Genomic DNA, 230,686 nt, shown 5'->3' with positions numbered 1-230,686 from the left:
ATCATGCAGAGCTGCGCCCGTTTTCGAAGTAATAACACCGACACGTTGCGGGTGTTCAGGGAGAGGGCGTTTATTAGTCTGAGCAAATAAACCTTCGCCCGCCAGTTTCATCTTGAGCTCATCAAACTGTTGTTGCAGCCTACCATCACCTTCGGGTTGCATGCTTTCAACGATCAGTTGATAGTCACCACGAGGTTCATATAGGGAAAGTCGAGCTTTGACTAAGACTTGATTGCCATTAACGGGTTTAAAGGTGACACGACGATTGTTTCCCTTAAACATTGCACACTTCACTTGAGCGCGTGAATCTTTGAGGGTGAAATACCAATGGCCGGATACGGGGGCGGAAAAGTTTGACAGCTCACCGACCAACCACACGATCCCCATTTCGTTTTCAAGGAGTAAACGAACTTCTGCATTCAAACGGGAAACGGTGAAAATGTTTTGATTGGTCAGAGATGACACTACTAATCTCGTGGACGTGAGTATGGAAATTAGCGGCAATATAATACATATCAAGGGGGTAAATGCAAGAAAAAAATTAAAAAACTTGTGGTCAAGCGATTACGTTAACCGTATAATCCGTCCGCAATATCTAATCCAAATGTGACTAGTTACACAAAATTGGTTGCCCTCATTATGCGAAACGATGAGATTGGATTGTTCTTTTTACTCCTTTAATTGTGAGATATTGCAAATGCTAAGAATTGCCAAAGAAGCGCTGACATTCGATGACGTACTACTTGTGCCAGCTCACTCCACCGTTCTCCCAAACACAGCTGATCTTCGCACTCAGCTAACTAAGAACATCACCCTAAACATCCCAATGATCTCGGCGTCTATGGACACCGTAACTGAAGCTCGTCTAGCGATTGCGCTAGCGCAAGAGGGTGGCATTGGCTTTATCCACAAAAACATGTCTATTGAGCAGCAAGCTCAGATGGTTCACCAGGTGAAGATTTACGAAGCAGGTGTAGTTTCACACCCTGTAACTGTAAGCCCTGATGCAACAATCGCTGATGTTGTTGCCCTAACAGAAAAGCATGGTTTTGCAGGTTTCCCAGTGGTAACAGATACAAACGAACTTGTTGGTATCATCACTGGTCGTGACGTTCGCTTTGTAACGGACCTTTCTAAGAAAGTAGATGTTGTGATGACGCCTAAAGAGCGCCTAGCAGCAGTAAAAGAAGGGGCAACTCGTGAAGAAGTTCAAGAGAAAATGCACAAAGCGCGCGTAGAGAAAGTACTGGTAGTGAACGATGAGTTTCAACTAACCGGTATGATTACCGCGAAAGATTTCCACAAAGCGGAGCGTAAGCCTAATGCATGTAAAGATGCACAAGGTCGTCTACGTGTAGGTGCTGCAGTTGGTGCTGGCGCAGGTAACGAAGAGCGTGTGGCTGCTCTAGTTGAAGCGGGCGTTGACGTGCTACTTATCGACTCTTCACACGGTCACTCTGAAGGTGTTCTTAACCGAATTCGTGAAACTCGCGCTGCATATCCAGATCTCGACATTATCGGTGGTAACGTAGCGACAGGTGCTGGTGCTAAAGCGCTTATCGATGCTGGCGTAAGTGCAGTGAAAGTGGGTATCGGCCCTGGTTCTATCTGTACCACGCGTATCGTAACGGGTGTGGGTGTTCCTCAAGTTACTGCGATTGCTGATGCTGCAGAAGTAGCAAACCAGCACGGTATTCCAGTTATCGCTGATGGCGGTATCCGTTTCTCAGGTGATATCTGTAAAGCTATCGTCGCAGGCGCATCATGTGTCATGGTTGGTTCAATGTTCGCGGGTACTGAAGAAGCACCTGGCGAAGTTATCCTATATAACGGCCGTTCATACAAAGCTTACCGTGGCATGGGTTCACTTGGCGCTATGTCTCAAGGTTCTTCTGACCGTTACTTCCAGTCTGACAACGCAGCAGACAAGCTAGTACCGGAAGGCATCGAAGGTCGTATCGCATACAAAGGTCGCCTAAAAGAGATCGTTCACCAACAAATGGGTGGTCTACGTTCAAGCATGGGTCTAACAGGTTCTGCAACTGTTGAAGATATGCGTACGAAAGCTGAATTCGTTCGTATCTCTGGCGCGGGTATGAAAGAGTCTCACGTTCACGACGTGCAAATCACAAAAGAAGCACCAAACTACCGATTGGGTTAATAGCTAACCACAATTATTTTGAAGATTATGGGAGACAACCGTCTCCCATCCACTAAATTAATTCCGAGATTGACCCAATGACAAAAAATATTCATGACCAACGTATTCTGATCTTAGACTTCGGCTCTCAGTACACTCAGCTTGTAGCGCGCCGTGTACGTGAAATTGGTGTTTACTGTGAGCTATGGAGCTGGGATGTTGAAGAAGCGGATATTCGTGAATTCAATCCAGATGGCATTATCTTATCTGGTGGTCCAGAAAGCGTAACAGAAGAGAATTCTCCACGTGCGCCTCAATACGTATTTGATTCAGGTGTACCGGTACTAGGTGTATGTTACGGCATGCAGACCATGGCTGAGCAGCTAGGTGGTAAAGTAGCGGGTTCTACTGAACGTGAATTCGGCTATGCACAAGTTAAAGTATCTGGTGAATCTTCTATTTTTAAAGATCTTGAAGAAATTCAAGATGTATGGATGAGCCACGGTGACAAAGTAGTCGAAATTCCAGCAGACTTCGTGAAAGTTGGCGAGACAGACACTTGTCCTTACGCTGCGATGGCAAACGAAGAGAAGAAATACTACGGCGTTCAGTTCCACCCAGAAGTAACACACACTAAAGGTGGCCTACAAATGCTAGAGAACTTTGTTCTTGGCGTATGTGGCTGTGAGCGTCTATGGACGTCTGAATCGATCATCGAAGATGCAGTTGCTCGTATTAAAGAGCAAGTCGGTGATGACGAAGTGATCCTAGGCCTATCGGGTGGTGTGGACTCGTCGGTAGTTGCTATGCTGGTTCACCGCGCAATCGGCGACAAGCTAACATGTGTATTTGTTGATAACGGTCTACTTCGTCTAAACGAAGGTCAACAAGTAATGGATATGTTTGGCGACCAGTTCGGTCTAAACATCATCAAAGTTGACGCTGAAGACCGTTTCTTAAAAGCGCTTGAAGGTAAAGCAGATCCAGAAGAGAAGCGTAAGACAATCGGTCACGTATTCGTAGACGTATTCGATGAAGAGTCGAAGAAGCTGAAAAACGCGAAATGGCTTGCTCAAGGTACTATCTATCCAGATGTTATCGAATCAGCAGCATCTAAGACGGGTAAAGCGCACGTGATCAAATCTCACCATAACGTTGGAGGTCTGCCAGATGACATGGAAATGGGTCTTGTTGAGCCGTTACGTGAACTGTTCAAAGATGAAGTACGTAAGATTGGTCTAGAGTTAGGTCTACCTTACAACATGCTTTACCGTCACCCATTCCCAGGACCAGGTCTAGGTGTTCGCGTTCTTGGTGAAATCAAGAAAGAGTACTGTGACTTGCTACGTCGCGCTGACGCTATTTTCATTGAAGAGCTACACGCTGCTGACCTATACAACAAAGTATCTCAAGCGTTCACGGTATTCCTACCAGTACGTTCTGTGGGTGTAATGGGCGATGGTCGTAAGTACGATTGGGTTGTATCACTACGTGCCGTAGAGACTATCGACTTCATGACTGCACATTGGGCGCACCTGCCATACGACTTCTTAGGTAAGGTTTCTAACCGTATCATCAATGAAGTAGATGGTATTTCTCGCGTGGTTTACGATATCTCCGGTAAGCCACCAGCGACAATCGAATGGGAATAATTCGATATTGAGTTAACTATCAGCCCCGGCCTTTGTGCCGGGGCTTTTTTATGTTCACAAATTTGGTTAAAACTGTTGTTTGCTATCCATTTGTAATGCTTGTATTCATTTGTTTCAGTAGATCAAATCGAATTAACTCGCAAATTTAGTGTGTTATCAGGTAAATCGGTGCAATCACAGAATGCAAGATTCTACTCTTTGGAGGAACTCAATTTACGGAAATGAAAGGACAGACTGATGTTACAAGTGAAACATTTAGCCCTAGCGGTAGGTTGTACCTTATCTGCTGCCAGCTTTGCAGCCACCATGAACATTCAGCCGGATCCACAAAACCCAACGGGTTATGTGGTTTCTCGAGCTGATCTACTCGCAGCGGAGCAGGCGCAAACGTCTGATCCTATGTATGCCATTTGGGCGAAAGCTTTGGAAACGCAGCCAAATACGGTGGTAGAAGCAATTGCACCGGGTTTGGCTACAAACCCAGATAACGTTAAACGTGCTGAGCGAGTTTTCCCTCGTACAGAGTGGGATTTTCTAACTCAGATGGCTGCTCCTGAATACACCTATACGCGTTTCTTACGTGCCATTGGTAAGTTTCCAGCATTTTGTGGTGAATACACCGATGGCCGCAACTCTGATGAGATCTGTAAGACATCCATTGTGACGGCATTTGCGCATTTTGCGCAAGAGACAGGCGGCCATATTTCCGTGGACAATGTGTCTGACAACCCACAACGTCTTGAAGAGTGGCAGCAAGCGCTTGTTCATGTCCGTGAAATGGGGTGGAGTGAAGGTCAAACTGGTTATACGACTGGGTGTGGTCAAAACGATTGGCAAAATAAAAAATGGCCTTGTGCTGCTGGACAAGGTTATTTCGGCCGTGGTGCTAAACAGCTTTCTTACCACTTTAACTACGGCGCGTTTTCTGAGGTGATGTTTGATGGCGATGCAAGCGTATTGCTAAATAACCCAGGTTTGGTTGCTGATTCATGGCTGAACTTAGCTTCTGCGATCTGGTTCTTCTTAACGCCTCAAGCGCCAAAACCAGCCATGTTGCATGTCATCGACCGTACTTGGTCTCCATCACAACGCGAGACTGATGCTGGGATTGGTTATGGCTTTGGTACGACCATCAATATCATTAACGGTGGTATTGAGTGTGGTGAACAAAATAAAGACAAAGGCCAGCCAGTTAACCGTATCCGTTACTGGGAAGGCTTATCTAACCATTATCAAATTTCATTAAAAGCTGATGAGAAAAACACGTGTTGGCAGCAAACGCCTTATGGCAGTTTGAACCTAAATGGTGCGACTGATGTGCTGTATACCAACTGGGATGGAAACTGGAAATACTATGCAGACCGTCCGGGTGGTTACTCGTTTGAATGTGAACTTGTAGGTTTCCAAACCGCGTATTCTGCACTGGTACCGGGTGATTACGAGAAGTGTGTGACTAACTTCTACGGTTCTCATTCAAGTTGGCCAGAAGTACGAGTGGTGGACCAACTTGATCCGGTTGATCCTGGCACTGACCCAGGTGGTAATGCATGGGATGTGAACAAAGTATACGTTGGTGGTGACCAAGTGACGCACAATGGCGCAACTTATCAGGCGAAATGGTGGACTCAAGGTGATGACCCAGCAAATGGTGGGCCATGGGAACTTGTTTCTGGTGCACCAACTGCTCCGGAGCCGACTCCAGAGCCAACACCAACGCCAGATCCAGAGCCAACTCCAACTCCGGATCCTGAACCAACACCTACGCCAGACCCTGAGCCAACACCAACTCCAGATCCAAATACTTTCATTCAATGGGAACCTGGGGTTACTCAGGTCGCTGACGGAGATAAAGTGACGTACAACGGTAAATGCTTTATCGCGAAGAATGGTCCGGGAGTATGGGAAACACCAACTCAATCAAACTGGTTCTGGGATGAGATCAGTTGCCAGTAAGACTCATTCGGTCATTGTGACCTAGACTTAAAAGCTTCGGTTTATGCCGAAGCTTTTTTATTTAGCATTCATAACCTGATGAAATATGGAACTTATTTAAATGCAATAGATTTCATTTGGCTATAAATGGAAACTTAGTTTGTGAAAAACGCTTTTGTGTTTATTTTTTGCTTCATTAAAATTCGCGCGTAAATTTTATCAACTTTTTTTAAAGGTACGCGTCAATGTCAACGAAACTGGCTAACCCAGCACCTCTAGGTCTTATGGGTTTTGGTATGACTACTATTCTGCTGAATATCCACAATGCAGGCTTCTTCCCGATGGATTCAATGATCCTTGCAATGGGTATTTTTTATGGCGGTCTGAGCCAAGTTATCGTTGGTATCATGTGCTTTAAGCGTGGCGACACGTTTGGTACAACAGCGTTTACTTCTTATGGTCTATTCTGGCTAACATTGGTTGGTTTGATCGTAATGCCATACATGGGTCTACCTGCTAGCCCAGCACATTTCATGGGTTGGTACCTAGCACTATGGGGTATTTTCACTGGTTTTATGTTTATTGGCTCTCTATGCTACCCATTTGCTAAGCAAGTTGTATTTGGCTCACTTACGATTCTATTTGGCCTGCTAGCGGCGCGTGATTTTACTGGCAGCGAACTTATCGGCACTCTTGCTGGTTTTGAAGGTATCTTCTGCGGTGCAAGTGCTATTTACTTCGCTATGGCACAAGTACTTAACAATGAATACGGCCGTACTATTTTGCCAATTGGCGAAAAGAAAAAGCCAGAAATTGCAGCGCAAGAAATCGCAGCATAATTTCTATCAGCTTTACTCAACGGGAACAGGTTGAGGAAAAGAAAAGGGTTAGCTTTGCTAACCCTTTTTTCTTACCACTGCTTTTTAATTCTCAGTTAAGTCGATGGCTGCTCCACCGCTTGTTTTGATTGCTCCGCTTCTGGAGACTGACCCGTCTTACGACGGTACTTATCTTCCCAATAATCAGCCCCTTTAATACCAAGCTTCACTGGGTTGAAGGTAAATTCAGTCACGCCTTGCTTTTGCTGTTCTTCGTAGTCTTTTAATGCCTTTAATGCAGGTTTAGACATAAAGAAAATAATCAGGATACCGACAATGTTGAGCCACGCCATGAGACCTACACCGACATCACCCATTGCCCAAGCAAGGTTCGCTGTCTTAACTGTACCGTAGAACACAACGGAGATGAGCACCAGTTTTAGCACGAACATAAGCCCATTTACCTTAAAGGTACGGCGAATGTAAGCAATGTTGGTTTCTGCGATGTAGTAGTAAGCTAAGATCGTTGTGAAAGCGAAGAAAAACAGTGCAACTGCAATGAATGGTTTACCAATACCAGGTAATGCGCTCTCTATGGCCATTTGTGTAAATACAGGACCATTTGCACCAATATCAGCGGAAAGGTTTTGAATCAGGAAACCTTCAGCGCCATGTACGTTGTAGGCACCAGTAATTAAAATCATGAAGGCTGTTGCGGAACATACTAACAAAGTATCAATGTAGATTGAGAAAGACTGCACGAGGCCTTGCTGGGCAGGGTGATCAACACTGGCTGCAGCCGCTGCGTGTGGGCCCGTCCCTTGGCCTGCTTCATTAGAGTACACACCACGTTTTACCCCCCAACCAATTGCGGCACCAACGCCGGCCATCGGAGTGAAGGCATCGCCTAGAATCATGCCAATGATGCGTGGAACCTCGCCAATATTGAGTAGAATGATCACGAATGCCGTGATGATATAAGCGAGTGCCATAAACGGAACAACAATCTGTGTGAAGTTGGCAATACGTTTTACACCACCGAAGATAATAAAAGCGAGGATAATTGAAATTACGGTACCGGTAAGGATTTTTGCAAAGCTAAAGGTACCCATGGCGGTTTCAATCATGTCACCTGAGCCGAAAGCGGCTTCTACTGCGTTACCAATACTGTTTGATTGAACGCCTGGAAGTAAAACACCACAAGCGAAAATAGTCGCGATTGCGAAAATCCAAGCATACCATTTCTGACCCATGGCTTTTTCAATGTAGTATGCTGGACCACCACGAAACTCGCCGTTATCTTCTTCTTTGTATATTTGTGCCAAGGTTGACTCTGCATAAGCGGTTGCTGCACCGAAGAAAGCGACCATCCACATCCAGAAGACTGCGCCTGGACCACCAAAGCCGATTGCTGCGGCAACGCCTGCAATGTTACCCGTACCGACTCGGCCTGAGAGTGATACCGCAAGTGCTTGGAAGGAGGAGATACCTTTCTTCGAACTTTTACCTGAGAGCAGTAGGCGCCACATTTCAAAGAAATGACGAACCTGAACGAAGCGCGTCATGATCGAATAGAACAAACCAGCACCCAAACACAAATAGATCAGTGCTGGGCTCCAGATAATTCCATTCAGAAAATCAACTAAAGACTGCATAAGAGTTTCCCTGTTTCGTATGTTGTGGTTGTTTTGTGACCAAGATGGTAATTCTTTTTGTAAGGCATTTGTTAATGGTTTTGTTCTTTTTTGTGCTTTAGTGTGAGTGGTGACTCAAAATGCTACATTTTTGTTAATAAGTAATGTAATTATTGGTTTTGTGCTTTGTTTTATTGATTTTTATTATGACTGTTAAGTGTGTTTTGGATGTTTATATGGAGTGTTTTAGTCTTTGGTTTTGAATGTTGTGCTGGGTTTTTGTGTTAACTCAGCACAATATAAAGTTAATCGTAGTAGCGAGAGATATTTAAATCGACATAACGTTTTTTGGGGTATGACAGCTCCGAGATCACTTCCGCAAGAACATAACCAGAGCCACAAGCCATCGTCCAACCCAAGGTGCCATGTCCGGTATTGGTATATAAGTTACTTATCGTCGTACGGCCAATAATAGGAGGACCGTCCGGTGTCATTGGTCGAAAGCCAGTCCAGTATTCAGCTCGGGTAAAATCGACTCCATCGGGAAACAAATCACGCACGACATGGTTAATGGTTGCAAGCCGTTTATCGGGTAAGCTAGGGTCAAATCCCGCTAATTCAGCCGTTCCTGCCACTCGTAATCTTTGTTCAAAACGGGTTAAAGCGACCTTGTACGTTTCATCCATGATGGTGGATTGAGGTGCGTATTGTTCATTGGTGATAGGCAAAGTCAGTGAATAACCTTTGACGGGATAGACCGGGATATTAATGCCAACGGATTTGAGTAATTGAGTGGAGTAACTGCCCATGGCAACGACATACGCATCAGCGGTGACGCTTCCCTTATTGGTGATGACTTCACTGATTTTGCCATTCTTGGTTTTCAACTGCTCGATTTGGGTATCAAATAGGAACTCGACGCCTGCGGCCTGAGCCAATTGTGTCATCTGTTGACAAAATAGGTAGCAGTCACCTGTTTCATCATCAGGAAGGTATAACCCGCCTACTAACTTATCTTTGACGGGGGCAAGCCCCGGCTCTTGCTCAAGGCAACGGTTTACATCTAGTAATTTACAACAGGTGTGGCTTTCTTGAAGTAGGTTAATGTCTTTCTCAATCGCTGTCAGTTGCGCTTCGGTACGAAAGAGTTGCAGTGTCCCTTTTTCTCTTCCCTCAAATTGGAGATCATATTTTTGCTTCAGCTCAGTGAGGCAATAACGGCTTAAGCTGGCAATCTCAAGCATACGTGATTTGTTTTGGCGATACTTATCGAGAGTACAATTTGAAAGCATTTGCATGGCCCAATACAACATTTGGGGATTTAAGCTTGGTTTGATCTTTAAGGGAGCATGCTCTTCCAATAACCACCGGATCGCTTTGATTGGAATTCCGGGGGCTGCCCAAGGAGATGAATATCCATATGAAATTTGTCCAGCGTTGGCAAAGCTGGTTTCTTCGCCACTGCGAGGTTGGCGATCGATGACCGTTACCTCATATCCTGCTTGAGTGAGATACCATGCCGATGTCAGGCCGATAACACCACTTCCAAGAACTACCACTTTCATAGTGACCACTCCACAAATAAATAATGGATGCAGAGTGCAAGATTTACATTTGCTTAACAATCGATAAAATCTGTTAGCAGTGTATAGAATTTCTAAAACCTATGGTGATATGAAAACAGCATTGATTTCTGGGCTTAACTTGATCTGCAAAGTGGCAAAACATGAGAGTTTGTCAAAGGCTGCACAATCGATGCACCTGACAACCGGAGCGGTCAGCCAGCAATTGTTATTGATTGAGCAGTCGTTGGGTTTTAGTGTTTTTGAAAGGCATTCGCGTGGAATTCGTTTATCTGAACGAGGGCGTGACTTGGTTGAAAATATTGAGCCACACCTGCAAGCGATAGAACAACATGTCCACCAAGTGACGCAGCCCCAAGAGCACAAACAAGTCCGGCTTAAACTCACACCTTCCTTTGCATTCAAATGGCTAGTACCTCGGCTCGAGCAGTTTCAACGCCTTCATCCAGATATCCAGATCCATACTTTTGCAGAAGGTGCTTTAGTGGATAGCGAGAATCATGATTTTGATATCGCCATTGATTATGGCTCGTTTCCATATCGTAACAAGCATGCAGAACTGTTAATGGAAGAGTATTTATTGCCTGTAATGAGTGAAGGTTATCAACGCAGGCATCCGGAAATTTCAGACTTAAACAATGCCACATTGCTGCACGATGCCATGCCGTGGCGAGGAGCGGACAAAGATCAGGAATGGCGTTACTGGCTGCAAGCCCAAGGGCTGAACATCGCGTGTCATCGTGGGCATTTTTTTAACCGCACTGATATGGCAATGTCCGCGGCAGAAGCTGGGGTAGGAGTGGCGTTAGCTCGGCTGGCTCTGATTGGTTCTGAATTGGAGACTGGGCGATTGGTGAGCCCATTTGAACCCATTTCAGCCAATGCTGGTTATTTCATTCTTACTCACCGAGAAAATGACAGCATCCGTTTGTTTAAACAATGGCTGCATCAACAGGCCAGTGCAATGTCTTCTCTTTAAACGCCTGAGGTGTAATTTTAGCTGGCAGCCTCATATGCACCTTCTACACTTAAAATTGATTGAGGGCAGCGCATATGAAATCAGAACATGGTCGATGCAGCTATCGAAACCCCGATGGCTGGTGCTGCGATCAACCTGGTGGTGAATCTGGATTATGTTACTGGCATGATCCGGCCATAGATAAAAGCAAAGATGACGTAAAAAAACAGGTTGAGCAATGGGCCGCAGCGGGTAAACCTTTAGACGGATTTCAGTTGGCTAAAACAAACTTGGTGGATCTTAATCTGGTTAATCGAGGGAGTAAGCAAGGACATTTATGTCGTAATGCTGACTTCTATCGAGCCGATCTGACAGATGCACACTTTTTCGGCTTAGATTTACGTGGCACTTCTTTAATGAAGGCTAAGCTAGTGAATGCAAATTTGCATTGTGCAAAGTTACAAAATAGCAATCTCCTTGGTGCCGAACTCGCCCGTGCTCGTTTAGAGAACATTGATTGGGGTAAACACCTAAAACAAGAACAAGAAGCGTTGGCCGCGAGTAAACTGACCAATCGCAAAGAAAGCATTTCATTATGCCAAGAGGCAGAAGAAGTATGCCGTAATGTCCGAAAGCAATGTGAAAAGCAGGGGCTTTTTGAGACTGCTGGCATGTTCTTCCAAAAAGAGATGCGGTTTCGCCGTTATCAGATGCCACTGTACAGCTTGAAGCGATTTATATCGAAGATCGTAGATTTGTTTTGTGGTTATGGGGAAGACCCGTTACGTGTTGTGGTGTTTTCAGTTGCATTGATTTTTACTTGTGCAATGGCTTACTTCTTCCTTGATACCACTGCTGCAAGTCCTGTTTATGAGGGTGTAACGGGGTGGCAGTTTTATGCATTGGAGTTTTTTAATGCGCTTTACTTTAGTGTTGTCACCTTCACCACGCTCGGTTATGGCGATATCTCCCCAGTGGGAGTTGCTCGTTTCATTGCCGCGTTTGAAGCCTTTTTAGGCAGTTTTACTATGGCGCTTTTTGTGGTGGTCTTTGTGAAAAAAATGACCCGATAAAAAGCGATTAAAATGTAAATACATGCACAATATCAAAGAATTAAATAGGGTATTTTGTATCCGTTTATTTTTGAATCACGGGGATGAGGTATAATTGACCTATCTCTTCTGGGAGGTAATGCCGATGAAAATGTCACTTTTTACCGTCTCCGTGATCATTTCTTTTAGTGCGTGGGCAAATAGCGATGAACAATTTGAAGCGCTATTGCTTGCTAGCGCGATTTCGACCAATAGCGATCTTTCTTCTGAGCAAACGTGTCGTCTATGTCTTGAACAGGATGTAAAAGTCAGCCAGCGTAACTTTGAACGCCTGCAGAACGGGTTAGAGAAGCAGGCTCAGGCTTGCTTGGCCAATCAAATGGCTGAAGATACGTTACTTTATGAACTCGAAAGGCAAAGTGCACTGTCCGAAAAACGCATTTCTCCTCAAGTTCAGCGTTTGTTCCCAGCTTATCATTCCTCTGCATTACGTTGTGAAAACATGGTTGTGGATCTATTTGCGCCGTCACTTCAACAACTACAACGTGGTGTGGAAGAACCCATTGATCCCCACAGCTTTAAACGCCGTTATCAGGATGAAGTCGATATCTATCAACGCTTTGTCATACAGGCATGCCAGCCTATGGTCGCATTACGTAATTGCTTAATTGATAACAGCTATTCTGCTCGGTACATCTACAATAGCTTAAGACAAAGCGAAGGGCTGGATGCGGTCTCTTCTTCTCGCTCTTTAGGTCATCGTTATTCACCTTCAGGGGACACGCATATCGCTTTTTATTAATCATCGCTTTTGATATTTGTGATATGACGCAGGCTGTAAACCTCAAGGACAAATCGAAAGAAGGAAGCGCTCTTCTTTCAGTGTGTGTGGGTCTTGGGTGTTTAATCGTAAGTAATATGCCCAAAAGGCAGAGAAGAATAACGAAGCGTGACTTTTCATTTTCTATCAAATGAAAGGGTATTCGTGCTGTTTTCCGTAATGTCGGTTGCTGTGATTTTGTACGAAAAACGCGCTTTGTCAGATTGATTTAATAGTTGTGTTTTCAACACTCGTATTGGGACACAACGTAATGCAAACGAATAAATTCAATGGACTTCTTGTTGCTTCAATCATAATGGCGACTTCTCATGCAAACGCGAACACAATAAAGTTAACTAACCAACAGATGGCGATGACATTTGATGACAGCTCTGGTGCGCTCTCTCTGCTCGATTTACGTGCAGATAAAAAGATGACACCAACGGAGCTGTTTTTTATTACGCTTCCTGATGAAACTAAGATCCACACAAAAGATTTCACCTTGAAAGAAGTTCGTCGTAGTGGCGATCAAATTAATCTTCACTTATTGCACCCAAGTTTTGATGTGACGATAACACTCAGCCTTATCAAAGAGCGATACACAAGTATTACATATTCTTTTACGGCGATAGGTGATGAGCAGCGTGTGGCTAAACTGACGTTCTTACCAACGAAAGGCCAAAGTCAGGCTCCTTACGTTGAGGGTTCCATTAACAGTTCACCGATTGTTGCGGGTAGTTTCTTTATTTTGCCGCGCAAACCGATAGTTAATACTTATGCCTATGAAACCAAAACCAATTTGAACGTCGATTTAGTTACGCCAATCACCCAAGAAGCACCATTAACCTTTACCACCTATATCGGCACATTCAATGAAGTAAGCCAATTACGTCGAGAGTTTAATGGTTTTATTGAAGCCATGCGACCAAGGGCGTATCAGCCTTATTTGCATTACAACTCATGGATGGATATCGGCTTTTTTACACCCTATACCGAGGATGATGTGAAAAACAGAATGGCAGCTTTCTATCAAGAATTGGTGAAAAAGCGTGGTGTGAAACTGGATGGTTTTTTACTCGACGATGGCTGGGATGATCGGACAGGAAAGTGGGAGTTCGGCCCCGCATTTGCTGACGGTTTTGGCGGTGTTCGAGAGTTTGCTGATTCAATGAATGCAAGTGTGGGTCTATGGTTGTCCCCTTGGGGTGGTTACAACAAACCGCGCGAGATACGAGTTTCTCACGCCAAAGAAAATGGCTTTGAAACGGTGGATGGCAAGTTTGCGTTAGCCGGGCCGAATTACTTTAGAAACTTCAACGATAAAATTATTGGCCTAATCAAAAATGAACACATCTCATCATTTAAATTGGATGGGATGGGCAATGCAACTAAGCATCTTAAGGGTAGCCAATTTGCATCCGACTTTGATGCCTCCGTGCAACTGATCAAAAACATGCGTGAAGCAAATGAGAAGGTATTTATCAACCTCACGACGGGAACCAACGCAAGTCCATCTTGGCTCTTCTATGCCGACTCGGTCTGGCGTCAAGGTGACGATATTACCTTATATGGCAAAGGCTCTCCTGCTCAGCAGTGGAGCACTTACCGGGATGCAGAAACCTATCGTTCTATTGTTCGAAAAGGGCCGTTATTTCCAATGACCTCTTTGATGTTGCACGGTATTGTCAGTGCTGAAAATGCCTATTATGGCTTGGAAAAAGAGCAAACAGACCAAGATTTTGCCGATCAAGTTTGGTCTTACTTTGCAACTGGCACCCAGTTGCAAGAGCTGTACATTACGCCGAGTATGCTCAATGAAAACAAATGGGATACGTTGGCGGAAGCGGCAAATTGGGCTCGTGCCAATGCGGATGTGCTGGTGGACTCTCATTGGATTGGAGGGAACCCGACGTTACTGGATGTGTACGGTTTTGCTTCTTGGAATGGCAATAAAGCGATATTTTCGTTGCGTAATCCGTCAGATAAAGTGCAGTCATACTACTTAGATCTCGCTCGTGATTTTGAATTGCCTAAAGGAGTTAAAACAAGCTATTCGTTAAGCCAGACGTATGGTTCCAACTCAAGTTTACCAGAGCGTTATAGTGCGCCTGTCGTTATTCAGCTTGAACCACTTGAAACCTTGGTTGTGAATGCAGAAGCCATTCATTAATCCCATACGTAAAAAAGCCATTCATTTGCATGAATGGCTTTTTATTTCGAGTGACGCTGAATTAAGCGGCTTGTTTTCTCTCTTGTTCAATCTCTTCACGTTCTTGGTTTAGCCATAGGATGAAAAGCTTGTACCAGATCGCTAGGATAATTGAACCAAGGAACAGACCGACGATCCCTGCAAATAACATCCCGCCAATCGCACCAATTAAGATCACAGGCATTGGTACATCCACACCACGTCCCATTAACATCGGTTTTAGGAAGTTATCTGCAATGCCACCAAACAGTGCCCATGCGGTGAAAATGATCGTACCTGTCCCATCTCCTGTTGAGTAAACATAGAAAATGACTGGAGCAACGATCAAGAGTGCCGGAAGCTGAGCAATACATAGAATCAACACGCCAAGGGTTAGCAGACCAGCCGCAGGTACATTGAAGAAGAACATGGCAGAACCGATGATCATCGCCTGAATGAAAGCAACACCAACCACACCAATCAACACACTGCGAATGGTCGCAGCGGTCATTGTGGTCCACTCTTCTGCATTTTTGCCGACAGCACGAACCATAACGGTTTGCATTGCCGCAGAGACTTTTTCTGAGTGCGTCATAAAGCCCGCAGCAATCGCGAGAGCAATAATGAAGGTGATAAGGCTAGTCAATGCACCACCCAGCATAGAGGCCAACATGGTTACGAAAGATTGGATCTCTGGCAGGAAGGTCTGAACCCCTTTTTCAAGGTTGGTAGCAAACAGGTTCCACACGTCATACACCTTGTCACCAATTACTGGGATATCAGCAATACGTTGGGTTGGTCCTGGAATACTCACCTGACCGCTTTGTAGTACGTTAAGCGTATGGCTGATACCGTCGTAAATTGAATTTGATACCATCACAAAAGGCGTAACGAGCAAGACAATGCCGATGATCGCAATGGTGGTTGCCGCAAGGCCGCGACGACCACGGTAAAGTGCTTGAATTTTTAATGTCAGTGGCATGAGTGCAACCGCAATGATCGCCCCCCAAATCACCGGAATGATAAAAGGTTTAATGATGTCGTAAGTGAAAGTCAGCAAAATAACTAATAAGCCAATACGAATGGCGGATTCCACCATGTTACTGACAAATATTTTGCTCTGACGTTGTTCGAGTTGTTTATCCATTTTTCTTTACCTGATGTTCAATGTTTGAGCTGACTAAGCTTGAAACGACGATAGCCATATAAAACACGCCGACAATGGCTTCTAAATAAACGATGACCTGAGCGATTGGCGTAACCGGACTGATATCGCCATACCCCAGAGTGGTGAGAGTGACAAAACTGAAATAAGCAGCGTTAGAAAAATTTTCTCCCCATGGCGCTGCGCTCATGCCTGTGAATGAATCAGGGGCGAATTCTAATAAAATGAGATAAGCCATCGCCCACATCAAGCCGAGTAACAAGAACAAAGCAACGGAGCCGATGACTTTATTGATGTTCACGCTGCCGGTGAAAAGAATTTGACGAGCAATGGACTTAAACGTGCCAAAGAAAAAGGCAAAGGTTAAGCACAGCATCACGGCATCAATTTTTTCAACATGCAATAACGAGCGAAGGACGAGCACTGCCACCCATATTGCAACCAATGTGGTGAGAAAACGGTACCAGTTTTGATCGAATCGCAAACTGGCTAGGCAGACGATAAAGGTCAATACCGTAAAGCCTTGAAGGACAATATCGAGCAAACCACTACCTAGAACCTGAACTAGCGATGCACTGATCAGCAAGCCAATGAGCGCTAGTGTGAGGTAGAAGAAGTTATTCTCCTGATTAATTTTTTGGATCTTTTTTCTGATCATAAGTGTGAACCTCTGAATTCTTGCCGTGACTACTGCTCGTCATTGCTGTCTTTCATCACCATGATGGATGCGGATAAACCAAATCTGAGTTGGACGTCTTCAGGGAGTTCTTCCAGTTGGATACGCACAGGAATGCGTTGTGCTAGGCGAATCCATTGAAATACTGGGTTCACATTGGGCAATAGGTTGTAGCCAACTGTGCCATCTTTCGGTGCGATACCCCATCCAATTGAGTCCACTTTGGCATCGATAGGAGAGTCTGGGTGAGACATCAAGGTGACCTTGGCATCATTGCCAGCTTTGATATGAGCGAGTTGGCTTTCACGGAAAAAGGCAAAGACCCAAAAACTGTTGCTGTCGATCAGCGCAAGTAATGGTTGGTTTGCGACCGCTTGGGTTCCGGTACGGATATCAAGGTTAGAGACGTATCCATCGACTGAAGCGTAGATCTTGGTGTAGCTAAAGTTTAGCTTTGCCGCTTTAAGTTTCTCTTCCGCAGCTTTTATCTGAAGCAATGACTCTTCATAAGCGATTTCACGACGAGTGAGATCTTTATGTGATACCGCGCCACGGTCTTTTGCTCGAATGTCTCTTAATCGATCATATTCAATTTTTTTGCCTTCCGAGCTGATCTTAGAGCGCTCAAGTGCTACTTCCGCTTGTGATAGCGCGACTTGATACTGTGTTGGGTCGATCTCAAACAGCAGATCGCCCGCGTGAACTTTTTGGTTATCTCGCACTGCGACACTAATGATTGGGCCCGAGACGCGTGGCGCGACTTTAATCACGTTCGCTCGAACTTGACCATCGCGAGTCCATGGGTTGCTGAAATATTCTTCATACTTTAGGTAGCCCAGCCAGATGGCTCCCCCAAGGATGACGAGGTTTAAAGCAATGATAAGTTTCTTCTTCATCTTGTTAGCTACCTAAAAACGTAAAATAAAGCTGTCTATCACCACCACGTAGACGACGAGGATGGCGAGAAAAGTCAGTGATGGAAAGGCGATAAACCGTGAAATCCGGCTCTTGTTTAGGAGGATCACGCTCAGCCAAGTTGCGCTGAGTGCCATCACCATTACCAATAACACTGGTGAGAAATACACATCTCCCCAAGCGAGTTCATGTGGCATTAGGGGTGCTCCTTGTCTGGTTGAGTCGGTGAAAGTAGTACGGGAAGGGTACGTTGCGTTTCGTCAAGTTCACTGTCCCAGTCGGTGCGAGTACGCATTTGTTCAGCAATGGCATCACTGACAAACGCTTTTCCTGCTTGAGCTTGCCAGCCGCCACCCAGAGCTTTGTATAGTGCGACAACCTGATTGGCGACATTCCCCTTAATTTGGGCGTAACTGTCTTCACTCCGTGTCATCTTTTCGACCGAATTTAGCAGTCGTTCGAATGAAATTTGGCCGTTTTCATACTGAGTCATTGAAATGTTGAAGGCGCGAATGGAGGAGTTGACCGAACGAAGGCGCAGTTCTTTTTGTTGACGATAGAGCTGGTAGGCGTCCATAGCGTTGGTGACCTCTTGAACTGCCTGTAATACCTTTTTGTTGTACTTGCTCAAGGTTTCTTGAAAGCGAGCATCTTCAAGGCGAATATTATTTTCCACTCGGCCGTATTGGAGAATGTTCCAACTAAAGCTTGGCCCTGCAACTAAAGTGAGAGAGTCACTAAAGCTGAAACTGTGACCACTCTGGACAGTGCTATTGATCCCAATGGAGCCGAGTAGGGAAAAGCTTGGGTATAGCGCTGCTTGTGCAACCCCTATTTTGGCGCTCTGTGCTCGAGCTTGCAGTTCGGCCACTTGCAGATCTGGGCGACGCATGACTAAGTTTGCTGAGATTTCAGGGCTAACTTGTGGCGCACGAGGAACCAATGAGTGATGATCATCTCCCGAAAGGGCTGGCTTTTTGCCCGTGGTTTGGAAGCTGGACTCATAACGTGCGACTTGTTTCGTCAACTGAGCTGAATTGAGCAGCGGTTCGACTTCTTCAGGCAATTTGCCGAGTAAAAGAGCAAGCGCATTACGTGACTGGCGTTTGGCGATTTCAAGTGCTGGTAACGCCGCTTCTGTAGCATAAAGCTGGTTTTTAGCCTGTTGTACGTCGAGTTCAGTGACGTTGCCAGAGTCAAACTGAATTTGAGTGATGTCGACCACTCGTTTCTGAATCGCTATGTTGCGCTTAGAAAGGAGAATCCTTTCTTGATAGGTGCGGTAGTTGATGTAGTTACGCGCAACCTCGGCGGTAATGGCGACAGTAATGTCATTATAGGAGGCGATAGACGCATAATAAGCCGCTTCGGCTGCTTCAATTCCGCGAGCGTATTTTCCCCAAATATCGAGCTCCCAACCAGCATCAAAACTTGCAGCGGCATTATTGAACGAGTGCTCGTTTTGGTAAGCGCGAGCTAGATTGCCAGATACCTGTTGAACTTGCGGATACTGTAAGCCCGTCGAGATACCAAGTGCGGCGCGCGCTTGCATAATACGCAGGCCTGCGGCTTCAAGATCAAGGTTTTGCTTTCCTGCAAGCATGACTAAATTGTTGAGGGTTGCATCGTTAAACTGAGTCCACCATTTGGCCGATTCCACCTCTGATTTCAGATGGCTTTGCGCCCAATGCTGAGGCATTTCAAGTTGTTGAGGCGCCTGATAGCCTGGCCCCACAGTACTACACGCTGTTAAAACGCTCAGAGGCAGTAATAACATCAAAGGTTTGAAGGTTGTTTTCATCGCTAGCCTCATTAAAAACGTTTTTGCTGTAGATTGGCCCAATTGATTTCTGCGTAAGCCCCTTTGCACTTCGCCAGTGCGTCCAGCACGTTGCTTTTCAGGTTCAGCAAGATATAAAAGCCGGCAATATCTTTGTTTTGGTATTGGGATAAATCCAATTGCTGAAAGAAGTGCTCAATTCGCGCTTCGTAAACATCCAAATCATCCTGATTTTTCGCAAAAGTTGCGGTTAGGCTTTCAACCGATGGCTTGAGAGAGAATGCATGCGCAATTTGTGGAATGGTGTCATCGCTGTGTTGACTGCGAGCTTGCGCAACCAATGGGTTGTCACCTAGGTGCTTCTCTGCTCCTTTCAATAGGGCAATATGGTGATTCAATGCCTGACAACTGCTTGTATAAGCGGCCACCTTTTCTGCGCTGTTTTGGTCAAAATAGTTGAAGTTAATTTTGCTGCCCCAAAGGGCAAGCTTTTTGACAGAAGCGTTTAGAGTTTGTAGGTGAATGGTCCGTTTGAGTCGCACCCACACAGAGCTCTTGGTCGCTGGCAGCGCAAATAACTGAGATACATGACGAAAATATCGTTCGTGAAGGGTGTGAAACAAGTGCTCAGGTCTAGTAGAAAATGGGAAGTAATGTGAAGCGATGATCACTAGTCCCACTAGATAAAACAGTGTCATCACCGACATAATGATGCCGAAGTGATAGAACATGTTGTTATCTAACCCAAGAATAAATAACCCCATCAAAAAGAACATGGTGATAGGGCCTTTAAATAGGTAAAAGGCAACAAAGGTGTAGAGAAAGATAAAGATTGCCAACTCTGGCCAAAACGTGAGTTGCGGTAATATGAATACGTACGCGGGGACGGCAAACAAGAAGCCAAAGGTAAAGAGCACCAACAACAGAATTGGATGAATGGGCATAAAGGACAGCAGCGACATATACATGGTCGAGAAGATGACAAAGCTGTAACCTCCCGGAGGATTGAAATAAATCCAAATTAAAGAGGATACCCAATAAGTGACAAACACTTTGACAGCGGTTTTGAAATTTTCAGCGTCCCACCATAAAAAACGTGCCGCTTTAGCTGCTTTGGGTTGTTGGAAAGAGAGGGTATTGGTGACGGAATCAATACAGCTAATGCTCTCTGCTAAGCGTGATAAGTTAAGGTGAAGCTGGTTGATGACGTAAGTGAGTGTTAACACCGCACCTTTTTGTAGATGCCCAGTCTCTTGTAGTGTCGTCGTGTTGAGTTCTGCTTTTTTTTCATTCGCTTGATAATAAGGCGAGTTGCCATCCCATACGGTATTGCATACTTCAAACAATGAGTGAATCGCGTCAATATGGTTGCTGAAATCAGTAATAAAAGCTTGGTTTTCTGACTGATGAAACTCGCTGTGTGCAGTGGCAATCAACAGCTCTGTAATTTGCTTACTATGGTGCAGTGCAGACTGCCATTCTTGATGATAGCTAGAGATGTCGCTGCACTCTTTACTTATCAAACGAAAACGTTGTTCGAGAGCGGTTTGGGCATTAAACACCTCATCCACCAAAGCGGCCAACTCGGGAGTTACTTCTTGACTTTCTGACTCGTTGAGGTCTTCATTGCTCTCTAAAATTCGAACGAACAGTTGTTTTTGCGCAGCCAGTAAGGTTTCTGCCAACTGCCTTAAGTTTTGTTCGGTTGGGGTAGGGAAGAGGTAAGTACCCACTAAGGTATAGATGATTACCCCAAATATGGTCATGTAAGCGCGATCAATACCGTAGATAAAGGCACCATTCGCATCACCGCCATTCGACATCATCAATGCCATCACGCCTGTGAGCATGAAGAGTGTCGGATCTTTTAAGTACGCATTGCGGAAGTAAAATAATACGGAAACAACTAAAGAAACAGACAGCATGTAGAGCAGTCTGTCTTGGGCAAACCAACCGACCAACAGCAATCCCACCACGGCGCCCACAAGGGTGCCAATAACTCGCAGCGTGCCTTTAGCGAGAGACTCTCTCTGGCCTCCCGTTGAGGCGATCAACATCACGGTTGTTGCTGCCGTTGAAGCTTGCGGCCATCCCATCGCAAATGGGATTAAATACGCCAATGTCAGGCTAAGGGCAACTTTGGTGGCAAATCGTAATTTTTCGTTCATCGTTTAGTTTCAAAGTTAGCCCAATAACATGAATTCGCTGTTGGACAAATAAGTGGAATAAAGCTGAAATATATTTCAACCATAGGTTACAAAGCGGCCAATTCTAGAGAATGTGACACGACTTTATGTAAGTAAACTGTCAAAAAATACGGCGTTCAATTACAACAAAGAAAATGATCTTATTGAAATATAAGATAAAAAATAAAGAAGGGTTTAAATACTTGTGAGAGTTCTTATTTTTGATACGAATGTTGATGGGTTATTATTGATTTTATGAATCAATAATAATAGATGATATGAAATCAAACCCAACGAGTATGTTCAATTAAAACTAAAGTCGCTGAGTTTGAAATAATTTTATGACTGATAAATATGATCAATAGTTTCAAAGTTAATTTGATTTTCTTTGCCATGATTCAGAATTAATTTAAGAGCTTTTAATGTTACTTCAGGATCACTTTGTCCACTTTCACTTCGTGCATCATGAAGCAATACAACACTGCCTGGTTTTAATTGCTCTATGACCATTTTGGCAATTTCTTCTGGGTTATCTTTTGCGTAATCCTCAGGATCTACTGTCCAAAAAATGGCTTTTTGTGGAGAGAGCATAAACATGATCATAGAGACAAAATTAAATTTTCCATATGGAGGCCTATATGATGTGTAGCGTTTCCCTAATATTGAATTGAATACCTTCTGGTTTTTCTTCCAATCCATATACGTTTTTATGGGTAGTGTTTTCCATGCATGGGGGTGTGCAAAACTATGCGATCCGATGCTATGACCTTCATTTATGATTCGATCCGTCACTTCAGGATGAGAGAGTACATTTTTACCTGTTGGAAAAAAAGTGGCTTTAGCTTTTTCTTCATTCAATAGATTTAGAATCGCAACGGTAGACTCCTTTGTAGGACCGTCATCAAAGGTCAAATACACAGATTGAGAATTTTCTACTTTAGTAGAAAAAGATTTAACTTGTATTTTTTTAAAAATATGAGGGATAAAATAATAAACAACAAAGATAAAGAAAATTAATAATATGGGATTCATAAATAATAAATATTTTTTAATATATTATTTTATTATCAAATAATTGATTGTTGATGTATATAATAACATTGTACTATTTACTTTAAACTATTCATTTAAGTAGCCACACATATGCTTTATGTATGACTACTACCAATTTTATTTATGACAAGTACTTTGTAAGATATTCATCAAATACAGGTGCCTTTAGATTTTCAATATTAGGTTTAAATGATTCAGCTTGTTGTATCATCTTACCTAAATCTTCTGTATTGCCGTATACAGCTAAAATTAGTCCTAAACGTTCAAGTTCTTTAATAAGCTCAACTTGGTGATCATCGAAGTATTCACCATGCTCAACTAATCGAGGTATAGCAATAACACGCTTGCCTTTTAATAATGAATCCATGATAGAGCCACAACCACCTTGGCAAATCACTAGGTCGCTTGTTTCGATATTATTGTGCAGTGTTGGTTGATCACAGTAGTCAAAATATTGATAGTTATTTGGGATGTAATCAGAGGTACCGATTTGGCCGACGACTTCAGCTTTGACTTCTTTGCGTTCAACCAGTTTATCTACCTCTTTAAACATACGGCTAAACGGAATTTTATAAGTGCCTGCTGTTAGAAATATTTTTTTTATGGGAGTTGGTTCGTCACAAGTTACGGTATCCAGTGGGAAGATTAGACCAATGTTCTCTGAATCTTTAAATAGTTTGCGAGTGTCTTCCCATTGAACAAGAGTGTGATCCGCTAACTTACCTGCTATTTTTCCAAATGTTGACGTTGTATTGACGCGAGCTGCGGACTCTACAAAAATGATTTTTTTACGCAGTAGCTTCCCGATAACAATTGCGCCAAATGACGTACCAGCTCCGGTGGTAATGACGGCATCAGGTTTCTCTTTTAAAAAGATCTTCAAAGACTGAAATATATTGTTGATAGGTCGTAGTAATTGAAACTTTTGAACGACTTCTTTAAAGATAAACTTCTGTACAAAGTACACCTTGTCACTTTCAGCTAGATGCTGTGTCATCTTACTTTCGTCAGTAATGAAGAAATATTCATGCTTTTGGTAGTAAGACTTAAGCTGCAGCACTTCATTGATATGCCCGCCACTATTGGCAGTTAAGCATATTTTCATACATAACCTCTTTGATGAATTTCTGAGTAGGGAGCGAAATAGAGCTCAACGCGTTGTGGACAGAAACTCATGCATTGTTAACAGAACTAAATTGCTATGGAGTATACGTTTTTTCATTGCCTGAGTTATTGGGATCTTGATGCCGTTTTAAAAATGAGAGAGGTAGGGCATAAGCAGTTTAAACTTATGAAATATCCTTTCTTTCGCTCCCTAATGACGAAAGGCCTTGATATAGGACTTGATGTAAATCAATGAAAATTAGACTTTTTTTGTTTTCTAATTGTTGTGATTTATTTAAATTATTTTTTATATCTACGCCATTCAAAGAGTTAGGTATGGCTTAAAAGTAAGATAGATTTTCTCGATGAACTCTATTCCTTTATTTCCTTTGTTTCCGTATGGGAATACCACTAATTTGTGCGACGCAAATTGGAGGTAACAATAATGAATAAAAAACTATTTGCGTTGGGAGCAGTCAGCCTTGGCATCATTGGATATTTATCTACCGTCGCTTTTGTTGATAAATCTGATCAACAACTCGCGATGTCTAAGCTCTCAACGTATTCTCAACTTTCTGAAACGAGTTTGGATTATCGGGCTATGAAGGTTCTCTCAGATAATGGGTGCAGTTACTGCCATACACCAAACAGCCCGATGCCATTTTACGCTAACTTCCCTGTCGCGAAGAGTTTGATGGAATATGATGTTGCTCAAGGGTTACGCCATTTTCAACTTAAGCCAGTATTGGAACAAGTTCATGCTCAAGAGCAGGTTTCAGAAGTTGCACTCGCGAAAATTGAAGGTGTGTTACAAGATGGTTCAATGCCTCCCAAAGCCTATCTTTCAATGCATTGGCGCTCTAACTTATCTGAAGAAGAACGCCAAATTTTACTTGGTTGGGTTGCTGAAAAACGTTTGCAACGCCACGCGAATTCTCCGGCTTCAGTTGAGTTTAAGCGTGAACCAGTACAGCCAATTTATACGCAGTTCGATGTCGATAAAGACAAAGTTGCACTAGGTAAAGCGCTTTATCATGACACGCGCCTTTCTGGGGATAACACCTTGTCTTGCGCAAGTTGCCACCGTTTGGAGGCTGGGGGAGTGGATCACTTAACTACGTCTTCTGGCATTAAAGGTGCTAAGGGGCCGATTAATGCCCCTACTGTTTACAATGCGGTGTATAACAGTCTGCAATTTTGGGATGGCCGAGCTCATAACCTGCAAGAACAAGCGGGAGGTCCTCCTTTGAATCCTATCGAAATGGGGTCACAAGACTGGCGTGAGATCATCGCAAAATTGAGTGATGATTCGACGCTAAAGGCACAATTTGACAAGGTTTACGGTGGACTGGTTAACCAAGCGACGATCACTGGGGCTATTAGTGAGTTCGAAAAGACACTTACGACACCCAATAGCCGTTTTGACCAGTACCTGAAAGGTGATAAGCACGCACTGACTGAACAAGAGTTAGAAGGCTATCAACTGTTTAAGCAGTACAAATGTGACACTTGCCACGTTGGTGAAGCAATGGGAGGAGAAGGCTTTGAAGTGATGGGTCTGAAAGCCGATTATTTTGCTGACCGCGGTCAAGTCACGGAAGTGGATATGGGGCGCTACAATGTCACTCGAGTAGAAAATGACAAGCACCGATTTAAAGTACCTACTCTGCGTAATGTTGCGTTGACTGCGCCATACTTTCATGATGGTCAGGCAGAAACGCTAGAGAAAGCGGTTTTTGATATGGCAAAATATCAGGTCGGTGTCGAGCTAAACCAACAGGAAACAGACAAGATTACGGCATACCTAAAAACCTTAACGGGTGAATACAACGGTAAATTGCTTAACTAAAGCAGCTCGATAATTATCATTGTTTGGCTCTGAGTAAACCCGGCTATAAAATACATGGTCGGGTTTCTTTGTATCAAAGAGCGAGTGATGAATATACTAATGTGAAATCAGAGTGTTATTTTGCTTCTTTCAGTTTTTGCTCTTTATGAGCTTCGATACGCGCAACTTCTTCATCTAACTCCACAATTTTTGCTGCCATGAGTGCATGGCAACGATCTGCCAATAGGCGTGCGTCATTCACGCTGTATGTAGAAACATCAATAGGCGCTAACATTTCGGTTATCACAACACCATTATCACGGCGGTTTAGCTGAATTTTTTGATGGCTGGTGCTGGTACACATAGGTGTGATAGGTACGCCTGCTTCAATCGCCATACGAAATGCCCCCGTTTTGAACGGTAATAGGCCGCGTCCTTTACTACGTGTTCCTTCTGGGTAAACCCAGACTGACAAGTCTCTTTGCTGAATGGCTTCAACCACTTGTTTTATGGTGTCTCTTGCTTTGGCTTTGTTTTCTCGGTTGATCAAAATATTACCTGTGATCCAATACAACTGACCGAAAAAGGGTAGCCAGAGCAGGTCTCTCTTGCCCAATGATACGGTACGTGGGCGTAGCATCCCCGGATCGGTAACAAAATCAAACACACTTTGGTGATTAGATATGTATACGCTGTTTGCGGGTGTCGGAGCATGTTCGAGCCCTCTTTGAATGAGGCGCAATCCAACTAATTTATGTAACTGATTAAACCAGCGACAAAATGTATGAACATGCTTTGGATTTCGGGGGCTCAAGAAACAATATAACAGCGCTGACAATGTGGTAATGACCACAAAAAGTGCCGCTAAGAATAGACGAATAATAGCAAGCAAAACGCACTCCTTAACTCTAGATAGGCATCGACTTGTTTAAAGATAGATATTTTAGAGTTTTCATTCTATTTAACTAAAGTGCAACATTTTTTCCAAACGAGACGTAGAGAGTGCGGCTGAGTCTCTCAAATTGCAGAGAGTGAACCATTTTTATCTGAAATTACTTGGGTGTTCTTTGAACCCATGTAAAAAGCGAGTAGTGTGTCGCCTGATGATATTTGTTTGGGTGAGATCATGAAAAAAGGGTTTATTTTTCTTGTCGCTTTATTATTCAGCCATGTTAATTACGCTGAGATTGCTCCTATTTCGCAATGGCAGTGTGAAATGATGGCAAAACACGGAGTCTTGAGTGCGGGTGCGCCTGTTGGGTGTGATCGTTTAGTCAAAGTAGATTTTGATTTCATCAACTTTGCTGGAGAAACCAAGCAAGGCAACATGATTGTACTGGATGTCGTTGCTCCTTCTGTTGAGCAAATTTTTTCAGAGCTAAAACAGCGTCAGTTTCCTTTGCATTCCGCCCGCTTAATGCGAGAGTTTAAAGGAGATGATAATGCATCGATGACGGCCAATAACAGTAGTGCATTTAATGCCCGCCCGATCACTGGTGGCGGAAGTTGGTCTAAGCATGCTTATGGCGTAGCAATCGACATTAACCCTGTTCAAAATCCGTTTTTAGAGTTTAACAGCAACGGACAAATTACGGTTATACCCCTTCAATCTGCGACTCAATATGTCAATCGTGCCCATTTTCGCGCTAGAGAGGAACTTAAGCGGAATGGAATGGCAGAAGAGGTGGTTGAATTATTTGCCCATCACGGTTTTTTGATTTGGGGAGGGGATTGGAATTCTCCCATTGATACTCAGCACTTTGAAGTAGGTTCTAGGCGTTTCATACAACAGTTACTCAAAATGCCAAAGCAGGAAGCCTTTGCCCAGTTTACCCAATATGTTGATAGCTACCGCAACTGCTACTCTAAGCAAGAGCCAAAAGGGAAAGAGCGGGCTCGAGCGTTGTGTGCTTATAAAACGGTTAAGGTTTTTTGACTTTCTTTCGTTACGCAGAATACAAAAAGGGCCAACTCTTTCGAGTTGGCCCTTTCCAAACGTTTGGTGGAGCTGGCGGGACTCACCATTAACATCTAGAAAAAACAGCCACTTCAATAAGTTAGATTGTTTGTTTGTGTTTGAAAATATTCGTTAGTACCACATCTTAGTACCATATGAAGCTAGTATCAACATGTAAGCGCAGGTTCAAAAGTATGGATGCCAGTTCAGTTCCTCATTTGGAGTTGAATCAATATCTATGATGCGCAGATCATTTAAGCTGACTTTTGACGCTGTTAATCCTATCCAACTGCGATGCACTGAGTGAGTGCTGCTTCAATTGTTCATAGCTTTTTAATAGCCTGTTTTGTTGGCGTCGAATTTGTCGCTCATTTAGCTCTTCTTTTGCATTTAACCATTTTTCAAACTGCGTTTGCATTTGCTTGATGAGTTTTTCAATTTCAAGTGCTTCAGTTGCCTTTTGGTGCTGGTACTGCCAAGCTGACAGTCTGCGTCCCCTCATTTTTTCAATTGGATCATAGCTTCGGTAGTCTATGCCTACATGTTTCAGCACTGCGCTGTTGAACGCTTGTTTAATGGCTTTTGTTGCTTTTTTCTGTTGTAGCTCTATTAGGACTCGATCTCCGACAACTTTACCGATCATCAGATGCACATGATCGCCACTACCTTTGTTTCCTTGCTGTTCCTGTTGATGCAATACTGCTCGAATCTGTTTTCTGTATTGGGCAAATTCAGATTTGTTGAGTCGACACAGTTTTGCTAAAACTAATGCGCACTCTTTGATAATGGATTGCCACTGACTTTTAGTGGGTCGGTAGCCTTTTGGTAGAGTGAGGCAATACTCCATCGCATAGCTCGCTAGAGGTCGTCCCCCACGACGGTTGTAGAGCTGTTGGTTAAGTCGAAATTGCTCACCAGAAATTGCAATTCGATTTGATGTTTCGGTGCAACCGAAAAGGGAAATGAGAGCCTCAGTGTGTTTATGGTTCACGTGTTTCGGGTTTAAATAATAACGTTCTCTGATTAAAACGCCGTCGCTAGCGAGGCGCACAGGTTGTGTCGTTACAGTCCAGTTCTTAAGCATATTGATATGTTTTCTATAAGCTTAAAAACTAAATTCAGTGATTTCAAACAACCCGTATCTAACTTGTATACCCGATGGTTGGTTCCAGATAGGACAACATGCTCCGCATGTTATCCACTGGCAAGAAGGGTTTCCCTTCTTGACTACCCAATTTGTTTTTGGCGTTTTAAGTTATTACACTTAAAAAAAACAGTTATGAAAAATATCTCATTTACATCCGCAGCACTTCTTCATCAAAAGCAAGAAGAAAAGCTTAATGAGTGCAGAGAAGCTACAATTGAAAAGTTAGTAATCAACTTGTGTGTTGAAGCCAATTTTCTGACTAAACAAGATATTCAACAAGGCTCTATCAGATATCAGTGGGTGCTTAAAATTACGGAATATTGTATAGATGCAACATATTTGGAAGATGTGGAAGAGGGCGAGACTCCATTACCTTTAACCTATTTAAATTGCGACAAAATCGTTGCTGAAAATAAAAAGAAGGCGGAAGCCATTGTTAAGGTTATTGCAAAAGAGATCATGCGAGGATTGCCATTATATCAAGGTTGAGAACTAGGTCTTGTTGAGCACTGGGGCAGCGTAGCCCCAGTTTTTGTGGGTAAAAATTTAATGAAACCCTTCAATAAAAGTCTCGACGAAACCTTTTAACCGTTCAGTGATGCGCGGAATAATCGTTCGGCGGGTTCTAAACGTCATCCTTTCAGTGGTTAAGTCAACGACATCATCAGACTTTAACTTATCCACCTCCATGCCGTTTTCTATATTCAAGATCATCGCCTTAAGTTTATCCGAATCTAACTTTTCATCTTCGGTCAGTTGTGCAATCTCTTTTTGCTTCAGCTCTTCGATGTACTCATCAAACTCAGCACCTTGCACTAAGCCTTGCATACTCTTCTCAATAAAATCTTCGATGAGAGAACGCTTACTGTGCAATGTCGGTTCAGTCGCAAGTAAGTTAGCGATAACTTGTCGCTTCTTCTCTTTCGCTTCGTCACAAGATTCTTCGAACATTGTCATCAACAGGTGACGGATATAGCTAACGTTTACTTCATCTCGTTGGAGTAGCTCTAGCTCAAAATCGATGTCCGCTAGGATAGACTCTTTATCAGCAGGACCTTTCTTGAGTTCACGGGCTAAATCGCTGTATTTAGAAGCGTAGTCAACGAACTCTTGCTCAGACATGCCAAGCGTTTCAATGTCAAAGTCGCTAAATGTCTCTAGCTGGTTCTTCAAGCGCATCAAGATACGGAACTGCTTAATAAAGCCTGCCTGCATGTCTTCGTCAGGCAAGTCATCGACACTTTGCACATCAGGAGCAATTGCTTTCAACGCTTCAAGCGCTTTAGAAAAGTCTTCCGTCAGCCCGTTAAGGTCTGGTACTTCGATATCTTCAATTGGCTTCTTGTTTGAGAATAACTTAAACGCCTCGTCAGCTTGCGGCTTGAGGTTACGGTAACACATGACGTTACCATGCGATTTCACTGTGCCTTTTAGGCGGTTAGTACGAGAGAAAGCTTGCACCAAGCCGTGGTATTTAAGATTTTTATCGACATAGATAGTGTTTAAGCCGGGTGCATCGAAACCTGTAAGGAACATATTCACCACCAGCAAAATATCCACCTCACCGTTCTTAGTACGGTTAGAGAGATCCTTGTAGTAGTTGTAGAAACTGTCGGTATCTTGAGTTGAGTAGCTAGTACCAAACTGCTGGTTATAGTCTTCGATGTAAGCATCTAGCTTGTCTCGGCTATGCACTTTGGCATTGGCTTCCGCTAAGCCTTTGACATTGACCTCACCTTCAAACTCTTCTTCCTCATTCACACCATAGCTAAATATGGTGCCGATATTGAGCTTGTGTTTGCCCTCTTCTTTGAGTGCTTTGAAGGTATCGTAGTAAGTGATGAGATCAGGCACACTCGCAACACACAGCATGGCGTTAAACTTGCGCTTGGTTTTATGACCGTGGATACCAATGATGTGCTCACATACTTGTTTAATACGCTTTGGAGAGCTAAAAAACTCGGCGACATCGATACTACTTACATCGACATCCATGCCATCGTTTTTATGCTTCAGCTTGCCGTAATACTCAATAGCAAATGGCAACACGTTATCGTCTTTGATGGCATCAACAATCACATAGCTATGGAGGCGTTCACCAAATAGATCCTTTGTGGTTCTTTTTTGTGTGCCTTTACCTTCCACTTTTTTAGCGGTCGCATTGTCGGCGAAAATTGGTGTCCCCGTAAAACCAAACAGTTGTGAGTTCTCGAAGAAGTCAACGATGTTTTGGTGCGTTTCACCAAACTGACTGCGATGGCACTCATCAAATATAAAGACCACACGCTCTTGGCGTAAGTGCTCAACCTGCCCCTTGAAACGAGGTTTAGTGATCAGGTTATTAAGTTTTTGGATCGTCGTAATGGTGAGCTTGTTGATGCGATTGACTTTATTACTGTAGATCGGTGCATACTCAGCGACTTGTGGCAGTTCTTCACCATCGTTGGCACTACTATCTTTCGTGTTTAGCGCTTTCTTCGCCATGTTCTTTGGTGGAAGTGGTCGAGAACCGAGGAACTGATTCAGAAGGCTTTTGGTGTCACCCGTGCTGTCGACACTCCCTCTTAAAAACGCATCAAATTCTTTAGCTGTTTGGTAATCGAGATCTTTACGGTCGACCACGAATACAACTCTATCCACATCTTCAAGCGTAGAGAGGATCTGAGCGGTTTTGAAGCTGGTCAGCGTCTTACCACTGCCTGTCGTGTGCCAAATATAACCATGATTATTGTTGGTCTTAACTTGATTAACGATCGCTTCTACCGCATAGAATTGATAGGGGCGTAGCACCATCAAAAACTTACCTGACTCGTTCTGCACAATGTAGCGGCTGAGCATTTTAGTCAGATGAGGTTGATTTAAGAACGCATCAGCAAACTGAGGCAATGCATTAATCTTGTTGTTCTCAACATCCGTCCAATGGAAAGTCTGCTTAAATGAAAGATCACGGTTGTTAGAGAAGTATTTGGTGTTGACGCCATTAGAGATAACAAACAACTGTACGTAGTTGAACAGCCCGCCTTGCGCACCATAGGTATGTTTGTCGTAACGCTTAATCTGGTTGAATGCTTCCGCCAGTTCAATACCTCTGCGTTTTAGTTCAATTTGAATCAGCGGTAAACCATTCACCAAGATAGTAACGTCGTAGCGGTTCTCGTAAGTCCCTTGAATGGTGATCTGGTTGGTGACTTGGAAGTAGTTTTTCTTCTCATCATCAAACAACAAAGTCAGGTAATCGGTAGTGCCGTCTTCTCGAGTGACGTCAACCTTACCTTTAAGACGTTTGGATTTATCGAAGATGTTGCCCTTTTCAAGCTTGATGAGCACACTTTCAAACTCACGCTCGTTGAGCGTGACGCCATTAGCTTTCTCAAGCTGAGTTTTGAGGTTCGCCTTCAGCGCCTCAGCGTTACCAATATCGACAGGTTTGAAATCGGCAGCGACAAGCTGATCGATTAGCTCTTTTTCAAGTTGTGCTTCTGATTGTGTGCTCATAATTCTTCTATTTATAAATCTAACTGACGTTATTTCCGCAGCATTTAACAAAGCGATTGGGACGAGTACAAGGCGGCAAGTTTATGAGACCCTCTGAGCATAGTTCGCTATGTGATGAGGGCTAATAAACGCAGCTAACGCCGTAATCGTTCCAATCGAGCAGTTAAATTAAACGAACATTTGCTGTAATAACCCCTTCTTCCACTCTTTGGCTTTCTCAAGCTCAGAGTTGGTTAAGTCGACTTTCTGGTCGATAGCGGATAGGAAGTTTGCGATTTTGATTTGTTCCTCTAAAGAAGGTATGAGGAATCTAATATCTTTAATATCTTCTTGCCCTATCGTTGTCATTGTACTTTGCTTACCTCTTGATATTAGAGACTTTCTTGATGAGTGGCTTCGTAAGTAGTTTGCAAAATAGTATGGCGAAATCATGTCCAGCTTAGGGCTAAACTTTATTAAATGACCATCATATGTAATATCATTATCGTTGGATAAATTCACATTGCTGTAGGCAATGCCGCTCGGTACGAGTGAAGAGCGAGTAAAGAAAATATCGCCATATTTCACTTGATTGTTCGAAAATTCTTTTTCACTTAAATCAAGAAGTGATAATGCTGAAGTGTCAATAAAATTCCCTGAATACATATCTTTTACATTTATCAATCGATAGCCTTTGCCGATTCTCTTAGGGTCATTAAACACACCATTTGAGAAGCGTTGAGCTGCCAATTCAATCAATGCCTTCTCTTCCCAATCAGGAAACTCGCTACCGTCATCCGCTTTAAAGCGCAGTGACGGTGGGATAAAGGTTAGCTGCCTATCTTGCTTTTCCCACTTACCATCGAATAACTGCTGCATAACACCTTTTTTGTACTCGGTGAGCTTGTCTTTTTTCTCTCTGAGTAGTGCGATCTTCTCATCGACCTTTGACAGGAACGAGGCGATTTTTTGCTGTTCTGAGATGGAAGTGGTCGAAACTCGATATTCAAATAGATCTACAACTGTAATGTTGGATTGATTTGCATTCCCTCTTTGGATGTTTGTTATATGATTAATGTATCGAGGAGTATTTAATTGACTAAATATAAACTTAGGTGATTGCTCACCTTTTGTTCTCATTATCAACAAGTTTTGATTCAAATAGCCATGAGCGTTGTTGATGTAGATAGCTCTTCCAACCGCAGACTCTCTCAACTCAGGTTTTGAACCAACAGTGGTAATCAATACGTCGTCGTCTTGAAGTTTGTACTTAGTTGAGGACGCCACCAGCTCTGGTGGAAGGAAAACTTTCTGATTATCGAGCTTTACTGACGCAGAAGACAGGTCTGACACTCGAATTAGTCTCGAATCAGCTTGTCCGCTGCTAAGGTAGTCTTCCGATTTAAACGCAAAGCCTTTCAAGTATGAGGTTACTTCACCAAGTGGTATCGGCTTCCATTGAGTATCAAACTCACCAAACCTCAACTTAGGCACATTCATTTGTTCAGTCATTTTCTACCTACCTTAGAATGGTGCCTTGATGTTGAGCTGAGAGCAAAAGTCAGTAATATCAGCGTCCACTGAGTTCATCTTCGTTTCTAGCTCTGCAAGGTCAGTCGCTACTGCATTCAAGTCAATAGGCTCTTCCTCTTCAAAGGTATCGACATATCGAGGAATGTTAAGGTTGTAGTCGTTCTCTTCAACCTCGGTAAGCTTGGCGACGTGGGCAAACTTTTCGACGGATTCACGTTTACTGTAAGCTTCTACAATGCGATCAACATCTTCATTACGCATAAAGTTCTGCGCTTTACCTTTTTCGAAGTGGTTAGAAGCGTCGATAAACAGCACGTTGTCATCATTCTTGCGGTTCTTTTTGAATACCAAGATACAAGTTGGAATGCTTGTACCGAAGAAGATGCCCGCAGGTAATCCAATCACGGCATCTAGGTAGTTCTTTTTCTCGATAAGGTGCTTACGGATATGACCTTCTGCCGCACCACGGAATAGAATACCGTGAGGAACAACCACCGCTAATGTGCCCGTTTCATTCAATTGGTGGATCATATGCAGAACAAAAGCAAAATCAGCTTTCGATTTAGGGGCAAGTTTACCGTAATCAGCGAAGCGCTCACTGTTTAAGTGTAGTTCGTTAGCACTCCAGTTGGCGGAAAACGGAGGGTTAGCTACTACCGCATCAAAACGTTGCTCTAGGTGCATTGGGTGCTCTAGGGTGTCATCGTTTTTGATATCAAACTTATCGTAACGCACACCGTGCATCAGCATGTTCATACGAGCTAGGTTATAAGTGCTTGGGTTTTGCTCCTGACCACAGAATTCAAGATTATGACTACCTACCTCACGAGCAACACGCAGTAGCAATGAGCCTGAACCACAAGTAGGGTCATATACCGATTTCACATTCCCATCTAGGCTAACAAGTTTAGCGAGGATCTTACTGACCTGTTGCGGGGTATAGAACTCTCCCGCCTTTTTACCCGCACCCGAGGCAAACTGACCGATGAGGTATTCGTAGGCATCACCCAGCAAATCAATCTCGGTATTTTCTAGGTGGAAGTCGATGTTATCTAGGTGAACCAAAACCTGACTGATTAGCTTGTTACGTGCGTCTGGGTTTTTACCTAACTTGCTTGAGTTAAGGTCTAACTCTTCAAACAAACCGTTGAAGTCATCAGCAGAATCCGCTGCTGTGGTGGATTGTTCAATGTCAGCAAGCGTGCGATCAAGCTCGTCAATAATGAACTCTTGTTTCTTACCACGCCCTGCTAGGCTTGAGAAAAGCTGTTTAGGCGCAATAAAGTAACCAAGGTTCTCGACACACTCTTCACGAAGATCATTGAGCAGCTCTTTATCATCAGCGGCGCCAACAAAAGTAATACCATCTTCGGCAAGCAGCTCATCACAGTAGCGGTTTAGTTTGTCTGATAGATACTTGTAGAAGATCAGCCCCAGAATGTAATCACGAAAGTCGTCTGCCGACATATTGCCACGTAGTGTGTTGGCGATGTTCCAGAGCTGTTTTTGAAGTTCTTGTTGGTGTTGTTGAACCATTATGTGCCTATGGATTTGGTTATGATGTTAATTGCCCATATCTTACCCAAAGTCTAGTTTTTTGTCTTTTATTGCTTTGCATAATCACAGCGTAAAACTTTTTGGAACAGAGAGTTATAAGTAGTGGTGAGAGGTTGTTTGGAGTCGGGAAGTGGAAGGGAGGAAAGGAATGGTATTTTGGGAGAGAAGGTGAGCCAGTCTTTATCGCTGGCTCAAGCTCTAGGACATTCCGTTCTTTCAGTTTATTGAATAAACGTAAAAAACGGAATAAACGGATACAAAAGCTAGGCTTTAGTGATAAGAGAGTAGACTTTTTTACGCCCAGTTTTACCGCCCATCTTAAAATCAATGAGCTTGCCTGAAAGTTTATCAATGATTTCAATGCACTTGTCACGACCGTAGTCGGTATGTTTGACTAAATAGTCCCTTAGCTCGGTTTTGTCTGTTTCGGTATTGTTTAATAGTTTTGTAATGAGTGATACAGCATCTTGATACTGATTAATAAAGCTATTGAATTTGCTCTCTTCGTCACGTAAAAACTTCTCTTTAGAGTAGGTATCAGAGTCGACATTGTAGACAGAGTTAACCATGTCAACGTAAGACATACTCTCAGACTTATCATAGGCGTATGTGAGTTCTAATGCGTTATTGCCACGAAGCTTTTGGTTAGTGAGTTTGATGTACTTCGTTTGTTGTCCAGAGAGATCCATTTTTTCATCTTCAATGTTCATCATGTAGATACAGTCGACATCTTCCATAAGATCGGATGTTCCAGAGTAGACAAGGTTGTTATTCATATCTCGATTTTTGTTTGTATGGCCTAGACCGATAAATGTGCCACCTTTGAGAATGAATTCGCTTACTTTGATACCAAATGTACGCATGTTCTTTTTATCCATGGTATCGGCAAACTTTTTCAGTGTATCGACAATGATAACTACATTCTTTGCGTCATTATCGGCAGCCAATCCATCCAAAATACCAAGCAGTGAATGTGATTTGAAGCCGTTGTAGCCTGGGACGAGCGTGTGAACACCAATACTGGCTAAGATTTCGGTTTTCTCAATGATACCATTCTGAGAATCATCAGCATTGACGTAGAAGACAGATAAACCATGGAGGAGACCAGCGGAATGGGCTTGTTTTAGGTGATGGATTATTAGTAGTGTTTTACCGGCATTCGGTGGTGCGAACAGGATATTTGATTGCCCCTTAAGGATGAATCGATCAAAAACAAAGGAGCTTTCAGCTACTTCTTGTTTGATTTGCGCTAGGTCTTCGTTAATAGAAAAATTAGTAAGCAATTCCATCGTGTTTGTTTGATTATGATTGTTTTTCATTTTGGTCATATAACGGTTTAAGTTTGTCTATTTATGGAGACGCCTCCCCAATAATTTGGGGAGGGATAATTGAGGACTTAAATTAAGAGTTAAGCGGCAATTTTCTTCTGTGCATAAGGAAGTACAGAAGCTGTATGTGATGTATTGATCATGTTTACCACAGGAGCAAGAACTCTAGGGCTGTACTGCTCGCTGTAGGTATCAAACGACTCAGAATTATGTTTATGACCAACAATACATTCTATGATCTCTTTAGAAACACCTAACTGTTTCAGCTCATTTATAAATGTGTGCCGGAAAGAGTGTGCATCTAATCCTTTAGCTAAACCCAAGGAATCCCTGCGACGTTGAAACCACTTCGAAGCATTGTGTGAGTAGTACCCTTTAATAAGTGGTAGTTCGGGGAAGAGGCGACCTTTGCTCTTTGAGTTTACGAATGCTAAAAAGCCTTTTTTAATCAACTCATTATGAATAGGGATAAGCCTGATAGATGAACTATTTTTGACACTTTGCCCTTCAACGTTATCACAAATCTTCAGACACTGGACACCGTCTACTTGCAGGATGTCATCAATGGTTAGTTGGCAGATTTCGTTTAGCCTTGCTCCAGTGTAGCGGAGCAATAGCGGCACCCAATAGTAATAAGGGTGAAGGTAGCTATGTGATTTGTAGTCCTCCATGTTAAAAATGTCAGCAAGGTGTTGATCGGAAAAGCATAGGCGTTTCTTTCCACCTTTTTCACTCTTTTTTGGAAGTCGATAGAATACATTGTCCTTAACGTATCCATGAGCTTTGCTCCAGTTAAGAAAAGTAGAGAACTTTTCGATTATCCCTTTGACAGTTGTAAGGGAAAGGCATGGTTTAGGCTTTGGCAATACAGCATTTTTGAAGATTACGTCGTACCCTGTTAGTTCCGCAAATTCAGAGTGTTTCTTTGCGTTTTTGGGATAGTGGCTCAAGGCGTCTCGAACGTTTTCAGCGCCTGAACGATCAAGCTCGTTTAAGTCATCAAAGCCGATGAGGTGCAATACTCTCGTAAGAAGTTCATGATCTTGCTGGATGTTTTTTAGCTTAGATTTGCCGAGCTTGATACGTGAATCTGTGTAAGCATCTAGTAGTTCGACACCAGTTAGTGGTTCTAGTGTCTTGTGACTACGTTGCACTGGAATTTTAAGGTTGAGGATGGCTTCGAGATTTGCGTTATCGCTGAAATTGGAATGCAAGCTTTGTGCTACAGATGAGGATAAATTCATAATAGTTCCTAGTTATCAATTGCTTTTCAATCAATCTAAGAAGGTCTTTCATGCCCGTAAAGAAAAAAAACTAGCAACCTATCAATCACATACATATATACAGATTTAACTGCAACTTGTTTTTTAAGTTGTTGTTTTTAAATTGTTTATTTGGTTGTATTTGAGCGAGTTGCTGAAAAAGTGAGCGAGTGAATTTATTTTTTTGGGCGTGAAATCACGCCCAAAATTAAAGCCACATAACTGTTTAAGAGGTCGCTAGGGTCACTCAGTTGAATAGTTTTGCACCTTATCTAGGGGGCGGGGATCAATCAGGTTTACGACAGTCATCAGTTGCTCAATGTTCAGATCCTTCCCATATCGATCGTACGTAATGTTGTTTTGGGCATGACCGAGAATTGATCCAGCAGCAATATGGGACACCTGCTTCTGTTTAAGTTGAGTGGCAACGGTATGGCGGAACGAATGAAAGTCCTGACCTTTCTCAAAACCTAACCGAGTCTTGAACCTGCTGAACCATTTTGAAGCAGCACTGCCGAAACCATCCCTTGAGTCCCTAAGTTCCGGAAATAGTCGGTCATGTTGAACTGAGGTTACAAAATCAATAAACCCGATATCGATTAGTCGTTGATGGATTGGCACAATTCGGCGGCTAGTTAAGTTCTTCAGTTTTTGCCCCGTAAATCTATCATCAATTTGAAGTACCCAAATTCCTTCCTTTCTATATATATCTGCTTTGTAAAGCTGGCAGAGTTCATTGAGGCGGGCACCGGTAAAGTATCCAATCAATGGAAGCCAGTAGTAATAGGGGTGTATAAAATCTTTCTCGCAATGAACTGGAGTGCTGAACAGCTTATGTAAATCGGCAGAAGAGTACGCAGATTTTGCAGCGCTATCCTTTCGCTGTTTTTTAAACCTGATTGCTTTGAAGGGATTGATATCAGTCAGTTCATTGAGAACACACCATTCAAAAAAACCAGACATTTTTTGGCTGTAATCTTTGACAGATTCCTCGCTGAGTGTAGCCAACCCTAGCTCCTTGTTCAGTTTAATAGCCTGAGTACCAGATAGTCCGCTGAACTGGCGGTGCTTTTTAAGGTTTGTAGGGTAGAGGCGTAATAAATCGATAACTTGTTCGGCATCGGTTCGCCTAATGAACGCAAGCCGTTTTTTATTAAGTAGATCTAAAACTACGTTGCATTTCGCTTGCAGCATTACCACTGACTTGTCGGATAGGTGAGCACGCTTGTATTTAATGAATAGCTCTAGCGCATGTTGAGGTGTGCCGCTCGAGCGTTGTTTGGGTCTTTGCTCTGCAATAGAGGTCGGTGGCGTTTGAACCTCTAGTTTTTTATCTTTGCAACAAGGGGAAGGTGAAGTAAGGCTTTTTCGTATTTCTATCTCAAGCTGCAACGCATGAATCGTTGCAAGTTGTTTATCTGACGTTTTAAGTGAACGTTTGATTTCCCTGCGGCCATTGAATAGGTGTCGGTGCTCTGGGGGAATCTGAAAGCGAAACTGCCAAATGCCTGATTTTGAGATAGATAAATAGCGCATGCTTTAGTACCTAAATTTAGTACAAACAGCCTAACCCTAGATGTTTAAATACAAAAAGGGCGATAACTCAAAGAGTTACCGCCCTTTCCAAACGTTTGGTGGAGCTGGCGGGAGTTGAACCCGCGTCCAAAAACCATTCATCATTGGTACTACATGCTTAGTCGATCTTTAAATTCACCAAGTACCTGCGAACCGACACGCTAGTAAATGACTATCCTGAATTATAATTCGCCGTTCATCTCTCAGGCGGGAGAATCCGGGCTAGCGCGTTTGGGTTTGATCTCTCGTTGGTCCCCGTCTTACGTGCGGAAGCTAGGGCGAGAGAGCTCTGAGCAGGTTATTAAGCTGCTAGTGCGTAGTTTTCGTCGTTTGCGACTATTTTTTTGCGGCTTTTTACGTGGCCAACCGCCCCACGGCATGCACCTCAGACTGCAAAATTCCTGTCGAATCCTAAATCAGCCCCAAAGTGTTCTTCGCATAGTACCAGAAAAGTATAACCTGTCTAGACTTGTGCGTTTAAGTGCTCAATATTAGCGCAGTGAGCTCTTCATCACCCGTGCTTTCTCACGTGCCCAATCTTTTTCTTTAAGATCAGTACGTTTGTCATGCAGCTTTTTACCTTTGGCAACACCAATTTTCATCTTCACCCAAGAGCGTGACCAGTAAAGAGATAGCGCAGCCAGTGTCATACCTTCACGGTTGATGCGACCAAGCAGGTTATCGAGTTCTCGACGACTAAGCAGCAGCTTACGCACACGTGTTGGGTTTGCAACTACGTGTGTCGATGCCTGGTTTAATGGAGTAATGGTCATGCCACTCACAAAGGCTTCACCGTCACGCATAAAGACGTAGCTTTCCGCGATGTTAGCTTTACCCTGACGAAGTGACTTAACTTCCCAGCCTTGTAGCTCCATACCAGCTTCAATTTCATCGTCGATAAAATATTCGTGGCGAGCTTTCTTGTTAAGAGCGATGGTATTGCTACCCGCTTTTTGTTTCGATTTTTTCTTTGCCATAATGGCTGCATTATACGGCGCATAAAGGGCTTAGCAAATCCCTTTGTTTGCGCTCAGTGCAAATAAAAGTAAAATTGTGCCACACCTGAAGTTTGTGAATCAGGATTGAGGAGTATTTATGAAGCAAGTGAGCCGTTCTGCCTTAGTCTCTTTTAGTGCAGAGCAGATGTTCAATTTAGTCAATGATGTTGCCAGTTACCCCGAGTTTCTGCCAGGGTGCTCTGGTAGCCGTGTAATTGAGTCATCTGACAGCGGTATGGTTGCTTCGGTAGATGTTTCTAAAGCGGGCATAAGCAAAACGTTTACAACGTCAAATGAGCTGGTTAGCGGTGAAGCAATTTTAATGAATTTGGTTGATGGTCCGTTTAAAACCCTAAAGGGTGGCTGGTTTTTCACGGCATTAGATGATCAGGCTTGTAAAGTTGAATTGAAGCTGGAGTTTGAGTTTTCTAGCAAGATGATTGAAATGGCGTTTGGCAAAATTTTTAACGAGTTGACGAGCAATATGGTAAACGCGTTTACAAAACGCGCAAAAATGGTATATGCATAATGACGATTGAATCGGAAATGATCCACGTTGAGGTGGTGTATGCACTTCCACAGGAACAGAGAGTATTTACCTTGGTTGTGAACAATGCAATGACAGTGGAAGAGATCATTGAACAATCAGGTGTATTGTCGCTCTACCCTGAAATCGATTTAAAGGTAAATAAAGTCGGGGTATTTAGTCGCAATGTTAAGTTAAATGCAACAGTGCGAGACAAAGATCGAATTGAGATTTATCGTCCACTGCTTGCCGATCCAAAAGAGATTCGTCGTAAACGTGCAGAGCAAGCCAAATTGTCTGGCAACGCTGACCCTGTAACTGGAGGTAAGCAAAACCCGTTACGTAAAGCTGATGATGACTGAACACTAAATATAACAAAGGCTCGCAATTGCGAGCCTTTTTCATCAATACATCACTGGATATGGCTTAGTTGATCCCTTCAAAGAACTGCTCACTCGCAGTAAAATCCCCATTCACTTTCACGAGTTGACCTTGAGCGTTAAAGTTAACGATTAGGTTCTTCTGAATAGAGTCTTTGTGGCCTTCAGTGTGGTGATAAATGTAGTACCAAGTATCTGGGTAGCCGTTTTCAATGAGCATTGGTGAGCCCATCACGTAGCGAACTTGTTCTTTTGTCATGCCAAACTTTAGCTTGTCGACAGCGTCTTGCTCAACATAGTTACCCTGATTGATATCAATACGATAAACCAATTTTTCTAGCAGTGAGCACCCAGTTAGCATTGTCATTGCTAATGGTACTGCGATAAGCCATTTCTTTAATTGCATACTCAAATTCTTGTTACTAATAACGTCAAAACTCGGCTGATAATAAACAAGCGGGGCGATAAAGTAAAAAGTTCCCGCTGTTTTGAATTGTTTCAGACCATGATTTTTGAATTTGGTTGCAAAGTCGAGTCTAAAATCTTCATTAAAGGAACTTTCAGTTCACTATGGATTTAGGCTGCGAACAGCAGTTCACGCGCATTGGCAAGTGTGGAGTCTGTGATTTGACTGCCTCCAAGTAACCTTGCTAATTCACTTACGCGTTGGTCATCATTAAGCTTTTTCATCTGAGTTTCAGTTTTACCCGCTTTCGTTTGTTTCGCGACAAACAACTGCTGATGACCGCAGCCAGCAACTTGTGGTAAGTGAGTTACGCACAATACTTGTGTTGATTCGCCCAGTTTTCGTAGCATTTTTCCAACGACGGCTGCTGTTGGGCCACTGATACCAACATCCACTTCATCAAAAATAAGGCTTGGTGTGTCGACTTTCTGCGCAGTGATTACTTGAATCGCTAGAGAAATACGAGAAAGTTCCCCCCCTGAAGCCACTTTGGCAATTGGCTGCATGGGTTGACCTGGGTTGGTTGAGACCAAGAAGCAAACACTATCCAATCCTAATGGAGAAGGATGCTCGCTCTGTTTCTCGACTTCAATGCAGAATTTTGCCTTTTCCATGCTCAGTTCGTGCATGCTGGCTGAGATAAGCTTGTTGAGTTCTTTCGCGTAGCGGCTGCGTGATTTATGTAGTTTATCTGCAGAAGCAATAAAGTTTTGATACTGTTTTTCAACTTCTTGCTCAAGCTCTGCTAGTCGTTCATCAGAGCAATCCAACGCTTCAATTTGCTCAAGTAGACTTTGATGGTGCTGATATAACTCATCGGGTAAGACATTATGCTTGCGAGCAATGGCCATTAGCTTTGAGAAGCGTTCTTCTACGTAAACCATCCGAGCTGGATCAACATCAATGTTGTCGAGATAACTGCGCAGTTCGTTGTTGGCTTCTTCGATTTGGATAATTGCTTCTGAGAGCATATTTGGCAGCTCTGCTAGTACTGGGTCTAATTCTGATAATTGGATTAAGGTGTGATTGGCCGATTGCAAAACACCAAGCGCATTAACTTCTTCACCTTCGTATATAAGTTCGATGGCTTGTTGACAGCTAGAGGCGAGTTCACCGCTGTTAGAGAGGCGTTTGTGTTCTTGTTCGAGTTGTTCATATTCTTCCTCGCCCAGTGACAGCTCGTTGAGCTCTTTGATTTGATACTCCAGCAATTGCTTTTGCGCGAGATTGGCGGCGCTGTTTTCTTTAAGCTGCTTGAGGTTATTGTCTGCTTGTCGCCAAACCTGATAGGTGTTACGAGTGTTTTTAAGCAAATTGCTATGGCCAGCATATTGATCAAGCATGGCCATTTGGTATTCACTTTTCATCAACTGATGATGAGCATGCTGGCCATGAATATTAATTAATAACTGCCCCAACGACTTTAATTGAGAGAGAGGAACGGGACTGCCGTTAATGAAGGCTCGTGAACGGCCTTCTTTGTTGATGATGCGACGTAAAATACAATCGTTACCATCGAGTAAGTCATTGTCTTCCAGCCAACGCGTTGCGTGAATATTGTTATCTAACAAAAATGCGGCACTGACTTCTGTTTTTTCTTCGCCTTGGCGAACCATACTGGCTTCCGCTCTTCCTCCTAAGCACAAACCAAGAGCATCAATTGCTATCGATTTACCTGCGCCAGTTTCTCCCGTAATGGTGGTCATACCTTGTAGGAGTTCGAGTTGTAAAGACTTAACAATCGCAAAATTATTAACACTTAAATGAGCCAGCATTTTATGTACCTGTCTAAATGAACAATACTGTATAAGAAAACAGTATATACTGTTTCTTTATACAGTAAAGGTGAGTGTGAAAAATTTTGTGAGCAGAGTCAGGTTGTTTAAATATGAAGTGAATAAAAACAAAAAGGGCCAGCATGGTTGCCAGCCCTTAAAGTGTCTATTGCAAGTCAGAACAGTTTGCTTGACCATCCGAGTTTATTTCGGAGCACATGATAATAACTGTAGTCTTTGGGGTGGATCAGTTTGAGCACGTTAGGGCTTTGGTAAATATGGATCTCATCACCCGGAGAGACTGGAAGGGAGACTTGTCCATCACAGCTTACTTCTTGAGTTCCGCGGTTATCTGGTGAAACGATCAATTTAATTCTGCGTTTGCCGTCGACTACGATTGGTCGGCTTGAAAGCGTATGCGGGAACATAGGGACGATGGTGATCGCGTTGAGGCTTGGAGATAAAATTGGCCCACCTCCAGAAAGGGAATAAGCCGTAGAACCGGTTGGGGTTGAAACAATAATGCCATCAGAACGCTGTGAAAATGCAAAGCTATCGTCGATGTATACTTCGAACTCAATCATGTGAGCGATTTGTCCTGGGTGAAGGACGGCTTCATTCAGCGCGGCATTATGGCTTTTCACTTGGTCATGGCGGTGAATTTCTGTTTCGAGCAAAAAGCGCTCTTCTTCAAGAAAATTACCTGATAGTACGTCTAACAAAGCCGTTTGAAAGTCGTCGGGATCTAAGTCAGTTAGAAAGCCCAAGTTTCCTCGGTTGACACCGATGACCGAGATATCAAATCTTGAGAGAACTCGTGCAGCACCAAGCATATTACCGTCGCCACCAACAACGATACCAAGATCAGCACTGTGGCCAAGTTCGATTAAACTTGCAAAGCGATCGGCTGGAATATCGTCGAGTATTTCTTTGAGTCGGTCATCAATAAATACTTGATAGTTTTGTTCTGTTAACCAGGCATAAAGCTCTCGATGTGTTTGAATGGCTTGCTGATCACGTGGTTTGCCAATGATAGCGATCACTTCAAAAGGTTTTTTCATAGATTTTCCACACGAAATAGGCTTGAATCGGCAGTCTTCATCCCCATAATAATGGCAAGTTAGCTAAATATGCGAATTTTTATGTATCTAGGCCCAATAAACGTGAATGGCTATAGATATGCATGGAGTTGAATTCTGGAGATATCATGAGCGAAGAAAACAAAGTCAAAGAAGAAGAGCTACAACAGCAAGCTGAAACGACAGAGCAAGATGTCGAGGCTGTCGGTAGTGAGGCTGATATCGAATGGAACGAAGGTCTTGATGTTGAAATTGATGACCAAGAAAGCAAAATTGCTCAACTAGAAGCAGCATTGCTTTCTAGTGAAGCCAAAGTAAAAGATCAACAAGACGCAGTACTTCGTGCGAAAGCGGAAGTAGAGAACATGCGTCGTCGTACCGAGCAGGAAATCGACAAGGCACGCAAATACGCTTTAAATAAGTTTGCTGAAGAATTGCTGCCAGTAATCGATAACCTAGAGCGTGCGATTCAAGCTGCTGATACGGAAGCGGAAGTGGTTAAGCCGTTACTTGAAGGTGTTGAGCTAACGCACAAAACCTTTGTCGACACAGTGGCAAAGTTTGGTCTGAAAGAGATTAATCCTGAAGGTGAAACATTTAACCCAGAATTGCATCAAGCAATGTCTATCCAAGAAAGCCCTGATCACGAATCAAACACAGTTATGTTTGTGATGCAAAAAGGCTATGAGTTGAATGGCCGTGTTATTCGCCCAGCAATGGTGATGGTAGCGAAATAACCCGCATTACAAATGCATTGAAAGGGAGGCTTTGGCCTCCCTTTTCTTTTCTAAACGGGCTGTAAGGTATTACAAAGGTCGACGGATTGTTCTGAGAATATGTTCCGTGGTTTATCTCGTAAGGTGGGGCATGTGGTAGCGGATGTAGTTTTACAAAACCCGAAGATTAAGTAGATAACGCAGAAGTCATATCAGTAAAACCAGCACAAGCAAGTGCATAATTTGCAACTCATTCTCATTAAAAGCGAGGCTAAACGCTTCACTGGTTCTTTTCAGCGAAAAAAACACATTTTTTTTCACTTCCTCCCTTGAAAACCCATTTGCTGCCCTTATCTATGTGGCATAGATGAAGCAAACAACATTATTTTTGTTTGTGAGTAAGGGTTGAAACCCGATTCTACATCCCCACATAGGGGATATAGCAAAACGAAAATAGAAAATTATTCGGAGATAGCCTGATGGGTAAAATCATTGGTATTGACTTAGGTACTACTAACTCATGTGTTGCTGTACTAGACGGCGACAAACCACGCGTAATCGAAAACGCAGAAGGTGAGCGTACAACAGCATCGGTAATTGCATACACAGATGGTGAGACGCTAGTAGGTCAACCAGCGAAACGTCAAGCAGTTACAAACCCAACTAACACGCTATTTGCAATTAAGCGTTTAATCGGTCGTCGTTTTGAAGACGAAGAAGTACAACGCGATATCGAAATCATGCCTTTCAATATCGTGAAAGCAGACAATGGTGATGCTTGGGTTGAAGCGCAAGGCCAAAAAATGGCAGCTCCTCAGGTTTCTGCTGAAGTACTGAAGAAAATGAAGAAAACTGCTGAAGACTTCCTTGGTGAGGAAGTAACTGGCGCAGTTATCACAGTTCCTGCTTACTTTAACGATGCACAGCGTCAAGCGACTAAAGATGCCGGTCGTATTGCAGGTCTAGAAGTTAAACGTATCATCAACGAACCAACAGCGGCGGCTCTAGCATACGGTCTAGACAAGTCAGGCGGCGACCGCACTATCGCGGTATACGACCTTGGTGGTGGTACATTCGATATCTCTATCATCGAAATCGATGAAGTTGAAGGTGAGAAAACGTTCGAAGTTCTAGCAACTAACGGTGACACTCACCTAGGTGGTGAAGACTTCGATAACCGCATGATCAACTACCTAGTTGAAGAGTTTAAGAAAGAGCAAGGCATCGATCTTAAGAACGATCCTCTAGCAATGCAGCGTGTTAAAGAAGCAGCAGAAAAAGCGAAAATTGAGCTTTCTTCTACTACTCAAACAGACGTAAACCTACCTTACGTAACTGCGGATGCGACTGGTCCTAAGCACATGAACGTTAAAGTGACGCGTGCGAAACTAGAATCTCTAGTTGAAGACCTAGTACAACGTTCTCTTGAGCCACTAAAAGTTGCTCTAGCAGATGCTGACCTATCTGTAGGCGATATCACTGACGTTATCCTAGTAGGTGGTCAGACTCGTATGCCTATGGTTCAGGCAAAAGTTGCTGAGTTCTTCGGTAAAGAAGCTCGCCGCGACGTAAACCCTGATGAAGCAGTAGCAATGGGTGCTGCCGTTCAAGGTGGTGTACTAGCAGGTGATGTTAAAGATGTACTTCTACTAGACGTTACTCCACTGTCTCTAGGTATCGAGACTATGGGTGGCGTAATGACTAAACTTGTTGAGAAGAACACGACTATCCCAACGAAAGCGAACCAAGTTTTCTCTACAGCAGAAGACAACCAGAACGCGGTAACTATCCACGTTCTTCAAGGTGAGCGTAAGCAAGCGATGTATAACAAGTCTCTAGGTCAATTCAACCTAGAAGGCATCCAGCCTGCACCACGTGGCATGCCACAAATCGAGGTAACTTTCGACCTAGATGCGGACGGTATCCTACACGTATCTGCGAAAGACAAGCAGACTGGTAAAGAGCAGAAGATCACTATCCAAGCTTCTGGCGGTCTAAGCGATGAAGACATCGAGAAAATGGTTCAAGAAGCAGAAGCTAACAAAGAAGCGGACAAAAAGTTCGAAGAGCTAGCAACTGCACGTAACCAAGCTGACCAAATGATTCACGGTACTCGTAAGCAGATTGAAGAGGCGGGTGAAGCGCTTCCAGCTGACGAGAAAGAGAAGATTGAAGCCGCGATCTCTGAACTTGAAGAAGCTCGTAAGGGTGACGACAAAGAAGCGATTGATGCGAAAGTTCAAGCTTTGATGACAGCTGCTCAAAAGCTAATGGAAATCGCTCAGCAACAGGCGCAAGCACAACAAGGTGCTGAAGCGGGCGAACAACCTAAGCAAGAAGATGACGTTGTAGACGCTGAGTTCGAAGAAGTAAAAGAAGATAAGAAGTAATTCTTGATTCTTAAGCGATAGCTTATTTAGTTTGCGGGCGTTTGAGGTAACTCTTACGCCCGTATGTTTGTAATTAGGATGTCCTTCCAGATAAGCACTTTTACGTAAAGCTTTTATCTAGAATGATACAACCACCAAGCGGTATCACACACAGAGTGATTGAGCACCGTTTGCAGTACTATATTGGTGACGAAGAACATGTCAAAACGTGATTTTTACGAAGTATTAGGCGTGAGCCGCGATGCGTCTGAACGCGATATTAAGAAGGCTTATAAGCGCCTAGCGATGAAATTCCACCCAGACCGTAATCAGGGGGATGAAACTGCTGCGGATAAGTTTAAAGAAGTAAAAGAAGCGTACGAAATTCTACTCGATCCACAGAAAAAGGCGGCTTATGACCAATATGGTCACGCTGCGTTTGAACAAGGTGGTATGGGCGGCGGCGGCTTTGGTGGCGGCGGTGCAGATTTTGGTGACATCTTTGGTGACGTCTTTGGTGACATTTTCGGTGGTGGTCGCCGTGGCGGTGGCGGTGGTCATCGTGCCCAGCGTGGTGCTGATCTACGTTACAACATGGAACTAACGCTAGAAGAAGCGGTTCGTGGCATATCGAAAGAGATTGAAGTGCCAACATTGGTTCACTGTGATACGTGTGATGGCAGTGGTGCGAAGAAAGGCACTTCAGCAGAAACATGTGGTACCTGTCATGGTCATGGTCAAGTACAGATGCGTCAAGGTTTCTTTGCTGTGCAACAAACCTGTCCTACCTGTCATGGTAAAGGGAAGATCATTAAAGACCCATGTAACGTGTGTCATGGTCAAGGTCGTAAACAAAAGACCAAGACGCTTAACGTTAAGATCCCTGCAGGCGTGGATACTGGCGATCGCATTCGTCTATCTGGCGAAGGTGAAGCGGGTGAGATGGGGGCACCAGCTGGCGATCTATACGTACAAGTTCACGTAAAAGAACACCATATCTTCGAGCGTGATGGTAATAACCTGTACTGCGAAGTACCAGTAAGCTTTGCTATGGCTGCACTGGGTGGTGAAGTTGAGGTTCCTACTCTTGATGGTCGTGTAAATCTTAAAGTCCCAACTGAAACACAAACGGGTCGTATGTTCCGCATGCGTGGCAAGGGCGTGAAAGGTGTTCGTGGCGGCGGTGTTGGCGATTTGATTGTTAAACTAGTTGTTGAAACGCCAGTGAATCTGAGTTCGCGTCAGAAAGAGCTGCTAAAAGAGTTTGAAGAATCTTGTGGTGGCGAAGCTGCGACTAAGCACAAGCCAAAATCAGAAGGTTTCTTTAACGGTGTTAAGAAGTTTTTTGATGATCTAACCAGCTAATGCTGAGTTATTGAATTAAATAAAAGGCCTGCTAAATGCAGGCCTTTTTGCATTCGCTATGAGTGAAGTTACTTCCAGCAGTTTGCTGGTGAACCTTCGCCCACCTGATTTAAAGTGAGTGCGGTGTATGAGTTTGCACCACATTTATCATTTGTCTGCGCGCCTGCAGCGGTCGCGCTGATGGTGTACGTTGTTGCTGTTTTAGCGATAGTAATGGTATAGCGAGCACTGTCCACTTCGCAAAAAGTACATACACCACCAGATAAAACAGAGTTGGCGGCTGATATGTAATTCCCGTTGTATTGGCGTTCCATTTCGAGCTGTATTTTAGCAAGGTCGGCCATGGCTGAAGAGCGATGTGCTTTCAGAACATAGTTTTGGTAACTAGGATAGGCAATCCCGGCTAAGATCCCAATCACGGCTACCGCTATCATTAATTCGATCAGTGTCATTCCAATCGCTTTCTTTTTGTAGCGATTGCAGTAATTTTTTCGAATCATTTCGAGTACTTCCCCATTGATTTTCCTCCTATTTTTCTTCGGTGATAGCATCGCTGCAAGATAAGTTGCCAGCAAACATGGCTTTACATAGGAATTTGGGAAATGTCTCGCGGCTTTACTTTGTTAGAGCTTCTACTGACCGTTGTTGTACTGAGTATTTTACTTACTGTCGCTATTCCGAATTTTGACAAGTTAACATCGAATACACAGATGACACGCTTAGCGGATGATCTGCAAGGCTTTTTAATCCAATCAAAATCTGAAGCAGTTTGGAGAAATCAAGATCTCTGGGCGCACTTTACTCTGCCTACAAACCCGACTCCTGCAGGAGATTGGAAGGTGACCCTAACAGACTCTGATATTGCAAATGCAGGGAATAAAATACTGGTCCTTGATGGTGCATTATTTAAAGACGTGGTGATCAGTTCATCTTATTCTTCGAATCGAGTGAAGCTTACCGGATCTAGAGGGCGAATTTCTGGCGGGAACCTAAAGTTCTATCGTGTTGGAAATTCGAATCAGGCTCTCCAATTGAAGACGGGCGTTGCAGCAAGCCGGATTATGATCTGTGGTGTTGGAGGAAGCTATTATGGCTACCCATCTTGTTAAAATACGTCGTCAAACAGGAGCTTCCCTGATCGAATTAATGATCGCTTCAATTATTGGAGTGATTGCCTTGGGGATCGTCGGATCTGTCTTTGTTACTGGGCAAAAGTTGGCCTCTGAAAGAGGAAAGGAGCTGTTACTCGTGCAGAACCTTTCTAGCACTATTTTGCAAATCAAAGAGGATGTTCAACGTGCTGGGTTTGATGGCATAGGTTCAATTTCAGCTAAGCTATCTGGTGCATCAAGCAGCATTCACAGTCAGGCAGACCAGTTGGCTTACGCATACCGAGTCGCCTCTTCAGGAAGTTCTGCATTTCGTAATGTGGTATATAAGCGTGAAGCTTCAGGGAACCCAAGCGTGGGGGATGCTTTAAAAATATGTGAAAAATACAGTGCAGCTCCTTTAACTGTAGCGTCTGCTGCTGCGTCAGTACTTGGCAACTCCTGCTATCAGATTTTCAATCCAAAACAGATATCTATTTCCCAATTGCAGCTAACAACAGCCACTGTTGCAAGCAATTCAGCGGATAACAAAATTGTCACGATTACCTTAACGGGTCATTTGTTGTCCGACCCAACAAATACTCACACCGCTGTGATCAAAACCATTCAGAGGAATTGGCAATGAAGAAGCATGCTCAGTCTGGGGCCGTTACTTTAGTTGTAACGTCTATTTTGCTTATTTGTGCTTTGGTTTTGGCATTGGGTTCTTACAAATCGGTTTTCTATCAAATCAAGCGCGCACAGAATGAGGTCGCAGCGCGTCAACAACATTGGATTGCAGAAGGGGGATTAGAGTGTATCTATAGTAAAGCCGTTTTGGAGCGTTCTGTCCCGACAAGCTCTGTGGTCGATGAATGTAACGGAAATGGTGATCTCGAATTTTCCTATATGCTTCCCAAGGCTAACCTCGTTCAGGTGACGACTCAATTTGGTCATACATCATTGCAAAAAATAATTAAACTCCCTGGAACTGGTGCGTCAGGAGTCATGAAAGCAACCTCCAATTTGTATTTTGCTGGTGGTATGGCAATGAGACCCGATCCAGGAGAGGGATTGGGGAGTAATGAGTGGGGATGTACGATGCTTCGGTATAGTAATGAATTCAAAGTATACGGAACTATTGTCAATCAAGGGCTGCATGACAGTACATTACCATATCTGGGATTCCCAACGGGGCAAAGTTGTCGTTCAACTGTCGGGGACAGCTATATGACATCAGTGATTGGTAACTACAACACTCCGTCAGGGTTAAAGAAAGACTTTGTATTAGACACATCACAGAAACCTTTTGAAGACTTATTCGATACACCAAGGAACGAGTGGTTTGATGTGATGTCATTTGATGGGTTCGTTAAGTTAGCTAATGTGCCGCTAACCTCTGGTAGTGGTGAAATGCTGTATACCCAAGCCACATTGCCTGCGGCTACAGTTGTGGATAATTGTGGAACTAAAATTGTTGATAATATTGAAGCTGGACAAGATCTTATTTGGATTTATGGTAGCTGTCATCTCAGTTCTACTGATTTGACAGCCATTGGTGAGGCAATTACTCCTTCCTCTGGGGCTGCAACGATTCCAAGTGGGGTAATTTTAGTGGTTCATAATGGATTACTATCAACATCAGGCGCTTTGGACTTCAAGGGGATGCTTTATCACTTTGTTTCACATGATAGTCTTGGTGCTCCAGAGTTTGTTCCAAGTGCCGCTCTGTGGTCTAGCCTCGACTCAGGACAAAAGACAGTTTTAGATGGTGTTGTTGGGCCAGTTTCAAGTGTGACAACAGGCAATACTGCATATTTCCAAAATGGTGCGTTCTATCCATTGGGAGGATATGTGATGGACGCTCCGGGGACATATGCGGTGTACAGTTCGTCAGTGAGTTTCACTTATAACCGAGATGTTATCGATGTGCCATTGTCAAAGCTGAAGAAAATTAAATGGTTGTCAGGGAGTTGGTATGCAAACTAAACAACAAGGCTTTAGTTTTATTGAGGTATTAATTTCTTTTCTCTTGATTGGCATTGCTTCATTGGCTTTGGTGAAGCTACAAACCTATATAGAACAACGAGCGGATTTTGCAGTAAAAAGTAGCCAAGCCCTGAACCTCGCTGAGCAAAAATTAGAATGGTTTAGAGCGCGAGGAGCTTCTGCGGCTATGTCTACGATTTCTGTGCCGACGTTTGCTTCAATAAGTAGTGGAAGTGATAGTGTGACGCACTCGCCATATACTTTAACGTGGACAGTCAGTATTCCATCGGCATCTTTATCTTCTTCGTTAAAATCTATCTCAGTAAAGACATCTTGGTCAGATCGGTTAGGGGAGGAGCAATCCATTACATTAAAAACTATGCTCTCCAGCCACAGTGAATTTTCGATGTAACGATAAAATCGAGCATAAACAAATTCACCTTATAGATGGCTAATCACCGAAAGGTTTACTGTATATTTTTCGTTTTGGTTTCTAAATTGTTTAAATATACCGTCAAAATCTGTGTGTTTTTTGTTACTGCTCGATTGCGATTTTGCAAAATATGTCTCCATATATGAAATTTATCATGGGATCTTGTGCTTTTATTTGGCGGATTGAATAGAATAGTCCGTTGAAAATTGACCGACATAATTATTCGAAAAGGTCAAAGGCAACAACATCACATATGGAGTTACCATGAGTAACCAAGCTGTAAACAAAGCACCGTCTCCGAAGCCGAGCGGGATGGATCGCTTTCTGAACTTTATCGAGCGAGTAGGTAATAAAATTCCTGATCCAGCGATTCTGTTTTTCTGGGCACTAATCATTACTTGGGCTGCGTCTGCACTTTTGTCGAATGTTTCTTTCGACCTTCCCAATCCTCGAACTGGCGAAGCTCTTACTATTACTAACCTGCTAACAGGCGAAGCACTAGCAAGTTTCCTTGCTAATATGGTGACAACGTTCACTGGCTTTGCGCCACTTGGTATTGTTCTCGTAGCGATGTTGGGTGTGGGTGTTGCCGATTCTTCTGGCTTCATCACAACAGGCCTTAAGAAGATGCTGAACTTCACGCCAGCGAAACTTCTTACTCCAATGCTAATTCTTGTAGCAATCGTATCGCACACTGCGGCGGATGCGGGCTACGTTCTGGTTATTCCTCTTGGTGGTATCATCTTCCACGCGGCTGGTCGTCACCCTCTAGCGGGTATCGCGGCAGCGTTTGCAGGTGTATCAGGTGGTTTCTCTGCAAACTTCATCCCTTCAGGTATCGATCCTCTATTGGCTGGTTTCACGCAAACAGCTGCACAGGTTCTGGACCCTGAGTACGTGGTTAACCCACTAGCGAACATCTTCTTTACTGGTCTATCTTCAGTAATCATTGTTGCTATCGGTTGGTACGTCACTGAGAAAATCATCGAGCCACGTCTAAAGAACACTCCAATCGACGAAGACGCAGAGAAAGCACCCGATCTAGGTTCCTTCACTGAGCTTGAGTCTAAAGCGTTCCGTTACGCAGGTTGGGCTATGATGGCGGGTATCGCACTTCTTGTTGTGGCGCTTATCCCAGAAAACTCTGCACTGCGTTCACCTGAAGGTGAGATCACTGCGTTCTCTGCGCCAATCATGAAGTCTATCGTTCCACTGATCTTCATCCTGTTTATCATTCCGGGTTACGTTTACGGTCGCGTTTCTGGCACGTTCAAGACAAGTAACGACATCATCAAAGCGATGGCGGATACCATGTCTACGATGGGCGCATACATTGTAATGTCGTTCTTCTGTGCGCAGTTCCTATCTGCATTCGCGCAATCAAACATCGGTACGATGCTGGCGCTATACGGTGCGGAAGGCCTGAAAGCGATGAACCTACCAGGTGAAGCAACTATCATCGGTATGATTCTTCTAACGGCTTCTGTAAACCTTCTAATCGGTTCTGCATCAGCGAAATGGGCTCTTATCGGTCCAATCCTAGTTCCTATGCTAATGGCTGTGGGTATTTCTCCTGAGCTATCTCAAGCGGCTTACCGTGTAGGTGACTCTGTATCGAACATCATTTCACCTCTGATGGTATTCTTCCCTCTAGTCGTGGTTTACTGTCAGCGTTACGTGAAGTCGACAGGTATCGGTACGCTAGCATCGTTAATGATGCCATTCTCGATTGCAATGCTAATTGGCTGGTCTATCTTCCTAGTGGTTTACTGGATGCTAGGCATTCCTCTAGGTATCCAAGCGCCATACACTTACACGATGTAAGTGACATAAATGATTACAAAGCCTACCCTTTCGGTAGGCTTTTTTTTATCTGCAACTCGCTTTAAACTGCAGGTGGCGGCACATGCCGTTAAACATGGAAAATAAACATTTATGAAAATTCTGCTTTTAGTAGGGTTAATTGTATTAAACGGTCTTTTTGCGATGTCTGAAATCGCATTAGTCGCAGCAAAAACAAGTCGGTTAAAGCGCCTCGCTGAAAAACACAAAGCCGCTCAAGTGGCTCTTGAACTCAAGGAAAATTCCACCCGTTTTCTTTCTACTATTCAAATTGGTATCACCGTCATTGGTCTATTAAGCGGTATTGTTGGTGAAGCCACATTATCAGGACCGCTTGCACAACAAATGGAACTTTGGGGCATGACGCCTGAGCAAGCGAACGTATTTTCTACGGCGATAGTAGTTGTTGGCATTACCTACTTTGCCATCGTAGTCGGAGAGCTGGTTCCTAAACGCTTTGCTCAATCTCAAGCTGAAACAATCGCGGTTCTGGTCGCTTTACCGATTTATTGGGTGTCTAAACTGACGACACCGTTTGTGTGGTTACTATCTTGGTCAACTGAAGCATTGCTGACGTTGATGAGGCAGAAAAACCAAGAAGATAGTGTAACGGAAGATGATATCCATGCCATTGTACGTGAGGGCTCAGAATCGGGGGCGATTGAGCAAGGCGAACAAGAGATGATTCGCAATATTCTTCAGTTGGATGATCGCTTGGTGGGTTCACTGATGACACCTCGACGTGAGATTGATTTTTTAGATATAGACCAACCGATTGAATCAGTATTAAAGCGAATTCGAACCACCAAACACAGTGTATTTCCAATCTGCCGAGGTAGCCTCGATCAGATTGTTGGAACGGTATCAGCGAAAGCATTGCTCAATCATGCTAGTCAGATAAGCAATCAAACGATTGTGAGTTTGTCCAAGAGCCCTGTTTATATTCCTGAGTCAATGAAAGGGCTAAATCTACTGAGTTACTTTAAAAATTCGGGTAATGAAATGGCATTTATTGTCGATGAATATGGTGATATTCAAGGTTTGGTCACTCACTATGACGTATTGGAGGCCATCGCGGGAGAGCTCTCAAATAACCCCAATGATTTATGGGCAGAACCGTGTGAGTCTGGATGGATGTTGGATGCACTCATTCCATTGAGTGAGCTACAGAATCGTCTAGAACTGAGTGATGAATTGCATGCCGATGGTGCGCAAACTTTGAATGGTTTACTCACTTGGAAACTTGGCCGCTTGCCGGAGTCCGGAGAGGTCATCCATTATCAAAACTGGCAATTTACAGCCGAGGTGGTTGAGCATAATCGAATTGTGCGGGTCAAAGCGATGCCAAGTCGTGATTAACCCAACGATTATGTATTGTTATTGGTTTGATATTGAGTATGCTTCTTAGCATCTTATTCAAATATCCCCCTCTGCTTTAGAGCACGATTTTAGGAGTGTAAGTTGTCTCAACTCTTTTCCGCACAAGACGAAGTTTTCATGCGCCGAGCAATGGAACTGGCCCACCAAGCTGAATTGGATGGGGAGGTTCCTGTTGGAGCGGTTCTGGTAAAAGATGGTCAAGTTATTGCTGAAGGATGGAACCGTTCGATTTGCGATCACGATGCCACAGCGCATGCTGAGATCCAGACATTGCGTCAAGCCGGAAAAGAGTTGCAGAATTACCGGCTGCTAGATACGACCTTGTATGTCACGCTTGAACCTTGTCCCATGTGTGCAGGCGCATTGCTACATAGCCGAGTAAAGCGAGTCGTTTATGGTGCTCCGGATCTAAAAGCGGGGGCGGCTGGAACCGTCCTCGACTTATTTGCAAGCCAAGCTGCGTATCATTACGCTCAGGTTGAGAAGGGGCTACTGGAAGATGAATGTCGAGAGCAGTTGCAAGCGTTCTTCCGCCGTAGACGTAAAGAAATAAAAGCTCAAAAGCAGCTAAATAAACAAGAAGGTGAGTAAGCGAGATGCAAACATTCACCTAAGATGAATGTTTGCGATGCTTACTGTTATACCGATGCCGTACACATGAAGGCGCGGTGTCGAGCAATAATTTTCTTTTTATTATTGCTCACTTTGCGCTTGCGACGGATGGCTGCAACAGTTTTGTTCAAGCGTTTAGACTGTAACTTACGTCTGCGCATCAACAACCCCTAATGACTACAATAATTACCTCATTTGAGGCCTTTGCTACTGAACTCAGTAGCGCATTTTGGCCAAACACAATATAAAAATCAGACATGGAGTACAAGCGTCATTTAGCGAGGGTACTTCACAAATAAAAAGCGCAACTTAAATAAGTTGCGCTTTAGGTTAATTTTGTGAGCTGGCAGTAGAAGAAGCACTCGAAACCGCAGTGGTACTTGCTGAGGACGCGGGCTGCTCTGGTGGCGGGATGACGGCAAGATCATCAATGTCCACTTCACCGTTTTCAGGTGTTTGCTGCTCTACATGACCAATAATGCTTTGATAGTAACGGCGAATGTTTTCAACATAGTTTTTCGCTTCATCACCACGGGCATAACCATAACGGGTTTGGCTAAAGAATTTCTTTTGTCGAAGCAGAGGTAAACGCTCCTTAACATCTGACCAAGCGTCTGGATTTCCACCTTGTCTTTTCGTCAGCCGTCTCGCATCCATCATATGCCCATAACCAATATTGTAGGAAGCCAGCGCGAACCAAATCTTTTCATGCTCATCAATACTGTCTGGGATACGTGCCACCATGCGGCGCAAATATTCTACGCCACCTTTTACCGACTGCTCGGGATCAAGTCGATCTGTTACCCCGACACTTTTTGCCGTTGGTAGAGTCAACATCATCATTCCTCGAACGCCCGTTGGTGATTTTGCCAGTGGGTTCCAGTGTGATTCTTGATACGCCAGTGCGGCAATTAAACGCCAATCAAATTCGTCGGAGTACTCTTGGAACAGGGGAGACCATTTCGGCAGTTTGCTGTCCAATGCGCGAATAAAGGCGCGGGTATCGACGTAGTCAAATGTGCCAATGTGTCCAATGTATTTCTCTTCTAAGGATGCTAAGTGTCCGGACTGTTGCAAGTTACCAAAAAACTCAATCAATAGCGCATAAAGGCTTTCATCTTCAGAGCGTTGTAGAAACCAAGAAATAGGTTGATCTTCCGTTAGCTCAAATGCGAGCGCTAAATCTGGATAGATACGTTGGGAAAGCGATATTTCTACAGAATCGGCGACGGTGTACTTCAGTTCGCCTTCTGAGACTTGTTTCAGCAACTCGTTGACATCTGAATTTGGGTCAATTTTATATTCAAACTCAGGGGATTTTTGCTGGATATTGGTAAGCGTACGTTTGAAGTGTGAATCGCTGACGATGGTCACAACAGGTTCGCCATTATTCTGTTCCATTAACTCTGACTGTTTTTTCAACAACTGTTTTAGATTGCGAGGACGCCACTGGCCTTTTTTATACACCAATTGTTGGCTGACATAATAGTAGGCTGGGCCTGGACGAAAGCGCTGTAATCGCTCTTCTGACTGACTAAGGCCAGCTGCAATGATGTCAATCTCACCATTCTCTAATGCAGGGTAGAGACTGGATATACGATAAGCTGGCTTCATTTCCAGCTGAACACCTAATTCGTTTGCAAACTCACGCGCAATTTCATAATCCAACCCGGCCGGACCATCTGGACCAATATAGTAAGAAAGTTGATTGTTGAGCGTACCCACTCGCAACACGCCGCGCTCGCGTATTTGTTCCAGCTCACTTTTAGGTTCTGATTCAATCTGGCAGCCAGAGAGAAATAGGGCTGCAAGGCATAATGTTGTCAGATACTTAAAGCGCTTAAAATAATGATTCTTCATCGATAGCATTCTCATACATCTAGTGTGTCCTTTATATCAAAGGGATGAGGTCAATCAAAGCTTATGTGCAATGCATTGGTAACAACTTCATCATTTAATGAGTTTTGCTGTATTTCAAATTTGACAAAAAAAATGACGCAAACGGTTGCTATTGGTGTTACATCACAAAAATAATTGCTATATAATGCGCTCGCAATGCAGAGGTGGAATCGGCATAGGTTTTCAAACCTTCGGGAATAGCTTCGAAGTAAAACAGTATAACCCACTGAATTTATTCCAATATCACCTTAATCAATTGCATAAGAGACCTAAGTACATGAGAATTTTTCGTGGCTCCCCAGCTCTATCTGAATTTCGTGTTAACAAGCTTCTAGAGCTTTGTCGTGAACTAGGCCTACCTGTAACAGGTATTTACGCTGAGTTTGCCCACTTTGCTGATCTAACGGCAGACCTAGATGCGTCTGAAGTTGAGAAACTAGAAAAACTACTGACTTACGGTCCGACAATTGAAGAGCACAAGCCTGAAGGTCTTCTTCTACTTGCGACTCCTCGCCCTGGTACTATCTCACCATGGTCTTCTAAGTCTACTGACATCGCGAATAACTGTGGCCTAGCTAAAGTTGCTCGTCTAGAGCGCGGTACGGCTTACTACATCGAAACATCATCTGGCCTTTCTGAGCTTCAACTGGTTGAGCTTAAAGCGATTCTTCATGACCGCATGATGGAAGTTATCTTTACTGACTTCGATTCAGCAGCGGCGCTTTTCCAAGTGGCAGAACCTGCACCAGTCGCGGACGTTGACCTACTTGCTGGTGGTCGCGCTGCGCTTGAAAACGCAAACGTTACCCTAGGTCTTGCACTAGCGGATGATGAGATCGAATACCTTTACGATGCGTTCGTAAACAAACTTGATCGTAATCCAACCGACATAGAGCTAATGATGTTTGCACAGGCGAACTCAGAGCACTGTCGTCACAAGATCTTCAACGCAGACTGGACTATCGACGGCGTTAAGCAAGAGAAGTCTCTGTTCAAAATGATCAAGAACACATTTGAAACGACACCAGAAAACGTACTGTCTGCATACAAAGATAATGCAGCAGTGATGGTGGGCTCTGATGTCGGTCGTTTCTTCCCAAACCCAGAAACTCGCCAGTACGGCTACAGCCAAGAGAAAGCGCACATCCTAATGAAGGTGGAAACTCACAACCACCCAACGGCTATTTCTCCTTGGCCGGGTGCTTCTACAGGTTCAGGCGGTGAAATCCGCGACGAAGGTGCGACTGGTATTGGTGGTAAGCCAAAAGCAGGTCTTGTTGGCTTCACTACGTCTAACCTACGTATTCCTGGTTTTGAACAGCCATGGGAAACAGATTTCGGTAAACCGGGTCGCATCGTTAACGCTCTAGACATCATGCTAGAAGGTCCACTTGGTGGCGCGGCGTTTAACAACGAATTTGGTCGTCCAAACCTACTGGGTTACTTCCGTACTTACGAAGAAAAAGTGAACTCTCACGCAGGTGAAGAGGTCCGTGGTTACCACAAGCCAATCATGATTGCTGGTGGTATGGGTAACATCCGTGACGAGCACGTTCAGAAGAAAGAGATCCCAGTAGGCGCAAGCCTAATCGTACTTGGTGGCCCTGCAATGAACATCGGTCTTGGCGGTGGTGCTGCTTCTTCAATGGCATCTGGTCAATCAGCAGAAGACCTAGATTTCGCCTCAGTACAGCGTGAAAACCCAGAAATGGAGCGTCGCTGTCAGGAAGTTATCGACCGTTGTTGGCAACTTGGTGATGCTAACCCAATCGCGTTCATCCACGATGTAGGCGCGGGCGGTATCTCTAACGCACTTCCTGAGCTTGTAGACGATGGCGAGCGTGGTGGTATCTTCCAACTGCGTGACGTACCAAACGACGAACCAGGCATGAGCCCACTTGAGATCTGGTGTAACGAATCTCAAGAGCGTTACGTTATGGCAGTTGCGCCAGAGAACATGGAAGTATTCGACGCAATCTGTAAGCGTGAGCGTGCACCATACGCCGTAGTAGGTATCGCAACAGAAGAGCGTGAACTGAAACTTGAAGATTCACACTTCGAGAACACGCCAATCGACATGCCAATGGATGTGCTTCTTGGTAAGACGCCTAAGATGCATCGTGATGCGAAAACGCTAAAAGCAAACAACCCTGCAGTTAACCGTGACGGTATCGAGCTAAACGAAGCAGCGGACCGCGTTCTACGTCTACCAACGGTTGCAGAGAAAACATTCCTTATCACTATCGGTGACCGCACAGTAACGGGTCTAGTTGCTCGTGACCAAATGGTTGGTCCTTGGCAGGTGCCTGTTGCTAACTGCGCAGTGACCGCAGCAAGCTACGACACTTACCACGGTGAAGCGATGTCGATGGGTGAGCGTACACCAGTGGCTCTACTAGACTTCGGCGCTTCTGCTCGTCTAGCGGTTGGTGAAGCAATCACAAACATTGCAGCGACAAACATCGGTGATATCAAACACATTAAACTGTCTGCAAACTGGATGTCTCCAGCTGGCCACCCGGGTGAAGACGCGGGTCTTTACGAAGCAGTGAAAGCGGTGGGTGAAGAGCTATGTCCAGCACTTGGCCTGACTATCCCTGTTGGTAAAGATTCAATGTCGATGAAGACCAAGTGGGAAGAGAACGGTGAGCAGAAAGAAGTAACCTCTCCGCTATCTCTAATCATCACTGCGTTTGCTCGTGTTGAAGATGTGCGTAAGACAATTACACCTCAGCTTCGCACTGACAAAGGTGATACTTCGCTAGTTCTAATCGACCTAGGTAATGGTCAGAATCGTCTAGGTGCAACAGCGCTAGCACAGGTTTACAAGCAACTGGGTGATAAGCCAGCAGACGTTGACAACGCAGCGCAGCTAAAAGGTTTCTACCAAGGCGTGCAAACTCTTGTCGCGAACGATCAAGTAGTGGCTTACCACGATAAGGGCGATGGCGGTCTATTCGTTACTCTAGCTGAGATGGCATTTGCTGGTCACTGTGGTGTGAAAGCAGATATTGCTGACCTAGGTGATGACGCACTGGCGGCGCTATTTAACGAAGAGCTAGGTGCGGTACTTCAGGTTAAGAACGATGACCTAGACGCTGTACTTTCAACGCTAGCAGCAAACGGTCTTGAGGCATGTTCTCATGTAATCGGCTCAGTAGAAGCATCTGATGAGCTAGTGATTACTTCTGGTGAGACAGTCGTTCTTGAGCGTAACCGTACTGAACTACGTACTATCTGGGCTGAGACAACGCACAAGATGCAAGGTCTACGTGATAACCCGGCATGTGCTGACCAAGAGCACGAAGCGAAGAAAGACAACTCTGACCCTGGTCTGAACGTTAAGCTAAGCTTCGATGTAAACGAAGACATTGCAGCACCTTACATTGCGAGAGGCACCAAGCCTAAGATGGCAATCCTACGTGAGCAGGGTGTTAACTCTCACGTTGAAATGGCAGCAGCGTTTGATCGTGCAGGTTTTGAAGCAACAGACATCCACATGAGCGACATCCTAACCGGTCAAGTGGTTCTAGAAGAGTACCAAGGCCTAGTGGCTTGTGGTGGTTTCTCTTACGGTGACGTACTAGGTGCAGGTGAAGGTTGGGCGAAGTCTATCCTGTTCAACGAGCAAGCTCGCAACCAGTTCGAAGGGTTCTTCCAGCGTGAAGATACCTTCTCTCTTGGTGTGTGTAACGGCTGTCAGATGCTATCGAACTTGAAAGAGCTGATCCCAGGCGCTGATTTGTGGCCACGCTTTGTTCGCAACGAATCTGAGCGCTTTGAAGCTCGTTTCAGCCTAGTTGAAGTCCAGAAATCTGATTCTGTCTTCTTTGACGGCATGGAAGGTTCACGTATGCCAATCGCAGTATCACACGGTGAAGGCCGCGTAGAAGTACGTGATGCTGACCACCTAGCGGCGATTGAAGCGTCAGGTACGGTTGCCGTTCGCTACGTAGACAACCACGGTAATGCAACGCAGCAATACCCGAACAACCCGAACGGTTCACCAAACGCAATCACGGGTCTAACGACTCAAGATGGCCGCGTAACTATCATGATGCCGCACCCTGAGCGTGTATTCCGCACAGTAGCGAACTCATGGTCTCCAGAAGGTTGGGGCGAGAACGGCGCTTGGATGCGAATGTTCCAAAACGCACGTAAGAACGTCGGTTAATTGAGAAGACGTTAGTTTTGCTTAGCAGCATAGTTAAAGCGCAGATCGAAAGGTCTGCGCTTTCTTTATTTAAAAACTTATAGCCAACGGCGCATTTTTGCGCTCTAATACCGCGCTTGCCAAGGGATGGCTATATCCCTCAATAATCCCTTAGGAAATGAATATGTCGAACAACAAAAAATTTGCCATTCGTGTTACAGAAAAACGTAACGGTTGGTGTGCAGAGATCACACGCCAAGTGACTTCACGTAAAACGTCAGTATCTAAGCGTGAGACTGGCTTTGAAACTGAAGCTCAAGCTCAAGAGTGGGCTGAAAAAGAGCTAGCGGGCTTTGTTCAGAATCAAGCTGCTCGTAACGAACGTAAAGGCGAAGCACGTAAGGTTCGCGTTGAACGTGAAGAGCGTTTAGCGCAAGAAGCAGCAGAAAAGAAAGCACGCCGTATCGAAGAAGCGAAACTTGCTGCAGCAGCACAAGCTGAATTGGATGATGAAGACGATTTCTTCGACGAAGAATAATCGCGATTCACTGCAAATAAAAAACCGCCGAATAGGGCGGTTTTTTTGCATCTAGTATTTGCAGGAATCGTTAACGAAACTGACCTGCATCTGGCAAAAAGTCAAAACCAGCAGTGGCGAGCTTTGCTTCTAACGCGCTTTTATCGATATCGAAGTAAGCAACAAGTTTGTCTAAGTCACCGCCAAAATCATCACGTAGCTTCATGTTGACGATACTCATCAACATCACTGGATCCATGCTTTCAAAGTTCGCCAGATTCATTACTTATCCTCGAAGTCGGAAATTAACAGATTTGCAGCAGCAAAGGCGGCTTTCTCTCGTGCTTCTTTAGGTAGAGACTCATCCGCTGCAATATCATTCAACGCCCTTACTGCGCATGAAATTGCTTGTGGGACATACGCTTGGTCACCACTGCCGATTTGAGCATACAGCTCACGAACCAGTTCACAACAGCCATATACTTGCATAGCTTCAACTCCAATAAATGATAACTGCTCTCAAATATACACACTCAATTTAGGAAACTCAAAGCTTAAGCTTGCTCTAGCTCAAGCCTGATAAACTGATGCTTGCAATTTATACAATGAAACTAATTTTGCAGCTGTTGTTCTAGTTGATACGTGACTTCATTGTCTAGATGAAGCTGTTTGGCTAGCTCTTGTAAGTAGGCCTTCTCCATAAAGTTTTGTTCATCAATAATAATAAGAGAGGCTAAATAAACTTCAGATGCTTGTTGTGGCGAACGGGCTAATCGAGCGACTTCTACTGGGTCGAGCGGCTTGTTTAATTCTGCATGAACGAGCTGTTGTAGTGCGGTGTCTGCACCAGATTGTTCAAGCGTCGACTCAATGTGCGCCATCTCTTGCTGGTCTACATGGCCATCTGCTTTGGCTGCAGCAATCATCGCTTTTAGAATCAGTTCACTATGGTAGTCATCTTGAGCATTGAAGTTTTCGGTTGTGCCAGTGGACGTTTGTTTATTTTGATAGTCGTTATAAACCTTATAAGCCAGCGCACCAAGAACAGCAACACCGCCGACTTTGAGCGTGTTTTTACCTAACTTCTTGCCGAGCTTTTTGCTCTTTTTCGAGCCCATAAGCAGGCTGACTAAGCCGCCTCCAACAGCGCCAGCGCCAAGCGATTTCAAAGTATTAGAGTTTGAACTGTTTTTGATTTGAGCTTGTCCTTGTTGGACGATATCTGAATTGAGGGCTTGATTAAGTAGGCTTTTAAGATCCATAGGTTACCTCCATCATTTTTTGATAGCTTAATGGAGCAAAGATGAATAGAGGATTAATAATGGTGAAAAACAAAAAAGGCGAGCTGTACGCTCGCCTTCTACATACTGTTAGTGAGAATATTATTCTTCAGCGTAACCGTGCATACCAAGAAGATTGCCATCAAGGTAAGCTTCTTTTTCATCTTTCATCACTAAGCGTTCTTCAACCAACCACTTAACCACCATAGGGTAGATTTTGTGTTCTTGAGTTTGAACGCGTTCAGTTAGAGTATCGACCGTATCTTCGTCGAAAATTGGCACTTTAGCCTGCAAAATAACAGGGCCACCATCAAGCTGCTCAGTCACAAAGTGAACGCTAGTACCATGCTCTTCATCGCCAGCGTGGATTGCACGTTGATAAGTGTTAAGACCTGGGTACTTAGGAAGCAGAGAAGGGTGAATATTGATCATGCGGCCCATGTAGTGGCGAACGAATTCACCACTTAGAATACGCATGTAACCAGCAAGCACGATGACGTCTGGCTTATATTCATCGATCTGCTTCATCAACTCATGGTCAAAAGCATCACGGGTATCGAACGCTTTAGGATCAAGGAAGTGTGCCGCAGCACCGGATTTCTCAGCGCGCTCTAAAGCATAGACATTGGCTTTGTTGGAAAATACTGCGGTAACACGACCACCAGTAATGTCCTTGTCACATGCATCAATGATTGCCTGCAGGTTAGAACCGTTTCCTGAAACTAAAACGACGATACTTTTCATGCTTATTTGATCTCTACTTGTTCTTCGCCAGTTGCAGCGTTTGCGATCTCACCGATAACCCAAGCGTTTTCGCCTTCAGCGTTTAATAGCTCAACCGCTGCGTCTGCTTGATCTTTCGGTAGAGCAACAACAAGGCCTACACCACAGTTAAATGTGCGGTACATTTCATGAGTCGTTACGTTGCCTTTCTCTTGTAGCCATTTGAAGATGATTGGCCATTCCCAGCTGTTACCATCAACAACCGCTTTAGTACCTTCTGGAAGTACGCGTGGGATGTTTTCCCAGAAACCACCACCTGTGATGTGAGAAATCGCGTGGATGTCGTGTTTCTCAATCATTTTTAGTGCTGATTTGATGTAAATCTTTGTCGGTTCTAGTAGGTGCTCACCGATTGTGCGACCTGCTAGCTCTTCGTTTTTGTCTGCGCCAGATACTTCAAGGATCTTACGGATCAGTGAGTAACCGTTTGAGTGTGGACCGCTTGAACCTACAGCGATAAGTGCGTCACCAGCGGCTACTTTAGTGCCGTCGATTACGTCTTCTTTTTCTACAACACCAACACAGAAACCTGCAACGTCGTAGTCTTCACCTTCGTACATACCCGGCATTTCAGCAGTTTCACCGCCGATTAGCGCACAACCTGCTTGCACACAGCCGTCAGCAATGCCAGACACTACGTCTGCTGCTGTATCAACATCGAGTTTGCCTGTTGCGTAGTAGTCTAGGAAGAATAGAGGTTCAGCACCTTGAACAATAAGATCGTTCACACACATTGCTACAAGGTCAACACCGATGGTGTCGTGCTTTTTCATATCCAAAGCAAGGCGGAGTTTCGTTCCTACACCATCCGTACCTGAAACCAATACAGGTTGCTTGTATTTAGTTGGCAGTTCACATAATGCGCCAAAACCACCAATACCACCCATTACTTCAGGGCGACGCGTACGCTTAACCGCACCTTTAATACGATCTACAAGCGCGTTGCCTGCATCAATATCTACACCAGCATCTTTATAGCTAAGAGAAGAGTTGTTACCACTCACGGGGAAGTCCTCGGTTTGAAAGTTGGATATGAAAACGGCGCTATTCTAACAGTGGATAAACCTAGATAGCAAACGTTTGCGTGAGTTTTTTACGCTTAGCGGGATGATTAAATGTTGGTAGGGCATTTTGGTGTTTTTTGTTCTTTTAACCTTACCATTGAGTAAACAATCAGCAAACAACCCAAATGGAGTGATTCTGGCTGGCTTTAGATCAAGATATTGCGACTTAAATCGATTATAATTTGAAGGTTTATTTAAATTTTACCCAGAAGCCGGAGATGAAAATGAAAGTTGTTGAAGTGAAACACCCTCTAGTAAAGCACAAAATTGGCCTGATGCGAGAAGGTGATATCAGCACAAAGCGTTTTCGTGAGTTAGCAACAGAAGTAGGTAGCTTACTGACTTATGAAGCGACTGCAGATTTTGAAACGGAACGCGTAACGATTGATGGCTGGAATGGTCCTGTAGAAGTTGATCAAATCAAAGGTAAAAAAGTAACGGTTGTGCCAATTCTACGTGCGGGATTGGGTATGATGGATGGTGTACTAGAACACGTACCAAGCGCTCGAATCAGTGTTGTTGGTATTTACCGTGATGAAGAAACATTAGAGCCTGTACCATATTTCAACAAGCTTGCATCAAATATAGATGAGCGTATTGCACTTGTTGTTGATCCAATGCTTGCAACTGGCGGCTCTATGATTGCAACAATTGATCTTCTTAAAGAGAAAGGTTGTCAGCACATTAAAGTGCTTGTGTTAGTTGCTGCGCCTGAAGGGATTGAAGCGCTAGAAAAAGCCCATCCAGACGTTGAGCTATACACGGCTGCAATCGATGAAAAACTGAATGATAAAGGTTACATCGTACCGGGTTTGGGTGATGCTGGTGATAAGATCTTTGGGACTAAGTAACCCAAGTTTCTTATAGAGATAAAAAAGGAGGAGCGGATGCTCCTCCTTTTTTGTGGGTTATTTCTTCAAACTTAATGTGCCACCAGTACGTGGCTTAGTTGCCACGCGTTGTGCTGGTTGATCTGATTTGGGTGTATAAACCGTTTTTCCTTTGTTGCTCGGTTTGTTTTTCGCACCATGTCGTCCTTTTTTGGAGTTCGGGGCATGACGGAACTCATCGGCATTTCGCCCTTTAAAGGTACGTGACTTTTGGTTGCGACGAGCGGTTGAACTTTGATTCTCTTCTCGGCTATCAAATAGTTTTGCATCTGTCGCTTTGCGAATCCGTTGACCTTTATTATCAACTTTCGACGCTTCTTCTGTACCGCTAGAGCCTTCACACATGGCTAATATTTTAGACACTTCAGCATCACTCAAGTAACGCCACTGGCCGTTTGGAATACCATCAAGTGTGATGTTCATTATGCGTACGCGGCGTAGTTTGAAAACTTCATAACCAAGTGCTTCGCACATACGACGAATTTGGCGGTTAAGGCCCTGAGTCAATACGATACGGAAAGAGAATTTGGTTTCTTTGGTGACAGTGCAAGGTAACGTCACTGTGTCGAGTATATTGACGCCAGAGCTCATTTTTCGAATGAAATCATCGGTGATCGGTTTATCGACACGGACAACGTACTCTTTCTCATGGTTATTACCAGCTCGGAGTATTTTGTTGACGATATCGCCATCATTCGTCAAAAAGATCAAACCATCAGAAGGCTTATCTAAACGACCAATAGGGAAAATCCGTTTTTTATGCCCAATAAAGTCAACGATGTTTCCTGCGACATCTCGCTCTGTGGTACAGGTGATCCCGGTTGGTTTATTGAGTGCGAGATAAATTGGTTTTTCTTTGGTGCTGACAGGGTTGCCATCAATACAAACATCATCACCGGAAAAAACTTTTGTTCCCATCTCTGGTATCTTGCCATTGATGGTGACACGGCCTTGTTCGATCAACTTATCCGCCTCACGGCGTGAGCAATAGCCAGTTTCACTAATGTATTTGTTTAAGCGTTTTGCAGATTCTTGTGACATGTTTTACCTATACGTTTCACAACGGCTGTATGAGGAAACCACAAATGTTTGTGGTCGAAATTTGGCCGCGAGTTTAGCACCATTTACGTGCTTAGCCCATGCGTTTTTGGTGTCTTTCTCGGTTCTCAAGTTTTTTATCGCTGCTTTTTCTAAGCAAAACATAAGTGGTTCCCGTGCCACCATGAAACCGTTGTGCACTGTGGGCACATTGCACATCTTTGATCTGTTGGAGCCAGCTGGCGACAAAGCTTTTCATTAATGCTGGTGGATTCGATTTTTCTCCTCGGCCATGAACAATCATTACTGTTCGGATATCCATTGCAATACACTGTTTGAGAAAAGAGGTGACCTCAGATCGCGCTTCTTTCAACGTTTTTCTATGCAGATCCAATCGCGCTTGAATCGGGTATTTTCCAAGCCTTAATTTACGGTAAACCCCTTCTTGGACACCATCACGTTTAAACTCGATCACATCTTCTGGTTTTATCGGCGGGGCATGTTCGATGGATAAATGATCCGGATCTTGATCAGCAAGCCACAGTGCCGCTTCCCGTTTTGCGATATGGCTTTCGGTGACCTGATGTTGCTTCTTATGTTCAGCCCTGTCCTGTGTGAGTGGTTTTACGTCACCCATCATTTGTTGAAATAAGGACAAATCATCTTCTTGAGACATCACTTTATCTCGATGGAATAAATAAGACTCACGATTATAACGTTACGGCGAATGAAAGGGCAGTAGAAGCAGTGGGATAGAAACTAAAAAACCGAAGTAGACAGAAAATCTACTTCGGTGCATAGCGTTTTACCATTCTCGGAATAGTCGCTAAGCGATCTAGTGAGGAGATTTGTCGTTCATGACTTTGTAGATAATGAAACCGCCATAAAAAAGCATCAGACCTAAAGCGCCAAAGATTACTATCATGGAAGATAGTCCCACTGCATTTCCGAATAGGAGATCAAGCCAAAAGTCCATCGTTTCCTCCAAAGTCAAAGAAGACAAGGGTTAAACTAAAGCCTGTTAACAGTTATGGTAATGATCTGGATCAATTGTGTTCTATTGGTTGCATTAATGTTTCTCGTGGTGTGTATTTGCTCACATTTTGTAGCCCGCTGATGATGTTTTAGCCGAACGCATTTTTTTAGCAAAGAAAAACAGAAAATGGCTTGCGTTCAACGTGATAATCCGTATTATACGCATCCGTTGCAGGGCATTGAGCCCGACAATGTCTCGGTGAATAGCGCAGCTTGGTAGCGCATCTGGTTTGGGACCAGAGGGTCGGGGGTTCGAATCCCTCTTCACCGACCATCTTTTAAAAAAGGCGCTACAGAAATGTAGCGCCTTTTTTGCATTTTAGGCAATGATAGCTGGAGCTAGCTAATCGAATTTACATAGCGACGTTTCACTGTTAGAGAGTTGCTTAGTTTCAAAGCCACGTTGCTTTAAAAGTGAAATAAGATTATCTCGTCCCACCAAATGTAGTGTACCGACCACGACCAAATACTTTCCTTTGCTCGACTGAGATGTGATCCCTTTATCCAACTTCACCGCCCAATCTTTATTCCTCTGGTAAATGAATTGGTCTTCAAACTCTGGGGAGATAGCGGCTAGTTTGGCAAACTTCTCTAAGTGTTTGATATCCCCTTTGAGCCAACTGTCGATCAAACAATGCGTTGCCTGCTCCGTTTTATCAAATTCCTCAATGGTGCTGATGAGTAACTCTTTTCCCCCTTCTACTTGTTTGGTTAACAGATCAATTTGAAATTGAAAGGTTTCCAGACTGAGTATAGGGATTTGGTTTAATCCCGCTTGACGAAGTAGCTGGATGTCGACCCCTTTATCTGCGGAATAACCTAAGTATTCAAACTGACGCATCTGGACTTGTAATGCGGTAGCCCATGGAGGGAGGGATAGCAGTTCCTGTGCATTTAAGTTGAGTAGTTTTGCTATTCCAACTAATTCATTTTGTTGAGTTTCATTCAGTAACGCTTGGCTGCGAATACGAAGTGGAGGGTATTGCACCTCTCCTGGGTTTTGAATGTCTGTTTCTACAATCAAACCATCACTGTTTAACAGGTAATCCGTTACTGTGTTTGGGAGAGGATAGAAGCGTTCATCTCCAACATGAACGGAACCGAAAATGACCAGCTCAAGCTTTCCTTTTTTCGCTGACCAGAAAAGAGGTTCTGAATAGCTAGGAAAAGCAAAGATGATAATGAGTAACGCATAGAAATATCTTTTCATAGAAACAGTCCATTTTCCGCGACGGTAAATTTGTTAAATCTGAAATTTTTGACGTTATTTAACGTGATATAAATGCGAAAAAAATCACATTTCCTCAATCATGTCCACGATTTCGAACAGTGCTACTTTATCAGCTTAGTGATCGAGATCGTCAAAAGGAAAGCTTTAAGCCTTATGTTTCGTGATGTGCTTCTCAGTAAACCCGTTAAATTAACTCTGTAGATTTTAACGTGATTTATAAGTTTATGTTTTACAACGATAACTTGAATAGTGTTTTTATAAAATTTGAAGATGATCACTTTAAGAGCGGAATAATTTTACGCATAGAAAAAACTCCTTGTATGTTGAAGTTATTGGTAGGCAATAGCGTTTTTTTGCTGATTAATTTTTTCGTTTTAGGGTAAGTAAGATGTTGAAACATAGTTTAATTGCTACTTCTGTCATTGCGACATTAGCTGGATGTTCTTCGCTACAAAGTTCTGAGCAACAAGTGGTCAACACGTTAGCGGACAATCTTGATATTCAATACCAAGTTCTGACAAATCATGGTGCAAATGATGGTCTAGCTTGTCAGGACTTAGGGGCAGAATGGGCTTCTTGTAACAAAGTGAACATGACTTTGGTGAATCAAGGTGAAGCTGTAAATGCGAAAGATTGGGCGATCTATTTCCACAGTATTCGCCTTATTCTTGATGTGGAAAATGAGCAGTTCAAAATCACTCGTGTCACGGGCGATCTACATAAGCTAGAGCCTACTGATAAGTTTGATGGTTTTGCTGCGGGTGAAGAAGTCGTTCTTCCTCTTGTTGCAGAGTACTGGCAGCTGTTTGAAACAGACTTTATGCCAGGCGCGTTCGTCGCAGCACCTAATACAGAGCCTAAGCTCATTGCATCATTGAATACAGAAGAAGTTGATTCATTCGTTTCAGGCCTTGAGGGAGATAACCTAAAGCGTACTCCTGATGATAATAATGTCATGGCCAATGCACTGTCTCGCTTTGAAAAGAATGCTGACTTAGCGACTCAAGATGTGTCTAGAACACTATTACCAAGCCCAATGTTTGTAGAAAACGGTGAGGGTGAGGTCGATATTTCAAATGGTATCGCGTTACCAAGTCATGCATTTGATAAAGCACAATTTGCAGCGATTAAAGATCGTGCAGGAGTGGTAGGTGTGGATGTGAGCGGTAAGCTACCTGTTAGCGTTACTGTTGTTCCTGCTGGCTTCACGGGTGACTTAGCGAAGTCTGGTGCTTATGCACTTAACATTGATTCAAATGGCATTGAAATTAAAGCGTTTGATAAAGTGGGTGCATTTTATGCGGTTCAGTCTATCTTTGGCCTGATAGACAGCCAGAATGTTAAGTCTCTACCACAACTGTCTATTAAGGATGCACCGCGCTTTGAGTATCGTGGTGTGATGGTGGATGTTGCACGTAACTTCCATTCAAAAGACGCTATTTTGGCAACACTCGACCAAATGGCAGCGTATAAAATGAACAAACTACACCTTCACCTTACGGATGATGAAGGCTGGCGTTTGGAAATACCAGGGTTACCTGAACTCACTGACATTGGTAGTCAGCGTTGCTTCGATTTAGAAGAGAAAACGTGTTTACTACCGCAGCTAGGTTCGGGCCCGACATCAGATAATTTTGGTAGTGGTTACTTTAGTAAGCGTGATTATGTTGAGATCCTAAAATATGCAAAAGCTCGCAATATTGAGGTGATTCCTGAAATTGATATGCCAGCTCATGCGCGTGCGGCAGTTGTGTCAATGGAAGCCCGTTATGATCGTTTAATGGCGAAAGGTAAAACGGCTGAAGCCAATGAATATAGACTAATGGATCCACAAGATACATCAAATGTCACAACGGTTCAGTTCTACGACAAGCAAAGTTTCATCAACCCATGTATGGAATCTTCAACTCGCTTTGTGGATAAAGTGATTTCTGAAGTGGCAGCCATGCACCAAGAAGCGGGCGCACCGCTTACAACATGGCACTTTGGTGGTGATGAAGCGAAGAACATCAAGCTAGGTGCTGGTTTCCAAGATGTGAATGCTGAAGAGAAGGTTGGCTGGAAAGGTACGATTGACCTATCGAAGCAAGACAAGCCATTCGCGCAATCTCCACAATGTCAGACGTTGATAGCTGACGGCACAGTAAGCGACTTTGGTCACTTGCCAAGTCACTTTGCAGAGCAAGTGTCTAAGATTGTGGCGGAGAAAGGCATTCCTAATTTCCAAGCTTGGCAAGACGGTCTGAAGTACAGTGATGGTGCTAAAGCATTTGCGACAGAGAATAAACGAGTAAACTTCTGGGATACCTTATATTGGGGTGGTACCGCATCAGTTTATGAGTGGGCAAAGAAAGGTTATGACGTTGTAGTTTCAAACCCAGACTACGTGTACATGGACATGCCATACGAAGTTGACCCGAAAGAGCGCGGTTACTACTGGGCAACACGTGCTACCGATACACGTAAGATGTTTGGTTTTGCACCAGAGAACATGCCTCAAAACGCAGAAACTTCCGTTGACCGTGATGGTAATGGGTTTACCGGAAAAGGGGACATTACTACGAAACCTTTCTATGGCTTGTCAGCACAGCTGTGGTCTGAAACCGTCCGCAATGACGAGCAATATGAATACATGGTCTTCCCCCGTGTTCTTGCAGCCGCTGAGCGTGCATGGCATCGCGCGGATTGGGAAAACGACTACAAAGCTGGCGTAGAGTATTCTCAAGCGACTAACTTAGTTGATAAGGCTCGCTTAAACCAAGACTTTAACCGTTTTGCTAACCTTCTTGGTCAGCGCGAGTTAGCAAAGCTTGAAAAAGCTGGCATCGACTATCGTTTACCTGTACCGGGAGCGAAAATTGACAATGGTGAGTTGTCGATGAATGTCCAATTCCCAGGAGTAGAACTGCAATACTCGTTAGATGGTAAGCAGTGGAAAACGTATTCTGACGAAGCTAAGCCAAAGGTCGCTGGTGAAGTCTTTATTCGTTCAGTATCGGTAACTGGTGAAAAAGCTAGCCGTATTACTTCGGTTAGGTAATTACAAACATCAACGAAAAAGCCCAGCAATTAGCCGGGCTTTTTTATTCTATGAACGAATAGAATGTGTTTAAGCAACTTGTGTTTGCTGCTCTTCAATTTGCTGTTCTGTGCTTACTGGGCTTTCTGCGCCATGCATCCAACGAACAAGGGTATTTGAGAATAGCAGTAGTATCACACCACTTATTGTTGCCGAAATTGCAATGCCGCCAAAAATTGGTAGAGCACCCAGCTCGCCAACATGGGAACCAATTAGACCAGCAACGTAGTTAGCAATAGCATTAAAGCCAAACCAAGCCCCCATCATGAGAGAAGCCAAACGTAGAGGAGCCAGTTTAGTAACCAATGATAAGCCAATTGGAGATAAGCAAAGTTCACCAAGTGTGTGGAAGAAGAAAGCGCCAACCAGCCATAACATAGAAGTTTTTACAGTTGTATCACCACCTTGTTCCATTACCGCACCCACCATGCATAGGAAGCCAAGGGCTAAGAAAAAGAGAGCAAAAGCAAACTTAGTCGGTGAATTTGGCTCTTTTGGACCCAGTTTTACCCAAAATGCAGCCAGAATAGGGGCTAGGGTGATAATAAAGAATGGGTTCAAAGACTGGAACCATGCTGCTGGTACTTCAAAGCTGCCCAACATTCTGTCGGTATATTGCTGGGTATAGATGTTCATTAGGCCGCCAGCTTGCTCAAAGCCTGCCCAGAACACAATCACAAAGAGGCCCATCACAAGAATCACTTTTAAGCGATCCATTTCTTGTTTCGTTAATGGCTCTTTTTGTGATGATTTTTTCTTTTGCAGATCTCGTGCCGCTGCCGGTATGGTGCCAATATCACCAAGCCAGCTTTTCGCCAGTGTCATTTGCATGATAAGGCTAATGATCATGCCAACTCCCGCCGCGATAAAGCCCGCTTTCCATCCGAAGCTATTGGTTACAGAGCCAGAAACAACACCTGCAATCAAAGCACCTAAGTTAATCCCCATGTAGAAGATGGTAAAAGCGCCATCACGACGGTTATCACCTTCTTCATAAAGATCGCCAACCATTGTCGAAATATTCGGTTTGAACAAGCCATTACCACAAATCAACAGTGCTAAGCCAAGGTAAAAGCCATGTACGGCATCGAGTCCGATCATGTCCGCTGGCATCGCTAGTGTGAATTGGCCAATCGCCATCAAAGCACCACCGATTAAAATTGAGCGACGCTGACCTAAATAGTTGTCCGCTAACCAACCGCCAATCATTGGGGTAATGTAAACCAGACCTGTATAGATTCCGTAAAGATCGAGCGCGTCTTTTGTGGTCCATCCTAAACCACCATTGATGGTTGTATCTGTCAGATAGAGAACTAAAATCGCGCGCATTGCGTAATAAGAGAAACGTTCCCAAAGTTCGGTACCGAACAAGAGGAACAAGCCACGAGGGTGGCCTAGGATTTGATGTTGGTTTGGCATGAGATTTTCTGTTTGTAGTTATTAAAAAATTTAATTCCAAACCACATATACATCTGAGGCAGATAAACTGCAATTACCAAATTTCATACAGTTTAGAGTGAAATTATCTAACCTTATGAATTTTAGCGATTTCTAAAAAAGAAAGTTATAAAAAGACGTGCTACAAACTAAGTTTCCATATTTATCGCAAGAATTGACGCAGAGTTGTCAAAGAGGCTGCTGGTTAGCTTCAGCTGTGGCTATCACAAAATTCCCAGTACGTTATCCAGATGTTAGAATAGCGCAAACTTCCAAGCGATATCTGAAATGAAACAGTGGTATTTGCTTTACTGCAAGCGTGGTGAGCAACAAAGAGCTAAGCAGCATCTAGAAAACCAAGGGGTTGAGTGTTACTACCCTGAGGTGGACGTTGAGAAAATTCTCCGTGGTAAAAAACAGTTAAAGAAAGAACCACTTTTTCCTTCCTATATTTTTATTCGATTTGATTATCAACAAGGGCCATCATTTACAGCCGTACGCTCCACTCGAGGTGTGGTCGATTTTGTTCGTCAGGGCGCGCATCCTCATCAGTTGCAAGAAGGTTTGGTTGTTTCTCTCAAAGAAATGGAAAGCTATTGTTTGCAAGAGCCGTATAAAACGTTGCCTAAGAAAGGACAGCGCTTAAGAGTGACAAGCGGTCAATTTGCAGGTGTTGAGGCAATCTATCAAGAGCCTGATGGAGAGAGGCGTTCCATATTACTGGTGAAGATGATCACCCAAATAGTCCCTATAAGCTTAGATAATAAAGAGATTGATTTATAATAAAAAAGCACTCCGAAGAGTGCTTTTATTTCTTATTAGTAAGCGTCGTTGTGGATGGTTTGAACTGCACGGCCTGATGGGTCGACACAGTTTTGGAAAGACTCGTCCCATTCAATCGCTTTAGCAGATGAACATGCTACCGAAGGACCACCTGGAACACACTCTGCCGCTGATGGAAGTGGGAACAACTCTTCAAAGATCTCACGATATACGTAACCCTCTTTGGTTGTTGGCGTGTTGTATGGGAAGCGGAATGCTGCCGTTTCCATTTGCTGGTCGGTAACTTTAGCTTCAGCTACCTCTTTTAGCGTGTCAATCCAGCTGTAGCCAACACCGTCAGAGAACTGTTCTTTCTGGCGCCATGCGATTGCTTCTGGCAGGTAGTGTTCGAAACACTCACGTAGGATATGTTTCTCCATCTTGCCGTTGCCACACATCTTATCTTCTGGGTTTAGGCGCATTGCTACGTCGATAAACTCTTTATCGAGGAAAGGTACACGACCTTCAACACCCCATGCCGCAAGCGATTTGTTCGCACGAGCACAGTCGAACATGTTCAGAGCAAGCAGTTTACGTACCGTTTCTTCGTGAAACTCTTTTGCGTTTGGCGCTTTGTGGAAGTATAGGTAACCACCAAAGATTTCGTCAGCGCCTTCGCCTGAAAGTACCATTTTGATGCCCATCGCTTTGATCTTACGTCCCATTAGGAACATAGGGGTTGATGCACGAATCGTCGTTACATCATACGTTTCAATGTGGTAGATAACGTCACGAATCGCATCAAGACCTTCTTGAATGGTGTAGGTCATTTCGTGGTGAACGGTACCGATTTGGTCAGCCACTTCACGCGCTGCTTTTAAATCAGGGGCTCCTTCTAAACCTACTGCAAAGGAGTGGAGTTGTGGCCACCATGCCTCGGATTTTTCATCATCTTCAATACGCATTGCTGCAAAGCGTTTGGCAACCGCAGAGGTAATTGAAGAGTCCAAGCCACCAGAAAGTAACACGCCATATGGCACATCAGTCATCAGTTGACGCTTCACCGCCGCTTCTAGAGCTTCGGTCAATTCTTCTTTACTCGTGGAGTTACCTTGAACAGCAGCATATTCGTTCCAATCGCGGATGTAGTAGCGAACAGGGCCTGCATCTGTTGAGCCATAGTAGCAACCTGGAGGGAACTCACTTACTGTTTTACATACAGGTACAAGGGCTTTCATTTCAGATGCTACGTAGTAGTTTCCGTGTTCGTCATAGCCTTGGTAAAGCGGGATGATACCGATATGATCACGGCCGACGAGATATTGATCTTTCTCTTCGTCGTAAAGAACAAAGGCAAAAATACCGTTGAGCTCTTCGAGTATATCCGCGCCCATTTCTTGATAAAGGGCCAAAATAACTTCACAGTCGGAGTCAGTTTGGAAGTCGTATTTGCCTTCGTAGCGTGCTCGAATTTCTTTGTGGTTATAAATTTCACCGTTCACCGCTAAGATCAGCTTTTTATCTGGGCTATATAATGGTTGAGCGCCACTATTTAGACCAACAATTGCTAAACGTTCATGAGCTAGAATAGCTTTATCTGATGCGTAAATACCTGACCAATCTGGGCCTCGGTGACGAAGTTTCTTAGACATTTCTAACGCAATTGGACGCAGCGCCGCAGCATCACTTTTAATGTCCAAGATTCCAAATACAGAACACATACAACTTCCTTTTAGATATTTTTTAAACTTGCTGTGTTCAATGTGCCATTCTGATTAAAAAAAGCAACAGTGTTTGATGATCAAAATTACAAAAATGGCTTTGGGTTAAAAAATATTTAATCAATAACAAGATATGAAAGACAAATTCTAATCATCGTTGCTTTTTTGTGCGATTGGGGGAAGGAGCGCAGCATTTGAGCTGCGCTTTTAAAGAAAAGTATCAGGTAACCTTGCTAAATTTAGGTTGAAGTTGGTCGCAAACGTGTCTGGCGAAACCACTCCCTGCTTCACTATAAATATTGAATGCAGCGTCCACTCCACCGTCAGTTAACGATTCAAGTTGATCAGGATACTCAGCGATGGCGGCAATTTGCCCTTGGAAATCACGTGCTTTTAACTGCTCTAGTGCAATTTGGTTTCCTTGGTGGTGAGGCATTGCCAATAAAACTAGCTTTACGTTCGCCGTGTCGAGAATTCGTTCCCAGAAGTCAGGGTCCGTCGCATCGCCTAAGATCACGTTACGCCCATGCATAATGTGTTTGTGGGCCGCATCTTCTCTGACTTCAATACCAAGGCTGATTTTGCCGTAGCGAGCTCGCAGTTCATCATAAGCTCCAGTACCTATGCGCCCCATCCCTAGAATCAGAATTTGAGCATGACCAGGATTGATAAGCTGATCGCGTAGGTTCAGTTTTTCGGCCGCATGCTCTTTTAGCCACTTTCCGGAACGTAAGTAAAGTTCATGTCCTTTGCGGTTAATTGGTGCGGCAATGATGAAGGAAATAGATACGGCAAGGGCGAGTGCGACCAGTGTGTCACCGCTAAGCCAACCCATTTTGAATGCTAATCCACCGACGATTAAACCAAATTCACTGAAGTTGAATAAACACAATGAAGCCAATAAAGAAGTACGAACTCGGAACTTGAAGCCATTTAGAACAAGGAAATAAAGGATGCCTTTAAGTGGTAGAAGTAATAAGAATAAGATCGCGACACCAAATCCTTCTAATGTTGGCTGTTCCGACAAGCCAATATTGAGAAAGAAGCAGACTAAAAAGAGCTCTTTTAGGTTGAATAAAGATTTCGATAGCTCAGATGCTTTGGTATGACCCGCGAGTAACATGCCAAGTACGAGTGCGCCGAGATCGGGTTTCATTCCTACAAGGCTAAAGAGACCTGCACCAACGACTAAGGCAAAGAAAATACCAAATAGGACAAGCATTTCACCGTGTCCTACCCAATCAAGCAATTTATAAAAAGCAGGTCTCAAAGCGGGTAATGCAAATAAGGTGATGGCGTACCACTCGGGCAGTTTGCCAGTCGAGGCCGTGAGAAAGACAACCGCAAAAATATCTTGCATAACCAGAATGCCGATAGCAATGGTGCCATAAGTTGCATTCATTTCACCTTTTTCTTGTAGTGATTTAACCGCGAATACCGTACTGGAAAAGGAGAGAGCAAAACCGAGTAGTAATAATTGCTCCAAACCAAGGTTTGCAAGAGAAGAGATACCCAAATACTTAAACAGCATTAGAAGCAAACAAAATAAACCAGTCGAAAGTAAATTGTGGACGGTTGCTCCAGCCCAAATCTCTTTTGAAAGTAATGTTTTGATATCAAGCTTTAGGCCGATAGTGAAGAGTAATAGTGTGACCCCTAAATCTGCTAAAGTGACAATGGTATCGTTTGATTCGAATCCTGCTGCATGTAGAGAAAAACCCGCGAGCAAAAAGCCAACTAAAGGGGGGAGGTTGCATTTTAAAGCAATAAATCCTGCAATAAATGCAGTTGTAATTAGAATTAGTTCCATTTTATTAATGTCATTCCTACAAAAAAGGCTATGTTGAGCAACATAGCCTAATATTCTAACTCAATTAATTGCGTAAGGGCTTAGTCTTCGAGTAATTTTTGTAACAAAACGCCGTTCAGCATCGCACGTTTAATCATCGCGAAGGCTCCCATCGTCGGCTGTTTGTCTATTTCCGAAGCAACAATAGGTAAGCCACTGTGGAATGTTGTGAGTGATTGGTTTTCGACATTACGACGAATCGCAGGGAAAAGAACATCTTTGCTGCGTGTAATATCACCTGCAATCACAATTTTTTGTGGGTTAAATAAGTTAATGGTAATCGCAATGGCTTTACCTAGTTTATTTCCAACTCGCACTAAGCTTTGTTTTGCCAGTTCATCACCTTGATTAGCATGTTCGCAGACATCATGGATATTAATACTTTCCAAGCTTGATAAACTTGATTCGTAACCTTGGCTGATTAGCTTTTTGCAACGTTCTACAATGGCTGGGTTTGCAGCAACCGTTTCTAAACAACCAAAGTTGCCGCATTGGCATTGCTCGCCTAATGGATCGATCTGGATGTGACCTATTTCACCGACGTTTCGGTTAAAGCCTAAAAATACTTGCCCATTTACGATAATACCAGCGCCAGTCCCTCGGTGGACACTCACCAATATTGAATCTTGGCTATCACGGCTAGCGCCAAAATAGTGCTCAGCAAGGGCCATACCACGAACATCATTCCCAACAAAACATTCCACGTGGAATATATCGCGAATGATGTCTGCTAAAGCAAGGTTATTCACGGTAATGTTTGGCATGTATTCGACTACCCCTGTTTCAGGGTTTACGAGGCCAGGCAGTGCAACACCAATAGCAATAAGTTGATTGAGTGCAGATTGCTGAGATTGAATGAAGGATTTGAGGTGGCTGGTTAAGCCATCTAGAAGTTCGTCTTCTGTGGCATAGAAAAATTCATGATATTCAGAAGCGAGTTCTTTGCCACCTAAGTTGTACAGGCTAAATTGGATGTAGTCACGGCCTAATCGTACCGCGACAGAGTGAAAAGGTTCGACCTCTGTTGTCAGAGAAATAGCGCGTCTACCTCCGGTAGACGCTTGTTGCGCGACCTCTTTGATTAGGCCGCGCTCAAGAAGTTGGCGGGTAATTTTTGTAACACTTGCTGGTGCAAGCTGACTGACATCTGCCACTTGAATCCTAGAAATAGGTCCCTGTTGATCGATGAGTCGATATACTGCTGCACTATTTAGCTGCTTTACTAAATCTACGTTACCTATTTGTCCGCCATTCATTCTTATTTTTGCTCGTATTGTCCGTTAACAACAGTCGCTTTGACGTTGAAGTCACGGTCAAATACAGTCAGGTTGGCAACCATGCCTTTCTTAACTCGGCCTAGTTTGCTGTCAACTCCGATTGCTTTTGCAGGGTATAGCGTTGCCATACGCAGTGCTTCGTCTAAAGCGATACCGACGTGCTCGACTGTGTTTTGTACTGCTTCAATCATAGTCAGTGCTGAGCCGCCTAGTGTGCCATTTTCATCAACACACTTACCATCACGGTAATATACTTTCTTACCTACAAAAATAAAGTAATCCATGTTAGCGCCTGCAGGAGCTGTGGCATCGGTCACTAATACTAATTTCTCACCTTTAATTTTGTGAGCAATACGGATATTTGCGTAATCCACATGGAACCCGTCGGCGATGATACCTGCGTATACGTCTGGAGTATCATAAATTGCGCCAACAACACCTGGTTCACGACCAACCATCGGTGTCATAGCATTGAATAGGTGAGTAGCAAATGTAATACCGGCATCGAAGCCACGACGAGCTTCTGCGTATGTCGCATTAGTATGACCAATCGAAACAACAATACCCGCCGCTTTTAGGCGTTCAATGTGAGCTGGTTCGTTGTGTTCTGGAGCTAGGGTTACTTTTGCGATTAGGTCTGCGTTTTCACACATGAAATCGATCATGCTGTCATCGGAAGGACGAATGTAATCAACGCTGTGGATGCCTTTTTTAGCGACGTTGAGATATGGACCTTCAAGGTGCAAACCTAGTGACTGGTTTTGGTATTTTGCGTGGTAGTCACGTGCAGCAGCAACCGCTTGGCGCATATCTTCATCAGAAGAGGTAATAAGCGTTGGTAAGAAGCTTGTACAACCTGACTTAAGGTTAGCTTCGTGCATGATTTGCATCGTTTCCGCTGTGATCTCATCGTTTAGCATGACACCACCACAACCGTTAAGCTGTAGGTCGATAAAACCAGGGCTCAGGTTTGCGCCGTCTAGGTCACGAGTTTCAATGCCTGCAGGAAGCTCAGATACTGGGCAAACATTTTCAATGATGTCGTTGTTAACGATCACAGCATGGTCAACGAGGACATCGCTGCCAGTATAGATTTTACAATTAGTTAGCGCATACATGGTTAGCTAATCCTTCTCAGTAGAGTTCTTAATATCTTTGATATAGCAAGTTGAAATTAGCGGCATTAATTAACTTAATTTGAGCGCTTCAATTTCATCACAAAATATCTTTAGCAAACGATCACAAATTCTATACCAGATCTAGTTCAAAACTCTGTCTCGGTGTTGTGACAAAGTGGTTTATATGGATACCTATCTATCACTGCAGCCCTTTCATATAGGCTTTTTTAATGAACTTGTTTCGTTGGAGAATACCTTGAATTCAATCCACAGATATTCATTTTTTGTATTGTAAAATAAGTTTTATGATCTCGCTAGCAAAAACCTTACTCTTGCCGGGTTTCTGGTGATTATGATCACAAATGATGAGGTTTTAATTTGCGGGGCAAAATTAATGACATAAACTGACCGTGACTAAATTGAGCGACCAAAAAAAGTGGCTCAACCAAATACAAAAATCCTATAGGGGGAACTTAAGGTGAATATTCTTGGATATGCGCAAAAGTTAGGTAAAGCTCTTATGCTACCTATCGCAACGCTTCCAGTTGCGGCGCTTTTACTACGTTTAGGTCAAGGCGACCTGTTAGATATCCCATTCATGGCGCAAGCTGGTGGTGCTATCTTTGGTCAATTACCTCTTCTATTCGGTCTAGGTATCGCGATTGGTCTTTCTAAAGACGGTCAAGGTGCTGCTGGCCTAGCTGGTGCAGTTGCATACTTCGTACTGACAGCAACAGCAACAACAATCAATGCTGACGTTAACATGTCATTCTTCGGTGGTATCATCGCTGGTATCATTGCTGGTCACTCTTATAACGCTTTCCATGCTACACGTCTTCCTGAGTGGTTAGCATTCTTCTCTGGCAAACGTCTAGTACCAATCATGGCTGGTCTATTCGCGCTAGTAGCGGGTGCGGTTTCTGGTGTTGTATGGCCAACTATCCAAGGTGGTCTTGACGCTCTAGCACACGCTGTTTCTACTTCAGGTGCAATTGGTCAGTTTGTTTACGGTACTCTTAACCGTGCACTTATCCCTGTAGGTCTTCACCACGTTCTTAACTCTTACTTCTGGTTCGGTATGGGTACGTGTCAAGAAGTTCTAGTTACTGGTGCGCAAGCTGCTGGTCAGGCGCTTCCTGCTCTACAACAGCTTTGTGTAGACCCAGCTCTAGCTAAGACTCTTGTTGCTGGTCAATCACACACATTCGAATTCGCTAACTCTGTAACTCCAGAAATCACAGCAACTGTTAAAGAAGTAACTGAAACAGTTAAATCTGGTGACCTACACCGTTACTTCGGCGGCGACAAATCTGCCGGTGTATTCATGAACGGTTTCTTCCCTGTAATGATGTTCGGTCTACCTGGTGCAGCTCTAGCAATGTACCTAGCAGCTCCAGCTGAAAAACGTAGCCAAGTTGGTGGTGCACTATTCTCAGTAGGTTTCTGTTCATTCCTAACGGGTATCACAGAGCCACTAGAATTCATGTTCGTATTCCTAGCTCCAGCTCTATACGCAATGCACGCTGTATTCACTGGTCTATCTCTAGTAGTTGCTAACATGTTTGGTACGCTACACGGCTTTGGTTTCTCTGCTGGTCTAATCGACTTCGTACTGAACTGGGGTCTAGCTACTAAGCCAGTTGTTCTACTACTAATCGGTCTAGGTTTTGGTGCTCTATACTTCTTCACTTTCACGTTCGCTATCCGCGCATTCAACCTGAAATCACCAGGTCGTGAAGATGATGATGAAGCTTCTGAAGGCGCACCAGCTGGTGAAGCTAAAAATGGTGACCTAGCTCGTCAATACCTAAAAGCTCTGGGTGGTCACGATAACCTAACTTCAATCGATGCTTGTATCACTCGTCTACGTCTTACTCTAAAAGACCGCTCTGTAGCTGACGAAGTTGTACTTAAGAAGCTTGGTGCGAAGGGTGTCGTTAAACTAGGTGAGAACAACCTTCAAGTTATCCTTGGTCCTCTAGCTGAAATCGTTGCTGGTGAAATGAAAGCAATCGGTGCTAACGAAGACCTATCAGATGTAAAACTTCCTTAATAACGACTCGTTAATAAGTGAATGATGAAAGCCTCCTTTGGGAGGCTTTCTTGTTTCTGCTGCCTTGATAAATTGATTCGATGAAAAGCTGACCATTGTTTTAGTTATCAGACAGAGAAATCAGCCATTATTTGCGAATTAGCACTCAGTTGTAGTTGTGTAATGGGTAAGAATTGTGGATCATTAGACGTTATATGCTTTGAGCTTCTATACATGGCTTAAAGCGCACGATTTCTCTGAACAATACTACAACAATTGAGGTGCTATAGATGAGTGAAGCTGAAGCTCGTCCATCGAATTTCATTCGCCAAATCATTGATAAAGATTTAGCGGATGGTACACACACAAGCGTGCATACTCGTTTTCCGCCAGAGCCTAACGGTTATCTGCATATCGGTCACGCTAAGTCAATTTGCTTGAACTTCGGTATTGCTCAGGACTACCAGGGCCAGTGTAATCTACGTTTTGATGACACGAACCCAGAAAAAGAAGACGTTGAATACGTTGAGTCAATTAAGAATGATGTGAGCTGGTTAGGCTTTGAGTGGAGTGGGGATGTATGTTATTCATCGAACTACTTCGACAAGCTATACGGCTACGCAGTGGAATTAATTAACAAAGGCTTAGCGTACGTTGAAGAGCTAAGTCCTGAGCAGATCCGCGAGTACCGTGGCACACTTACCCAACCAGGTAAGCCAAGCCCGTACCGTGACCGTACGCCTGAAGAAAACCTAGCGCTATTTGAAAAAATGCGTGACGGTGGCTTTGAAGAAGGTAAGGCATGTCTACGAGCAAAGATTGACCTTGCGTCTTCTTTCATCGTACTGCGCGATCCAGTTCTATACCGTGTCCGTTTTGCTGAGCATCACCAAACAGGTGATAAGTGGTGCATTTACCCAATGTATGACTTCACGCACTGTATTTCCGATGCGCTAGAGGGCATCACACACTCTATTTGTACGCTTGAGTTCCAAGACAACCGTCGTCTATACGATTGGGTGCTAGACAACATCACGATTGATTGTCAGCCACGTCAGTACGAGTTTAGTCGTCTAAACCTAGAATACACAGTGATGTCTAAGCGTAAGCTAAACCAGCTTGTGACTGAGAAATTGGTTGATGGTTGGGACGACCCGCGTATGCCAACGATTTCTGGTCTACGTCGTCGCGGCTTCACACCGGCATCGATTCGTGAGTTCTGTAAGCGTATCGGTGTGACTAAGCAAGACAATATGATCGAAATGGGTTCACTGGAATCTTGTATTCGTGATGATCTAAATGAAAATGCACCTCGTGCTATGGCCGTGCTGGATCCTGTTAAGATTGTGATTGAAAACTTCGATGCTGATAAAGTGGAAACTCTGACCGTTGCTAACCACCCGAACAAGCCTGAAATGGGTGAGCGTGAAGTACCATTTACGCGTGAAGTGTGGATTGAGCGTGAAGATTTCCGTGAAGAAGCGAACAAGAAGTACAAGCGTTTAGTACTTGGTAAAGAAGTTCGTCTACGTGGTGCTTACGTAATCAAAGCCGAGCGTATTGAGAAAGATGCTGAAGGTAATATCACTACTATCTTCTGTACTTATGATGACGAAACGCTAGGTAAGAACCCAGCAGATGGCCGTAAAGTAAAAGGTGTAATCCATTGGGTATCAGCGGATAAAGGCTTACCAGCAGAAATTCGTTTGTACGATCGTCTATTTACGGTAGCAAACCCAGCAGCGGCAGATAATTTTGCAGAGACACTGAATCCAGACTCGCTTGTTAAGCTAAACGGTTTTGTTGAACCAAGCCTAGCGAAAGCTGAAGCGGAGAAAGGTTTCCAGTTTGAGCGTATGGGTTACTTCTGTGCGGATGCTAAAGATTCAAAACCAGAAGCATTAGTGTTCAACCGTACTGTAGGTTTACGTGATACTTGGGCCAAAATCGAAGCTAAGTAGTCAACCGCTCTAAATAAAAAAGCCAGTCTTGATGACTGGCTTTTTTGTATTTGCTTTGATTGTTTAGGTATAAAAAACGCCAGCTGAGGCTGGCGCTTGATTGCTAATATTGAGATTAGACTACTTCTTGGATTTGTGCGCGTTTGGATCGTCTTTGCAGCTACCGTCACCACATTTACCATAAAGGTATAAGCTGTGGTTGGTTAGTGTCACATTGTATTGTGCTGCGATTTCTTTTTGTCGTTGCTCAATAACGTCATCTGAAAATTCGATCACTTCACCACAATCTAAACATACAAGATGATCGTGGTGATGCTGTGTTGAAAGTTCAAATACGGATTTACCGCCTTCAAAGTGGTGGCGTGTAACAATTCCTGCATCGTCGAACTGGTTCAAAACACGGTAAACGGTAGCCAGACCAATTTCTTCGCCGAGATCGATCAGCTTTTTATACAATTCTTCAGCACTGATATGTTGGCAATCAGGGTGCTGCAATACTTCTAAAATCTTAAGTCTAGGTAGGGTAACTTTAAGACCAGCATCCTTAAGCGCTTGGTTATTATCTGACATATACTTTCCTGTTGATGATCTGCAGCTATTTAACAGAATTCAATATTCCCATCATTATAGGGTACTATCAGATAACAATAAACCACGAACTTCAAAGGGTTACTAGACTTTTTTTGTAAAGTCGTGTGATGTCACTGATATATCTCATCTGACCAGTTACAATTATGTAACAACTCTTATTGATAATCTAGTGAGAATACAAGGATGGATGGATTCATTTCAAGGATTTATAAGCCGAGTATTGTAAAGTTTGCACTGAATAGCTGGCCGCCATTTTGGGGAGCAGGTATTAAAATATTATTCATCAGTGATGACTTTCGAGAAGTTAAAATGAAGTTGAAATTGCGCTGGTGGAATAAGAATGCAAACCGAACTCAGTATGGTGGCAGCATTTTTTCCCTTACCGACCCTGTCTATTCACTGATGTTGATGGGGATTCTAGGGGAGCAATATTTTGTATGGGATAAAGAAGCGAGTATCAATTTTATTAAGCCCGGTCAGAGTGACCTTTTTGCTGACTTTTGTGTGGGTGAGGCTCAATTGCAGGAGTTGCTAAATAAGACGGCAAATGGAGACAAGTGTTTTCCTGAATTTATCACTTACGTAAAGGATAAAAACGGTACGGTAGTGTCTGAAGTCCAACGAAAGCTTTATGTACGCAAAAAACCAAAATACCGAGAAGAGAGTGAACCGTAACTAATTTTGATTGATAACGGTATTAAATCAGATACAAAAAAACCTCCCATTGGGAGGTTTTTAAATTGGCTTGGTAGAAGGAATTAGTCTTCTAGTTCTGCTAAGCACATCTCTTCGTGGATTTGCTTACACCAGTTGTTAACGCGTTCTTCAGTTAGCTCTGGTTGGCGATCTTCATCGATACACAAGCCAACAAATAGACTATCGTCGCCTTCAACAAGACCTTTTGAAGCTTCAAATTCGTAGCCTTCGGTTGAAGTGTGGCCTAGGATAGTACCGCCTTTTGCTTCAACGATGTCTCGAACTGTTCCCATCGCATCACAGAAGTATTCCGCGTAGTCTTCCTGATCACCACAACCAAAAATTGCAACCAGCTTGGTAGAGAAGTCGACTTGTTCAAGTTCTGGGAAAAAGTCGTCCCAGTCACATTGGGCTTCACCGTAATACCAAGTAGGGATGCCTAATAATAGTAGATCAAAGTTATCAATGTCTTCTTTGCTACTTTTTGCAATATCTTGAACGTGAACCAGTTGTTTACCTAGTTGCTTTTGAATCATCTTTGCAACAGCTTCAGTGTTACCTGTGTCACTACCAAAGAAGATACCTACACTTGCCATAGATTCGTTACCTTTAACATTGTGATTTGTTAGCTTTTCGGGATAGCTTAACCTAATCCGGTGCCTTCCCAGCTGATTTGGATTATACCTTTCGCAATAAAACCCGCGCAGCCCAGAAATAAGACAAGCCACACAATACGACGCCCGAATGGCGGAACGTTCCCCGCTTTAAGTACATCTTTTATTGCCATACCAATGAGGAAAAAAATAGCAGCAAAAAGCAGGTCGAGTCCAATAGACTCGAGGACATTCATATAGTCGTAAAGCATGGGATCCCTTTATGCCAATTTACTTGCGCGCACTATACCATTGTTAACATCTAAAGTTAATGAATGTGGTGTAGATACTTCTTATTCTCGTCAAAACTCGTTTAGAAGCTTAAGTGAAAAACTTTGTGATCGCCCTTAGTACTTCTGCTGGTTTTTCTGCGTGAAGCCAATGACCAGTATTTGAGATCACATGCGCCTTTGCATTAACAAATTGTTTTTTTACCAACGGCTGATGTTCAGCAGTCAAGTAATCAGACTCTCCACCTTTAATAAAGAGGGTGGGGACTTTGACTGGTGGAACTGTCTCCCAATCAAGAATATCCCAATAGTTCTTTTGTAAACTGTCGACATTGAAACGCCAACTAAAATGATCATGGTTCTTATATAAGGATTTACCGAGGAACTGTCTTACACCTTCCATTTCGATGTGTTGAGCTAAGATCTCTAACGCCTCTTTTCGGTGAGCAGGTTGGGCTTGTTGAACGGCTTTTAGCCCTTGAATAACGTTATCATGTCTTGCAACGTGATAAGCGACTGGCGCCATATCTAATACCACCAACTTATCGACCATGTTTTGAGCCATGGCAGTGACTTTCATTGCCACTTTTCCACCCATAGAGTGGCCGATAATAGAACATTGTTGGATGTTTAGATGTTGCAATAGCGAGAGAACATCTTCCGCTTGCTGCTGATATGTGTGACTGTCAGAGTGGAAAGAAAGCCCGTGATTGCGCAAATCAATGCTAAGTACTTGAAAGCGTTTTTTTAATTCACGCGCTAAAAGCCCTAGATTGTCTAGATTGCCAAATAGACCATGGATCAATACGACGGTGTGACCCTCACCTTCAAGTTTATAGTTGAGAAGCTGCGACATTTTATCTTATTAGTGACTGGTTTATCGTAGAGTATCAGAAAAGATCTCGCTATAATCCCCATGAGTTTAAACATAGAGATTGTGAAAAGCGAATGAAAACAATTGAGGTTGATGAGGATTTATACCGTTACATCGCAAGTCAAACCCAACATATCGGAGAGAGTGCTTCAGATATTCTGCGTCGTTTATTGAACGTTGATGGTGATGTTCAAGTTATGGAACCGGTAAAAAATGTTGAGCCACAAGGTATTGTGGTTAGCAAAGATGCTGGGGAAAGAATGTCGGTTGATGCCGTTAAAGAAATGCGTTCGATGCTAATTTCAGATGAATTTGCTGGACTGAAAAAAGCAATTGATCGTTTTATGTTGGTGCTTTCAACGTTATACCGAATTGATCCAGCCGGTTTTGCTGAAGCAACTCAAGTTAAAGGGCGTAAGCGCGTTTATTTTGCTGAAAATGAGCAGACGTTACTAGAAAGTGGGAATACGACCAAGCCGAAGTCGATTCCTAACACGCCTTTCTGGGTTATTACCAACAATAACACCAGTCGAAAAAGACAGATGGTAGAACAATTGATGGGCCGAATGAGTTTGCCTGCTGACCTCGCCGAAAAGGTCATCAATGCCATTTAAGCCGAACTAATTTAAACCTCATAACAGGTAAGAAACAGTGTTATGAGGTTTTTTATTTTTCTAATCTTAATTTTAAGAAAGGTGTCGACATGGCTATGCACCCAAGAGCGGGACAGAAAGCGCAGCAGCAAGATCTGCATAACATCCCAGCTTTGGTTTCTAATTATTTTCTTCTTCAACCAGAACCTTCAAACCCTGCTCATAAAGTAGAGTTTGGTACCTCAGGACATCGTGGTACGGCAGATAAAGCAACATTTAATGAGAATCATATCTTAGCTATTGCTCAAGCGGTTGCTGAAGTTCGTGCAGAGCAAGGTACGACAGGTCCTTTATTTGTTGGTAAGGATACGCATGCGTTGTCTGAGCCTGCATTCTCAAGCGTAATTGAAGTATTGATTGCAAATGGTGTAAAGGTCATCGTTCAACAAGATAATGGCTACACTCCAACACCAGGTATTTCACACGCGATCCTGACTTATAACATCAAGCATGATGATAAAGCTGATGGCATTGTAATTACGCCATCACACAACCCACCTCAAGACGGCGGTATTAAATACAACCCAACTCACGGTGGTCCAGCAGAAGCAGAACTGACTCAAGCTATCGAAGATCGTGCAAATGCGCTAATTGCTGAAGGCTTGCAGGGTGTTAAGCGTCTTCCACTAGCAGAAGCTAAAGCATCAGAGTTATTTGTTGAAATGGATTTAGTGAAGCCATACATAGATGACCTAGTAAACGTTATCGACATGGAAGCTATCCAAAAAGCAAATCTGAAGATTGGTGTTGATCCATTGGGTGGCAGCGGCATCGACTACTGGCGTCAAATTGGGCAGGCATACAACCTAGACCTGACACTGGTGAGCGAAGCGATTGATCCTTCTTTCCAATTTATGTCTCTAGATAAAGATGGCGTTGTACGTATGGACTGTTCTTCTCCCTACGCAATGGCAGGTCTATTGGCTCTGAAAGACGAATACGATTTAGCATTTGGTAATGACCCGGATTATGACCGTCACGGCATCGTAACGCCAAAAGGTTTAATGAACCCTAACCACTTCTTAGCGGTTTGTATCGATTACCTATATCGTCATCGTGACGTGTGGGGCAAAGAGGTTGCCGTTGGTAAAACGCTTGTATCAAGTGCACTGATTGACCGTGTTGTTGCGGATCTAGGTCGTGAGCTATGTGAAGTGCCTGTAGGTTTCAAATGGTTTGTTGATGGCCTTTACACTGGTAAGTTTGGCTTCGGCGGTGAAGAAAGTGCAGGTGCATCTTTCCTTCGTAAAGATGGTACGCCTTGGTCAACTGACAAAGATGGTATTTTACTATGTCTTCTAGCGGCTGAAATCACTGCAGTTACAGGCAAGAACCCACAAGAGTACTACGAAGAGCTTGCGGCGAAGCATGGCGAATCTAAGTACAACCGCATTCAAGCGGTAGCGAATGGCCCTCAAAAAGACGTATTGAAGAAGCTGTCTGCTGAAATGGTTGCGGCTGAAACACTGGCCGGCGATGCAATTACGGCTCGCCTGACGCACGCTCCAGGTAACGGTGCTGCAATCGGTGGTCTAAAAGTAACGACAGCTAATGGTTGGTTCGCTGCTCGTCCATCTGGAACAGAAGACATCTACAAAATTTACTGTGAAAGCTTCAAAGGTGAAGAACACCTAAAACAAATCGAAGCAGAAGCACAAGAAATCGTTAATCAAGTGTTTGCAGCCGCTGGTCTGTAATTCGAACGATTAAGGCTTTAAAAAGGGCTGACCGAGTGTCGGCCCTTTTTTATGGAAACCCAAACAGAGCGCATTTTTTAGGATTACAGAGCGTTGTACTCCGCTTTTAATTCGGCCAAGTATCCGGTACAACAAACCAAAATTGACCACTCTTTGTCTGAGCATGAATGAACCGGTTTGATGGCTTATCTATGGGTTCCAAGAACTCGCCATTGCCTATTGCCCAAAGAGGTTTCGAAAGGGCGTAAAGCGGCTCGGTAATTAGATCCCATTGACTTTGATAGCACCAATAACCAGATATTTGGTTAGAGTCTAACTCGTAACCCAGGCAGCTTGTCGGTAACGGATCCGTTGAGAAAGGGTTGATGTAAAGGCGTCCTTGCATCAATAAATGTTCGCTCGGCACGCTCCCCAAAGACAGTTGTTGACGGAATTCATCTCTCTGGCTCATTTTTAGTTGGTGGGTCAGCATGCGATCGAGCTTTTTATGTAGCTGATCGTGAGCATTCGGTCCATACCAAATGCCTTCATGGAATAAGTAGAACTTAATTGCCACTTCCCAGTGTTCGTATTGATTGCTTTCCAGGTTTTTCAGGATCAAGTCGACAGCACCAATTGTGCGTCCAGTCGCGTCATTGAGTTGAATTTCTTCAGCAATCAATTCATATCGAGGCGAGCTAGTTAGCAGCTTAGTGCAAAGGTGTTGGTATAGAAAACCAAGTCGAGGGTTACCATTATAATTTTCATCTTCTGGTAAGGGGTGATTGGGAATATCTTCAACAGTGGCAAAAGGAGATTTGAGTTTAAATAGTGGAGGCGTGTTTGCAATCCATTGGTAGAAACGTTGTAGCGAATTCATCTATTATCCTTGTTATCACTATAAAAGCCTTTTTATTGTATCGAAATTTATTCAAGTTGGGGATGTGACAACTGGCATCCTGATTACGGTTCGATATACACTTTGGTCAAGCCACAAGTATTGGAAGTAATAATGAACAATTTACAGCTGGAAAAGATCCTCAACGAGAAACTGTCGCCGCAACTTATCAAAGACTATGCTCCAAATGGTATGCAAGTTGAGGGTAAATCAGAAATCAAACGTATTATTACGGGTGTAACTGCTTCGCAAGCACTGATCGATAAAGCTATCGAGTTGGAAGCAGATGCATTGCTTGTTCATCACGGTTATTTTTGGAAAGGTGAACCTGAGCCAATTCGTGGCATGAAAGGAAAGCGTATCCGTAGTTTGATTAAAAATGATATCAACCTGTACGGGTACCACTTACCGTTAGATATTCACCCTGAACTTGGTAATAACGCAGAACTTGCACGTTTATTGGAAATTGAAGTGGAAGGCGGGCTTGAAGGCCACCCTCAATCAGTTGCTATGTTTGGTCGTTTAAAGCAAGCGATGACAGGTGCTGAGTTTGCTAACAAAATCAATCTAGTATTAAACCGTGAACCCCTACATATTGCACCTGAAAATGCGGATAAAATGATAGAGACAGTCGGTTGGTGCACTGGCGGAGGTCAGGATTTCATTGAGCTAGCTACTCAGCATGGATTAGATGCGTTTATTTCGGGAGAGATCTCAGAACGTACGACTTACACCGCTCGTGAGTTGGATATTCATTACTTTTCAGCTGGTCACCACGCAACGGAACGTTACGGTATTAAAGCTTTGGGAGAGTGGTTAGTAAGAGAGCATGGCCTTGAAGTTGAATTTATTGATATCGATAATCCAGTATAAACAAGTTGGATTTTGCGCAATAAAAAAGGGTTGAGATGCGAGTCTCAACCCTTTTTTCATACTGTTAGCTGCTTATTCACGTTCGTGAAGTGGTGAAAACTCACGCTGTGTTTCACCTGTATAAAGCTGGCGAGGGCGGCCAATTCGGTTGCCTGGATCGCTATGCATTTCATTCCAGTGAGCGATCCATCCAATTGTACGAGACATAGCAAAGATCACTGTGAACATAGAGACAGGAATACCAATCGCTTTTAAAATGATTCCCGAGTAGAAATCAACATTCGGGTATAGTTTCTTCTCTACGAAATATTCATCAGAGAGTGCAATTCGCTCAAGCTCCATTGCCACATCTAAAAGTGGATCTTGGATATTAAGTTCCTTAAGCACTTCGTGACAAGCTTCCCGCATTACTGTTGCACGAGGGTCGTAGTTCTTATAAACACGGTGCCCAAAGCCCATTAGACGGAATGGGTCATCTTTGTCTTTCGCACGCTCTACGTACTCAGGAATGTTATCTACACTGCCGATCTCTTCAAGCATCTTCAGACACGCTTCGTTTGCACCACCGTGTGCAGGACCCCACAGAGACGCAATACCAGCAGCAATACATGCAAATGGGTTTGCACCAGAAGAACCAGCTAATCGAACCGTTGAAGTGGAAGCATTTTGCTCGTGGTCTGCGTGAAGCGTGAAAATCTTATCCATAGCACGTGCAACCACAGGATTCACTTCGTATTCCTCACAAGGGTTTGCAAACATCATGTGAAGGAAGTTTTCTGCGTAACTTAGGTCATTACGTGGATAAATGAATGGTTGGCCGATAGAGTATTTGTAACACATCGCAGCCAAGGTAGGCATCTTTGATAGTAAACGATAAGCAGCGATTTCACGGTGCGTATCGTTATGGATATCTAGGGAATCATGGTAAAACGCGGCTAGAGCACCAACAACACCACACATTACAGCCATTGGGTGCGCATCACGGCGGAATCCGTGGAAGAAGCTAGCAATTTGCTCATGGACCATTGTGTGGCGGGTAACCGTCGTTTTAAATTTTTCGTATTGCTCACGAGTAGGGGCTTCACCGTAAAGAAGAATGTAACAAACTTCTAAGTAGTCAGCGTTATTTGCTAACTGATCGATTGGAAAGCCTCGGTGCAGTAACACGCCCTTAGCGCCATCGATGTAGGTGATTTGAGATTCACAAGATGCAGTGGCAAGAAAACCAGGGTCAAAAGTAAAGAATCCATTTGCTCCCAGTTTTCGAACATCGATTACTTGCGGGCCAATAGTCCCGTCCATAATCGGCAGTTCGATTGGCGCTTTACCTTCAATATGAAGGGTCGCTTTCTTATCTGCCATAACAATCTCCTTTGTTTATTATTTAATCCGTCCAGGATGTTTATGTGCCATTTTTGTACGTTGGTTCGTTAACAAAGTCAATTTTTCTCCGCTGATGTGTGCACTTGTTTTGATTTTTTATGCGCATAAAGTTAAAAATCTGTTCTGTGTAGCAAAAAATGTTACATCAATTGTATTAGAATGTTGCTAGTCTTATAGTGACGCTGTAAATTTTGGGGGAAACCTTATAAATTCAAGGCTTGAAACAAATGTGAGGGGACGTTTCTTTCCTTGTTTGTTAACAAGTGTTTTACAATTAACCGGCCCGATTTGAGGGTTTTCTTGTTAAATAAATGTTAACTTTTGTAAGTTTGCAGCCAAATTTCGTTTATAACAATAAATGCTCAATGGAGCTGAGTGAGCAAGCCCGTGAAAGAAAGAAAGTCAAGACCTGTAAATCTAGATCTACAGACCATTCGCTTTCCTATCACTGCAATCGCATCAATATTACACCGGGTATCTGGTGTAATCACGTTTGTAGCGGTAGGTATTTTGTTATGGTTGCTGTCCATTTCTCTGTCATCCCCTGTTGGGTTCATGGAAGCCAGCGATATTGTCGATGGTTTTTTTGTGAAGCTAATTCTTTGGGGAATACTAACTGCTTTGGCCTATCATGTTGCGGGTGGTATTCGCCACTTGCTAATGGATCTCGGTCATTTTGAAGAACTTGAGTCAGGAGCATTGAGTGCAAAAGTGGCATTTGGTGCGACGGCAGTTTTATCGTTATTGGCGGGGATTATGGTATGGTAAAACACGTTTCCTCTTTTGGTCGTAATGGTGTGCATGATTTCCTATTGATCCGTGCAACAGCCATCATTATGACGTTATACACTATCTATTTAGTGAGCTTCTGTGCGTTCACTGATATCTCTTACGCATCTTGGACCCAATTCTTTGGTGGTACTTTTACTAAAGTATTTACCATGCTTGCTTTGGCTTCCGTTTTAATTCATGCCTGGATTGGCTTGTGGCAAGTGCTAACTGATTACATCAAGTGCACCAAGCTACGAGGTGCACTTCAATTAAGTGTGATAGCCGTGCTATTGGGTTATTTCTTCTCTGGTCTGTTTATTTTGTGGGGTGCGTAAGTGACTATTCCAGTTCGTGAATTTGATGCCGTGGTTATCGGCGCTGGTGGTGCAGGTATGCGCGCTGCACTACAAATATCAGAGCAAGGCTTATCTTGTGCTTTGCTATCTAAAGTTTTTCCAACTCGTTCTCATACTGTTTCTGCGCAGGGGGGTATCACCGTTGCGCTTGGTAACTCGCATCAGGACAATTGGCAATGGCACATGTACGACACCGTAAAAGGTTCGGACTACATTGGTGATCAAAATGCAATCGAGTACATGTGTAAAAACGGTCCTGAGTCTGTTATCGAACTCGAGAAAATGGGGCTTCCATTCTCTCGCTTTGATAACGGTACAATTTACCAACGTCCGTTTGGTGGTCAGTCAAAAGAGTTTGGTGGTGAGCAAGCGGCTCGTACAGCAGCTGCGGCAGACCGTACAGGTCACGCACTTCTTCATACGCTTTACCAACAAAACGTAAAACACAAAACAACCATTTTTTCTGAATGGTACGCACTAGATTTGGTGAAAAACCAAGATGGCGCGATCATGGGTTGTACTGCGATCTGTATGGAAACGGGCGAGATTTGTTACTTCAAATCAAAAGCAACCATTCTAGCAACAGGTGGTGCAGGTCGTATCTACGCGTCAACAACGAACGCGCACATCAATACTGGTGATGGTGTTGGTATGGCACTTCGTGCTGGCGTTCCAATGCAAGACATGGAAATGTGGCAGTTCCATCCAACGGGTATCGCTGGCGCAGGTGTTCTTGTTACAGAAGGTTGTCGTGGTGAAGGTGGTTACCTTCTAAATAAAGACGGCGAGCGCTTCATGGAACGTTATGCACCAAACGCGAAAGATCTTGCGGGGCGTGACGTAGTCGCGCGTTCAATGATGATTGAAATCCGTGAAGGTCGTGGTTGTGACGGTCCTTGGGGTCCGCACATCAAGCTGAAACTGGATCATCTAGGTAAAGACGTTCTTGAATCTCGTCTACCAGGTATCTGTGAGCTTTCACGTACATTCGCGCATGTGGATCCAGTGAAAGAGCCAATTCCAGTAATCCCAACCTGTCACTACATGATGGGCGGTGTTCCAACACAAGTTTCAGGTCAGGCAATCAAGCAGACTGCTGACGGCAATGACGTTGAAGTTCAAGGTTTATACGCATGTGGTGAAATCGCTTCAGTATCAGTACACGGTGCAAACCGACTGGGTGGTAACTCACTGCTTGACCTTGTGGTATTCGGTCGCGCGACAGGTTTACACCTTGGCGAAACATTGGCTGCACAAGCTGAAGCTCGCCCTGCGACAGAATCTGATATTGAAGCATCTCTAGCGCGTACTATGCGTTGGGAAAACAGCACTGGTGGTGAAGACCCAGTTCAAATCCGTAAAGATCTGCAATCTTGCATGCAAAATAGTTTCTCGGTGTTCCGTGAAGGCGATGCAATGGCAACAGGTCTAGAAGAGCTAAAAGTGATTCGTGAGCGTCTACAGGATGCACACCTTGCTGATAAGTCTTCTGAATTCAACACGCAACGCATTGAATGTCTAGAGTTAGATAACTTGATGGAAACTGCGTTCTCAACAGCAGTGGCGGCTAACTACCGTACTGAAAGCCGTGGTGCACATGCTCGCTTCGACTTCCCAGAGCGTGATGATGAAAACTGGCTATGCCACTCTATCTACAATCCGGAAACGGAAGCGATGACGAAGCGTGATGTAAACATGACGCCAGTGCATCGTGAAGCTTTCCCGCCGAAAGTACGTACTTACTAAAGGGAGGATATGACCATGAAATTGAACTTCTCTTTATATCGCTACAATCCGGATGTGGATACTAAACCTTACATGAAGGATTACATTCTTGACGTGGAAGAAGGCTCAGACATGATGGTTCTGGATGCGCTGATTCTACTAAAAGAGCAAGATCCGAGCATCGCGTTCCGTCGTTCCTGTCGTGAAGGCGTATGTGGTTCTGACGGTCTAAATATGAATGGTAAAAACGGCCTAGCGTGTATCACACCGCTATCTGCACTGCAGGGTGATAAGATTGTCATTCGCCCATTACCAGGTTTACCTGTGGTACGTGACCTCATCGTTGATATGACTCAGTTTTACGATAATTACGCGAAAGTAAAACCGTTCCTAATCGATGATGACAAATTGCCACCATCGCGAGAAAACCTGCAGACGCCAGATGAGCGTGCCCATTTAGATGGTTTATACGAATGTATCATGTGTGCGTGCTGCACCACATCGTGTCCTTCATTCTGGTGGAATCCTGATAAGTTTATTGGGCCTGCGGGCTTACTAGCTGCTTACCGATGGCTAATTGATAGTCGAGATACGGCTACGGATGAACGTTTGTCAGATTTAGACGATGCATTTAGCGTTTTTCGTTGCCATAGCATCATGAATTGTGTAAGTGTTTGTCCTAAGGGACTAAATCCGACGAAAGCTATTGGTCATATTAAGAGTATGCTGGTTAATCGTTCGATTTAATTTAATAAAACAAATTGCCGATCCAGAGGGTCGGCTCTTTATAGCTCGGCGTAGACCGACGCAAACGTGAAAACTACTGGTTAAGGGAAAATATGCACAACGGCGTGATGAAGGCATGGCTCGAGTCTTCACACTTGGCTGGCGCCAATGCAACCTACGTAGAAGAACTCTACGAACTGTATCTAAGTGACCCCGATCAGGTAAGTGAGGAGTGGAGACGTGTATTTGATGGTTTGCCTGTGCAAGCCTCTGAGGTGGTGGAACAGCCACATTCACGTGTCCGTGATTACTTCCGACGACTCGCTCAAGAAACAAAGCATTACAATGTCCAAGTTAGTGATCCTGATGTCGATGCTAAACAAGTAAAAGTTCTACAGCTTATCAATGCTTATCGTTTTCGTGGGCATCAAGCTGCAAACCTAGACCCTCTAGGTCTATGGAAAAGAGATGCGGTTCAAGATCTTGATCCTTCCTTCCATACTCTTACCGAAGACGACTTCCAAGAAACGTTTAACGTAGGTTCTTTTGCTATTGGTCAAGAGACCATGGTGCTTAAAGATCTCTACGATGCACTGAAGAAAACTTACTGTGGTTCTATCGGTGCTGAGTATATGCACATGACAAACACTGAGCAAAAGCGTTGGATTCAACAGCGTTTAGAATCAGTGGTAGGTCAGCCATCATTTAATGACGAAGAAAAGCGTGCATTCTTAGAAGAGCTTACAGCTGCTGAAGGCCTTGAGCGTTATTTAGGGGCTAAATTCCCTGGGGCTAAACGTTTCTCGTTAGAAGGTGGTGATGCCTTGATCCCAATGACGAAAGAGATTATTCGTCATGCTGGTGGTCAAGGGATGCGTGAAGTTGTGGTTGGTATGGCTCACCGCGGACGTTTGAACATGCTGGTCAACGTTCTTGGTAAAAAGCCTCAAGACCTGTTCGACGAGTTTGCTGGTAAGCATGATGAAACATGGGGAACGGGTGACGTTAAATATCACCAAGGTTTTTCTGCTGATTTTGCAACGCCAGGTGGCGATGTACATTTAGCGCTAGCCTTCAACCCATCCCACCTTGAAATTGTTAATCCAGTGGTTATTGGTTCAGTGCGTGCTCGTCAAGACCGCTTGAATGATAAGAATGGTGATGCTGTTCTTCCTATCACTATCCACGGTGACTCTGCCATTGCGGGTCAAGGTGTAGTTCAAGAAACATTCAACATGTCTCAGGCTCGCGGTTTCTGTGTCGGTGGTACAGTTCGAATCGTGGTGAATAACCAAGTTGGTTTCACGACATCTAATCCTCGTGATACGCGTTCAACCATGTACTGTACTGATATCGCTAAAATGGTACAGGCACCTATATTCCACGTGAATGCTGATGATCCTGAAGCAGTTGCTTTTGTTGCCCGCCTGGCTCTGGATTATCGCAATACTTTTAAGCGTGATGTTGTGATTGATCTAGTTTGTTATCGCCGCCATGGTCATAACGAAGCAGATGAGCCAAATGCAACTCAGCCTTTGATGTACCAGAAAATCAAAAAGCACCCAACGCCTCGCAAACTGTATGCAGATGTATTGATCGACCGTGGTGAGTTCGATATTGAAACGGCAACCCAGTTAGTTAATGAATACCGTGATGCATTAGATCATGGTGAAGTCGTTGTTAAGGAATGGCGTCCGATGGCATTGCACTCTGTTGATTGGTCACCTTATCTTGGACACGATTGGAACATCGATTGGGACAGTCAAGTTGATGCTGAACGCTTGAAAGAGTTAGGCAATAAGGTATGTCAGTTCCCTGAAAGTCATAAGCTTCAAAGTCGAGTGAATAAGCTGTACAACGATCGTTTATCTATGATGAATGGTGAGAAGCAGATCGATTGGGGTATGGCTGAAACGCTTGCTTATGCAACATTGGTTGATGATGGGAAGCGTATTCGAATTTCTGGGCAAGACTCAGGACGTGGCACATTCTTCCATCGTCACTCAGTTCTGCATAACCAAACAGATGCCAGCACATTTATTCCACTAGCGAATATTCATGACAAACAAGGGCCATTCCAAGTGTTTGACTCGGTATTGTCTGAGGAAGCCGTACTTGCATTTGAATACGGCTATGCGACGGCAGAGCCAAGTGGTTTAACGCTATGGGAAGCGCAGTTTGGTGATTTCGCTAACGGTGCCCAAGTTGTTATTGACCAATTTATCTCATCAGGTGAGCAAAAGTGGGCGCGTTTATGTGGTCTGACGATGTTACTGCCTCATGGTTATGAAGGTCAGGGGCCAGAGCACTCATCCGCTCGTCTTGAACGATACCTACAGTTATGTGCTGAGCAAAACATGCAAGTTGTTGTGCCATCAACACCTGCTCAGGTTTACCACATGCTGCGTCGTCAGGTCGTTCGTCCAATGCGACGTCCTTTGATTGTAATGTCTCCTAAATCATTGCTTCGTCATCCGTTGTGTACGTCTTCGATCGAAGAGCTCGCTAATGGTACGTTCCAGCCTGCTATTGGTGAAATTGACAATATTGCTCCAGAAAAAGTGAAACGTGTTGTTTTTTGTTCTGGCAAGGTCTACTTCGATCTACTTGAACAGCGCCGAAATAATGAGCAAGACGATGTTGCTATTGTACGTATCGAGCAACTGTATCCATTCCCACTTGAGGAAGTACAAGCCTCGATCGCCGAGTACAAAAATGTTGTCGATTTTGTATGGTGTCAGGAAGAGCCTCAGAACCAAGGAGCTTGGTACTGTAGTCAACATAATTTCCGTGCTGCGATTCCTACAGGAGCTGACCTTAAATATGCAGGACGACCTGCTTCAGCGTCCCCTGCGGTTGGTTATATGTCAGTACACTTGAAACAGCAAAAAGCGTTAGTTGAAGACGCTTTAAACGTGAATGCAAAAACTTCGGATTAAGAACTAGAAGTAAAAGGAAGAAACAGATATGACTATTGAAATTCTGGTTCCAGATTTACCTGAATCAGTGGCCGACGCAACTGTTGCAACATGGCACAAACAACCAGGCGACGCCGTTGAGCGTGATGAAGTTCTGGTTGATATTGAAACTGATAAAGTAGTGCTTGAAGTGCCAGCTCCTGAAGCCGGTGTTTTAGAAGCCATTATAGAAGAAGAAGGTGCAACTGTACTTTCTAAACAATTAATCGCTAAGCTTAAGCCTGGTGCTGTCGCTGGTGAGCCTACGACAGATACTACGGAAGAAACAGAAGCGTCTCCAGATAAGCGTCATAAAGCTGCGCTTACTGAAGAAAGCAACGATGCACTTAGCCCTGCCGTTCGTCGACTGCTTGCTGAACATAGCTTGGAAGCATCCCAAGTGAAAGGTACAGGTGTTGGTGGTCGTATTACTCGAGAAGACATTGACGCTCACCTAGCTAACGCGAAGGCTGCACCGAAAGCAGAAGCCTCTGCAGTGGTTGAAGCGCCAGCAGCAGCCCGTAGCCAAAAACGTGTACCAATGACGCGTCTACGTAAGACAGTGGCAAACCGTCTTCTAGAAGCTAAGAACAATACGGCGATGCTAACAACGTTTAACGAAGTGAATATGAAACCAATCATGGATCTTCGTAAGCAATATAAAGATCAGTTCGAAGAGCGTCACGGTACTCGTCTTGGTTTCATGTCTTTCTACGTAAAAGCAGTAACAGAAGCGCTGAAACGTTACCCAGAAGTGAACGCATCTATCGATGGTGATGACATTGTTTACCACAATTACTTCGATATCAGTATGGCGGTTTCTACGCCACGTGGTCTGGTCACTCCAGTTCTAAAAGATTGTGACACACTAGGTTTTGCTGACATCGAAAAAGGCATTAAAGAGTTAGCTATTAAAGGCCGTGACGGTAAGCTAACCGTTGATGAACTGATGGGTGGTAATTTCACTATCACAAATGGCGGGGTATTTGGCTCATTGATGTCGACGCCAATCATCAACCCACCACAATCGGCAATCTTGGGTATGCACAAAATCCAAGAGCGTCCAATGGCAGTTGATGGCAAAGTAGAAATTTTGCCAATGATGTACCTAGCACTCTCTTATGACCACCGTTTGATTGATGGTCGTGAGTCAGTAGGATTCCTTGTCACCATTAAGGAGCTACTGGAAGATCCAGCGCGTCTGCTATTAGACGTTTAATATCGCTAAAACGTCGAGTTATCTCTGATTGCTCGACGTTTTTTGCACCTAAGGCTAGACTTGCTCAGCGTCTGGCCTTCATTTGAGCCGTATAGGCACTCTGAATATATGGCTTACTTGAGAAGACCCTACAGACGCATCGTAAAAGCGGTGTTATGGAAATAATAAATCCCTTAAGGGAATAACAAACGGAATATCAAAATGAATTTGCATGAATATCAAGCCAAACAGCTGTTTGCAGAATTCGGTTTGCCAGTGCCGGAAGGCTACGCATGCGATACGCCTCAAGAAGCCTTTGAAGCGGCTGGTCGTATCAGCACTCAAAAGAAAGTAGTGAAATGTCAGGTCCATGCGGGTGGACGTGGTAAAGCGGGTGGCGTAGAGCTACACGATACTAAAGATGGCGTTAAAGAGTTTGCACAAAAGTGGCTAGGTAAAAACCTGGTAACTTACCAAACAGACACAAATGGTCAGCCTGTAACTAAAATCCTGGTTGAAGAAGCATCGAACATTGCTAACGAACTTTACCTAGGCGCAGTTGTTGACCGTGCAACTCGTAAAGTTGTATTCATGGCATCTACTGAAGGTGGTGTTGAAATCGAGAAAGTTGCAGAAGAGACTCCAGAGTTGATTCACAAAGCAGCTATCGATCCACTAGTAGGCCCTCAAGCTTACCAAGGCCGTGAGCTAGCATTCAAGCTAGGCCTTGAAGGCGACCAAATCAAACAATTTGTTAAGATCTTCATGGGTCTTGGCAACATGTTCTCTCAGTACGACCTGGCTCTACTAGAGATCAACCCTCTTGTAATCACTGGCGAAGGCAACCTGCTTTGTCTTGACGGTAAGATCAACATCGACTCTAACGCGATGTACCGTCAGCCTAAGCTACGTGAAATGCACGATCCTTCGCAAGAAGATGAGCGTGAAGCTCACGCAGCTCAGTGGGAACTGAACTACGTAGCACTAGACGGTAACGTTGGCTGTATGGTTAACGGTGCAGGTCTGGCAATGGGTACGATGGATATCGTAAACCTACACGGTGGCAAGCCAGCTAACTTCCTGGACGTAGGTGGCGGCGCAACGAAAGAGCGTGTAGCAGAAGCATTCAAGATCATCCTATCTGACGACAATGTAAAAGCAGTACTAGTAAACATCTTCGGCGGTATCGTGCGCTGTGACATGATCGCTGAAGGTATTATCGGTGCAGTTAAAGAGGTAGGCGTAAGCGTACCAGTAGTTGTTCGTCTAGAAGGTACTAACGCAGACCTAGGTCGCGAAGTTCTTGCTAATTCTGATGTTGATATCATTGCAGCTGAGTCGCTAACTGACGCAGCTAAGAAAGTTGTTGCTGCTGCGGAGGGCAAATAATGTCTGTACTAATTAATAAAGACACCAAAGTAATCTGTCAGGGTTTCACTGGTGGTCAAGGTACTTTCCACTCTGAGCAAGCTATCGCATACGGTACGCAAATGGTTGGTGGTGTTTCTCCGGGTAAAGGTGGTCAAACTCACCTAGGTCTACCTGTATTCAACACAGTACGTGAAGCTGTAGAAGCAACTGGCGCAACAGCAACCGTTATCTACGTACCAGCACCTTTCTGTAAAGATGCAATCCTAGAAGCAATTGATGCGGGTATCGAGCTAATCGTGACCATCACTGAAGGTATCCCTACAACCGATATGATCGACGTGAAAGTGAAGCTGGAAGAAACGGGCGTCCGCATGATTGGTCCTAACTGTCCGGGTCTAATCACTCCAGATGAGTGTAAGATTGGTATCATGCCTGGTCATATCCACAAGAAAGGTAAAGTGGGTATCGTATCTCGCAGCGGTACACTAACTTACGAAGCAGTTAAGCAGACTACAGACGAAGGTTTTGGTCAGTCTACTTGTGTAGGTATCGGTGGTGACCCAATCCCAGGTTCAAACTTTATCGACATCCTGAAGCTGTTCCAAGAAGATCCTGAAACTGAAGCAATTGTAATGATTGGTGAAATTGGTGGTACTGCAGAAGAAGAAGCTGCTGCGTTCATTAAAGAGAATGTCACTAAGCCAGTGGTTTCTTACATTGCAGGTGTAACAGCTCCTCCGGGTAAGCGTATGGGTCACGCAGGTGCAATCATCTCTGGTGGTAAAGGTACTGCGGAAGACAAGTTTGCAGCTCTAGAAGCGGCAGGCGTTAAGACTGTGAAGTCTCTAGCTGACATCGGTAAAGGTTTACGCGAAATCACGGGCTGGTAATTGAACCAATTTGGAAAAGGAAAGGCTTGGTTTACCAAGCCTTTTTTAATTGATCACATATAGTTTATTTATCCAGTTTGTTTTCTAATGCAATCAACCTCGATGTCAGATCCGCGACTTTCTTTTCAAGTTCTTCGATTCTGTTGTTTTCATTTGATTCAGCTACAGCAATTTCGACTTTAGGTACTCGATTAGCACTTTTCCATGTTTTGATCGCCGTAATAAGGGCTGGAATAGGCACATTGCTACTTAATCTTGCTTTGACCAAAGCTACAGTCGGTTCTTTTCCCTGATTTTGTAGTTGCTGCATTATCCCATGCAATTCTTCGGTTACATCTTTAGTTAACATCCTCTATTCCTGTGTCAAATCGGTGATACAACCATATTATAACCTTTCTATCGAGAAGAAATGCCTGCTTAGTGAGTTGGTTTGCATAATGTTATTAAAACACGAGTAGCCCAATAGCCTGATGCTTTGTGAGAGATCGCTTACTTGAATGTGAGAAGAGTCTTTTAAACGAAAGAGTTTTTATATTTAATCTGTCCTAACTTGTTGATCTTTTGGTGTTTTTTTGTTCTTTGGTTATGATTTTCTCTATTGATATAAGTGGAAGGATATTGTTGGGAAAAGCAATATTGGTACAGTAGAACCTGTTGGTTGGAAGCTGACATGGAAGGACAGGCAAAGGATAGTGTAGCCACGGCAGGAAACCGTGTTGATTTTTATTAGGAAGAAGTAAAGGACAATATTTCGCCACTATTTTAAAGGAATAGGTAGTGCTCTATACAGCAAAAGGTGTTAATGCTAGAGGGCGAGGGACACCGCTTGGGATGGCGTAGACATATACAGATCACTGTAATGTAGTAAGGAATATATGGAGTAAAATTAGCAGGATGCTATGTGATAAGCTACTAGCCCCATACTTCTATGTTGGGGCTTTTCTTTACCCAAGACTTGTTGGGTTATGAGAATAATTACAATTACATAAATAAACTCATACTCAGATCAATATATACAACAGTGAGTTGGTTTAACGTTTCGACCTTCACTTAGTCAGTCGATTTGATTTACAAAACCAAGGGTATGGTGATGACGATTGTAACTCGAAGAACGCTTTTAGTGCCTTATAGTGAGTCACTACAATCAGATTTTTTGATGCTTAACTGCTGCGCGAAAAATCGTGCGGAAATGAATGGACCTCATACCGTCGCCAGCGCAAAACAACTGTTTCAGCGTATTCTTAATGACCCAAGTATTTACGCGATGGCAGTGCTAGATATTCAAACTCGTGAATATATGGGGCATGTGTTTATATCAGAAATAGACAGTGCGCCAGAGCTTGGGTATCTCTTTGACAAAACCTATTGGGGAAAAGGGCTTGGTACTGAGGCTGTAAAAGCTTTCTTTTCAAGAGCATGTTGGGAACTGAACTTAGAAACAGTCAAAGCGACTGCAAATACTCATCATACTGCGTCGCTCTCAATCCTTAATAAACTGGGCTTTGTTTTGGTTGGTGAGCATGAAGACACATTTGGGCCTTTTTTTGAGTTTGTTTTCACATCCGATGTGGAGGCAGGTGAAAATTGCCAGCTTGAAAACCATACATAGTGAGCTCTCCGACGTAGCAATCGTCTCCAAGCGAAGAAAACTCAAATTGATATACTGTATGCCAACGCCAGATCCCGTCTGGCGTTTTTATTTTATGGGCTTTGAGAGCGATACTGATCATTTGCAGTTCAAGCTGTTCACATTTGCGGTTTACAATGTTTTTCGCAATTTCAGCCTGACGCCGTTGCTGCCAAAACATAAAACAAACCATCGATAGCGCTAATATAGCAAATAAATCAGTCATCATTGTTTACCCCTTAGTTGCTTGCTGGAGTTTAATTAGAGCTTGGGAAAGCTCTGGTGATGGACTGCTATGTAGCAAGGGTAGCAATACTAACCGTAACTGAGGCAACATCACTAAGTCGGCAAATAGCTGATTAAATAATGGCTGATTTCCTGTTTGTGCTAAGCGTAACAAGAATGTCTCAGCAAGAGCGCTGTCTGCCAGTAAATGCCAGCTTCTTCCTGCGATACCTATCAGCACTTCTTGATGGCTTAACCGAGGGGAGGCGAGTACCTGCTCTAGAATTGGCTGAGCTAAGCTCCTATCAGCACCCGATAAAGCGCGGACTAATGCTCCAAGTAAAAAAAGATCAGGGTCTGAGCTGGATATTTGCTGCTGTGCCATCTCAGCGATGCGTATGGCGAGCTTTTCCGGCAGCGGAGTATGTTCTAAAGCCCCAAGCAATGCATAGAGAGGCTCAGCTGGTAAATGAGGCAGTGCTTTACGAAGGTTTACACCGTTTTGCTCTTGTCCTAGGCGTGCACACATGTCGGTGACACCTTGCAATCCGACTGTTTGCCACTTCTCCCACCCTAAACCACCAGAAAAGTAGTGCTGTGCATGTTCGTAGTATTGGCTGCAGGGTAGAGCTAAGAGAGCGCGTACCTGACTATGAAATACCGCCATCTTGTCTTCGGCAGGTTTAAACGTATATGGGTTATTTGCGAGTTTTTGCTGTTGCTCTTCGGACATATTATCTTGTAAGCGACTTCCCATCGCTTCAACAACAAATTTGATGAAATTACCCACATCGGACTGCTTTAACAACCCTCTTTCATCCAGTTCAAATTTAAGAAACCATATCCACGGTTGGTTATGTTCATTCCAGTATGCAATGGCTAGATGCGCTTTACGCTGCATTGGATAAGGGTAGGGTTGTTGGCCTTGCTCAACCTTTTCAAAGACATGGCTGTCGATAGGACTGATGCGTCGTCCTAGATCGAAAATCTGGTACTGGCAGTGACTATTGATCAATAGCTGAGTAAGAGTATGAATCGTTTCCATGGAAGAATTGTCCTAACTTTCTTTCCCTTATAAATGGTACTCTATTGCTGATTTTCAAGGTCTTGAAGAAGATAATGAAGAAAGAACAACAAATATTAATGCTACTCAAGCAACTGCAAGTCTCTATGATGCAGTTAGATCTTTGGCAGGAGACTTCCCCTGTTCAAGGTGCGCTTGAAAGCACTGAACCTTTTGCTATTGATGTATTAGCACCTCATGAGTGGCTGCAGTGGATATTTATTCCCAAGATGGAGTCGATATTGCTTCACCGAGAGAAACTCCCTGCTGGTTTTAGAACGTCGCCTTATTTTGAAGAAAGCTGGAAAGATGAAACACACCTAGAGTCATTGATTGTGATTATTCGACAAATTGAAGAGGCATGTGCTTGATGTTAGAAATTGTCTATCAAGATGAATACTTTGTCGCCGTCAATAAGCCTGCTGGAATGTTAGTTCACCGAAGTTGGTTAGATAAGCATGAAACCCAATTTGTGATGCAGACACTGCGTGATCAGATTGGTCAGCATGTTTTTCCACTACACCGTTTAGATAGACCAACTTCCGGAGTGTTGATGTTTGCGCTTTCGAGTGAAGTTGCATCACAAGTGATGCCGATGTTTGCGAATCATGAAATGGAAAAGACCTATCATGCGATTGTACGCGGATGGATTGTTGGAGAAGGACGCTTAGATTACCCGCTAAAAATTGAGTTAGATAAGATAGCGGATAAACATGCAAGTCAGGAGAAAGAGGCCCAAGATGCGATTACTGATTATTGTCCTCTCGCTCAGGTAGAAATCCCCTATTCGACAGGAAAGTTTCCAACCACACGATATTGTTTGATGGAGTTAAAGCCTCTGACAGGACGAAAGCATCAGCTGAGACGTCATATGGCGCACTTACGTCATCCAATCGTTGGTGACACGACGCATGGTGATGGAAAACACAATAAGCTATTTCGAGAGGTTTATGACTCTCATCGCTTGTTGTTGCATGCATCGAAGTTGGTGTTTATTCATCCGTTTACTCAGCAAACAGTGGTGATTAAAGCGGGAGTTGATGATACTTGGAAAAAACTGTGTTCTGAGTTTAACTGGATTTTACCGCAATAAAAAAGCCCTCATCAGAGGGCTTTTTTACAATGATAAATCATCATTTTTCAAGGTAGCTGCGAATTGATTGTTCAATTCCCTTAGCATCCAATCCTAGTTCTTCATGAAGTTCTTCTTGAGTACCTTGAGCGATGAACTCATCGGGTAAACCAAGGTTCAAAACTGGTTTCAATAGTTTTTCTTTCATCATGAACTCAATCACGCCAGCACCGGCGCCGCCAGCGATGGCATTTTCTTCAAGAGTGATGAGAACATCATGCTCATTGGCCAACTGCTTAATTAATGCTTCATCAAGTGGTTTGACAAAACGCATATCTGCAACTGTTGCATTCAACGCTTCTGCCGCTTTAAGTGCGTTGTCTAAGAACGTGCCGAAACTTAGAATTGCGACTTTCTCTCCGTGACGAACGAGGCGACCTTTACCGATTTCAAGTGCAGTAAATTCTTTTTCGATCTCAGTGCCCCGGCCTGTACCGCGAGGGTAACGAACAGCAGAAGGCCCGGTATGCTTATGACCTGTATAGAGCATTTGACGACACTCATTTTCGTCACTTGGCGCCATGATCACCATATTAGGAATACAGCGCATAAAGCTAAGGTCGAAAGCCCCTTGGTGGGTTTGACCATCGGCGCCGACTAAACCTGCTCGATCAATCGCAAACATTACTGGCAAGTCCATGATAGCAACGTCATGAATCAACTGATCGTAGCCACGCTGTAGGAAGGTTGAATAGATGGCAACAATTGGGCTATCACCCGCAATAGCCATACCTGTTGCTAATGTTACAGCGTGCTGCTCTGCAATCGCCACATCGAAGTACTGATTCGGATACTCTTTCGAGAATCGAACCATGCCAGAGCCTTCACGCATTGCAGGTGTTATGGCCATAAGCTTGGGGTCTTGGGCCGCCATATCACAGAGGAAATCACCAAAAATCTTCGAGAAAGATGGCTTGCCACCGTTACTCTTAGGCAGTGAGTTATGGCTAGGGTCAAATTTAGGTACACCGTGATAACCAATAGGGTCTTTCTCGGCAGGTGCGTAGCCTTTACCTTTTTTGGTCATAATGTGTAAGAACTGCGGGCCTTTTAACTCACGCATATTGCGGAGTGTTTTGACCAGTTCAATGACATCATGACCATCCACTGGGCCAATGTAGTTAAAACCAAGCTCTTCGAAAAGAGTGCCTGGAACTACCATACCTTTTAAATGCTCTTCAGTACGACGCACCAGCTCTTTAATTGGAGGGATACCAGAAAGGACCTTTTTCCCACCTTCACGAATGGAGGTGTACAAACTGCCTGACAATACTTGTGCTAAGTGGTTATTGAGCGCGCCAACATTTTCTGAAATCGACATTTCGTTGTCATTTAGAACCACTAGCATGTCAGGATGAATATCCCCTGCGTGGTTCATTGCTTCAAAAGCCATACCAGCAGTGATGGCACCATCGCCAATAACACTTACTACTTTACGATTTTGGCCTTCTTTGTCTGCACTGATTGCCATTCCTAAAGCCGCACTAATTGAAGTGGATGAGTGACCGACAGATAAGGTGTCGTATTCACTTTCTTCTCTCCACGGGAAAGGGTGCAGCCCATTTTTTTGGCGAATGGTTGGCATTTGTTCGCGACGGCCAGTTAAGATCTTATGTGGGTATGCTTGGTGGCCCACATCCCAAATTAACTGATCAAAAGGGGTGTTGTAGACATAGTGAAGTGCTACCGTCAGCTCAACCGTGCCCAAGCCAGATGCTAGGTGACCACTAGACTGGCTAACTGAATTTAATAAGTATGTGCGTAGTTCCTCACACAGCTCCGGCAGCGTCTCTTTGGGTAAGCTGCGTAGCTCATCAGGTGTATTTGCCAGTGCCAGTGTTGGATACTTTGAAATATTAAGAGTCATATAGTTGCGCGCTTTTAGTTTAGTTCTTGCGCTCGATGACGTATCGGGCGAACTCTTCGAGTAACTCTGTATTGTATGGGATTGCTTCTAACGCTTGAAGTGCCTCTTGCAACAGAGTATGAGCTTTGTTTACTGCGCCTTCCAAGCCAAGTAAAGCTGGGTAGGTGCTTTTATTCAATTCTTGATCGGAACCTTGAGGCTTGCCTAAGGTCTCGGTGTCACTAATGATATCTAAAATGTCGTCTTGAACCTGAAACGCCAGACCAATTGCATCCGCAAATTGATCCAGTTGCGGCAATATGGCTTTGCCTTTTTCGCCAGCGGCCAATGCGCCAAGGCGAATGGCACATTTAATTAATGCACCTGTTTTGTTTCTGTGGATCTCTTCTAACTCAGCTATCGATATCGCTTTATTTTCTGCCGCTAAATCCAATGCTTGACCCATACACATACCTTGTGCGCCAGATGCCTCAGCTAAGACCTGCACCATACTAATTCGGTTGGTTTCAGCTTGTGGCGCAAGTTGGCCTTCGGCCAAAATGGTAAATGCCAGTGTTTGCAGCGCGTCGCCTGTCAGAATCGCCGTTGCTTCATCAAATTTTATGTGGCATGTCGGCTGACCTCTGCGCAGCGCATCATCGTCCATTGCAGGTAAGTCATCATGGATCAGCGAATAGGCATGAATGCATTCGACAGCAGATGCTGGCGTATCGAGATCTGAAAGCTCAATACCGAGCATTTCGCCAGTAATATAGACTAAGAAAGGACGTGCGCGTTTGCCTCCCAATAAAAGGCCATAACGCATTGCCTCAATTAAGGCTTGGTTCTGATGTGGAAGTTGAGTCAGCCAGTTTTCTAGCTGCTGATTATTTCTTTGTTGGTAAGAGGGTAGAGCCTCAAGCATAAAGCGATCTTCTTTGGTACGGTTATTCAGACTGAGAATCAAATTCACTCAATGGAGCATCATCGTTATCTTGCAACAAGATACTGACACGCTGCTCGGCATCACTCAGTTTGGTTTGACCAGCTCGGGCTAGAGCAATACCACGTTCGAATTTTTTCAAAGCGTCGTCTAAAGACAGGTCACCATTTTCAAGCTGATCAACCAGTGTGTCCAACTCGTCAATTGTGGCTTCAAAAGTCATATTTTCAGGTTTTTTGCTCGCCATAACTTATCTACGTTTCGAAAGATGCACGAAAGTTACCTTAGCAGGTAATGATGGTCAAATTTAACCGAGTAAAATTGTCAGAAAAATAGATTTTACACATGCATGTCCACAAAAGGAAAAAGGTCATCAACAGCGGCGTATTTATAGTCTAGTATGACAAATAAGCAGGCTAAGCCTAATTTGTGTGAGTGTGATACCAATAAAACATTAAAGATCTGAGCATGTTGCCGATATAATTTGGTAGAAGCTTTAAAGATAGCATGAGGAGTGCTTTGTGGATTTAGCAACGCTGATAGGACTCATTGGCGGCTTTGCTTTCGTGATCATGGCAATGATTTTAGGCGGAAGCATCATGATGTTCATCGACGTGACGTCGATTTTGATCGTTGTGGGCGGCTCAACTTTCGTTGTGTTAATGAAATTTACCATGGGGCAATTCTTTGGTGCCACGAAAATCGCTGGTAAAGCATTCATGTTTAAAGCCGATGAGCCAGAGGATTTGATAGCGAAAGTGGTTGAAATGGCTGATGCGGCACGTAAAGGCGGTTTCTTAGCTCTAGAAGAGATGGAAATCACTAACAGCTTCATGCAAAAAGGCATCGACTTATTAGTGGATGGTCATGATGCCGATGTCGTCCGTGCGGCATTGCAAAAAGATATCGCGTTAACTGATGAGCGTCACGAGCAAGGTGCTGGTGTATTTCGAGCGTTTGGTGACGTAGCGCCAGCCATGGGGATGATTGGTACTCTGGTGGGTCTGGTTGCGATGCTATCAAACATGGATGACCCCAAGGCCATTGGTCCTGCGATGGCAGTTGCACTTCTTACAACGCTCTATGGTGCGATTCTTTCCAACATGGTTTTCTTCCCAATCGCAGACAAACTTTCACTTCGTCGTGAGCAAGAAAAACTTAACCGTCGTTTGATCATGGATGGGGTGCTCGCGATTCAAGATGGTCAAAACCCTCGTGTTATTGATAGTTATCTGAAGAATTACCTCAATGAAGGTAAACGTGCGCTTGATGTAGATAACGAGTAAGGAAGCACAATGGATGATGATAACGAATGCAAATGTCCGCCACCCGGCCTTCCATTATGGATGGGAACATTTGCGGACCTGATGTCACTGCTGATGTGCTTCTTCGTACTTCTGCTTTCGTTTTCAGAAATGGACGTGCTGAAGTTCAAACAAATTGCAGGTTCAATGAAGTTTGCCTTTGGTGTACAAAACCGTTTAGAAGTGAAAGATATCCCTAAAGGGACCAGCATTATTGCGCAAGAATTTAGGCCTGGTCGGCCAGAGCCAACGCCTATCGATGTCATCATGCAGCAAACCATAGACATTACGCAGCAGACGCTTGAATTCCATGAAGGGGAATCGGATAGAGCAGGCGGAACTCAACGCGATCAAGGTAAGATGACGGGAGGCCAATCGCCCGAAACATCGACCAAGAACAATCAGAATTCCGAATCGGATCAGACTCAGCAACAATCTGAGGCGATGTCTGAAGAGATGGAAACCGTCATGGAAGCCATCAAAAAAGCGCTGGAACGTGAAATCGAACAAGGGGCGATTGAAGTCGAAAACCTTGGTCAACAAATTGTGATTCGGATTCGAGAGAAGGGGGCGTTCCCAGAAGGTTCGGCATTCTTGCAACCGAAATTCCGTCCTCTAGTTCGCCAAATTGCAGAGCTAGTCAAAGATGTTCCGGGCATTGTGCGGATCTCTGGCCACACTGATAACCAACGAGTCGATTCCGAGTTGTATCGTTCAAACTGGGATTTATCTGCACAGCGTGCAGTATCGGTTGCTCAAGAGATGGAAAAAGTACGCGGCTTTTCTCATCAACGTCTGCGAGTTCGCGGTATGGCAGATACGGCTCCTCTAGGGCCAAATGATACGGAAGCTCAACGCTCAAGAAACCGACGAGTGGAAATCAGTATTATGCAGGGTGAGCCTTTGTATAGTGATGAAGTGCCATCCACACCGCAATAAGCCAAACAAGAGGCGAGCTGAAAAGCTCGTCTTTTTTATGGTCATTTCATCATGTATAATCTTGCGCCCTTAGAGAGTGATGATCTTGTCATCACTACCGTAGATTGCGAACTAAACCGCGAAAGCTGCTAACTAGTGAAGTGAAGTATGAAATTTATCGTAAAGCCCCATCCAGAAATTTTTGTTAAAAGTGAATCTGTGCGTAAGCGCTTCACGAAGATCCTAGAATGCAACATTCGCAACATCATTCAGAGTCGCACTGAGTCGGTAGCGGTATTTAACCGTCGAGACCACATTGAAGTCACTTCTGAAAGTGATCAGTATTTCAATGAAGTACTTCAAGTACTTACTCATACTCCGGGTATTCATCATGTACTGGAAGTTCAGCAATCTGAATTCAAAGATTTGCACGACATCTACGAGCAAGTACTGGAACTGAATCGTCCAAACATTGAAAACAAAACGTTTGTGGTGCGTGCAAAACGTCGTGGTAAACATGATTTCACCTCCATTGAACTAGAGCGTTATGTCGGTGGTGGCCTTAACCAAGCGGTAGAGAGTGCCAAAGTTAAACTGCAAAACCCAGATGTCACCGTGAAGATTGAAGTGGCGGGTGAGAAGTTAAACCAAATCATTGCTCGCCATAAAGGATTAGGTGGTTTCCCTCTTGGAACTCAAGAAGACGTATTGAGCCTGATCTCCGGTGGTTTTGACTCTGGCGTATCAAGCTACTTACACATCAAACGTGGCTCAAAGGTTCATTACTGCTTCTTTAACCTTGGTGGTCCAGCGCATGAGATTGGTGTAAAGCAAGTCTCTCACTACCTATGGAACAAGTATGGTTCTTCCGCGAAAGTTCGCTTTATCTCGGTTGACTTTGAACCTGTTGTGGCTGAGATCTTAGAGAAAGTCGATGACGGTCAGATGGGTGTTGTCTTAAAACGCATGTTCATGCGCGCCGCAGGCATGATTGCTGAGAAGTTTGGTATTCAGGCTTTGGTGACGGGTGAAGCGTTAGGTCAGGTTTCTAGCCAAACGTTGACCAACTTACGTCATATTGATGGTGTGACTGACTCACTTATCCTTCGTCCTCTTATCAACTGGGACAAAGAAGACATTATTAACTTAGCTCGCCAAATTGGTACTGAAGACTTCGCGAAAACAATGCCTGAGTATTGCGGTGTGATTTCAAAGAAGCCAACAGTGAAAGCCGTGAAGGCGAAACTCGAAGCGGAAGAAGAGAAGTTTGACTTCGATATTCTAGAACAAGTTGTTCGTGATGCTCGCCAAATGGACATTCGTGACATTGCGAAAGAGTCTGAGCAAGCGGCGCCAGAAGTCGAGCAAGTGAAAGCGGTTGAAGAGCATGCAATTGTTTTAGATATTCGCAGCCCTGAAGAAGAAGACGACAATCCATTAGAAATTGATGGTGTGGAAGTGAAGCACCTTCCATTTTACAAGCTCGGTACCCAGTTTGGTGATTTAGACCAGTCTAAAACGTACTTGTTGTACTGTGACCGAGGTGTGATGAGCCGCCTACAAGCATTGTATTTGCAAGAGCAAGGTTTTAATAACGTTAAGGTATATCGCCCTTAATTATCTTTGCTTATGAGAGTATAGAAGCGCAAATCGTGAAAGCGGTTTGCGTTTTTTTGTATCTGAAAGGTGGGGTAGCACTGAGTAGACATAAAAAAACACCGCCAAAGAGGCGGTGCTAAAAATTTGACAGACAGGTCAAAATAAATACAGGAAGTATATGTTCTATTTCGGTGTGAAACAGAACGGTGGTAGAAACCTACCTAACTCGAAATTCGAGTTTGCAAACACAACATCGCAACAACAAAGCCAATTGATTCTAAATAAGAATCAAGCCGTTCAGGCTTGCGTTGCGGGATGAAATATAGAATTTCTCTGGTCGAGAGGCAACGGACAATTTATAATGTTTCAGATTAAAAAAACTAATCTTTAACGTTGAGAGCTAGCATGTCCAGAAGATTGCCTCCCCTAAACTCGTTAAAAGTTTTTGAAGCGGCTGCACGTCACTTAAGTTTTACCCGCGCCGCTGAAGAACTCTTTGTTACTCAAGCCGCTGTCAGCCACCAAATTAAAGCTCTAGAGGAGTTTTTGGGGCTGAAACTTTTTCGTCGTCGCAACCGTTCTTTATTGCTCACAGAAGAGGGGCAAAGTTACTTTCTTGATATAAAAGACATCTTTACCTCGCTTTCTGAAGCGACGGATAAAGTGCTGGAACGCAGTGAGAAAGGGGCTTTAACCATTAGTCTGCCACCGAGCTTTGCCATTCAGTGGTTGGTTCCTAGGTTATCTGACTTCAACCAACAAGAGCCGGATATTGATGTTCGTATCAAAGCGGTGGATATGGATGAAGGTTCACTGACTGATGATGTCGATGTCGCGATCTATTACGGCCGTGGAAATTGGCCGGGTTTACGTGCAGATAAACTCTATCAAGAATATTTAATTCCACTGTGTTCACCGTCACTATTGCTTGGGCCTAAACCATTAGAATCACTAACCGATTTGAAACAGCATACGTTACTTCATGACACATCTAGAAAGGATTGGAAACAATTTTCTAAGCAGCATGGTCTTGATGGCGTTAACGTTAACCATGGTCCTATCTTCAGTCACTCAACCATGGTGCTTCAAGCGGCAGCTCATGGACAAGGGGTTGCGCTCGGGAATAACGTGCTGGCGCAGCCAGAGCTAGAAGCCGGGCGTCTCATTGCTCCGTTTGATGAGCTGCTTGTTTCAAAAAATGCCTTTTACGTTGTGTGTCATGAAAAGCAGGCAGACATGGGACGGATTGCAACGTTCCGAGATTGGATGTTAGCGAAGGCACAAAGTGAGCAAGAGGATCTATTAGATGAGTGATGTGATTGTTCAAGGTGATAGTGAGCATCCACTATTTATTTTTGCTCATGGGGCTGGCGCCGGCATGGAGCATGCGTTTATGGAGCAAGTAGCAACGGGGTTAGTTAATACTGGCATTCAAGTTATTCGGTTTAATTTTCCTTATATGGTTAAACGAACTGAGGACGGCAAGAAGCGTCCACCGGATCGCGCCCCAAAACTACTCGAGGCTTTTCAGGACGTCATCGCGAAATATGCGACCAAACCAGTGGTTATTGGTGGAAAATCGATGGGTGGAAGAATGGCAAGCTTATTAGCACAGGAGGAGAATGTCGCTGCGGTCGCCTGTTTAGGGTTCCCATTTCACCCACCGGGAAAACCGGAGAAGTACAAAGCCGAACACCTTGCAACGTTGGAAAAACCTTGTTTGATCTTGCAGGGTGAGCGTGACACCTTTGGTAAAAAAGAAGAGTTTGTCGATTTTGAGCTTTCCCCAAAGGTTCAGGTTCATTTTCTGCCAGATGGGGACCATAGTTTTAAACCTCGGAAACGTTCAGGTTATACCGAGGCTGAAAATATCGAACAAACAATCGCACAACTGAGTCAATTTATTAAAGAGGCTTATCATGAAGCATAAGTACTTACTGGCTTTTGGCGGAATCTTGATGGGAGTTGCAGTAGCGCTGGGTGCATTTTCAGCCCATGGTTTAAAGCAACAGGTTTCTGCATATCTATTGGATGTCTTTCAAACTGGAGTGCAGTATCAATTGATTCACGCATTGGCGATTTTATTGTGTGGGGTGTTGCTTAGCCTTCCAATTTCCGTAAAAGCGCAAAAATATTTTTTCATCGCATCAATTTGCTTTATCATCGGCATCTTTTGTTTTAGTGGCAGCCTCTACGCATTGACTCTGACTGGAATAAAGTGGTTTGGGCCAATCACACCATTTGGTGGACTAACGTTTATGTTAGGGTGGGGGATGTTCGTATTCGCAGCACTGCAGATAAAAGAGGTTAGCAAGTGAAACAAGTAATGCTTTATTGCCGTTCGGGCTTTGAAAAAGAGTGTGCGGGAGAGATCCAAGATCGCGCCACCGAACTGGAAGTTTATGGTTTCCCACGCCTTAAAAAGAATTCTGGTTATGTGCTGTTTGAATGTTACCAAGCGGGTGATGCAGAAAAACTGGTCAAAAAACTGGACTTCCAATCATTGATTTTTGCACGTCAAATGTTTGCAGTAGCCGTTGAATTCGAAGAGTTGCCACGTGAAGACCGTATTTCCCCAATTCTGCAGGAATTGAGTGATATTGAAGCTTTCCCTCGTTGTGGTGACATCCGGATTGAAACCCCGGACACGAATGAAGCAAAAGAGTTATTGAAGTTTTGTCGCAAGTTTACCGTGCCTATGCGTCAGGCGCTGCGTGGCAAGGGGATTTTGCTCAATAAAGAGAATCCAAAAAAGCCGGTTCTGCATATCTGTTTTGTGGCTCCTGGTCACTGCTTTATTGGCTACTCGGTATCGGGTAACAACTCTCAGTTCTTTATGGGGATCCCCCGTCTTAAGTTCCCAACCGATGCGCCAAGCCGCTCGACATTAAAGTTAGAAGAAGCGTTTCATGTATTTATTCCGCGTGAAGAGTGGGATGAACGTTTGGCGTCTGGTATGTGGGGCGTGGATTTAGGTGCTTGCCCAGGTGGCTGGACTTACCAATTGGTGAAGCGTTCAATGTTTGTTCACTCTGTGGACAATGGCATGATGGCGGATAGCCTGATGGAGACAGGGCAAGTTAAACACCACCAAGAAGATGGGTTTAAGTTTGAGCCAGCACGTAAGAACGTTACATGGCTAGTCTGCGATATGATAGAAAAGCCGTCTCGTGTTGCTCAGTTAATGGGGGAGTGGATCATCCGGGGTTGGGCAAAAGAAACCATCTTCAACCTGAAATTGCCGATGAAAGGCCGTTACGATGAAGTTCTGGAAGATATTGAAAACCTTAAGATCTTCCTAAAAGAAAACGGGGTGAAGTTTAAGCTGCAAGCAAAGCATCTTTACCACGACCGCGAAGAGATCACGGTACATATCCAAAGCCTATCAAATATCTCACCGCACTAATCAAACAAAACGAGCCCCAATTCAGGGGCTCGTTTTTTATAGCTATCTTTTGTTTCTTTTGGCTTTAGAGCACCATCGCTGCAATCCAGCCGAAGACAATTAAAGGAATGTTGTAGTGAACAAAGGTCGGAACCACCGTTTCCCATATGTGTTCATGTTGACCATCGGCATTTAGGCCAGATGTTGGACCTAATGTAGAGTCAGATGCCGGTGAGCCTGCATCACCCAATGCCGCTGCGGTACCCACCAAAGCGATGGTTGCCATCGGTGAAAAACCAAATGCAGCAGCCAGAGGGACATAAATTGTCGCGATAATTGGGATGGTTGAGAATGATGAACCAATGCCCATGGTGACTAAAAGACCGACAACCAGCATCAATAGAGCAGCCAGCGGTTTGTTATCGCCAATGCTGGTGGATAGGGATTGCACTAAGGTTTCAACGCCTCCCGTGGCTTTCATGACAGCAGCGAAACCAGCTGCAGAGATCATGATAAAGCCAATCATTGCCATCATGTGAACGCCTTTAGTAAACACATCATGGGTTTCTTTCCATGCGATCACACCACCAAAGGTAAATACCATAAAGCCAGCTAATGCACCGATGATCATTGAGCCGGTAAAGAGCTGTACAGCAAGTGCTGCGATAATACCGGCAACGGCAACCATAATGTTCTTTTTACACACGGTCTGAGGTGACTCTTCCACATGAGTGAGTTCGGTTTCAGGGTACTCACGTGGTTTTCTATAGCTGAAGAAGATAGCGGTCAAGAGGCCAAAAATCATCCCAGCAGCAGGCAGCAACATGGCTGTTGGTACTTGGCTCGCCACCACATTGTCTAAACCGTTGTCGTGCAGGTTTTTTAGCAAGATATTGTTAAGGAAGATCCCACCAAAACCAATTGGTAGAATCATATAAGGGGTGATCAAGCCAAAAGTCAGAACACAGGCGACCATACGGCGATCAAGTTTTAGTCGGGCAAAAACGCTCAGTAAAGGTGGAATTAAGATGGGGATGAAGGCGATATGAACCGGAATAACGTTTTGTGATGACATAGTAACGGCAATTAGAGCCACCAAAACGCCATATTTTAGTCCGGTTGTGGCGGCACCATCTTCTTTACCGTTTAAACGCTTGATCACGCTGCGGGCTAAGATGTCGGTAATGCCAGATTTCGAAATTGCCACCGCAAAAGTACCAAGCATGGCGTAGCTTAGCGCAATGGTCGCACCGCCACCTAAACCACTTTCAAATGCCGAGACCGCTTCTTTGAGAACCATACCGGAAACCACGCCTCCAACGATGGCACTGAATGTCAGAGCGACAACGACATTCACCCGCATCAAGGCGAGGATCAGCATGATACATACTGAAATAACTACAGGATTCATATTTAACTCGTATTGTTGTGTTTGTTATTTTTCTTCAGCATCAATCAATGGCCAGCCACCGAGAGCTTTCCATTTGTTAACGATGCCGCAGAATAGCTCTGCTGTTTTTTGTGTGTCATAGAGTGCAGAGTGGGCTTCTTTGTTGTCAAAATCCATCCCGGCAGTTTTACAGGCTTTAGCTAATACGGTTTGGCCATAGGCTAGACCTGCAAGCGTTGCGGTATCAAACGTAGCGAAGGGATGGAAAGGGACTCGTTTTAATTTGCAGCGCTCAGTCGCAGCGGTAACAAAACTATGATCGAAGGTGGCGTTGTGCGCCACGATAATGGCACGGCTGCAATCGACCGATTTTTGCTCTTTGCGGATCTGTTTAAAGATTTCTTTTAGTGCTTCGGCTTCGCTAACTGCGCCCCGTAATGGGCTGAAAGGGTCGCGGATGCCATTAAATTCAAGCGCTTCTTTTTCAAGGTTTGCGCCTTCGAATGGCTCGACATGAAAATGCATAGTGGTGGCTGGATGCAAATCACCATTTTCATCCATTTTTAAAGTGATGGCACATATTTCTAGAAGTGCGTCAGTTTTTGCATTAAATCCAGCGGTTTCTACGTCGATAACCACCGGGAAATAGCCACGAAAACGTTTTTTTAACGTCAATGCTTCGTTTTCTACAGTCATGTCGTTCTACAATTGTGTGATGAAGCTGGCATTATTGCAGATTCTTGTTGTAAGAAAAACCAGCGAGCTGAATAAAAAGCGGTGAACATGACACCTAGGGTGGCGAGCTTTTTGCATTATTTAGTGAGAATAAATACGGATGGCAATGTGTTGCCTCCTCAAGCTGTACCTATTGAGATAACGTCACTATGAAAAAGCTGTTAGCAATCAGTCTTCTGTTTTCCTGTTCTATTGCGTCATATGCCTCTAATGCAATAGAAAAGCGCTATGTTGCTAAACCGCAGCAGTCGACTTGGCAAATGGTGTCCAATACGCCGCTTGAATGCCGCTTAGTGCACCCGATCCCTAATTTTGGCGATGCGGTTTTTTCGTCTCATGCGAGCAAAAAAATTAACCTCGATTTCGAATTGAAAATGAAGCGTCCGATGGGGGAAACCCGTGATGTGAATTTGGTCTCTATGCCGCCAGTGTGGCGCCCTGGCGATGGTGCTGAGCGCATTACCAATTTACGTTTTTTCAAGCAGTTTGACGGTTACGTCGGTGGGCAAACCGCTTGGAGCTTATTGGATGAACTCGAAAAGGGGCGCTATCCAACGTTTAGTTATCAAGAGTGGCAAAGCCGCGATCAACGAGTGGAAGTGGCGCTGTCTTCAGTACTTTTCCAGCAGCAATACAACGTTTTTAGTAGCTGTATTGCTAATTTATTGCCTTACAGTTTTGAAGATATATCGTTCACTATTCTTCATTACGACCGTACGAGTGTTGATCTTAACAAAGCGTCACAAAAGCGCTTAGCTCAGATCGCAGAGTACATTCGTTATAACCAAGATATTGATCTGGTGTTGGTTTCGACCTATACCGATGCAGAGGACAGTAAAAGTGCCAGTCAAAATCTATCTGAGCGCCGTGCTGAAGTGTTAAGAAACTACTTTAAGTCTCTGGGGTTGCCGGAAGATAGGATTCAGGTTCAAGGCTATGGCAAACGTCGACCTATTGATGACAATGCTTCTCCAATCGGTAAAGACCGAAATCGACGTGTGGTAATATCTCTGGGTCGGACACAAGTCTAATGAACAAAAAAAGCCAGCATCAGCTGGCTTTTTTTAATTTAGGCGGAATTTGGCGATTAGATTGCAGTTAGTTGCGGTATCAATATCTTGAACTTGCTTTGCAATTTCAGGATTTGGGTGACGTTTCATAAATTCGATCAGCGCTTTTTTACAGCACCCCATCGAATCAATAAACGCATTGCAATCTGTATTTGGGCACTGTGGTACGAGCGTTAACACCTTCTCTGATGCCAGTTGTAGATATTTGAGTTCGTAGGTGGTGTCGCCAACAGTACGCCAGAAAGAAGCGAGGTTATGGCATGAGATCACCGAAATCATTAAGCGATCTTCGACATCAACGTCTTCGGAATCACTAATTCGTTCACTGAGCGTCAATGCTTGCTGATAATGAAGAATACTTCTCAACTGATCGTCTTCCTTCATTGCTATGTCAGCAAGTAGTGTATGCTTCTCCCAATCTGCGATGCCCATTTTTATTATCTCCAACACACGAGGTATCGAAAGATTAAATGATAACGATTATCATGTAAAGTTAAAAAATAAGGCAGCGAATTGCTGCCTTATGAATATTTTGTATCTATTTGATATATATTGCTTATTTGAAACAGGGTTAGCCTTCTAGTCCAGCACTGGCTTGCTTATTTTGGATGAGCTCAATCATATAGCCATCAGGGTCTTTTACGAATGCGATGTGGGTTGTTCCGCCTTTGACGGGGCCTGGCTCACGTGTAATGTTGCCTCCAGCTGCTTTAATGGTGTCGCAAGTGGTGTAAATATCATCGACCCCAATCGCAATGTGGCCAAATGCTGAGCCTAAATCATACTCACTGGTTCCCCAGTTGTAAGTCAGCTCAATCACTGCTCCTTGGGATTCATCACCGTAGCCAAGAAATGCAAGGGTATACTTGTATTCCGTATTTTCGTTGGTACGCAGAAGCTGCATACCCATAACTTGGGTGTAAAACTCGATAGACTTATCTAAGTCACCGACACGTAGCATTGTGTGAAGAATACGACCATTTGACATAGCTTGCTCCTAGCTCTCTGGATAGACTTTTTCTTTGAACTCACAAAGATCTTCAATAATACAGCTGCCGCAACGTGGCTTTCTGGCAACACAGGTATAGCGACCGTGAAGAATTAACCAATGATGAACGTCTAATTTAAACTCTTTAGGGACCACTTTTAGTAGCTTTTCTTCGACTTCATCCACATTTTTCCCCATTGCGAACTTAGTTCGGTTGGAGACACGAAATATGTGGGTATCAACCGCAATCGTGGGCCAACCAAATGCGGTGTTAAGAACAACATTGGCTGTTTTTCGGCCGACACCGGGTAGTGCTTCGAGTGCTTCACGGTTTTCTGGTACTTCGCCGTTGTGTTTGTCTAACAAAATACGACACGTTTTGATAACGTTCTCAGCTTTAGAGTTAAATAAGCCAATAGTCTTGATGTACTCTTTAACACCGTCGACACCCAGATCGAATAAGGCTTGTGGTGTGTTAGCTACAGGGTAAAGCTTATCTGTGGCTTTGTTCACACTGACATCGGTCGCTTGCGCAGAAAGCAGCACCGCAATCAAGAGCTCAAATGGAGAGCTCCAGTTAAGCTCGGTTTGTGGGTTGGGATTGTCATCCCTCAGTCGTTGCAAGATCTCTATGCGTTTTGTTTTGTTCATTGGTAGGCTGCTTCCTGTGTATTCTTATTGGTTGGTGACTCGCACGCGCTCTATCGTCGCTTTTTCTTGTTTTGGTTGGCGAGACTCCATTTGCTTATCGATAACGTTTTTGAGGGCGATCAGTAAGCCAACGCCAATAAATGCGCCTGGCGGTAGTAATGCAAGTAAGAAGCTACTGTCGAAATGAAAGACTTCAATACGAAGCACTTTTGCCCAATCTCCGAGCAGAAGATCTGCACCATCAAATAGTGTCCCATTGCCAATGATTTCACGCATGGCACCTAATAAAACGAGTACACTGGTCATTCCCATGCCCATCCAGAAACCATCTTGCGCGGCGGGCAATACATCATTTTTAGACGCAAAGGCTTCTGCACGGCCAATAATGATACAGTTGGTAACAATAAGGGGGATGAAAATGCCCAGTGATAAGTACAGGCCATAAGCGTAAGCATTCATGAGCAGCTGTACGCAAGTAACCAATGCAGCAATGATCATGACAAACACTGGAATACGCACTTCTTTAGGGACAAAATCTCGTACCAGTGACACGGTTACATTAGATCCCACCAGAACCAGTAAGGTTGCGATGCCGAGCCCTAGAGCATTGGTCACTGTAGATGAGACCGCAAGCAAAGGGCACAGGCCTAGCAGTTGGACGAGTGCGGGGTTGTTGTCCCACATGCCATTTTTAATCAGAGTTTTATGCTCAGCCATGATTGTCTCCACAATCCATCGGTTGCTTAAGTAGCTGTTCGCGATTTTGGTTGACGTAGTTTACGGTATTTTTGACCGCCTTGACGACCGCACGAGGGGTAATTGTGGCGCCTGTAAATTGGTCAAACTGGCCGCCGTCTTTGCGCACTTTCCAAGTGTTGATATTTTGCTCTGTCACCTGTTTGCCGCTAAAGCCCAAGACCCAATCGGTAATACGTAAATCAATTTTATCACCTAGCCCCGGTGTTTCTTGGTGAGACAGAATTCGAGTGCCAGTAATGGTGCCATCTTGCTTGATACCAACGATAAGTTTAATCGCGCCGTTATAGCCATCTGGGGCGATGGCTTCGATAGCCAGTGCGCTTGGCTTACCATTTAATGTGGCGAAATAGGCTGGCATCGGCGTTGTTGTGCCTAGAGCGGGGTCACTGACCAAAGTGCATGAACGATAAAGCTCGTTATCGTGTAAATCGTGGGGAATAACTTGATTTAGCACGGAAAGCAGTTGTTTCTGTTCTTGCAGTTTAATTTGATCTTGAGTGAGATATTGCGTCAATGCCACAAGGCCTGTCGAAGCGCAGGCAAAAATGGCAAGTGTGACGCCGTTTTTACGAATAGCGTTTAACATATTGCTCCTTAATGCCCGTAAGTTCGTGGTTTAGTGTAGTAATCGATCAGCGGAACACACATGTTAGCGAGTAATACGGCAAAAGCCACGCCATCGGGGAAACCACCCCAACTACGAATGATGAATACCATGATCCCAATAAAGGCACCGTAAATCAGGCGTCCTTTGACGGTTGTTGATGCAGAAACGGGATCTGTCGCGATAAAGAATGCACCGAGCATTGTTGCGCCAGATAATAAATGGAGTAGTGGTGATGCTGTTGAATCAGGGGCGAATAACATAAATAGGCTACTGATGACCAATAAGCTCATTAGGAAGCTCACGGGAATATGCCAGCTGATAACTCGCATTTTCAGCAGCAGTAATCCGCCGATCAAGTACGCGAGGTTTACCCACTCCCAACCGATACCAGCTAAGGAAGAAAATTGAGGTTGGCTTAGGGCTTCAGCCGCTGTATGGCCTGAGTGCAGTGATGTTTTAAATGCATCCAGAGGGGTTGCCATGGTCACCCCATCAATGCCAGTCCGGATTTGTTGTAAGGATAGCCCTTCATTATTCAATCCACTGAATACTAACGAGAAAGCATCTCCCATAGAGATATGAGTCGTTTGTAGTTCAGCTGGAGAAATCCAACTGGTCATTTGAACTGGGAAAGAGATCAGCAGGACCACATAAGCAACCATCGCTGGGTTGAATGGATTTTGCCCGATCCCACCGTATAGATGCTTGGCAATTAAAATAGCAAACACCAAACCAATTGTAATGAGCCACCAAGGAGAGAGTGGCGGTATCGCAACCGCAAGTAGCCAAGCGGTGACTAGGGCACTATTGTCCCTGAGTGCTGACATGGGGGGACGCTTGCGAGTGAGCATCACACCTGCTTCTAAAACCAATGCAATAACAATGGCCATGATCAGCTGAATAATGGTACCCCAACCAAAGAAATACGTCTGTGTTGCTAAACCAGGTAACGCACATAAGGCGACCCATTTCATCAGATCAGGAGTACTTCTTCGACTGTGCGCGTGTGGTGAGCTGGCAATGAAGAAGGCCATTACTCTTTCTCCTCAGGTTGTTGGCTTGGTTTTGATTGTTGCTCTTTTGCGGCTTTGCGCGCTTTAGCACGTGCAATAGCGGCGGCAACGGCTGCTTTTTTAGGGGCGTCTTCTTGTGCTGGAGCTGGTGAAGCTTCCGGCTCAACAGTCGGTTTGCTTTCTTGCTTCGCTTTGCGCGCTTTAGCGCGTGTAATAGCGGCGGCAACGGCTGCTTTTTTAGGATCGTCTTCTTGTTCTGGAGCTGGTGAAGCTTCCGGATCAGCAGTCGGTTTGCTTTCTTGCTTCGCTTTGCGCGCTTTAGCACGTGCTATAGCGGCGGCAACGGCTGCTTTTTTCGGGTCGTCTTCTTGCGCTGGAGCTGGTGAAGCTTCCGGCTCAGCAGTTGGTTTGCTTTCTTGCTTCGCTTTGCGCGCTTTAGCGCGTGCAATAGCGGCAGCAACAGCTGCTTTTTTCGGATCGTCTTCTTGTTCTGGAGCTGGTGAAGCTTCCGACTCAGCAGTCGGTTTGCTTTCTTGCTTCGCTTTGCGCGCTTTAGCACGTGCTATAGCGGCAGTAACAGCTGCTTTTTTCGGATCGTCCTCTTGCATTGGAGCTGGTGAAGATTCAGGCTCTGCCACTGGCTTACTTTCTTGCTTCGCTTTGCGAGCTTTCGCTCTTGCAATGGCTTCAGCTACTGCTGCTTTTTTGTCGGTGTTGGAAGCATCAGTGTTTTGTGCTTGAGCTTTCTTCGCTTTAGCACGAGCGATTGCAGCGGCGACCGCATCTTGTTTGTCATTAGAGTTTTCAGTGGCAGATTGTTGCTCTGCCTTAGCCGCTTTACGTTCTCTTGCCTGACGTTTGCGTTCTTCACGCAGCTTCATCATTTCTGAATTATCTGGCTCGCTGTCGCCTGCTTGCATAGCTGCGGCTTGTTTGGCTTTCGCTTTGGCAATGGCAGCGGCAACGGCTGGTTTGACTGCTGGTGTTTCCGCTTCGTTGTTGGCTTTTTGTTTTTTCACACGAGCGATGGCGGCAGCGATTGCATCGTCACCACCCGTTTTCTTCATCTCTTTTCTGCGATCATCGGCTGCTTTTTTGAAGCGATTTTCTCGCTCTGCTTTGTCGCGCTCCATTCGCGCTTTTTTCTCTTCAAAGCGCGCTTTCGCACGTTCAGATGCTTCAGCCTCCTCTTTCCGAGTTTTTATTTCGGCTTTTGCTTTACGATAATAATGAACGAGAGGAATTTCGCTTGGGCACACAAACGCACAAGCACCACACTCAATGCAGTCTTTGAGATTGAGCTCTTCACATTTATCGAACTCTTCGGCTTTTGCGTGCCATTGAAGTTGTTGAGGAAGTAAAGAGGCTGGACATGCTTCAGCACATTGACCGCAGCGGATACATGCCATTTCGTATGAGTCTGCCACGATCTCATTTCGGGTTGGAGCTAAAATGCAGTTGGATGTTTTGGTAACTGGGACCTCTGCATGTGGCAGCGTGAAGCCCATCATCGGCCCACCCATAATGAGTCTTGGAAGTCTTTTATCCGCTTGATAGCCAAATTCATCTAACAGTGCTTGAACCGATGTACCAAGTCGTGTCCAGACATTCTTAGGTTGCTGAAATGCATTTCCTGTTAAGGTCACAACTCGTTCAATTAACGGTTCACCATCACACACAGCACGCTTTATCGCGTACATAGAACCTACATTTTGTACCAATAAACCAATGTCAGCAGGGATACCGTCGTTAGGAACTTCTTTATTCGTCAGCACCTTGATTAGCTGCTTTTCACCACCGGATGGGTATTTGGTTGGAATGACGCGAATTACAATATCTTTGTCTTTCGCCGCACTTTCCAGCGCTTGGATTGCGAGCGGTTTATTATCCTCTATACCGATAATTGTCAGCTTTGGACTAAGAATGTGCTCGACGATTTCGATACCACGAATAATTTCATCTGCGTGCTCTTGGATTAAAATATCGTCCGCGGTGATGTAGGGTTCACATTCAGCAGCGTTGATGATTAAAATTTCGGTGCGAGCCAAGCCCGCCTGAATTTTCTTAGCTGTCGGGAAGCCGGCACCGCCCATACCTGACACACCGGCTTGACGTATTATTTCAATCAGCTCATCTGGTGAGAGCTGGTTGAAATTGTCGAATACTTTACGCTCTGCCCATTCATCTTTGCCATCAGACTCGATAACAACACAAAGCTCTGTTAAGCCAGAAGGATGCGCTGAAGTACGAGGCTCTATCGCCGTCACGATCCCAGATGTTGGCGCGTGGACAGGTAACATAAAGCTCGAATCATATTTACTGAGCGGCTGGCCTTTTAAGACGCGATCACCGACGGAAACGGTCACAGTCCCTGGCTTACCTATGTGTTGCTTGACTGGCAAGATCAACTGCGTAGGTAAACTTGCATGAGTCAATTGCGTTTTAAGTGATTGAGCTTTGTTTTCTGGCGGATGAATACCACCGGGAAAGTCCCACAGTGAACCAGATTTAATTTGTTCGATTAATGACAACATACCAGTCCTTAATTCACACTATTCTGCGACTTAGCAGAATCGGTAATATCAACAACAGGAATGGCGTCCAGTTGCCACTTCCAATTTGCGGTAGTGGTTTCTACCGGGATCATTTCAATACAGTCGGTTGGGCAAGGTGCCACACATAAGTCACAGCCAGTACATTCATCTTTAATTACCGTGTGTAAAGCTTTTGTTCCGCCGACAATCGCATCGACAGGACAAGCTTGAATGCATTTTGTACATCCAATACACATATCTTCATGAATAAACGCGACTTTCTTAATATCGTCTAGCTCGTGTGCTGACTCACTTGCTTCTACTCCCATAAGATCAGCAAGCTTCTCAATGGTCGCTTGACCACCTGGAGGGCATTTATTGATGGCATCGCCATTGGCGATAGCTTCCGCATAGGGACGGCAGCCGGGATAACCACATTGACCGCATTGTGTTTGCGGCAAAATATTATCAATTTGGTCGACGATAGGATCGCCTTCTACTTTAAACCGGATAGAGGCAAAACCTAATATTGCCCCAAATATGGCAGCAAGGGCTGCAATGGCAATAACTGCGATTACGATAGAACTCATTACAACTTCACCAACCCTGTAAAGCCCATAAAGGCTAAAGACATTAACCCGGCGGTGATCATCGCGATAGATGCACCTTTGAAAGGTGCAGGAACATCAGCGGCGGTAATGCGTTCGCGCATGGAAGCGAACAGCACCAAAACCAGAGAAAAGCCGACTGCCGCACCAAATCCATAGATAACAGACTCAACGAAGTTATGGTTTTCGTTAATGTTTAGTAGGGCAACACCGAGCACGGCGCAGTTAGTCGTAATAAGAGGAAGGAAAATACCTAACAGACGGTAAAGTGTTGGGCTGGTTTTATGTACCACCATTTCGGTGAACTGAACCACAACAGCAATCACTAGAATAAAGCTCATGGTACGCAGGTACTGTAAACCGAGCGGAAGCAAAATATAGCTTTCCACCAAATAAGCACATACCGAGGCTAATGTCAGTACAAATGTTGTGGCTAACCCCATACCGATTGCGGTTTCTAGTTTCTTAGAAACCCCCATAAACGGACATAGGCCCAAAAACTTCACCAGTACAAAGTTGTTGACTAGCACTGTGCCCACCAACAACAAAAGATATTCGGTCATAGTTATGTAATTTAGAAATTCCGATCCCGACATTATCCTGCTTTGGCTGCTCAATAACAACCTGAGAAGGAAAGGTTTTAAATTATAGCTTAAAAAAGCAACGCTCTGACCAACAGCTCGCTCTACAATAAAATCTTAGTAACAAAAAAGTGAGAGTGAAAACTATTATCAAAAAATAAAAAACCGTGAAGGCAAAAAGGATAGAAAGGGTCAGTGAACCAGAAAATAGGATCACATATATGCAACTGTATTTTTAATTGATAGCAAACAAAGAAAAACAAAATTATCACGTGCTAATTCTTTGATGCTAGTTCCTGTTTATTATATTTAAGCAGTCTTAATTACATTAAATGAAATAAAAATAAACTTTATAATGAGATGGTCATGATGAATGAATGTGTCGCTCAACTAAATCAACCAAGTTTAAATGAATCTTTTGGATCACATTGTTCAGATATCACATGCGTTATATGTCCGGTTAAGTGGGCAGCACGCCTTAGAATGAAAGTCTTTTTTGACCATAAAGGAAAGCCGCATGTTAGTAATCTGGATGGAACAGAAGTAATGGCCTGCAGCCTTAATAGTATTCGTTGTTTGTGCTATCTATCAGATCATATTGATGAACTGGTGAGCCGAGATGACTTAGAAATACACATATGGAATAGCGTTCTTATTGGAAGAAGTCGATTACCTGTTTTATTACATGAAGTCAGAAAGATATTAAACTTCTCGAATATGTCTCTTATTACAGTAAGAAATAAGGGCTACACGTTAAGAAACTGGGATTGCATTGCATTACAAGCTGTTTAATATCTTTTGGTTTTATTAATGGTAACTAATATAAGTCATTTGAATGCTATTTATTTGCATGAGTTGTACATGCCTCTAAAAAATGATTAGTTGAGCTGCTTTTACCAGAAAAAAAGGTTTCTAGTTGATCTTTTACTGGTATTAGCAGCATTGGATGAGAAAGTAGCTTTAATAAATCCCCTTTAATGAGGTATACGTCTATATGGTGTTCTATTTTGGAAGGGTAAACTTTTATGACTTCCATATCAAAAAGAGAAACATATAACTTGGCCATGGTTTTTCCTGTCGCAAAGCCATATACAGTATTTTTGTTGTGGTATCTTTTATTTAATAAAAAGTAGCAAGCACTGGCTGTCATTAATTGTAAGTTATGAGCTGAATTTGAATAAAATCCAACATTGATGAGTGCGCCTTCATCGATTTCATTTTTACTTAAATTAGGGAAGGAAGGTATAGACTCGGTAAAACTGAGATCTTCAAATCCTGACCAATGGCCAACTAACTTTTCGTTATGTTGAAGCTCAATGGTAGTAACAATAACGTCCTCTTGTAAGCTTGATAACTCTCCATAGAAATCAGATAAAGCTGAAAGGTTATTGTAGAAATCAGAAAACTCTGAGAAATGGGTAGCTTTCGAGGTATGGTTTAACGCAAGTTGTGGATTTTTAGAAATAGCTGAATAGGCTAAAGACACGAGAGAGTAATCGATATATTCTTTTAATTGCTCTAGTAATCCGCTGTCTTTTCTTGAAAACTTAGCTTTACTTATATCAACGGCAAGAATAGCTTCTACAAGATCAATATCTAGAATTCTTGCAATTAACAATTGTTTATAGAGTGAAGGAACGGTTTTTCCTGTTAACCAACGGCTTAATGTTATGGAATCTAATCCTTTGAATATTTCATAATGATTATTCTGTAAGATCGCGATCAATTCTTTTCTCGAAATATTTTTATTTTCGAGCCAAGTTGTTAATACGTAATCAAAACTCTTACTCATATTTATCCTACTCAAAACATAACATTCTATTCAAAATGCGTGCCTTTATGATGGCTACGCTGGCATCATTGTCATTCTAGGTGCCGATCGATAGTTAAAGAAAAATTGTTAGCATTTATCTAATATTTTATCACACGAATGCTAATGGTTATACCGCATGACGTTGTGTTCAATCGGAGGATATCAAGAATTTAGAGATTATGCTTTCAATGAAATAAGTTGAGTTGACACACTAAGACTAGGTATGACGGGGTGTGGTGAATAGAATGTCGACTTTGGTTAAACGACTTTGATGAGGTTATTAATTGAAAATAATTAAAATTAATAATATTTAGATATTTGCAGATATTCTAATTAGGAGTGTGTTTGGTTTTTTATATAAATAATGGATATATAAAACATTAGTAGATAAAGGAAGAGAAGTTTTTCAAGTTGTGAGAAAGCGATGAGCGGAAAGTGAGAGAGCGTAAACTTAATACAAAAAAACCGCATCAGGTGATGCGGTTTTTTCTGAATTTGGCTCCCCCTGCGGGACTCGAACCTGCGACATACGGATTAACAGTCCGCCGTTCTACCAACTGAACTAAGGGGGAATTGCTTTAAGCGGAGCGCATCTTAGCTAGGAGCCAGAGATAAGTCAATACTAAACTGCAGCAAATTAACCTCATTTCCCGTAAAAAAATACTTTACTTTCTCGTAAGCCTTATCGTTATTAGGGTTGCTTTACTTATCCACCAAAATTGTGGATAAGTGTGTTAATTAAGCTTGAGCAAAAAAATAGTGTGCTTAAGTTAGAGTTTTCGCTTTATTTTATAACTAAACGTTATGGTGTTTTAACTAATTGATATTCAATGCTTTATGATCATTCTTAATTGAATTTACTGCTTACGGGTTAGCTTTCTTAAGGAGTATTTCTAATATGATTTCAGTAGAAATGTGAGTAAGTTGTGGGAAAGTTTTGTCGGATTTTTCGGGCAAACTCTTCGAGGGGGATGCATAATAACAGGTTCAATAACGAGGATCTAGTTGTGAGAAAGCAAAAAGTGCAAAACAGCGATTAATTTTCCTAACACCACTTGAGTCTGTATATTTATACAGACAAAATAAACAGACATTGAATGACATCACCAGAGGTTAGTATGAGTAAAGTTTTTGAGTTGGTATCTGATTATCAGCCATCAGGGGATCAGCCAACGGCAATAAGCCAATTGCTCGACGGTATAGACTCCGGCCTGGCTCATCAAACCTTATTGGGTGTAACGGGCTCAGGAAAAACATTTACTCTCGCTAATGTAATTGCTCAGGCCCAGCGTCCTGCTATTTTGCTTGCCCCTAACAAAACGTTGGCGGCTCAGCTTTATGGTGAAATGAAAGCATTTTTCCCCAACAATGCCGTTGAATACTTCGTTTCTTATTATGACTACTATCAACCTGAAGCTTATGTTCCGACCACAGATACATTCATAGAAAAAGATGCCTCTGTTAACGCTCATATCGAGCAAATGCGTTTGTCAGCGACAAAAGCTTTATTAGAGCGTAAAGACGCTATCATTGTTGCTTCTGTTTCAGCCATTTATGGTTTGGGCGATCCACAGTCTTACCTGCAAATGATGCTTCACATTCGCCGAGGCGATATTTTAGACCAGCGCGATATTTTACGTCGTTTAGCCGAGCTGCAATACAGCCGAAATGATGTCGCCTTTGAACGGGGGCAATTCCGAGTCCGTGGTGAAGTGATTGATGTTTTTCCTGCAGAATCTGATCAAGACGCTGTACGCATTGAAATGTTTGATGATGAGATTGATTGCATCAGCATTTTTGACCCTTTGACAGGTGCGGTTAAGCAAAGAGATATCCCTAGATTTACCATTTATCCGAAAACCCACTATGTAACGCCGCGAGAGCGTATTCTTGAAGCTGTTGAGAGCATTAAAGTCGAGCTCGAAAAGCGTAAGAGCTATCTTTTGGAGAACAACAAATTACTCGAAGAGCAGCGCATAAGTCAGCGAACACAATTTGATATTGAGATGATGAACGAGTTGGGTTTTTGCTCGGGAATAGAAAACTACTCACGTTACCTCAGTGGCAGAAGTGAGGGAGAGCCGCCTCCGACATTATTTGATTACCTTCCTCATGATGGTTTACTTATTATTGATGAATCACATGTGACAGTGCCACAAATTGGCGCGATGTATAAAGGGGACCGTTCGAGAAAAGAAACCTTAGTGGAGTTTGGTTTTCGCTTACCGTCAGCCCTAGACAATCGACCTCTTAAATTTGATGAATTTGAGTCACTGGCCCCCCAAACTATTTTTGTTTCCGCGACCCCTGGAAATTATGAACTAGATAAATCTGCAGGTGAAATTGCTGATCAGGTAGTGCGTCCAACTGGGCTATTGGATCCAGAACTGGAAGTACGTCCGGTTGCGACTCAGGTCGATGACTTGTTGTCGGAAATCCGAATTCGCTCAGCAAAAGACGAGCGCGTACTGGTCACTACATTAACAAAACGTATGGCAGAAGATCTGACAGAGTATTTGACTGAGCACGATGTTCGAGTCCGCTATCTGCATTCTGATATTGATACGGTCGAACGTGTCGAAATCATTCGTGACTTGCGTTTAGGTGAGTTTGATGTGTTGGTTGGGATTAACCTACTGAGAGAAGGTCTAGATATGCCTGAAGTATCGTTAGTGGCAATCTTGGATGCAGACAAAGAAGGCTTTTTACGTTCAGAGCGCTCACTGATTCAGACTATAGGTCGTGCGGCACGTAATATTGAGGGTAAGGCTATCTTATATGCCGACTCAATTACAAAATCGATGAAAAAAGCAATGGATGAGACCAATCGACGTCGCGAAAAACAGCAAGCTTATAATGAAGAACGCGGTATGCAGCCACAGGCGCTAAAACGTAATGTTAAAGATATTATGGAACTTGGTGATATTGCTAAAAGTCGGAAACAGCGTAGTAGTAAAGCGGTTCCGCTTTCTAAAGTTGCAGAGCCTTCTCAGTCATATCAGGTGTTGTCACCTCAAGAGCTTGAGAAAGAGATCAGTAAACTCGAAGCTCAAATGTATCAACATGCTCAGGATCTAGAGTTTGAATTAGCGGCGGATAAACGAGATCAAATTGACAAATTGCGCCAGCAGTTTATTGCAAATAGCTAATTTAGTCTGATTACGAAGCAGGGATTTCAAGCAAAAAAATAGCCAATAGCAAAAATGTCTATTGGCTTCAATTTGTGAATACTAAGTTCACTAACAACGTCAGTTGGCTAGGTGACCCTTGAGGGTCAATAGTGTTTTAGCAGATATCGTGCCATTATTATTGTGCATAATGTATTCTAAAGTCGTTTAATATGGACTCAAATGAGTAATAAGTTTGCAAAATGCAACGCGCAATGCAATTATTCATACAGAATGCAAAAAAATAATGGCTAGGTTATGCAACATTCATCTCACTCTACAAAGTCAAAATATCTATTGATGGTGGAAGATACGGCTTCTGTTGCGGCATTGTATCGTTCGTACCTCACACCACTTGGGATAGATATCAATATCGTTGGGACAGGGCGAGACGCTATCGAAAGTGTTTCTGCGCGTACACCAGACTTAATTTTGCTTGATTTGCGCTTGCCTGATATGACCGGGATGGATGTGCTTTATGAAGTGAAACAAAGAGATCCTGATGTACCAGTGATCTTTATGACGGCACATGGTTCCATCGATACAGCAGTAGAAGCCATGCGTCATGGTGCACAAGACTTTTTGATTAAACCGTGTGAAGCTGACCGCTTACGTGTGACCGTCAATAACGCAATTCGTAAAGCCACCAAATTAAAAAATGAAGCTGGTAACCCGGGAAATCAAAGCTATCAGGGTTTTATCGGTAGTAGCCAGACGATGCAAGCGGTCTATCGAACTATAGATTCAGCAGCGAGCAGTAAGGCGAGTATCTTCATTACCGGAGAGAGTGGTACGGGTAAAGAGGTGTGTGCTGAGGCCATCCATGCAGCGAGCCGTCGTGGAGACAAGCCATTCATTGCCATTAACTGTGCCGCGATACCAAAAGATTTGATCGAAAGTGAGTTGTTTGGTCACGTCAAAGGGGCATTTACCGGTGCAGCCACCGATCGTCAAGGCGCGGCAGAATTGGCTGACGGAGGAACCCTGTTTCTGGATGAGCTGTGTGAAATGGACTTAGATCTGCAAACCAAGTTATTGCGATTTATCCAAACAGGTACGTTTCAGAAAGTAGGTTCGTCGAAAATGAAAAGCGTTGATGTACGCTTTGTTTGTGCCACGAACCGTGATCCTTGGAAGGAAGTTCAAGAAGGGCGTTTTCGAGAAGACCTATATTACCGATTGTATGTTATTCCTTTACATTTACCGCCACTGCGTGAACGGGGTGATGATGTCATAGAAATTGCTTACTCATTATTAGGCTTTATGTCGAAAGAGGAAGGTAAAGACTTTGTTCGTCTGACGCCTGACGTGGTTGAGCGCTTCACCCGTTATGAATGGCCGGGGAATGTGCGTCAGCTGCAAAATGTATTACGTAACGTGGTGGTGCTTAATAACGGAAAAGACATCAGCTTTGATATGTTGCCACCGCCATTGAACATTCCGGGAGAAAATGAAATCCGTATGCCGATTCAAGCAAAAGAAGCCGTTTCAGTACACGACATTTTCCCGCTGTGGATGACTGAAAAAAATGCAATTGAACAAGCTATTGAGGCCTGCGATGGGAATATTCCCAAAGCTGCAGGTTACCTCGATGTTAGTCCGTCAACAATCTATCGTAAACTCCAAGCTTGGAACACGAAGGAAGCTCAGTAAGCCGCTATGGAAGTACTTAATCAAGAAAAGATAAATCGACTTGCCTCAGAAATTGGTGAGGAAAATGTACCAGTGCTGTTGCAGATTTTCCTTGGCGAGTTATCTAATTATATTGAAAATCTGCAAGCGGATCCTGAGGATAAAACCCAATATCTAAAGGAAATAAGCCATGCGTTAAAAAGCAGCGCGGCCAGTTTTGGCGCTGAAGTATTGTGCGAATATGCTATTGAAATTGATACACATGCGAAAACTGGCCAAGGCTTTAATCAATCAGACAGCAAAGAGAAAATGATTGAGCTGCTTAAGCTGACTTATCAACATTACGCACAATTAGTCGCGCAATAGAGACTCGATTGCTTGTTGCAGCTTGTTTCTATCATGGCGCCAGTCTCGGTTGGGTGAGGCGAGCTCTTTGGTGACACAGTTCCATTCGGCGAGATCTGGGTGGGGTGTGTCCCCTAGTACAACATCGACTTTTCTTCCCTGACACGCACGCTCACACCATTCTAATTTCTCTTTCAGAGACATTCGTCCAGCAGGACCATATTCCGGGGACAAGTTTTCCACAAAAACGACTTGAGCTTTTACGTTGTTATTGATTGCGCGTCCAACCTCTGGAAGTAGCAAAGGTGGCATGATGCTGGTCAAAAAGCTACCGGGGCCAAGTACAATGCAATCGGCCTGTTCAATGGCCAAGACACCTTCTTTTGTTGCTGGTACTTCAGGGTTTAAATCTAAGCGGCGAAGGTCGTTTTCCATTTCATCGACACTTGTTTCTCCGGTGACCCATTTACCGTCTACCGATAATGCGGTGAGATCGGTTGGGTGTTCTGTCATAGGAACAATATTGACATCGACCTTGAGCATATTTCGAATTAAGTTAATTGCATCAAGAGGACGAACGGATAGGTTATCCAATGCCGTTAGCATGAGGTTACCGAGGTTATGACCATCGAGTTCGCCAGCGCCTTTAAAGCGGTATTCGAACATCATTGAGCTGATGGAAGGATCGGTGATTAACTGGTTGATACAGTTGCGAGTATCCCCCCAAGCAATGCCGCCCTGACAGTCACGAATGCGTCCTGTTGAACCGCCATTATCTGTGGTTGTGACAATCCCAGTCGCATTTGAGCCAAAAGATTTTAGAGCTGCTAGCATACGACCAAGTCCATGGCCGCCACCAATAGCTACGACTTTTTTAGATGAATACAGAGCCATCGAATTTGTACTTATTTAGAAATAACCATCTATAATTTAGTGTATTGCGTTGATAGGGAATACGCAATTAGTGGTAAATTGAGCTGTTGTCAGCTTTTTTTGACCTGAAAGGTGGAAACACGCACAAATATTAAGTATTTTATCTAATAGCTACTGTTGTTCAAACAGTTGCCATAACTCCGAGCTCATCAAGCTAAGTCTAAGGATAGGCGTGGTGAGCCAGTGACATGTTGTCACAAGGGCATAATTGGAAATGATTAGGCCTCCCGTGTTTGGAAAGGTGTTCCGTGGCGCAACAATTCGAAGATAGATTCCATCGCAAGTTTTATTACTTGCGCTTGTCTGTTACAGATGTCTGTAACTTTAAATGCACTTACTGCCTACCTGATGGTTACCAACCTTCGGGGCAAAAAAACTCATCTTTTTTATCGCTACCTGAAATCACGCGAGTGGTTCGGGCGTTTGCCGATTGTGGTACGTCCAAAGTTCGTATTACGGGTGGTGAACCAAGTCTGCGGAAAGACTTTACTGACATTATTCACCAAGTTTCTTCAACGAAAGGGATCACCAAAGTAGCCACAACGACAAATGGCTATCGGATGGAAAAACAGGTCGCTGAGTGGAAACAAGCGGGTTTAACCAATATTAATGTTAGTGTGGATAGCTTAGACCCGAGAATGTTCCACCAAATCACTGGAGAAAATAAGTTTACTCAAGTGATGGCGGGGATCGATCGCGCGTTTGAAGTGGGCTATGAACAAGTGAAAGTTAATGTGGTATTGATGAAAGATCTAAACCACAGTGAACTGCCTGCTTTCCTCAACTGGATCAAGCATCGTCCAATTCAACTTCGTTTCATTGAGCTAATGCAAACTGGTGAAATGGATGAGCTGTTTAATAACCATCATGTTTCCGGTGTTGCTATTCGTAACCAACTGATTGCCAATGGTTGGATCTTAAAAGTGCGTGCCAAAAATGATGGTCCTGCTCAAGTATTCGTTCACCCAGATTATCAAGGTGAAATTGGCTTGATCATGCCGTACGAAAAGAACTTTTGTGAAAGTTGTAACCGTCTGCGCGTTTCTGCAAAGGGCAAACTTCATATGTGCTTGTTTGGTGAGCATGGTGTGGAGCTACGCGACTTACTTCAAACCGATGGCCAAGAAAGTGAGCTGATAGAGCGTATCCAAGCTCAATTACAATCGAAATCAGTCAGTCATTTCCTTCATGATGGAAAGACGGGAATGACCCCGCACTTGGCATCAATCGGCGGCTAATACAACAAATCAATTTAAAGCTGAGCAGCGCTTAGCTTAACTTCCCAAATAATTTAGATAGGTGGACAAATGGGTCACGCAGAAAGTAAATTCCAACCAGCAAATATCGCTGTTCTTACCGTTTCAGACACACGTACAGAAGAAAATGACACCTCTGGTGCATACCTTGTCGAGAATGCAAAAGAAGCGGGTCACAACGTTGTAGATAAGCAGATTGTCATCGATGATATGTACAAGATTCGTGCGATTGTTTCTCAATGGATAGCTGATGAAAATGTACAAGCCGTGATGATCACTGGTGGTACGGGCTTTACCTCTCGTGATAGTACACCTGAAGCGCTGAAACCCCTGTTTGATAAAGAGGTAGAAGGGTTCGGTGAACTGTTCCGTCAGGTTTCTTACGAAGAGATCGGCACATCAACCATTCAGTCGCGAGCTATTGCTGGTTTTGCAAATCATACGGTTATTTTCGCGATGCCTGGTTCTACAGGTGCGTGTCGCACGGGTTGGACTAAAATTATCAAACAACAGCTTGATGCGAGTCATCGCCCATGTAACTTCATGCCTCACCTTTCAGTATAAGGGAGGAGGTAATGAGCCAATTTACTCACATTAACGCTTCTGGTGAAGCAAACATGGTGGATGTTTCATCAAAGGTTGAAACTGTTCGTGAAGCAAGAGCGGAAGCTTTTGTTCACATGGCACCTGAAACGTTGCAATTGATCGTGTCCGGTCAACATCATAAAGGTGATGTCTTTGCTACTGCACGAATTGCTGGTATCCAAGCTGCGAAAAAAACGTGGGATCTGATCCCACTATGTCATCCGCTGCTACTTTCTAAAGTGGAAGTTCAACTCGAAGCAATCGAATCAGAAAACAAGGTTCGTATTGAATCTGTTTGTAAATTGGCCGGTAAAACCGGGGTTGAAATGGAAGCGCTGACAGCTGCATCAGTGGCTGCATTGACCATTTATGATATGTGTAAAGCGGTACAGAAAGACATGGTGATTGAGCAAGTTCGGCTGCTAGAAAAAACTGGCGGTAAATCTGGTCACTTTAAGGTGGATGCATGATCAAAGTACTCTTTTTTGCCCAGACTCGTGAATTGGTGGGCACAGATCAAATTGAACTAGAAGCCAGCTTTGCAACCGTTGAGGCATTGCGTGCCCATCTAGCAGAGCGAGAAGGCAAATGGTCTTTAGCACTGGAAGCTGGAAAGCTACTTGTTGCCGTGAACCAATCGATTGTACCACTTGAAACTGAACTCAATGATGGCGATGAAGTTGCTTTCTTCCCGCCAGTAACAGGAGGATAAGATGGATTCTCGTGTTGCAGTTCAGAATGCTGATTTTTCTGTGGGTGATGAATATCAATTGCTTGCTGAAGGTACATCATCCGGCGCCGTTGTGACTTTTGTTGGGAAAGTTCGCGATATGAACTTGGGGGACAACGTGATTGGTTTGTCCTTAGAGCATTACCCTGGAATGACAGAAAAGGCGTTGGCTGAAATTTGTGATGAAGCTGAAAAGCGTTGGCCAGTTGAAAAAATCCGTGTGATACACCGAGTCGGTGATATGGATATTGGTGATCAAATTGTCTTTGTTGGTGTGTCTAGCGCACACCGAGGCGCGGCATTTGAAGCGTGTGAATTTGTTATGGATTACTTGAAAACAAAAGCGCCGTTTTGGAAAAAAGAACGGACAACAGGCTCGACTCGTTGGGTGGATTCTCGAGATTCAGATACCAAAGCCGCTGAGCGATGGACAGTAAAATAATGAAAGGAGCAGAGATGCTCCTTTTTTGTGTGTAGGAAAAACAAAGGAATGGCAATGAATTCAACATCAATCAAAAGGGCGTTAGTCATTGCAATTATTGTAGGGAGTTTATTAAACCTGATTAACCAATACGACGCGCTGTTTATGATGGCTCAATTTAATGGTTATAAGGCGGTTCTGACTTACTTTGTTCCATTTGGCGTTTCTCTAATTAGCAGCTGGCTTGCTGAAAAAGATGTGACTAAACAGCAGTGATTTCCCTTCCACTATTGGCATATGGATACAGTGATAGGCTTCACCTATTGCAAAAATAGTAGATATCCATTTAGTAAAATCAAGAAATTAGGCAACAATTACTTTATAGGCAGTGGTCGCTGTGTATAAAGGAGACGAATATGGAATCGCTAAAAGTTAAAAACTACATGAAGTTACAAGCGGTGACTTTTACCCCGGAAATGCCTTTAAGTGCGGCTCTGGATAAGCTTTTAAAGACGGAACATTTAGGTGGTCCGGTTATTAACAACAAGGAAGAAGTGATTGGTTTCCTTTCCGAGCAAGACCTGCTTGAGAAATTGGTAAAGGTGAGTTATTTCTGTCAAGACACACACATTGTCGGTGATTGTATGCACCAAGAAGTGTTGTCTGTTTCTCCGGAGGCGTCGATCATTGAACTCGCCGACATGATGAAAGTTGGCAAACCTAAAGTTTACCCTGTGATTGATAATGGTAAACTAGTGGGAATGATCACGCGTCGTGATGTCTTAAAAGCGATAGGGAAGAACATTGATGAATGCTTCCAACATCCGGTGTGATACGGTGAGTTGATGAAAAAGGCGCATTGAGCGCCTTTTCTTTTATCTGTAGGAGAGAGTATGTCGAACCAAGATGCCAAATTTACTCAAGGTTCAACCATGAAGCACATTTTGGTGATGTCAGGTGCTGGGTCTGTTGGCTTAATGGCTCTGTTTGTCGTCGACTTACTCGATATGCTTTTTATCAGTATGCTAGGGCAAGTCGAATTAGCTGCAGCCGTCGGCTTTGCTGGTACATTAGTCTTCTTCTCTACCTCAATTTCTATTGGTTCTTCCATTGCTATGGGCGCACTGGTATCAAAAGCTTTGGGCGCAAAGAAGCTTGATGAGGCACGCCAGCTTACCGTTAGCGTATTGATGACCACGTTTTTGATTAGCTGTATTGTTGCTGTGGTTATGTATGCCTACATCCCAGAACTGCTTGCCGCTATTGGGGCTCAGGGTTTTGCTGCGGAGCGAGCGCAAGCCTACTTAGAAATTCTATTGCCTAGTGGCCCGGTTGTTGCGCTAGCAATGGCGGCTGGGGCAGGGCTGCGGGCTGCGGGTGATGCTAAGCGTTCGATGTGGGCGACGCTTTCCGGAGGGATTGCAAATGCGTTGCTTGACCCGCTATTCATTTTTGGCTTTGGCTGGAATGTGGAAGGGGCCGCCGCCGCTTCTGTTTTTGCTCGCTTTACTGTTCTATTCTTCTCGCTTTACCCACTTATTAAGCATCACAATTTAGTCGCGATTCCTTCGTTTGTGACTTGGAATCAAAATATTCGATCCATTTTAACCATCGCCCTGCCTGCGATTGTCACTAACCTTGCGACGCCTGTTGGTAATGCCATTGTTACCTCTTCTATCGCTAAGTTTGGTGAAGATTTTGTCGCTGGCTTTGCTGTCATTGGCCGCTTAACGCCTGTCTGTTTCGCTGTGATCTTCGCACTTTCTGGAGCCGTTGGACCCATTATTGGGCAGAATTTTGGTGCAGAGCGTTTTGATCGCGTCAAAGAAACGTTAAACAACTCTTTACTTGTAACCACGATATACACCTTGTTGGTTTGCGCAGTGCTCTATTTTGCTCAAGGTTTAGTGATTGAGATGTTCAATCTACAGGGTGATGCTGCTGTTATCATGACAGCCTTTTGTACCTATGTAGCACTCAGCTTTATCTTTAATGGCATGATGTTTGTGGCCAATACATCGTTTAACAATTTGGGTAAGCCGCTTTACTCAACGGCATTAAACTTAGGTAAAGCAACACTAGGAACTTTGCCGTTTGTCTATTTTGGTGCTTTATGGTTTGGCGCCTTAGGTGTGTTGTATGGTCAGGCTGTAGGCACAGTAGTATTTGGCTTAATTTCATTGGTGGTGCTGAAAAAACATATTGCTGAATTAATGCCAGGGCAAGATATGGAGCGGGAAGATGATCCTTCCGTGACTTGTGTGAACACACAGCCTTTCTGTACGCATGATGCGGTGTTAATTGATGAAGCGGGTGCAGACAGCGATGTTTTGACGTCTCCCTACCATAAAAGACATAAAAACAATTGACCTTAGAGTAGGCTCCAAGGTTTATGATGACAGTGTCAGCAAATTAAGGAGGCCTAACAATGTGTACTAAACACGAAGCATGTCGCTCTGATAAAGTGACATTGAATCCATCTCAACATGGCTCATGTTCGAGCCCGAAAATCAGTTCTATCCAGATGGCAGGAACAGAGCCAGCAAGCTCGGGTTGCTGTTCATCATCGGCGTGCGGAACGAGTACTGACCCAGCCGATGAGGAAAGCGACTCCTTAAGTTCTTCTAGTGCATCGTTTACTTACAGTTGGATTGTCGTGGGGATGGATTGCCCATCTTGCGCGAGAAAAATTGAAACCGCAGTTAACAAAGTTGAAGGCGTTCTTGAAGCAAAAGTACTTTTCGCAACAGAAAAACTGGTGATTAAATCGAATCATGTCGATGTAGCGAATGCTGTTGAGCAAACAATTGTCGATACTGGTTTCACTTTTACAACCACTTCCCAAAGAAAGAAAACGGTTCAACCAAAGGGTTGGCGTCATTTCATTAAGCAAAATGCCAATATTCTTTCTATTGCCTCAGCGATGGCAATTGCCGCTATTTTAAAACCCAGTCTTCCCCAAGTTAGCGAATGGTTGTTCATTTTTACCTGTTTAGCAGGCCTCTATCCGATAGGTAAAAAAGCTATTGCATTAGCGAAATCAGGCACGCCATTTGCGATTGAGACCTTGATGAGTGTTGCAGCTATTGGTGCTTTGTATCTTGGTGAAACCGTTGAAGCGGCAATGGTATTGTTGCTATTTCTTATCGGTGAGCAGCTAGAAGCTTTTGCTGCATCAAGAGCGCGAAGCGGCGTGCAAGCGTTGATGGAGCTGGTTCCTGAAAAGGCGACTAAGATCATCGATGGACAACGTGTTGAAGTGGCCGTAAGTGAATTGTCACCTGACGATATTATTGAAGTATCACCAGGAAGTCGCATGCCAGCAGATGGCAAATTACATGATGCATTAGCGAGTTTTGATGAAAGTGCACTGACTGGCGAATCGATTCCTGTAGAGCGTTATGAAGGTGAGTCAGTTATGGCTGGTGCTGTCGTTGTCGATAAAGTCGTGCGATTGACCATCACTTCAAAGCAAGGTGAGAACGCAATCGATCGCATTTTGCACCTAATTGAGGAAGCGGAATCCCGTAAAGCGCCACTAGAACGTTTCTTAGATAAGTTCAGTCGTTGGTATACGCCATTGATGATGCTGGTTGCGTTAGCTGTGATTGTTGTTCCCCCGTTACTTTACGCTCAGCCATGGGAAACATGGATTTATCGTGGTTTAGCCCTCTTATTGATTGCGTGTCCTTGCGCCTTGGTGATTTCAACACCTGCGGCAATTACGTCAGGTTTAGCCACTGCAGCAAAAAGAGGTGCGTTGATTAAAGGTGGAGCAGCCTTAGAACAACTTGGCAAAATTGAAGCAATTGCATTTGATAAAACGGGAACATTAACCAAAGGTAAACCACAGGTGACGGACGTCTTGTCACAAGGTGAGCTAGAAGTTGATGAAGTTTTAAGAGTAAGTGCTGCGATTGAAATGGGCTCTAGTCATCCTTTGGCCGTTTCTTTGGTGAAACGAGTACAATCTGCTGGTATCGATATTCCAGAGGCTACTGAAAAACAAGCGCTTGTTGGAAGTGGTGTGTCTGGTAAAGTCGATGGTGTCTTGTACCGAATTCTGGCTCCAAGCAAAATTGATTTTGATTTATCAGCCGCCTTGATTAAGAGTGTTGAGACTCTTGAAGAACAGGGGAAAACGGTTGTTCTTGTGATCAAAGCGGATAGTGAGGTCATCGGACTTATTGCATGGCAAGATACGCTACGTGAAGATTCTGCCAATGCTGTAAATGCTCTCAAGCAATTAGGTATTCAGTCGATTATGCTGACGGGAGATAACCCAAGAAGTGCTCGCGCGATGAGCTCTGCAATTGGTATCGATTTTAAAGCAGGTTTGTTGCCTGAAGATAAAGTCCGCTATGTAGAGCAACTGTCCAGTGATTCTTATGTCGCGATGGTTGGAGACGGTATCAATGATGCTCCAGCAATGAAAGCATCAAGTATCGGGATTGCCATGGGGGGTGGTACGGATGTGGCTTTGGAAACAGCCGACGCCGCTATTACTCACAACCGGCTGGTGGAGTTGCCTGCGATGATCGAGCTATCTCGCGCAACACTCTCTATTATTCGGCAGAATGTCACGTTAGCACTTGGCCTTAAAGGTGTCTTTCTTGTGACCAGCTTGCTTGGGATCACAGGTTTGTGGGTTGCAGTATTAGCCGACAGCGGGGCAACTGCTTTGGTGACGCTCAATGCACTTCGCTTGCTCCAATTCAAATCTCGAAATGATTAATTGCAACAGAACTTAACCTCCCCAAATCTAGCCAGAGTCTTCGTACTCTGGCTACCTCGTTTCATATGTAATGAATACGCACTCTTTGCGATAAAGTGTGATGTAAACCGTTTTTATTTGAAATGCGATGAATTATTGCTGCTCTGAGTGAGATCTTAATCACTCTTTATTCTGTGTAGGTTCGTTAGAGTATGTCTGTACCCTATGAATCTTAAGAGCGAAACCATACAGAGAGTGAATAAAAACTGTATCAGTTCGCCACAATAATGGAGAGTTTCCTTATGTCTCAAGCTGTTTTCCACCTTGGTGTAACAGAAGCCGATCTTGCTGGTGCTACATTGGCGATCATCCCGGGCGATCCTGCGCGTGTTCAGAAAATTGCGGAAGAAATGGAAAATCCCGTTTTTCTAGCAAGCCATCGTGAATACACGCTTTATCGTGCTGAGCTTGAAGGCAAACCTGTTGTTGTGTGTTCTACTGGTATCGGTGGCCCTTCTACGTCAATTGCTGTTGAAGAGTTAGCACAGCTTGGTGTTCGTACTTTCTTACGTGTTGGTACAACCGGTGCAATCCAGCCACACGTGAATGTGGGTGATATGATTGTATCGACAGGTTCTGTTCGCCTAGATGGTGCAAGCCTACACTTTGCTCCAATGGAATTCCCAGCAGTGGCTGATTTTGATGTTGCTACTGCAATGAAAGCAGCAGTAGAAGAATCTGGTGCAACTGTTCATATGGGTGTTACGGCTTCAAGTGATACCTTCTACCCAGGCCAAGAGCGTTACGATACTTTTTCTGGCCGCGTTGTGAAGCGTTTCCAAGGTTCTATGCAAGAATGGCAAGACATGGGCGTACTGAACTTCGAAATGGAGTCTGCAACTCTTCTTACTATGTGTGCAAGCTCTGGTCTAAAAGCGGGCTGTGTGGCTGGTGTTATTATCAACCGCACGCAAAAAGAGATCCCAGATCATTCAACACTAAAAGAGACTGAAGCACGCTCAATCAAAGTGGTGGTAGAAGCGGCTCGTAAAATGCTTTGAGGGTAGGGCGCTAGTCGGCGCTATCTAATAGAAAAAACCTCAATCATGGCTGACCAGATTGAGGTTTTTTCGTATTTGGATGAAAGACTTCGTTATGCCACAAACTCTTCTGAATCAGGACGATTAGTAAATTGCACACCGTTTAAGAAGTCGCACAGCAGTTGATCGTCACACGCTTTGTAATTTTTATTGTTTGGTTTACGGAAATATGCACCAACCTCATACTTGCTCAGACTCACCCCCATCAGTTCAAGCACGTCCAATACATCTTCCGCTTTCATGTTCAGTGCAATACGTAACTTCATGAAAATCATGTTATTGGTAAGCTTTTGTTCGGGTTTTGGCTGTTCGCCTTCCTTCTTACCACGCTTTAAATTAATAAAACCGTTCAGAAACAGTGCCAGCTCTTTATCTTTCATTTTAGTTATAGACTTATCCGAATCTGCTTTTAGCCAGTCATTAACTTGGTTCGGCGCTACTGTGGTCTCTGCTTGCTCAAAAGCCTTCATGATTTGAGTGTTTTTCAAATTTAGTGAGTGCTGGATGCGGCGTAAGATTTCGTTATTAGTCACAAGGGATCCTAGTAAGGGAGTGCGCCGAAGAACCGTTCGTCGGCGTATAGGTTGATAGTCGATTTTGGAGGTGACTCTAGCAGAGAGTCGGTAATTTCAACAGAAGTAAAAATCCCCGAAGCATTCCTGCTTCGGGGATCAAGTCGGTCGTATTGTAGAAGGCTAAGCCTTGCTTACATTACGCGCATACCTGGTTGTGCGCCTTCGTGTGGCTCAAGAATCCATAGGTCGCTGCCACCAGGGCCCGCAGCTAGGATCATGCCTTCAGACATACCAAACTTCATCTTACGCGGTTTCAGGTTTGCTACCATTACGGTTAGCTTGCCTTCTAACTCTTCTGGTTTGTACGCTGACTTGATGCCAGAGAATACCTGACGAGTTTCGCCGCCGATGTCGAGTTGGAACTTAAGCAGTTTGTTTGCTTTTGGCACTTCTTCACAAGAGATGATACGTGCGATACGCATATCTACTGCAGCGAAAGCGTCAAATTCAATTTCTTCTGCAATTGGATCTTTATCCAGTTCCGTTTGGCTTGCTTTGTTCTTTGCTGCTTCTGCCGCTTCTTTCGCCGCAACTTCTGCTGCTGCGTCTTCTTTAGAGGCTTCAACCATCGCTTCAACCTTCTTAGGATCGATGCGGTTAAACAGCGCTTTGAACTTAGTGATCTCGTGACCAGTTAGTGGTGCAGCAACATCTTCCCAAGTTAGTTCTTGGTTTAGGAAGGCTTCAGTACGTGCTGCTAGCTCTGGCATTACCGGTTTCAGGTAAGTCATCAGCACGCGGAATAGGTTGATACCCACAGAGCAAATGTCTTGTAGCTCTTGGTCTTTACCTTCTTCTTTCGCCACAACCCAAGGTGCTTTTTCATCAACATATTGGTTTGCTTTGTCAGCTAGTGCTGTGATCTCACGGATTGCTCGGCCGAACTCACGAGTTTCGTATAGCTCTGCGATACGGTCAGCTGCTGCTGCGAATTCGGCGTATAGCTCAGGCTCTGCAAAGTTAGCAGATAGCTTGCCTTCAAAACGCTTCGTGATGAAGCCTGCGTTACGAGATGCTAGGTTGACAATCTTGTTTACTACGTCAGCGTTCACGCGCTGAGTGAAGTCTTCAAGGTTAAGATCAAGATCATCGATACGGCTGTTTAGCTTAGCAGCGTAGTAGTAACGTAGGCACTCTGGATCTAGGTGATTTAGATACGTCGCTGCTTTGATGAATGTGCCTTTCGACTTAGACATCTTCGCGCCGTTTACTGTTACGTAGCCGTGTACGAATACGTTGTTTGGCTTACGGAAACCGCTGCCTTCAAGCATTGCAGGCCAGAATAGAGAGTGGAAGTACACAATGTCTTTACCGATGAAGTGGTAAAGCTCAGTTGTGCTGTCTTTTTTCCAATACTCATCGAAGTCTAGACCTTCAGTCTTGTTACATAGGTTCTTGAATGAACCCATGTAGCCAATCGGTGCGTCTAGCCATACGTAAAAGAACTTGTCTTTCTCACCAGGGATCTCAAAGCCAAAATAAGGTGCATCACGTGAGATATCCCACTGCTGTAAGCCAGACTCAAACCACTCTTGCATCTTGTTTGCTGTTTCAGCTTGCAGTGAACCTGAACGAGTCCACTCTTTTAGCATGCTTTCAAACTGAGGCAGGTCGAAGAAGAAGTGTTCAGAGTCTTTCATTACTGGTGTTGCGCCAGATACCGCTGATTTAGGTTCAATCAGTTCAGTCGGGCTGTAAGTCTCACCACAGTTATCACAGTTATCACCGTATTGGTCTTCTGACTTACACTTAGGACAAGTCCCTTTAACGAAACGATCCGGTAGGAACATCTCTTTTTCTGGGTCAAACAGCTGAGAAATGGTACGGCTAGAGATAAAACCGTTTTTCTTAAGCTCTAGGTAGATGTGCGAAGCCAGCTCACGGTTCTCTTCAGAGTGTGTGCTGTGATAGTTGTCGAAGCTAATATCGAAGCCAGCGAAGTCTTTTTGGTGCTCTTCACTTACTGCAGCGATCATCTCTTCTGGCGTAATTCCCATCTGTTGTGCTTTTAGCATGATTGGCGTGCCGTGAGCATCGTCAGCACAGATGAAGTTTACAGTGTTGCCACGTAGGCGTTGGTAGCGAACCCAGATATCTGCTTGAATGTGCTCAAGCATGTGACCTAGGTGAATCGAACCGTTAGCGTACGGAAGGGCACAAGTTACCAGTAATTTGCGTGGATCGTTTGCCATACTTAATATTCGCTTCTTGAGGTGTATAAAAAAATAGAGAGTAATACTACCTTATCCCACCAGTGACTCCAAGGTGTCAAAGTAAGGATTACCTTAGTTTTTTCAGGGTTCAGTATCCCTAGGTGGAGTGTTACGATTAGGTGCATAAGGAGGACCTATGCGTCAATTCAATTCAAAGCAAGATTTTTGTGATTGGTTAAATCAATTCGAGCACCCAAATTTAGCACCTGAGTGGGCATCGGTTGCGAATATTGTTTCGGTGGAAGCCAATCAATTTAAGATTGAACTCCCTTTTGCAGCAAATACATTAGTGCAAGTTTTATCCACATGGATTGAAGTCGCCCAGCAAAAAGGGGAGGTTGCTCCGTTCTCATTTCAAATTTCAGTTTTACCTAAAGCGTTAGAAAGCCATGTTGCAACGACGGTTAAAGGGGTAAAAAACATCATTGCAGTCACTTCGGCAAAAGGTGGTGTTGGTAAGTCAACGACGTCAGTGAATTTGGCGTTAGCGATTGCTGCATCGGGGGCAAAAGTTGGGCTGTTGGATGCCGATATCTATGGACCTTCAGTTCCGTTAATGATGGGGCAAACTCAAGCCACTCCAGAGGTTCGCGATAATAAGTGGATGCAGCCAGTTGAGGCTCATGGGATCTATACGCATTCTATTGGCTATCTGGTTTCTAAAGATGAAGCGGCCATTTGGCGTGGTCCAATGGCATCAAAGGCACTATCACAGCTGATCAACGAAACGGATTGGCCCGGACTGGACTATCTAGTTATTGATATGCCGCCCGGAACGGGAGATATCCAACTGACTCTTGCCCAGCAAATTCCAGTGGCGGGAGCGGTCATTGTAACAACACCACAAGATCTAGCGTTGGCGGATGCACGTAAAGGAGCGGCGATGTTTGCCAAGGTGGATGTGCCAGTTGTCGGAGTGGTCGAAAATATGAGCTATCATATATGCAGTCATTGCGGCGAAAAAGAGCATATTTTTGGGGCTGGCGGCGCTGAAAAAATGGCCGCAGATTATGGTTTATCCTTACTTGCACAAATTCCATTGCATATTGCCATGCGTGAAGATATTGATTGCGGTAAACCAACGGTGGCATCGAGGCCGGAATCTGAGCATGCGAAACAGTATCTCGAATTGGCTCAGAATGTGTGCAGTCGGCTCTACTGGCAAGGAAAAGCGAAACCAGAATCGATTTTATTTACCATGGTGCAATAACGTTTTATGCAACGAAAACGTTTGCATTTTGTTTGGTTATTCCAATTGCAAAAAACGTGGCATTTTAATCTGATTGCGGCTGGTATCTGTGGGATGAACTCCCTATAATCAGGCGGTTTATTTGGGGTTTGCTCAGAACCATTAGGCCAAGTTTTGTGCCTGCAAACCCTTAGCCATCACCATTCTTAATCATCGGGTGCAAGAATAATGTCTGATAATAATCAATGCGTCATCGTCGGTATTGCTGGCGCATCAGCTTCTGGAAAAAGCCTTATCGCGAGTACTATCTATAACGAACTTCGTGAAAAAGTAGGCGATCACCAAATTGGTGTCATTACTGAAGATTGCTACTACAACGACCAAAGCCACCTGAGCATGGAAGAGCGTGTAAAAACCAACTACGATCACCCGAGCGCACTAGACCATGATTTGCTTTGCCAACATCTAGAGCAATTAGTAAAAGGTGAAGCTGTTGAGGTCCCTGAATACAGTTACTCTGAGCACACCCGTACAGAAAATACATCAACATTGACGCCTAAGAAGGTGATCATCCTAGAAGGTATTCTTCTGCTAACCGATCCTCGTCTTCGCGATTTGATGCATGCGACTGTATTTATGGATACACCGCTGGATATTTGTCTGCTTCGCCGTGTGAAACGCGACGTAGAAGAGCGTGGCCGCACCATGGAGTCAGTTCTGAAACAGTATCAAGAAACGGTTCGCCCAATGTTTATGCAATTTATTGAGCCGTCTAAACAGTATGCAGACATCATTGTTCCTCGTGGTGGCAAAAACCGTATTGCGATTGATGTACTAAAAGCTCACATTGCAAAACTTCTGAAAGCTTAATTTATATTAAGACCGCAAAACTTTATTTTTTCATAGATAAGTGGCACTTTAAGTGCCACTTTCTTTTTTTGGGGCGCTACTTTAATTAATAGGTTCCATATTCAGCAAGGATAATGCGAAATGAAGAAATTATTCCTTTTCATTGCCGTGCCAGTAGTTGCAATTATTGCTGCTCTGCTAGCACTGGTCTTGCTTGTTAACCCAAATCAATTTAAACCGCTGATTGTTGAACAAGCGAAAAAACAAACTGGGCTCGATCTTGTCATTGAAGGCGATATCAGCTGGCAATTCTTCCCATCGATTGGTTTCGAGCTTGGTAAAACCGAACTGAAGAATCCGCAAGGGTTCAGCCAACCAAATCTATTTAAAGTCGACTCGGTTGGAATTGATGTTTCTGTTACTCCATTGCTGAGTAAAGCGTTGGAAATCGGCAACGTGACACTAAACGGCGCAGAGTTTTACCTTGAAACATTGAAAGATGGGCGTCGAAATATTGATGTATTAACTCAAGCTCAATCTACGCAACCAGAGCCTGCTGCTGAAACCCAAACTGAAGCTGCTGCAAATCCGCAATCAGAAGGCGGTGCTTCAGCGGCTTCCGATTGGACAATTAACCTTGCAGGTATCACGGTAAGTAATGCACTGCTTGAACTGCAAGACAAGCAGGCTGGTAGCTTTACTAAGCTGGAAGATGTTTCTTTGTCTTTGTCTGAGTTTGCTTTTGGTCAGTGGACGAAGGCGGAATTCTTAGTCAAAGGTAACAACAATCAACAAACATTCACTGCTTCCGGTCAAGCCGAGTTTAAATTGGCAAAAGGGATGCAGGAATACACTTTGCGTAATATCGAATTGGATACCACCTTTGCTGATCCCACAACTCGAATTGATAGTGCGGCCATTACGCTGGATACCTTCGAGTTCGATAAAGCTAATTCATTAAGCTATGCCGTGAAAGGTCAGGCGTCGGGCTTAGATATTGATATCAAAGGTGCGGCGAAACTGAACGTTGATAAGGCAATCTCTAAAGTTGCAATTAATACATTAACACTGGATGGGCAATTGGTCGGTGATACTCTACCTCAGTCACCAATGAAGGTGGATATGGCGTCAGATCTTACGTTTGATTTGAACAAAAGCCATTTGAGTTTTGTGTTGGAAAAACTGACAGCAAACGCAATTGCACTGGATGGTAAAGCTGATATTACACTGGCAGAGATTCCAAAGGTTCGCTTTTCACTGCACAGTCCGAATATTGATTTGGATGAATTCCTAGGTTTAGGTCAAGCGCAAGAAAGTAAAGCAACTGAAGCGAACTCTGAATCAGGTGAGTCTAAAACCGTTCAAACATCACCTAAAAAACCAGCTCAAGAAGTTGAACCAGACCTTTCTGCATTGAAAACGTTAGATGTTATGGGTGATATCGCCATCGATAAGTTCAAAGCGAATAACGCGAAGATGCAAAATGTGAAGGCTAGCTTCTCGGTTAATCGTGGTATTGCAGAGCTGAAGTCATTTACCTCTAACTTGTATCAAGGTTCAATCAGCGCGAATGCCAGACTCGATGCACGTAAGTCTCCTGCGTCTTACACAGCCAAAAAACGCATCAAAGGTGTGCAGGTTTTGCCACTACTCAAAGATGTGGCTGACAACGACAAGCTGGAAGGTACTGGTAACATTGATGTTGATGTTCAAGGTCGCAGCTTAACGCCAACGGGTATTAAGAAAAACCTAGTAGGAACGATTGCGATTAATTTCGCAGATGGTGCGGTGCATGGTATCAACGTTGCGCAGATGATTCGTGAAAACTATGCCAAGATCAAAGGCAAGTCGCTGGATGATAAACAAGGTGTTCAGAAGACCGATTTCAGTGCAATGACAGCGACGTTGAAACTGAATAAAGGGAACGTCTCGACAGACAATCTGAACATGCAATCGCCTCTACTGCGTATTCGAGGTAAGGGCAGCGCCAACTACATTAATGAAACGGTTGACTTCACTATCAGTACCTCGATTGTAGGTTCTCTAGAAGGGCAGGGAGGTAAAGACATTGATGAATTACGTGACATTACTATCCCAATCAATGTGTCTGGTCAGTGGGCACAGCCGAAGTTCAAATTAGTCTTGGATGATGTGTTAAAGCAAAAAGCAGAAAAAGAGATTGATCGTGGTCTTAAAAAACTCGATGAAAAATTGGGTGAAAAGATCAAAGATGAGAAGACGAAAGAAGCTGTAAATAGCTTAATCAAGGGGTTATTTAACTAGCCTAAGTCTTATTCGTTTGAATGAAACTAAAAAAAGCTGGCGTGAGAGCCAGCTTTTTTATTGCTTGTTGAAGCCGAGTTTTACCAGTCAACACCCTTTAGGGCCTTAACGCCAGATTCAAAAGCATGTTTAACATTACGCACTTCAGAAACCGTGTCGGCCATTTCGATCAGCGTGCGATGAGCCGCTCGGCCAGTAATCACGACAGATTGCATCTTAGGACGTGCATTCAGGGCATTAACCACTTCATCAAGATCGATATAATCGTAGCTCACCATGTAGGTCAGCTCATCAAACAAAACCACATCGATAGAGTCATCTTGAAGCATGCGTTTACATTCCTGCCAGACTTTTTGTGCGGCTTCAGTGTCGGCATCGCGGTTTTGTGTTTCCCACGTAAACCCAGTCGCCATCACTTGGAACTCAACACCTAGTTTCTCAAGTAAGTTCCGTTCACCGTTATCCCATGTCCCCTTGATAAACTGAGCGACAGAGCATTTAAGCCCGTGACCAACGGCGCGAGCAACAGTACCAAACCCAGAGGTTGATTTGCCTTTACCATTGCCAGTAATGACTAAAAGTAGGCCTTTTTCTTCCTGAGCTGCTGCAATTTTCTCGTCAACTTTCTCTTTGACTTTTTGCTGCCTAGCCTTATGCCTTTCATCTTTATGCTGTTGTTCCGTCACGGTAAATCCTTTTCATCTTTGAACAGATGGCTTTATGATACCCGAAGTCAGTGTGGTCAAAAACCTTCTATTAATCAGGGATAAAAGATGAAAAAGATATTGGTGGTATGCATGGGCAATATTTGCCGCTCACCGACAGGCGAGGCTGTGTTACGTGCAAAAGCGAAAGAACTCGGTATCGATGTAGAAATCGATTCGGCTGGAACCATCGGTTATCACGCAGGCAATCCACCTGATCCGCGTTCTAAAGCTGCTGGTGAGTTAAGGGGTTATTCTTTTAAAGGAATTCGTTCAAGGCAAGTTGTTCCACAGGATTTTGAAGAGTTTGATTTTATTTTAGCGGCAGATCGTACCAACTTAGACGATCTTAAAGCAGATTGCCCATCACACTTGCAACACAAGTTATCTCTGTTTCTTTCTCATGCCGCGTCAGATTATGAAGAAATCCCTGACCCATATTATGGTGGAGATCAGGGATTTGAATTGGTGCTCGATTTAATTGAAGAGGCATCAATGTCATTACTTCGTCGCCTCTAAAATCTGATTTCGTGATTTATGCGGCCATCACCCGGCCGCTAAAATAGTCATTGGAAACGATGTACTCTGTATTACGGATCAGTTCATCTTGAATTTCTGCCCACTTAACCTCTTCATCTTGCAAGTTAAGGGAAGGGATCACGCCACCAACACGAATGTTGAAAGGAGTGAGTTCCTTAGCCCAGCTTTGAGTAAAGCCTGCAACCATTGATGTTGCGTTATCAAACCCTGAAAGATCGTGATAATCCTCATGGGAGATCACATTCACTATTACACCTTGCTTTTTCTCCAATCGCATCCTTTCAGCTGTTGCCTGACCAAAGGTGAACAGAGTGCTGGCCATATTCGAAAGTTTTAGGGTAAAGGCTAAAGCGGATTCAGTGTTGTGATCAAGAATTCGCGGCATCGGATTTGCGGTGAGACTGTTGATAAGTACGTCCGGTGAATGCTGCAATTCTCGATCGATAAATTCGAACAACTGATGAATCGATTGCAACGAATAATCTTTGATGGCGTATTGATATACCTCTTCAGAGACACTTCGGCAGCGTTCAAAATTCATTTTTAGCTGGCTTGAGCTTTTATCACATAGGACGACTTTGGCTCCGAGTGAAGCAAAATGCATCGCGAGAGTGCCACCTAACAGTGAACCCGCGGAAGTTATTAATATTACGGCTTTTTTTATGTCCATAGCATCCTCTCGCGTTTCTTCCCTGTCCTCAATATGTCCACATATCATGGTTGAATAGCTGTGTTTTAGGTGTGAATAAGCTCAAATAACTTGTGTATGAACTGCGAATTAATGCAATTATTTGCACTTATTCACATAAACTCGATTTGCAATTGAATAAGTATGAAGAAATGAGACGAATATCAGGCCTGAGCTTGAATATGGAAGCTACGTTGTGCACTTACTAGTTGATTGTATAAATCTGCGGGAATAACAGTACGAGGCTCTTTCTCTGCTAGGTGGCGACGTTGGTGACCAGACAGGTTGTGATAAACTTCTTCGGGGAGATCAAACGTTTCTTCTGGCATGTATGCGAGTACTTCAGGTGCCAAATAATGGTGAAGTTTTGCGCCGGGTAAACCGCTGTTGTGGAACAGTTCAGCTTGCTTAGCGGAAACTGGGTATGACTGTTGATCTGAACGGAGTTGCTGTGGTGGTTGTAGCTCGAAACGTTTTCGTAATAGCTGCTCAGTAGTTTCCTGCTCATCAACTAATTCGACGGGGGTATTGTCACGAACGTCATCAGAAAACATCGACATAATCAGAGAAAAATCAGCACGGCGTCCTTCATGCACGGCGTGGTTGATACCGTTGCCGAACTGAAGTTCGCTAATGATGCTGGCTTTATCTAGAGTATGAATCTGAGTTTGCATGTTTCCTCGCTTGATGCCTATGTATCGACACAGTGATGAGGAACTTGAGATTAAATACCCGATAGAAAAGAGAAAAGCCAGCTAAGTGCTGGCTTTTTAATCGACTAAATCCAAATCCTAAAGGAGAGGGAATTATTTCGCTAGGTTTTCTGCAACGAAGTCCCAGTTAACAAGTGCCCAGAAACCATTCATGTAATCTGGACGAACGTTACGGTAATCGATGTAGTAAGCGTGTTCCCAAAGGTCAACAGTTAGAAGTGGAGTAGTACCTTCTTCTGTTAGTGGCGTTGCTGCGTTAGAAGTGTTCACGATGTCTAGAGAACCGTCAGCCTTCTTAACTAGCCAAGTCCATGAAGAACCGAAGTTGTTGATTGCAGAATCAGTGAACTTCGCTTTGAACTCTTCGAAAGAACCGAATGCTGCGTTGATAGCGTCTGCAACTGCGCCTGTTGGTTCACCGCCTGCATTTGGTGCTAGGCAGTGCCAGTAGAACGTGTGGTTCCAAATTTGAGCTGCGTTGTTGAATACACCACCAGTCGAAGTTTTGATGATCTCTTCTAGTGTTTTGCCTTCGAACTCAGTGCCAGGGATCAGGCCATTTAGCTTCACAACGTAAGTGTTGTGGTGCTTGCCGTGGTGGAAATCTAGAGTTTCAGCTGAGATGTGTGGTTCTAGTGCGTCTTTCGCGTAAGGAAGAGCTGGTAGTTCAAATGCCATTGCTCGATTCTCCATTATGTATGAAAGAGTTGGACTCTTTCCGATTGCTTCCAAATGTTATTATTTGATGCTCGGCTTTCTGGCCCAGCACTGTCAATTTGACTGACTTGCGCTACAGTTTAGCAAGTTTTTACTTTATTAAAAGATAGAAATGTAATTTTATATATGAAATTTCTTTATGGCATAAAACCATACAGAATCTAAGTTTTTTTATTTTTGCTGAATGGTTTAATATGTCGGGATACTTGCAGTAACTCCATTAAGAGGAAGCAATGGAAACTATTGATAAAATCAAACAGCAAATCGCAGAGAACTCGATCCTTTTGTACATGAAAGGTTCACCAAAACTTCCTAGCTGCGGTTTCTCTTCTCAAGCGGCGCAAGCCCTAATGGCATGTGGCGAAAAATTTGCTTACGTTGATATTCTTCAAAACCCGGATATTCGTGCAGAGCTACCGGCATACGCACAATGGCCTACTTTCCCACAACTATGGGTTGAAGGTGAGCTAATTGGTGGTTGTGACATCATCATCGAAATGTTCCAAAAAGGTGAGCTTCAACCATTAATCAAAGAAGCGGCAGCTCGCACAGCATCTGATGAAGAATAATACTGTTTAAATTTACAGTTTTTCTTGATTTCTAAGGGCCACATTCGATAATGTGGCCCTTATTGTTTCTGTATAACCACTTGTTTATGTCTCGTCTGTTTATTGCCGAAAAACCAAGCCTTGGCCGCGCGATTGCTGCTGCACTTTCTGGGCCAAAGAAAAACGATCAAGGATTCATACGCTGTGGTAACGGTGATGTGGTTACTTGGTGCATTGGTCACTTGCTAGAACAAGTTGAACCAGACGCTTATGACGAGAGATACAAAAAGTGGAATATGGCTGACTTGCCTATTGTTCCAGAACAGTGGCAGCTTCGTCCGAGAAAATCCGCCAGTAAGCAGCTCACCGTGGTTCGCAAGCTCTTAAAAGAGAGTTCACAAATCATTCATGCGGGAGACCCTGACCGAGAAGGACAATTGCTGGTTGATGAGGTGTTGGATTATTGCAAAGTCAGCAAAACCAAAAAAGAAGCCACTCAAAGGCTCCTGATCAGCGATCTTAACCTACCTGCGGTAAAACGTGCACTAACGCAAATGCGCAGCAATCGTGATTTTATTCCACTCTCCGTTTCGGCATTAGCACGCTCTCGTGCTGATTGGCTGTATGGTATGAATATGTCTCGTGCCTATACCTTACTTGGGCAAAAAGCGGGCTATCAAGGCGTGTTGTCGGTTGGACGAGTCCAAACACCCGTTTTGGGGCTGGTGGTTCGTCGTGATGAAGAAATAGAAAATTTTATCCCCAAAGATTATTTCACACTTCATGCGCTGATCCCTTATCAAGATGGAAGTTCATCTTTTGACATTCGCGCACGATGGAAACCAAGCGAGGCGTGTAAGCCTTGGCAAGATGAAGAAGGGCGGATACTCAATCGAAAACTGGTGGAAAATGTTGCCAGTCGGATTGCCAACCAGCCTGCGAAAGTAGTGGAGTCAGAGCAAAAACAAACAAAACAGTCTGCGCCGTTACCTTATTCCCTCTCTGCATTGCAAATTGATGCCGCTAAACGTTTTGGCATGAGTGCCCAACAAGTATTGGATACATGTCAGGCATTGTATGAAAAACACAAATTGATCACTTACCCACGCTCAGATTGTCGCTATTTACCATTAGAGCATTATAGCCAAGCGGCAAGTGTGTGTGATGCCATTAGCAATAACACGAAAGAGCTAAGCGGTGCAGTTAATGGCACGAATTTAACGCTTAAATCGAAAGCTTGGAACGACAAAAAAGTGGACGCGCACCATGCGATCATTCCGACTCCAAAAAAAGCGGCGATGAATGGCTTATCTGGCAATGAGATGAAAATCTATCAACAGATCGCTAAGCAGTATTTAATGCAGTTCTATCCGCCTGCGGTTTATGCTGAAGCTAAGTTAGTGTTTGATATTGCTGGCGGTACATTCATTGCGAAAGGGCGACAACTAGTGTCGGCGGGATGGAAAGAACTGATGGGAAAGGTGGATGACGAAGATACTGGTGTTGACACTGTTCCTCCTCTTGCTGACGGCACAGTGTTAACGTGCCGTGAAGGTGAAATTAAAGACCGAAAAACAGAACCACCAAAGCATTTTACTGAGGCGACATTATTACAAGCGATGACGGGGATCGCTCGTTTTGTGGCAGATAAAGAGCTGAAAAAAATCCTCAGAGAAACGGATGGCTTGGGCACGGAAGCGACACGAGCAGGTATTCTGGACACCTTGTTTAAGCGCCAGTTACTGAAGCGACAAGGGAAAAGTATTTTGAGTAGCGAAGCCGGGCGAGGATTAATTCATGCTTTGCCAACAGAGTCGACGTATCCTGATATGACAGCACATTGGGAGCACCAACTTCAAGGCATGGCTGAGAGAAACCATGCGTATCAGCCATTTATGCAAGCGCTTCATGAAAGAATTACGACTTTGATGCAACAAGTCAAAACAAGCCCTGTACCGGAGTCATTGCGATACTTGCCAAAAGTAGAACGGCCTGCATTCAAAAAGAAAAAACGGACTTATGCGAGAAAAGGAAGTTCAAAGAAGTAGTTTGGGTTTGAGCCAGCCAAATAATTGGCTGGCTTAATATCATTATTCGAAGTCAGCCGAATTTTCTTTGATGGCAGCAATCACTTCTTGTGGTGAAAGAACGCGTTTATCCAGCTTCTCTTTCACTTTTTTACCTAGCTCAATTAATGTATCACGGTTTGCTTGAGTTTGACGTTTTTCTGCTGTTCTCAGGCAGTAGTTTAGCTCGTGTTCTTCGCTGAAATTAACGAGATCTTTATCTGCGGACATTATTGTTCTCCTTATGTAACTAGATAATGTGCATGATCCAATTTGCAACAAAATGTTCTAATTTCAATCAAGTTAACGTTATATCAACAGAAAGTACCGAAATTACGACACACTAACGAGGCAAGCTTGAGACTACCAAGGAATCATCTGGCCTTCATAATTCAAGAACTCACCGGAGTGTTGGATTGTCGCGTTATCTATGACTTTTATTAAACCGCTCGCAGACGTTTCAGTATCGATTAATGCATTTGGCCCACCCATCTCAGTTTGTACCCAGCCAGGGTGAAGGGCTAAAACCGTGAAGCCCTGAGGTGTAAGATCGTTACTTAAGCTCTTAACCACAGAGTTTAAAGCCGCTTTTGAAGAGCGATAAATATAGCCCCCACCAGAAGTATTCTCGGTCATGCTACCGACTTTTGAAGACAAACAAGCAATCTTCTTTATCTGACTATTTCGCATATTTTCACAGAAGGACTCCACCAGTTTGAGTGGTGCAATGGTGTTGATTTCGAATACTTTTCTCCATTCATCGACATCGGTATGACCAAAACCGTACCCTTTTGGACCGTAGTATCCTGCGTTGTTAATCAATAAATCGATTTGAGGAAGCTGCGATGAAAGCTTTGTTACCTCTTTATAATTGGTAATATCGAGTTGATGGCAATGTAGTTTAGGGTACTGATCAATGAGGCTCAACAGCTCGTTAGCATGAGTGTTACTTCGATAAGTTGCATGAACTTGCCAACCTTTTGCTAGATAGATTTTGGCAAGGCTAAAGCCGATGCCTCGGTTTGCTCCGGTGATAAAGACAGTACTCATAGTCTAGTCCCGCTTGGTGAAGTTTTCGTTATTGTCTTAATTCAAGACTACAAGGTCAATCATCAGCCAAGAAGAGATAAACATGGTCGAAAACAGGCCGATAGCGGCTAAGCTACCGGTTAACACACCTAAAATTAGGAAAAACCGAGAGTGAGTCATAATAGCATTGTTATGTAAATGATAATTATTATCAATAAGGCATAATTGCTATCGTTTAGCAAGCTGATAACATACGTATAACTGAGATGTGCAATGTTTTTTCATGATCCCATTAATTTACCACCCCATTTATTCTCAACTGTCGTTACCTCAAGGGCATCGATACCCAATAAACAAGTACCGATTGTTGTACGACGAAATTTGTTTAGCGAGTAAAGACAACCCTGCTTGGTGTCATACTTTCTCTTTTGTTGAGCCTTTGCCACTGACAATCGATATGGTATCTAAAACGCATTGTTCTAAGTACGTCGATGCTCTGAGTTTAGGGTTACTTCCTGCGGCAAAAATGCGTCGAATTGGTTTTCCGTGGAGTGAACGTTTGATTGAGCGAACATTGCTCTCATCAGGCGGAACCTGCTTAACAGCAGAGTTGGCTGTAGTACATGGGGTTGCGATTCACCTAAGTGGTGGTTACCACCATGCACATTATGATTTTGGTAGTGGGTTTTGTTTATTTAACGATTTGGTTTTAGCGGCAAATCATGCATTGGGCATGGATGGTGTCGATAAGGTCTTGATTGTCGATAGTGATGTTCATCATGGAGATGGGACTGCGACGTTGTGCGCAGATAATGATGACATTGTGACTTTATCTTTCCATTGTGAAAAAAACTTTCCGGCAAGAAAGCCGAACTCTGATCTCGATATTGCTTTGCAAAAAGCTGTTACCGATGATGAATATTTACCGCACTTTCGTTCTGTTGTTGAAATGGCAGTCAATATCCACCAACCTGATCTCATCATTTATGATGCTGGCGTAGATATTCATGTTGATGACGAATTAGGTTATTTCAACGTATCACAGCAGGGGATCTACATTCGTGATGAATTTATGTTGAATCTTGCCAAGGTGAAAGAAATTCCTATTGCTTGTGTTGTCGGGGGAGGGTATCGCAGTGATCACAGAGCGTTGGTTCCGCTCCATATGCAGTTGATTGAGGCGGCTTTTAATGTGGAGAATTTATGATGCAACATCGTATTCGTGCTGCGGGTATTTTGATTGAAAATAACAAGATTCTGCTTTTGAAAGTCAGAGATTTTTCTGGCGAATACTGGATTCCTCCAGGTGGTGGGTTTGAAGCAACTGATATTAGTACCAAACGGTGTTTACAAAGAGAGTTTAAAGAAGAAACAGGATTAGAGATTGATGTCGGATCGCTTATCGCTGTGCGTGAGTTTCATGAAATGACATTAGAGCGATTTAATGCTGAGTTTTTTTATCATGTTGAGTCTTATCAGGGGGAGATTACGCTGAGCAACTTGAGTGGGATGAATGATGAAGAGTTCATTCAGTGTATTGAATGGGTCGATTTAAATCAGCTTTCAGGGCTGCGTACTTTCCCCTCTGACATGCTATTTATCGTAAATCAAGTGATGAGTCATCAATTTAGTGAGCACCTTGGGTGTTATATCCAAGGTGCTCAAGAAAAGGTCAATCAGCTGTAGGTTGATGATGAAGCAAACGTACAGAGAAACTCGATTTTCTAACTAACGAAGCTCGTCTTTGCTTTCGTTTTCTTTGATCAAAGCGACAATGGTTGATCCAGCGTTAACCTCAGGTTGTTTAGTTGTGCTGAACAGAGCAACTTGATTACGAGCATCAACAACAAAAAGCGGTAGCAAGAGTGCATTTTTATACTGGTTTTGATAATCCTCGAAACTGAATGCATCACTAATTTTTGTGTGCTTTATCTCTGCGCCCTGGTTAATTAGGCTTGCTAACTTTTTGTAGCTGGTGGATTCTGCAAACAAGGTTCGACCATGGTGTTGCTCTGCTGCAATATGTTTATCATTCCCTGTTTTATTGCCATTCAGCCCGTAAACGCTCTGCTCACCAAACTCATTTAGGAAATGCATTCCTGCCATTACATTTAAATGCTTGTCTGGTGTCATTGCCATGACTTTACCGATACCAATTAAGTTAAGGTATTCATCGGCATGGCTCGACACAGGGTTACCATAGTAAGTCTCAAGCCCAGACATGCGCGCTTGGCTGATGTAATCCCAGTTTGAATCTGTCACCACAACTCTACAATCGTATTTTTGCAGTGCTAAACCAACCGTTCTTGCCACATCGTTGGCACCTACAATCATAAATCCACGCGGCGAAGGTTCTGCAACATCGAGCAGTTTAGCCATTGGTCTTGCGGAAATACTTTGTAGAACAACGGTGCCGATGATCACCATGAAGGTGAGGGGGACCAATAGTTGTGCTCCGTCGACATTGGCTTGAGTGAGTTTAATGGCAAAAAGAGAAGAAATTGCAGCGGCGACAATACCTCTAGGTGCGACCCATGCTAGGAAGGCTTTCTCTTTGAAGCTCAGTTGGCTGCGGAATGTTGAAATAAAGATAGAAGCTGGGCGAGCAATGCATTGAATCACAACAAAGAGCAATGCGGCAGCCCAGCCTAGCGCATGGAAGTCATCTAATGTAATCCGAGAAGCAAGCAATAAAAATAAGCCTGAGATCAGTAAAATAGTCAGGTTCTCTTTAAAGTGGAGGATGTGTTGGATGTTGACGTCTTTAGCATTCGCTAGCCACATTCCCATCACTGTGACGGCTAAAAGCCCGGCTTCTGATTCGATGGCATTAGAGCCTGCAAATACACCTAGTACCACAGCTAAAACAGCAAAAGGTTGAAGATATTCTGGCAGCATGTGTCTTCGCAGCACAACGGCGATGAACTGGCCAGCGACCGCTCCCAGGATTAAGCCTACAGCAATGATGATACCAAAGACTTCAACACTGTGGATTTTACTGCTTGATACAATAAATTCGTACACAATGACGACGAATAAAGCGCCGATTGGGTCAATTAAAATCCCTTCCCAACGGAGAATATTTGCCAGTTTTGCTTTCGGTTGTACAGTTCTGAGTAGCGGCACAATAACGGTCGGCCCCGTTACCACGGTCATACTGCCGAATAACCAAGCTAAGGCCCAATCAAAGCCAAGAATATAATGTGTGGCGCAGCTAGTAATTACCCAAGTGACCAGAGCTCCCAGTGTCACAATGCTTTGGACCGTTTTGTTCACTTCTCGTATTTCTTTGAAGTTCAGCGTCAGACTGCCTTCAAATAGAATTACTGCTACAGATAAGGAAATGAGTGGGAATAAAAGATCACCAAAAAGTGTGTTCGGTTCAAACAGACCAGTAAAAGGACCAATGGTTAACCCTGCTATTAATAGCAATAAGATGGCTGGAAGTTTTAGCTTCCATGCTAGCCACTGGCATCCAAGACCAAGAACACCAAGGCCCGCAAGCGTTAAGCCAATCATTTCTTCATGCATGTATTTTTCTCATCTGTAATAAGTGCTGGCGTGTTATACCAAACTTCATACAATTTATTGTGTTTTTATATGGGTTTGTAACCTAGCTTAGATAGGGATAAATGAAAACAAAAGACTCTTTTAGAGTTTGTGTGGATGATATTCAATATCGAATATAAGACAGTTTTATATGTCGTAGTATTAGGGGGATTTGATACCGGTGTGATGTTTTCCCCTGAATGCAAAAAAGCCCGCTAATTGCTTAGCGGGCTTTTCAAATGTGGCGGAGAGATAGGGATTTGAACCCTAGATACGCTATTAACGTATGCCGGTTTTCAAGACCGGTGCTTTCAACCACTCAGCCATCTCTCCGTGTGGGGCGCATAATATAAAGCTTTGAAACACTTGTAAACCCCTAAAGTTACTGTTTGCTTTAATAGTAAGCACATTTAGATAAATAAAGGTCTACATTAACCATTCCGGATATTTAGTAACCAGCATCCATCTTTTCTATGCTCCAGTTTGTTAGATTGGCGGTCTGAAAGCACTAAAAGAGTCAGTAGTACAAGGAAGTAACGTCATTTGCGAATGATAATGTGAGAGAGGTTTTATGTTATTTTTTTTTGCGAATTCACTATTTAGAACCTAGAGGGCCGTAGCTCTCTAGGTTCGATGGGTTTAGTTATCGCGTAGAAGGGCTTTTGCGAGCAGAGATAAGGCTGCAGACAGTAGCACAATATCTTTTAATAGGAATTGTCCTGGAACGACTGATATCGCTGGAAAACCGCCGAGGCTCGCTTCGGTTACCGGTGCCGTGAACAGGAAACTCGTGGTTACAGCGAAAGTGATCGCGGCACTGGCAGCGCCAACTAGCGCAAATACTCTGTGGTAAGGGGCAAGTAATAGAGCCAGAGCGGTAGCGACTTCAACTGAACCAATCAGGTTAGAGGCGCCTTGCAAGCTAAAAACATGGTAAAGCCAGCTAGTTAGTGGGCTTGATGCAACTAAACCTTCAATAGCGCCTGCTTCGTAACCTGTAAACTTCATGCCTCCAATCCATGCTAATACAATAATAATTGAGTAACGAATTGCTTGGTTGGCAAAGTGGTCAAGTGAATAAGCCCAATCGCTTTGTCTGGCTTGCGTGCTGTGAATATGATTCATAATAAATTCTCCGTAATAATCTGGTTTGTTATCGGTTAATACCTTCACGAGTCAACACCTGTTCAAAGTGTCCGTTGTGAATACTGGCATTCAAGTCTTGATTACCACCGATATGTTGAGTGCCGACAAAAATCTGAGGAACGGTCTTACGCTGGCTGCGTTTGGTCATTTCGTTAAAGAGTGAAGGTGAATCACTCACATCGATTTCTTGATAGGCTAACCCCATGTTCTTCAAGGTGAGTTTTGCGGCTTTGCAGTGAGGGCAGTAGTGTTTGGTGTAAAGGATAATTTGGCTCATGCTGTTACTCCGTGATGTTGGTGTAGGAGTAATTTATCGTTTGTATGAAATACTATCTATGCATGATAATCTCTAATTAATACATTGATCGTATAAGGTGTGGTGCTGATGGAAGTCATGAGTGATATCTTGCGAGCAATTCGCGTTGCTGGCAGTGTGTATTTTTGTAGTCAAGTAGAGGCGCCTTGGCGCAAAGAGTTTCATGGCTTGGAGCATGCAAGTTTTCACATGATTCGAAAAGGAGCCTGCTGGGCAAGAGTCGGTGATGATGTCGAACGGTTAGAAACTGGAGATTTAATTTTTCTCGGCCCAGGTCAAGACCATGTCTTGTCGAGTTTGTCGCCCGTAGACGGTGAAAATCATGAAGAACCGACTCTGTTACTATGTGGCTCATTCAGCTTTACTCGTACAGCAACAACCCCTCTTTTAGACGTCTTTCCGCGTGTAACAATCGTACACAGTAAGGATTTAGCACAGCATGTATGGTTGAGAAGTACGTTTGATCAGTTAAGTGCGGAATATATGGCACAGGGACCGGGCTCAGAGCTTATTGTTAACAAGCTGACCGAAATTATTCTGATTGAGCTCATCCGAATTAATTTTGGTCGAGAGAAAGCAAGTCCGTTTCTGGAAGCTCTGACAGATAGGCGCATCTCACATGCATTGCGATTACTGCATGATCGGCCCGATAAAAACTGGACACTAGAGATAATTGCAAATCAAGTAGGTATGTCACGAGCGGCATTTGCAAATCGCTTTGCTGCATTGGTTGGACGGCCAATGTTTCAATATTTGACCAACCTTAGAATGCAAAAAGCGGAAGAGCTATTGCGAGAGTCGTTGTTATCAATCGACCAAGTTGCGGAGCAGGTTGGCTATGAGTCAGAGCGAGCATTTACGTTAACGTTTAAGAAGCATGCAGGAACCACTCCTAAACGTTTTAAAGCAGAACAATAACAATTGAAAACAAAAAGGAATTTAGGCGATGAAAACTAAGGTATAGAAAGACAAAAAGAGAGCCGAAGCTCTCTTTTCTAGGTGTAATGGTCGGACTGACTGGATTTGAACCAGCGACCCCCGACACCCCATGACGGTGCGCTACCAAGCTGCGCTACAGTCCGATGAAGACTAATCTAAACAACAAACCCGTAATGGTCAATATTGAATTGACCTAATGCACTGATTTAATTGCTTTTCGCATAAAATCTCTGCAGCTCAGTCAAGCCTTGCATTAATACTGGTAGCGTCGGGTTCTCATCTTTTAAGCGTTTGTATTGGCTGTCGTACAGTTTGTAGTTACCAAACTTATCAATCACTGTCGTGTCTTTGTTGGTGATCAGAGCCAGTTCACGAGAATCACCTGCCAAGATCCATTTGCGGCTGCGTTCATCAAATAGGTTGCGTCCACTACTAAAGTCATTTGGGTTTGAAGAGACGCCCAACAAATCTTGCAACAAGGTGACAGAAAGATCTAAGTGACTTGTACGGTGGCTGTAAGTCGCGGCAACTTTTCCTGGCCAATGGATAATCATCGGTACTTGTAGTTGATAGCGACTGTAGTTGGTATTTGAGCCCCAGCTGTTTGTCTTCGTTTCATTGAATTCAGTACCGTGATTAGAGGTAATGATGATCACGGTGTTTTCGCTTAATTCAAGCTGAGCGATTTTATCGAATAAGACTTCGAGCTCTTTATCTGCACTTTGTGCAGAGGCTTGATAACCAGCGATAAGCTTATCGGTAGTAGACCCTGTTCCTTTGGCATACTGGCTAAAGTTATCAAGCGTTGTTAGCTCAATAAAACCAAACCACGGTTTGTTGGCGTCTTGAGCCCATTCCGCCCATGCTTCAATCGCTTGCTCGTCTGGTGTTTGTACATCAGTGAATGCGATACCAGTAAACTTCATACCGCGGAACACGGTTTCTGCATAGAGACTTTCTTCAAAGTTGTCGCCACTAAACAAACCAAACTGATAGTCTTGCTTTTCTAAGGTATCAATTAATACTGGCTTAGATGCTTGTGCTTTGATGCTACTCGCATAGCTGCTTGGTAAGCCGTAGAAGAGTCCAAACGCGCCAAAACTGTCGTTACTTGAGCTGTAATGGTTAACGAAGTTTTGATTATTGTTAGCGAAGCCAAAAGTGTTTGGCATTGTTTCTTCAGTTAGGGAATCCGCACGTAGGTTATTCACACTGACCACTAAAACATTGAGTGGGTTTGCACGACGGTCAAACTCAATCTTTTCGAGAGGGTAGCTAACTAAATCAACGTTACTTTCACTTTCTTGTAGGCGCTTGAGGTATTCATCGCGATCAAGTAAACCATGACGCTCCATAAACGATTTCGCAGTCATCGGATAGGAAAGTGGGAAGTTAGCTTTTTGCGCCGTAATTGGATTGTAAAAGTACGCATCGGCCCAAACGTAAATCAGATGGCTGGTAATAAAGCTAACAAAGAAAATAGCAGCGATAGGACGGCCAACGTGCTTGTGTGAAAGTTTGCGTTGTTTGCGCCACACCCATTCGGATAGCGCGAGCTGCAATAAGAAGATGAGCGGAAGTACGACAAATAGGTGCTGAAGATCGGCACTTACCGTGCTGGTTTCATCATTGAATAATACTTCCCATACCACAGGTGTTAAGTGCAGATTTATGGTTTGATAAGCTTGAGTGTCAATGAGTAATAGGGTTAAACCAACGGTGGCAAAACATACCGCCACCAAGCGAAAGAGCTTGCGTGACGGTATTAAGAAGGTAAGCGGGAACAGAACTAACAGGTAAAGTGCAAAAACCAGAAACCCAAAATGCCCGACCCAAGATAGCGCGAGATAAAACTGTCCAAGCAGCGTTTCAGGCCAAGGTGATTGCGTGATATAACGGGTACCGATCAGCATCGCTGCGATAATATTAAAGAAGGCAAACCAGTGCCCCCAACCAACTAAACGGGATACGCGTTCTCCGTATGTGTTTCCGTTATCTACCATGTATTGTTCTGTTATCCGGTTTTAAATTTAGTGGATGTTTTCTTCGATAGAAGAAATCAAAGCCTGTGCAAATTTTTCAGCAATCGCCTTGCGTTGAGAGGCCGCTACGTTTTGGTTTAAAACGTTGGTAGCGATATTACCTGCGATCATCAGCGAAAGATCTGGACCTGCGCCATGCTTTTCAAGAACGGCTGCAATTTCAGTCAGGATCGACTCAACTTTTTCGTCGCTGTATTTAGATGTAATCGGCATAAAGACTCTAATGATGATAGTAAAGCGGCCTATGATAACCTACAATGCCTGACAACTGAAACCTAGAACGACGATAATTTTCATCATGAGCCTTCACTTATCAAACGTTATTCTTCATCAGCTTCGTAAAAATGATTCAGACGAGTTGATGGTTAACTTCCGTGCGGAATCTTTAAGCAATGATACGTCAACTGAAAATCTAGTTGCTGAGCTGCATCGCGTTTTCAACTCAAAGGCTGGTAAAGGCTTTGGTTCTTTCCAGTCTGACAGCGATTTTCAAAACTGGTTGCAAGAACTTCGCCAAGGTAATCAAGATTTTTATGGTTTCTCACAAATGAGCGCTAATCGCTTGAAAGATGAGTTATCTAAATATCCCTTTGCAGACGAAGGTATTTTGGTTTTTGCTGAATATCAGGCATTAGCCACTGATTACTTGTTTGTGGGCATTATTCCTTCAAACCAAAGCCTTAAAGTCACTGAAGGGCTTGAAATTAGTGCGACTGATTACTTGGATTTGAGCAAGATGGATATTGCCGCTCGTATTGACCTGTCCAGTTACGAGAATGATAAAGAGTCAAACCGCTACCTCACCTACATTAAAGGGAGAGTTGGCCGTAAAGTTGCAGACTTTTTCCTCGATTTTCTTCAAGCAGAAGTTGGTTTGGATACCAAACAACAAAACCAAGTATTGATGCAAGCGGTTGAAGATTTTTGCTCTGATGCGAAATTAGAAAAAACAGAAGTCAATGAGTATAAGAAGCAAGTGTTTGACTACTGTAATGAACAGATCAAATCTGGAGAAGAAGTTCAGGTGAGAGAGTTGTCTGGAGAGCTGCCTCCATCACAAGATGGCACGAGCTTTTTAGACTACACACAAGAGCAAGGGTACGAGTTAGAAGAGAGTTTTCCGGGAGACCGCTCTACCGTGAGAAAACTGACTAAGTTTGTTGGTGCTGGTGGTGGACTAACCATTAATTTCGATAGCCTCCTTTTGGGTGAGCGAGTGTTTTACGATCCTGAAACCGATACGTTAACTATTAAAGGAACCCCACCAAACCTTCGTGATCAGCTAACGCGAAATCGCTAATTTTATCCGCATTATCTTTGCAGGGTTTGAAGTGTAACGGCAGTTTTAACGTTTCGACCCTGCATATCCTCAATTTTCATTATATGCTTGTATCAGATGGATTTATCGCAGGTACATAATGGAATCAAAATATCTAAAGCTCAGTTGGTTTGTCTTGCTTATCTGGGTTACCAGTATGAGTATTCTAGGTGCATTGTATTACTCTAATGCGTCAGCGATGCGTTCAGTCGAAGAGTTGGGCAATAGTATTGCTGACTTTCGTTCATCCATGGCATTTGATACCCCTTATCGATCAAGTTCCGCAGATGATCATGAATTACAGCTTCAGTTAATTTATGCGTTGCGCCTTCAAATCGAAAGTGAATACGAAACTAAGTTCCTAGCCCCTGATGTTAATCAGCTAATCTACACCACAGATCGTTTTCTTGAGCAGGCACGCGCTTTTGTTGCCAATGATCTTGCTCTCGTAGAGCTGACGGACGAGGTGAAATTTGTCAGGAAAAAGTATCGCGATGATCCACAACTGCAGCGCGTGTATTTACAATTAAGTGCCTCTGTTTTTGAAGCCATGTTTAGCTCTGTGAAATCTAGCCCGGAAGTCTATCGAGCTTTGGATAGTTTGTTTAATCTTTCACAGACATTACCAGAGTTAGAGAGAAAAGATTTACAACAATTACTTGCGAAAACGTCATCTGTTTTAGGTGGTTTTGCACAAGGGAAATATTTGACAGAGAAGCTAGTGACACACTCTATCCATAAAGAGATGGCGCAGCTCGAAGAAAAATATCACGAGATTCTAGCGCGTTTCCTACTTGCATCATTAGCCGTGAGTCTATTTTGCTTACTCTTACAACTCATTATTAATTACCGTCCCAATGTGTTCACTCAACTGCATACAAGAGCGACATTGAATGAGTCGTCGGAAGAAGAGGTTAAGGTTGATGAACACAAGGATGTGAACAAACAGGAACCGGCAATTGTTACCGCTTTAGAACCTAAGCTTGCTGTTGGAAGACAAATCGATTTTAGCAAGATGTTGGAGTCACTCAATGGTGACACCGATTCAGTGCGCATGTTGTTAGATGTGTTTGTGCAAGACCACAAGTCTGATGTCAGTGATATTGAGATCTTATTGGAGAAAGATCGAGGTTCAGCAGTACGCAAAGCGCATAGTTTAAAAGGCGTGGGTGGCAGTTTAGGCGCCCATCAGCTACGCGATGTTGCTTGTCGACTTGAAAAAGCAATCGAAGATGAGTCTGAGGGTGTTTCTTTATTAATCGCTGAACTTGAAGGCTATTTAAATAAAGCGATTGAAGAAGCTGAACACTTTTTGAACTCGGAAAAAGAAAAAGTTTAATTGCTTTGATGTATTAGTAACTTTTATTGAGACAACGAGCTTATAATTTTCAGGAAAAGCATTCTAAGTGTCTCAATACGTATGCAGTACTTTAATCTTGAATATTTGCACCGGTGTAACGTAAATCTTGTAAGTTGAAACCCAGTTCAATATCCGTTTTTAATGCGGACACCTGCTTACATTTTTGCGCTAACGCAAAATGCTCATCAAATTTCTTACGATACTTAGCCGCAAGTGATGTTGATTCGTTCGCTTGTTCAATGGTATCGAATTGATTCAGTATTTCTTTAGCCGCTTTTGGCCCGACTCCGGGTATCCCAGGTACTTGGCTTGAGCTTACTCCCGTTAAGCCCCAGAAATCAGCGAGTTGTTCTGGCTTAACACCAAATTCTTTTTCGATAAAAGGTTTATCAAGCCAACGATGCTGAAAGTAATCGCGAATTTGTAGTGTTGGAGAAAGAAGCTGACAATACCCTTTATCAGTTGAAATGATGGTGACCTTCTCATTATGACTGGCGACCTTAGCGGCTAATGTTGCAACCAAGTCATCGGCTTCATCCCCATCAGAAAGTAGAGAGTCGATCCCCAATGCCCACCACGCATCTTGAATTGATTCTAAACCGTTAAGTAACGGCTCTGGCATCGGTTTTCGGTTTTGTTTGTACTCAGGTAGGATTTCAACTCGCCAACCTCGATCTTGAAGGTGGTGATCAAAGACAGCGACGATATGGGTCGGCTTGGCTTCTTTAATGATTTTTTTCAGTGTGCGAGAGGTGGTTTCAATCGTACGGGCTATGTCGTTTGGATCTGGTTGAACAGCGTGAACTCGACGAATGAGGTTGAGGGCATCAATAATGACCAGATGTAAAGACATAGTGATAAAAAATAAGGGCTGAATAGCCCTTATTGTAATGAATCAGTAGTAGATTGCTACTGCTAATCGGTGTTGGCGATTTTATAGCACGGCTCGTATTCACTGCCACCTGGAAGCTTCATACGATGTTGTTCAACAAAGTCTTTTAATAGCTTATCCATTTTCTTCATCAAGGTAGCGTCGCCATCTAAAATGAAAGGCCCTTTCCGCTCAATTTCTCGAATACCTTCGGCTTTAACATTACCAGCAACAATGCCCGAGAAGGCTTGACGCAATGCAGCGGCAAGATTTTCTGGGCGTTGATTCATATGTAAATCGAGGCTTGCCATGTTGTCGTGGGTTGGGTCAAATGGCAACTGGAATTCTGGTTCAATTTTGAGTGACCAGTTGAAGCTGTAGGCATCACCACTGTCTTTACGGTGTTGGCGAACTTCACTCATGCCCTGCTTCATTATTTGAGCGACTCGGGCGGGGTCATCGACCACAATTTCATAATGTTTTTGAGCATCTTCCCCTAATGTATCGCCAATAAAACGATCGATTGAACGGAAATACTCTTCACTTTCTTTTGGCCCTGTTAAGACGATAGGCAGAGGTTGCTCTGCGTTGTCTGGATGCATCATGATGCCAAGAATGTACAACAGTTCTTCCGCTGTCCCTGGGCCCCCCGGGAAAATCACAATACCGTGAGCCATGCGCACAAAGGCCTCAAGGCGCTTCTCAATATCAGGCATGATCACCAGTTCGTTGACAATTGGGTTTGGTGGCTCAGCGGCGATAATTGATGGTTCGGTTAAACCTAAATAACGTTGCTCGTCATAGCGTTGCTTCGCATGGCCAATTGCAGCCCCTTTCATCGGGCCTTCCATCGCGCCAGGGCCACATCCCGTACAGATATTGAGTTCACGTAAGCCAAGTTCGTGGCCGACTTCGCGTGTGTATTGATATTCAACGGGGTTGATTGAGTGTCCTCCCCAGCAAACCACTAAATTAGGCTCGATACCGGGAGTTAGTGCGCCAGCATTACGCAAAATACCAAAGACAAGGTTGGTGATATGGATAGCATTGGTGAGGTTTAGACGCTGGTTGTCAGCTAAATGCATGTTGACATAAACAATGTCACGTAACACAGAAAACAGGTGTTCCTGAATGCCTTTGATGATTTGACCATCGACAAACGCATGTTCTGGAGGGTTGCTTAATTCAAGCTTGATCCCGCGTTCACGGCGTACCACGTTAACGTCAAAAGATTTATGTTTATCAAGAAGTTCTTTTGAGTTGTCGGTATGGCTACCGGAATTCAAGACAGCTAATGTACAGTTTCGGTACAGTTGGTACAGATCACTGGAAGCCGTTTTTTTAAGGCGCTCAACTTCAAGTTGAGAAAGCAAATCCATGCTACCGGCAGGACTGATATGAGTGATCATAAAGACCTCCTTATCGAGAGGAAACAAATGAATTAGAAACCGAATAAATTGGTTTCGGTAAAATTAAGATTAGCAGAGATAACGTGGTTAGAAAACTTAACTGTTTGAATTTATTGCATCAATCATATTGTGGGGCGATTGATGCAATAAGAAAAGTCACTATTTCCAGATGAGTTGGCTTGGGCCAATCCGTTTGGCTTCACAGAGTCCGAGGTTAAGCCGCTCAAGAATTTCTTCAGGCGTGTCTGACTCCTTAAAGGCAGTGCTTGCGGCTGATAGAGTGATCGTCAGGTGCTGATCGCGGAATTTAAACGGTAACTTTGAGACTTGGCGTTGAATGCGCTGTATAACGTTGAAGCTTTCTTTATCAGCTTGTTCTGGCAGCAGAATAATAAACTCTTCACCTGAGAACCTTGCCAATGTATCGCTGTCGCGCAGCTCTTTATGAATAGTTCGAGCAATGATTTTTAGGGCTTTATCACCAGCAGTATAGCCAAAGCTGTTGTTGATCTTTTTAAATCCATCGATATCGAGTAAGACAACACGAAGGTTATGTTGAGAGCGTATCCATCGACGATATTCCAGTTCTAGACGATCACCAAAGGCACTGCGGTTATAGACTTTGGTCAGTGGGTCAAGCAACATTCTTTGCGCCTGATCTTCAAGCCGACGGCGATAATCCTGGGTCACTTCATATAACGCTTCCAGCTGATTTTTGCTGTACGCCATTCTTTCAATCAGTGCATGCTCGCGTTGCTCAGCATGATGAAGACGCTCTGCTAAAGAAGAAAGCTGTTCCAATATAGGATGAAGATTGTGTTGCAGAGTGTTGAGTGTTTCCGATTGTTTAACGGTGTGCTGTGTATCGCCAATCAGTGCTTGTAGCTCCTGATTCATTTCCTGACGATGAGAGAAATAGCTTTGGCTTTGATCGACGGTTTGTTCTGAGGCTTTGAGGTTAGAGCATAAGGAAGTATTAATCTGCTCTAGAAACTGTTCTGAAGCTTTACGTTCGTAGTTTGTGCCATCAATCACCAGCTTCAGAGTTTGCAGAGTCAGCTCTAGTAGCATTTTAGTACTGACACCAAGCAAAAGCTTCGCGCGTATATCAATTAATAAATCACCAGACTCTCCTTCAAAATCCAGCTCAGTGATCAAATGCTGTAGCTCTTCTGAAAGGCGGAGCATCAATTCCCGATCAGCGTTGTCGCTGATTTCGCTTAATGAGGTATCTGGATTTGCCGTGATAATTTTGATGGCACGCTCATAAATGGCCAGCAGTTTTAAGGCTTGTTCTGTCTTCGGCTGCTCAATACCGCCGGAATAGCTGAGTAAATCTCTAAGATCACGTTTGATCTTGGCGGGTAGGCCCGTTACACGAAGTAAGGTCTCTCCGCTGTGCTTGATTTGGGAATCAAGGTGGAGCGTCTGTTTTTCCATGGCCAAAGTCTGTTGTTTTAAGAGACGTTCGAGCACCGCAAGTTTGGGTACCAGTGAACTGACATCAGTTTGTTGTTCTATTGATTGACGTAGATCCACCAAGCCTTGTGTCAGCTTTGGGTTGTCACTGGAACATGCCGTGCTCAGAGAAGCGACAATACGCCTCAATACTTCTTGCTCTCGCTTAAACTTGAACGAGGTGTCTCTTTGTGTCAAACGAACCTGCTCTAACTGAGACTTAAGGTTGTGTAGTTGAGACTGGATATCTGTTTCGAGAACGCCCATGAAACCTAAACTTTACGACTAACGGATCCGTGTCGATCTTATTTATTAATCTGTTGATAATATCAAATAAAATAACTACGTCACTGCCTACAACACTCGTTTGATGAGCTTTTATTCATCTTTTAGTAGTTTTTTGATGCTCTCCTCATTCTTATAGGAGGAATGCACCTTGATCAGCCCTTGATTGATCGAGTGTTTACAGGCCTTGCGTATGTTACCAGTAGCAAGACTCGCGGCGGGCGCATTTTCTATTGCTTTGAGATAAACCCACTGACTTGAGTGCTCTTTCATACTTAGTGTTCGCGCCGCGCCAGTCGACATAAGTAGAATATCAACTAGTTCCTTATCATTAATGGCTGTGTAGGCGCGAGGTAGGAATGGATAATCAGCCATACCGATACGAACAATTCTATTGAGTGAGCGTTTTGGTGCAAACTCCAAAATCCAATGCTGAATCTTGTTACAGATGACTTCTGGATCGGTATTGCCGTCTGCATTGGGTTCTACGTAAAGCAAGTTTGCATCCGAGAAGTGATAAATTCTCGCAGGTGCTTCTACACGCTCGTTAAGGTAATCGCCAAATGCTTTCTCTAATTTTAACCCTTCGGCATAGCCAAATTGCAGATACATGTTGCGTAAGAAAGGTACGTCTATCATGACAAAGCGCAATCGGTCATTGAGAGGTTCATGGATCAATTCACCGACATGCCACTTTTCAAACTTATGACTACTTTGTTCCAATGAAGCTGGCAGCTTTGCATTGAGCATACGTAGGTTTCGCAGTCCGGAACGAGAATGGGTAAACAGGTCTTCATTTAGAATCGCGATTTCGTCTTTTTGTACCCGCATTACATGGCCACGTCTCAGTACCCACATAAATAAAACGGCACAGAACAGGAATAGAGCAAAGGAGATTTGTTGGAATTTTTGGAATTCACTTTGCGTCTGGGCAAGTTGCTCTTTCTGGCCAACTAAGTGCAGCGTTTGTTCTACAAATTCTTTTTGTTGCCGGAATGCATCTTCACTGATCAAGTCGAGTTGCCTTTTCTCGATATTGGTTAGTGCATTGAACTTCTTGAGATAAGTTAAGGAGCGATCGTATTTACCACTGAGCTCATAACCTAAGTACAGTAATTGATACGCATCTTTTTGTTTGGATATATCATCGACTTGTTGCGCAATGGCTAAGGCTTGGCGTGCTTTATCTGTCACTAATTCAGGTTTTTTTTGATGATAAGCGAGGCCACTTTCTAACAATAAAGCTTGTGATTTTAAGGAAGGAATATCAGTAAATTCAAGCAAGTCTTGTGCTCGAACGAGGTACTGTTCAGCCAGCGGATAGTTGACCAATTGCAAATAAGTCGCGGCTAATGCAAGGCGAAGTTCGATGACACTTTCTAAGTTTTGCTGGATACGCTCGTGGTCGATAGCGTTAAAATAATGGACCAGTGCTAAATTAAATTTACCCTGATGGTAATAAGTGTCTCCCATCATTTTTAAAATGGTAGGTAGAACAGGGGAGTGCTCATAGTTATCGTAAAAGTCGGCTGCCTGAGAAAGGTGGTCGTTGGCTTTATCAAGGACTCTGCGCTCATAAAACAACTGACCAAGTAACTGGTTTACTTTTGCTAATTCACGGCTAGCATTTTCTTCGATGGCTTTCCAGTAAGCGATTAACAGCTCAAACAACGCACGGTTGTAGCGTTTATTGATGAGATAGTGTTTGCCGACTTGGGTATGGTAATCGATAAGGCGTGTTGCGGAGTTTGATTGGGTCAAATAACTTTTAAGCGACGAATAGAGCTGATTCGCTAAAGCGAGGTCGCCATCTCTTGAAGCCACTTCTGCTTTGAACATGGTTAAGTCATAACGAAGGCCCTTAGCCAGTTGCTCAGGATTTCGGATGTTTTGATATGCTTGTTCTAGTTCATCGATGGCGACATTGGCTTTGAATGCGTCATGATCATTGAGCCAGCGAAGCCGAATTTTAAGCAATTGAACATCAAGGCTTAAGTAGGGGAGCTGGTATTTTTGAGTTAGCTGTTCTGCCTCTTGAATTCTGAGTAATGCGTTTCTTGTATTGCCTAAGTTAAATTCTGCTTGTGCGAGAATTTTTAATGCATCGATGGTGCTACCAGGAGTGCGAAGGCGGCTGTCGGTTTCGTCTCGAGAAATCGAAGAAGGGCTTTTCTCTCCGCGTGCGGAAAGTCTGCGCTGAGTCAGGTAAGTGGTTGTGAGCAATTTGGCTTGATTGGGTACGATTTCAACCAGGTTATCGGCTTCCGTCAACATCTGAGATGAGTAGATGTCGGCCGCCGTAGTAGAGGTTGAAAGTAGTCCAAAGAGCAAACAGAGCCAAAGCTCCCAGCGCAGAATTCGCATTCTTATTTCCTTATTGACGAGCCATGCGTTGATTGTGTTCCGGTTTCACTTGTTCAGTCGAACGGTAAGGGTTGATGTCCAAACCACCTCGACGCGTGTAGCGAGCGTAAACCGTTAAGCTTTCAGGCTGGCAATATTGCATGATATCCGTAAAGATTCGCTCAACGCATTGTTCATGGAATTCATTATGTTCACGGAAAGAAACAATGTACCGTAACAAAGCTTCTCGGTCGATTTTTTTACCGCAGTATTGAATTTCGACACTTCCCCAATCTGGTTGATTGGTGATCAGACAGTTTGATTTTAAAAGGTGGCTATGAAGTGACTCGGTCACTTTTTCATCACTTGTTGAGCCTTCAAGTAAGCTTGCATCGAACTCGTAACCTGTAATGGTGATGTCTTGTTGATCGATACATTCCCCTTGCATTGTAACAATCGGCGTATTGCTGTAATCAGTTACTGGCTTCACTAGTACTTCTACGGTTTCACCTGCGCAGTGGGATAAATCTTTGGTTAAGGTGGCTTGAACCTCTTCCCACGTAGTGAAACGAGTTTGGTTAAAGCTGTTGAGATAGAGCTTAAATGACTTTGATTCAATCAAATTTGCGCTAGTAGCAGGGATCGCGACTTCCCCTACTGCCACTTGAGGTAAGCCATTAGAGTTGAGCCAAGATAGCTCATACAGCGTCCAGATATCACAACCTTTGAAAGGTAGCGTTTCATTTAGGTTGAGGTCGTTCCGGTTTAGGCTACGCGGTACAGGTTGCAGTAGGCTAGGGTCGTATTGATTTGCGTATTCAGTCTTTTGACCCAGCGTTAGGCCAGCAAGTTCTTTAGCGTCAGAATATTTGCTCATTTTTTATCGCGAATTGGATTAGAATACCGAGAATTTTACGCAATCCCATTCAGGCTGTCATTAACTCTTGCCTGAGTGTGTCCGGACAAATCACAGTTGGAGTGTCGAATGGCGCAGCAAGCGATCCAAGCCCTTACCGAATTCAGTCAAAAATTCACAGAAGCGTACCAGAAAACTCATACGTCGCTACCCGTGAGTGAAGAATTGGCTGATCTTATCTCCCCTTGCATTGAAAACAAGCGAGATGAAGGCGTGGAGTGGCAAGCATACGCAAGAGAGCAGCAAGCGGATTTCACTAATGTTGAAAAGGGTATTGAGCTAACCTTGCACGAAGACATTAAAGCGTTCTACGGCTGCCAATATAGTGCCGATATGAACGCGACTTGGCAGGGGAATGAGTTAACCTTATTACAGGTATGGAATGACGACGACTTTGTTCGCTTGCAAGAGAATATACTTGGCCACTTGGTCACTCAGCGTCGCCTTAAACTCAAACCGACGGTCTTTATTGCCGCGACAGATGCGGAGCTCGATGTTATTTCCATCTGTAATATCACAGGAAATGTTGTGCTTGAACGATTAGGCACCGATAAACGTGACGTATTAGCTGAAACACTGGCTGAGTTTTTAACCAAATTAGAGCCAGTGGTGTAATTGGATGTTTGTTGTTGAGCTACAGTTTGAGTGTTTTGATAACACTACCGTGTCTGCAGTTGATAAAGCCATCAATGGTTTGATGGATGCGTTGCGCTATAACGGACAAGTTCTGGGACGTGAATTTCCGGTAGTTATGGGGGATGGGGAGTTTTTTGTTCGTGTGGTTTGCCCAGAACAAGACAGCTTGCACCCACGTTATCACTCCGATTTTGTTAAAGTTTGTCTTAACCGCTTAGCGGATGCGAGTTTATTGGCGCCAAAGGTCCGGTTACTTGGGCGTGACTTAAACTCCGAGCAAGCTGCGGAAGAAGAAACGCCAAGCTGGCAAGTCCTCTATACCACCTATGTTCATACCTGTTCACCACTGCGTAGTGGTGAATCGTTACTACCGATACCGCTTTATCGCAATGCACCGACACTCAATGGTGATCACAAAGCGGTGATCAAGTGGCAAACGGAATGGCAAGCGTGTGACGAGTTACAAATGGCGGGGGCGTGCCGTGCTGAACATGCTGCACTACACGAAATCTGTGATACCGAGAGTGTGCTGTTTCGTCGAGGCTGGGATTTGCGGGGCCGCATTGAATACATTACGAAGATCCCGACGTACTACTATCAATACCGAGTTGGGGGACAGGACTTAGCGACGGAAAAAGCACGTAAGTGCCCTAAGTGTAGTGGAGAGTGGTTACTAGACGCACCACTGCATGATATTTTCCACTTTAAGTGCGACGATTGCCGCTTAGTATCGAATATTTCTTGGGACCACCTTAAATAGCCGTTGTATGCAGGGCTAGATTGTAAAACGGACAAGCCGTTACGGCTTGTCCGTTTTTTGTTGTTCTGTACTTTCACTCTCTTCGGTTGAAGATGAGGTTCGATCTGGCTTTTTGAGTGGAAATTTCATTTTCGCAGTGTATTTGAGCGCGGCGATATTACCGATTAAGACGCTTAATACAATCACAATAATGACCCAAGGATTCGTCAGCAGTTCAATCATTCTGACTCCGGATAGTGAATGTTAGTAATGTAGTGATTGTAGATCGATTCCAGTCGATCCAACACACTTTGCTGACCGCAAATGGGAGATTGGATCAATTCGTCACGTAGCATTGCTAACGAAAAACGTTCCATGGCTTGCTGCGATACGGATTGGTGGCTGATATGCCAAGGTTCTGGTGCAACCCCTCCAAGATCGTTTGCGTAAGGAAAAAAGAAACCAAACTGATTCAGGTTTTCCTGTAACCATTGATAGAACTTACTTTGATGTCCGGATAGGTATTCCCATGGCTCTAATTTTAACTGGGTATCTTGTGGTAAGGCATCGCGATCAAACACATCAAACTCACAACCCCAATGATGTCGGCTGGCCCCCGGAAGCGCAGACCAGCGTAAAATCGCCATGATTTTTTGCTCTTCAGTGAGGGCGCTTTGATCAAGCGGTTGGCTATTGCTGTCAAGTATGGCTGTGTTACCAGCCATCTTATTGTTCCAAATTGCTCTTTGCCGCTCAAAATCGCGAAAGCCGCTGGCAATATTAAGGTTAAAACCTGCGCTTACAGCAGCCGTTCGGAGCGCAAGTAGATCTTGCTCAACATCACGATGTATCAGAAATACTTTTTGACCGAATAGTACTTCAGTGAGGTGTGAGGTGGTTTTTCCGGTGAGCTGCTGTGGGGTCATCACGCGAGTAAATTCTCCAACGTTTTTTCGTACATGTCGGCCAGCTTTTCAATATCTGCAATACTGACGCACTCATTAACTTTATGGATGGTGGCATTCACAGGACCTAACTCCACCACCTGTGAACCCATTTGAGCGATAAAGCGGCCATCAGACGTACCGCCAGTGGTTAAAAGCTCCGGTTCTTTGTGGTTCACATCGGCGACGGCTTTCACCACGGCATCCAATAGCGCCCCTGTGTCGGTTAAGAAAGGCTGACCACTTAGCGTCCAATGTAAATCGTAGTCTAGGCCATGAGCATCCAACGTGGAGTGGACGCGTCGTTTAATTTCTTGATCAGTTAATTCAGTACTGAAACGGAAATTAAATTGAACGTCAAACTTACCTGGGATCACATTGGAAGCGCCTGTACCGGAATGCAAGTTTGGGATTTGAAAGCTAGTCGGAGGGAAGTAATCGTTGCCATCGTCCCATTTAGTTGCTGCAAGCTCAGCGAGCGCAGGCAGAGCTTGGTGCACGGGGTTGTTCGCTAGGTGCGGATACGCGACATGGCCTTGGGTACCTTTCACGTGTAAGTCACCGGTAATAGAGCCACGGCGACCATTTTTTATTACATCTCCAACAGCTAGCGTACTCGACGGTTCACCGACAATACACATATCGATGATTTCCTTACGTGCCATCAAGGTATCGACGACGCGAGTGGTGCCATTGATGAACGGACCTTCTTCATCCGATGTGATAAGAAAGGCAATTGAGCCTTTATGTTCAGGGTTATTGGCAATAAAGCGCTCAACGGCCACCACCATACTGGCTAATGAGCCTTTCATATCTGCGGCACCACGACCATGTAAGTGGCCGTCAATAACTGTCGGTTCAAATGGTGAGGTATGCCATTGCTCGAGTGGACCAGCCGGCACGACATCGGTGTGCCCAGCAAAAGCAAATAAAGGTGCTTCGGTACCACGACGAGCCCAGAAGTTGGTGGTGTCTTCAAACACCATCACCTCAATTTCAAAACCAAGCGCTTTCAAACGATTGATCATGACTTCCTGACAACCGGCATCTTCCGGTGTCACTGACTGTCGGCTAATAAGGTCTTTTGCGAGAGCCAGTACGGGGCTATCTGTCATCCTTGAATTCCTTCCTTTAAGAGAAAATGGTTGAATATTGGTCAGCTTTAAAGCCGATGTGGTACTGGTTTTCGACCAGTAAGATAGGGCGTTTGATCATTGCAGGTTGTTCTACCAGCAAGTCGATAGCAGTTGTTTCGTTGAGGTTGTCTTTTTGTTCCTGAGTCAGCTGACGGAATGTTGTTCCACGCTTGTTAAGCACATTTTCCCAGCCTAACGCTTGGCAAAATGCTTCCACCATTGTTTTGTCGATACCTTGTTTGCGGTAATCGTGAAAATTGTACGCAATGCTTTCTGCTTCCAACCACTTTTTCGCTTTTTTTATTGTGTCGCAGTTCGGGATGCCGAACATAGTGATAGTCATAGGTAACCTTTTGAAGTGACTTTTTATTATTTCAGCATCCTATCAGGAAGCCGAAGCAGAGACAAAAGTGTGACGAGATTATTTTGTTTCGAGAAAAAAATCCCTACAACGAGTGCTGGAATGGAGAGTTATTGATCAAACGCAACAAACTTGGCCGCAAAACAGAAATAATGATTTTAGAATTTTTTAGGAGGTATCAATGGAATTGAGTCCTGTTTTTGCAAGGCGTTTGTATTTGGCGATGTTAGTTGAAAGCCTTGAAAGACCTAATGTGCCCAAGTTGATCGAAAAAACGGGTTGGCCACGTCGTACAATTCAAGACGTCATCAAAGCGCTCCCTGGGATCGGTATCGAGTTAATGTTTGTTCAAGACGGTCGTCGTCATAATGATGGTTATTATCAGCTATCAGACTGGGGACCATTTGACAGTCAGTGGGTATTTGAAAGGGAGGCCGACATCGCAGCCAGCCTAGGTTTCCACGCTTAGTCTAGCCACCGTTGTGGCAGTGGTAGGCGCTGCCCAATACGGTAAACGACGTAACAAAATCTTGTGGGGCAATCATATACACCGTATCTGCCCCAAGTTTTGCCGCATTATTCTTCAGGTTATTGATCGCCCCTTCTATCATCACATCATTAGTAAAGAACAGATAGCTGTACCAATGTCCTTCACTGCCCGTTACTTCCCCGAGCCACTGACATTGATTCGCATCAAAGCCGGAGTCCATTCGTACATGAACTTGCTCAGCATTTGGTGTCAGCTGATTTGTGGGTGAGGTACAGCCTGCTAACACAAGCAGTGTGGTGAGTGCTGCTACGCTACGAAGTTTGAAAGATATAGACGATAAATCCTATCCAACTGATACCAAGCAGTGCCCAAGGTAGCATGTTTGATGAAGTTTTAGGTTCAACCAACACCTCTCTTTCTAACTCGGTATCCGCTTCCGTGACGTTCAACTTGGCTTTTTGCTGTTTCTTTTTCGCCTTGTCTGCTTGGCGCGCTCGCTCTTTTTGTTGCTTTTTATATATCGCAATGCCTTTTTCAATGCCTTGCGCGATCAGCTTTGTCTGTTCTTTTGTTTGGCCGGGCTTTTGAGTCGCTTTGGCGATCTTCATGGCTTCTTGTTGAGTTTGTTCTGATGGTACGTTTTTGTTTTTCATACGGAAGTCAGCTTTGATCAAAGTTCGTTATAGAGTAACACGATATACTTTTTGCGAAATGGAAAGAAGTAAAGGAATAACAAACGCATGAAACGATTGATTGCGGTTGCTTTGGTTGTGTCGGTGCCAGTGTATTGGTTGCTAGTTGGTGACAAGCCTGCTGCACCAGAGCAAAGCTTAGAGCGCAAAACATCAGAGGATTGGATGGCGGAGATCCAGCAAAAGCTTAAAGCCGATCCTAATCAGTCTGAATTGTGGTTTCAGCTTGCGCAAGGATATTTAGCGCAGCAGCAATTCAAATCAGCACTGACTTGTTTTGACTACGCCATTCGTTTATCAACTTTCCCCACTGCAAATCAGCTCGCAGGCAAAGCGACGGCTTTGTATTATCTTAAGTCTCAACGTATGGCGCCAGACGTACAGTCTTTGTTGCAACAGGCGCTCGACAAAGAACCGAATAATCCGACAGCATTAATGCTGCTTGCCAACGACCATTTTATTAGTTTTCGTTATCAACAGGCGATTGATATCTGGATACAGTTGTTGGATTCAGGTCAGCGAGATCTCAATCGGCCACAGATTATTGATTTGTTGAACCAAGCAAAAGAAATGCAAATTAACGAATAGCTACAGAAATACGCGCAATAAAAAAGCCGACCAAGGTCGGCTTTTTTCATCGATTAGGATGGATTAGTAAGTAGCTTCTCTTTCTTTCGCGGCTTTGTCCCAATCAGGAACAACGGTTTCAAGGAAGTTTTTCTTATCTGAGTTCATTTTATCCATATCCATACCCAGTGCTTTTTGAGCCGCTTCTTTGGTTGAAATATCAGGAATTTGGATAGGCTCAACAATACCTTTGGTTGCGAGTAGGCGTGCCAGTTTTGTACGGGCATCCGCTGCGCGGTCTACGGCAGTACCTAGCACTTCCAGTGCCACTTCAGGAGCATGCATATGAACACCATGAGAGGCGATTGCATAATCCCAACGCCATTGTGCGTGACGGATATCTTGTAAGATATCTTTCATTTCTGCTTCGGTAGCGCCTGCATCCCATGCAGCACCAGCTTCAAAGTGTGCGGCGACGATTTGTTTCTCTGCCGTTAGCTTCATGTTCAAAACTTGCGCTTTACGTGTAGAAACGATTTCACGCAACTGATCTTTCGTTTGGGTATGACATTGAGCACAGGTGTCTTCAAAGCGATCAAATGGGTTACCAACTTTATGATCGGTATAGACAGTGCCATCTTCTTTCTTCACTTTTGGCATGTGGCAGTCAACACAAACCACTTTGTTTTTACCATGAATGCCATCACGCCATGTTTCGTAACCTGGGTGCTGTGCTTTTAACATAGGAGCTTTAGACACTTTATGGGTCCAGTCTTTGAAGTTTAGCGCGTCATAGTAGCGTTCCATATCTTCGACTGTGGTCCCCATATCCCAAGGGAACTTCACCGCTTTAGTTGGGCCAGTAAAGTAGTATTCCACGTGGCATTGTGCACAAACAGAGGCTTGTTTATCTAAGCGCGATTGTTCTTCAAAGTTTTTACCGATGGCGTCAAATGCACGCTCAACATAAGGGCGAGTTAGGGCTAATTCAGGCTCGCCGTTTTTGAACTTCTCGCTACGAACATCGTGACAATCGGCGCAACCAATTGGGTTGGCAATTTCCGTTCCTAAACGTGCCCATTTACCGTTGAAGTAGCCATCTTCACCACGCTCATCAATCACACGTGCCACGTCTGGGCTTTTACAGCTCCAGCAGGCCATTGGCATTGGGCCAGATTTTTCATCTTGTGGTGCACCAGTACGTAGCGTTTGACGCACGTCATCTAACGCATAAAAGTGTCCACGTGCTTTGTTGTAATCTTTTGCAAAGCCATAGCCCGCCCATAGGATCACCATGTTTGGATCTTCGGCGAGTGCGTCTTCGATTTCGACACTTTCTGAGGTGGCTTTCCAAGAGTGGTATTGATCAGGATGGTTTTGTTCGAAAGCTTGGTTACGAGGGTCGACAAGATCTTTATTTTCAGATGCAGCTAAGCTCGTGACGCTCCAAGTAGAACTCACGACTAATATTAATGCTGCAACGGAATTGGGAATCCAATGCATATTTTTCACAGTGCTATCTCCATATTCTGTTTGTTATAAACAGCGTTGTGAACTGACTATATTCCAAAGTAAGAATTGGAGAACTAATGTGTATTCTAGATAAGAATTGAAACAAAATGTGTAAGTGAAGAATTAATGCTTGTTTTGGATCAATTTACACCAGTGATCTACTTCAAAGTTAATTTTATATACCCCTAAAGGGTTAGTTGGTGACATGTATGCGTACAAATGAAATTCATTATCATCAATGACTTACAGTAGAGGTGAGGTAAAAAAAGATGGTGATACAGGTCGCTTTTTGTATATTTTTTAACTACCTCTTAAGAGGCATGGGAGTAATATAGTCATCGTAGCGTTGTGGCTAATCCAAAATAAGAATTGATCTCATTTGGTGTGATTTATTGATACCAAAGGAAGTTAATTTTGACCAACTTTTACTATGACCTTGTAAAGGAATAATAAAAGTGGTTTAAGGAAAGGATAATATGGGCAATATAAAGTTGGCCATAGTCATAATGCTGAAATCTCTTCTCGCATTTTGCCTCTATGGTTATTCTCTCCATGCCGTTGCTGATGATTCTGCTGCTGTTGCTAATGAGTCGTCCTCACGTCATGAAGTCGAGCTTATCCGTGACCGGGACTATAAATGTGTCCAATGTCATAAGGATTCAAAAGAAACGTTACTAGGTTCGCATGGTGAAGAGGCACATAAAATCCTCGGACGCGATGTGAACTGTACGGAATGTCACAATAATATCGGACCAGACCACCGCGAGGGTGCGCCTCTTGTCACCAAGTTTTCAAGCGCGCAATCGCAAAAAGGGACTGAGAAAGTCTTTATGGACCCTGATCTGATCCTCAAAGCGAACAGTCAATGTACAGATTGTCATAAGCCTGAATACCTGAGGGATGACAGCTGGACCCATGATGTTCACGCCAATAATCTCACGTGTTCAAACTGCCATAATGTCCATGCTTCTAAAGGCAAGATCCTTGGGCTGGAGCGCAAAGAGAAAATCAAAATGTGCGTGGATTGCCACTCTGACTTTAACCAATTGAAAGAGGAGCGGTGATATGAGTTGTTCTCGACGTAATTTCTTAGCTGGAACCGGTGCTCTGATCTTTACAACTGGTGTTGCTGGAACTGCGGTGATCAGTAGCCGTAAAACGTTAGCCAATGAAGAAGTTGTTGGTGAGGTGCGCTATGGCATGGTGCATGATGAAACTGCCTGCATTGGTTGTACCGCATGTACCGAAGCGTGCCGTGAAGTGAATAAAGTCCCTGAAGGTGTTTCTCGACTTGAAATCATCCGCAGTGAGCCGCAAGGCGAGTACCCCAATATTGATTACCGCTTTACTCGTAAATCTTGCCAGCACTGTGAAAACCCGCCATGTGTCTACGTCTGTCCGACAGGTGCAGCCTATAAAGATGAGAAAACTGGCATTATTGATGTTCACAAAGAGAAATGTGTGGGCTGTGGTTACTGCTTAGCGGCGTGTCCTTATCAAGTGCGTTTCTTTAATCCTGAAGATCACTCTGCGGATAAATGTAATTTCTGCCGTGACACCAATTTGGCCAACGGTAAACAACCTGCGTGTGTGGAGTCTTGTCCAACGAAAGCGCTGATTTTTGGTGACTTAAACGATCCAAATAGTGAGATCAGCCAAGTGTTAAACACTGAAGTGGTTTATCGTGACAAGGCACATCTAGGCACCAAGCCTAAGTTGTACAAAGTACCGCACCAGAAAGGGGAGATTTAATTATGAATGGATGGGAAAGTGCATTCCACTTCGACTCGCTGGTATGGGATTGGATCATTGCTATCTATTTATTCCTTGCTGGGATGTCGGCAGGTGCAGTCATGATTGCGATATATCTAAAACGTAAGGTTATTGAAGGAGATCCGGCGAACAACGGTATTATGAAAGCGATGGCTTGGCTTGCTCCATTTGGCATTATTGCGGGCTTAGTGATCTTAATCTTTCATTTAACCAAGCCACTTGAGTTCTGGAAGATCATGATTTACTACAATCCTAGCTCAGTCATGTCGATGGGGGTGATTTTATTCCAAGTCTACATGATCGTGTTGTTTGTTTGGATTGGGGTTTTATTCCGCCACCCGATCGTTTCTTTCTTTGAAGGAAAACTGCCAAGTGGTTTGCTTGATTTTATTGATGGATTCTTGATCAAGTCTGGCAAGTACACCAATGCGATTGAGTTGTTCCTTGGGTTTTTAGCGGTTGTTTTGGCGGCTTACACGGGCTTCTTATTGTCGGCTCTCAAAACCTACCCAATGCTGAATAATCCGGTGCTACCAATTCTGTTTTTGTTCTCCAGTTTATCTTCAGGCGCAGCTGCCAGTTTGCTGTTTGGCATTTTGGTATTCAAAGAGTCAGCACACAGCCCAAGCGTCAGCTGGGTTCATGGGTTCGAGCGACCAGTTGTGTTATTTGAACTGTTCGTTTTGGTGACCTTCTTTACCGGGCTAATTTTTAGTGGTGGACAAAATGAAGCGGCGGCGTGGAATGCGATTGGCGGTGGGTTCTGGTCCAATTGGTTTTGGATTGGGGTGGTGCTGATTGGTATGTTGCTGCCGCTGACTCTGAATGCAATTGCTCCAAAAGCACTCAAGCATTCTGGTGGTTTTGTGTTTATCGTCACCACATTAAGTCTGGTTGGGGTACTGATGCTGCGTACCTTTATTCTTTACGCTGGACAGATGACGATCGTATAGATGATTGGAGTAGGAGAGGTTGGCCTCGGTGCGTTAATACTTGCAGTGGTGTTGTCATCACTGCAAAGTGTTCACTACGTTTATCACCGTTGGTATTGCAGCAGTAATTCTATCAGTATTGCTGCGAATTCACGTTTGGTGAGCCTCCTCTCTTTACTCAGTTTATTTGCGTTAGGCTACTGCTTTTTCACCGATCAGTTTCGCTTTGATTATGTAATTTCACATTCTAATTCCCAATTGCCAGTTTTTTATAAACTGGCGGCGGTATGGGGAGGGCATCAAGGCTCAATGCTATTTTGGGTGATGACCTTAAGTGGTTGGGCGGCATTGATTAGCTTTGCCAAAGGTTGGCAGAAAACATTTCAATGTGATGTGTTGTGGATCATGGGCTTGCTGGTATCAGCATTTGGTTGGTTCACATTACTAGCTTCTAACCCATTTGAGTACGCATCCGCTTATGTGACTGAAGGTCGTGACTTAAATCCAATGCTGCAAGACATTGGACTCATTTTTCATCCTCCATTGCTTTATCTTGGTTATATCGGCTACTCAACTGTGCTTGCTTTAGCGTGCGCGGCATTATTGCAGTCCCCCGTAATGACCAATTGGGCTGAACTGGCTCGTCCTTGGGCTATTAGCGCGTGGGTATTTCTTACTGCGGGGATCGTGCTTGGTTCGTGGTGGGCTTATTACGAATTAGGCTGGGGTGGCTGGTGGTTTTGGGACCCAGTAGAAAATGCCTCCTTACTGCCATGGTTAACTGGAACGGCTTTGCTACATGCGTTGTTAAGTGCTTCGAAACATCGGATGTTTCCTCAATGGGCTTTTGCATTGGCCTTTATTACATTCAGTTTAAGTATTTTAGGGACCTTTATCGTTCGTTCTGGCGTGTTGACTTCGGTCCATGCGTTTGCCGTCGATCCCGGCAAAGGTATTGCACTGTTGGCTATTCTCGTTGTTGTGCTGCTGTGTAGTTTTTCATTACTGATCCTAAAGTCCGAGCACATTAAAACCGCACCGATCCAAGCACTGTTGAGCCGTAGTTATGTGTTATTACTGGCACTTGGGCTTTTGTCGATTGCCACTTTTACCGTATTTTTAGGCACATTCTATCCCATGGTGTATGAGCTGCTTGGGCTTGGAAATATTTCTGTTGGCGCACCTTATTTTAATTTACTGATCACACCGATGGCACTGTTAGCTCTGCTGGGGATTGGGATAGTGCCGTTATTGAAATGGCGTAGTGGCTGTACGGTCAATCGAAACCAAATTATTACCTTGATGCTGACAGCCATCATTCTTGGTAGCGGTATATATGGTGTGCAGGTTAGTGAATACTCGCTGTTAGTGTGGTTAGTATGGTGTTTAGCCATTTGGGTTTTGTTGACACACGCCAAGCTGTGGCTTAGCGCACCAAGCAAGACGGCCTTTATGGTCTGGGCTCATATTGGTATTGCTGTTTGTTCGGTAGGGGCGGCAATGAATGCGCACCACTCCTATGAACTGAGTCGGAAGCTAGAACCCGGCACTGTTACCCAGTTTAACGACTGGCAAGTGACGTATAAGGAAACTCAGTGGCTAGTCGGCCCCAACTACACTGCTGAGCAAGGTGTGATCGATTTTTACAGTGCTGACACAAACGGATTTACCATTTTACCTCAGCGACGCCATTATCCCGTAAGAGTCATGAACATGAGTGAGCCGGCAATCAAACGGTTTTGGCATGGCGATTACTACGTCACTCTTGGTGAAAAAGTTTCGCAGAATGCCTACGCCGTCAAACTCCAATACAAAGCTTACATTCGTTGGGTGTGGTTTGGTGCACTACTTGGTATGGTAGGTGGTGTCATCCATTTAACCCGTTCATTTAAACTGACTATCCGTAGCTATGAAGCGATCCAAAACTCGTAACCTTTCCCTACTTATTATCGTTGTCGTTTGCATGGCTGCGGTTATCTTATTTGGTTTGTTCTATCAGCAAAGCGATCGAACCCAACAAAGCGTCGTGAAAGTATTTCCTACCTTTTCAGCATCGAGTATAAACGACCCTGATTTGGCACTCTCCACTCAAATATTTCAGCAGCCGTATCAACTTGTGAATGTATGGGCTTCATGGTGTGGCGTGTGCAAACGTGAGCACGATTATTTAATGCAGTTAAGCCAATCTGGTGTGCCGATTATTGGCCTTAACTATCGGGATGAACGTATGGCGGCCTCCAGTTATCTATCAGCTCAAGGTAACCCATATCAGCAGGTCATTTATGATCCCAAAGGGCTTGTCGCATTAGATTTAGGGGTAGTGGGTACACCAGAAACATACCTTGTTGATCAGCAAGGTAAAATCGTCCTTAAATTCTCGGGTTTGCTAAAACCTTCTGTTTGGCAAAGCTCCTTTGCTGCGTACTTTTCGGAATAAGGATGGTTGCTTGTGAAAGGATTTTGGATCGCTTTAGTTTTCACCGTATTGAGCATTGGCAGTGTGAATGGCGCGGTAGACACTGAGTTCGTCGCCGCAGATAAAGCCGTTGTAACTCAAGTAGAACTGTTTGAATTTCAAACACCACAAATTCAACAAAGAGCCATTGCATTGGCAAAAACATTGCGTTGTCCACAATGCCAGAATCAGAACCTCGTTGAATCCAACTCACCTATCGCCAAAGATTTACGCTTGGTGGTGTTTGAAATGATGAACCAAGGCAGCAGTGAGCAAGAAGTTGTTGAGTATATGACGGCGCGCTTTGGGGATTTTGTGCTCTATAAACCGCGCTTTTCTCTATCCAATGCTCTTCTTTGGGGAGCGCCCATCATTTTACTTATCTTGTTTCTTTTCTTCTCTTGGCGTCGAGTTCGATCGACAAAACAAAGTTAGCAGTAGTAATTTCTAATCATTAAGTTACAGTGAGCGTAACTTAATTTTCGACGAATAGATTTGTGCGATACGCGATTGAACAATATGACAGCAATGGCTTTTTGAAAGCGCCTCGCTGGTTATGGCTTGGCTGGATGTTTATGGCTAAGGCTTGGGTGGTATTTGTCGTTGCGGGTGCCAGTAGAGAAAGTGGCAGTAAGATTTTGAGTATCGTTTATCCAGATCATTCGATGCTGTATCTTGGCCTAATGATGGGCGTACCAAGCATTGTATTAATGTGGTTGATCAGCTTGCGTAACCCCGAGCGACGCTGGGTCAATAAAATAGTGAGCTGGGGACGGGGAATTACGTTAATGACGGCGCTAGCTCAATTTGGCCAGACCCTGTACCACATTTATCTTGAGCTTGGTGCATTTAGCTGGGCAAATGCGGCCACCCTTGTTTTATTGCTTTGGTTTATCCTGTATTTACGTAAAAGCAAAACGGTTAGGGATGCACTCGCAATACCTCAGGCATAAGAAAACTCAAAATTACAGCATCGAACACTAGACTGATCATAATCAAAGTGCATAGTGTGAAAGTCACTACACTGAGCAAAAAATAATAATGTGAGGAAATAATATGTCACAACCTCAGAGTGCAATCCTGCCAACCGCAGGCCCATTTGCGTTATACACTCAGATCAAAGTATGTCAGAACCCATCAAAAGTTTTAGCTCAACTGCAAGCATTACCCGCTTTGGTTGAAGAGCTAAACCAAAGCCAGCCAGGTGCGGAACTGACTCTCTCCCTTGCTTTTACCAAGGCTTTTTGGCAGCAACTCAATGCGCCAATGCCAGAAGAGCTGATTGATTTTCCTGTCTTAGGTGAGGGTGATGCTGTTGCACCAGCAAGTGATGTGGATGTGTTGATCCACTGCCACTCTCAACGTCATGATTTGCACTTTTATGTACTACGTAAGCTATTGGCTGAAGTAGCTGAAGATGTGGAAGTCGTGGATGAAACCTATGGTTACCGCTACCTTGATTCGCGTGATATGACAGATTTTGTCGATGGAACTGAAAACCCGAAAGATGAAGCACGTCAAACCGTGGCGATCATTCCTCAAGGGGAACTGGCTGGTGGTAGCTATGTAATGGTGCAGCGTTTTGTACATAACCTTCCTGCTTGGAACCGTTTAAATATCTCTGCACAAGAAAAAGTGGTGGGTCGTACTAAGCCAGATTCTATTGAGCTTGATGATGTGCCAGCCGCTTCACACGTTGGCCGTGTTGATATTAAAGAAGAAGGTAAAGGGCTAAAAATAGTTCGTCACAGCCTACCTTACGGCTCTGCATCGGGTGAACACGGTTTGCTGTTTATTGCTTATTGCAACACACTACATAACTTTAAAGCGATGCTAGAAAGCATGTATGGTGTTACAGACGGTAAAACAGACCAATTGCTGCGATTTTCGAAAGCGGTTACTGGCGCCTATTTCTTTGCACCTTCGGTAGAGCTACTGCTAAACGTCAAGCTAAAGTGATCGTATTTAGATGACTAACTGATTCATTCAGAACAAAAACCGAGCATTATCTGCTCGGTTTTTTCGTTAAAGAAAGCTGTTTTTTTGTCGATATATAAAGATGGAACTCATCAACTAAATTTACGGCATTATGGCAATCACGGTTAATACTAATGTTTCAGCAATGACAGCACAGCGTTACCTAAATAACGCGACGAACATGCTGAACCAGTCTCTGGAGCGTTTGTCTTCAGGGAATCGTATTAATAGTGCAAAGGATGATGCCGCTGGCCTACAAATATCCAATCGACTCGAATCGCAAATGCGAGGTCTTGATGTGGCAATGCGAAATGCGAACGACGGCATTTCAATCATGCAGACCGCAGAAGGGGCAATGAACGAGTCCACCAACATCTTGCAACGGATGCGAGATTTGTCTTTGCAGTCCGCAAATGGCTCCAACAGCAAAGCTGAACGACAAGCCTTACAAGAAGAAATGGCCGCTTTGAATGATGAATTGAACAGAATTGCTGAAACGACCTCTTTTGGTGGTCGAAAATTGCTCAATGGCTCGTTTGGAGAATCTTCATTTCAAATTGGAGCGGCTTCAGGCGAGGCAGTGATGTTGTCTCTGCATAACATGCGTTCGGATACTATCGCTATGGGTGGTTTTAGTTACCAAGCTGCGGCGAAAGCAGGGGCGGATTGGAACGTACAAGCAGGCAGCAATGAGTTAGTGATGAGCTATATCGATGCTGGTGGCCAGTCACAAACCATTCAGATCAACGCTAAAGCAGGCGATGACATCGAACAGCTAGCCACTTATATCAACGGTCAAACGGATGCGGTGTCGGCGTCTGTCAATGAGGAAGGGAAATTGCAGCTCTTTATGGCCGGAAAGGAAACGTCAGGAACGGTGTCGTTCTCCGGCAGCCTAGCCAGTGAATTGCAGCTCGGGTTAGTGGGATATGAAGCGGTTGATAATATTGACATAACCAACGTTGGTGGTGCGCAGCGCGCAGTAGCAATCGTTGATACCGCTTTGCAATACGTGGATAGCCATCGTGCAGATTTAGGTGCTAAGCAAAATCGCTTTAATCATGCGATTAATAACTTGGCCAATGTGAATGAAAACCTTGCTGCATCAAACAGTCGTATTAAAGACACCGATTATGCAAAAGAAACCACGCAAATGGTGAAGCAGCAAATCCTTCAGCAAGTGAGTACATCAATACTTGCTCAGGCAAAGAAACAACCAAACCTTGCTCTAACATTATTAGGATAAGAGTGGGGTATCGACAGCAGTTTCAGAACCTTTAGTAAAAAAAACGACTTTTTTACCTTTTTCTATTAACTCATCACGTTTCACCTTCTAACGGTACTTTTTTCTAAAAAAACTTACTTTTTCCCTAAAGATTTAGAAAAGCATGCCGTTAATAAAAGTAACTTTGAGAGAACTACTTGGTTTTCCGAGACGTCGGAAACCGGATACATCGGAAAATCAATTGGAGAAATCACCATGGCAGTGAATGTAAACACTAACGTATCAGCAATGACAGCGCAGCGTTACCTAAATAGCGCGACAAATGCACAACAGACTTCAATGGAGCGTCTATCTTCTGGCTTCAAAATTAACAGCGCAAAAGATGATGCAGCGGGTCTACAAATTTCAAACCGTTTGAATGTTCAAAGTCGTGGTCTTGATGTAGCGGTACGCAACGCGAATGATGGCATCTCTATTGCTCAAACTGCTGAAGGTGCAATGGATGAAAGTACCAACATCCTACAACGTATGCGTGACTTGTCTCTACAATCAGCAAACGGCTCAAACTCAAAATCAGAGCGTGTTGCGATTCAAGAAGAAATCACAGCATTGAATGATGAACTAAACCGTATCGCAGAAACCACATCTTTTGGTGGTAACAAGCTACTTAACGGCACCTATTCAACGAAGTCTTTCCAAATCGGTGCCGATAATGGTGAAGCAGTAATGTTGACACTAAACAACATGCGCTCAGACACCACAGGTATGGGTGGCTCAAGTTACCAAGCGGCTAATGGAAAAGACAAAGACTGGTCTGTACAAGCGGGTGCGAACGATTTAACTATCAACCTGACAGATAAAGCTGGTGTTGCTCAAACCATCAATATCACTGCGAAAGAAGGTGATGATATTGAAGAGTTAGCAACCTACATCAACGGTCAAACCGATATGGTAAAAGCATCGGTAAACGAAGATGGTCAGCTACAAGTCTTCGCTGGTAACAATAAAGTTGATGGTGCGGTTGCATTCTCTGGTGGTCTAGCGGGTGAGCTGAGCATGGGTGCTGCGCAAGCTGTGACGGTGGATACGATTGATGTAACATCAGTTGGCGGTGCTCAAGAGTCGGTTGCAATTATCGATACTGCACTGAAGTATGTAGATAGCCACCGTGCAGAGTTGGGTGCATTCCAAAACCGCTTCAACCACGCGATTAACAACTTAGATAACATTAACGAAAACGTAAACGCATCGAAGAGCCGTATCAAAGATACCGACTTCGCGAAAGAAACAACGGCGCTAACCAAGTCGCAAATTCTTTCTCAAGCATCAAGCTCTATTTTGGCACAGGCAAAACAAGCGCCAAACTCAGCATTGAGCCTACTTGGTTAATCACATCTAAAGCGAAAAAATCCAGCTTCGGCTGGATTTTTTTATGCCTAAATTTCTCCGTTAGCTCATCTCCTTCTTTTCGCCAATATTTAGCGTTGCCTATTTGAAAGCGATCACGTTTTCTCGCTCAAAACATGAAATTCGGAAAAAAGTTCATTTTTTCTCTAAAGCTATTTTAGGGGCGGCCGTTAAGAGACTGAGAGAAATGAGATGCGTCAAAGTGAGGTGAGAGACACTGCGATGCATCGCCCTCATATGCCTAAGGAGATCAATTATGGCAATTAACGTAAACACGAACGTGTCGGCGATGACCGCACAGCGTTATTTAAACAACGCTGCTGACGGTATGAATAAGTCGATGGAGCGTTTGTCATCGGGCTATAAAATAAATAGTGCCCGTGATGACGCTGCTGGCTTACAAATATCTAACCGTTTGACTTCTCAAAGCCGTGGCTTGGACATGGCGGTGAAGAACGCGAACGATGGTATCTCGATTGCACAAACTGCCGAAGGTGCAATGAACGAGACCACCAACATTCTTCAACGTATGCGTGATCTTTCGTTGCAATCCTCGAACGGTTCGAACTCTCGTTCCGAACGACTTGCAATTCAGGAAGAGGTATCTGCTCTAAATGATGAGCTAAACCGTATCGCAGAAACCACATCTTTTGGTGGTAACAAACTGCTTAATGGCGGTTTTGGTAGCCAATCTTTTCAAATCGGCGCGAGCTCGGGGGAAGCAGTAATGCTGACCATGGGCAACATGCGTTCAGACACTATGGACATGGGTGGTAAATCGTACACTGCTGCTGCGGGTAAAGCCGCAGACTGGACCGTTGAGGCCGGTACGACAGAAATGACGATGAGCTATACTGATAAACATGGTGATGCACAAAATCTGACGATTAACGCGAAAGTCGGTGATGACATAGAACAGCTTGCAACCTATATCAACGGTCAAAGTGAAGATGTGAAAGCTTCCGTTGGTGAAGATGGCAAGCTTCAGCTGTTTGCGGCAACGCAGAAAGTCTCTGGTGATGTAACCATTGGTGGTGCGTTAGGTACAGACATTGGTTTTGGTGCGGCTCAAGATGTGACCGTTGCTGATGTTGATGTGAGTACGGTCGCAGGATCTCAGATGGCTGTTTCAGTGATTGATGGTGCTTTGAAGGCCGTAGATAGCCAACGTGCTGAACTGGGTGCATTCCAGAACCGTTTTGGTCATGCGATTAACAACCTCGATAACATTAACGAGAACGTTAACGCATCTCGAAGCCGTATCTTGGATACTGACTATGCAAAAGAAACGACGCAGATGACAAAATCTCAGATTTTGCAGCAAGCAAGTACTTCGGTTCTGGCGCAAGCGAAACAGTCACCATCGGCAGCTCTTAGCTTATTAGGTTAATCGATAGGTTCGATTGGAGCTTATTGGGAAAAGCAATAGCAATATTGCTCACCTATAAGGTGGAAGGGAGATTGTTATGGAAATACCATCCTACACATCGAACATCCAGCCTTACGGCTCGCAAAGTGGCACTAAAATTGCTTCAGAACATGATGGAAATCAACGTGTTTCCTCTAAATCGGAAGGGAAGCAACCCTCTGAGGTAAGCCAGAAGTCCACGCAAACTGTCGAAAAGGCCATCGAGCTGGCAAAAGAACGCGAGAGGTTAAATAGGGCAGAGCGGGAACGAATGGTGGAGCAAATGAATGATTTCATTGCGTCCATCAATACTGGTTTATCTTTCCGGGTCGATGAAGAAGCCGGAAGAGATGTTGTGACCATTTACGAAGCGAGTACTGGCGATATTATCCGTCAGATACCCGATGAGGAAATGTTGGAAATATTGCGTCGTCTTAGAGCTCAAACAGCCCGTTATTCATCAGGGTTGGTGAACGATAAGGTGTAGTCGACCGTTTTGAGGTGATTGAATGAGTTTTGGCCCACTGGGGATGAACACTGGCATGGATATCAATTCCATGGTTAGCAAAATTGTTGATGCGGAGCGCGTGCCTAAACAGCAGCGTATCGACAACGAGCACGCCAAAATTGATTCCAGTATCAGTGCCTATGGTCGGCTCAGAGAGTCGCTGGATACGATGAAAAACCTGATGACAAATTTTCGTCAGGAGAAAGCCTTTGCCGCGCGTAAAGTGGATACGAGTGATGAAGGCGTTGTGTCGGCGACGGCAACCACTGAAGCTATCGCTGGTAGATACGCTGTCGATGTGTTGCAGCTTGCCCAAAGCCATAAGGTTGCGTCTGATGTTTTAGAAAAAGACGCAAAATTTGGTCCGGGTAAGCTGCAGGTTTCGTTAGGTAGTAAAGAATTTACCATTGATGTTCAGCAAAATTCGAAACTGGTTGATATCGTCCGTGGTATCAATGACAGCAAAAGTAATCCTGGGGTAAGAGCCTCAGTTATCAATGATGTACAAGGTCCACGATTGATCGTGGCATCAAACCTTTCTGGCGAAGATCACCAAATTAAACTCAATGTTGAAGCACAAACCGGTGATCCGCTCAAAAAACTCGAATACAAAACATTAGAGCAGCGCGTACGCGATTTAGAGAAAGCTCGTGCGACAGCGCAAGATCTAATATCTCCCTTAACTCCTGATGAACAAGCTGTTGCCGATAAGATCGCTGAGAAAAATATCGAAGCGGCAAAAGTTGTCGATCAGGAAATTGCCGGTTCTGCTAAACAAGCGGCGATTCAAAAAGACCCGAATGCAGCGAAAGAAGCGACACCAGACAACGAAATGTCTTCAAGCGCGATGACGGCGGCCGCAAATGCAGGAATTGCAGCCTCAAAATACCTCAAGCCAGAAGAGCGAATTCCGGGCTGGAGTGAAACGGCATCAGGGACTTTACTGGATTCATATTGGGAACCAGAGCCTGAACTTGATGGTAAGGCACAAGAAAAAGCACCAGATGTACCCGGGTGGAGCAACACCGCATCAGGCACTTTAACGGATTCTTATGTGACACCAAAAGAAGCGCAAGCGAAGTTGGAACAACAGCTTGCACAAGAACAGGCCGCAATTGATAAAGCCATCGCAAGTGGTGAGCTGACCCCAGAGCAAGCGAAACAGATGGAACGGGCCAAAATGGAGCCCGAAGAGCGTGCTTATTTAGAACGAGTTGATCAAGCTCAGGCCGATCTCAAAGCGGCTCAAGCAGCATTTGATTCCTACCGAGGTATGACAGAGGTTCAAACTGCGCAGGACTCTAAGGTACTTCTTGATGGTGTTGCTGTGCTATCAAGCCACAACAATATTATTGAAGATGCGATAGAAGGGGTCGATTTAACTCTGAAAGGTCGCACCGAACTGGGTAAGCCAGCTTCGGAAATTGATATTGAATATGACCGCCAAGGTGTACGGGAAGACATTGAGCAATTTGTGGCGGCTTATAACCAGTTCTATCAGGTCTCAAATGAATTGTCGGGAGTGGATCCTAGAACGGGCATGTCAGGGCCCTTGTCTGGCGATAGCATTGTTCGCAATGCGGATTCACGTTTAAAAGCAGTCTTTTCTTCATCAATCGAACAAGCGCCAGAGGACTTAAAGTCACTGACGGAGTTTGGCATCACCACTACGCGTCAAGGGACGCTAGAGATCAATTACGACATGCTTGATCGCCAGATCAACAATAACTTCAATAAACTAGAAGACTTCTTTGGTGGTAATCAAGGCTTTGCTAAGCAGGTAGAAGATGCGATCCAAGGAATGACGGGTGTTACGGGGTCAATTCGGACTCGTGAGCGAAGCATGATTGATAAAACGTATCGCCTGCAAGATGACCAAGCGGCACTAGACCGAAGAATGGATAGTTTAGAAAAACGTACGCATGCCAAATTTTCGGCGATGCAAGACGCCACGAGCAAAATGCAATCTCAATTGGCAGGGATGATGAATGCGCTGGGCGGATAATAATCAGGCGAAGTTAACTCTTTTAAGTGAATTGGATCACGATATTCGTCTACTGCTTAAGGGTGAGGAAATAAATCCTGAAGAAATTGGCCAATTGGTCGATAGAAGGGAACAGATATTGCAAAGTTTACTAGACTTAATAAAGCAAAGTCCGGAACTGGCAAAGACTTCTCAGTGGCAGCAAGCGATTGAGGAGACACAAAGCATTGTTGCCTTGTTGCAAGAAAAAACTGACCAAGTGGGTCAGGCACTGCACAAATATCGGTACGGCAATAAATCGGTGCAACAATACAAAAAGTTTTTATGAATTTAAGAGGAAAGTTATGCGTGGTTCGTTACAGGCTTACAAGAAGGTATCAGTAGATAGCCAGCTCAGTGCGGCCTCTCCGCATAAAATTGTTCAAATGTTGATGGCTGGTGCGATTGAACGTCTGATTCAAGCTAAAGCAGCGATGCAACAGGGCAATGTCCCTCAAAAAGGAGAGCGCCTCGGTAAAGCATTAGATATTATTATCAGCTTACGCAGTTGCTTATCGATGGACGATGGTGGAGATATTGCACGTAATTTAGATCAACTTTATGAATTTATGATCACGCAAATTACCGCAGCAAACCATCAAAACAACCCTGAAATGCTAGATGACGTTATTGATATCATTCGCGAAATTAAATCAGCGTGGGATCAAATCCCAACAGAATTCCATAACCTCACTGCATCTGATGTTGGTATGTAAGCCAATTCTGATAAATTTAACTTAATATCCATAAGTTTACGTTTTGCTTTTGGTAAAAGGTCACATGGAGTAATTGCTCGGTTGCCTTATTTTTTTTATCAAATAGAATAGAAGCCACTCTTAGCCTAGTGGCTTTTTTTGTTGCTGTTTTTTTGACATTGTCTAATGTTTGACGACCACCTATATTAATTAAACGTCGATTTTAAAAAACGCAGCTACAACGTTTTAAATTAGGGCAAATATTCACACCTATGCAAGGTTTAGCAAAAATACTCGTGATTGAAGATGATGCTGCCGCGCGCATCAATCTGAGTAACATATTAGAATTTGTCGGAGAGCAGTGTGAAGCTATCTCGTCGGATCAAGTTAGTGAACTGGATTGGACAGAAGTATGGGCTGGCTGCATCGTAGGCTCATTACAAAGCAAAAATTTGACTGTTGAGCTAAGTGAGAAACTCAATCACGCAAACCACGTTCCTTTATTGATCGCGGGTAAGCATTCTTATCCTGTTGAAGAATTGCCTAATTACGTAGGTGATTTGGAATACCCTCTCAATTATCCGCAACTTAGTGAAGCACTGCGTCACTGCAAAGATTTTCTTGGCCGTAAAGGCGTAAACGTTCTTGCATCTGCACGTAAAAATACGTTGTTCCGTAGTCTGGTTGGTCAGAGTATGGGGATCAAAGAAGTTCGTCACCTGATTGAGCAAGTCTCAGCGACGGAAGCGAACGTGTTGATTCTTGGTGAATCGGGAACAGGTAAAGAAGTCGTTGCACGAAATATCCACTACCATTCTTCTCGTCGCAGTGGGCCATTTGTGCCGATCAACTGTGGTGCGATACCACCAGACTTACTCGAAAGTGAGTTATTTGGTCACGAGAAAGGGGCGTTCACCGGTGCAATTACAGCCCGTAAAGGTCGCTTTGAGCTGGCTGAAGGTGGCACCTTGTTCTTGGATGAGATTGGCGATATGCCAATGTCGATGCAGGTGAAGTTACTGCGCGTATTGCAAGAGCGCTGCTTTGAGCGTGTTGGTGGTAACACAACCATACGTGCAAATGTTCGTGTCGTGGCGGCAACTCATCGTAATTTGGAAACCATGATTGATGATGAGTCGTTCCGTGAAGACTTGTACTATCGCCTCAATGTGTTCCCGATTGAAATGCCAGCACTGCGTGAGCGAAAACAAGATATCCCGCTACTGCTCCAAGAATTAATGACGCGCTTGGAAGCTGAAGGGGCGCAACCAATTTGCTTTACACCTCGTGCAGTTAACTCGCTGATGGAACATGATTGGCCGGGTAACGTACGAGAATTGGCTAACCTTGTTGAGCGCATGATTATTCTCTATCCGAACAGTTTAGTGGATGTGAACCATCTACCAACAAAGTATCGGTATAGTGATATCCCTGAGTTCCAACCTGAGTATCATGGCTTTGGCTCTGTTGAAGAACAAGAGCGTGAAGTATTACAAGATATCTTCTCAGAGAACTTCAGCTTAGAAAATTCAGAGACATTCCCAGATAGCGGTGAAGGACCTCAAGAACTTCCTGCTGAGGGGGTTAACTTGAAAGAAATGTTAGCTGATCTTGAAGTGAATATGATCAACCAAGCATTAGAAGCGCAAGGCGGTGTGGTCGCAAGAGCGGCTGATATGCTGGGAATGCGTCGGACAACGCTGGTTGAGAAAATGCGTAAGTACAATCTTCAACGTTAGTTTAACCACGCTGTCAAAAAGTCGACTGTAGTATAACTTTCTGAAATATAAAGAAAAATAGCTTGGCATGCTTTCTGCATTCCAAGCTATTGTTGTTTTATAGGCAGAAATACGACATGCATTCAGTTTCGTCACAAGAAAATCAAACTCATCTCGGCTCGTTGGAGCAACAAGTCGAACGGTATCAACAGGTACTCGACGTTATGCCTGCTGGCGTGATTTTGCTGGATACGCAAGGTGTAGTGCGCGAAGCAAACCCTGAAGCACATCGTTTACTTGAAACCCCTTTAGTAGGAGAAAAATGGTTTGCGATCATTCAGCAAGCATTCTCTCCGCGTGAGGACGATGGTCATGAAATCTCGCTCATCAATGGCCGCAAAGTTCGGTTGGCTATTTCTGCCTCTGAAACTGGGCAACTTATTCTCATTACGGATTTAACCGAAACCCGTTTATTGCAGGCCAGAGTGAGCGATCTACAACGCCTTTCATCACTTGGTCGAATGGTAGCGTCACTGGCTCACCAAGTGCGAACACCTTTATCTAGCGCAATGTTGTATGCCTCGAATCTTGCTGCTCCCAACCTTCCTACCGCTACCAAAGATCGCTTTCAAACCAAACTAATGGATCGATTGCATGATCTAGAAAAACAGGTCAATGACATGTTGCTGTTTGCCAAAGGCGGCGACAATAAAGTGGTTAAACCTTTCACTGTTGAAGCGTTGGTATCGGAGTTTTCTCCAATGGTTGAAGCGGCAGTGAAAAACAACAATATCGACTATCACCTTGAAGTTGAACAAGAACAAACCACCTTACTGGGTAACGCGAATGCGATTGCTTCTGCGCTGAGTAACCTTGTTATGAATGCGATACAAATTGCGGGTAAAGCCTCTCAAATTGACGTGTTTTTCCGCCCGGTGAATGGTGAACTGAAAATCTCAGTTCAAGACAGTGGTCCTGGTGTTCCCCCAGAACTGCAAAGCAAAATTATGGAACCTTTCTTCACCACACGCTCACAAGGAACCGGTCTCGGTCTCGCTGTCGTACAGATGGTGTGTCGCGCACATGATGGAAGGTTAGAACTGATTTCAGAAGAAGGGGATGGTGCGTGTTTTACCATCTGCATCCCGCTTGATCGCGAGCAGCAACCAACCCAAGATTTGACTACTGGAGAATAGAAAATGGCTCAAAGCAAAGTACTGATCGTTGAAGATGATGAAGGCTTGCGCGAAGCGCTGGTCGATACTTTAGCTCTAGCGGGCTATGAGTGGCTGGAAGCTGACAGCGCTGAAGATGCGTTGGTTAAACTCAAATCCAATACGGTTGATATCGTGGTATCGGATGTTCAAATGGCGGGGATGGGAGGGTTAGCGTTACTCCGTAATATCAAACAACACTGGCCAAATCTACCGGTTTTATTGATGACGGCTTATGCCAATATTGAAGATGCTGTTTCAGCCATGAAAGACGGTGCGATTGATTACATGGCGAAGCCATTTGCCCCCGAAGTCTTGCTGAATATGGTAAGCCGATATGCTCCAGTTAAGTCAGATGATAATGGTGATGCTGTCGTCGCTGATCAGAAAAGTATCAAGTTGCTTTCACTGGCTGATAAAGTCGCAAAAACCGATGCAAACGTGATGGTGCTTGGCCCAAGTGGTTCAGGTAAAGAAGTGATGTCGCGTTATATTCATAACGCATCGAATCGTAAAGATGGCCCTTTTGTAGCGATTAATTGTGCCGCTATTCCCGACAACATGCTGGAAGCGACACTGTTTGGCTACGAGAAAGGCGCCTTTACAGGTGCGGTTCAAGCTTGTCCTGGTAAATTTGAACAAGCACAAGGCGGTACCATTTTGCTTGATGAAATCAGTGAAATGGACTTAAACCTGCAAGCCAAATTGCTGCGTGTATTGCAAGAGCGTGAAGTTGAGCGTCTTGGCAGCCGTAAAAGTATCAAGTTAGACGTTCGGGTGTTAGCAACCAGTAACCGAGATCTGAAGCAATATGTGCAAGAAGGGAATTTCCGAGAAGACCTTTATTATCGCCTCAATGTTTTCCCAATTGCATGGCCAGCGCTTTGTGAGCGTAAGGGAGATATTGAACCATTAGCAAACCACTTGATTGAACGCCACTGTAAAAAACTAGGTATGCCAGTACCAAGTGTGAGTCCAGACGCGGTCAATAAACTTCTAGCGTACGGTTGGCCAGGTAATGTGCGTGAGCTTGATAATGTGGTTCAGCGTGCCTTGATCCTCAGTGAGAACAGCCATGTGAGTAGTGAGCATATCTTACTTGAAGGCATTGATTGGCAAGACGCTTCAAGCTTGCAACACGTTGTTGAAGGGCAGGGGACGATCGTTCCTGATGTTAGACCTATTGCTGAGCCAGATTTATCTCGAAATATGGGCGGAGCTGGCTTAGGTGGAGAACTGAGAGATCAAGAGTACGCTATTATTCTGGATACATTGAGCGAATGTAATGGCCGGCGTAAAGAAATGGCTGAGAAGCTTGGGATTAGCCCAAGAACGCTGCGCTACAAGCTCGCCAAGATGCGCGATGCAGGCATTGAAATTCCTAACTAATTCTAACGTATGAAATGGCATGCTCTTTGCAGCGTCATGTTTATAACTAACGTTTGGTCAAAGAGTTGACATCTGAGGTAGCGATGAGAATTGATGGATTACAAGGCGAAATGCAAGCAATGATGCTTGAAGCTGCAAATTCAAAGCCAGCAGCGACTGGGCAGAAAGTAGGTGCTGACTTTGGAGCGATGCTCAACAATGCCATTAATAACGTCAATGGGTTACAAAAGACGTCTGGCAACCTTCAGATGCGTTTTGATCGTGGCGATGAGAATGTTTCATTGTCGGATGTCATGATTGCACGTAACAAATCTAGCGTGGCATTTGATGCCACCATTCAGGTACGCAACAAGTTAGTTGAATCGTACAAAGAACTGATGAACATGCCAGTGTAAGTTAGGTGACGTCTGTGTCTGAACAAAACCAATCAACCGACCTCGCTGTAACCGATACGCCAACCGATACCGCTATGGTCGCGCATTCGGATGCCGATCTTGGTATGGATGCGCAAAACCCCGATATCGATGAGCAAAGTAGCTCAAAGTTTGATATGGCCGTTGGCGATCTTGATCTGCTACGTCAGGTCGTCTTGGTGCTTTCCATATCCATCTGTGTTGCGTTAATCGTCATGCTGTTTTTCTGGGTCAAAGAGCCAGAAATGCGTCCATTGGGCGCCTATGAAACCGAAGAGCTGATCCCTGTTTTAGACTACCTTGATCAGCAAAAACAAGACTATAAGCTTGATGGCAACACCATCATGGTGCCAGTGAGCGACTACAACAGCCTCAAACTCAATATGGTTCGTGCGGGGCTGAACCAGCAAACCAATGCTGGCGATGAAATCCTATTACAAGACATGGGTTTTGGTGTTTCTCAGCGACTAGAGCAAGAACGTTTGAAACTCAGTCGTGAGCGTCAGCTGTCAAAAGCAATTGAAGAGATGAAGCAAGTTCGCAAAGCGCGTGTTTTATTGGCCTTGCCGAAACAGAGTGTTTTTGTACGTCATAACCAAGAGGCATCAGCTTCTGTGTTCTTGACGTTGAGTATGGGGACATCACTGAAACAAGAAGAAGTAGATTCAATTGTTGATATGGTGGCCAGTGCGGTTCCTGGCATGAAGCCAAACCGCGTCACGGTAACGGATCAACATGGCCGTTTGCTAAGCTCTGGCTCACAAGACCCAGCATCTGCTGCAAGGCGCAAAGAACATGAACTGGAACGCAAGCAAGAACAAGCCTTGCGTGAAAAAATTGACTCCGTACTTATCCCTATCCTCGGTTTTGGCAACTATACCGCGCAAGTTGATATTCAGTTAGATTTCAGTGCCATTGAGCAGACTCGTAAACAGTTTGACCCGAATACCCCTTCAACTCGAAGTGAATACACGCTGGAAGACTATAATAACGGTAATGTTGTTGCTGGTGTTCCCGGAGCGCTTAGCAATCAGCCACCTACTGATGCATCGATACCTCAAGACGTGGCACAAATGAAGGATGGCACGTTGCTTGGTCAGGGTTCTGTTCATAAAGAAGCGACACGCAACTTTGAGTTAGACACAACCATTAGCCATGAACGACGTCAGTCTGGTGTAGTGAATCGCCAAACGGTTGCCGTTGCTATTAAGAATCGCGCGGTAGTCAATCCTGATAGTGGAGAAACGACTTATACCCCACTTACGGATGCAGAGCTGAATTCGATCCGTCAGGTGCTGATTGGTGCGGTGGGCTTTGATCAGAATCGTGGTGATTTGCTGAATGTACTGAGTATGCAATTTGCTGAGCCTGAACTTGAAGTGGTTCAAGATGTACCGATTTGGGAACACCCGAACTTCAACGACTGGATTCGTTGGTTTGCCAGTGCGTTGGTCATCATTGTTGTGGTTTTGGTTCTTGTTCGCCCTGCGATGAAGAAACTGCTCAACCCTGCTGCGGATGAAGACGATGATCAACTCTACGGACCGGATGGGTTACCAATTGGTGCCGATGGTGAAACCAGTTTAATTGGTGCAGATATGGACGGAGGTGAATTGTTTGAATTTGGTTCAACAATCGACCTGCCAAATCTGCATAAAGATGAAGATGTGCTGAAAGCGGTTCGTGCGCTCGTTGCGAACGAGCCAGAGCTGGCGGCACAAGTAGTGAAGAATTGGATGCAAGATGCCTAATGAAATAGTACCTCAGGGAGAGAGCGGTGAGGATGTAGAGAACGCCGTGGATATATCAGCGATCCCGGGTGAAGAACGTGCTGCAATTCTGCTTCTTAGTCTTAATGAAGAAGATGCAGCGGGTATCATTCGCCATTTAGAACCAAAACAGGTGCAGCGAGTAGGTAGTGCCATGGCTCGCGCAGCAGATTTAAGTCAAGAAAAGGTCGGTGCCGTTCATCGAGCTTTTCTAGAAGATATTCAGAAATACACCAACATTGGTATGGGCAGCGAAGACTTCATGCGTAATGCCTTGGTGGCGGCGCTGGGTGAAGATAAAGCAAACAACCTTGTGGACCAGATCTTATTGGGTACTGGCTCGAAGGGCTTAGACTCATTGAAATGGATGGACCCACGTCAGGTTGCCAGCATCATTATTAACGAGCACCCTCAGATCCAAACCATTGTATTGTCGTATCTAGAGCCTGATCAGTCTGCTGAAATTCTTACTCAGTTTGCTGAACGTGACCGTCTCGATTTGGTAATGCGTATTGCAAACCTAGAAGAAGTTCAACCTTCAGCTCTTGCTGAATTGAACGAAATCATGGAGAAGCAGTTTGCAGGTCAAGCTGGTGCACAAGCCGCCAAAATTGGTGGCCTAAAAGCTGCTGCCGAAATCATGAACTACATGGACAACAACATGGAAGGCGTCCTGATGGAGCAAATTCGCGATCAGGACGAAGACATGGCCACTCAAATTCAAGATCTCATGTTTGTGTTCGAAAACCTTATCGAAGTGGACGACGGCGGTATTCAGAAATTGCTGCGTGATGTGCCGCAAGATGTACTGCAGAAAGCCCTTAAAGGCGCTGATGATCCATTGCGAGATAAAGTCTTCAAGAACATGTCTAAGCGTGCAGCTGAGATGATGCGTGATGATCTCGAAGCGATGCCACCGATTAAAGTTTCGGATGTGGAGGCTGCTCAGAAAGAAGTACTGGCCATTGCACGACGCATGGCAGATGCTGGTGAGCTGATGTTGTCTGGTGGTGCAGACGAATTCTTGTAATGCAGTTAATAGAGAGTTGAAATTCAATGTCAGGTGAAAGAAAGCGTGGTTTTTTACGTTTATCAGACGATGAAATAGTTGAGCAACAGCCTACGCGCTGGGGCTTGCCTGACTACGGTAAAGAAATCCATCAGCAGGCCAAAGAAACTGCCCTCAATTATGATCCAAGTTGGATGCCTGACTTTGAAGAACCTGCTGAAGAAGTACCGACCGAACTGACAGAACAAGAAATTGAACTGATCAAGCAACAAGCGTATCAGGAAGGTTTACACCAAGGTCAAGAAGCCGGTTTTAAGCAAGGTTACGATAAAGGCAAAGAACAAGGTTACTCGGAAGGTCATCAAGAAGGACTTGAAGCCGGGAAACTGGAAGGCGTTGCTGCAGGGCAAGAATTTATTCAACAACAAGTTGAAACCTTCGTGGGGTTAGCAAATCAGTTTGCTCAACCGCTTGAGTTGATGAATGCTCAAGTTGAAAAACAGTTGGTTGAGATGGTGCTGACGCTGGTGAAAGAAGTTGTGCATGTTGAAGTTCAAACCAACCCTCAGATCATATTAGATACCATCAAAGAATCAGTAGAGTCATTACCGATTTCAGGCCACGCGATCACCTTAAAACTGCATCCTGACGATGTGGAGATCATTCGCTCTGCATACGGTGAAAAAGAATTGGATTTCCGCAACTGGACGTTGCTTAGCGAGCCTGCGCTAAATCGCGGTGACGTTCAGATTGAAGCGGGTGAGTCGAGCGTTAATTATCGTATGGAAGATCGCATACGTAGCGTTATCCAGACGTTTTGTGGTGTTAATCGCCATCAAGGTGGTGAGTAATGCTGGCGCTGGCAGAGCGACTTGGACAGTACAAAACGGAAGGACTGACTTGTCGTCCGGTCGCTTCGGGAAAGCTGGTCCGTGTCGTGGGTTTAACACTCGAGGCGACAGGTTGTCGTGCGCCAATTGGTAGTTTGTGTAAAGTTGAAACCATGCACGGAGAAACAGAAGCTGAAGTTGTTGGTTTCTCCGGTGAAAACCTATTCCTTATGCCATCAGAGCAAATTACTGGTGTCCTTCCAGGCGCCAAAGTTACACCACTTACCAGTGAAACGGGTCTTCCTGTTGGTATGGAATTGCTTGGCCGTGTTATTGATGGCGTGGGTAATCCGCTCGATGGACTTGGTCCTATCTACACTGAAAAACGTGCTTCCTTTAATGCCGAGCCAATCAACCCGCTTGCACGTAAACCTATCTCAGAACCTCTAGATGTCGGGATCAAAGCGATTAATGGTCTACTTACCGTCGGCAAAGGACAGCGTATTGGTCTTTTTGCTGGTTCTGGTGTCGGTAAATCGGTCACGCTTGGCATGATGACCCGAGGGACAACAGCACAAGTGGTTGTGGTTGGCCTAATTGGTGAACGTGGACGAGAAGTTAAAGAGTTTATTGAAGAAATTTTGGGAGTAGATGGCCGTCAACGTTCTGTCGTAGTGGCCGCTCCGGCTGATTCTTCACCTTTAATGCGTTTGAAAGGTTGTCAAACCGCATTGACGATTGCTGAATACTTTCGCGATCAAGGCTTAGACGTCTTACTGTTGATGGATTCACTGACCCGTTTTGCCCAAGCGCAACGTGAAATTGCGCTTTCTGTTGGCGAACCGCCAGCGACAAAAGGCTATCCACCTTCTGTATTTGCCAAATTACCTGCACTGGTTGAACGGGCGGGTAATGGTAGCCCAGAGCAAGGTTCGATCACTGCGTTTTTCACCGTATTAACGGAAGGGGATGATTTACAAGATCCGATTGCTGATGCTTCCCGTGCAATTTTGGATGGTCATATTGTACTCTCGCGTGAAATGGCAGATGCCGGACATTACCCTGCGATTGATGTAGAGAAATCTGTGAGTCGTGTAATGCCACAAATTACGACCGACGAGCACGTCCTGATGTCCAAAGCCGTGCGACAAGTCTTGTCGGTTTGTCGTAAGAATCAAGATTTAGTTTCAATTGGCGCTTATAAACCCGGTTCAGATCCGGCCATTGATAGTGCCTTTACCTTGAAGCCGCAATTGGATGGTTTCTTACAACAAAGTATGAAAGAAAGTGTTCCTTACGATATGTGTGTCAATATGCTCGGTCGTTTACTGAAAGGTGAGTAATAGCACGTGGAAAATGCATTAGAGTTTTTGTTAGAGCAATCTAAAGAGCGTGAGAATCAAGCGGTACTTGCGCTCAATAAAGCGCGTACGGAACTTGATGGCTATTACCAACAATTGCAGCAGATTGAACAGTACCGCCTCGATTACTGCCAGCAATTGGTTGACCGAGGAAAAAATGGCCTGACTGCCAGTCAATATACCCATTTGAATCGATTTCTTACCACGCTCGACGAAACACTTTCTAAGCAGAAACAAGCCGAATCCCACTTTCAACAGCAGGTCGAGTCTTGTGAACAAAATTGGCTTGAGACACGCAAGCAGCGCCGTTCTTACGAATGGCTGATCGACAAAAAAAAGACAGAGAAACAGCGGTTACAGGAACAAAGAGAACAAAAACAGTTGGATGAGTTTTCCACATTACAGTTCTCACGTCGCCGATCTGTGTGATCGTCACGACCGCTGACATTGGCGCGTATTTTGCAGTTGCTACTCATATTATTGTGCAACTAAGTTGAAGATACGGATTATCCGTCAACTCCATTAAGTGAGTAGCCTTTATGAACGTGAACCTAACTCCGACCACGGAAACACCCAAAGTGGGTAAAGTCGCGATAGAGAGCGGTGAAACTAGTGCTGAACCTACTGAAGAACAAGGTTTTTTTGCCAAACTTTCTGCCTTTATTAAAGGGGAAACCACAGCAAAAGGTGAGGTGTCTGAAGACTCTAAAATTGAGGCTGATACCGCATCTCAAACCAACGAGTCTGAAGAAAGCACGGATGCCTTGCTCAAACAAGCACAGGCGGAAGGCGAAGATTTGCCTGTTGAGACCGATGGCGACGCCGAAAGCATCGATGTTGACAGTGCTAAACGCTTAACGAATGAGAACAAAAGTGAAGCGGTTGATGAAAACATTGATGACATTATGTCTGAAGGCGATGAATTACTTGGTCGGCTCAATGAAGCGAATCAGGCTCTGAAATCAAAAGACGGCAAAGCGTTGCCTCCTGAAGATGTCCAGCAGCTTGATAATGAAGCCATTCCAACGGAAGACGTAACGAAGAATACTCGCAGTAAAACGGTTGACGTAGATGACGATACCCTACGTCCTCTGAAAGATGTCGAAGGCGTTGAGTCCTCCGATTTAGTGTCAGATTCAAAAGAGGCTCAAGTCAAAGAGCAACCTGTGATCCCGGAATCAGCTAAGCGCTTTGTTCAACAATCTGACTTAGAAGTCGTCAATGCTGAAGAATCAAGCTCAAAGGTTGAAGAAGAGGTGGAACAGCAAGTTCGTGTGATGCCTGCGACGGCATCCGTCGATGAGGGAGAGCCAGTTGAACAGGTATCGATGGCTTCGACCTCAGAAGTGGAGAAGGGAAAGCCACTTGAGCAACAACTGGATACGCCAGTAACTGAGCAAGAGCAATCAAGCGATGTCCCTGATATGGTCACGGTAGCGAGCCCTGTAGCTCAAAAACAATTGGATGCTGAATCTGCGGAAACAACGCCTGAAGAAGTCAGTGTAGCGATGGCGCATTCTGATGCTGCTCTCAATACAGTGGCACAACCGATCCAGCAAGCCGCAGAAAGTGTTACTCCTGCCGTGGCAGCAACAGCGGTTACTGCAACTGCTATTCCGTGGAGTAGTAGCTCAAATGAGAAGATAGAACTTGATGGTGATGATGCTGTGGCGCTTGATGGTAAAAATAAGCATAATCAAATGGTTGCACAGCAGGCGGCATTAAACCAGCAAAGCAATCAACAAGCTTATGCGCAGCTTGCAGCAATCGACAAAGCCGCAATAACAACGCAGAACCTTGCACCCGTTGAGCATACCGCGACAAATGCAGTATCACAAATGATGGCAGGGCAAACCTCACCATTAGTAAACGAGCAAGCTGCATTACAAGCGGCTATGGGAGCCAAAGCGGCAGCTAGCATTGGTAAGTTAGCGCATAAAGAGGGGGGGCAGATAGGTCAAGTCCAGCAAGAACATGGTTTGGCGCAGCAACTCTCTCAACTAACGGGTCAGCAAACAACAAGTAACAGCATTCAGGCACGTGCAGAACAAGCGGCTGCTCAGACACCAATGCAGTTAAACCGTGAAATGGCGAGTGATCAGGTTGCTGAGCGAGTGCAGATGATGATGTCTAAGAACTTAAAGAACATCGATATTCGTTTAGATCCACCAGAACTTGGTCGCTTACAGATTCGAATGAATATGAATGGAGATGGTGCGGCGGTTCACTTTACGGTCGCTAACCAGCAAGCTCGTGACATCATTGAACAATCGATGCCGAGGCTGCGTGAGATGCTTGCTCAGCAGGGAGTTCAATTGGGGGACACCTCAGTTCAGCAACAATCTTCAGGGCAACAAAACCGATATGCTGCTGGTAATCAGGGGGAAAGCGGTCAAGGTGGCGGCAATCAATCGTTTAGTGGCGATGAAAATCTTGAACCAGACGTCAAACTTGATTTGAATGTCAGCTCAAAGCGTGATGGAATCAGTTATTACGCTTAAACTATAAAAAAATGAAACAAATAGAGAAAGTTAGTTATGGCCGAAGACATGGAACCGGAAGCGCCGCAAGGGAAAAGTAAGCTTCTGATTATCATTATTGCTGTCGTTGTTCTTTTATTAGGTGGTGGCGGTGCCGCATTTTTCTTAATGGGATCAGATGAGGCAGCAGATGAACAGCAAGTTGCCGAACAGGAAGTGATGGCACCTACGGACCCAGTTTCCTATGTGAACCTTGCACAGCCTTTCCTGTTTAATGTGACAGGGGATAAGCGAAACCGCATGGTTCAAATTAAAGTCCAGCTAATGGTGCGCGGCATTGATAATGAAAACCTTGCCAAATACCACTCGCCACTTATCGAAAGCTCATTGATAAGTACCTTTGCTTCAGCCACTGTAGAACAATTGCGAACCACCAATGGGCGTGTTGAGCTACGTGATAAAGCAACAGAAGACATTAAAGCTGCACTAAATCGTGCGATAGGTAATCCGGTGATAGAACGTGTTCTATTCACGGATTTTGTAATTCAGTAGGTGAAGAGTGACCGATCTATTAAGCCAAGATGAAATCGATGCGTTGCTTCATGGCGTTGATGATGTCGACGAGGTAGAGGAAGATTCCTCCCCCGTCGATACAAGTGCGGTGGATTTTGACTTTTCCTCGCAAGACCGCATTGTCCGTGGTCGAATGCCAACGCTTGAGTTAATTAATGAGCGTTTTGCACGTCATATGCGAATCAGTCTGTTCAATATGTTGAGAAAAACGGCAGAAGTGTCGATCAACGGTGTCCAGATGATGAAGTTTGGCGAATACCAAAATACCTTGTATGTACCGACCAGCTTGAACATGGTGCGTTTCCGTCCTCTTAAAGGGACTGCACTTATTACCATGGAAGCTAGGTTGGTATTTATCCTAGTAGAGAACTTTTTTGGTGGTGATGGTCGTTTTCATGCGCGAATTGAAGGGCGTGAATTTACCCCAACGGAACGTCGAATCGTTCAATTACTATTAAAGATTGTTTTTGAAGACTACAAAGAAGCTTGGTCACCTGTCATGGGTGTTGAGTTTGAATATCTTGACTCCGAAGTAAACCCAAGCATGGCAAACATTGTTAGCCCGACAGAAGTGATTGTGGTGAGCTCATTCCATATTGAAGTGGATGGTGGCGGTGGCGACTTCCATGTCGTGATGCCTTACTCGATGGTTGAGCCGATTCGTGAGTTACTCGATGCGGGTGTTCAGTCCGATAAGATGGAAACGGATGTCCGCTGGAGTAGTGCACTGCGTGAAGAGATCATGGATGTGCCGGTGAACTTTCGTGTCAATTTACTGGAACAAGATATTTCATTGCGTGATTTGATGGAGCTTCAGCCCGGAGACATCATTCCAATCACCATGCCAGAACACGCTGTTATGTTTGTTGAAGAGCTGCCGACTTTCCGTGTGAAGATGGGTCGCTCTGGCGAAAACTTGGCAGTGCAAGTATCAGAGAAGATTAAGCGCCCAGATGTGGTGAAAACTGACATCGCCTTCTTAGGCAAAGATGTTATATCAGAATTAGAAGAAGATGCAGGCGAGATCGAAGATTAACGCCAAACGCAACAAAGGTAGGATTACAAGATGGAACCAACTGACGATCAAAAGTTAGCTGACGAATGGGCAGCCGCATTGGGAGAAGACCCGGATGCACCGGAGGTTGATGTTGATGAAGTAATGTCAGCACAGTTGGACGAGTTGCAAGATACTTCGTCCCCAATTTCTGATGACGAAAGACGTAAGCTGGATACGATCCTCGATATTCCTGTGACCATCTCGATGGAGGTCGGGCGCTCGCAGATCAGCATTCGTAACTTATTGCAGTTAAACCAAGGCTCAGTGGTTGAGTTGGAACGCCTAGCAGGTGAGTCGTTAGACGTGTTAGTTAATGGCACCTTAATCGCTCATGGTGAAGTGGTGGTGGTTAACGATAAGTTTGGTATTCGTCTCACTGACGTGATCAGTCAGACTGAGCGCATCAAAAAGCTAAGGTAGCGCATGAAGTATCTACCGCTGACTTTTTTGCTGTACTTTCCTTGTATTGCTTTGGCTGCAGAACCTGGCAGCCAATTGGATATAGCGACCACTTTCGGGTCGCTTTTGTTCGTTATCGTCTTTATTTTACTGCTTGCTTGGTTACTAAAACGAATGCGAGTCCCGACGATGGTGAATCAGAAAGGGCTCAGTGTGATTAGACAAATTCCAGTAGGCACGCGTGAGCGTCTTATGATTGTGCAAGCTGGGGAAGAGCAATTCTTAGTAGGTGTCACCGCACAAAATATCCAGCTAATTTCTAAGCTGGAAAAGCCATTATCTCAGGAGGAGCTGCAAGCCAGCCCATTTGCCAGCCAGCTGACGCAGCTATTAAAAAAGAATGATAAAAGCTAACCTCTTTCGCCGTGTATTTTTAATGCTTGTGCTCTGGACTTTTACTTCGGTTGCCTTTGCTCAGCAAGAAAAAATTGCAACGACTATCCCTGCAAATACAGCAGGTGCCTCGGCTGTGACAGTGACTGCCATGGAAAAAGATCAGGGCGCGTCAAAAACAGTTTCAACAGGTACACTCACGGGGAGTGGCGGCGGCATTCCTGCATTTACCATGACCACCAATCCTAATGGTGGGGAAGATTACTCGATCAGCCTTCAAATTCTGGCATTGATGACCATGCTTGGCTTTTTGCCAGCCATGGTTATTTTGATGACCTCTTTTACGCGAATTGTCGTGGTGATGTCGATACTCCGACAAGCAATGGGTTTGCAACAAACCCCATCGAATCAGGTCATTATCGGTATTGCCATTTTCCTTACTTTTTTCATTATGTCCCCCGTGCTTGGTAAGATAAATGACAATGCAATTCAACCGTACTTGAATGAGCAAATTACTGCTAGGGCAGCGTTTGATGCGGCACAAGGCCCGATGAAAGACTTTATGCTGAAGCAGACACGAGTCAAAGATCTGGAAACGTTCGTTAATATTTCCGGCTCGAACGCCACTGCACCAGAAGATGTGTCTATGGCGGTATTGATCCCGGCCTTTATTACTTCGGAGCTTAAGACTGCGTTCCAAATTGGTTTTATGCTATTCCTGCCATTCTTAATCATTGATTTAGTTGTGGCATCGGTCTTGATGGCAATGGGTATGATGATGTTGTCACCAATGATTGTCTCGTTGCCATTTAAATTGATGTTGTTTGTACTGGTTGATGGGTGGAACCTAATTTTGTCCACCTTAGCCGGTAGCTTCGCGTTGTAGCAGGAGGAAATCCATGACTCCAGAAATGTTTGTAGAACTGTTTCGCGAAGCGTTATGGATGGTGCTTTTGATGGTTTGTGCCATCATCATCCCCAGCTTGCTTATCGGTTTGGTTGTTGCGATTTTTCAAGCCGCAACGTCCATCAACGAACAGACCTTAAGCTTTTTACCTCGTTTGATCGTGACTTTGTTGGCGTTAATGTTGTTTGCGCACTGGATGACGCAGATTCTGATGGAGTATTTCTTCTCCATGGTTGAACGCATGCCGCAGGTTTTATACTAGGTCTGGCTATGGAATACCCAACCAGCGTTGTACTAGAGTGGTTAGCAAACTACTTTTGGCCATACACACGCATCGCAGCAATGCTGATGGTGATGTCCGTCACGGGAGCCCGTTTTGTTTCGCCGCGTATTCGTCTTTACCTTGGCTTAGCCATTACTTTTGCTGTTATGCCAATGCTTCCTGCGGTCCCAAAAGATATCCAGCTACTTTCATTTCAAGGTTTTATGGTCCTGTTAGAGCAAATCATTATTGGTGTTGCAATGGGGACCGTTACTCAGTTTATGATCCAGACCTTTGTCATTCTGGGACAAATTCTGGGTATGCAATCAAGCTTGGGTTTTGCTTCTATGGTTGACCCAGCCAACGGGCAAAATACACCTTTGCTTGGTCAGCTTTTTATGTTTTTGGCAACCATGTTTTTTTTGGCGACCGATGGTCATCTAAAGATGATTCAGCTGGTGGTCATGAGTTTTAAAAGTTTACCCATTGGTACTGGGCAGCTTAATACCATTGACTTTCGTGAGCTCGCTCTTTGGTTAGGGATCATGTTTAAAGTTGCACTCAGCATGTCGCTCTCAGGCATTATTGCTTTGTTGACGATCAATTTGTCGTTTGGTGTCATGACGCGTGCAGCGCCGCAGCTTAACATCTTCTCTTTGGGTTTTGCGTTTGCACTGATCGTGGGTTTGCTGTTGTGTTGGTACATCCTTGGCGGTTTGTTTAGTCATTATGAGCTATTCTGGCAACAAGGGGAGCAGCAGATATGTCGCTTTATTCGATTAAATTGCTAATGGCGGAGGACTGATTTGGCAGAGTCAGACGGTCAAGAACGCACCGAAGATGCCACGCCCAGGCGCTTGCAACAGGCTCGTGAAAAAGGGCAGGTTGCAAGGTCTAAAGAATTGGCATCGGTGTCGGTATTAGTGATAGGCGCGGTCGCCCTGATGTGGTTTGGCGAGGGGTTAGCTCGTGGGCTATTTACGGTGATGGGGCGCTTGTTCGATCTCAGCCGAGAAGAAGTGTTTGATCAAGCTAAGCTGTTTGATATTGCATTGGGGTCGTTGACCAGCTTAATACTTCCGCTATTACTCATTCTTTTGACCTTATTCATTGCCGCTCTTATTGGTGCTGCTGGGGTCGGTGGGATCAGTTTTTCCGCTCAGGCTGCAATGCCAAAGCTGTCCAAGATGAACCCTCTTAGTGGCATCAAACGGATGTTTGGTTTGCAAAGTTGGGTTGAGCTACTGAAGTCGATTTTAAAAGTGGCACTGGTTTCAGGTGTTGCGTTTTATTTGATCAATGCAGCGAAAGCAGATTTGTTCCAGCTCAGCATGGATGTGTATCCACAAAATATTTTTCATGCACTCGACATCTTACTAAACTTTGTTTTGCTCATTAGTTGCTCGCTACTCATTGTAGTTGCTATCGATATTCCATTTCAGATTTGGCAGCACGCAGACCAACTGAAAATGACGAAACAAGAAGTTAAAGACGAATACAAAGAAACGGAAGGTAAGCCCGAGGTTAAAGGTCGTATTCGTATGCTCCAGCGTGAAGCGGCGCAGCGTCGGATGATGGCGGAAGTTCCGCAGGCCGATGTGATTGTGACTAACCCAGAGCATTTCTCAGTAGCACTGCGTTATAAGCAAGATAAAGATCGTGCGCCTATTGTTGTTGCGAAAGGCACCGACCATATGGCATTAAAAATTCGTGAAATCGCCCGCGAGCATGATATTTATGTTGTTCCGGCTCCTCCATTGGCTCGTGCGCTATACCATACAACAGAGCTTGAGCAGGAAATCCCAGATGGTTTGTTTACTGCGGTGGCGCAGATTTTGGCTTATGTTTTCCAACTTAAGCAATACCGAAAACGGGGCGGTCAACGCCCGAACCTCAAAACATCCGATTTACCCATTCCACCAGAACTCAGACATTAAAAAGGAGCCATTCGGCTCCTTTTTTGTCTACATTACTTCTCTGGAATGGAGAGTAGAACGAGTAATGCGCCATCTCCGCCAAATTCGAGTGGCGCTTGGTGAAAGGCCATCACATCAGGGTGCTGTGCTAACCAGAGTGGGGCTTTTTGTTTGAGAATATGTTTACCAATACCATGCTGAACACAGGCACAGTGGACATTATTTTTTACACAATACGCAATCATCGCGCCGAGCTCCCGCTTAGCTTCTTGCTGCGTCATTCCGTGCATATCTAAGAAAACATCCGGTACATAAACACCACGGCGTAGACGTTTAACCTCATAAGTTGATACGTCATCACGGGCATAGCGAGTTGGGCCTTCCTCATTTAAAAGTGGCATAAACTCATCAGAGAAATAAAACTCTGTATCACTGGCTTCACGGGCCGTACGGGTGATTTCTTTTTGCTTAGTATTTCTTTTTGGTTGCTGGACTATGGTATCCTGTTGCAACTTTTTTACGCCTTGTACTGCATCCTTAAAAAGGGCGAAGTCATCATCTAGGTCGGTGTCTTTCTTGCTCATAAGGTTATAACTACGTATTTCGATACAACTAGCAGTATTGTAGCGCTTTTCGGAGGCAATTTTGGATAAGATTTTTGTAGAAGAAGCAGTTTCAGAGCTTCATACGCTTCAGGACATGATTCGTTGGACGGTTAGCCGCTTTAATGCCGCTAATTTGTTTTATGGTCATGGTACTGATAATGCGTGGGATGAAGCGGTACAACTCATTTTGCCAACCCTTTATTTACCGATTGATGTGCCTCCGCATGTACTCAATTCTCGTTTGACGACAAGCGAACGCCTTCGCATTGTTGAGCGTGTCGTGAAACGCATCAACGATCGTACGCCAACGTCATACTTAACCAACAAAGCGTGGTTCTGTGGCCTTGAATTCTTTGTGGATGAGCGCGTATTGGTGCCTCGTTCACCAATTGGTGAGCTGATCCAGAATGAATTTCAACCTTGGTTGGTAGAAGAGCCTGTTCGTATTATGGATCTATGTACGGGTTCTGGTTGTATCGCAATTGCTTGTGCACACGCATTCCCTGACGCAGAAGTAGACGCGATCGATATCTCAACCGACGCTCTTCAAGTTGCTGAGCAAAACGTACAAGACCACGGTATGGAGCAGCAAGTGTTCCCAATCCGTTCTGACTTGTTCCGTGATTTACCAAAAGAGAAATACAACCTGATCGTGTCTAACCCACCTTACGTGGACGAAGAAGACATGAACAGCCTACCAGACGAATTCACGCACGAGCCTGAGTTAGGCCTTGCTGCTGGTACTGACGGTCTAAAACTGGTTCGTCGTATTCTAGCAAACGCGCCAGACTACCTAACGGATAGCGGTATTCTTGTATGTGAAGTTGGTAACTCAATGGTTCACATGATGGAACAGTACCCACAAATTCCATTCACTTGGATTGAGTTCGAGAACGGCGGTCATGGCGTATTCATGCTAACGCGTGACCAGCTGGTTGAATGTGCAGAAGAGTTCAAACTGTACAAAGACTAATTGAATCACTAATAAATGATGAGAACACCGAGCCTTTTGCTCGGTGTTTTTTTATGCGCTTTTCCTCTCGATTAAGTGATTATTTACTCTTTACATCAAAACATAATAAAGCCACTATGATTCTACGAAGAACTGGAAAGCAGTTACGCTCAAGGAGAGCGTGGCGACAATAATTTGAGGAAGTAATGGCAGGAAACAGTATCGGACAACATTTTCGAGTGACTACATTCGGAGAAAGTCACGGTATCGCACTAGGATGTATCGTAGACGGATGCCCTCCAGGTCTAGAAATTACAGAAGCGGACCTACAAACGGATCTCGACCGTCGCCGTCCTGGCACGTCACGTTACACCACCCAACGTCGTGAACCGGACGAAGTAAAAATACTTTCTGGCGTATTTGAAGGTAAAACCACAGGTACTTCAATTGGTCTGTTGATCGAAAACACCGATCAACGTTCTAAAGACTACTCAGACATCAAAGACAAGTTCCGCCCAGGACACGCTGATTATACCTACCACCAAAAATACGGTATCCGTGATTATCGCGGTGGCGGTCGTTCGTCTGCTCGTGAAACAGCAATGCGTGTGGCTGCGGGTGCAATTGCTAAGAAATACCTAAAAGACGAGTTTGGTGTTGAAATACGTGCTTACTTGTCACAAATGGGTGATGTTTCCATCGATAAAGTCGATTGGAATGAAATCGAGAATAACGCGTTCTTCTGCCCAGATGCGGACAAAGTCGAAGCGTTTGATCAGCTTATCCGTGACCTGAAAAAACAAGGCGACTCTATTGGCGCTAAAATTCAGGTTGTGGCAACCAACGTGCCAGTTGGTCTTGGTGAGCCAGTCTTTGACCGTTTGGATGCAGATATCGCGCATGCATTAATGAGCATCAACGCGGTGAAAGGTGTGGAAATCGGTGACGGCTTTGATGTCGTGAACCAAAAAGGCAGCGAGCACCGTGACCCGCTTTCTCCAGAAGGCTTTGGTAGTAATCATGCCGGCGGTATTCTGGGTGGTATTTCAACAGGTCAAGACATCGTTGCAAACATCGCACTGAAGCCAACATCAAGCATTACTGTACCGGGTGAAACCATCACTAAAGACGGTGAGCCAACTCAGCTGATCACTAAAGGTCGTCACGACCCATGTGTGGGTATTCGCGCCGTACCTATCGCAGAAGCGATGCTGGCAATTGTAGTGATGGATCACTTGTTGCGTCATCGTGGTCAAAACCATGGCGTAACAACAGAAACACCAAAGATTTAAGCTTGATTCTTTGCTTGATAAGAATATAAAAGGCTGCTCAATGAGCAGCCTTTTTCATACATTTCTAGTTACGCTTTGACTCTAACTAGTGAATCGAACTTTCTGTTTCCAAGTGGAATGAAGGCAAACGCCATTTAAAGCGCACTGCTGCCATGCGTAGTGTATAACCAGTCACTAGGGTAATGATAGTTGCCGTTACGTCTGGTACGTTGAATTCAAGCAGGGCAAGATATAAGCCGGAAGCAATAAGCGCGACAGAAGCATAAAGCTCTTCATGCAAAACAAGTGGTGTTTGACGACAAATCAAATCACGTAATAGACCACCAAATACACCAGTCACCAATGCAGATACCATACAGATACCCGGGTGCAAGCCCATGCCGATTGCTACTTTGGTCCCGATGATACTAAATACAATAAGGCCAAGTGCATCTAAGCGAATGAACAAGCCTTTAAACTTGATCACCCACTTGGCGAGTCCTGTTGTAAGTACCCCAGCCAAGCAAGTAATGGCGAGAAATTCTGGGTTCTTTACCCAACCTAGTGGGTAATGCCCAAGTAAAATATCACGTACGGTACCACCACCAATGGCAGTGGCACTCGCGACCAACATTACACCAAACCAATCCATTTTTCTTCGGCCAGCGCTTAATGCGCCAGTCATAGCTTCCGCTGTAATTCCAATAATATAGAGAACACTCAACAACATAGCGAAACCCGTACTAATCTGGAGGACGATAAAATAAGGCGTGAGTGTAGTAGGAAAACCCACAGCTGACGAATGAGATTTTGTATTTACGAAAACGTTTTTCACATAATTAAATCTAATAGCAGCACATGATTTGTAGGTTTACCTCAAAGTTAAAAAAAGCGAAAATGCGAGCGCACGTAAAAACTCTACAAGAAATATATGACGCACCAATACCAAGATCTGATCTCGATTTTTAATAAGACTTTTTTTGATGAATTTAATACTCGCCTCGAGTTGGGCGGTGATGAACCGATCTACCTGCCAGCAGATGAGAAAGTACCCTATCATCGCATTATTTTTGCCAGAGGCTTTTATGCGTCGGCATTACATGAGATTGCTCACTGGTGTGTAGCAGGGCCAAAGCGTCGGTTGCTAGAAGATTTTGGGTATTGGTATGAGCCGGATGGACGCACAGCGGCGGTTCAGGCTGAGTTTGAGAAAGTTGAGATTCGTCCTCAAGCCTATGAGTGGATCTTGGCAACAAGTGCTGGGTTTCCTTTTACTGTCAGTTGTGACAATCTACACGGCGATTTTGAGCCCGATCGTTTGGCTTTTATGGCAAAAGTTCATCAAGAAGTGATGGATATATTACAAAAAGGCATCCCACCAAGAGTGAAAATGCTGGCTGACGCTTTAGCGCAGTTTTACACCACTAAGGCTTTAGAGCCGAGCGACTTTATCGTTAAGTAAAAGAGATCAGAATGATTATCGAATTTGAAGAAAAACTATTAGAGCTAATTGATGCACGTATTGAGACAGCTTCAGACGACGAACTGTTTGCTGGAGGCTATTTACGTGGTCATATTTCTCTGTCAGCCGCCGCTTGTGAGGAAGAAGGGGTAAATGATATTGGTGAACTCACCAATCGAATAGAACAAAGCTTAGAAGGCGCTCGCTCTGAGTTAACACCTGCAGATCGTACTATTGTGAATGACCTCTGGAAAACACTACTTAGTCAGGCGTAATGAGCCATTGAAAGATATTCGAAAAATTTGAATGACTCTGTATCCGTTTTGTAATTGTTGCGCTTTAACCTGTGGGATATTCTTATCTCAACTAAGAAGAACAGAGGGTTAAAACATGAAAATCGTCGCTTTTGGAGCATCAACCAGCTCAACATCGATCAATAAGGCATTGGCAACTTACAGCGCAGGGTTGGTCGAAAATGCTGAAGTAACAGTACTGGATATCAATAATTACAACGTACCTATGTTCAGCGAAGACACTGAAAAAGAGATTGGTCAGGCTGAAGGCGCACAGGCATTTTTACGTGATTTATCTGAAGCAGATGCATTTGTCATCTCATTTGCAGAGCACAACGGTCACTTCCCAGCAGCATATAAAAACCTATTTGATTGGGCGAGTCGTATTGAGCGTGCTGTATTTCAGGATAAACCAGCTGTTTACTTAGCGACATCTCCCGGTCCTGGTGGCGCTCAAACGGTATTAGCTGCCGCTACTAATTCTGCGCCTTATTTTGGTGGCAATGTTAAAGCGTCAGTTTCTGTACCAAGTTTCTACGATAACTTCGACTTTGAGACTGGTGAAATCACAAATGCTGGTATTATGAATGAAATCAAGGCAGCGGTTGCACAGCTAGTCTAATTGATTACTCAAAAAAACGCCTCGTAACTACGAGGCGTTTTTTTATTAAAGCTCAGTGATGGCTTTTCCTTTCCTCAATTTCCTTACCCACATTCGGCTCGGATGCAGCTCTTCCAAAACATCAACAGGCAACGGTAATGGATCTCCACAAATTTGTGATGCGAGTACTTCGGCTAAAAGGGGAGCAGAGCTTAAACCTCGAGAACCAAGCCCTAACATACAGAATAGATTTGGATAAACTGGTGCTTTGGCAGCATTCTCTTCTGTTTGTGTTGGCAAGTCTTGATAGGCATGCTTAGTGGCTTCGAAGTCGCCTACATGACCAATAAAGGGTAAATGGTCTCGGCTGACACAACGAACGCCTTGTCTTGCATGGTTTTCACTGGTGTCTACTTCACTTGGCCAATCTTGATCAGATATGCATTTACTCAGTTTTAAACCATTTTCTTTCTGAGCTGCAGGGTCAAATTTGGTATCGATATTTTCTCGATCGTAGCTTGCTCCAATGCAATGGTGGCCATTGTTTGGATTCACCGGGGTCATATAACCGTCGTAACAAAGGACCGTTTTCAGTTTTTGCAAAGAATCGGTGGTTGGAATATGACTAACTTGGCCTTTTACTTGCCCCAGAGGAATGGCTCGAGTTTGTGTTAATTTAGCGAATTCGTGGCCATTGGCAACAATAACAATCGAGTGCTGAAAAGTGCCTTGTTCCGTATGAACGGCCCATTTGCTTTCATTTTCATGCCAAGTAAGTTTATTGACCTGATGGTTGAACTTCGCGCTAAAAGAATCGCTTTGCTCAAGGTTATTCAATATACCTTGGGTTAACTGAGCCGGACATAACCAACCGCCAAGTGGATAATGAACGCTTGATGTGCTGATAGGTAAACCAATCTTTTCAGTGGTTTGCTGTGCGTTCAGTTTATGGATCAGTGCTTCAGAAAGGCCGCTTTCAAGCATGCGGTTAAGCTTGGTTTCCGCTTTTTCATCCCACATTAATTGGGTAACACCACACCAGCTGTGATCAAATGAAATAGATTGAGCTGCCATCTGTTCAACAAATTGACGCGCATATAGGAATGCAGGGGCAAAGACACGTGACACACCAGTGTGGGAGCCATTGATCAATGGATAAACGGCGCCTTGACGATTACCTGAAGCACCTTGAGCTGCTTCTGAATCTTTACAATACAGGGTTACCTTTTGACCACGACGAATAAGGGCTTTCGCGAGCGTTGCACTAGCAATACCGCCGCCGATAATGGCGATGTCATCAGAAGCAGTGGCCGATTCTCGTGCAAACCAAGGCTTATGATTGGTGAAACCTTTTAGATTTGAAAGGGTTCCTGCTATCATTTCGCGCTTGGTGCCAAAGCCTTTTACTTTCTTCATGTCAAAGCCGGCTTCTATTAAGCCTCGGCGAACAAAACCAGCGGCAGTAAAGGTGGCACAATGACAGTTCTGTTTCGCTAGCATTGCCATGCCATCAAACAGATTTTGATTCCACATTTCAGGGTTTTTACTTGGTGCAAAGCCGTCAAGAAACCACGTATCGATAAGCCCACTCTCAGTGGTAGGGACTTTTGGCATACAATCTTTGATGTCACCAAACCAAAGGTCGAGCGTTACTGCGCCATCGGCTAAGACAATACGATGACATTCTGGCACCGCAATCGGGTAATGCTTTTGCAACTGCTCAGCATATGTCTTCAGTTCTGGCCATGCTTGATGAGCTTTTATTAAGTCATCTTTACTTAAGGGGTACTTCTCAAAGCTAATAAAATGGAGCTCTTTTAATGGCGCATCTGGGTTTTGCTGTCTAAAGTCATCAAACCACTGCCATACGGCAAGAAAATTGAGTCCTGTACCAAAACCGGTTTCACCGATTGTAAAGCGACGTTGATCAAAATCATTCCATCGATGGGGCAGTTGGTTTTGATGCAGGAAAACATAGCGGGTCTCTTCGAGCCCATTTACGTTAGAGAAATAGACGTCATCAAATTGGTCTGAAACGGGGGTACCAGCTTCATTCCAGTCGAGCTGAGCGTTAGTGATTGAAGTCATAATGTCAGAAATGTGCGATATAAGGCGGTAAACTAATAGGGATTGTACGGATTTCTGGGAAAGCTGACCACTTTTGATGGTCAACTTCGTTATTATTCAGAGCGTGTTAATGCTGCCAGATAGTATATGCTGCATAATTGAGCGCTCTGAAACTGACAACCGCTCAAACCATGTCATCATCATGGTAGCGATACAATTTTTTGATTTATAGGAATTGCATAATGAAACGAGTCGTCATCACCGGTATGGGTATCGTATCGAGTATCGGTAACAACGTCGAAGAAGTACTAGCGTCTCTTAAAGCAGGTAAATCTGGTATTACTGCATCTGAGCAGTTTAAAGAGCAAGGTCTACGTTCTCAGGTGTGGGGCGATCTAAAAATCAACCCAGCTGAACACATCGATCGTAAGCAAATGCGCTTTATGGGTGATGCAGCGGCGTACGCATTCCTGTCAATGCAGCAAGCAATTGAAGATGCTGGTCTAACTGAGGACCAAGTTTCAAATGAGCGCACAGGTATTGTTGCTGGTTCTGGTGGTGCATCGGCACTAAACCAAACCATTGCAACAGATACAATGCGTGCAAAAGGTGTAAAACGTGTAGGTCCATACATGGTACCTCGTACTATGTCTTCAACGGTTTCTGCTTGTTTGGCTACGCCATTCAAAATCCGTGGCGTGAACTACTCAATGAGTTCAGCTTGTGCAACGTCAGCACACTGTATTGGCCATGCGATGGAGCTTATTCAACTTGGTAAACAAGACGTTGTCTTTGCTGGTGGTGGTGAAGAGCTAGATTGGTCTCAAACTATGATGTTTGATGCGATGGGCGCACTATCAACGAAATACAATGAGACTCCAGAAAAAGCTTCTCGTACCTACGATGCAGACCGTGACGGTTTTGTCATCTCTGGTGGTGGCGGCATGCTAGTTATCGAAGAGCTTGAGCACGCTCTAGCTCGTGGCGCAAAAATCTATGGTGAGATCGTAGGTTACGGTGCGACATCTGATGGCTACGATATGGTAGCGCCATCTGGTGAAGGTGCTGTACGTTGTATGAAGATGGCAATGCAAGACGTTGACGGTGTGGATTACGTGAACACTCATGGCACTTCAACACCGGTTGGTGACGTTAAAGAGCTGGGCGCGATCCAAGAAGTATTTGGTGGTAACAGCCCAGCAATTTCTGCAACGAAAGCAATGACTGGCCACGCACTAGGTGCGGCTGGTGTACATGAAGCGATTTACTCAACGCTTATGTTGCACCACAGCTTTATTGCACCAAGCATCAACGTAGCAAACTTGGATGAAGCGGCTCAAGGTCTAGACATCGTGACAGAAACTCGCGAAGCAGAATTGAACACCGTTATGTCAAACAGCTTTGGTTTTGGTGGTACTAACGCAACACTCGTTATTAAGAAGTACCAAGGCTAATAACTGTATTTGCCTGTTGGCAAAACCAGTTTCCAGAGCTTGACCGACTTAATCGGTCGAACAGACGCAGACTCTGTCCCATGGAGAGCGGGACAGGATCCTTTTGTTCTGGAACGTTGCCCGGCTATATGCCGGGCATTTTTCTTTCTGCGAAAAGGAATGAGAGGAAAACTTATCTTTCCCTCGACACGTCACGGCCTTTTCTGCACAATCTCACTCTATTTAGTCATACGCTGAACCTACCGATATGAAAATCCTTATTGATGAAAACATGCCATATGCAGAATCTCTATTCAGCCAATTAGGCGAAGTGATTCTAAAGCCGGGTCGAACGTTGACGGCTGATGATTTAATTGATGTTGATGCGCTAATGATTCGCTCCGTCACGAAAGTGAATGCAGACCTTATTGCAAAGGCTAACAAGCTTAAGTTTGTCGGTACGGCTACTGCAGGTATGGATCACGTCGATCAAGCCTTACTGAGTGAAAAAGGCATTTTCTTCACAGCAGCACCGGGCTGTAACAAAGTGGGTGTTGCAGAGTATGTATTCAGTGTCATGATGGTTCTGGCGCAGCAACATGGCTTCTCTGTGTTCGATAAGACGGTTGGAATTATTGGCGCAGGTCAAGTTGGCAGTTATTTAGAGCAATGCTTGAAAGGCATTGGCATCAATGTGTTGATTAATGACCCTCCTAAAGAGGCGCAAGGGGATAGCCGCTCATTTACGCCACTCACTGAGCTACTTGAGCGTTCAGATATTATTACCTTGCATACGCCAATCACACGCGATGGCGATCATCCAACTCATCATCTTATTGATGAGCAAGTATTGAATGGGTTTCGTGAGGATCAAATTCTCATTAATGCCGCCCGTGGTCCTGTGGTTGATAACGATGCGCTCAAGCAACGTTTGTTGAAGCAAGATGGTTTTATTGCTGCGCTTGATGTCTTCGAGTTTGAACCAGAAGTTGATATGGAGCTTCTGCCTCTGTTAGCATTCGCCACCCCTCATGTCGCGGGCTACGGCCTTGAGGGCAAAGCGCGTGGCACGACCATGATCTTTAATAGCTACTGCGAATTTTTAGGTAAACCGCTCGCTGCCATGGCGAGCGAGTTATTACCCGTGGCTCCAGTCCCAGAGCTAACGCTGAATAGAGCGTGGGATGAGGCGACTTTGCATAACTTGACGCAAATCATCTACGATGTGCGTAAGGATGATGCGTTGTTCCGTCGTGAAATCCATAACTCTGGCGCGTTTGACATGATGCGTAAACAATATTGGGACAGACGAGAGTACAGTTCTGTGAGACTATATGGCGACCAACACTGTAATCTTGAACCATTGGAAAAATTAGGTTTTCAAATTGAGGTAAGTTAATGAGCCAACAATTTAATGTTGCTGTATTGGGCGCGACCGGTGCTGTCGGTGAAACCATCATCGAAGTTCTTCAAGAACGTAAGTTTCCAGTCGGCGAAATTTATCTGCTAGCCAGTGAACGCAGTGAAGGAAAGACTTACCGTTTCAATGGTAAAACAATACAAGTACAAAATGTCGAAGACTTTGATTGGTCACAAGCGCACATTGGTTTGTTTTCTGCTGGTGGTTCACTCTCTGAGAAGTGGGCTCCGATTGCAGCTGATGCAGGCGTGGTTGTGATCGACAATACGTCCCACTACCGTTACGAGTATGATGTTCCTTTGGTTGTTCCTGAAGTAAACCCAGAAGCCATTGCTGAGTTTCGTAACCGCAATATTATTGCGAATCCAAACTGTTCAACCATTCAAATGCTTGTTGCACTTAAACCGATCCATGATGCAGTGGGCATTGACCGCATTAACGTATCGACCTATCAATCTGTTGCAGGTGCGGGTAAAGCGGGGATTGATGAATTAGCAGGGCAAACAGCAAAATTACTGAACGGCATTCCTGCTGAGCCAGAACAGTTTGCACAACAGATTGCGTTCAACTGTATCCCGCAGATCGATCAGTTTATGGACAATGGCTACACCAAAGAAGAAATGAAAATGGTGTGGGAAACTCAAAAAATCTTTAATGATCCTTCGATTACCGTGAACCCAACGTGCGTCCGTGTTCCAGTATTCTATGGTCATGCAGAAGCGGTACATATTGAAACGCGAGCACCAATTGACGCTCAGGAAGTGATTCAATTGTTAGAGCAGACTGATGGGGTTGAAGTGTTCCACGGACAAGATTTCCCAACTCAAGTTCGTGATGCTGGTGGTAAAGATCACGTGATGGTTGGTCGTATCCGTAATGACATCAGCCACCATAGCGGTATTAACCTATGGGTTGTGGCAGATAATGTGCGCAAAGGTGCAGCTACAAACGCGGTTCAAATTGCAGAAGTTCTGATCCGAGATTACTACTAAAGTCCAATTTATAAGCAGTGAAAGCCCCAGCATGCTGGGGCTTTTTTATTCGCACGCACATTCACATTGCCATTTTTGTGTGAGATTACTGCGATTATTGTGTTTGACACACATTTTTTGTCTCGGCTTCTATAGTTTTGAGCGATTTATCCGATATATTTAACAGATCAACACATTTTAATTTTTTGAGCACATAGCTGAGCCTTATATGCGTCGACTTTTAAAGCGTCTCCTTTTGCCTGTAGCAATGGTAGCCGTGACTCAAACTTCAATCGTTAGTGCAGAAAGCATTCGCCTAAAAGGACCAAATGGTGAGATCCAGTCCTCGCCACAGTATTCCGAATCGTTTTCCAGAAATTCTGCATCGCAAAGTGAACCCTCCCGTTTTTACGGTCCAACTACCGGGCGTGAAACGTTGTGGAGTATTGCCTCTCGTTTGCGCCCGTCAAACAATGTCACGGTTCAGCAAACGCTATTAGCTATCTTTCAGCTCAACCCGCAAGCTTTTGACCAGCAAAATATTCATGAATTGATTCCAGGAAGTACACTACGCGTGCCTTCCTTGGCTCAGGTGCGCAGCGTATCAACGGAAGAAGCTGTCCGTGTTATGACAGTGCACCAAGCACGCTTGGATGGAGCAAGCCGCCCAAGCGCGCGTCCACAGCCAAAAGTAAATACACAACAAGCAAGTAAACCTACTTCTCCTGCGGTAAAACCTGCTGAGACCCCAAAAGTCACAGTGACGACTTCTTCGAAACAGGATGATATGAAAGATATCGCTAAATCGGAGAACAAAACACAAGTTAAGGTGTTAGAAAAGCAGCTAGAAAACTCGGAAACGGAATTGTCCGCTCTGGAAGAGAAGAATCATCGTTTGCGCTTAATGCTGGCGCAGGTGCAGTCCGAAGTGGACGTACTGAAAGATGAGTTGGGTGATGAATCTCGTATTCGCACTGAAGTTGAAAAACTCTTGGATGCTGAAAGACAGCGTCTTGCGGAAGAACAAAAAATGGCACCGACAGCCATGGATCAGCTGCTTGGTAATACATGGCTTGTGGCTGCTTTGGCGATAATTCCAGGCTTATTGATTGGCCTTATTATTGTCATGTTGTTAGGTCGTCGTTCTACTAAACCTGAAGATGTACAGCCAGAGGTTCAGCCGCAGCCTGAAGTCGCTCCAATCATCCCACCCGAAGCGATGAACAATGAAGAAGTCGAAGATGATTTGTTACTAGACGATGATTTGTTCGGCGATTCCGAAGAGTCTGAGCCAGAGTTATTTGGCGATGAGACTGAACTGGAAGGTGAAGACGGTGAGCCAGACGTGTTTGCTGATTTGGATGATAGCGACCTCGACTTCAATCTGGAAGGTGAGGATGGTGAAGATCCATTCGCAGGCATTGGCGAAGATGGTGACTTAGATGCTGAGCTAGCGGATCTGGACGGTAGCAACAGTGGTATTAGCGTCAATAGCGAAGACAAAGCGCTTGGCCTCGAAGAAATGGAGCGCGCGCTAGATGAAGTTGTTATTGAAGATGACGCCGAGCTTGAAGGGTTCGACTTATCGGATGAAAGCTCTCTTTCCCAAGATGATTTTGATTCATTATTGGAAGGTGATGAAGAGACAGAAGAATTAGGTAGTGATGGGTTGGACCAATCACTTCTCGATGATCTTCTTAACGACATTGATGAGGGCCCCGAAGAGCAGGGTAGTCAAGGCTTCGAGACGGTACTTGATGAAAGTGAGGATGATTTTGACTTAAGTACTGAAGAGCCAGCAGCGTTGAGTGAAGATAATCTGGCTTCTGATGAAGAGTTGGACGACCTATTTGCACAAGTTGAAGCCCAGGCTGACCTAGAAAAACTTGAAGCAGAATCCATCGATGAGACAGCGCTTCTTGATGAGCTTCTAGATGAGGAAAGCGTCGAATTAAGCACTGATAGCTCAGATTTACTTGATGAACTTATCGATGAAAATAGCATCGATGATAGTGACCATCATGTTGAGCTCAATGAAGACAGTATTGACTTGCTGGATGAGCTTCTTGAAGAAGCTTCTGAAAGCGAATCCGAAGAGTTGAATCAAGATTCAACTGAGATGCTGGATGAATTGTTAGAAAGCGGCCAGACAGAACAAGATAAAGTTTCTGTTGATGACGACAGCACTGAGCTATTGGATGAGCTACTTGGTGAGCCAGAAGCTGAAGCGACTGAGTCAAATGACACTCAAGAAGACTATGGTGATGAAGGTACCGATCTGTTTGAAGAACTATTAGAGATCGAAAAACAAGCACAATCTGAAGAACCAGAACCAGAACCAGAACCAGAACCAGAACCAGAACCAGAACCAGAACCAGAACCAGAACCAGAACTCGACTTCGATGCTCTGATGGATGAGCAAGCTGAAGAAGAAAACGATGAACACGATGATGAGCTCTTAGCTGAAAGTGAAGCATCTCAGGATGAGTCTGAGAAAGAGTTTTCAAGTAATGATTTCATTGATGACATGCTTAATGTGGCACCGGAAGCGGATCCATTGCTTGATGAGCTGAATTTTGATGATCTCAAAGAATCAGACGAAGCACTTGCATCAGAGCAACGTACGGATAGTGTTCTTGCAAAGCCAGAGCCAGAGCCAGAGCCAGAGCCAGAGCCAGAGCCAGAGCCAGAGCCAGAGCCAGAGCCAGAGCCAGAGCCA

Annotated in this window: 216 protein-coding genes, 4 tRNA genes, 1 other RNA gene and 1 riboswitch (1 of these 222 cut by a window edge); of the genes, 125 read left to right on the top strand and 96 right to left on the bottom strand. The window is 44.2% G+C overall.

All coding sequences use genetic code 11. The annotated features are described in order from the left end of the window. Positions 1 to 465, bottom strand: the 5' end (the start) of a protein-coding gene (gene xseA, locus ACQEXS_RS04330; RefSeq protein WP_427012952.1) for an exodeoxyribonuclease VII large subunit. It extends 867 nt beyond the left edge of the window; 465 of the gene's 1,332 nt are visible here — the first part of the coding sequence; it begins with the start codon at positions 463 to 465; its stop codon lies off the left edge, out of view. Between the two features lie 232 nt (positions 466 to 697). Between xseA and guaB the strand changes: the two genes are divergently transcribed. From guaB to ACQEXS_RS04310, 4 genes are all read left to right on the top strand, one after another. After that, a complete protein-coding gene (guaB, locus tag ACQEXS_RS04325; protein ID WP_053440592.1) occupies positions 698 to 2,161 on the top strand; it encodes an IMP dehydrogenase in 1,464 nt (487 codons plus the stop codon). A gap of 77 nt (positions 2,162 to 2,238) precedes the next feature. Next, on the top strand, positions 2,239 to 3,792 hold the full coding sequence (gene guaA, locus ACQEXS_RS04320; RefSeq protein WP_427009990.1) for a glutamine-hydrolyzing GMP synthase: 1,554 nt from the start codon (positions 2,239 to 2,241) through the stop codon (positions 3,790 to 3,792). Positions 3,793 to 4,029: 237 nt separating this feature from the next. Continuing rightward, on the top strand, positions 4,030 to 5,745 hold the full coding sequence (locus ACQEXS_RS04315; protein ID WP_427012951.1) for a chitinase: 1,716 nt from the start codon (positions 4,030 to 4,032) through the stop codon (positions 5,743 to 5,745). Between the two features lie 224 nt (positions 5,746 to 5,969). Then, a complete protein-coding gene (locus tag ACQEXS_RS04310; protein WP_367987108.1) occupies positions 5,970 to 6,563 on the top strand; it encodes an acetate uptake transporter in 594 nt (197 codons plus the stop codon). Between the two features lie 95 nt (positions 6,564 to 6,658). On the opposite strand, the gene ACQEXS_RS04305 is transcribed toward ACQEXS_RS04310, so the two are convergent. Both ACQEXS_RS04305 and ACQEXS_RS04300 read right to left on the bottom strand, forming a co-directional pair. Continuing rightward, positions 6,659 to 8,197, bottom strand: coding sequence for an alanine/glycine:cation symporter family protein (locus ACQEXS_RS04305; RefSeq protein ID WP_367987107.1), 1,539 nt, complete (start codon positions 8,195 to 8,197; stop codon positions 6,659 to 6,661). A gap of 284 nt (positions 8,198 to 8,481) precedes the next feature. Beyond that, on the bottom strand, positions 8,482 to 9,741 hold the full coding sequence (locus ACQEXS_RS04300) for a D-amino acid dehydrogenase (RefSeq protein ID WP_427012950.1): 1,260 nt from the start codon (positions 9,739 to 9,741) through the stop codon (positions 8,482 to 8,484). Positions 9,742 to 9,850: 109 nt separating this feature from the next. Between ACQEXS_RS04300 and ACQEXS_RS04295 the strand changes: the two genes are divergently transcribed. The 4 genes from ACQEXS_RS04295 to ACQEXS_RS04280 all read left to right on the top strand — a co-directional run bounded on the left by ACQEXS_RS04295 (position 9,851) and on the right by ACQEXS_RS04280 (position 14,759). Beyond that, the gene (locus ACQEXS_RS04295) at positions 9,851 to 10,738 is read left to right on the top strand and encodes a LysR substrate-binding domain-containing protein (RefSeq protein ID WP_427012949.1); all 888 of its coding nucleotides are present in this window, start codon (positions 9,851 to 9,853) and stop codon (positions 10,736 to 10,738) included. Between the two features lie 74 nt (positions 10,739 to 10,812). Further along, on the top strand, positions 10,813 to 11,790 hold the full coding sequence (locus ACQEXS_RS04290) for an ion channel (RefSeq protein ID WP_367987105.1): 978 nt from the start codon (positions 10,813 to 10,815) through the stop codon (positions 11,788 to 11,790). Between the two features lie 124 nt (positions 11,791 to 11,914). Then, positions 11,915 to 12,571 (top strand): hypothetical protein, encoded by a 657-nt coding sequence (locus tag ACQEXS_RS04285; protein WP_427012948.1) that lies wholly within the window; start codon positions 11,915 to 11,917, stop codon positions 12,569 to 12,571. Between the two features lie 289 nt (positions 12,572 to 12,860). Next, positions 12,861 to 14,759, top strand: a complete 1,899-nt coding sequence (locus ACQEXS_RS04280) for an enterotoxin (RefSeq protein ID WP_427012947.1) — start codon at positions 12,861 to 12,863, stop codon at positions 14,757 to 14,759. Positions 14,760 to 14,820: 61 nt separating this feature from the next. Here ACQEXS_RS04280 and ACQEXS_RS04275 read toward each other — a convergent pair whose 3' ends face one another. From ACQEXS_RS04275 to pssD, 8 genes are all read right to left on the bottom strand, one after another. After that, on the bottom strand, positions 14,821 to 15,924 hold the full coding sequence (locus tag ACQEXS_RS04275) for an AI-2E family transporter (protein ID WP_427012946.1): 1,104 nt from the start codon (positions 15,922 to 15,924) through the stop codon (positions 14,821 to 14,823). Beyond that, positions 15,917 to 16,600 (bottom strand): potassium channel family protein, encoded by a 684-nt coding sequence (locus ACQEXS_RS04270; protein ID WP_427012945.1) that lies wholly within the window; start codon positions 16,598 to 16,600, stop codon positions 15,917 to 15,919. Before ACQEXS_RS04270 ends, ACQEXS_RS04275 begins: the two co-directional genes overlap by 8 nt. 29 nt (positions 16,601 to 16,629) lie before the next feature. Then, complete coding sequence (locus tag ACQEXS_RS04265; RefSeq protein WP_427012944.1) at positions 16,630 to 17,514, bottom strand: efflux RND transporter periplasmic adaptor subunit; 885 nt, start codon at positions 17,512 to 17,514, stop codon at positions 16,630 to 16,632. Between the two features lie 12 nt (positions 17,515 to 17,526). After that, complete coding sequence (locus tag ACQEXS_RS04260; RefSeq protein ID WP_367987099.1) at positions 17,527 to 17,730, bottom strand: DUF1656 domain-containing protein; 204 nt, start codon at positions 17,728 to 17,730, stop codon at positions 17,527 to 17,529. Further along, entirely contained in the window at positions 17,730 to 19,334 is a 1,605-nt protein-coding gene (locus ACQEXS_RS04255; protein ID WP_427012943.1) for a TolC family protein, read from the bottom strand. The genes ACQEXS_RS04260 and ACQEXS_RS04255 overlap by 1 nt, the downstream gene beginning before the upstream one ends. 11 nt (positions 19,335 to 19,345) lie before the next feature. Beyond that, positions 19,346 to 21,481, bottom strand: a complete 2,136-nt coding sequence (locus ACQEXS_RS04250) for an FUSC family protein (protein WP_427012942.1) — start codon at positions 21,479 to 21,481, stop codon at positions 19,346 to 19,348. A gap of 357 nt (positions 21,482 to 21,838) precedes the next feature. Then, positions 21,839 to 22,531: a polysaccharide deacetylase family protein gene (locus ACQEXS_RS04245; RefSeq protein WP_427010002.1), complete on the bottom strand. Its 693-nt coding sequence runs from the start codon at positions 22,529 to 22,531 to the stop codon at positions 21,839 to 21,841. 142 nt (positions 22,532 to 22,673) lie between these two features. Next, positions 22,674 to 23,657, bottom strand: coding sequence for a PssD/Cps14F family polysaccharide biosynthesis glycosyltransferase (gene pssD, locus ACQEXS_RS04240; protein WP_427010003.1), 984 nt, complete (start codon positions 23,655 to 23,657; stop codon positions 22,674 to 22,676). Between the two features lie 444 nt (positions 23,658 to 24,101). Here pssD and ACQEXS_RS04235 point away from each other — a divergent pair, with 444 nt between their 5' ends. Next, positions 24,102 to 25,505 carry a cytochrome-c peroxidase gene (locus ACQEXS_RS04235; RefSeq protein WP_427012941.1) on the top strand — a complete coding sequence of 468 codons (1,404 nt, stop codon included), beginning with the start codon at positions 24,102 to 24,104 and terminating at the stop codon, positions 25,503 to 25,505. 115 nt (positions 25,506 to 25,620) lie between these two features. On the opposite strand, the gene ACQEXS_RS04230 is transcribed toward ACQEXS_RS04235, so the two are convergent. Beyond that, positions 25,621 to 26,376: a 1-acylglycerol-3-phosphate O-acyltransferase gene (locus ACQEXS_RS04230; protein ID WP_427012940.1), complete on the bottom strand. Its 756-nt coding sequence runs from the start codon at positions 26,374 to 26,376 to the stop codon at positions 25,621 to 25,623. Positions 26,377 to 26,610: 234 nt separating this feature from the next. Here ACQEXS_RS04230 and ACQEXS_RS04225 point away from each other — a divergent pair, with 234 nt between their 5' ends. Then, positions 26,611 to 27,420 carry a M15 family metallopeptidase gene (locus tag ACQEXS_RS04225; RefSeq protein ID WP_427012939.1) on the top strand — a complete coding sequence of 270 codons (810 nt, stop codon included), beginning with the start codon at positions 26,611 to 26,613 and terminating at the stop codon, positions 27,418 to 27,420. Between the two features lie 271 nt (positions 27,421 to 27,691). Here the strand turns inward: ACQEXS_RS04225 and ACQEXS_RS04220 are convergent, their stop codons facing one another. Further along, on the bottom strand, positions 27,692 to 28,525 hold the full coding sequence (locus ACQEXS_RS04220; protein ID WP_427012938.1) for a hypothetical protein: 834 nt from the start codon (positions 28,523 to 28,525) through the stop codon (positions 27,692 to 27,694). Positions 28,526 to 28,720: 195 nt separating this feature from the next. Between ACQEXS_RS04220 and ACQEXS_RS04215 the strand changes: the two genes are divergently transcribed. After that, entirely contained in the window at positions 28,721 to 29,077 is a 357-nt protein-coding gene (locus tag ACQEXS_RS04215; protein ID WP_427012937.1) for a hypothetical protein, read from the top strand. Between the two features lie 57 nt (positions 29,078 to 29,134). Here ACQEXS_RS04215 and ACQEXS_RS04210 read toward each other — a convergent pair whose 3' ends face one another. The 8 genes from ACQEXS_RS04210 to smpB form a co-directional block, all read right to left on the bottom strand. Beyond that, positions 29,135 to 32,083: a type I restriction endonuclease subunit R gene (locus tag ACQEXS_RS04210; RefSeq protein ID WP_427012936.1), complete on the bottom strand. Its 2,949-nt coding sequence runs from the start codon at positions 32,081 to 32,083 to the stop codon at positions 29,135 to 29,137. Positions 32,084 to 32,251: 168 nt separating this feature from the next. Then, positions 32,252 to 33,574, bottom strand: a complete 1,323-nt coding sequence (locus ACQEXS_RS04205) for a restriction endonuclease subunit S (RefSeq protein ID WP_427012935.1) — start codon at positions 33,572 to 33,574, stop codon at positions 32,252 to 32,254. A 12-nt stretch (positions 33,575 to 33,586) separates the two neighbouring features. Beyond that, positions 33,587 to 35,131: a type I restriction-modification system subunit M gene (locus tag ACQEXS_RS04200; protein ID WP_427012934.1), complete on the bottom strand. Its 1,545-nt coding sequence runs from the start codon at positions 35,129 to 35,131 to the stop codon at positions 33,587 to 33,589. 284 nt (positions 35,132 to 35,415) lie between these two features. Beyond that, positions 35,416 to 36,441: a hypothetical protein gene (locus ACQEXS_RS04195; RefSeq protein WP_427012933.1), complete on the bottom strand. Its 1,026-nt coding sequence runs from the start codon at positions 36,439 to 36,441 to the stop codon at positions 35,416 to 35,418. A gap of 119 nt (positions 36,442 to 36,560) precedes the next feature. Continuing rightward, positions 36,561 to 37,724: a site-specific integrase gene (locus ACQEXS_RS04190; protein ID WP_427012932.1), complete on the bottom strand. Its 1,164-nt coding sequence runs from the start codon at positions 37,722 to 37,724 to the stop codon at positions 36,561 to 36,563. A 261-nt stretch (positions 37,725 to 37,985) separates the two neighbouring features. Next, positions 37,986 to 39,278 (bottom strand): tyrosine-type recombinase/integrase, encoded by a 1,293-nt coding sequence (locus ACQEXS_RS04185; protein ID WP_427012931.1) that lies wholly within the window; start codon positions 39,276 to 39,278, stop codon positions 37,986 to 37,988. Positions 39,279 to 39,374: 96 nt separating this feature from the next. Beyond that, positions 39,375 to 39,741: a transfer-messenger RNA gene (gene ssrA / locus ACQEXS_RS04180) on the bottom strand. A 67-nt stretch (positions 39,742 to 39,808) separates the two neighbouring features. Then, the gene (gene smpB, locus ACQEXS_RS04175) at positions 39,809 to 40,294 is read right to left on the bottom strand and encodes an SsrA-binding protein SmpB (protein ID WP_009603245.1); all 486 of its coding nucleotides are present in this window, start codon (positions 40,292 to 40,294) and stop codon (positions 39,809 to 39,811) included. Between the two features lie 118 nt (positions 40,295 to 40,412). Between smpB and ACQEXS_RS04170 the strand changes: the two genes are divergently transcribed. Together ACQEXS_RS04170 and ACQEXS_RS04165 are read left to right on the top strand one after the other, a co-directional pair. Further along, the gene (locus ACQEXS_RS04170; protein ID WP_367987093.1) at positions 40,413 to 40,844 is read left to right on the top strand and encodes an SRPBCC family protein; all 432 of its coding nucleotides are present in this window, start codon (positions 40,413 to 40,415) and stop codon (positions 40,842 to 40,844) included. Further along, on the top strand, positions 40,844 to 41,203 hold the full coding sequence (locus ACQEXS_RS04165) for an RnfH family protein (protein ID WP_427010026.1): 360 nt from the start codon (positions 40,844 to 40,846) through the stop codon (positions 41,201 to 41,203). The genes ACQEXS_RS04170 and ACQEXS_RS04165 overlap by 1 nt, the downstream gene beginning before the upstream one ends. Positions 41,204 to 41,267: 64 nt before the next feature. On the opposite strand, the gene bamE is transcribed toward ACQEXS_RS04165, so the two are convergent. From bamE to nadK, 3 genes are all read right to left on the bottom strand, one after another. Next, positions 41,268 to 41,627 (bottom strand): outer membrane protein assembly factor BamE, encoded by a 360-nt coding sequence (gene bamE, locus ACQEXS_RS04160; protein ID WP_427010027.1) that lies wholly within the window; start codon positions 41,625 to 41,627, stop codon positions 41,268 to 41,270. A gap of 170 nt (positions 41,628 to 41,797) precedes the next feature. Further along, positions 41,798 to 43,462, bottom strand: coding sequence for a DNA repair protein RecN (gene recN / locus ACQEXS_RS04155; protein WP_427012930.1), 1,665 nt, complete (start codon positions 43,460 to 43,462; stop codon positions 41,798 to 41,800). Between the two features lie 176 nt (positions 43,463 to 43,638). Further along, a complete protein-coding gene (gene nadK / locus ACQEXS_RS04150; protein WP_367987089.1) occupies positions 43,639 to 44,523 on the bottom strand; it encodes an NAD(+) kinase in 885 nt (294 codons plus the stop codon). A 143-nt stretch (positions 44,524 to 44,666) separates the two neighbouring features. Here nadK and grpE point away from each other — a divergent pair, with 143 nt between their 5' ends. The 3 genes from grpE to dnaJ all read left to right on the top strand — a co-directional run bounded on the left by grpE (position 44,667) and on the right by dnaJ (position 48,991). After that, on the top strand, positions 44,667 to 45,278 hold the full coding sequence (gene grpE, locus ACQEXS_RS04145; RefSeq protein WP_367989202.1) for a nucleotide exchange factor GrpE: 612 nt from the start codon (positions 44,667 to 44,669) through the stop codon (positions 45,276 to 45,278). Between the two features lie 458 nt (positions 45,279 to 45,736). Further along, positions 45,737 to 47,647 (top strand): molecular chaperone DnaK, encoded by a 1,911-nt coding sequence (gene dnaK / locus ACQEXS_RS04140; protein WP_427010029.1) that lies wholly within the window; start codon positions 45,737 to 45,739, stop codon positions 47,645 to 47,647. Between the two features lie 198 nt (positions 47,648 to 47,845). Continuing rightward, positions 47,846 to 48,991: a molecular chaperone DnaJ gene (gene dnaJ, locus ACQEXS_RS04135; RefSeq protein ID WP_427012929.1), complete on the top strand. Its 1,146-nt coding sequence runs from the start codon at positions 47,846 to 47,848 to the stop codon at positions 48,989 to 48,991. 68 nt (positions 48,992 to 49,059) lie between these two features. Here the strand turns inward: dnaJ and ACQEXS_RS04130 are convergent, their stop codons facing one another. Then, the gene (locus ACQEXS_RS04130) at positions 49,060 to 49,491 is read right to left on the bottom strand and encodes a type IV pilin protein (protein ID WP_427012928.1); all 432 of its coding nucleotides are present in this window, start codon (positions 49,489 to 49,491) and stop codon (positions 49,060 to 49,062) included. 102 nt (positions 49,492 to 49,593) lie between these two features. On the opposite strand from ACQEXS_RS04130, the gene ACQEXS_RS04125 reads away from it, so the two are divergent. From ACQEXS_RS04125 to tadA, 7 genes are all read left to right on the top strand, one after another. After that, positions 49,594 to 50,100 carry a GspH/FimT family protein gene (locus ACQEXS_RS04125; RefSeq protein ID WP_427012927.1) on the top strand — a complete coding sequence of 169 codons (507 nt, stop codon included), beginning with the start codon at positions 49,594 to 49,596 and terminating at the stop codon, positions 50,098 to 50,100. Further along, positions 50,081 to 50,725, top strand: coding sequence for a PilW family protein (locus ACQEXS_RS04120; protein ID WP_427012926.1), 645 nt, complete (start codon positions 50,081 to 50,083; stop codon positions 50,723 to 50,725). The genes ACQEXS_RS04125 and ACQEXS_RS04120 overlap by 20 nt, the downstream gene beginning before the upstream one ends. Next, entirely contained in the window at positions 50,722 to 52,068 is a 1,347-nt protein-coding gene (locus ACQEXS_RS04115) for a hypothetical protein (protein WP_427012925.1), read from the top strand. The genes ACQEXS_RS04120 and ACQEXS_RS04115 overlap by 4 nt, the downstream gene beginning before the upstream one ends. Continuing rightward, positions 52,058 to 52,480 carry a type IV pilus modification PilV family protein gene (locus ACQEXS_RS04110; RefSeq protein ID WP_367987082.1) on the top strand — a complete coding sequence of 141 codons (423 nt, stop codon included), beginning with the start codon at positions 52,058 to 52,060 and terminating at the stop codon, positions 52,478 to 52,480. Before ACQEXS_RS04115 ends, ACQEXS_RS04110 begins: the two co-directional genes overlap by 11 nt. Before the next feature lie 285 nt (positions 52,481 to 52,765). Further along, positions 52,766 to 54,325 (top strand): AbgT family transporter, encoded by a 1,560-nt coding sequence (locus ACQEXS_RS04105; RefSeq protein WP_367987081.1) that lies wholly within the window; start codon positions 52,766 to 52,768, stop codon positions 54,323 to 54,325. Between the two features lie 111 nt (positions 54,326 to 54,436). Further along, positions 54,437 to 55,702, top strand: a complete 1,266-nt coding sequence (locus ACQEXS_RS04100) for a hemolysin family protein (protein WP_427012924.1) — start codon at positions 54,437 to 54,439, stop codon at positions 55,700 to 55,702. A gap of 102 nt (positions 55,703 to 55,804) precedes the next feature. Then, complete coding sequence (tadA, locus tag ACQEXS_RS04095) at positions 55,805 to 56,314, top strand: tRNA adenosine(34) deaminase TadA (RefSeq protein ID WP_427012923.1); 510 nt, start codon at positions 55,805 to 55,807, stop codon at positions 56,312 to 56,314. 351 nt (positions 56,315 to 56,665) lie between these two features. Here tadA and mltF read toward each other — a convergent pair whose 3' ends face one another. After that, positions 56,666 to 58,195, bottom strand: a complete 1,530-nt coding sequence (gene mltF / locus ACQEXS_RS04090) for a membrane-bound lytic murein transglycosylase MltF (protein ID WP_427012922.1) — start codon at positions 58,193 to 58,195, stop codon at positions 56,666 to 56,668. Positions 58,196 to 58,511: 316 nt separating this feature from the next. On the opposite strand from mltF, the gene purL reads away from it, so the two are divergent. Further along, on the top strand, positions 58,512 to 62,408 hold the full coding sequence (gene purL, locus ACQEXS_RS04085; RefSeq protein ID WP_427012921.1) for a phosphoribosylformylglycinamidine synthase: 3,897 nt from the start codon (positions 58,512 to 58,514) through the stop codon (positions 62,406 to 62,408). Positions 62,409 to 62,571: 163 nt separating this feature from the next. Continuing rightward, a complete protein-coding gene (locus tag ACQEXS_RS04080; RefSeq protein ID WP_427010039.1) occupies positions 62,572 to 62,925 on the top strand; it encodes a DUF3622 domain-containing protein in 354 nt (117 codons plus the stop codon). A 70-nt stretch (positions 62,926 to 62,995) separates the two neighbouring features. On the opposite strand, the gene ACQEXS_RS04075 is transcribed toward ACQEXS_RS04080, so the two are convergent. The 5 genes from ACQEXS_RS04075 to purM form a co-directional block, all read right to left on the bottom strand. Beyond that, the gene (locus ACQEXS_RS04075; RefSeq protein ID WP_427010040.1) at positions 62,996 to 63,187 is read right to left on the bottom strand and encodes a DUF4250 domain-containing protein; all 192 of its coding nucleotides are present in this window, start codon (positions 63,185 to 63,187) and stop codon (positions 62,996 to 62,998) included. Then, positions 63,187 to 63,393 carry a YaeP family protein gene (locus ACQEXS_RS04070; protein WP_039478024.1) on the bottom strand — a complete coding sequence of 69 codons (207 nt, stop codon included), beginning with the start codon at positions 63,391 to 63,393 and terminating at the stop codon, positions 63,187 to 63,189. Before ACQEXS_RS04070 ends, ACQEXS_RS04075 begins: the two co-directional genes overlap by 1 nt. A 122-nt stretch (positions 63,394 to 63,515) precedes the next feature. Next, on the bottom strand, positions 63,516 to 64,166 hold the full coding sequence (locus tag ACQEXS_RS04065) for a tellurite resistance TerB family protein (protein ID WP_427012920.1): 651 nt from the start codon (positions 64,164 to 64,166) through the stop codon (positions 63,516 to 63,518). Between the two features lie 120 nt (positions 64,167 to 64,286). After that, the gene (purN, locus tag ACQEXS_RS04060; RefSeq protein WP_427012919.1) at positions 64,287 to 64,928 is read right to left on the bottom strand and encodes a phosphoribosylglycinamide formyltransferase; all 642 of its coding nucleotides are present in this window, start codon (positions 64,926 to 64,928) and stop codon (positions 64,287 to 64,289) included. Between the two features lie 2 nt (positions 64,929 to 64,930). Beyond that, entirely contained in the window at positions 64,931 to 65,971 is a 1,041-nt protein-coding gene (purM, locus tag ACQEXS_RS04055; RefSeq protein WP_367987073.1) for a phosphoribosylformylglycinamidine cyclo-ligase, read from the bottom strand. 284 nt (positions 65,972 to 66,255) lie between these two features. Here purM and upp point away from each other — a divergent pair, with 284 nt between their 5' ends. Then, complete coding sequence (gene upp / locus ACQEXS_RS04050) at positions 66,256 to 66,882, top strand: uracil phosphoribosyltransferase (RefSeq protein ID WP_367989200.1); 627 nt, start codon at positions 66,256 to 66,258, stop codon at positions 66,880 to 66,882. A 57-nt stretch (positions 66,883 to 66,939) separates the two neighbouring features. Here the strand turns inward: upp and rluF are convergent, their stop codons facing one another. The 3 genes from rluF to ACQEXS_RS04035 all read right to left on the bottom strand — a co-directional run bounded on the left by rluF (position 66,940) and on the right by ACQEXS_RS04035 (position 68,935). After that, entirely contained in the window at positions 66,940 to 67,962 is a 1,023-nt protein-coding gene (gene rluF, locus ACQEXS_RS04045; protein WP_427012918.1) for a 23S rRNA pseudouridine(2604) synthase RluF, read from the bottom strand. A gap of 91 nt (positions 67,963 to 68,053) precedes the next feature. Beyond that, a complete protein-coding gene (smrA, locus tag ACQEXS_RS04040; RefSeq protein ID WP_427012917.1) occupies positions 68,054 to 68,635 on the bottom strand; it encodes a DNA endonuclease SmrA in 582 nt (193 codons plus the stop codon). Positions 68,636 to 68,794: 159 nt separating this feature from the next. Beyond that, positions 68,795 to 68,935: a DUF3149 domain-containing protein gene (locus ACQEXS_RS04035; protein WP_005476401.1), complete on the bottom strand. Its 141-nt coding sequence runs from the start codon at positions 68,933 to 68,935 to the stop codon at positions 68,795 to 68,797. 256 nt (positions 68,936 to 69,191) lie between these two features. On the opposite strand from ACQEXS_RS04035, the gene ACQEXS_RS04030 reads away from it, so the two are divergent. Beyond that, a tRNA-Pro gene (locus tag ACQEXS_RS04030) sits at positions 69,192 to 69,268 on the top strand. A gap of 69 nt (positions 69,269 to 69,337) precedes the next feature. Here ACQEXS_RS04030 and ACQEXS_RS04025 read toward each other — a convergent pair. Then, complete coding sequence (locus ACQEXS_RS04025; RefSeq protein WP_427012916.1) at positions 69,338 to 70,204, bottom strand: TraB/GumN family protein; 867 nt, start codon at positions 70,202 to 70,204, stop codon at positions 69,338 to 69,340. 409 nt (positions 70,205 to 70,613) lie between these two features. Here ACQEXS_RS04025 and ACQEXS_RS04020 point away from each other — a divergent pair, with 409 nt between their 5' ends. After that, on the top strand, positions 70,614 to 73,265 hold the full coding sequence (locus ACQEXS_RS04020; RefSeq protein WP_427012915.1) for a beta-N-acetylhexosaminidase: 2,652 nt from the start codon (positions 70,614 to 70,616) through the stop codon (positions 73,263 to 73,265). A 69-nt stretch (positions 73,266 to 73,334) separates the two neighbouring features. Here the strand turns inward: ACQEXS_RS04020 and ACQEXS_RS04015 are convergent, their stop codons facing one another. Next, positions 73,335 to 74,723, bottom strand: a complete 1,389-nt coding sequence (locus ACQEXS_RS04015; protein ID WP_427012914.1) for a peptide MFS transporter — start codon at positions 74,721 to 74,723, stop codon at positions 73,335 to 73,337. 306 nt (positions 74,724 to 75,029) lie between these two features. Between ACQEXS_RS04015 and rfaH the strand changes: the two genes are divergently transcribed. Continuing rightward, positions 75,030 to 75,524 (top strand): transcription/translation regulatory transformer protein RfaH, encoded by a 495-nt coding sequence (rfaH, locus tag ACQEXS_RS04010; RefSeq protein WP_427012913.1) that lies wholly within the window; start codon positions 75,030 to 75,032, stop codon positions 75,522 to 75,524. Positions 75,525 to 75,559: 35 nt separating this feature from the next. Here rfaH and asnB read toward each other — a convergent pair whose 3' ends face one another. The 4 genes from asnB to nagA all read right to left on the bottom strand — a co-directional run bounded on the left by asnB (position 75,560) and on the right by nagA (position 81,468). Beyond that, positions 75,560 to 77,224, bottom strand: coding sequence for an asparagine synthase B (gene asnB, locus ACQEXS_RS04005; RefSeq protein ID WP_427012912.1), 1,665 nt, complete (start codon positions 77,222 to 77,224; stop codon positions 75,560 to 75,562). 220 nt (positions 77,225 to 77,444) lie between these two features. Continuing rightward, positions 77,445 to 79,034: a cation:proton antiporter gene (locus tag ACQEXS_RS04000; protein ID WP_427012911.1), complete on the bottom strand. Its 1,590-nt coding sequence runs from the start codon at positions 79,032 to 79,034 to the stop codon at positions 77,445 to 77,447. 80 nt (positions 79,035 to 79,114) lie between these two features. Further along, on the bottom strand, positions 79,115 to 80,329 hold the full coding sequence (gene nagC / locus ACQEXS_RS03995; protein WP_367987064.1) for a DNA-binding transcriptional regulator NagC: 1,215 nt from the start codon (positions 80,327 to 80,329) through the stop codon (positions 79,115 to 79,117). A gap of 2 nt (positions 80,330 to 80,331) precedes the next feature. Next, positions 80,332 to 81,468 (bottom strand): N-acetylglucosamine-6-phosphate deacetylase, encoded by a 1,137-nt coding sequence (gene nagA, locus ACQEXS_RS03990; protein WP_427012910.1) that lies wholly within the window; start codon positions 81,466 to 81,468, stop codon positions 80,332 to 80,334. A gap of 478 nt (positions 81,469 to 81,946) precedes the next feature. Between nagA and nagE the strand changes: the two genes are divergently transcribed. Then, positions 81,947 to 83,521, top strand: a complete 1,575-nt coding sequence (nagE, locus tag ACQEXS_RS03985) for an N-acetylglucosamine-specific PTS transporter subunit IIBC (RefSeq protein ID WP_367987062.1) — start codon at positions 81,947 to 81,949, stop codon at positions 83,519 to 83,521. A gap of 269 nt (positions 83,522 to 83,790) precedes the next feature. Next, positions 83,791 to 85,461, top strand: coding sequence for a glutamine--tRNA ligase (gene glnS, locus ACQEXS_RS03980; RefSeq protein ID WP_427012909.1), 1,671 nt, complete (start codon positions 83,791 to 83,793; stop codon positions 85,459 to 85,461). A 120-nt stretch (positions 85,462 to 85,581) separates the two neighbouring features. Here glnS and fcrX read toward each other — a convergent pair whose 3' ends face one another. After that, the gene (fcrX, locus tag ACQEXS_RS03975; protein WP_367987060.1) at positions 85,582 to 86,031 is read right to left on the bottom strand and encodes a ferric iron uptake transcriptional regulator FcrX; all 450 of its coding nucleotides are present in this window, start codon (positions 86,029 to 86,031) and stop codon (positions 85,582 to 85,584) included. A 204-nt stretch (positions 86,032 to 86,235) separates the two neighbouring features. On the opposite strand from fcrX, the gene ACQEXS_RS03970 reads away from it, so the two are divergent. Further along, positions 86,236 to 86,727, top strand: a complete 492-nt coding sequence (locus ACQEXS_RS03970; protein ID WP_427012908.1) for a DUF4442 domain-containing protein — start codon at positions 86,236 to 86,238, stop codon at positions 86,725 to 86,727. 83 nt (positions 86,728 to 86,810) lie between these two features. Here ACQEXS_RS03970 and fldA read toward each other — a convergent pair whose 3' ends face one another. The 3 genes from fldA to ACQEXS_RS03955 form a co-directional block, all read right to left on the bottom strand. Next, complete coding sequence (gene fldA, locus ACQEXS_RS03965) at positions 86,811 to 87,344, bottom strand: flavodoxin FldA (RefSeq protein ID WP_427012907.1); 534 nt, start codon at positions 87,342 to 87,344, stop codon at positions 86,811 to 86,813. A 47-nt stretch (positions 87,345 to 87,391) separates the two neighbouring features. After that, positions 87,392 to 87,613 (bottom strand): DUF2788 domain-containing protein, encoded by a 222-nt coding sequence (locus ACQEXS_RS03960; RefSeq protein WP_367987058.1) that lies wholly within the window; start codon positions 87,611 to 87,613, stop codon positions 87,392 to 87,394. Between the two features lie 109 nt (positions 87,614 to 87,722). After that, complete coding sequence (locus ACQEXS_RS03955) at positions 87,723 to 88,487, bottom strand: alpha/beta fold hydrolase (RefSeq protein ID WP_427012906.1); 765 nt, start codon at positions 88,485 to 88,487, stop codon at positions 87,723 to 87,725. 92 nt (positions 88,488 to 88,579) lie between these two features. Here ACQEXS_RS03955 and seqA point away from each other — a divergent pair, with 92 nt between their 5' ends. Together seqA and pgm are read left to right on the top strand one after the other, a co-directional pair. Next, a complete protein-coding gene (gene seqA / locus ACQEXS_RS03950; RefSeq protein ID WP_367987056.1) occupies positions 88,580 to 89,119 on the top strand; it encodes a replication initiation negative regulator SeqA in 540 nt (179 codons plus the stop codon). A gap of 89 nt (positions 89,120 to 89,208) precedes the next feature. Then, positions 89,209 to 90,855 carry a phosphoglucomutase (alpha-D-glucose-1,6-bisphosphate-dependent) gene (gene pgm, locus ACQEXS_RS03945; protein ID WP_427012905.1) on the top strand — a complete coding sequence of 549 codons (1,647 nt, stop codon included), beginning with the start codon at positions 89,209 to 89,211 and terminating at the stop codon, positions 90,853 to 90,855. A gap of 106 nt (positions 90,856 to 90,961) precedes the next feature. On the opposite strand, the gene ACQEXS_RS03940 is transcribed toward pgm, so the two are convergent. Then, entirely contained in the window at positions 90,962 to 91,714 is a 753-nt protein-coding gene (locus ACQEXS_RS03940) for a DUF1853 family protein (protein WP_427012904.1), read from the bottom strand. A 132-nt stretch (positions 91,715 to 91,846) separates the two neighbouring features. Here ACQEXS_RS03940 and ACQEXS_RS03935 point away from each other — a divergent pair, with 132 nt between their 5' ends. Continuing rightward, positions 91,847 to 92,605: a Nif3-like dinuclear metal center hexameric protein gene (locus tag ACQEXS_RS03935; protein WP_427012903.1), complete on the top strand. Its 759-nt coding sequence runs from the start codon at positions 91,847 to 91,849 to the stop codon at positions 92,603 to 92,605. Between the two features lie 72 nt (positions 92,606 to 92,677). Here the strand turns inward: ACQEXS_RS03935 and ACQEXS_RS03930 are convergent, their stop codons facing one another. Continuing rightward, a complete protein-coding gene (locus ACQEXS_RS03930; protein ID WP_367987052.1) occupies positions 92,678 to 93,967 on the bottom strand; it encodes a citrate synthase in 1,290 nt (429 codons plus the stop codon). A 396-nt stretch (positions 93,968 to 94,363) separates the two neighbouring features. Here ACQEXS_RS03930 and sdhC point away from each other — a divergent pair, with 396 nt between their 5' ends. From sdhC to sucD, 8 genes are all read left to right on the top strand, one after another. Further along, on the top strand, positions 94,364 to 94,756 hold the full coding sequence (gene sdhC, locus ACQEXS_RS03925; RefSeq protein WP_427012902.1) for a succinate dehydrogenase cytochrome b556 subunit: 393 nt from the start codon (positions 94,364 to 94,366) through the stop codon (positions 94,754 to 94,756). Continuing rightward, positions 94,750 to 95,094, top strand: coding sequence for a succinate dehydrogenase, hydrophobic membrane anchor protein (gene sdhD / locus ACQEXS_RS03920; RefSeq protein ID WP_367987050.1), 345 nt, complete (start codon positions 94,750 to 94,752; stop codon positions 95,092 to 95,094). Before sdhC ends, sdhD begins: the two co-directional genes overlap by 7 nt. Beyond that, on the top strand, positions 95,095 to 96,861 hold the full coding sequence (sdhA, locus tag ACQEXS_RS03915; protein ID WP_367987049.1) for a succinate dehydrogenase flavoprotein subunit: 1,767 nt from the start codon (positions 95,095 to 95,097) through the stop codon (positions 96,859 to 96,861). Positions 96,862 to 96,876: 15 nt separating this feature from the next. Next, entirely contained in the window at positions 96,877 to 97,587 is a 711-nt protein-coding gene (locus tag ACQEXS_RS03910) for a succinate dehydrogenase iron-sulfur subunit (protein WP_427012901.1), read from the top strand. Positions 97,588 to 97,679: 92 nt separating this feature from the next. Next, positions 97,680 to 100,505 carry a 2-oxoglutarate dehydrogenase E1 component gene (sucA, locus tag ACQEXS_RS03905; RefSeq protein WP_367987047.1) on the top strand — a complete coding sequence of 942 codons (2,826 nt, stop codon included), beginning with the start codon at positions 97,680 to 97,682 and terminating at the stop codon, positions 100,503 to 100,505. Positions 100,506 to 100,533: 28 nt separating this feature from the next. Continuing rightward, entirely contained in the window at positions 100,534 to 101,742 is a 1,209-nt protein-coding gene (gene odhB, locus ACQEXS_RS03900; protein WP_367987046.1) for a 2-oxoglutarate dehydrogenase complex dihydrolipoyllysine-residue succinyltransferase, read from the top strand. Positions 101,743 to 101,943: 201 nt separating this feature from the next. Then, a complete protein-coding gene (sucC, locus tag ACQEXS_RS03895; protein ID WP_427012900.1) occupies positions 101,944 to 103,110 on the top strand; it encodes an ADP-forming succinate--CoA ligase subunit beta in 1,167 nt (388 codons plus the stop codon). Further along, the gene (gene sucD / locus ACQEXS_RS03890) at positions 103,110 to 103,982 is read left to right on the top strand and encodes a succinate--CoA ligase subunit alpha (protein ID WP_005476019.1); all 873 of its coding nucleotides are present in this window, start codon (positions 103,110 to 103,112) and stop codon (positions 103,980 to 103,982) included. Before sucC ends, sucD begins: the two co-directional genes overlap by 1 nt. A 64-nt stretch (positions 103,983 to 104,046) precedes the next feature. Here sucD and ACQEXS_RS03885 read toward each other — a convergent pair whose 3' ends face one another. After that, a complete protein-coding gene (locus ACQEXS_RS03885) occupies positions 104,047 to 104,331 on the bottom strand; it encodes a hypothetical protein (RefSeq protein ID WP_427012899.1) in 285 nt (94 codons plus the stop codon). A 741-nt stretch (positions 104,332 to 105,072) separates the two neighbouring features. Here ACQEXS_RS03885 and ACQEXS_RS03880 point away from each other — a divergent pair. Next, on the top strand, positions 105,073 to 105,591 hold the full coding sequence (locus tag ACQEXS_RS03880) for a GNAT family N-acetyltransferase (RefSeq protein WP_427012898.1): 519 nt from the start codon (positions 105,073 to 105,075) through the stop codon (positions 105,589 to 105,591). On the opposite strand, the gene ACQEXS_RS03875 is transcribed toward ACQEXS_RS03880, so the two are convergent. Together ACQEXS_RS03875 and ACQEXS_RS03870 are read right to left on the bottom strand one after the other, a co-directional pair. After that, a complete protein-coding gene (locus ACQEXS_RS03875) occupies positions 105,539 to 105,838 on the bottom strand; it encodes a DUF3301 domain-containing protein (protein ID WP_427012897.1) in 300 nt (99 codons plus the stop codon). The two genes, ACQEXS_RS03880 and ACQEXS_RS03875, sit on opposite strands and share 53 nt — an antisense overlap. Positions 105,839 to 105,841: 3 nt before the next feature. Then, positions 105,842 to 106,879 (bottom strand): DUF3549 family protein, encoded by a 1,038-nt coding sequence (locus tag ACQEXS_RS03870; RefSeq protein ID WP_427012896.1) that lies wholly within the window; start codon positions 106,877 to 106,879, stop codon positions 105,842 to 105,844. Between the two features lie 74 nt (positions 106,880 to 106,953). On the opposite strand from ACQEXS_RS03870, the gene ACQEXS_RS03865 reads away from it, so the two are divergent. Both ACQEXS_RS03865 and truC read left to right on the top strand, forming a co-directional pair. Next, a complete protein-coding gene (locus tag ACQEXS_RS03865) occupies positions 106,954 to 107,268 on the top strand; it encodes a YqcC family protein (protein WP_427012895.1) in 315 nt (104 codons plus the stop codon). Beyond that, positions 107,268 to 107,990, top strand: coding sequence for a tRNA pseudouridine(65) synthase TruC (gene truC, locus ACQEXS_RS03860; RefSeq protein WP_427013106.1), 723 nt, complete (start codon positions 107,268 to 107,270; stop codon positions 107,988 to 107,990). The genes ACQEXS_RS03865 and truC overlap by 1 nt, the downstream gene beginning before the upstream one ends. A gap of 40 nt (positions 107,991 to 108,030) precedes the next feature. Here truC and dxs read toward each other — a convergent pair whose 3' ends face one another. From dxs to xseB, 3 genes are read right to left on the bottom strand one after another with little or no spacing between them, the layout of a single operon-like run. After that, entirely contained in the window at positions 108,031 to 109,896 is a 1,866-nt protein-coding gene (gene dxs, locus ACQEXS_RS03855; RefSeq protein WP_427012894.1) for a 1-deoxy-D-xylulose-5-phosphate synthase, read from the bottom strand. Positions 109,897 to 109,915: 19 nt separating this feature from the next. Beyond that, on the bottom strand, positions 109,916 to 110,800 hold the full coding sequence (ispA, locus tag ACQEXS_RS03850; protein ID WP_427013105.1) for a (2E,6E)-farnesyl diphosphate synthase: 885 nt from the start codon (positions 110,798 to 110,800) through the stop codon (positions 109,916 to 109,918). A 22-nt stretch (positions 110,801 to 110,822) separates the two neighbouring features. Then, positions 110,823 to 111,065 (bottom strand): exodeoxyribonuclease VII small subunit, encoded by a 243-nt coding sequence (xseB, locus tag ACQEXS_RS03845; RefSeq protein WP_367987037.1) that lies wholly within the window; start codon positions 111,063 to 111,065, stop codon positions 110,823 to 110,825. Between the two features lie 274 nt (positions 111,066 to 111,339). Here xseB and pomA point away from each other — a divergent pair, with 274 nt between their 5' ends. From pomA to rlmM, 7 genes are all read left to right on the top strand, one after another. Next, entirely contained in the window at positions 111,340 to 112,104 is a 765-nt protein-coding gene (gene pomA / locus ACQEXS_RS03840; protein WP_367987036.1) for a flagellar motor protein PomA, read from the top strand. 9 nt (positions 112,105 to 112,113) lie between these two features. Then, positions 112,114 to 113,061 carry a flagellar motor protein MotB gene (locus ACQEXS_RS03835; protein WP_367987035.1) on the top strand — a complete coding sequence of 316 codons (948 nt, stop codon included), beginning with the start codon at positions 112,114 to 112,116 and terminating at the stop codon, positions 113,059 to 113,061. 147 nt (positions 113,062 to 113,208) lie between these two features. Continuing rightward, positions 113,209 to 114,657 carry a tRNA uracil 4-sulfurtransferase ThiI gene (gene thiI, locus ACQEXS_RS03830; RefSeq protein WP_427010064.1) on the top strand — a complete coding sequence of 483 codons (1,449 nt, stop codon included), beginning with the start codon at positions 113,209 to 113,211 and terminating at the stop codon, positions 114,655 to 114,657. 387 nt (positions 114,658 to 115,044) lie between these two features. Then, entirely contained in the window at positions 115,045 to 115,953 is a 909-nt protein-coding gene (locus tag ACQEXS_RS03825; RefSeq protein WP_367987033.1) for a transcriptional regulator GcvA, read from the top strand. Then, entirely contained in the window at positions 115,946 to 116,569 is a 624-nt protein-coding gene (locus tag ACQEXS_RS03820; RefSeq protein WP_427012893.1) for an alpha/beta family hydrolase, read from the top strand. Before ACQEXS_RS03825 ends, ACQEXS_RS03820 begins: the two co-directional genes overlap by 8 nt. After that, entirely contained in the window at positions 116,559 to 116,957 is a 399-nt protein-coding gene (locus ACQEXS_RS03815) for a DUF423 domain-containing protein (RefSeq protein ID WP_427012892.1), read from the top strand. The genes ACQEXS_RS03820 and ACQEXS_RS03815 overlap by 11 nt, the downstream gene beginning before the upstream one ends. Next, a complete protein-coding gene (gene rlmM, locus ACQEXS_RS03810) occupies positions 116,954 to 118,045 on the top strand; it encodes a 23S rRNA (cytidine(2498)-2'-O)-methyltransferase RlmM (protein WP_367987030.1) in 1,092 nt (363 codons plus the stop codon). The genes ACQEXS_RS03815 and rlmM overlap by 4 nt, the downstream gene beginning before the upstream one ends. A 64-nt stretch (positions 118,046 to 118,109) precedes the next feature. Here rlmM and ACQEXS_RS03805 read toward each other — a convergent pair whose 3' ends face one another. Together ACQEXS_RS03805 and rnt are read right to left on the bottom strand one after the other, a co-directional pair. Continuing rightward, positions 118,110 to 119,435, bottom strand: a complete 1,326-nt coding sequence (locus ACQEXS_RS03805; RefSeq protein ID WP_427012891.1) for a Na+/H+ antiporter family protein — start codon at positions 119,433 to 119,435, stop codon at positions 118,110 to 118,112. A 24-nt stretch (positions 119,436 to 119,459) separates the two neighbouring features. After that, positions 119,460 to 120,110: a ribonuclease T gene (gene rnt, locus ACQEXS_RS03800; protein ID WP_367987028.1), complete on the bottom strand. Its 651-nt coding sequence runs from the start codon at positions 120,108 to 120,110 to the stop codon at positions 119,460 to 119,462. A 188-nt stretch (positions 120,111 to 120,298) separates the two neighbouring features. Between rnt and motY the strand changes: the two genes are divergently transcribed. Next, positions 120,299 to 121,180, top strand: coding sequence for a flagellar protein MotY (gene motY, locus ACQEXS_RS03795; RefSeq protein WP_367987027.1), 882 nt, complete (start codon positions 120,299 to 120,301; stop codon positions 121,178 to 121,180). Positions 121,181 to 121,213: 33 nt separating this feature from the next. Here motY and ACQEXS_RS03790 read toward each other — a convergent pair whose 3' ends face one another. From ACQEXS_RS03790 to rsxA, 9 genes are all read right to left on the bottom strand, one after another. Continuing rightward, positions 121,214 to 121,651, bottom strand: coding sequence for a DUF2753 domain-containing protein (locus ACQEXS_RS03790; RefSeq protein ID WP_367987026.1), 438 nt, complete (start codon positions 121,649 to 121,651; stop codon positions 121,214 to 121,216). A 139-nt stretch (positions 121,652 to 121,790) separates the two neighbouring features. Next, positions 121,791 to 122,207, bottom strand: a complete 417-nt coding sequence (gloA, locus tag ACQEXS_RS03785; protein ID WP_427010070.1) for a lactoylglutathione lyase — start codon at positions 122,205 to 122,207, stop codon at positions 121,791 to 121,793. Between the two features lie 9 nt (positions 122,208 to 122,216). Continuing rightward, positions 122,217 to 122,858, bottom strand: coding sequence for an endonuclease III (gene nth / locus ACQEXS_RS03780; protein WP_367987024.1), 642 nt, complete (start codon positions 122,856 to 122,858; stop codon positions 122,217 to 122,219). Between the two features lie 24 nt (positions 122,859 to 122,882). Continuing rightward, the gene (locus ACQEXS_RS03775) at positions 122,883 to 123,575 is read right to left on the bottom strand and encodes an electron transport complex subunit E (protein ID WP_427012890.1); all 693 of its coding nucleotides are present in this window, start codon (positions 123,573 to 123,575) and stop codon (positions 122,883 to 122,885) included. Beyond that, a complete protein-coding gene (gene rsxG, locus ACQEXS_RS03770; RefSeq protein WP_427010072.1) occupies positions 123,568 to 124,203 on the bottom strand; it encodes an electron transport complex subunit RsxG in 636 nt (211 codons plus the stop codon). The genes ACQEXS_RS03775 and rsxG overlap by 8 nt, the downstream gene beginning before the upstream one ends. Positions 124,204 to 124,211: 8 nt before the next feature. Beyond that, the gene (rsxD, locus tag ACQEXS_RS03765) at positions 124,212 to 125,258 is read right to left on the bottom strand and encodes an electron transport complex subunit RsxD (protein ID WP_427012889.1); all 1,047 of its coding nucleotides are present in this window, start codon (positions 125,256 to 125,258) and stop codon (positions 124,212 to 124,214) included. Continuing rightward, positions 125,258 to 127,771 carry an electron transport complex subunit RsxC gene (gene rsxC / locus ACQEXS_RS03760; protein ID WP_427012888.1) on the bottom strand — a complete coding sequence of 838 codons (2,514 nt, stop codon included), beginning with the start codon at positions 127,769 to 127,771 and terminating at the stop codon, positions 125,258 to 125,260. Before rsxC ends, rsxD begins: the two co-directional genes overlap by 1 nt. A gap of 8 nt (positions 127,772 to 127,779) precedes the next feature. Continuing rightward, positions 127,780 to 128,361 carry an electron transport complex subunit RsxB gene (gene rsxB, locus ACQEXS_RS03755; protein WP_367987019.1) on the bottom strand — a complete coding sequence of 194 codons (582 nt, stop codon included), beginning with the start codon at positions 128,359 to 128,361 and terminating at the stop codon, positions 127,780 to 127,782. After that, positions 128,361 to 128,942, bottom strand: coding sequence for an electron transport complex subunit RsxA (rsxA, locus tag ACQEXS_RS03750; RefSeq protein WP_367987018.1), 582 nt, complete (start codon positions 128,940 to 128,942; stop codon positions 128,361 to 128,363). Before rsxA ends, rsxB begins: the two co-directional genes overlap by 1 nt. A gap of 384 nt (positions 128,943 to 129,326) precedes the next feature. Here rsxA and ACQEXS_RS03745 point away from each other — a divergent pair, with 384 nt between their 5' ends. Continuing rightward, positions 129,327 to 129,752, top strand: a complete 426-nt coding sequence (locus tag ACQEXS_RS03745; RefSeq protein WP_427012887.1) for a winged helix-turn-helix domain-containing protein — start codon at positions 129,327 to 129,329, stop codon at positions 129,750 to 129,752. A gap of 46 nt (positions 129,753 to 129,798) precedes the next feature. Here ACQEXS_RS03745 and ACQEXS_RS03740 read toward each other — a convergent pair whose 3' ends face one another. Together ACQEXS_RS03740 and ACQEXS_RS03735 are read right to left on the bottom strand one after the other, a co-directional pair. Continuing rightward, positions 129,799 to 130,752, bottom strand: a complete 954-nt coding sequence (locus ACQEXS_RS03740; protein WP_427012886.1) for a helix-turn-helix domain-containing protein — start codon at positions 130,750 to 130,752, stop codon at positions 129,799 to 129,801. A 517-nt stretch (positions 130,753 to 131,269) separates the two neighbouring features. Beyond that, positions 131,270 to 131,345: transfer RNA gene (locus ACQEXS_RS03735), tRNA-Asn, on the bottom strand. Positions 131,346 to 131,891: 546 nt separating this feature from the next. Here ACQEXS_RS03735 and uvrB point away from each other — a divergent pair. The 3 genes from uvrB (at position 131,892) to luxU (ending at position 135,938) form a co-directional block, all read left to right on the top strand. Continuing rightward, complete coding sequence (gene uvrB, locus ACQEXS_RS03730; protein WP_427012885.1) at positions 131,892 to 133,922, top strand: excinuclease ABC subunit UvrB; 2,031 nt, start codon at positions 131,892 to 131,894, stop codon at positions 133,920 to 133,922. Between the two features lie 276 nt (positions 133,923 to 134,198). Then, positions 134,199 to 135,593, top strand: a complete 1,395-nt coding sequence (gene luxO / locus ACQEXS_RS03725) for a quorum-sensing sigma-54 dependent transcriptional regulator LuxO (protein ID WP_427011640.1) — start codon at positions 134,199 to 134,201, stop codon at positions 135,591 to 135,593. Positions 135,594 to 135,599: 6 nt separating this feature from the next. After that, entirely contained in the window at positions 135,600 to 135,938 is a 339-nt protein-coding gene (gene luxU / locus ACQEXS_RS03720) for a quorum-sensing phosphorelay protein LuxU (RefSeq protein WP_367987013.1), read from the top strand. Here luxU and ACQEXS_RS03715 read toward each other — a convergent pair. Then, complete coding sequence (locus tag ACQEXS_RS03715; protein ID WP_427012884.1) at positions 135,924 to 136,811, bottom strand: YvcK family protein; 888 nt, start codon at positions 136,809 to 136,811, stop codon at positions 135,924 to 135,926. The two genes, luxU and ACQEXS_RS03715, sit on opposite strands and share 15 nt — an antisense overlap. Before the next feature lie 165 nt (positions 136,812 to 136,976). Further along, positions 136,977 to 137,110, top strand: a riboswitch (molybdenum cofactor riboswitch). On the opposite strand from ACQEXS_RS03715, the gene moaA reads away from it, so the two are divergent. The 10 genes from moaA to udp all read left to right on the top strand — a co-directional run bounded on the left by moaA (position 137,099) and on the right by udp (position 145,617). Beyond that, positions 137,099 to 138,088, top strand: coding sequence for a GTP 3',8-cyclase MoaA (moaA, locus tag ACQEXS_RS03710; RefSeq protein WP_427012883.1), 990 nt, complete (start codon positions 137,099 to 137,101; stop codon positions 138,086 to 138,088). (Overlaps the previous riboswitch by 12 nt.) Before the next feature lie 69 nt (positions 138,089 to 138,157). Then, positions 138,158 to 138,670 (top strand): molybdenum cofactor biosynthesis protein B, encoded by a 513-nt coding sequence (gene moaB / locus ACQEXS_RS03705; RefSeq protein WP_239865573.1) that lies wholly within the window; start codon positions 138,158 to 138,160, stop codon positions 138,668 to 138,670. A gap of 11 nt (positions 138,671 to 138,681) precedes the next feature. Further along, on the top strand, positions 138,682 to 139,161 hold the full coding sequence (gene moaC, locus ACQEXS_RS03700) for a cyclic pyranopterin monophosphate synthase MoaC (RefSeq protein WP_427012882.1): 480 nt from the start codon (positions 138,682 to 138,684) through the stop codon (positions 139,159 to 139,161). After that, the gene (gene moaD / locus ACQEXS_RS03695) at positions 139,158 to 139,403 is read left to right on the top strand and encodes a molybdopterin synthase sulfur carrier subunit (RefSeq protein ID WP_427012881.1); all 246 of its coding nucleotides are present in this window, start codon (positions 139,158 to 139,160) and stop codon (positions 139,401 to 139,403) included. Before moaC ends, moaD begins: the two co-directional genes overlap by 4 nt. A gap of 1 nt (position 139,404) precedes the next feature. Then, entirely contained in the window at positions 139,405 to 139,863 is a 459-nt protein-coding gene (moaE, locus tag ACQEXS_RS03690) for a molybdopterin synthase catalytic subunit MoaE (protein WP_367987008.1), read from the top strand. 54 nt (positions 139,864 to 139,917) lie between these two features. Further along, on the top strand, positions 139,918 to 140,118 hold the full coding sequence (nrtS, locus tag ACQEXS_RS03685; RefSeq protein ID WP_367987007.1) for a nitrate/nitrite transporter NrtS: 201 nt from the start codon (positions 139,918 to 139,920) through the stop codon (positions 140,116 to 140,118). A 140-nt stretch (positions 140,119 to 140,258) separates the two neighbouring features. Next, positions 140,259 to 140,675 carry a CBS domain-containing protein gene (locus ACQEXS_RS03680; protein WP_367987006.1) on the top strand — a complete coding sequence of 139 codons (417 nt, stop codon included), beginning with the start codon at positions 140,259 to 140,261 and terminating at the stop codon, positions 140,673 to 140,675. A 60-nt stretch (positions 140,676 to 140,735) separates the two neighbouring features. Further along, on the top strand, positions 140,736 to 142,211 hold the full coding sequence (locus ACQEXS_RS03675) for an MATE family efflux transporter (protein ID WP_427012880.1): 1,476 nt from the start codon (positions 140,736 to 140,738) through the stop codon (positions 142,209 to 142,211). Positions 142,212 to 142,270: 59 nt separating this feature from the next. Then, the gene (locus ACQEXS_RS03670) at positions 142,271 to 144,577 is read left to right on the top strand and encodes a zinc/cadmium/mercury/lead-transporting ATPase (protein ID WP_427012879.1); all 2,307 of its coding nucleotides are present in this window, start codon (positions 142,271 to 142,273) and stop codon (positions 144,575 to 144,577) included. 281 nt (positions 144,578 to 144,858) lie between these two features. Then, a complete protein-coding gene (gene udp / locus ACQEXS_RS03665) occupies positions 144,859 to 145,617 on the top strand; it encodes a uridine phosphorylase (protein WP_367987003.1) in 759 nt (252 codons plus the stop codon). Between the two features lie 92 nt (positions 145,618 to 145,709). Here udp and ACQEXS_RS03660 read toward each other — a convergent pair whose 3' ends face one another. Next, positions 145,710 to 146,189, bottom strand: coding sequence for a DUF1456 family protein (locus ACQEXS_RS03660; RefSeq protein ID WP_427012878.1), 480 nt, complete (start codon positions 146,187 to 146,189; stop codon positions 145,710 to 145,712). Positions 146,190 to 146,362: 173 nt separating this feature from the next. Further along, entirely contained in the window at positions 146,363 to 148,423 is a 2,061-nt protein-coding gene (gene metG, locus ACQEXS_RS03655) for a methionine--tRNA ligase (RefSeq protein ID WP_427012877.1), read from the bottom strand. Between the two features lie 157 nt (positions 148,424 to 148,580). Here metG and apbC point away from each other — a divergent pair, with 157 nt between their 5' ends. The 3 genes from apbC to ACQEXS_RS03640 all read left to right on the top strand — a co-directional run bounded on the left by apbC (position 148,581) and on the right by ACQEXS_RS03640 (position 152,765). Next, a complete protein-coding gene (gene apbC / locus ACQEXS_RS03650) occupies positions 148,581 to 149,654 on the top strand; it encodes an iron-sulfur cluster carrier protein ApbC (protein WP_427012876.1) in 1,074 nt (357 codons plus the stop codon). Between the two features lie 207 nt (positions 149,655 to 149,861). Next, positions 149,862 to 150,503: a uridine kinase gene (udk, locus tag ACQEXS_RS03645; protein WP_367986999.1), complete on the top strand. Its 642-nt coding sequence runs from the start codon at positions 149,862 to 149,864 to the stop codon at positions 150,501 to 150,503. A gap of 120 nt (positions 150,504 to 150,623) precedes the next feature. Further along, positions 150,624 to 152,765 (top strand): AsmA family protein, encoded by a 2,142-nt coding sequence (locus ACQEXS_RS03640; protein WP_427012875.1) that lies wholly within the window; start codon positions 150,624 to 150,626, stop codon positions 152,763 to 152,765. 80 nt (positions 152,766 to 152,845) lie between these two features. On the opposite strand, the gene cobO is transcribed toward ACQEXS_RS03640, so the two are convergent. Then, positions 152,846 to 153,451, bottom strand: coding sequence for a cob(I)yrinic acid a,c-diamide adenosyltransferase (gene cobO / locus ACQEXS_RS03635; protein ID WP_427012874.1), 606 nt, complete (start codon positions 153,449 to 153,451; stop codon positions 152,846 to 152,848). An 87-nt stretch (positions 153,452 to 153,538) separates the two neighbouring features. Between cobO and ACQEXS_RS03630 the strand changes: the two genes are divergently transcribed. Beyond that, the gene (locus tag ACQEXS_RS03630) at positions 153,539 to 153,988 is read left to right on the top strand and encodes a low molecular weight protein-tyrosine-phosphatase (RefSeq protein WP_427012873.1); all 450 of its coding nucleotides are present in this window, start codon (positions 153,539 to 153,541) and stop codon (positions 153,986 to 153,988) included. A 16-nt stretch (positions 153,989 to 154,004) separates the two neighbouring features. Here the strand turns inward: ACQEXS_RS03630 and ACQEXS_RS03625 are convergent, their stop codons facing one another. From ACQEXS_RS03625 to sodB, 3 genes are all read right to left on the bottom strand, one after another. Continuing rightward, positions 154,005 to 154,679 carry an SDR family oxidoreductase gene (locus ACQEXS_RS03625; protein WP_427012872.1) on the bottom strand — a complete coding sequence of 225 codons (675 nt, stop codon included), beginning with the start codon at positions 154,677 to 154,679 and terminating at the stop codon, positions 154,005 to 154,007. Between the two features lie 182 nt (positions 154,680 to 154,861). Next, positions 154,862 to 155,371, bottom strand: coding sequence for a VC2046/SO_2500 family protein (locus ACQEXS_RS03620; RefSeq protein WP_427012871.1), 510 nt, complete (start codon positions 155,369 to 155,371; stop codon positions 154,862 to 154,864). Between the two features lie 132 nt (positions 155,372 to 155,503). After that, entirely contained in the window at positions 155,504 to 156,088 is a 585-nt protein-coding gene (gene sodB / locus ACQEXS_RS03615) for a superoxide dismutase [Fe] (protein WP_006962979.1), read from the bottom strand. Positions 156,089 to 156,360: 272 nt separating this feature from the next. Between sodB and ACQEXS_RS03610 the strand changes: the two genes are divergently transcribed. Next, positions 156,361 to 156,696: a Grx4 family monothiol glutaredoxin gene (locus tag ACQEXS_RS03610; protein WP_367986991.1), complete on the top strand. Its 336-nt coding sequence runs from the start codon at positions 156,361 to 156,363 to the stop codon at positions 156,694 to 156,696. A gap of 86 nt (positions 156,697 to 156,782) precedes the next feature. Beyond that, positions 156,783 to 158,723, top strand: coding sequence for a DNA topoisomerase III (locus ACQEXS_RS03605; protein ID WP_427012870.1), 1,941 nt, complete (start codon positions 156,783 to 156,785; stop codon positions 158,721 to 158,723). A 42-nt stretch (positions 158,724 to 158,765) separates the two neighbouring features. Here ACQEXS_RS03605 and ACQEXS_RS03600 read toward each other — a convergent pair whose 3' ends face one another. Next, positions 158,766 to 158,972: a hypothetical protein gene (locus ACQEXS_RS03600; RefSeq protein ID WP_427012869.1), complete on the bottom strand. Its 207-nt coding sequence runs from the start codon at positions 158,970 to 158,972 to the stop codon at positions 158,766 to 158,768. A gap of 132 nt (positions 158,973 to 159,104) precedes the next feature. Beyond that, positions 159,105 to 159,791, bottom strand: a complete 687-nt coding sequence (locus tag ACQEXS_RS03595) for an SDR family oxidoreductase (protein WP_427012868.1) — start codon at positions 159,789 to 159,791, stop codon at positions 159,105 to 159,107. 262 nt (positions 159,792 to 160,053) lie between these two features. Between ACQEXS_RS03595 and ACQEXS_RS03590 the strand changes: the two genes are divergently transcribed. After that, complete coding sequence (locus ACQEXS_RS03590) at positions 160,054 to 160,977, top strand: histone deacetylase family protein (RefSeq protein WP_427012867.1); 924 nt, start codon at positions 160,054 to 160,056, stop codon at positions 160,975 to 160,977. Then, positions 160,974 to 161,456, top strand: coding sequence for an NUDIX domain-containing protein (locus ACQEXS_RS03585; protein WP_427012866.1), 483 nt, complete (start codon positions 160,974 to 160,976; stop codon positions 161,454 to 161,456). The genes ACQEXS_RS03590 and ACQEXS_RS03585 overlap by 4 nt, the downstream gene beginning before the upstream one ends. A gap of 42 nt (positions 161,457 to 161,498) precedes the next feature. On the opposite strand, the gene ACQEXS_RS03580 is transcribed toward ACQEXS_RS03585, so the two are convergent. The 4 genes from ACQEXS_RS03580 to grxC form a co-directional block, all read right to left on the bottom strand. Continuing rightward, on the bottom strand, positions 161,499 to 163,301 hold the full coding sequence (locus ACQEXS_RS03580; RefSeq protein WP_427012865.1) for a cation:proton antiporter: 1,803 nt from the start codon (positions 163,299 to 163,301) through the stop codon (positions 161,499 to 161,501). A gap of 260 nt (positions 163,302 to 163,561) precedes the next feature. After that, positions 163,562 to 163,652: transfer RNA gene (locus tag ACQEXS_RS03575), tRNA-Ser, on the bottom strand. A 306-nt stretch (positions 163,653 to 163,958) separates the two neighbouring features. Further along, complete coding sequence (locus ACQEXS_RS03570) at positions 163,959 to 164,444, bottom strand: YkgB family protein (protein ID WP_427012864.1); 486 nt, start codon at positions 164,442 to 164,444, stop codon at positions 163,959 to 163,961. A gap of 28 nt (positions 164,445 to 164,472) precedes the next feature. Continuing rightward, positions 164,473 to 164,742 carry a glutaredoxin 3 gene (grxC, locus tag ACQEXS_RS03565; protein WP_367986984.1) on the bottom strand — a complete coding sequence of 90 codons (270 nt, stop codon included), beginning with the start codon at positions 164,740 to 164,742 and terminating at the stop codon, positions 164,473 to 164,475. 108 nt (positions 164,743 to 164,850) lie between these two features. Between grxC and ACQEXS_RS03560 the strand changes: the two genes are divergently transcribed. Next, complete coding sequence (locus ACQEXS_RS03560; RefSeq protein ID WP_367986983.1) at positions 164,851 to 165,699, top strand: AraC family transcriptional regulator; 849 nt, start codon at positions 164,851 to 164,853, stop codon at positions 165,697 to 165,699. Between the two features lie 87 nt (positions 165,700 to 165,786). Here ACQEXS_RS03560 and ACQEXS_RS03555 read toward each other — a convergent pair. The 3 genes from ACQEXS_RS03555 to ACQEXS_RS03545 all read right to left on the bottom strand — a co-directional run bounded on the left by ACQEXS_RS03555 (position 165,787) and on the right by ACQEXS_RS03545 (position 167,975). Then, positions 165,787 to 165,863: transfer RNA gene (locus tag ACQEXS_RS03555), tRNA-Pro, on the bottom strand. A gap of 63 nt (positions 165,864 to 165,926) precedes the next feature. Continuing rightward, positions 165,927 to 167,723 carry a DUF3413 domain-containing protein gene (locus ACQEXS_RS03550; RefSeq protein ID WP_427012863.1) on the bottom strand — a complete coding sequence of 599 codons (1,797 nt, stop codon included), beginning with the start codon at positions 167,721 to 167,723 and terminating at the stop codon, positions 165,927 to 165,929. Positions 167,724 to 167,750: 27 nt separating this feature from the next. Beyond that, positions 167,751 to 167,975: a YejL family protein gene (locus ACQEXS_RS03545; protein WP_367986981.1), complete on the bottom strand. Its 225-nt coding sequence runs from the start codon at positions 167,973 to 167,975 to the stop codon at positions 167,751 to 167,753. A gap of 85 nt (positions 167,976 to 168,060) precedes the next feature. Here ACQEXS_RS03545 and yejK point away from each other — a divergent pair, with 85 nt between their 5' ends. Beyond that, entirely contained in the window at positions 168,061 to 169,062 is a 1,002-nt protein-coding gene (yejK, locus tag ACQEXS_RS03540) for a nucleoid-associated protein YejK (protein WP_427012862.1), read from the top strand. A gap of 118 nt (positions 169,063 to 169,180) precedes the next feature. Beyond that, entirely contained in the window at positions 169,181 to 170,419 is a 1,239-nt protein-coding gene (locus ACQEXS_RS03535; protein ID WP_427012861.1) for an Hpt domain-containing protein, read from the top strand. A 91-nt stretch (positions 170,420 to 170,510) separates the two neighbouring features. On the opposite strand, the gene xni is transcribed toward ACQEXS_RS03535, so the two are convergent. The 5 genes from xni to queF form a co-directional block, all read right to left on the bottom strand. Continuing rightward, positions 170,511 to 171,293 carry a flap endonuclease Xni gene (gene xni, locus ACQEXS_RS03530; protein ID WP_427012860.1) on the bottom strand — a complete coding sequence of 261 codons (783 nt, stop codon included), beginning with the start codon at positions 171,291 to 171,293 and terminating at the stop codon, positions 170,511 to 170,513. Positions 171,294 to 171,355: 62 nt separating this feature from the next. Then, positions 171,356 to 172,720 carry a nucleotide 5'-monophosphate nucleosidase PpnN gene (gene ppnN / locus ACQEXS_RS03525; RefSeq protein WP_367986976.1) on the bottom strand — a complete coding sequence of 455 codons (1,365 nt, stop codon included), beginning with the start codon at positions 172,718 to 172,720 and terminating at the stop codon, positions 171,356 to 171,358. 159 nt (positions 172,721 to 172,879) lie between these two features. Beyond that, a complete protein-coding gene (locus ACQEXS_RS03520) occupies positions 172,880 to 174,445 on the bottom strand; it encodes a GGDEF domain-containing protein (RefSeq protein ID WP_427012859.1) in 1,566 nt (521 codons plus the stop codon). Positions 174,446 to 174,556: 111 nt separating this feature from the next. Then, complete coding sequence (locus tag ACQEXS_RS03515) at positions 174,557 to 176,827, bottom strand: tetratricopeptide repeat protein (protein ID WP_427012858.1); 2,271 nt, start codon at positions 176,825 to 176,827, stop codon at positions 174,557 to 174,559. Positions 176,828 to 176,837: 10 nt separating this feature from the next. Further along, positions 176,838 to 177,683: an NADPH-dependent 7-cyano-7-deazaguanine reductase QueF gene (gene queF / locus ACQEXS_RS03510; protein WP_427012857.1), complete on the bottom strand. Its 846-nt coding sequence runs from the start codon at positions 177,681 to 177,683 to the stop codon at positions 176,838 to 176,840. A 108-nt stretch (positions 177,684 to 177,791) separates the two neighbouring features. On the opposite strand from queF, the gene syd reads away from it, so the two are divergent. Beyond that, positions 177,792 to 178,337, top strand: a complete 546-nt coding sequence (syd, locus tag ACQEXS_RS03505; RefSeq protein ID WP_427012856.1) for a SecY-interacting protein — start codon at positions 177,792 to 177,794, stop codon at positions 178,335 to 178,337. Positions 178,338 to 178,341: 4 nt separating this feature from the next. Next, positions 178,342 to 179,118 (top strand): Zn-ribbon-containing protein, encoded by a 777-nt coding sequence (locus tag ACQEXS_RS03500; RefSeq protein ID WP_427012855.1) that lies wholly within the window; start codon positions 178,342 to 178,344, stop codon positions 179,116 to 179,118. A gap of 39 nt (positions 179,119 to 179,157) precedes the next feature. Here ACQEXS_RS03500 and ACQEXS_RS03495 read toward each other — a convergent pair whose 3' ends face one another. Genes ACQEXS_RS03495 through ACQEXS_RS03480 form a run of 4 tightly spaced genes read right to left on the bottom strand, consistent with a single transcriptional unit; the run spans position 179,158 to position 181,520 of the window. After that, a complete protein-coding gene (locus tag ACQEXS_RS03495) occupies positions 179,158 to 179,340 on the bottom strand; it encodes a DUF2897 family protein (protein WP_427012854.1) in 183 nt (60 codons plus the stop codon). Next, entirely contained in the window at positions 179,337 to 180,023 is a 687-nt protein-coding gene (locus ACQEXS_RS03490; RefSeq protein ID WP_427013104.1) for a M15 family metallopeptidase, read from the bottom strand. Before ACQEXS_RS03490 ends, ACQEXS_RS03495 begins: the two co-directional genes overlap by 4 nt. After that, on the bottom strand, positions 180,023 to 181,156 hold the full coding sequence (gene dapE, locus ACQEXS_RS03485) for a succinyl-diaminopimelate desuccinylase (protein ID WP_427012853.1): 1,134 nt from the start codon (positions 181,154 to 181,156) through the stop codon (positions 180,023 to 180,025). The genes ACQEXS_RS03490 and dapE overlap by 1 nt, the downstream gene beginning before the upstream one ends. Before the next feature lie 16 nt (positions 181,157 to 181,172). After that, on the bottom strand, positions 181,173 to 181,520 hold the full coding sequence (locus tag ACQEXS_RS03480) for an ArsC family reductase (RefSeq protein ID WP_367986968.1): 348 nt from the start codon (positions 181,518 to 181,520) through the stop codon (positions 181,173 to 181,175). A gap of 199 nt (positions 181,521 to 181,719) precedes the next feature. On the opposite strand from ACQEXS_RS03480, the gene ACQEXS_RS03475 reads away from it, so the two are divergent. After that, the gene (locus ACQEXS_RS03475; RefSeq protein ID WP_367986967.1) at positions 181,720 to 182,007 is read left to right on the top strand and encodes a winged helix-turn-helix domain-containing protein; all 288 of its coding nucleotides are present in this window, start codon (positions 181,720 to 181,722) and stop codon (positions 182,005 to 182,007) included. A gap of 1 nt (position 182,008) precedes the next feature. Here the strand turns inward: ACQEXS_RS03475 and ACQEXS_RS03470 are convergent, their stop codons facing one another. Both ACQEXS_RS03470 and ACQEXS_RS03465 read right to left on the bottom strand, forming a co-directional pair. Then, positions 182,009 to 182,320, bottom strand: coding sequence for a DUF4156 domain-containing protein (locus ACQEXS_RS03470; protein WP_427013103.1), 312 nt, complete (start codon positions 182,318 to 182,320; stop codon positions 182,009 to 182,011). Between the two features lie 19 nt (positions 182,321 to 182,339). After that, positions 182,340 to 182,681 carry a DUF2956 domain-containing protein gene (locus tag ACQEXS_RS03465; RefSeq protein WP_427012852.1) on the bottom strand — a complete coding sequence of 114 codons (342 nt, stop codon included), beginning with the start codon at positions 182,679 to 182,681 and terminating at the stop codon, positions 182,340 to 182,342. An 87-nt stretch (positions 182,682 to 182,768) separates the two neighbouring features. Here ACQEXS_RS03465 and ACQEXS_RS03460 point away from each other — a divergent pair, with 87 nt between their 5' ends. Next, entirely contained in the window at positions 182,769 to 183,308 is a 540-nt protein-coding gene (locus tag ACQEXS_RS03460) for a TPR domain-containing protein (protein WP_427012851.1), read from the top strand. 63 nt (positions 183,309 to 183,371) lie between these two features. On the opposite strand, the gene nrfA is transcribed toward ACQEXS_RS03460, so the two are convergent. After that, on the bottom strand, positions 183,372 to 184,790 hold the full coding sequence (gene nrfA / locus ACQEXS_RS03455; protein ID WP_374144817.1) for an ammonia-forming nitrite reductase cytochrome c552 subunit: 1,419 nt from the start codon (positions 184,788 to 184,790) through the stop codon (positions 183,372 to 183,374). 485 nt (positions 184,791 to 185,275) lie between these two features. On the opposite strand from nrfA, the gene nrfB reads away from it, so the two are divergent. The 33 genes from nrfB to flhB all read left to right on the top strand — a co-directional run bounded on the left by nrfB (position 185,276) and on the right by flhB (position 216,913). Beyond that, positions 185,276 to 185,863 carry a cytochrome c nitrite reductase pentaheme subunit gene (gene nrfB, locus ACQEXS_RS03450; protein ID WP_367986962.1) on the top strand — a complete coding sequence of 196 codons (588 nt, stop codon included), beginning with the start codon at positions 185,276 to 185,278 and terminating at the stop codon, positions 185,861 to 185,863. Between the two features lies 1 nt (position 185,864). Next, positions 185,865 to 186,551 (top strand): cytochrome c nitrite reductase Fe-S protein, encoded by a 687-nt coding sequence (gene nrfC / locus ACQEXS_RS03445; protein ID WP_367986961.1) that lies wholly within the window; start codon positions 185,865 to 185,867, stop codon positions 186,549 to 186,551. 2 nt (positions 186,552 to 186,553) lie between these two features. After that, positions 186,554 to 187,525, top strand: coding sequence for a cytochrome c nitrite reductase subunit NrfD (gene nrfD / locus ACQEXS_RS03440; RefSeq protein ID WP_427012850.1), 972 nt, complete (start codon positions 186,554 to 186,556; stop codon positions 187,523 to 187,525). Next, positions 187,526 to 189,436, top strand: a complete 1,911-nt coding sequence (locus tag ACQEXS_RS03435; RefSeq protein ID WP_427012849.1) for a heme lyase CcmF/NrfE family subunit — start codon at positions 187,526 to 187,528, stop codon at positions 189,434 to 189,436. Then, positions 189,414 to 189,941, top strand: a complete 528-nt coding sequence (locus ACQEXS_RS03430) for a DsbE family thiol:disulfide interchange protein (RefSeq protein WP_427012848.1) — start codon at positions 189,414 to 189,416, stop codon at positions 189,939 to 189,941. Before ACQEXS_RS03435 ends, ACQEXS_RS03430 begins: the two co-directional genes overlap by 23 nt. A 12-nt stretch (positions 189,942 to 189,953) precedes the next feature. Next, positions 189,954 to 190,394: a cytochrome c-type biogenesis protein CcmH gene (locus tag ACQEXS_RS03425; RefSeq protein ID WP_427012847.1), complete on the top strand. Its 441-nt coding sequence runs from the start codon at positions 189,954 to 189,956 to the stop codon at positions 190,392 to 190,394. A 62-nt stretch (positions 190,395 to 190,456) separates the two neighbouring features. Next, the gene (locus ACQEXS_RS03420) at positions 190,457 to 190,912 is read left to right on the top strand and encodes a DUF2919 domain-containing protein (protein WP_367986957.1); all 456 of its coding nucleotides are present in this window, start codon (positions 190,457 to 190,459) and stop codon (positions 190,910 to 190,912) included. Positions 190,913 to 191,015: 103 nt separating this feature from the next. After that, positions 191,016 to 191,918, top strand: a complete 903-nt coding sequence (locus tag ACQEXS_RS03415) for a Dyp-type peroxidase (RefSeq protein ID WP_427012846.1) — start codon at positions 191,016 to 191,018, stop codon at positions 191,916 to 191,918. Between the two features lie 130 nt (positions 191,919 to 192,048). After that, positions 192,049 to 193,182 (top strand): flagellin, encoded by a 1,134-nt coding sequence (locus tag ACQEXS_RS03410; RefSeq protein ID WP_427012845.1) that lies wholly within the window; start codon positions 192,049 to 192,051, stop codon positions 193,180 to 193,182. Between the two features lie 234 nt (positions 193,183 to 193,416). After that, complete coding sequence (locus ACQEXS_RS03405) at positions 193,417 to 194,550, top strand: flagellin (protein ID WP_367986954.1); 1,134 nt, start codon at positions 193,417 to 193,419, stop codon at positions 194,548 to 194,550. 274 nt (positions 194,551 to 194,824) lie between these two features. Beyond that, complete coding sequence (locus ACQEXS_RS03400; protein ID WP_367986953.1) at positions 194,825 to 195,958, top strand: flagellin; 1,134 nt, start codon at positions 194,825 to 194,827, stop codon at positions 195,956 to 195,958. Positions 195,959 to 196,034: 76 nt separating this feature from the next. Continuing rightward, positions 196,035 to 196,463 carry a flagellar protein FlaG gene (gene flaG, locus ACQEXS_RS03395; RefSeq protein WP_427012844.1) on the top strand — a complete coding sequence of 143 codons (429 nt, stop codon included), beginning with the start codon at positions 196,035 to 196,037 and terminating at the stop codon, positions 196,461 to 196,463. 22 nt (positions 196,464 to 196,485) lie between these two features. After that, positions 196,486 to 198,489 (top strand): flagellar filament capping protein FliD, encoded by a 2,004-nt coding sequence (fliD, locus tag ACQEXS_RS03390; protein WP_427012843.1) that lies wholly within the window; start codon positions 196,486 to 196,488, stop codon positions 198,487 to 198,489. Continuing rightward, positions 198,473 to 198,796 (top strand): flagellar protein FliT, encoded by a 324-nt coding sequence (locus ACQEXS_RS03385; RefSeq protein ID WP_427012842.1) that lies wholly within the window; start codon positions 198,473 to 198,475, stop codon positions 198,794 to 198,796. Before fliD ends, ACQEXS_RS03385 begins: the two co-directional genes overlap by 17 nt. A 16-nt stretch (positions 198,797 to 198,812) precedes the next feature. Beyond that, complete coding sequence (gene fliS / locus ACQEXS_RS03380) at positions 198,813 to 199,223, top strand: flagellar export chaperone FliS (RefSeq protein WP_367986949.1); 411 nt, start codon at positions 198,813 to 198,815, stop codon at positions 199,221 to 199,223. Positions 199,224 to 199,474: 251 nt separating this feature from the next. Continuing rightward, on the top strand, positions 199,475 to 200,941 hold the full coding sequence (locus ACQEXS_RS03375) for a sigma-54 dependent transcriptional regulator (protein ID WP_367986948.1): 1,467 nt from the start codon (positions 199,475 to 199,477) through the stop codon (positions 200,939 to 200,941). A gap of 116 nt (positions 200,942 to 201,057) precedes the next feature. After that, positions 201,058 to 202,116 carry a sensor histidine kinase gene (locus tag ACQEXS_RS03370; RefSeq protein ID WP_427011687.1) on the top strand — a complete coding sequence of 353 codons (1,059 nt, stop codon included), beginning with the start codon at positions 201,058 to 201,060 and terminating at the stop codon, positions 202,114 to 202,116. A 3-nt stretch (positions 202,117 to 202,119) separates the two neighbouring features. Further along, the gene (locus ACQEXS_RS03365) at positions 202,120 to 203,523 is read left to right on the top strand and encodes a sigma-54-dependent transcriptional regulator (RefSeq protein WP_427012841.1); all 1,404 of its coding nucleotides are present in this window, start codon (positions 202,120 to 202,122) and stop codon (positions 203,521 to 203,523) included. 83 nt (positions 203,524 to 203,606) lie between these two features. Beyond that, the gene (gene fliE, locus ACQEXS_RS03360; RefSeq protein ID WP_367986945.1) at positions 203,607 to 203,918 is read left to right on the top strand and encodes a flagellar hook-basal body complex protein FliE; all 312 of its coding nucleotides are present in this window, start codon (positions 203,607 to 203,609) and stop codon (positions 203,916 to 203,918) included. A gap of 14 nt (positions 203,919 to 203,932) precedes the next feature. After that, complete coding sequence (gene fliF, locus ACQEXS_RS03355) at positions 203,933 to 205,687, top strand: flagellar basal-body MS-ring/collar protein FliF (protein WP_427012840.1); 1,755 nt, start codon at positions 203,933 to 203,935, stop codon at positions 205,685 to 205,687. Then, positions 205,680 to 206,735, top strand: a complete 1,056-nt coding sequence (gene fliG, locus ACQEXS_RS03350; RefSeq protein WP_367986943.1) for a flagellar motor switch protein FliG — start codon at positions 205,680 to 205,682, stop codon at positions 206,733 to 206,735. Before fliF ends, fliG begins: the two co-directional genes overlap by 8 nt. A 26-nt stretch (positions 206,736 to 206,761) precedes the next feature. After that, the gene (gene fliH, locus ACQEXS_RS03345) at positions 206,762 to 207,565 is read left to right on the top strand and encodes a flagellar assembly protein FliH (RefSeq protein WP_427012839.1); all 804 of its coding nucleotides are present in this window, start codon (positions 206,762 to 206,764) and stop codon (positions 207,563 to 207,565) included. Further along, positions 207,565 to 208,887: a flagellar protein export ATPase FliI gene (gene fliI / locus ACQEXS_RS03340; protein ID WP_427011690.1), complete on the top strand. Its 1,323-nt coding sequence runs from the start codon at positions 207,565 to 207,567 to the stop codon at positions 208,885 to 208,887. The genes fliH and fliI overlap by 1 nt, the downstream gene beginning before the upstream one ends. 6 nt (positions 208,888 to 208,893) lie before the next feature. Then, a complete protein-coding gene (gene fliJ / locus ACQEXS_RS03335; protein ID WP_427011691.1) occupies positions 208,894 to 209,334 on the top strand; it encodes a flagellar export protein FliJ in 441 nt (146 codons plus the stop codon). 110 nt (positions 209,335 to 209,444) lie between these two features. Then, on the top strand, positions 209,445 to 211,406 hold the full coding sequence (locus tag ACQEXS_RS03330; RefSeq protein ID WP_427012838.1) for a flagellar hook-length control protein FliK: 1,962 nt from the start codon (positions 209,445 to 209,447) through the stop codon (positions 211,404 to 211,406). A gap of 36 nt (positions 211,407 to 211,442) precedes the next feature. Then, the gene (gene fliL / locus ACQEXS_RS03325; RefSeq protein WP_367986938.1) at positions 211,443 to 211,937 is read left to right on the top strand and encodes a flagellar basal body-associated protein FliL; all 495 of its coding nucleotides are present in this window, start codon (positions 211,443 to 211,445) and stop codon (positions 211,935 to 211,937) included. Between the two features lie 7 nt (positions 211,938 to 211,944). Beyond that, entirely contained in the window at positions 211,945 to 212,994 is a 1,050-nt protein-coding gene (fliM, locus tag ACQEXS_RS03320) for a flagellar motor switch protein FliM (RefSeq protein WP_367986937.1), read from the top strand. Positions 212,995 to 213,024: 30 nt separating this feature from the next. After that, complete coding sequence (gene fliN / locus ACQEXS_RS03315; RefSeq protein ID WP_367986936.1) at positions 213,025 to 213,435, top strand: flagellar motor switch protein FliN; 411 nt, start codon at positions 213,025 to 213,027, stop codon at positions 213,433 to 213,435. A 3-nt stretch (positions 213,436 to 213,438) separates the two neighbouring features. Beyond that, on the top strand, positions 213,439 to 213,828 hold the full coding sequence (gene fliO / locus ACQEXS_RS03310) for a flagellar biosynthetic protein FliO (RefSeq protein ID WP_367986935.1): 390 nt from the start codon (positions 213,439 to 213,441) through the stop codon (positions 213,826 to 213,828). Further along, the gene (gene fliP / locus ACQEXS_RS03305; RefSeq protein ID WP_427012837.1) at positions 213,815 to 214,693 is read left to right on the top strand and encodes a flagellar type III secretion system pore protein FliP; all 879 of its coding nucleotides are present in this window, start codon (positions 213,815 to 213,817) and stop codon (positions 214,691 to 214,693) included. Before fliO ends, fliP begins: the two co-directional genes overlap by 14 nt. Positions 214,694 to 214,706: 13 nt before the next feature. Beyond that, positions 214,707 to 214,976 carry a flagellar biosynthesis protein FliQ gene (fliQ, locus tag ACQEXS_RS03300; RefSeq protein ID WP_367986934.1) on the top strand — a complete coding sequence of 90 codons (270 nt, stop codon included), beginning with the start codon at positions 214,707 to 214,709 and terminating at the stop codon, positions 214,974 to 214,976. 8 nt (positions 214,977 to 214,984) lie between these two features. Continuing rightward, on the top strand, positions 214,985 to 215,767 hold the full coding sequence (gene fliR, locus ACQEXS_RS03295) for a flagellar biosynthetic protein FliR (RefSeq protein WP_367986933.1): 783 nt from the start codon (positions 214,985 to 214,987) through the stop codon (positions 215,765 to 215,767). A 15-nt stretch (positions 215,768 to 215,782) separates the two neighbouring features. Beyond that, positions 215,783 to 216,913 (top strand): flagellar biosynthesis protein FlhB, encoded by a 1,131-nt coding sequence (gene flhB / locus ACQEXS_RS03290; RefSeq protein WP_427012836.1) that lies wholly within the window; start codon positions 215,783 to 215,785, stop codon positions 216,911 to 216,913. 32 nt (positions 216,914 to 216,945) lie between these two features. Here the strand turns inward: flhB and smrB are convergent, their stop codons facing one another. Then, positions 216,946 to 217,476: an endonuclease SmrB gene (gene smrB, locus ACQEXS_RS03285; RefSeq protein WP_427012835.1), complete on the bottom strand. Its 531-nt coding sequence runs from the start codon at positions 217,474 to 217,476 to the stop codon at positions 216,946 to 216,948. A gap of 61 nt (positions 217,477 to 217,537) precedes the next feature. Here smrB and prmB point away from each other — a divergent pair, with 61 nt between their 5' ends. Both prmB and aroC read left to right on the top strand, forming a co-directional pair. Then, positions 217,538 to 218,470: a 50S ribosomal protein L3 N(5)-glutamine methyltransferase gene (gene prmB / locus ACQEXS_RS03280; RefSeq protein ID WP_427012834.1), complete on the top strand. Its 933-nt coding sequence runs from the start codon at positions 217,538 to 217,540 to the stop codon at positions 218,468 to 218,470. Between the two features lie 185 nt (positions 218,471 to 218,655). After that, complete coding sequence (gene aroC / locus ACQEXS_RS03275; protein WP_427012833.1) at positions 218,656 to 219,741, top strand: chorismate synthase; 1,086 nt, start codon at positions 218,656 to 218,658, stop codon at positions 219,739 to 219,741. Positions 219,742 to 219,826: 85 nt separating this feature from the next. On the opposite strand, the gene ACQEXS_RS03270 is transcribed toward aroC, so the two are convergent. After that, positions 219,827 to 220,450: a trimeric intracellular cation channel family protein gene (locus ACQEXS_RS03270; protein ID WP_367986928.1), complete on the bottom strand. Its 624-nt coding sequence runs from the start codon at positions 220,448 to 220,450 to the stop codon at positions 219,827 to 219,829. Positions 220,451 to 220,651: 201 nt separating this feature from the next. Between ACQEXS_RS03270 and ACQEXS_RS03265 the strand changes: the two genes are divergently transcribed. From ACQEXS_RS03265 to ACQEXS_RS03255, 3 genes are all read left to right on the top strand, one after another. Then, positions 220,652 to 221,182 (top strand): elongation factor P hydroxylase, encoded by a 531-nt coding sequence (locus tag ACQEXS_RS03265; RefSeq protein ID WP_427011697.1) that lies wholly within the window; start codon positions 220,652 to 220,654, stop codon positions 221,180 to 221,182. A gap of 11 nt (positions 221,183 to 221,193) precedes the next feature. Beyond that, positions 221,194 to 221,457 carry a YfcL family protein gene (locus ACQEXS_RS03260; protein WP_367986926.1) on the top strand — a complete coding sequence of 88 codons (264 nt, stop codon included), beginning with the start codon at positions 221,194 to 221,196 and terminating at the stop codon, positions 221,455 to 221,457. Positions 221,458 to 221,572: 115 nt separating this feature from the next. Continuing rightward, a complete protein-coding gene (locus tag ACQEXS_RS03255; RefSeq protein ID WP_427012832.1) occupies positions 221,573 to 222,097 on the top strand; it encodes an NADPH-dependent FMN reductase in 525 nt (174 codons plus the stop codon). A 45-nt stretch (positions 222,098 to 222,142) separates the two neighbouring features. On the opposite strand, the gene mnmC is transcribed toward ACQEXS_RS03255, so the two are convergent. Continuing rightward, on the bottom strand, positions 222,143 to 224,164 hold the full coding sequence (mnmC, locus tag ACQEXS_RS03250; RefSeq protein WP_427012831.1) for a bifunctional tRNA (5-methylaminomethyl-2-thiouridine)(34)-methyltransferase MnmD/FAD-dependent 5-carboxymethylaminomethyl-2-thiouridine(34) oxidoreductase MnmC: 2,022 nt from the start codon (positions 224,162 to 224,164) through the stop codon (positions 222,143 to 222,145). Positions 224,165 to 224,385: 221 nt separating this feature from the next. Between mnmC and fabB the strand changes: the two genes are divergently transcribed. The 4 genes from fabB to ACQEXS_RS03230 form a co-directional block, all read left to right on the top strand. Further along, positions 224,386 to 225,597, top strand: a complete 1,212-nt coding sequence (gene fabB, locus ACQEXS_RS03245; RefSeq protein WP_427011699.1) for a beta-ketoacyl-ACP synthase I — start codon at positions 224,386 to 224,388, stop codon at positions 225,595 to 225,597. A 247-nt stretch (positions 225,598 to 225,844) separates the two neighbouring features. Then, on the top strand, positions 225,845 to 226,975 hold the full coding sequence (locus ACQEXS_RS03240; RefSeq protein WP_427012830.1) for a 4-phosphoerythronate dehydrogenase: 1,131 nt from the start codon (positions 225,845 to 225,847) through the stop codon (positions 226,973 to 226,975). Next, entirely contained in the window at positions 226,975 to 227,988 is a 1,014-nt protein-coding gene (locus tag ACQEXS_RS03235) for an aspartate-semialdehyde dehydrogenase (protein ID WP_367986921.1), read from the top strand. The genes ACQEXS_RS03240 and ACQEXS_RS03235 overlap by 1 nt, the downstream gene beginning before the upstream one ends. 208 nt (positions 227,989 to 228,196) lie before the next feature. Beyond that, positions 228,197 to 230,686, top strand: a 2,490-nt coding sequence (locus tag ACQEXS_RS03230; protein WP_427012829.1) for a FimV/HubP family polar landmark protein, incomplete at its 3' end; no start/stop codon positions are given.

This window comes from Vibrio sp. TRT 17S01, from assembly GCF_050113695.1.
Classification (GTDB): domain Bacteria; phylum Pseudomonadota; class Gammaproteobacteria; order Enterobacterales; family Vibrionaceae; genus Vibrio.
Note: the sequence above shows the minus strand (reverse complement) of the source record. Positions and strands in the feature narration are given on the sequence as shown.

Bases quoted from the DNA above. Each gene is read 5' to 3' on its own strand.
- ACQEXS_RS04280 (WP_427012947.1), top strand. From the start codon at position 12,861: ATGCAAACGAATAAATTCAATGGACTTCTTGTTGCTTCAATCATAATG.
- ACQEXS_RS03805 (WP_427012891.1), bottom strand. From the start codon at position 119,435: ATGAATCCTGTAGTTATTTCAGTATGTATCATGCTGATCCTCGCCTTG.
- rsxD (WP_427012889.1), bottom strand. From the start codon at position 125,258: ATGGCCTTCTTCATTGCCAGCTCACCACACGCGCACAGTCGAAGAAGT.
- ACQEXS_RS04125 (WP_427012927.1), top strand. From the start codon at position 49,594: ATGTCTCGCGGCTTTACTTTGTTAGAGCTTCTACTGACCGTTGTTGTA.
- ACQEXS_RS03460 (WP_427012851.1), top strand. From the start codon at position 182,769: ATGAAACGATTGATTGCGGTTGCTTTGGTTGTGTCGGTGCCAGTGTAT.
- ACQEXS_RS04275 (WP_427012946.1), bottom strand. From the start codon at position 15,924: ATGGATAAACAACTCGAACAACGTCAGAGCAAAATATTTGTCAGTAAC.
- ACQEXS_RS03630 (WP_427012873.1), top strand. From the start codon at position 153,539: ATGAAAAAGATATTGGTGGTATGCATGGGCAATATTTGCCGCTCACCG.
- ACQEXS_RS04265 (WP_427012944.1), bottom strand. From the start codon at position 17,514: ATGAAGAAGAAACTTATCATTGCTTTAAACCTCGTCATCCTTGGGGGA.
- ACQEXS_RS03235 (WP_367986921.1), top strand. From the start codon at position 226,975: ATGAGCCAACAATTTAATGTTGCTGTATTGGGCGCGACCGGTGCTGTC.
- ACQEXS_RS03580 (WP_427012865.1), bottom strand. From the start codon at position 163,301: ATGCATGAAGAAATGATTGGCTTAACGCTTGCGGGCCTTGGTGTTCTT.
- ACQEXS_RS03935 (WP_427012903.1), top strand. From the start codon at position 91,847: ATGAACAATTTACAGCTGGAAAAGATCCTCAACGAGAAACTGTCGCCG.
- glnS (WP_427012909.1), top strand. From the start codon at position 83,791: ATGAGTGAAGCTGAAGCTCGTCCATCGAATTTCATTCGCCAAATCATT.
- nrtS (WP_367987007.1), top strand. From the start codon at position 139,918: ATGAATTCAACATCAATCAAAAGGGCGTTAGTCATTGCAATTATTGTA.
- ACQEXS_RS03260 (WP_367986926.1), top strand. From the start codon at position 221,194: ATGATTATCGAATTTGAAGAAAAACTATTAGAGCTAATTGATGCACGT.
- rsxB (WP_367987019.1), bottom strand. From the start codon at position 128,361: ATGAGTTCTATCGTAATCGCAGTTATTGCCATTGCAGCCCTTGCTGCC.
- ACQEXS_RS04070 (WP_039478024.1), bottom strand. From the start codon at position 63,393: ATGCAAGTATATGGCTGTTGTGAACTGGTTCGTGAGCTGTATGCTCAA.
- moaD (WP_427012881.1), top strand. From the start codon at position 139,158: ATGATCAAAGTACTCTTTTTTGCCCAGACTCGTGAATTGGTGGGCACA.
- fliL (WP_367986938.1), top strand. From the start codon at position 211,443: ATGGCCGAAGACATGGAACCGGAAGCGCCGCAAGGGAAAAGTAAGCTT.
- fliN (WP_367986936.1), top strand. From the start codon at position 213,025: ATGGAACCAACTGACGATCAAAAGTTAGCTGACGAATGGGCAGCCGCA.
- flaG (WP_427012844.1), top strand. From the start codon at position 196,035: ATGGAAATACCATCCTACACATCGAACATCCAGCCTTACGGCTCGCAA.
- ACQEXS_RS03970 (WP_427012908.1), top strand. From the start codon at position 86,236: ATGGATGGATTCATTTCAAGGATTTATAAGCCGAGTATTGTAAAGTTT.
- ACQEXS_RS04170 (WP_367987093.1), top strand. From the start codon at position 40,413: ATGAAGCAAGTGAGCCGTTCTGCCTTAGTCTCTTTTAGTGCAGAGCAG.
- ACQEXS_RS03240 (WP_427012830.1), top strand. From the start codon at position 225,845: ATGAAAATCCTTATTGATGAAAACATGCCATATGCAGAATCTCTATTC.
- ACQEXS_RS04195 (WP_427012933.1), bottom strand. From the start codon at position 36,441: ATGGAATTGCTTACTAATTTTTCTATTAACGAAGACCTAGCGCAAATC.
- ACQEXS_RS04310 (WP_367987108.1), top strand. From the start codon at position 5,970: ATGTCAACGAAACTGGCTAACCCAGCACCTCTAGGTCTTATGGGTTTT.
- ACQEXS_RS03820 (WP_427012893.1), top strand. From the start codon at position 115,946: ATGAGTGATGTGATTGTTCAAGGTGATAGTGAGCATCCACTATTTATT.
- ACQEXS_RS03870 (WP_427012896.1), bottom strand. From the start codon at position 106,879: ATGGAAACGATTCATACTCTTACTCAGCTATTGATCAATAGTCACTGC.
- apbC (WP_427012876.1), top strand. From the start codon at position 148,581: ATGCGTCAATTCAATTCAAAGCAAGATTTTTGTGATTGGTTAAATCAA.
- asnB (WP_427012912.1), bottom strand. From the start codon at position 77,224: ATGTGTTCTGTATTTGGAATCTTGGACATTAAAAGTGATGCTGCGGCG.
- fldA (WP_427012907.1), bottom strand. From the start codon at position 87,344: ATGGCAAGTGTAGGTATCTTCTTTGGTAGTGACACAGGTAACACTGAA.
- ACQEXS_RS03500 (WP_427012855.1), top strand. From the start codon at position 178,342: ATGTTTGTTGTTGAGCTACAGTTTGAGTGTTTTGATAACACTACCGTG.
- metG (WP_427012877.1), bottom strand. From the start codon at position 148,423: ATGGCAAACGATCCACGCAAATTACTGGTAACTTGTGCCCTTCCGTAC.
- ACQEXS_RS04020 (WP_427012915.1), top strand. From the start codon at position 70,614: ATGTTGAAACATAGTTTAATTGCTACTTCTGTCATTGCGACATTAGCT.
- pgm (WP_427012905.1), top strand. From the start codon at position 89,209: ATGGCTATGCACCCAAGAGCGGGACAGAAAGCGCAGCAGCAAGATCTG.
- ACQEXS_RS03910 (WP_427012901.1), top strand. From the start codon at position 96,877: ATGAAATTGAACTTCTCTTTATATCGCTACAATCCGGATGTGGATACT.
- ACQEXS_RS04075 (WP_427010040.1), bottom strand. From the start codon at position 63,187: ATGAATCTGGCGAACTTTGAAAGCATGGATCCAGTGATGTTGATGAGT.
- ACQEXS_RS04250 (WP_427012942.1), bottom strand. From the start codon at position 21,481: ATGAACGAAAAATTACGATTTGCCACCAAAGTTGCCCTTAGCCTGACA.
- guaB (WP_053440592.1), top strand. From the start codon at position 698: ATGCTAAGAATTGCCAAAGAAGCGCTGACATTCGATGACGTACTACTT.
- fliO (WP_367986935.1), top strand. From the start codon at position 213,439: ATGAAGTATCTACCGCTGACTTTTTTGCTGTACTTTCCTTGTATTGCT.
- ACQEXS_RS04065 (WP_427012920.1), bottom strand. From the start codon at position 64,166: ATGGATCTTAAAAGCCTACTTAATCAAGCCCTCAATTCAGATATCGTC.
- ACQEXS_RS03715 (WP_427012884.1), bottom strand. From the start codon at position 136,811: ATGGCTCTGTATTCATCTAAAAAAGTCGTAGCTATTGGTGGCGGCCAT.
- ACQEXS_RS03670 (WP_427012879.1), top strand. From the start codon at position 142,271: ATGTGTACTAAACACGAAGCATGTCGCTCTGATAAAGTGACATTGAAT.
- ACQEXS_RS04220 (WP_427012938.1), bottom strand. From the start codon at position 28,525: ATGCTTAAGAACTGGACTGTAACGACACAACCTGTGCGCCTCGCTAGC.
- dapE (WP_427012853.1), bottom strand. From the start codon at position 181,156: ATGACAGATAGCCCCGTACTGGCTCTCGCAAAAGACCTTATTAGCCGA.
- fliE (WP_367986945.1), top strand. From the start codon at position 203,607: ATGAGAATTGATGGATTACAAGGCGAAATGCAAGCAATGATGCTTGAA.
- ACQEXS_RS03370 (WP_427011687.1), top strand. From the start codon at position 201,058: ATGCATTCAGTTTCGTCACAAGAAAATCAAACTCATCTCGGCTCGTTG.
- ACQEXS_RS03265 (WP_427011697.1), top strand. From the start codon at position 220,652: ATGACGCACCAATACCAAGATCTGATCTCGATTTTTAATAAGACTTTT.
- ACQEXS_RS03600 (WP_427012869.1), bottom strand. From the start codon at position 158,972: ATGTCCGCAGATAAAGATCTCGTTAATTTCAGCGAAGAACACGAGCTA.
- ACQEXS_RS03865 (WP_427012895.1), top strand. From the start codon at position 106,954: ATGAAGAAAGAACAACAAATATTAATGCTACTCAAGCAACTGCAAGTC.
- aroC (WP_427012833.1), top strand. From the start codon at position 218,656: ATGGCAGGAAACAGTATCGGACAACATTTTCGAGTGACTACATTCGGA.
- ACQEXS_RS03740 (WP_427012886.1), bottom strand. From the start codon at position 130,752: ATGAGTAAGAGTTTTGATTACGTATTAACAACTTGGCTCGAAAATAAA.
- xni (WP_427012860.1), bottom strand. From the start codon at position 171,293: ATGTCTTTACATCTGGTCATTATTGATGCCCTCAACCTCATTCGTCGA.
- ACQEXS_RS04245 (WP_427010002.1), bottom strand. From the start codon at position 22,531: ATGAATCCCATATTATTAATTTTCTTTATCTTTGTTGTTTATTATTTT.
- ACQEXS_RS03330 (WP_427012838.1), top strand. From the start codon at position 209,445: ATGAACGTGAACCTAACTCCGACCACGGAAACACCCAAAGTGGGTAAA.
- ACQEXS_RS04130 (WP_427012928.1), bottom strand. From the start codon at position 49,491: ATGATTCGAAAAAATTACTGCAATCGCTACAAAAAGAAAGCGATTGGA.
- ACQEXS_RS04260 (WP_367987099.1), bottom strand. From the start codon at position 17,730: ATGCCACATGAACTCGCTTGGGGAGATGTGTATTTCTCACCAGTGTTA.
- ACQEXS_RS04115 (WP_427012925.1), top strand. From the start codon at position 50,722: ATGAAGAAGCATGCTCAGTCTGGGGCCGTTACTTTAGTTGTAACGTCT.
- udp (WP_367987003.1), top strand. From the start codon at position 144,859: ATGTCTCAAGCTGTTTTCCACCTTGGTGTAACAGAAGCCGATCTTGCT.
- bamE (WP_427010027.1), bottom strand. From the start codon at position 41,627: ATGCAATTAAAGAAATGGCTTATCGCAGTACCATTAGCAATGACAATG.
- fliG (WP_367986943.1), top strand. From the start codon at position 205,680: ATGCCTAATGAAATAGTACCTCAGGGAGAGAGCGGTGAGGATGTAGAG.
- fliS (WP_367986949.1), top strand. From the start codon at position 198,813: ATGCGTGGTTCGTTACAGGCTTACAAGAAGGTATCAGTAGATAGCCAG.
- nth (WP_367987024.1), bottom strand. From the start codon at position 122,858: ATGAACAAAACAAAACGCATAGAGATCTTGCAACGACTGAGGGATGAC.
- fliI (WP_427011690.1), top strand. From the start codon at position 207,565: ATGCTGGCGCTGGCAGAGCGACTTGGACAGTACAAAACGGAAGGACTG.
- rnt (WP_367987028.1), bottom strand. From the start codon at position 120,110: ATGACTGTAGAAAACGAAGCATTGACGTTAAAAAAACGTTTTCGTGGC.
- motY (WP_367987027.1), top strand. From the start codon at position 120,299: ATGAAAAAGCTGTTAGCAATCAGTCTTCTGTTTTCCTGTTCTATTGCG.
- dxs (WP_427012894.1), bottom strand. From the start codon at position 109,896: ATGACTCTTAATATTTCAAAGTATCCAACACTGGCACTGGCAAATACA.
- ACQEXS_RS03545 (WP_367986981.1), bottom strand. From the start codon at position 167,975: ATGCCGATTACATCTAAATACAGCGACGAAAAAGTTGAGTCGATCCTG.
- dnaK (WP_427010029.1), top strand. From the start codon at position 45,737: ATGGGTAAAATCATTGGTATTGACTTAGGTACTACTAACTCATGTGTT.
- udk (WP_367986999.1), top strand. From the start codon at position 149,862: ATGTCTGATAATAATCAATGCGTCATCGTCGGTATTGCTGGCGCATCA.
- ACQEXS_RS03515 (WP_427012858.1), bottom strand. From the start codon at position 176,827: ATGCGAATTCTGCGCTGGGAGCTTTGGCTCTGTTTGCTCTTTGGACTA.
- fliH (WP_427012839.1), top strand. From the start codon at position 206,762: ATGTCAGGTGAAAGAAAGCGTGGTTTTTTACGTTTATCAGACGATGAA.
- ACQEXS_RS03405 (WP_367986954.1), top strand. From the start codon at position 193,417: ATGGCAGTGAATGTAAACACTAACGTATCAGCAATGACAGCGCAGCGT.
- ACQEXS_RS03385 (WP_427012842.1), top strand. From the start codon at position 198,473: ATGCGCTGGGCGGATAATAATCAGGCGAAGTTAACTCTTTTAAGTGAA.
- ACQEXS_RS03365 (WP_427012841.1), top strand. From the start codon at position 202,120: ATGGCTCAAAGCAAAGTACTGATCGTTGAAGATGATGAAGGCTTGCGC.
- thiI (WP_427010064.1), top strand. From the start codon at position 113,209: ATGAAATTTATCGTAAAGCCCCATCCAGAAATTTTTGTTAAAAGTGAA.
- ACQEXS_RS03930 (WP_367987052.1), bottom strand. From the start codon at position 93,967: ATGGCAGATAAGAAAGCGACCCTTCATATTGAAGGTAAAGCGCCAATC.
- queF (WP_427012857.1), bottom strand. From the start codon at position 177,683: ATGAGCAAATATTCTGACGCTAAAGAACTTGCTGGCCTAACGCTGGGT.
- xseB (WP_367987037.1), bottom strand. From the start codon at position 111,065: ATGGCGAGCAAAAAACCTGAAAATATGACTTTTGAAGCCACAATTGAC.
- ACQEXS_RS03550 (WP_427012863.1), bottom strand. From the start codon at position 167,723: ATGGTAGATAACGGAAACACATACGGAGAACGCGTATCCCGTTTAGTT.
- dnaJ (WP_427012929.1), top strand. From the start codon at position 47,846: ATGTCAAAACGTGATTTTTACGAAGTATTAGGCGTGAGCCGCGATGCG.
- ppnN (WP_367986976.1), bottom strand. From the start codon at position 172,720: ATGATCACTCATATCAGTCCTGCCGGTAGCATGGATTTGCTTTCTCAA.
- sucC (WP_427012900.1), top strand. From the start codon at position 101,944: ATGAATTTGCATGAATATCAAGCCAAACAGCTGTTTGCAGAATTCGGT.
- ACQEXS_RS03520 (WP_427012859.1), bottom strand. From the start codon at position 174,445: ATGGGCGTTCTCGAAACAGATATCCAGTCTCAACTACACAACCTTAAG.
- fliQ (WP_367986934.1), top strand. From the start codon at position 214,707: ATGACTCCAGAAATGTTTGTAGAACTGTTTCGCGAAGCGTTATGGATG.
- ACQEXS_RS03960 (WP_367987058.1), bottom strand. From the start codon at position 87,613: ATGCTTTACGACTATATGAATGTCCTCGAGTCTATTGGACTCGACCTG.
- guaA (WP_427009990.1), top strand. From the start codon at position 2,239: ATGACAAAAAATATTCATGACCAACGTATTCTGATCTTAGACTTCGGC.
- ACQEXS_RS04305 (WP_367987107.1), bottom strand. From the start codon at position 8,197: ATGCAGTCTTTAGTTGATTTTCTGAATGGAATTATCTGGAGCCCAGCA.
- sdhD (WP_367987050.1), top strand. From the start codon at position 94,750: ATGGTAAAACACGTTTCCTCTTTTGGTCGTAATGGTGTGCATGATTTC.
- truC (WP_427013106.1), top strand. From the start codon at position 107,268: ATGTTAGAAATTGTCTATCAAGATGAATACTTTGTCGCCGTCAATAAG.
- rluF (WP_427012918.1), bottom strand. From the start codon at position 67,962: ATGTCACAAGAATCTGCAAAACGCTTAAACAAATACATTAGTGAAACT.
- ACQEXS_RS03790 (WP_367987026.1), bottom strand. From the start codon at position 121,651: ATGGGCATCGCAGATTGGGAGAAGCATACACTACTTGCTGACATAGCA.
- ACQEXS_RS04270 (WP_427012945.1), bottom strand. From the start codon at position 16,600: ATGATCAGAAAAAAGATCCAAAAAATTAATCAGGAGAATAACTTCTTC.
- ACQEXS_RS03255 (WP_427012832.1), top strand. From the start codon at position 221,573: ATGAAAATCGTCGCTTTTGGAGCATCAACCAGCTCAACATCGATCAAT.
- ACQEXS_RS03590 (WP_427012867.1), top strand. From the start codon at position 160,054: ATGATCCCATTAATTTACCACCCCATTTATTCTCAACTGTCGTTACCT.
- ACQEXS_RS03955 (WP_427012906.1), bottom strand. From the start codon at position 88,487: ATGTCGCAGCTTCTCAACTATAAACTTGAAGGTGAGGGTCACACCGTC.
- mltF (WP_427012922.1), bottom strand. From the start codon at position 58,195: ATGAAGAATCATTATTTTAAGCGCTTTAAGTATCTGACAACATTATGC.
- ACQEXS_RS04235 (WP_427012941.1), top strand. From the start codon at position 24,102: ATGAATAAAAAACTATTTGCGTTGGGAGCAGTCAGCCTTGGCATCATT.
- ACQEXS_RS04000 (WP_427012911.1), bottom strand. From the start codon at position 79,034: ATGGAACTAATTCTAATTACAACTGCATTTATTGCAGGATTTATTGCT.
- ACQEXS_RS03595 (WP_427012868.1), bottom strand. From the start codon at position 159,791: ATGAGTACTGTCTTTATCACCGGAGCAAACCGAGGCATCGGCTTTAGC.
- ACQEXS_RS04215 (WP_427012937.1), top strand. From the start codon at position 28,721: ATGAAAAATATCTCATTTACATCCGCAGCACTTCTTCATCAAAAGCAA.
- ACQEXS_RS03675 (WP_427012880.1), top strand. From the start codon at position 140,736: ATGTCGAACCAAGATGCCAAATTTACTCAAGGTTCAACCATGAAGCAC.
- ACQEXS_RS03815 (WP_427012892.1), top strand. From the start codon at position 116,559: ATGAAGCATAAGTACTTACTGGCTTTTGGCGGAATCTTGATGGGAGTT.
- grxC (WP_367986984.1), bottom strand. From the start codon at position 164,742: ATGAGCCAAATTATCCTTTACACCAAACACTACTGCCCTCACTGCAAA.
- ACQEXS_RS03480 (WP_367986968.1), bottom strand. From the start codon at position 181,520: ATGACTATCACTATGTTCGGCATCCCGAACTGCGACACAATAAAAAAA.
- moaB (WP_239865573.1), top strand. From the start codon at position 138,158: ATGGGTCACGCAGAAAGTAAATTCCAACCAGCAAATATCGCTGTTCTT.
- ACQEXS_RS04210 (WP_427012936.1), bottom strand. From the start codon at position 32,083: ATGAGCACACAATCAGAAGCACAACTTGAAAAAGAGCTAATCGATCAG.
- ACQEXS_RS03585 (WP_427012866.1), top strand. From the start codon at position 160,974: ATGATGCAACATCGTATTCGTGCTGCGGGTATTTTGATTGAAAATAAC.
- ACQEXS_RS04285 (WP_427012948.1), top strand. From the start codon at position 11,915: ATGAAAATGTCACTTTTTACCGTCTCCGTGATCATTTCTTTTAGTGCG.
- ispA (WP_427013105.1), bottom strand. From the start codon at position 110,800: ATGCTTGAGGCTCTACCCTCTTACCAACAAAGAAATAATCAGCAGCTA.
- ACQEXS_RS03475 (WP_367986967.1), top strand. From the start codon at position 181,720: ATGGAATTGAGTCCTGTTTTTGCAAGGCGTTTGTATTTGGCGATGTTA.
- mnmC (WP_427012831.1), bottom strand. From the start codon at position 224,164: ATGACTTCAATCACTAACGCTCAGCTCGACTGGAATGAAGCTGGTACC.
- ACQEXS_RS03465 (WP_427012852.1), bottom strand. From the start codon at position 182,681: ATGAAAAACAAAAACGTACCATCAGAACAAACTCAACAAGAAGCCATG.
- ACQEXS_RS03940 (WP_427012904.1), bottom strand. From the start codon at position 91,714: ATGAATTCGCTACAACGTTTCTACCAATGGATTGCAAACACGCCTCCA.
- ACQEXS_RS04025 (WP_427012916.1), bottom strand. From the start codon at position 70,204: ATGAAAAGATATTTCTATGCGTTACTCATTATCATCTTTGCTTTTCCT.
- rsxC (WP_427012888.1), bottom strand. From the start codon at position 127,771: ATGTTGTCATTAATCGAACAAATTAAATCTGGTTCACTGTGGGACTTT.
- ACQEXS_RS03605 (WP_427012870.1), top strand. From the start codon at position 156,783: ATGTCTCGTCTGTTTATTGCCGAAAAACCAAGCCTTGGCCGCGCGATT.
- ACQEXS_RS04080 (WP_427010039.1), top strand. From the start codon at position 62,572: ATGTCGAACAACAAAAAATTTGCCATTCGTGTTACAGAAAAACGTAAC.
- ACQEXS_RS04300 (WP_427012950.1), bottom strand. From the start codon at position 9,741: ATGAAAGTGGTAGTTCTTGGAAGTGGTGTTATCGGCCTGACATCGGCA.
- ACQEXS_RS03375 (WP_367986948.1), top strand. From the start codon at position 199,475: ATGCAAGGTTTAGCAAAAATACTCGTGATTGAAGATGATGCTGCCGCG.
- ACQEXS_RS04120 (WP_427012926.1), top strand. From the start codon at position 50,081: ATGGCTACCCATCTTGTTAAAATACGTCGTCAAACAGGAGCTTCCCTG.
- ACQEXS_RS04105 (WP_367987081.1), top strand. From the start codon at position 52,766: ATGAGTAACCAAGCTGTAAACAAAGCACCGTCTCCGAAGCCGAGCGGG.
- ACQEXS_RS04100 (WP_427012924.1), top strand. From the start codon at position 54,437: ATGAAAATTCTGCTTTTAGTAGGGTTAATTGTATTAAACGGTCTTTTT.
- ACQEXS_RS03415 (WP_427012846.1), top strand. From the start codon at position 191,016: ATGTCACAACCTCAGAGTGCAATCCTGCCAACCGCAGGCCCATTTGCG.
- ACQEXS_RS04110 (WP_367987082.1), top strand. From the start codon at position 52,058: ATGCAAACTAAACAACAAGGCTTTAGTTTTATTGAGGTATTAATTTCT.
- nrfD (WP_427012850.1), top strand. From the start codon at position 186,554: ATGAATGGATGGGAAAGTGCATTCCACTTCGACTCGCTGGTATGGGAT.
- rsxA (WP_367987018.1), bottom strand. From the start codon at position 128,942: ATGACCGAATATCTTTTGTTGTTGGTGGGCACAGTGCTAGTCAACAAC.
- purL (WP_427012921.1), top strand. From the start codon at position 58,512: ATGAGAATTTTTCGTGGCTCCCCAGCTCTATCTGAATTTCGTGTTAAC.
- smpB (WP_009603245.1), bottom strand. From the start codon at position 40,294: ATGGCAAAGAAAAAATCGAAACAAAAAGCGGGTAGCAATACCATCGCT.
- ACQEXS_RS03400 (WP_367986953.1), top strand. From the start codon at position 194,825: ATGGCAATTAACGTAAACACGAACGTGTCGGCGATGACCGCACAGCGT.
- recN (WP_427012930.1), bottom strand. From the start codon at position 43,462: ATGCTGGCTCATTTAAGTGTTAATAATTTTGCGATTGTTAAGTCTTTA.
- upp (WP_367989200.1), top strand. From the start codon at position 66,256: ATGAAAGTTGTTGAAGTGAAACACCCTCTAGTAAAGCACAAAATTGGC.
- ACQEXS_RS04290 (WP_367987105.1), top strand. From the start codon at position 10,813: ATGAAATCAGAACATGGTCGATGCAGCTATCGAAACCCCGATGGCTGG.
- ACQEXS_RS04185 (WP_427012931.1), bottom strand. From the start codon at position 39,278: ATGCGCTATTTATCTATCTCAAAATCAGGCATTTGGCAGTTTCGCTTT.
- ACQEXS_RS03825 (WP_367987033.1), top strand. From the start codon at position 115,045: ATGTCCAGAAGATTGCCTCCCCTAAACTCGTTAAAAGTTTTTGAAGCG.
- yejK (WP_427012862.1), top strand. From the start codon at position 168,061: ATGAGCCTTCACTTATCAAACGTTATTCTTCATCAGCTTCGTAAAAAT.
- ACQEXS_RS03880 (WP_427012898.1), top strand. From the start codon at position 105,073: ATGACGATTGTAACTCGAAGAACGCTTTTAGTGCCTTATAGTGAGTCA.
- fcrX (WP_367987060.1), bottom strand. From the start codon at position 86,031: ATGTCAGATAATAACCAAGCGCTTAAGGATGCTGGTCTTAAAGTTACC.
- ACQEXS_RS03410 (WP_427012845.1), top strand. From the start codon at position 192,049: ATGGCAATCACGGTTAATACTAATGTTTCAGCAATGACAGCACAGCGT.
- ACQEXS_RS03875 (WP_427012897.1), bottom strand. From the start codon at position 105,838: ATGATGACTGATTTATTTGCTATATTAGCGCTATCGATGGTTTGTTTT.
- ACQEXS_RS04225 (WP_427012939.1), top strand. From the start codon at position 26,611: ATGAAAAAAGGGTTTATTTTTCTTGTCGCTTTATTATTCAGCCATGTT.
- ACQEXS_RS04190 (WP_427012932.1), bottom strand. From the start codon at position 37,724: ATGAATTTATCCTCATCTGTAGCACAAAGCTTGCATTCCAATTTCAGC.
- ACQEXS_RS03430 (WP_427012848.1), top strand. From the start codon at position 189,414: ATGAAGCGATCCAAAACTCGTAACCTTTCCCTACTTATTATCGTTGTC.
- ACQEXS_RS03435 (WP_427012849.1), top strand. From the start codon at position 187,526: ATGATTGGAGTAGGAGAGGTTGGCCTCGGTGCGTTAATACTTGCAGTG.
- fliD (WP_427012843.1), top strand. From the start codon at position 196,486: ATGAGTTTTGGCCCACTGGGGATGAACACTGGCATGGATATCAATTCC.
- nagC (WP_367987064.1), bottom strand. From the start codon at position 80,329: ATGAATGGCGGACAAATAGGTAACGTAGATTTAGTAAAGCAGCTAAAT.
- ACQEXS_RS04035 (WP_005476401.1), bottom strand. From the start codon at position 68,935: ATGGACTTTTGGCTTGATCTCCTATTCGGAAATGCAGTGGGACTATCT.
- ACQEXS_RS03495 (WP_427012854.1), bottom strand. From the start codon at position 179,340: ATGATTGAACTGCTGACGAATCCTTGGGTCATTATTGTGATTGTATTA.
- sucD (WP_005476019.1), top strand. From the start codon at position 103,110: ATGTCTGTACTAATTAATAAAGACACCAAAGTAATCTGTCAGGGTTTC.
- ACQEXS_RS04200 (WP_427012934.1), bottom strand. From the start codon at position 35,131: ATGGTTCAACAACACCAACAAGAACTTCAAAAACAGCTCTGGAACATC.
- ACQEXS_RS03535 (WP_427012861.1), top strand. From the start codon at position 169,181: ATGGAATCAAAATATCTAAAGCTCAGTTGGTTTGTCTTGCTTATCTGG.
- ACQEXS_RS04255 (WP_427012943.1), bottom strand. From the start codon at position 19,334: ATGAAAACAACCTTCAAACCTTTGATGTTATTACTGCCTCTGAGCGTT.
- gloA (WP_427010070.1), bottom strand. From the start codon at position 122,207: ATGTCAAATGGTCGTATTCTTCACACAATGCTACGTGTCGGTGACTTA.
- nrfC (WP_367986961.1), top strand. From the start codon at position 185,865: ATGAGTTGTTCTCGACGTAATTTCTTAGCTGGAACCGGTGCTCTGATC.
- moaE (WP_367987008.1), top strand. From the start codon at position 139,405: ATGGATTCTCGTGTTGCAGTTCAGAATGCTGATTTTTCTGTGGGTGAT.
- rsxG (WP_427010072.1), bottom strand. From the start codon at position 124,203: ATGTTAAACGCTATTCGTAAAAACGGCGTCACACTTGCCATTTTTGCC.
- ACQEXS_RS03745 (WP_427012887.1), top strand. From the start codon at position 129,327: ATGATGAATGAATGTGTCGCTCAACTAAATCAACCAAGTTTAAATGAA.
- ACQEXS_RS04015 (WP_427012914.1), bottom strand. From the start codon at position 74,723: ATGCCAAACCAACATCAAATCCTAGGCCACCCTCGTGGCTTGTTCCTC.
- ACQEXS_RS03560 (WP_367986983.1), top strand. From the start codon at position 164,851: ATGGAAGTCATGAGTGATATCTTGCGAGCAATTCGCGTTGCTGGCAGT.
- smrA (WP_427012917.1), bottom strand. From the start codon at position 68,635: ATGTCTCAAGAAGATGATTTGTCCTTATTTCAACAAATGATGGGTGAC.
- nrfA (WP_374144817.1), bottom strand. From the start codon at position 184,790: ATGCATTGGATTCCCAATTCCGTTGCAGCATTAATATTAGTCGTGAGT.
- ACQEXS_RS03835 (WP_367987035.1), top strand. From the start codon at position 112,114: ATGGATGATGATAACGAATGCAAATGTCCGCCACCCGGCCTTCCATTA.
- fliP (WP_427012837.1), top strand. From the start codon at position 213,815: ATGATAAAAGCTAACCTCTTTCGCCGTGTATTTTTAATGCTTGTGCTC.
- ACQEXS_RS04315 (WP_427012951.1), top strand. From the start codon at position 4,030: ATGTTACAAGTGAAACATTTAGCCCTAGCGGTAGGTTGTACCTTATCT.
- moaC (WP_427012882.1), top strand. From the start codon at position 138,682: ATGAGCCAATTTACTCACATTAACGCTTCTGGTGAAGCAAACATGGTG.
- luxO (WP_427011640.1), top strand. From the start codon at position 134,199: ATGCAACATTCATCTCACTCTACAAAGTCAAAATATCTATTGATGGTG.
- uvrB (WP_427012885.1), top strand. From the start codon at position 131,892: ATGAGTAAAGTTTTTGAGTTGGTATCTGATTATCAGCCATCAGGGGAT.
- ACQEXS_RS03270 (WP_367986928.1), bottom strand. From the start codon at position 220,450: ATGTTGTTGAGTGTTCTCTATATTATTGGAATTACAGCGGAAGCTATG.
- ACQEXS_RS03885 (WP_427012899.1), bottom strand. From the start codon at position 104,331: ATGTTAACTAAAGATGTAACCGAAGAATTGCATGGGATAATGCAGCAA.
- pssD (WP_427010003.1), bottom strand. From the start codon at position 23,657: ATGAAAATATGCTTAACTGCCAATAGTGGCGGGCATATCAATGAAGTG.
- sucA (WP_367987047.1), top strand. From the start codon at position 97,680: ATGCACAACGGCGTGATGAAGGCATGGCTCGAGTCTTCACACTTGGCT.
- ACQEXS_RS03640 (WP_427012875.1), top strand. From the start codon at position 150,624: ATGAAGAAATTATTCCTTTTCATTGCCGTGCCAGTAGTTGCAATTATT.
- nadK (WP_367987089.1), bottom strand. From the start codon at position 44,523: ATGAAAAAACCTTTTGAAGTGATCGCTATCATTGGCAAACCACGTGAT.
- rfaH (WP_427012913.1), top strand. From the start codon at position 75,030: ATGAAACAGTGGTATTTGCTTTACTGCAAGCGTGGTGAGCAACAAAGA.
- ACQEXS_RS03775 (WP_427012890.1), bottom strand. From the start codon at position 123,575: ATGGCTGAGCATAAAACTCTGATTAAAAATGGCATGTGGGACAACAAC.
- purN (WP_427012919.1), bottom strand. From the start codon at position 64,928: ATGAAAAGTATCGTCGTTTTAGTTTCAGGAAACGGTTCTAACCTGCAG.
- ACQEXS_RS04205 (WP_427012935.1), bottom strand. From the start codon at position 33,574: ATGACTGAACAAATGAATGTGCCTAAGTTGAGGTTTGGTGAGTTTGAT.
- ACQEXS_RS03610 (WP_367986991.1), top strand. From the start codon at position 156,361: ATGGAAACTATTGATAAAATCAAACAGCAAATCGCAGAGAACTCGATC.
- ACQEXS_RS04295 (WP_427012949.1), top strand. From the start codon at position 9,851: ATGAAAACAGCATTGATTTCTGGGCTTAACTTGATCTGCAAAGTGGCA.
- ACQEXS_RS03620 (WP_427012871.1), bottom strand. From the start codon at position 155,371: ATGCAAACTCAGATTCATACTCTAGATAAAGCCAGCATCATTAGCGAA.
- fabB (WP_427011699.1), top strand. From the start codon at position 224,386: ATGAAACGAGTCGTCATCACCGGTATGGGTATCGTATCGAGTATCGGT.
- nrfB (WP_367986962.1), top strand. From the start codon at position 185,276: ATGGGCAATATAAAGTTGGCCATAGTCATAATGCTGAAATCTCTTCTC.
- seqA (WP_367987056.1), top strand. From the start codon at position 88,580: ATGAAAACAATTGAGGTTGATGAGGATTTATACCGTTACATCGCAAGT.
- syd (WP_427012856.1), top strand. From the start codon at position 177,792: ATGGCGCAGCAAGCGATCCAAGCCCTTACCGAATTCAGTCAAAAATTC.
- nagA (WP_427012910.1), bottom strand. From the start codon at position 81,468: ATGTATGCGCTAACTAATTGTAAAATCTATACTGGCAGCGATGTCCTC.
- smrB (WP_427012835.1), bottom strand. From the start codon at position 217,476: ATGAGCAAGAAAGACACCGACCTAGATGATGACTTCGCCCTTTTTAAG.
- odhB (WP_367987046.1), top strand. From the start codon at position 100,534: ATGACTATTGAAATTCTGGTTCCAGATTTACCTGAATCAGTGGCCGAC.
- sodB (WP_006962979.1), bottom strand. From the start codon at position 156,088: ATGGCATTTGAACTACCAGCTCTTCCTTACGCGAAAGACGCACTAGAA.
- ACQEXS_RS03625 (WP_427012872.1), bottom strand. From the start codon at position 154,679: ATGGACATAAAAAAAGCCGTAATATTAATAACTTCCGCGGGTTCACTG.
- luxU (WP_367987013.1), top strand. From the start codon at position 135,600: ATGGAAGTACTTAATCAAGAAAAGATAAATCGACTTGCCTCAGAAATT.
- ACQEXS_RS04165 (WP_427010026.1), top strand. From the start codon at position 40,844: ATGACGATTGAATCGGAAATGATCCACGTTGAGGTGGTGTATGCACTT.
- ACQEXS_RS03680 (WP_367987006.1), top strand. From the start codon at position 140,259: ATGGAATCGCTAAAAGTTAAAAACTACATGAAGTTACAAGCGGTGACT.
- ACQEXS_RS03570 (WP_427012864.1), bottom strand. From the start codon at position 164,444: ATGAATCATATTCACAGCACGCAAGCCAGACAAAGCGATTGGGCTTAT.
- ACQEXS_RS03490 (WP_427013104.1), bottom strand. From the start codon at position 180,023: ATGACCCCACAGCAGCTCACCGGAAAAACCACCTCACACCTCACTGAA.
- fliR (WP_367986933.1), top strand. From the start codon at position 214,985: ATGGAATACCCAACCAGCGTTGTACTAGAGTGGTTAGCAAACTACTTT.